Genomic DNA, 230686 nt, shown 5'->3' with positions numbered 1-230686 from the left:
CAAATGCAGTAAACACGAAAGTGCGGACTGCAAATGTCAGTGCAATTAAATCTGCTAACAGATCTATTACACGTATCGGTCAAATCATCACATATACAGTCGCAGTTACAAACGCTGGTACAGTACCTATTACAAATACTCTCCTAATTGACGCAATTGCTGCTGGCACTACATTCGTTCCAAATAGCATCCTTGTAGATGGCATACCAAGACCTAATGAAAATCCAATTACCGGTATCACCCTTGATATTATCCTTCCAAACAATACAATTATCGTTACATTCCAAGTAAATGTAGTCTCTGCACCTTCTCAAAATAACGTTAATAATATCGCCGTCATCCACTATGAGTATCAGCCAGACCCAAGCTTACCACCAATTTCAGAAACGACATCTTCCAATACTACAAATATACAATTTATTGATGCCATTCTTATCGCTACAAAATCCACTAATACAGTATTAGCTAATATTGATGAAACCATTGAATATACAGTATTCATTCAAAATAACGGATCCACTACAACTAACTCCATCTTTTTTACAGATACGATAGAGGATGGAACAGTATTTATTCCAGGAAGTGTAATAGTTAACAACACTGTACTTCCTGCAGCAGATCCGAATATCGGCTTTTCCATTCCTAATATCGCACCAGATCAATCGACAACAATAACATTCCAAGTTTCCGTTACGAATTTACCTGCTGTAAATCCAACACCTAATACTGCAAACATCGTCTACGAATTTATTTTCAATCCTGATTTTGCACCAATTCAAAAATCTACTACTTCCAATACTACTTTCGTTCAAATTAATGACGCTGATATCGTTTCACTGAAAACTGTTGATTTAACTTCTGTAACGATTGGTGACATTTTAACTTATACAACAACTTTAACGAATATAGGAAATACAGATGCTACTTCTGTTGTATTTACAGACAATATCCCTGATGGAACAACCTTTATAGACGGTAGTGTTTTAGTAAATAATATCCCTCAGCTTAACGCGGATCCAAGTACTGGTATACTTGTAGGAACGATTGCTCCTAACGCTTCTATCCCAGTCACGTTTTCCGTTACCGTGGTATCTCTTCCAGCTAGCAGCCGTATCCAAAACCAATCCACTTCTCGTTATACCATTAATGGTGAAGAACAAGTATCGACTAGTAATATTACCTTCACTGAAGTTATTTCTGCTAATGTAATTGCAACAAAAACAACGCCTATCCAATACGCTGACCTACAAACGATCATCCCTTACACAATTTCCATCACAAACAATGGGAATATACAAGTAGAAAACATTATCGTTACAGATATCATCCCAGCAAATACGAGCTTTATAGAGAATAGTGTTATTGTGAATGGCACCGCTCGTCCAAATGACAATCCACTTAACGGGATACAACTTGATAACATTCCGCCTAATACGACAGCAACTATTCTATTCCAAGTACGGGTTACTTCAATTCCGCAAACAAATCCAATCTCTAACACGAGTACAATTGAATACCAATACACGTTACCGAATCGACCACCTATTACCGAAACTATTATTTCATCAGCTGCCGTAACAACAATTAATCATGCGACTTTGAATAGTAATAAAACTGTTGACCTTGCATTTGCAACAGTCGGTGACACGTTAACGTATACGATTACACTCAATCAAACTGGTAATGTTGCAGCAAATGATGTAGTCATTCAAGATATTATTCCTCAAGGTACTACGTTTATAGAAAATAGCGTCATTGTAAACGGAGAAACTCTTCCGGGAGTTAATCCAGTAAGTGGTATACCAATTGGTACCATAACTGTTGGCGGAAATGCTATCGCTTCATTCCAAGTGTCTGTGACTTCTATCCCAACACCAAATGAACTCAATAACAACGCAATTACTACCTTTAATTATATAGTCAACCCAAATAACGTACCTGTTACAAATTCAACTACAACAAATACCGTCACAACAACTGTCCAAAATGATAATGTCTTTGCTATTAAGTCTGTTGATGTAACGAACGCCTTACCTGGTCAAACTTTAACGTATACAATTACGATTACAAATAGCGGTAATGTTACGATTGAAGACCTTCTTGCCATAGACACCGTACCAGTAGATACAGCCTTCGTTACGGGCAGCGTTACGATTAACGGAATCAATCAACCTAATGCAAACCCTGAAAATGGTATTACATTAGGAAACCTTACTCCTAATGAATCTACTATTATTACTTTCCAAGTAACAATATCTTCTTCAACTCTTCAATCTACAATCAATAACGATGCTTCTGTTTCCTATACTGTTACCATTGATCCGAATGAACCGCCTATTACAATTACAAAACAAACAAATACCGTTACAACAACAGTAATCGAGCCAATAATTAACATTGAGAAAACATCAGACAAATCTATTGTCGTTATAGGAGATATCATTACATTCACATTAGCGGTATTTAATCACTCTCCAATTCCTACAATAAATACTTCCGTCTTAGATACGATTCCAGCTGGTACGAATTTTATAGAAAACAGTGTAACCATTAACGGTACTCCGGTTACAAATGTTCGTCCAGACACTGGTATTAATATTGGCGCTTTACCTGCAGATGGAGTAGCAACGATAACATTTAAAGTTCTCGTCACTTCTATCCCTTCAAACAATACAATTGTCAATTCCGCAACAGTTACAGCAGCTTTCCAATTGACACCACAAGACCCTATTATTACTTTCATTGTTAATTCAAATATTGTACGCATACCAGTTCAATTTATAACTGCAACAGTAGTAAAAAACGCTTCCGTCAACTCAGCTTATTTAAACCAATATTTTGATTATACGGTGCGTATTACAAATACTTCTGATATTTCACTTTCAAATGTTTCATTACAAGATACCATTCCACTAGGTTTACAATTCATAAACGGCACTGTCTTTATTAACGGCGAACGCTCTCCACTAGCGAATCCGAATATCGGTTTCCTAGTCGCTACTAATTTGAAACCAAATGAAACAATTATCGTGTTATTCACAGTACAAGTGATAAGTCCACCTGTTAATAATGAATTCAAAAACACGGCGAATATTTCGTTACAACTTCAAGTCTCGCCTACCGACCCACCAATTACAGTAACCGTTACAAGCAACGAAAACATCGTCGCCTTTATTTCAGAAAATCCAAATGAAACACTTCCAAATTTAAATTGCTTCTTTGACGGTGAACGTTTTATACGCGTTACTCCTCGAAATATACGAAATTACTTTTGGGCTTGGATTTGGTGGAAGTAATAAAAAAGAAAAAGCTTATAGTTTGGATAGTATCCAAACTACAAGCTTTTTTCATAAGCAAAATTATCAATTGCTAGCAGCACTATATGCTACATGTCGTTTCTCAATTCTCTCTTCAATTTCTTTCATATTTTCTTTATTATTTAATAGTGATTGTTTATTTTCAATTAATAATTGTTTAAAAGATTTTCTCACTTTTTTTCTCATTTTCATTGTCCTCCTTGGGGGATGGTCTATATAAAAGATAAGGAATTATCTGTGTGCCCTTATAATAATTGATTGTTGTGAATTCCATTTGAACTTCATATGAAAATTTCATTTATTTTCTGACAACTTTGTGAACATACAAAAATGTGATCATCCTAAAACCATTTTGAAATTGCTTCATTTCATTATAAAAGTTGCTATTGTCATCAACTTCTATCAATATATTTTGTCGAAACATTTATATATTTAAAATTGAGTTCGATATAATTTTATTTACTACGATACTGTTCGTAAAAACAAAAAGAGGGGTGTTATATAAGTCAAAGTTTGACTTATATAACACCCCTCTTTCAAAACTATTTATAGCATATTGATTAATATTTCAGGTCTTCCCCAATTCATTTCTTCACAAACGAATCTAAGTTTTTCTTCATCCATTGTGTGTAATCCTTCTTCTAGTAAACATGAAATTGGAACTTCACAATGAATTTGTGCCAATTGTAATGAAATATTTAAGTTCTCTAAATCACTTTCAATCTTTGTGCGCTGCGCTTTCGTTAATGATGCTACATTTTCTAGTACAGTTGCTACTGTTCCGTGCTCTTGAATCAATTTATACGCTGTTTTTTCCCCGATACCTTTTACACCTGGGTAATTATCGCTCGTATCTCCCATGAATGCTTTCGCATGCACGATTTGCCACGGCTCTACGCCTTTTTCTTCCATGATTTTCTCTGGTGTGTAATATTCGTAATTTCCAATTCCTTTGCGCAAGAGCATTACTGTAACGTTCTTATCAACAAGCTGAAGTAAATCCGTATCACCTGTTAAAATATACACTTCCGCTTCATTACAGTATTGTTTTGCAAGCGTGCCTATACAATCATCCGCTTCATACCCTTTCATACCGATAACTGGAATAGACAATTTCGCAGTCATTTCTTGAACTAAATCAAATTGCGGAATTAATTCTTCAGGCGGCGCTACACGATTCGCTTTATAATTCGAGAACGATTCTGTTCTAAATGTCGTACTACCCATATCCCAGCATGTTACGATATGTGTCGGTTCAATTGCTTGCATAGCTGTTAATAAATGTTTCATATAACCATGAATCCCATTTGTAGGGGTACCATCTTGTCGTTTCATAAATTGTCCGTAGACACTTGTTGCGTAAAAAGCACGAAATAATAGTGCCATACCATCAACTAATAATACTTTTTTCATAATCCCTCTCCTACCAAAAAAATAATAACCCCACGTCATCACGTAAGGTTATATAAATAGATTACCATTCTACGTTTTTTCAACTTTGTCTATTATACATTGTTTTTGTATATTTAGCATCATTTACACATTAAGACGTTCTACTACAACAAGTATGAAGAATTCCTGTATACGTATTTTTCCCAGTCGAAACAACTACAGCCTTTGCATTTCCGCCAACAATATGAGTCCCTTTGAAACATACGTTTTCAAGTTCAAGTGGATTATAGTCTTTCATTCGTTTTAAAGGAATAAATCGTTTACGCTCAAGGTGATAGCAACTTTCAAATTTCTCAATACTTGCATCTTTTCCTGTTAGCACGGATTCATTTACTAATAAATCATTCGCATAAATGATACGTACATCTGCTGGTACTGTATCACCTTCTGAAAGAAAAATCATATCCCCAGGAACAAGCTCTTGTACTGGCACATTCATCATTTTTAATTCACCGTTTAAACCTGTTACACTAGAACATTCTACTCGAGACACAGTAATTTTCTCACATTGTAATCCATCACGCACATGTTGTTTTGAAAAACCTGGAATCATTCCACTTAGCTTCATCATTACTTCCGCAATACGCGCTCTTTTTGAAATTAATTCGTTTCGGCCGTATACTTGAATGCGTTTTTGTGCCTCTTTCATAGATAATCCGTCTCTTGTTGTTTTAAAATACGCAAATACAGATTTTACATCTCTCGTTGCGATTTCAATTAATAAATCTTTATTTTTTTGAAGCATTGTTTGTTCTTTCATTGATTTTTTACTTAATTTATATGACGTGTTACCCACAGTTTTGTTTGCATATAACATATTATCGTCTCCTCCTGTACAACATAGGAAGAAACGCTTTGTTTCTCAATTTATCCACTTTACCGTAACAGTGTTTAGCGCTTGAACTTGCATATAAACGCTACATTATGATAAATATAGAGGGAGGAACAAGTCGTTTCCTGCCTACATCATATATTTTTGATTTGAAGTATATGGGTAACGGAACCGAGTCAGAATTTGACATGCTCCTCACCTCCTCGTTTAATTTTATAGTTTATACTATGAAGTTACTCATAGATTTGTAACAAAAAGACCCTTACTCCGAAAAGAGTAAAGGTCATGGCATACACAAATAAACGATTCCTAAACAATTAGAAATCTACGGACCTCTCCCTCGCCGAGTTTTAGCACTGTATAGCATAGGTACATTACCAGCTACGTTAAGAAAAACCTTAATTCGATCATTCCTGTTGACCCATTGGCGTCTCTCGACATTTTTGGGCAGTAGCATTTCTCTATACAGGAGCCTCACCTAACAGAGACTTATTTTTATTACATAGAAAATGTTACTCTTATTTAAAATAGATGTCAACAGTAGCCTACAATTTTTTCGAAAAGTATGGCGAACTAACGTATATAAAATAAAAACCTTTACGTCTAAACGTAAAGGTTTTAATAAGTTATACAACCAGCAATTACAATCCCAATGGAAAGCGATAAAAACATAAGAAAAAGACCGACTGCTTGATTATCTTCTTCAAGACTTTTGTTTATATTAAAGCGTGGTGTAAGCCACTCAGCTAAATAAAAGACGATAATTTGAGCCAAAATCCCAACGGCTCCCCACGAAACCATATCAAGAAGTGAAATGGAATTAGCTGCTGTCGAATATAAAACAATAGCTAACCCAAGTAATCGTCCTCCAAGTACATAGCTTACCGCCTTATTTCCTTGGGCCATTAACTTAAATTCTTTTACTTTCGTTGTCACTTCCATGAGGAACAGACCAATGCATAAAAGGCCCAGTGTTACTGCTAAATATAATAAAAAATTAATCATATACTTTCCTCCTTTTTTATACCTACCGGTAAATAGTACGATTCATTCCCCGTAATTTTTTCCCCAGCGCGAATACCGATACTACTCGCTTTTCCAGCAATTAAAAACGAACCAAACACATACGACAGTTTCTCCATCCCTTTCTCTGTTTCCAAAGATACGACTGGAAGTTCTGTATACTTTTGAAATATCGGCAGTGACTCTTTATACGTTTGGTGTGTATTTTGAATCATAATATTTTCGTCCTTATCGCGAACGGTAATTGTGTCTCCTTCTCTACCAAATGAAGGTTTTTGAACGAAAGAGCCTTTTCCTAAAAATAAATCTGGTTCTAAATATGTAGGTAACATATATTCTTTAATCCACTGTTGTTCCTCATTTGTATAAAAGGCCTTTTCTTCTGCTAACCCCCAAATCAGACACTGAATTGATTTGGGCTGAAGCAAAAATGCTGACAAAGGATTTATTATAAAAAGCTTTCCGGCTTTTACAAGTTGCAACAGTTCCACACCTACGAAGTCTCCTGTTTCAGGATCTTGATCCTCAATTAAATCTTCTATCGGATATGTTTGGCGATATAAAATATCAATCTGTACTCCATCTCTATCCACTAAAGCATCTTTTGTAATTCTAAGTTCTGACATTGGCACTACTTTATTTTCAACCTGGCATAACTGACTCAAATACATAGTCGTATTCCAATCCTCAATATGTTCATGATGTGCTGTAAAAACAACATTTGGGTTATCTATTCCCTTTGTCGCTTCCATTACGGCCTTTGTAACACCAGAAGATAGTAATCGTTCTTGACCCAAGTTTGGATCATCATAGCCTAGTTTTCCACAAACTTTTCCATTCATTTGAAAGCATTCCATAATAAAAGTTGGTGTATCACTATTAAACTCAAGCATTTTAATGTGGTTATCACTTGTTAAAACGAAATCAAATCGTGAAATAACAGATTCAGGATATAATCCTTTCATTCTAATAAACGATAAGCTTGCAGGAGGATACCCAAGTTCAAGAAGCTGTTCGTCACTTAAATTCCGCAAAAGTTTAGCAGTCTTAAAAAATATTTTCCCCATTCGTTCAGTTGCTAATTGCAATTGTTTCATAGTCTGATTTGTTATAGAGAAAACATGAAACAAACTATACTCACATTCATATAAATCCGACCAAAAATTCGGATATTTCGAATAAAACTCTTTTCGATCCCTTATGTATTGCGACATATGTTAGCCCCCAAATCCTCCCTTTGAACCGCTTCCAATTCCACCTTTAAATTCCGCAGACGATTGATAAGATTTAAACGCCGATGAATTTTTAAAAGTGGATTTATTTTGATAGTAACTCCCACCATAAAAATAATGCCCACGATAACCTGACCTACTATCATCACACTGCCATACCCCAAGTTCATCATCCCAATCCCAATCTGAACAACTATTATCATTCGGTTTTGGGGGAAGATCTTGTGCGCAGCCAAATAAGGTGCCAGTCATTAAAGACGTTACGACACCACCTACTAGCCATTTCGTTTTTGTCACCTTCGCACTCCCCTTTTTAAATTCTACTCCTATTATATAAGATAGCATGATAAAGTAGAAGAAAAAGGAAGAAGAGGGATAAAATGCGCTTAGAATATCGACTTAATGATGAAACGAAAAGGTATCCTGCTTTATGGAACTACGCAAATATTTCTAATTCTGAAATCATCGCACGCATGACGTGTGAATATTTTATAAAAGATAACAAGACATATGTTGTTACTGCTACTTCAGTAGATCCAGACGGAACAGCAGTTATATATATTCAAAAAGAAGAGTTTGCAAATGACCCTTCAGATCCTACATACTCTCACATCGGTTTTGAGGTTAGAGAACTAAGTGAAACGAGTTCAAGCATAATAGATCGGAAAGATGTATGGAACTATGAAGAAATTTTGCCATCTCTTCATTCAGACCTTATATATATTCAGCGCGACGGCATGCATATGGAGTTCGCTTTAGATTCAAGAGAGATTGATGAAGATAGAAAGTGCTATATTTATTATGGAAACTTCACAGGTGAATCCAGATAAAATAGATATATTTATGCAACAAAAAAACCTTACGTATAAAACGTAAGGTTTTTATATAGCCCCACATATGCCGTTCTCTCTAGATGTCCATAAACCTGCTCTCACAGGTGGATGCTCTCACAAATGTTTGTAACTTCCTTCTTAAAAAGATGGCATGTTAGCTACATTTAAATATTGAACTTCCATATTAAACTTATTGGTTTAAGACATGCATAAGCTACGTACACCGTAGGAATTTTATATAATGTTAGTTGTGAAATAAGACCCCCGCACGTGCCGCTCCTCGTAAATGTCCAAAAACCCGCTACTCGCAGGTGGATGCCCTCACAGTTACCGTACATCTTCCTCCACAAGGAAGGCTTGATGATGGTCTCTAAATATTGAGCTTCCGTATAACTAACATCGGTTTTAGACATAAATAAGTTACGTACACCGCAGGATGTATTATTTACTTGTCGTTATATTATCACATTGTTTCCAATGTGTAAAATACAAAGTTTTTCGAGCAATTTCTTGCTTGTGACCTTATTTTAATACAAATTATTTTTGCATGCAAGTGATTAATCTTCTTCTTTTGCAATTTGATTTTCTGGATAAGAAATCCAATCACTACAGCTACCTGCATACAATTTAACATTTTGGAATCCAGCTAATTTCAATGCAAGGATATTTGGACAGGCTGTAACACCAGAACCACAATATACAATTGTTTCCTTATCTTTCGAAAGATTTCGGAATCGTTCTTGTTGCCCAGCTTCATTCTTAAATTGTCCTGATTGTACAATTCCATCCTTCCAAAAATAGTTTACTGCTGTCGGAATATGTCCTGCTTTTGGATCAACTAGTTCCTCTACACCAGCATAACGTTTTGGCTCTCTAGAATCAATTAACGTAACATCTGCACCTGTATGAATATTCTCTCTCACCGTTTCCATCGTTACAAGCATATGATCTTGTACATTTGCTTTGAATGTTTTTCGTATAGCAACAGGAATTTCCGTTGTTATCGGTAGTCCATTCTCTTTCCAAGCTGGAAATCCACCATCTAATATATATACTTTCTCATGTCCTACATAGTTTAATAACCACCAGAGACGAGAAGCATTTGCACCCGCTTGACTGTCATATGCAATTACTGTCGTATGTTCATCAATACCAGCTTGTGAAAGCTTGTCTGCAAACTCCTCAATATTCGGCAATGGATGGCGACCACCATGTTCTGTTACAGGACTTGATAAATCTAAATTCAAATCAAAATATAACGCATGAAGAATATGTTCTTCCTCATACTTTTCTCTACCCCAATTAGGATTCGCTAAATCAAAACGACAATCGATTATACGGACATTCTCATCTTCTATATGCTCACGTAACCATTCGACTGTAACTATCATCTTTAACGACCTTCTTTCTCTTGCAAACGACTTACATACTCCATAACCATTTCTTCTGTAACAAATTTACGCTGCAGTGTAACACCATTTTTTGCAAGATCATTAATTTGCTTTGTTACAACATTAATGATATCAACCGAAAATTCTTTCCCCTTTGACGCAAGAGATACGGCTGCTTCAATAGCTGCTTCACGCTGCGCATCTAATTGTAAACATGCTTTTACACTTTCATTTTGTTTACGAGAATGTGCTGTAATTGCTTTATGTACTTCCATCTTCTCTTCCCCCTAAATAAGTTATACGTTCTTATTCAATTCCATTGCAAGCCGAATCATATCACGACATACAATCCCATTTTCAATAATCTCTTCTTCATAATGCTTTGAAAAGTAATCAAAATCAATAGAAAAAACACGAAATCCACATTTTTGATATAAAGCAAGTTGTGAAACACTAGAATTACCCGTACCAACTTCAAGTTTTGACATACCATATCCTTTAGCAGTTTCTACGGCATGACTTAATAGCTGCTTTCCAATCCCTTTTCCTTGCAAATGCTCTACAACCGCAATATTCATAATTTCCATCGTCTTCGGCCTTGTTTCCAAAAGAACATATACACCGACAACTCTCTCCTCTTGCTTAGCTACATATGTTTTCCCTCTTTGTACATATGCATCAATTTGCTCCTCACTCGGATCAGCAAGCAATAATAAAGGCTTCGGTATAACTTCTTTCGAAATATACTCTATTACTACACACATAAAAAACTCCCCTTTCTCTATTGTTCTAAACCCTCCTTGTCTACCATAAATAATAGAAAGGAGGGATTCACCATGGACAACAATGAGAAAAAGTGCAACGTCATCTCTATTGATGGAAAGAAGAAGAAAAGCGACACGTATTCCTATCCAAAATTAGTAGTAGAAAACAAAACATATGAATTTTCTTCATTCGTCTTATGCGGTGAAACACCAGACGGCAGACGCCTCGTTCTTACTCATATGATTTCTACCGATGAATTTGCTGGGTTTGTCAAATCTTTAGATACAGTATTGCAAAAGAAAATTGAACGAATCTTTTTCTCATAACGACTATATCACATAAATTTCTTTTTCAATCTCTACTAACTGCTTTTGCAATTGTTCTTTACTTTGTTCATATAGTGATACATCAATTGTTTCAGCCAATGCAAATAATACACTTTCATAATAATTCATCACATCTTGCTGCATCACTTTTTGGAATAAGTTCCATTTCAAATCCCACTCTTGCTTATAATGATGAACAAATAAATCTTTTTCATCAGCTACATAGTTTGATACGAAAGGCTCTAATACAACTTTAGCCTCTTCTTGCATGAAAGCTTTATCATTTTTTTCAAAAAAGCTTTTTTCATTTTTAAAATGCGCCAGTGCCTTTTTGAAATCTTTTATTTCAACTGAAGGGAACGGTTCTTTATGTGCAATATCTTTATATTCATAATCCACTGTTCCACTCATAGAAATTGATTCATTTTCTACTTTACAGTTCACCACAATTTCATTCTTTGCACGCTTCATCGCTTCATCTATCCATTTTTCAAGGCGTAATGATGTCGCACGCATTTCTTGTAATAAATCATGCTGAATAAATGCCACTAATTCCATAACGCACTGTTGCAACTGCACTTTCACATTCCCATCCGTTCGCAGCGATGCTGGATTAATAAATTCAGTAAACACATCGTTATAGCGTAGGAATAGACGCTGGTGCACGTAATAAAGCAATTCTTTCACTTCATTTTGCATCGCCTGCTCTTCAGCAAGCACACTATATGATGAAATAATATGAAGTAGCTGATCACGCTCTGCTTCATATTTTTTCGTTTGCTTCTCTTTCTCTTCATTCCCCTGCTTTGCACCGTTTATCATATTTACTAAAAGCTGATCTGCTCCTTGCAATGTACCATATAAAGCATGAACAGATACGAGCATTAAATCTCTCATCATAAAGGATGTAAATGATTCCTCGAACTTAGCAAGCCCAGAGTTTTGTAAAATACCGTACTTCTCTTTTTCAATATTCTTTCCTTGCTTCTCTTCAAGTGCACATAAACTTGAAATTGCAAATAAACGCGGATTTCTAATACCGTATTGCAGTAGCTGGTCTGCGATATAACCTTTTACCATTTCAAGTTCTTCTTCAGACTCTGCTAAATCGGCCGCATTAATTAAGAAGAACATTTTATCAAGTGCAAAAGTATCCTTTACACGACCAAGCTGGATTAAGAATTCACGGTCAGCACGAGAGAACACATGATTATAATACGTTACAAATAAAATAGCATCTGCGTTTTTAATATACTGGAACGCAACGTCCGTATGGCGGGCGTTAATAGAATCCGCTCCAGGTGTGTCTACAAGCGCTACTCCTTGCCTTGTTAAAGCACAATCATAATAAAGCTCCATGTACTCAACAAAACATGATTTTTCTTCATTCGCTACATAATCAGAAAACTCTTCTAATGTAACTTGTACTTGCTCCCCTAAATGAGCAGAAACCGTATCATATCCTTTTTGCACCGCTCGTAAAAAGCTAAATGTTGTTTTTTGCTTCCCAGTTGGTGAAGGGTATTTCATAACTTTATCAATTTGTGCTAACGCTTCATCTAACGTAGTAATCTCATAATGAAACAACTTATAAACAGCTTTCATATCTTCTAATAGAGCTTGCTTTGATTTGAATTGAACCATTACTGTTCCGTGTGGTTTTTCCTCTGTAACCGGCAAAATTTGATTAATCGTTGCCGTCGTCGGATTTGGTGATACAGGAAGTACATTCCCACCAAGCAATGCATTGGCAAATGATGATTTTCCAGCACTAAAAGCTCCGAATAACGCTACTGTAAATTGTTTCGTTTCCACACGACGCCTTTTTTCTATTACCTCTTGTTGTACATGTTTCAGCGCTGGCAATGGCTCTAATATCGTTTCAGCTTTCTTCACTTTCTCTAATATACGCTGAATATTTAAAGCTGCCGTTCCTTTTATCTCTTCCTCACGAGCCATTACGTTATCGTTTACGCTTTCCTGCTCTTGTAGTGTGAATTTCTCACTAACAATTTGTGTTTTACTTTGCAATATCTCCTCTATTTGCAATCCTTCTGGTGTAGCAACACGCTCGTGCCAAACATTTTGCAAATAACTTTCATATGTCTTTAAATTGTTACTGTATTGCAATTGCGTTTCTTTTGCCGTTTGCAACATCATATATTTTTCAATCTCTTCTTCAATGCGTGCAACTGCTTCCTTCACCTTTTGCTTTAAAACGACTGCACTTTTATCAAAAATTTGCTGCGCTTTTGTAAAATAACGTTTCTTCAGTTCATTCGCTACATCCGCTGTATAAAGAAGTAAGTAATCACCTGTGAAACCTGCACCTTGTTTAATGACTTCAGCTAACATTTCTGGTCCAAAAGCAATTTCTAAAGCATATATGTCTTTCCCAATTTCCTCTGTGAACAATCCTTCTTCTTTTAAGAAGGCAACAATAAATTCTTTCACATGAAAATCAAGTTGCGTTTCAACGGTCTTTTGCAAAGCAGAATAAAAAGCATCTAAACGTCTCTGTTTTTCTTGCTCCGTCTTTCCTTTCGCAAACAGCAAACCGACCTTAAATTTAGTTAATTTCGTTTCTAAATACATATTTGCCAATTCTCTCATTTCAAATGGCATTAAATACGCGTTATCTAATATAGCTTGTAAGCCTTTTATAAATTCGTTTCTCACATGAGATTCTTTACTAGCCTCGCGTTGTTTAGTTTCTGTTTGCTCTTCTTTCTTTTCAACTATCTCTGAAATAGAAAGCGGCGATGCTAGCTCTTCCTCATATTTCAAAAGAGCTTTTTCATTTTCTGAAAGAATAAACGAGAAATGTTCTTCCATTAAATATTCTGTTTCTCGCTCCATTCCATCTCTTACATACTGCACTTTTTCTTTCATAATAGAAGTAATTAATGTTTCTAAGCTCCCAATTTCATTATGTGTATGGTTCATCATTCGTAATGAAGTATAATACACTCCATCTACTTCAATATCCCAGTTAGAGAACGATTGTTTTACACTATCTTTATAATCCTCAAACGATAATTCATTTTCTTTATGTTTATCTATTTGATTTACAACTAGATAAACCGTTTTATTACGTTGTTTCAATTCTTTAACAAATTGCAAATTCACTTCCGATTGGACGTGATTATAATCCATCATATAAAAAATTACGTCTGCTAGATGCAGCGTTGATTCTGTCGCTAATTGATGGGCATCATCTGTTGAATCAATACCTGGTGTATCAACTAACATAACACCCTCAGGAATTGGCGCATCATTCCGATAAATATGAACACCAATTACCTCATCACCGTCTTTACAAATTTGTTTTAATTCTTCAGCTGAATATGCACCATCATATTCGTACTGTTCTCCAGATTTAACTGTTACAACAACACGATCCATTCCTTTTTCAATTTTGACAACGTTAGCGCTTGTCGGAATTGGACTTGTTGGTAACAAATGCGCTTTATATAGATGATTCATCATCGTTGATTTCCCTGCAGAGAAGTGACCGCAGAACGCTATCATAAGCTGCTCTTGTTTATATTTTTGAATCACCTCAAACAACTTTACACTATTCTCTGCATCGCCGTGTTTTTGCCACTCTTCATAAAAACAAACAAGTTTTTTCATACCGTTTGTCTGTACTATGTTTGTCATCCCCTTGTTCCCCTTTATCCAAGATGTATATACTTTTTCCCGCCATTTGCGAGCTCATAATCATCAGGAGATACATCCCCTCATCGATTACAGTTTCACTTTACTATCATACTAAATTTTCAGCATATTCTCATTAAAAATAAAAAATCCCTTTCATTCTTTTTACAAATGAAAGGGATTTTATGTCATATCACTCATTTTGCTGTTCCTACTCCATTTAAAACATACTTTGCAATAACTGCATATACAGCGACTGTACCTGCTACTAATGCATATACCATACTCATGCACCAACCTTTTTTGATAATGATTATCACTTTTGAATACATTTTATCATTAAAGAGAATCATTATCAATACTTTTCATAAAGAAAGCCCCTTATAGAAAGGAGCTTTACTGCCTGTTTTGAAGAAGGTTAAAACTTGTTGTGCACTCTTATTATATCTCATAATACATATCTTAACAGTTTTAAAAATTGGAAATTACCTATATACCCTCCTCTTTACATTTTGTATAATAAAAGGGAATTACTTAACAAGGAGGAAAATAATGACACAAAATATTTCACAAGGCGAGAGGATACATTCCATCGATATTATTAGAGGAATAGCTGTACTAGGTATTTTTCTTGTTAACTGGCCTGTTATCGCTGGGATTGACTCACGTGATCTTTCAGGAGTTTATGAGGGGCTAGATAGCTATATCCGTCTATTTTACGATATGTTTATTCAAACAAAATTTTATACAATCTTTTCGTTTTTATTCGGCCTAGGCTTTTACATTTTTATGACTCGTGCTGAAGCGAAAACAGATCGCCCAAAAACTTTATTTGTTCGTCGCTTACTTATTTTATTATTATTTGGTTTCTTACATTACGTTCTTTTATGGGACGGAGACATTCTACATACTTATGCAATCGCTGGATTTTTCTTATTTTTATTTTATAAGAGAGAACCTCGTACCATTTTAATATGGGCAATCGTTTTATTAAGTATTTTTCAGTTTTTCATGCTAATCGCTGGTATTATGATTGCATTCGTTCCAAAGGCAGAATTAGGATTTTCCTTACCTATCATGCCACTTGAAGACTGGGTGTCACAAATACAAAATCGTTTCCATGCATTTTATGCTGATGGAATTGAAATAAACGCATTCATGCTCCCAGAAACAGTTGGGCTATTTTTACTCGGTCTATACGCCGGCAAAAAGGATATTTTCCGCCGCACGAAAGAGTTAGATCCAAAGCTAAAAAAATGGCAAATTATTATGTTCATTTTAACATTACCAATGTGGTTCTTCATGATCCGTTATTTCTTATCAAAACCATCTTATGAACCAATTTATATGCAGGTCTTTACAATGTTTAGTGGAAAAACATTATTCATATTCTACATTTTCACGCTCATGCGTTTATTACAAAAAGAAAGATGGCAAACATTATTACGTCCGTTCCAGTATGTTGGTCGAATGGCGTTGACAAACTACCTTTCACATACAATTGTTACATTACTTGTATTCGGACTATTATTCAAAAATGATTATCTTGCTCCATTATGGGTAGGTCCTCTATTTTGCATTAGTTTCTATACGTTACAAATCTTTATTAGCCGCTGGTGGCTGTCACGTTATCAATACGGGCCACTTGAGTACATTTGGCGTCTTGGTACTTACGGGAAAATGATGCCACTTAAAAAGAAAAGCAAGGTCTCATAACGAGACCTTGCTTTTTTATGCTTCTCTTACTGCACTTTGCATAGACACTGGCTCTTCTTTTACTTTCACTTTACGCTGCGGCACCATATTAAATACGATATTTAAAAGTACTGCTGACGCACTTCCAAGTACAATTCCGTTATCTGTTAAAATACGAATGTTTTCAGGAAGTTGTGAGAATAATGTAGGAACGACAGTAACCCCTAGTCCGATCCCGACAGAACATGCAACGATTAATAAGTTTTCTTGTTTACCAAAATCAACGCTACTTAACATTTTAATACCATATGCCATTACCATACCAAACATCGCTAACATTGCACCGCCAAGTACTGATTTCGGGATAATAGTTGTAATAGCTGCGATTTTTGGAATGAACCCAAGAACGATTAACATACCACCACAAGTATAAATAATAACGCGATTTCTTACTCCAGTTAATTGAACAAGTCCTACGTTTTGAGAGTATGTTGTATATGGGAAGGCGTTGAAAATACCACCTAACACCATCGCTAATCCTTCTGCTCGATAACCTTTTGTTAATTCTTTTTCACCGATCTTTTTATTGCAAATATCAGATAATGCGAAATATACACCTGTTGCTTCTACAATCCCTACGCAAGCAACTAAAATCATCGTAATAATTGGCGTTAATTCAAATGTTGGTGTACCGAAGTAAAATGGCTGAATACCGTGGAACCAATCCGCTTCTCCAACCGCTTGCAAACTTACTTTCCCCATAAACGCTGCAACAATTGTACCGAACAATAGACCTAGTAAAATAGAGATTGAACGAATAAACCCGTCAAAGAAACGATACATAATGATGATAAATAATAATACACCAAATGCTAACGCTAAATTCTCAAGACTACCGAAATCCTTACTTCCTACTCCCCCAGCCATATCATTAATCGCTGCTGGAACAAGTGTAACTCCAATTACGGTAACGACAGATCCTGTTACAACAGGTGGAAACAGTTTTACAAGCTTTCCAAATAATTTCGCAAAAATAACAACGAATAACCCGGCAGCAATAATCGCTCCATAAATAGAAGACACACCGTATTGTTTCCCGATTGCAATCATTGGCCCAACCGCTGTAAATGTACAACCAAGTACAACGGGAAGTCCAATGCCGAAAAAGCGATTTGATAATGCTTGTAAAATCGTCGCAACGCCGCACATTAATAAATCAATTGAGACTAAATATGTTAACTCTTTTTGATTTAAACCAAGTCCGCCGCCCACAATAAGCGGAACGATAATTGCGCCAGCATACATCGCAAGCATATGCTGCATACCAAGCGATGCGATTTTAAATGGATGTTGCTTCATCGTTTATTTCACCTCCGCAGTTTCTTGCTGTACAAATGTAACTGTGCCGTTATCAAGTGATGCAATTTCTGCTAGTGACTCAACACGAACTCCTTGTTCACGAAGCTTCTTTCCTCCATCTTGAAATGCTTTTTCAATAACAATACCAATTCCTGCAATACTTGCTCCAGCTTGCTCTACTAAACTCATTAAACCTAAAGCAGCCTGACCGTTTGCTAAAAAGTCATCAATAATTAAAACACGGTCATTTTCATCGATATGATTTCGAGATAATGAAATTTCATTCGTTTCTTGTTTCGTAAATGAATGTACGTTTGCAACGTACATATTATCTTGTAACGTTAACGATTTACGCTTTCTTGCAAAGATTACTTTTACACCAAGCTCTAATGCAGCCATAACTGCTGGTGCAATGCCTGAAGATTCAATCGTCACGATTTTTGTAATGTTCTCTTCTTTAAAACGTTTAGCAAATTCTTTTCCGATCTCTTGCATAAGTACTGGGTCAATTTGATGATTTAAAAATGCATCTACCTTTAATACGTCACCAGATAAAACCTTTCCTTCGTTCAAAATCTTTTCTTGTAATACTTTCATGTTTGTTCCCCCTCTTATGCAATAAAAAACTCCAAAAGCCGCCACCACTCGTTACAAGTGAGAGACGCGCTTTTGGAGTTTCGCAAAAAAGAATGCTAAACAAGCAAATATATTCGTCCTCACTCATAGTCAAAGTATTTACGGTACTTCGGTAGAAACTTGCAGGCCATATCCCCGCGATTATATGAGTGTAGCTAACTATTTATTTTATAGATGGATTATAACGCACTTTTTATACTTTGAAAAGCATTTCTTAATAAAACACGTACAAATTTTATAAAAACATCATTTTTGTTCGAGTTTTGTAAACTCTTACATATTATTTCAAAGTGTCGTTAAAATAATCGGCCCATCTTTTGTAATCGCAATTGTATGCTCATATTGCGCTGATAATTTCCCGTCCATCGTTCTTGCAGCCCATCCATTTAAATCTACTTTCGAATATCGCATACCTACATTGACAATAGGCTCAATTGTAATTACCATTCCTTCTTGTAGTTCAGGCCCTTGTCCTTGTTTCCCAAAATGAAAAATTGCTGGTTCTTCATGAATCTCTTTACCAATCCCGTGCCCCGTAAAGTCTCTTGCAACCGAAAAACCTTCAGTAGCTACATAACTTTCAATTGCATAGCCAATGTCTCCTACATGATTACCGATTACCGCCTGATGAATCCCTTTATATAAAGCATTCTCAGCTACTAACAATAACCTTTCTGCTTCATCAGAAACATTTCCAATTCTATACGTCCAAGCAGAATCTGAAAGACCACCATTTAAGTTTACTACCATGTCAATTGTTACAATGTCCCCCTCAGTTAAAGGAACATCAGCGGGAAACCCATGGCACATTTCAGCATTTACAGATGCACATATCGCATATGGATACCCGTTGTAACCTTTCTGCTGAGATGTTGCACCATGCTTTTCTAAATATGCTTCAACAAACGTATCAATTTCTTTTGTCGTAACACCTGGTTTCATCATTTTGGCAATTTCCCTATGACATGAAGCAAGTAATTTCCCAGATTCATGCATCAAATCTATTTCATTTTTCGTTTTAATTGTAATCATTTTACCTCTCCTTGCTAAACCTGCTATTTGCTACTAAAGTTCAATCATACACATCCTCTGTCAAAATTTCAAAACTCCCAATTACAACAAGTACAAAAATATGTATCCTATACTTCTAAATCAAAATAAAGAAACAGAAGATCCCCTCTATTTCTTAATCATTTTTACATATATAATTCATTTTCAAAAACTCAAAACAACTACCATTTGTTTTCTGTATAAACGTCCCAACAGCTTCAAACCCTGCTCTTTTATACACTTTAATCGCCCTCTCATTACATGTCGCTACTGATAGTGTTATATAATTGCAACCATATTTTTCTTTACTAAAAGCTAGTCCAGCGTTTACGAACTGTAAACCAAATCCATTTCCAGTTATATCAGGTCTCATTCCAAGACCTATATCAACCGTTCCATCATTTATTTTACAAACAGTAAAAAAACCAATGAGAGTGCCGTTTTCCTTCACAGAAAATGTATAATCTCCTCTACTCTCATTATGTAAAAACTCAGCTAAATCTTCTTCATCTGCACCTATATCGTAAAAGGAATACCTCCCTTCATAATGCCAGTTATATGCAATTTCTTCTGCTTCTTCTTGCGTCATTACTGTATATGTATAAGCCATTCTTCTATCCCCCTTGAAAAAAAAGAGCTGCAATTAAGCAGCTCTTTTTTATAACTCGTAAATCTCTCTATACTTCGCTTCTAAATAATCAGCTAAGTAGTTTGCATTTAGTCCTTCGCCTGTCACATCTTCTAAAATTTCAAGTGGCTTTTTCGTTTTACCGTATTGGTGAATATTTTCTGTTAACCATTCACGAATTGGTGTTACGTTTCCTTCTTCTAATAATGCATCAAAGTTCGGAATGTCTTTTAACATTCTTTGCTTAAATTGCGCTGCATACATATAACCAAGCGCATAAGATGGGAAGTATCCAAATGAACCACCAGCCCAGTGAACATCTTGCAATACACCTTGTGCATCGCTTTCCGGACGAATTCCTAAATATGCTTCCATCTTATCATTCCAAGCCGCTGGCAAATCCTTCACTTGTAATGTACCATCAAATAATTCTTTCTCAAGTTCATAACGAACCATGACGTGAAGCGGATATGTAAGCTCATCTGCTTCTATACGAATGAACGATGGCTTCGATTCGTTAATCGCATCATAAAACTCATCTACTGATATATCATTGAATTGACCATCGCTATACTCTTTTAATAAATCATAATTTTTCTTCCAGAATGATTTATTACGACCGATAAAGTTCTCAAAGAATAATGATTGTGACTCATGAATACCCATAGAAGTTCCACTACATAGCGGTGTACCTTCGAATTTCTCTGCAATATTTTGTTCATATACAGCATGACCACATTCATGTATTGTTCCAAACACAGCCATACGGAAATCTTTTTCGTCATAGCGTGTCGTAATACGAACATCTCCTCTATTTAATGTAATCTCGAATGGATGCACCGTTTCATCAAGACGACCTGCTTCAAAATCATAATTCAATTGCTTTAATAACTCTAATGTAAAGTTTTTTTGTTTTTCCTTTGAAAAATGTTCTGATAAAGCATTTGTCTTTAATCTCTTTTGCGACTCCGATATTTCTTTTACGAGCGGAACGATACGCTCACGAAGTTGACCAAATACGTGATCTAACACTTCTACTGTAATACCCGGCTCATACATATCTAATAATGTATTATATTTATATGTTTCGTAACCCCAATATGTAATAAATTTCTTTTTAAATTCAACTATTTGTTCTAAATACGGACGGAACATTTCAAAATCAGATTTTTCGCGAGCTTCTTCCCACACACTTTCCGCTTTCGCTTCTAATTTCACATACGCCTCGTATTCCGCTTGTGGAATTTTCTTATTTCTATCATATTCTTTACGACACTCTTCAACCATTTTCTTCGTCGTTTCAGAAAGTTTATTTTCACTTATTAAAGCTTCAAGCTCTGTTAAATAATTTCCCATCTCATCTGAAGTCGACATGACAAACACTTCTGATGAAAGCATACCAATTACTTCTGAACGCTGGTCTACACCTTTTTTAGGCGCACCTGTTCTTAAGTCCCAAAACATTAAGCTTAATGCTTCACCATAATTTTGTATCTTCTTCACTCTTCACATATGTTAAAAATTGTTTTTCTACTTCATATGTAGCTACTGTCATCGTATAAAACCTCCCTTTTCTACCTCAAACTTAATTCGACATGGAAACCTAAATTCCTTTTATAATAGAAAAAAAGCTTGGCAAGCGCCAAGCTTTCTCCTTATAATTCTTTACCTTCTACTGGTAGTACGTTTTTCACCGCTTCTATCACTTTCTCATCTTCTGTATCAGATAAGAAGATTGATATAGCCCCTTTATCGTCGCTCGTACGAATTAAACGTCCAATCCCTTGACGAAGACGTAAAATCATATACGGTACATCTACATCCCAGAATGGATCATTTACATGTTTACGCTTCGCTTCAAACACAGGATCGTTTGGAGGGAATGGTAATGACCAAATAATAACATGCGATAATGATGAACCAGGAATATCTAAACCTTCCCATAAATGAACAGCACAAAGTACAGTCTCTTCTTCATTTTGGAAACGAGAAACGAGCTGACTAATTTCTTGATCCCCTTCATATAGGAACGGAACGGACATTTGTTCTTTACTTACATATTCTTTAAACGCTGCAAGTTCTTGTGTTGTACGGAATAATACAAGTGTACGTCCATTTGTTTTCTGTATATTTTCAAGTGTATATTGACACTTTCTTTCCCATTCATTTTCTTTCGTATGCGATAGTAAGTTTACTGCCATTTGCTCTGCATAATCAAACGGTGAGGCAACTGAGAATGATAAGTAATCTTTTACCCCTAGGCTATTTGCTGTAAATGCGAATGAATCGTTGTTAGATAATGTAGCAGAAGAGAAAATATACGGAATTTTCTTCGAGAATACTTTCTCTTGTAATACTTCTTCAACTGCACGTGGCATTATCACTAACGTGAAGGCTCCATCACCTTCTTCACCCCATGTAATTACATTTTTCTCATGCATGAACAGACGAAGTGAATGTTCTAATACATCTAAATGTTCATCAACGATATTTAAATCATACGTGTTTACTGTATGCATTTCACTTTCAAATACTAATGCATCACCGACTTCACCAATTTTCGCATAAAGTCTATTCGCTTCAGCTGTTACTTTTTCTGTCACAGTAATTTCTAAACGATCAGAACCGGCGATTTCCTTTTTATTTTCTTGTAACACATCAAAGAATCGCTCTGTTTGCCAAATTGTTTCTTCTACTAAATGTGCAAACTCTTCACGAATATCATTTTGCAACAATCTTGTTAAAAGTTGCTCCATCATCGTTTGCTTTAAACGATATGTTAAAGCTTTTTGAGCTGCATATTCTACAAGATGTCCTTCATCGAATACAACGCAGCTACTTTCAGGTAATAACGGAATTTGCCCTTCACGCTTACGAGCATCGTACGTCCAAATATGATCCATGTAGAAATCTTGAGAACAAATAATTAAATCTGCCGCTTTACGATAATGTTCACGAGAAAGAGTTTGACCACAACGATGACGAGAATCACAAGTGAAGCAATCTTGGAAGTAATCCCAATTTACTTTTGACCATTCCTCATCATTTAAAAGTGGAAATTCTTTTCTGTCGCCGTAGTGAGTAAAGTTTTGCATCGTACCATGATCGAATACAAACTGTGGTAATTCGTAGTATACATCTTCAATTACTTCTGGAGCTCGTCCACTCATAACATCTTCAAGTTTACGTAAACATAAATAATTATCCATTGATTTCGCAAGTCTAACATCAACAGATAGTCCTAATGCTTCAGATAACTTAGCAATGTCTCCTTCTTCTTTCACAAGCTGCTCAATTAACGTTTCATCAGCACAAGCGATAATAGCTGGTTTTCCAGTATAACGCGCATAGCAAATTGCATATAGAAGATATACAATTGTTTTCCCTGTTCCTACACCCGCTTCTGCGAACATTACTTTCTTTTCTTGGAAAGCACGCTCTAATTGAAACGCCATAAAAATTTGTTCATCACGCTCTTCAAAGCCTTTTTCCGGAAGGATATCGTAAAACACATCTCCAATCCATTCATTCAACTTATCATAAAAATTATCTTGTTTTCCTACTTCAAATGGTAATCTCTTCTCAGTAAACATCCTTAGCCTCCAACCAAAAAGTTTTTCTATAAAAAGATATAGCAACTGCTACTCATATGTGTGCAGCCACTTTCCCCTGTTGCCATACATAGAAATACACGAAAAAAAATTTTCCTTTCGAAAAAGGAAAATTTTTTTCTATATTAATGACTTTAAATACCGTTTATCAATCGCCGTTTCGTGTGAAAGAGCTGACAAATATTCTTCTTGTGCTTTTTGTATTTCCTCTACAATCGCACCTTGGCTATCCACTTCTTTCCCGATCTCATCATACGTACGATGAATAGCTTTTTGAATCATAGATAATTGGAAACTATCCATATCACGTCCTCCTTTACGCATTACATAATAGCCAGTATATGCGCGCTGGAGGAGTTTTATACTATGAATTACGCGGTGGACGTTTTCCGAAGTATTGGTAGTAATCTGTACGGATAAATCCATTAAACAGTTTACGTTTCTTCGATGCATCTTTTCCATAACACTTTTCAAATGCTTCGTAGCTTGTTAATACGTATGCTGACCATGTATCTAATGGGCGGAATACTTGTCCCATTTCTTTGTACAATTGTTCAACGAGTGCTTTTTCACTTAAACGTTCTCCGTATGGAGGATTCGTTACAACATAGCCATAATCCTCTTTTGTCGTGAAATCTTTTACTTGCATTTGTTTAAATGTAATTAAATCACTTAAGCCCACTTCTTCTGCATTATCTTGAGCAACTCGGATCATACGATGATCAATATCTGATCCAATGATTTGTAGTGGTTGATTATAATTCGCTAAATCTTCAGCTTCTTGACGAGCTTCACGCCAGTTTTGTTTACCAACCCAGCCCCACTCATCTGATGCGAAGCCACGGTTAAATCCTGGTGCAATATTTTGTCCAATTAATGCTGCTTCAATCGGAATTGTACCTGATCCACAGAAAGGATCTACGAAAGGACGATCCGGCTTCCAGTTTGTTAACTTAATTAAAGACGCAGCCAATGTTTCTTTTAATGGGGCTTCCCCTTGATCCATACGGTATCCACGTTTATGAAGTCCAACACCACTTGCATCAATTGTTAATGTTGCAATATCCTTGAGCATTGCGATCTCGATACGGAATAACGGACCATCTTCTTCAAACCAAGTTGTACGTTTATATGTTGTTTTTAATTTTTCAACGACAGCTTTTTTAACGATACGTTGGCAATCTGAAACACTGAACAACTCAGATTTTAACGATTTACCAATTACAGGGAATTCTCCATTCTCTGGAATATAATCTCCCCAGTTTAATGCTTTCGTTTTTTCAAACAGCTCATCAAATGTTGTCGCTTTGAATTCGCCAACTTTAATTTTCACACGGTCCGCAGTACGTAACCATAAGTTCGTGCGACAAATCGCCTTTTCATCTGCTTCAAATGTTACTTTGCTGTTTTCCACTTGGCATTCATAACCAAGATCACGAACTTCTCGGGCGACTAACGCTTCAATACCCATTGCCGCTGTTGCAATTAAAGTAACTTTTCCCATTTGCATTCACCTCTTATGTATAGTTAAACAATAATTAATAGCAATTTGTCCTATTAATCATTACATTTTACGAAGAATTTTCTCATTAACCATTTTAACTCATAATTTATAACTTCATACAAATAAAAAGCCCTCCTCTAACAAAGGAGAGCTGAGTTATTTCATAGTTGGTTCATAACGTTCTGTAAGCCATGTTCTGTTCCTTTGTACTGCAAACGGCCCACGCCTCGTACTCCGGTGGCAATCATCTATCTACAGGTTATATAACCTGTCCTTTCCCATCGTTCATTTCCTTGGAAAAGATTCCCCTACCATTATTTGGGTTTCTCGCTCGTGGGGTTTACCTCGTTCCACTCCTATCATTTCTTCTAGGACTTCGTCACTGTGGCACTTTAAAGGTAGTCAAACCATATCCGAAAGGACTTAGGTTTTTTCCCTGCCGTTAAACCAGCCTTACAGCCAGAATACCCTAGCTTATGAATTGGCTAGGCACGAACACTACAGCCATCTCAGGCCGTGCGAGCATGGACTTTCCTCTACAACGTTGGCGTTGCAGCGATTACCCAAACGTTATGACATCCATTAGTATAGTGGAAACAAAAAGATTTTGCAATGTTTTTTTCTATGTAAAATGCTTTAACCTTTTTACCACTAGAAATTATTCGTATAACTTACTTCCAAATACAGCTTTTTCTAAATTAGATAGACGTTTTAAAATGTCCGTATTCGTGTTGTTATATACAGGTTGTGCAACTGGTGTTTGTACAACTGGTTGTTGTGGCACTTGCGTTGCTACTAATTTTTGTTCCTCTAATTCACGCTTTAAACGAGCATTTTGTTGCTTTAATTGATCAAACTCCTTGTGGAAAGCTTCATAGTCTTTAATGATCATATCAAGAAACTTGTCTACTTCTTCTTGCTGATAGCCTCTCATACCTGTTTTAAATTCTTTTTCTAAAATATCTTTCGCCGTTAATTTAATTTTATCCGAAATCATTTTCTTCACCTCAAATTTTTGCCAAAACTTTCATTACCTAAATTTTTTCAGAAACAATGCCTTTTGTCAATCATATATACGAGTACTATATTACATATTACTCAGCATTATTCCACTGTTCCTCTTCTATTATATCTTGTAAATCAGAAAAAAGAATAAAATAACTGTGATAATTTTCTATTTCTCCTTTTTTCTTTGCTGCTTCTACAATATATTTGGGACTCCCTGGTTTTTCTTCATCATATACAGCTAAAAGTGCATCACTTTTTTCAATAAAAAATTGATTTTTTAATTTAAATTGTTCCGGGCTTTCGTACTTCCGTTTCGTAATACTATCAATATGGTCTGCTTGAGAGAGAATACATTCGTAATATTCACGGTTATCTTCCTTCCAGCTTTCTTCTTGTTCTAAAAACGGAGTAAATACCGCTAATTTTAGATCTGGATATTCTACTTGAATTTCAAAAACAACTTCAGCAGCCCATAATTCGACTCCTAACTGCCCACTTATTATCACCCATTCCAAACCTTCTTCTACAAAAGTAGTTAATTTTCGATGCAATGCTTTTTTTATACATTCCACCCCTGGATGATCATTTTTAAATATACCAAGTTCAAATGGCTTATATCCCGTTACAGCAATAACTTTCATATCAACACTCCAATTACAAAAAAAGAACTAGCATTTCGCTAGTTCTAACATATCATTTACTTTTTAAATATTCCACCAACGTTTGGTCCAATATTCGGACCTACTGGTGATACATTGTTTGGTAAAAATGGTGATACGTTTGGTCCGAATGGTGATACATTTGGTCCTGGTCCAAATGGTGATACGTGATGCCCATGATGCCCATGATGTCCATGACCACATGGTCCACATCCGCCGCCGAACCCTGGGTCGATCGGGTCTACAACATTTACATTCGAGTTTGTTTGTGGGAAGAAGTTTTGGTTTTTAATTTGTTGATGATGAACATGTGTTGTATGCGTTGGGAAAATGTGTGGCACCACCGTTGTTGAAAAAGAATGTGTTACACACTGTTTCGTCGGATGAATGACAGGAGCAGTTGTACAGATAGGTCCTACAGGCTTATGCCCTCCAAAACAAGGATGACAATGATGCATAGTTTTTTCTCTCCTCTCTCGTTAAAAAAATCTGACTACACTTTACAATATGAGAAAAGAGAGAAAGCCGTTTGTTATATATACCCATTTATTACAAGGAAATTTGTCTAGCCTTCTGCTTTATACGTAATGCTTTTTATAGACAACCCCCAAGATTACTTACCAAAAAAACCTCCAACTTGCTTTACAATACCTGTCACTTGGTTCATCGCATTCATCATTTGTCCAGCTGTATTCATCATTTTATTTACATCATAGTTACCATCTGAGTTTTTAAATTGGGAAACAAAACTAGAAAATTGACTCGGTTGCTGTTGTTGTTTTTGTTTATTCTGCGTCGGGTACGGTTGTTTTGGTGGATAAAACATCGCTTGTTGATTTCCATAGGGAGATGGTGGTGGCATATAGTATTGTGAATTCATATAAGGTTGCTGTTGTTGATTCATATAGGGTTGCTGTTGTTGATCCATATAGGGTTGCTGCTGTTGATCCATATAGGGCTGCTGTTGTTGATTCGTATGGGGTTGCTGCTGTTGATCCATATAGGGCTGCTGTTGTTGATTCGTATGGGGTTGCTGCTGTTGTTGTGGTTGATTCATAAACGACACTTCAAATGGCTGGTAATAATTTTGATTTCCATAATTAGGCTCGAAAGGATACATATTATACCGTAAATATGTATCCGTATTATATTGGTACATATTTTGCTGTGCATATGGATTAGATTGCTGATATACGTTAGATTGTTGAAACATGCATTCTCTCCTCCTTCACATAAGTTTCTACATATATAATATGTACTTGTAAAATAATTTGTGTGGCGGAGTCTCTGTCTATTTTTGTCGGAAGTTTAAATTTTTAAAAAATTAAAAAAGAAAACCCTTCCATGCTATGATAGTGAAGAAGAAGATTCTCATGGGGGAGGAATCAACATGGTATTAGGGGATTTAAAACAAGCGTTTTCTCAAAAAAAGGGGTATTACACAGAGAATGTAAATGAATTGTTAGACTTTGCGAGACATTGGTATCTCGAAGGAAAAATATGCATTTCAGATTACCGAACATTAATAAAAGAATTAGAAATAAACGGTGCAACAAAGCCTACAACAATGACAGAAGCATAAAAAAAACAAGAGGGTTTCCCCTCTTGTTACTTACATTGCTCAATTATATTTTGCAAAGTATACGAAATCGCTTGATGTGTTTCAAAGAATCGCTTACCTTTACCTTTATTTACAAAACATTGCAAAACATTTGTCTGTAAATTATCGTACACTTGATCAATTTGCTGTACATGTATATACTTCGGTTTTTCTTCCTTAATCCATTTATAAGCTAATTCTTTCCACACTTTTAATTCCTCATCTACCATATCTACAAATGGTTTCATATCCTTATAAAAATCGTACTCAATCATTTCTCTTTTTTTCACATTCGCTTCATTATTATACTGCATGAGTTTTTCTGAAGATTGTATTAATGCTTCATACTTCATTTTATTCCCACCTTATTATGCACTCACTACGACGTTTTGAAATGCCTTCACCCAATTCCCTTTTTCTTCGTGATGCACTAATTTATTTTCCATATGCTCAATATGCATTTCTGTTATTTCTATTTTATTGCATATTTTTTCACTCGTATCCTTCAATGCATGATTCATTCTAATCCCTATATTCATTTCCAGCAAATCGAGAGAACTTAACATTTGATCCATTGTTTTCATTACATCTTCCTTCTGAACCATCGCCATATACAAAACGCCCCCTTCTTTGCTTTTCCTTTGTCATGTAATTTCGCCGAATGACTCCTCACTCCTGCTCACATGACAAAACTAGTTGTTATTCGTCAAAGAAATCATTTTGTATGTCATTTATAGAAATGGTAACAATACAAAAAGGAGGTGTATGAAAATGGCAAAGAACAAAAACGAAAAAAAGAAAAAACAAAACAAACAAAATAAACCCGAGACTGGCAACCCTAAGTTAGATGGTCCAAACTTCCCTGCTACATAAAGTGAAACTTTAATCAGCGGGGTTTTTGTTCATCCCCACTGATTATTACCCTTCTCAATCGGGCTTTTACGGGCAGTTGATCCACACCTAAATTCTTTGCTTTCACTGAATTTTGAGACGTGGGTCTTACTGCCCGGCAAGTAGCGGGATAAAGTGAGACTTTAGCGCTTTTACAAAAGCTAATTTCTGAAGCATCCTTAGTCTCTTATATTCATTACGTTTTGAGATTAAATTCTAAGCATACACGGCAGGATTACTTCACATTAAGAAGTCCCGTCTTCATTTATGAAGACGGGACTTCTTTTTTATTATATCACGAACCCATCCATCCTTTTAACAAAACGATTTACGATAGAAGCAACATAGATTTGCTTCCTCTTTCTTTTATACCATTCTGTTATATCAACTTCACCCTTATACTCTTCCAGTAGAAACAACTCATTTATTTCCTTATCTCTACAAAACCAATCTCTCATACTTATTTCCTTATGTGCAACGACAGGATAAACCTCTCTAAGGGCTGGCGTACAAGATTTTCTAGCTTCTCTTACATAATATTCATAATCTGCTCTTGATCCTGTGTGTGTAGTTTGCAATGCAAACCTATGGAATAAACTTTTATAATTCGGATGAAACAGTAACTCCGCTAATTTCTGCCCTAGTTCTATACGCTTTTGTAACGTTTCAAATTGATAAACTGAAAAACCATACATCCTCCCTTCAACAGTCGGAAAAATAACAGCACTAATATGAAGCATTTCTTGCAATTTAAAAAGTGCAGTATGGAATACATGTTTTTTAAAATATGCATTCTCAATAACTGGTTTTTGAATTTTATTTTGCTCATTTATAATAAGCGCTGTCATGAGCCTATTTATATCTTTTTTTTCCCAAAAATAAATCCATTCTTTTTCCATAAAAATTGATACGTTAAAATATTGTAACAAATGGAATAGTGATACCTGCCTCCTCTTACTTTCTTCGTATAACAATAGCTGAGGAAATGCATCTAAAAAAATAATCCAATTCGCTTCTTCATAAGTCAGAAACAAATGTTTTTTTACTGTTTGAGGTAAAACAGTAGCATAATATCTCCCTTTTAAATCAGTCATATTCCATCCCGCATTTCTCGAGACCATACTTGCTAAAAAGGCCCACCTAATTTCACTGTTCCTTACATAATATTCTTGATAAGACTGTGTTCGAGAAATGTTGTCCATATTAGCCATTTCTATTTTCCTCTTAATGTTATAAACGATTGTTTTTTCTCCGTCTGTACAAACCATATTTTTACGATATTGTTTAATTTTCTCATAATCATTCCATGTAAACATAAATAAGTCATCATACCTTTCTTCAAAAAGGTCACATCTTTTTTCATTTTTTGTTATAATCACCTTTGTAAGTAATTCTTAGCAAGTTGGGAGTGGACACACTATGACCATTCGTTACCCAAACGGAAGACGGTACAATCAAGCTTCACAACCTCATAAAACACCAATTAAAAAACATACTTATAGTAATAGAGGTATGTCCCTTGAAGAGGAATTGAATGAAACAAATGAATATTACTTAACCCATAATATTGCATGTGTACATAAAAAACCTACACCTCTTCAAATTGTAAAAGTAGATTACCCCGCTCGGAGTGCTGCAGTGGTAAAAGAAGCGTATTTTAAACAACCTTCTACAACAGATTACAACGGTGTATACAAAGGGAAATACATCGATTTTGAAGCGAAAGAAACAAAAAATAAAACCAGCTTTCCACTTCAAAACTTCCACCTTCATCAAATTGAACATATGAAGCGAGTAATCGCTCATGATGGAATTGCATTTGTTATTATTAAATTTACACTTTTTGATGAACTTTATTTACTAGATGCAAAACATATTATTGCATTTTGGAATCGTCAAAATACTGGTGGACGGAAATCGATTACGAAAGAAGAAATAGAAGAGCATGGATCTTTATTATCATGCGGTTATCACCCTCGGATTGATTATATCCGTGTACTAGACACGGTTTATTTTTCGTGATAGAGTCATCACTAAGGCTCTTTTTTCGACTTTTGGGGGAGAGAATGAAAGGTAGGAGAAAGTATAATGTCAGATAATTATCGTTCTCGTACAGAACGAAATCATGTAAAAAATCAAAAGCAAGAAACAAATAAAGAAGAAAAACCAAAGAAAAAAGGCTCCTTTTTTAAAAAATTCCTTATAGGTTGTCTACTTCTTGGTATCGTTGGTCTTGTAGCTAGCGTTTCCGCTTTCTTTGTTATGGTGAAGGACGCTCCAAAATTAGACAAATCAAAACTTGTCAATCCTTTATCAACAAAATTTCTTGATAAGAATGGGAACTTTTTCTATGAATACGGTGCTGAAAAACGAACCCACGTTACGTATGATCAAATTCCAAAGGTAGTTGAAAGTGCATTCCTTGCAACTGAGGATTCACGTTTCTATGATCATAATGGAATTGATTTTAAACGAACTACAAAAGCAGTTATGGAAAATGTCACTGGAGGGTTCGGATCTCAAGGTGGTAGTACGATTACACAACAAGTAGTCAAAAACTATTTTTTAACGATGGACAAAACTGCGAAGAGAAAAGTACAAGAATGGTACCTTTCTTACAAATTAGAGCAACAATACTCTAAACATGAGATCTTAGAAATGTACTTAAATAAGATTAACTTAGGTAACCGTTCTTACGGTATTGCAACAGCAGCCAAAAAATATTATAACAAAGATTTAAAAGACTTGCAGTTACATGAAGCTGCGATGCTCGCTGGTTTACCCCAAGGTCCTAATATTTATGATCCAACAAAAAAAGAAAACGTTGAACGAGCTACACAACGTCGTAACGTCGTATTATCATTAATGAATCGACATGGTTATATAACAAAAGATGAAATGAATAACGCAATGAAAATCTCTGTAACTGAGGGTCTTCAACCGGCTTCAGAAGTAACTGAGATGAAGTATCAAGCATTTTTAGATGCTGTTGTAAAAGAAGTTGAAAAAGAATATCCCGATATAAATATCGGTTCAGATGGTTTAACGATTCATACAACACTTGACCAAGATGCTCAAGATTATGCTGAAAAAATTATGGATGGCAATCTTATTAAGTATCCGAACGATCAATTCCAAGGATCATTCGTATTTATGGATACACAATCTGGGGAAGTTCGAGCAATTGGGGCTGGGCGTAAAGAAAGTAGATCTACTTTCAAAGGTCATAATATGGCAACTGATTTAAAACGCCAAGTTGGTTCAACAATGAAACCAATTTTCGACTACGGTCCAGCATTCGAGAATTTACAATGGTCTACATACCATCAATTAAACGACTCAGAGTATACGTATTCCAATGGAAAGAAAATAAGAAATGCAACAAAGAGTTACAAAGGTGACGTTTCACTACGTGAATCTTTGAAAAAATCATTAAACATCCCGGCTTTAAAGACAGCTCAAGCGGTTGGCCTTCCTAAGTCACAAGCGTTTGCTGAAGGCTTAGGTATGACATTTAAAGACGGCAAAACATATGAATCAACAGCAATTGGTAGTAACGATAGTTCTCCATTACAATTAGCAGGTGCATATGCAGCCTTTGGTAATGATGGTAACTACAATAAACCGCACTTCGTAAAAGAAGTCATCTTCCCAGACGGGAAAAAGAAAAGTTTTAAACCGAAAGAACAACGTGCGATGCAAGACTACACAGCTTACATGATTACTGACGTTCTTCGCGACGTAGTAAAACCTGGTTCTGGTGGTACAGGTCCAACAGCATACGTTTCTGGTGTTGACGTAGCCGGTAAAACAGGTACGCAGAACTTTGATGAAGACGTTCTTAAAAAATATGGTATTCCAGCTGATGCAAATAGAGATAGCTGGTTCGCTGGATATACACCACAATATACAATGGCTGTTTGGACTGGTTACGAAAAGGATGGTCCAGAAAATTACATTGGTGATCGCTCTACTAGAATTGCACAACAAATGTTCCAAGTAATGATGAGCAAATTCGCTACAGATAAATCCCGTTTCGAGCGTCCTTCTTCTGTACAAGAAATAAACGGAGAGTTATATGTAAAAGGTGCGAAAAAAGATGCAATTAAACAAATTAAAGTAGATGCACCTAGTGGTCTTAATGTCACTTTCGATGGCGCTAGTACTGTTACACTAAACTGGTCTGGACCAACAGAAGTTGATGCGTATGCAGCAAGCTATAAAGCGACTGACGGTTCAAGTGGTAGCCTATCAATAAGTGGTACGACAGCTTCTCTTGGTGGTATTAAACCTGGCGTTACTTACAGCTTCTCTGTAGTAGCGAAAAAAGGTACTGGAACAAGCCCTGCAATTGGTGCATCCTTCACTGCACCTGGCGGAACTCCAGACCCGAAGAAAGCTGAAGAAGAGGCTGCCAAAAAGAAAGCCGAAGAAGAAGCTAAGAAAAAAGCTGATGAGGAAGTACAGAAAAAAGCTAATGAAGATAAACAAAAACAAGAAGAAGCTCAGAAAAAAGCTGCTGAAGAACAGCGTAAACAACAAGAGCAACAACAACAACAACAACGTAAACAACAAGAAGAAGCTCAGAAAAAGGCTGCTGAAGAAGAAGCTGCTAGAAAGAAAGCCGAAGAAGAAGCTGCTAGAAAGAAAGCTGAAGAAGAGGCTGCTAGAAAAAAAGCTGAAGAAGAACAACACAAGCAACAAGAACAACAACAAAATACCGGAGGAGATACCCCTCACGCAGACGGAAATGTTGTCCCAACAGAGTCTTAATACAAAAAAAGAAGTCCTTTCTCTTAACGAGAAAAGGACTTCTTTTTTGTTATCATTTTCTTAACATATAGCTTTTCTATTTCAATATACAACTGCGCTAACTGAATATAGGAATGATAATTATTCGGTTTCTTTATAATGAACGAATATCGCTCCATAAAATTAACTGGTTGTACTTCCAATTTACTCGTATAAGCTTCCATTTCATTCAAACTATGAATAGGTTGCTCATTTAGCCAATATATAATCGATAACAAATGTGCCGCAAAAAGAATCATTGGACCTTCAGCTTCTTGCTTATTTCTGTTTCGGAATAGTGTAGCAATGTCTTCATGCTTACTTTTCCATACATTCAACAGTACAGGAATACTATTTTCAATTTCATTCCACGGCTCATATTGTCTTTCAATATCAAATATAAAGTAAGTATTTTGTATTATTTCTTCAAAAGACTGATCTGTATGATACATAATCGAAGTTACGTTTTCTGTAAAAAATGGTAAGCACCGAAATTCTTTCGGTATTTCTATAACTCGCTCCATCCTTTATTTCCCCTTCATTCGCTTCTTTCCTTCACGACACACTTCTAGTAATCGGCACTCTTCACATTGTGGTCGCTGTGCTTTACAGTGGTAACGCCCAAAGAAAATCATACGATGATGTGTAACGCCCCATTCATCCATCGGAACTTTCTTCATTAATGTCTTTTCTACTTCTAACACCGAATCTTTCCACCTACAAATCGCTAACCGTTTACTCACTCTCTCTACATGCGTATCAACAGCAATCGCTGGAATTCCAAATGCAACCGAAACAACTACATTCGCTGTCTTTCTTCCTACTCCTGGTAATTTCGTCAGCTCGTCACGGTCTTCTGGAACTTTCCCGTTATAATCATCTAGCAACATCTGGCACAATTTTTGAATATTTTTCGCCTTATTTCTAAACAATCCAATGGAACGTATATCTTGTTGTAATTCTTCTAAAGACACGCTTAAATAATCTTCTGGTGTTTTATATTTTTGAAATAAATTTTTCGTCACTTTATTTACAAGTGCATCTGTACATTGTGCAGATAACGCCACCGCGATTACTAATTCAAATGGATTATCATGAATTAATTCACAATGTGCTTCTGGATACATATCCGCCATTGTGTCTAAACAATAGCGAATTTGCGTTTTATTTAACATATACTTCCTCCTACATTACTGCTCCAACCAATTATAAAAAGGCACTTTCCCAGTAAATTTCGTCTCTTGTTTTGTCGTTTGCTGCGTTCGTTGTTGATTTGCTCTAAATTTCCGTCCTTGGTTTTGGGCTTGATCTACTGTTTTAATACCATTCTTTTTCCACTCAAATAAAATACGATCAATATATCGGAAATTAAGCTTACCGCTCATTACAGCTTCCCTGAGGGCCGCTTGAATTAAATTCGGATGATGTTGATCTTGATCTTCCCACATACCCAACGTTTCACATTCAAACGGAGAAAGTGGTCTTCCAAATTCTTTTTCAAATACTGTATATAAATTTACTTGCAGTTGTTTTATTTCTTTTTGTTCTTCCTCTATTGATTCGTTCATTAAGAAATGCAATATTTTTTCCCATAGCGGTTGTAAAGAATAACTTTCACACATCATCGCTTCTGATTTTTGTCCACCTTCTAGTGATAAAAAACCTTTTTGAATCAATGTCTGAATTACTTCCATACATTTCATTTCAGTAATCGTCATCCGTTCTGAAATCTCTGACGGAGTCGGAAACGAATTGCCCGATTCTAAAAATGTGTGTACATGAAGTACAACCATAAATTCCATTTCATTTAACCCTAATTTTTTATAATGCATCATAAGTAATTTTGGAATTGCAATGCTTCCCTGCTCAAACCACTGTAACATCATTTTCTTTTTCATCACCAAACACCTCGCTCTCTAGTATAACACACCTTTCGCTATTTCTTTTTGCCACAATTCGTCAAAAAAAACCTTCCTATTATGTAGGAAGGTTTTTTTGTATTGCGTTAATAAAATATACAATTAAGCTTGCACTTTACTTTTCATAAACGTATGAATGCGTTCTAATGCTTTCTCTACTTGTTCAAGAGATGTCGCATATGATAAACGAACGTTATTTGGAGCACCAAATCCTGTACCTGGTACAAGAGCCACTTTTTCCTCTTCTAATAGAGCTTTTGCCCAATCATCCACAGTTTCGTATCCTGATAAAGCTACAGCTTCTTTTACATTAGGGAATAAGTAAAATGCACCTTGTGGTTTAATGCAAGTAAAGCCAGGGATTTGAATTAATTTATCATAAATAATGTTTAATCTTTCTTCAAATGCTTGACGCATTGTTTCTACAGGTTCTTGTGAGCCTGCATATGCTGCAATTGCGCCGTATTGAGCGATTGAAGTAGGGTTTGACGTACTATGACTCGCTAAGTTCGTCATCGCTTTAATAAGCTGCTTATTTCCTGCTGCATATCCAATACGCCATCCTGTCATAGAATGAGATTTAGATACACCATTAATAATAAGTGTTTGTTCTTTTAATGCATTAGAAAGCTGGGCAATCGAAGTATATTCTGCTCCACCATAAATTAATTTTTCATAAATTTCATCTGAAACGATTAAAATATCGTGTTCTAAACATACTTCTCCAAGCTGTTGTAATTCCTCTTTGCTATAAATCATTCCTGTTGGATTGCTCGGTGAATTAATAATAACTGCTTTCGTCTTCTCTGTAATTGCCTCACGCAGCTGCTTCGCTGTAATTTTGTACTCATTGTCTTCCAGGCCTTCTACGTAAACTGGCTTACCTCCAGCAAGCTTTACTTGCTCAGGATAACTTACCCAATAAGGAGTTGGGATGATAACTTCATCTCCTTCATCAAGTAACACTTGGAATAATGTATATAATGCATGCTTTGCACCGTTACATACAATAATTTCAGATGGATCATACGCAATTCCTTGATCACGTGTAAACTTCTTCACAATTTCTTGTTTTAACGCTTGTAATCCACCTGTTGGTGTATACTTCGTATGTCCTTCTAACATCGCTTTATGTGCAGCATCCATAATATGTTCTGGCGTATTAAAGTCAGGTTCTCCTGCCCCTAATCCAATTACATCATGACCTTCTGCTTTTAATGCTTGTGCCTTTGCTGTAATTTCTAAAGTTGCAGATGGTGTTAAAGCAGCTACTCGCTTTGCTAATTTCATTTGTAGTTCCCCCTACATCTATTTTTCAATGCTGTAGTGACCAGCATAAGCCCCATTTTGAAACTCTAAATAATAATACGTATAACGATCTTCCTGATCAATATATGTAATTTCCCACAACGGAATATCGTTTTGAGCACCTAATTTTACTTTTATAATTTCTTTTGGCTTTGGCTTTGGCTCATCACCTTTTCCTGTAGCTTGTTCAGCCAACTTTTGCAAAGCTTCTTTTTCAGGAATACCTTCACTCTTTTTCTTCACAAGGACATTCCCTTTTTTATTAGGCACCCAAACAATAATTTGTTCTCCTTTTTCGTCTACACCTTGTACGACTGTATATGAAGAATTTCCATTATAATAATCAACAGATTTTACTTTTGTAAGCTTTGCCTTTTCTTTTGCAATTTCTACAGATTTTTCCTCTTTATGGATTTTCTTTTCCATTGCTTTATTGTAAACATACGCCCCATATATTCCGCTAGCAACGATTACGATAACGATTGCAAAGATCCACTTTTTCATTGTATCACTACGTTCTGTAAATCGTAAATACAGCTATTTCTTTATCTTTTTCGTCTAATGCTAATCCGAACATGAGGTCCTGTTCTTTTAACGTACGATTCAAACTATCAACAATTTTATACAAGTCAGACGAATATTTAATACGCGTCGTTGATAGGACTTCGATTTTCTTATCCATGAAAAAACTCCTCCGTTACACAAAAATTTCTAATTATAGAAGAACGCAATACGGTTACAATAAGAGTACATTGTTTACAACCCCTGCTTCATCACCCATCTATTATAGCAGGACATGTACTGCAAAAAAAGGTTTCAAGTCGAAAACCAATACATTTTGTATACAAGAAGTAAGAAAAATAAAATTCCTCCTACCCACATTTTTTACGCCTGAAGCTTAAATGTACTTCAGGCGTATTTTTCTTCCAATTTTATTTATTTGGCCATGCCTTTAATTGTTCTAATAATTCTTCTAGAGGGCCTTCATAAAGCGGAACAGTTGGGATTGATTGTAAAAAACGTTTTCCATAAGAAGCGCTTATCAAACGACGGTCTAATACAAATACTGTTCCGGTATCTGTACTTGTTCTAATCAGACGACCAAATCCTTGTTTGAAACGCAAGATTGCTTGCGGGAGTGCTAACTTAGCGAATACGTCCTCTCCTTGATTTTTTAACCACTCTCCTTTTGCTTCCATCATCGGTTGATGAGGAGGCGTAAAGGGAAGCCGTACAATAACAAGACAACTAAGGGCATCTCCAGGTATATCTATTCCTTCCCAAAAACTACTTGTTCCTAACAAGATCGATTTGTCGAACTCTTGAAATTTACGAATGAGACGACTTCGGCTCTTATTATTTACACTTTGCGTTAATAATAAATACCCCTCTAATTCTTCATCATTTTTCAAATTCGTATACGCTTCTTTCAACATTTCATACGAAGTGAATAAAACAAGCATTCTACCTTTTGTAGCTTTCGCTATTTTTGCAATATGTGCCGACACAGATTCAATATATTCTTCATTACTTGCTTGCTTAATAAAAGGCACATCTGTTGAAACCATTAATTTCATCTGTTCTTCAAAACGGAATGGTGATGGAACCTGTAATGTATTGGGAGCAAAATCATGTAAACCTAGCTCCTCTTTTATATAGTCAAATGAATCGTTTACTGTTAACGTTGCTGATGTGAAAATAACACTCTTTTTCTGTGTTAAAAATTCATCCGCAAGCCTTTCACCAATATGAACAGGCTGTGCATATAAAACGGTTGAATGAATTGTTCCCTTCGTTTCAGTCTCCATCCATGTCACGTATGAATTTTTTTCTAAAATGAGTAATTGTAAAGATTGTTCCATCTTTCTCAACAACTCAATTAAATGCATAAATTCACCTGTAACAACATGCATCTCCCATTCTAATTTACTTTGTAATATATCAACTTGCTTCTCAAGTGTAGTCAATAATTTTCTTACATCGTATACAAAACGATTTGTTAACTCGGTAATGCTATCCCATAACTTACCTTTCTCTACTTCCGTGTTATATCGATAAATGAGTGGCATATTGCTTATCCCTTGTTCCTGCTTTGTTTGTTTAAAGATGAAAGCACGTAACATTTGGAATAGCTCATCCGCATCAAATTTCAATTCCTTCAAACTATGACTCACCATACGGAAAGTCGAACGAGAGGCTTGCTCTGATTTTTTCATCATTTTATATACTTTAGAAAGTACATCATCTGTTTCTAGCGTACCAAGACGAGATAAAACTAATTGAAAATACATACAGGAGAACTGTTCACCTAATGTTCTACTCGCCGCTTCCTCGATATGATGAGCTTCATCAAAAATAATATGTTCACATGAAGCAAATAGTGGTTCTTCACTTGAAAAATCTTGAAATAATAACGCATGATTTGTAATAACGATATCTGCAAATAATGCTTTATTCTTTGCTCGTTGATAAAAACAACGGCTATACCAGTTGCTTTGCATCCCGCCTGGACTATGTACATCACTACAAATGCGGTTCCAAAGTAACTTTCCGCCCTCAGGAATATTTAATTCATCACGATCGCCAGTTTCTGTTTGCAATAACCACACTAAAATTTTTGCCTTTGTGAGCGCCATATCATAATTTTTCTCTTCCTCTTGCAAAGCATATTCAAATTTATGTAGACAAAGATAATGCTTTCTTCCTTTCAAAAGAGCTACTTCAAATGAAAATGGCATTATTTTCTGTAATAATGGAATTTCTTTTTCTAATATTTGTTGTTGCAGTTGTACTGTTTGGGTACTTATGATGACAGGTTCTTCTTTTTTCGTTGCAAAATAAATACTTGGAAGTAAATATGCAAGAGTCTTCCCTGTTCCTGTTCCTGCTTCAATTAGTGAAAACCTAGAATCTCTTAGTGCTGTATATATTTCCTTCATCATAATCTGTTGGCTTTCTCTTTTTTCAAACTTTGGCATATTCAATTCCAGGTTATCGATTGCCTTATGCAAGAAAGCATCAAATTTAGATGAACATGTTTCACTGAGATTTAAAGCATAATTCCGTTTTCGAAGCGCAATATTTCGATACACTTCATACCCCTCTGCCGCTTTTCTACCATGCATCATTTTCTTTAAAATATTTTCAGAAAGTACATCCGCTATATCACTTTGAAAAACATCGCTCAATTCATAGAGCGATTGCAAGGTGACAAGTGGTAACTTTTCAATTTCATTTAAAAATTGTAAAAATAATTCCGCTGTTGCAAGAGCATCACTATCCGCACGATGCGGTTGATCGTGCTCTAATTCATGTTGTTTAGCTAAATCACGTAATTTATAACTATCAGCTGTCGGCAAAAGAATTTGCGCCAACTCCACTGTATCAACTTTCGGACAATGTACTTCTGTATATCCAGCCCACCTTAATTCTTCCGTTAAAAAATTCCAATCAAAGTGAACGTTATGTGCAACGAAAGCTGCACCTTGCAATAGCTCAACAACCATCGGGGCTACATCTTGAAATAACAGGGCTTGCTTAACCATACTCTCATCAATCCCTGTTAATTCTGTAATAAATGGCGGAATCTCTCTCTTCGGATTAATAAAAGATGAAAAAATCTCTAGTATCTCTCCATCTTCCACTACAACAGCTGCGATTTGGGTAATTTTATCCTTCCCGTCCTTCCAGGAGTTCCCTGTCGTCTCTAAATCCACAACGACATAACGTTTACTCATATATGTAACACCTCAATTTCTTACCTATCAAACACAAAATTATATAATGTTACTATACCACGTTTTATCTCATCTTAATGAAAAGATGCACAAAAAAGCTATCTCCGTAATAGAGATAGCCTTCTTACTTATAATATCGTACCCGCTTTTTCAGCGCCTAACATTTGGATAATTTGATTATCATCGTCTAATACTGCAATTTTCGGCTCTTGGTTATGAATATTTTCTTCTGCCACTAAACCGTAGCAAATAATAATAACTTTATCCCCTGGCTGTACAAGCCTTGCAGCTGCACCATTTAAACAAACAACACCGCTACCGCGTTCTCCTTTAATAACATATGTCTCTAAGCGAGCACCATTATTGTTATTTACAATTTGTACTTTTTCATTTTCTACAATATTTACTGCATCCATTAAATCTTCATCAATTGTAATACTACCTACATAATTTAAATTTGCTTCTGTTACCGTAGCGCGATGTAACTTCGCTCTCATCATTGTGCGAAACATAGATGCTCCCCCTTATTTAACCGTTAATGTTATATTGTCAATTAATCGTACATTCTCAAATTTAACTGCAATTGCTAAAATCATTCGTCCTTCAATTTTATCTATTACTTGTAGTGAAGGATAGGCATATAAATCAGCATAATCTACAGTGCCTTTCGTATACGTCTCAATATACTCTTTCACAAGAGTTGTAATGATTTCTGCATTACGTTCGCCTGCTTCAATTCTTTCTTTCGCTTTACATAGACTGCGGTATAAATGAGGAGCCTCTTCACGCTCTTCTTGTGATAAATACACGTTACGAGAACTTTTCGCTAATCCATCTACTTCCCTTACAATATCCACTGGTACGATCGTAACCGGAATATTAAAATCAGCGACAAATCCTTCAATGACAGCAACTTGCTGTGCATCTTTCATACCGAAATAAGCACGCGTTGGCAATGTAATATTAAATAGTTTCATTAGTACAGTCGCAACTCCAGCGAAATGACCAGGTCTTTGTTTGCCACATAATACATCGGTACGCTTCACAACTGCTACTGTTGTCGTTTGTTCTGCTGGATACATTTCTTCTACGCTCGGATAAAATAAATAATCTACACCGTTTTCTTTTGCTACATTTTCATCTCTATCAATATCACGAGGGTATCGATCTAAATCTTCATTCGGCCCAAACTGTAGCGGATTGACAAACACGCTTAAAACCACAATTTCATTTTCTTCTCTTGCCTTACGTAATAAAGTCGCATGACCTTCATGTAAATACCCCATCGTTGGAACAAAACCAATACTTTTTCCACTTATACGAAGTTCGTTTGTAATTTGCTGCATCTCTTGTACTGTAGTTACGATTTTCATTATTGTTTTCCTCCGTATAACGCTAAGCATTCTTCCTCTTTCATTGTGAATGAATGTTTTTCTTCTGGAAATTGCCCTGTCTTTACTTCAGTAACGTATTGTGAAATCCCTCGCACAATCTCCTCTTGAACAGACGTATATTGCTTTACAAATTTCGGAACACGATTTACGCCGTATGAGATAAGATCATGATAAACAAGTACTTGCCCATCTACTTTTTTCCCTGCTCCAATTCCAATCGTCGGAATTGTTAGTTGCTTCGAAATTAATTCCGCTAACTGCATTGGCACACATTCTAACACAAGCGCTATCGCACCAGCTTCCTCACATCTCTTCGCATCTTCTATTAATTTTTTTGCACTTTCAGCATCTTTTCCTTGTACTTTATACCCACCTAGTACTCCTACAGATTGAGGAGTTAAGCCTAAGTGTGCCACGACAGGAATTCCCGCATTCGTCAAGTGATGAATAGTTGATACCACTTCCCCTGCACCTTCTACCTTCAGTGCATGAGCACCACTCTCTTGAACAATGCGGCGTGCATTCACCATCGTATCTTGAGGCGACACATGATACGACATAAATGGCATATCAGTTACAATAAACGTCTCTTTCGCTCCTCGGCGTACAGCTTTCGTATGATGAATCATATCCTCTACTGTTACAGGTACTGTTGAATCGTAGCCGAGCACAACCATCCCAAGGGAATCTCCAACTAGAATCATATCAACTTCAGCTTCTTCTGCTAACTTAGCAGATGGATAATCATACGCCGTTAGCATCGTAATCGGCTCACCTTGCTCTTTCATCTTCAAAAAATCTGTTTTTGTTTTCAAAAACTACTCCTCCTTTATACAGGAGAGAGGAGATGGCCGAAATCATATAAAAAACCCCTCTGGCCATAAAAGGGCAGAAGGGTTGTGTGTTAGTCGGCATTATTCATCCCTCTGTCCCAGTCCGTTATTGGATCAAGGCAGAATCCAAGTTATTATTTTTCGTATTGCTTCGAATCATGGTGCAGTTCGCTCTGATACTGCCCACATTCGAACTAATTATAGCAAACTCCAAAAAGGAATTACTACATTTTTTTGAAAAAATAATTTTCATCCTCATTACGGTATGTGAAATTTTCATAACTAACGCACCCATAGAAAGGATAAATAGCTTTGTTTACATGCATTGTATAACTCGTGAACTAATGATGCAGGTTAATTGAGAAAAGTACTTACAAAAGGAGAATTGCGAATGTTTATGAACAAATGGTTATTTCCATTTACCGGTCTGCTTCTGATGATTGTAGGGATGATAACTTTTAGCTCCTTCCATGCATTTGCCTCAGTTAACGTCGTAACACAACCTATCGATTCAACGAAAGTAATTGAGGTCGAACTGAATGATGATTACTTTCATCCAAACGTCATCACGATTCCAATTGAAGAGTCAACAACATTGTTATTAAAAAACAAAGGTAAGAATGAACACACCTTTACAGTAAAAAAACTTGGCATTGACATCGTAGTCGAGTCAGGAAAAGAAAAAAATATTACTGTAACCCCTAAAAATACTGGTACATATGAGCTAATATGTCGGTACCATCTCCTTAAAGGAATGGAGGGAAAAGTAATCGTCAAATAACAAGTAAGGGCAAACAGACGATAGTTTAAAATGAAAATTAGATACTAAAAAATTTATTACCGTATTGTAAGCTCAAAAGTATGTAAATAAAAAAGAAGTTCCAAATAGGAACTTCTTTTACTTAATTTCGATATCTGCAGAATGAATGTGATGTACTTTCCCTTCATGGTCCTCCAGAATCAATACACCATCCTCTGTAATTCCTTTTGCTACCCCTGTAATTGTCTCTCTCATCGTTCGAGCGGTAATTTCTTTCCCGATGCTCACAGCATAACTTTCCCAAAGAATTTTAATAACAGGGAAACCATTTTGTAAATACTCTTCATATAATTTTTCTAGTTGTAAAAAGATTTGTTGCATAAGCTCTGCACGAACAATTGGCTCACCGGATTCAATCGCTAAAGAAGTAGCAATATGTTGAATTTCCCCATCAAAATGTTCTTGCTTTTGATTCGCATTAATACCAATACCCATAATGACAGCATTGATTTTATCAGGGTCCGCTTGCATTTCTGTTAATATACCTACAGCCTTTTTACCTTGAATTAAAATATCATTTGGCCATTTTATTCCTACGTTTACACCCGTGCATTTTTCAATTGCTTGTGCAACGCTAACAGCTGCTAACAAAGTAAGTTGTGGTGCATGATGAACCGGGATTGATGGACGTAAAATAATACTCATCCAAATTCCTGTTCCTTTTGGTGAATACCATTTCCTGCTTAAACGACCTCTGCCTGATGTTTGTTCTTCTGCAACAACAATCGTTCCTTCTTCTGCACCTTCATAAGCAAGTTTTGCTGCAATATGCTGCGTGGATTCAACAGTTTCTTCAAAATATACCGTTCTACCAATATGTTTCGTTTGTAACCCTAACTGAATTTCATTAGCAGTTACTTTGTCTGGCTTCCCCGCAATGCGATAACCTAATCGACGCACAGCTTCAAGTTCATATCCCTCATTTCGAAGGTCCTCCATATGTTTCCACACAGCGGTTCTTGAACAACCAAGTTTATCACTAATCGTTTGGCCAGATACAAACGCGCCATCCGCTTCCGAAAAAACTTGCAATAACTGCTTTCTTATAGTAGATTGCATTCTTGCAGCCACTCCCTTATACACTCTTTCTCATTAACTACGTTTCCTTGTACGATTGCTTCCTCAATTTTTTGAATCATTTCAGCAACCCACGGACCGGGCTTTTTATTTGCCCAGTTTAATAAATCATTCCCAGTCACATTCATTTCTTGGCGACTCTTGATTGGCAATGCTTCAAACAACGTTTGTACTCGTTTAACAGATGTATGATCATAGCTTTCAATCATCGCTTCATATACTCTTTCGGCCATTTCAGCGATATGAAGTCCCGTTTTATAAAGAAGGACTGTATCCCAATCCTTCTCCTTTCTCGTACGAATTGTTAATAAAACTGCGACGATATCTTTTATTTTTTTATTCGAAAACTTCCATTGACGTAAAAAGACAGATGGATGCTCTTCTCCGATACAATATAAGAAGAATGCCCATGCCTCAATGTCCGTTTCAAAAGAATCCCAGTTATACTGCGTAGCTTTTAATAATCTCTCATCTGACATTTGTAAATATGGCAGATGAGAAAATAGCTTCGTTTCTACTAATTCTTGCAAGCCCTTCACGCAATATGTACCAGTTAACAGCTTCTCAAATTCCACTGTAATTCGCTCAATTGCAATATGTTCCAGTAAATGTCCATATGTTTCAATTGCTTGTTTCGTTTTCATTTCTAAAGAAAAACCTAACGTACTTACGAAACGAATACCACGCATCATTCGCAGGGCGTCTTCTTGAAAACGATCCGCAGCATTGCCAACTGTCACAATTTCTCTCTTTTGAATCGCTTCCTGTCCAGCAAATAAATCAACCATTTTGCCTTCTTCTGTCATCGCAATTGCATTCATTGTGAAATCACGACGTTTTAAATCCTCTTCTAATGAACGAACAAATTGAACACTACTAGGTCTTCGAAAATCTTCATATTCGCTCTCTGTTCGAAAAGTGGTTACCTCATAAGGTTCACCATTTTCTACCACAATTACAGTTCCATGCTCAAGACCAACAGGAACATGTCTTGGAAATATAGCCATCACTTCTTCTGGTAAAGCAGATGTCGCAATATCAATATCTCCAATCGGCCTATCGATAATAAGATCGCGTACGCTTCCGCCGACAAAGTAGGCCTCATGTCCTTTTTGCTTTAAAGTCTCAATAATAGAACTAGCTTTTTTAAATATTTCCATTTTTGTCATCCCTTAGTACATCATAGTAAATCGTTTCATATTGTGAGACGATTTTTTCAGAGCGGAACTGCTCGTAAACACTTGCTCTTGCTCGCTCTCCCATATTACGGTGAAGTTCTTCATCCTTTAATAGCTGAATGGCTTGATTTGCCACTCCTGCTGGATTGCCAACTTCACATAAATATCCTGTTTCACCATGTTGAATGACTTCTGGAATACCTCCAACCCTTGTTCCGATACAAGGCACACCACACGCCATCGCTTCTAATAAAACAAGACCAAAACTCTCCTTCTCTGATAGAAGCAACATTAAATCACTCATTGCAAGTAGCTCTGCAACATTATCTTGCTTCCCTAAGAATAAGACGCGATCTTCAATATGTAAATTTTTCACTAACTGTAAAATCGTGCAAAATTCTGGTCCATCTCCAACAAGAAGCAACTTCGCATCTACTACTGTAACAACTTTAGCAAATGCCTGAACAACATCTTGCACGCGTTTCACTTTACGGAAATTTGAAATGTGAATGAGTATCTTTTCACTCTCACTTATACCGTATTCTTTCTTTAATTGAGACATATCACGCTTGAAATATACACGCTCGTCTATAAAGTTATATACCGTTTGAATGTTTTTATTTGGTTTTACAAGCTCATGCGTTTCGCTAATCAATGAATGCGAGACAGCCGTCACAACATCAGATTGCTCAATACCAAAACGAATTAAATTATTTAGCGAAGGGTCGGAACCTAACACAGTAATATCTGTTCCATGCAAGGTTGTAACAATTTTAATACGCTCCCCAATCATTTGTTTTGCTAAATAAGCACAAATGGCATGTGGTATTGCGTAATGCACATGTAAAATATCTAGGTTCTCTCTTTGTGCAACCTCTGCCATTTTACTCGCTAACGCTAAATCGTATGGTGGATATTGAAATACAGAGTATTGACTTACCGTCACTTCATGAAAATAAATGTTTGGATACACTTTATTTAATCGGAATGGTAAACCCGATGTAATAAAGTGAATTTCATGCCCGCGTTCCGCTAATTGCTTTCCTAATTCTGTTCCAACAACTCCAGAACCACCTACAGAAGGATAACATGTAATACCTATTTTTAATTTCATTTACATCCCCCTACTAAATCAGCATGTAATAAAACCGGTTTCTTACTCTTAAATCCCTCGGCATATAAGACTCCAACTTCTTTTCCAAACATTTTCTCTCGAGCGACCACAGTTTCAACGTAACCTTCTGTTAACGGCGTTTTCACACCATCACTACCTGTTAAAAACTGACTTTCATACGCTTCTAATGCTTCCACTTTTATAGAAAGGTACTCACTTATATCTATACAAAAATTCGGTTTATGAAAACCATTAATCATATAATAATAAAAAGACTCCACGCGATGTGGCGAAACCTCTGGCATATATTTACGAATTCCCGCTGAAAAAATAGCTTCTTCCACAAGTTTTGCACAATTTGCATGATCTGGATGACGATCTTCATAATACGGCGCAAAAACTAGTTTTGGTTTATATGTACGAATCACCTTTACAATTTCACGTATATACTCTTCTTTCATATACAAACCACGGTCTGGCATCGCTAAATTCAGTCTCGTTTTTACTCCCATTATACGAGCTGCCGCCTTTGCTTCTTCTTTTCTCAATTCTATCGTTCCATTAGAAGAAAGGTCAGCTTCTGTTAAATCACAAATACCTACTTCATACCCTTGCTTCGTATATTTAGCAATGGTACCAGCCATGCCGATTTCAACATCATCGGCATGAGCACCAAACGCTAATATATGTAATCCACTCATAATTGTTCCCCTCATTTTCTAAACTTGCGGTAATCTAAATCTCCTCGCTCTAATGCGTGCATTAACATTTCAGCACTTGCCATATTCGTTGCAAGTGGAATCGCATATACATCACATAAACGAAGCAATGCATTTACATCTGGTTCATGCGGCTGAGCAGTTAGTGGATCTCGGAAAAAAATTACCATATCCATATCGTTTTTTGCAATCATGGCACCAATTTCTTGATCGCCACCAAGAGGACCCGACTGAAATCTTGTTACAACTAAACCAGTTGCCTCCATAATACGAAGTCCTGTCGTCCCTGTTGCAAATAATTCATGTTGTTCAAAAATTGGTTTATATGCGTATGCAAACGAAACCATGTCATCTTTCTTTTTGTCATGTGCGATTAAGGCAATTTTCATCCGTTGTCTCCCCTTTAGTCGATAATATTTTCTAAACCGTACACAAGATGATCTAGATTCATTACTGTATTAATTGATAGTTTTACACCCGACATAAATGATGCACGATTGAATGAATCATGACGAACCGTTAACATTTGTCCATCTCCACCAAACATTACTTCTTGGTGTGCAATAAGTCCTGGTAAACGTACACTATGAATGTGAATGCCGTCTACATTTGCACCACGAGCACCTTCTAGTTGTTCTACTTCATTCGGATGACCTTGCTGCTTTGATTCACGGTTTTGACGAATTAATTCTACTGTTTTTACTGCTGTACCAGATGGTGCATCTAACTTTTGATCATGATGCAATTCAATTACTTCAACATCTTGGAAATACTTCGCTGCCATTTGTGAGAATTTCATCATAAGAACTGCACCAATTGCAAAGTTTGGAGCGATAATTGTTCCTACTGCTTTTTCTTTCGCATTCTCTGTTAATTGCTTTAGTTCTTCTTCTGTAAATCCAGTTGTACCAATAACAGAACGAAGTCCACGCTCAACTGCTAGTGTAACGTGTTGTTTCCCAACTTCTGGCGTTGTTAAATCTAACAACACATCAGCTTCTACTTCCTCTAAACAAGTATGTAAATCTGCGTAAATAGGTGCATCTAGCGCAGGCATGCCCGGTAAATCAGAGATTTTCTCTCCCCCATGCTTATAATCCACTGCAGCTACTAAATTAAAATGTTCCGTTCTTTCCATAAGAAGGACTGCTTCATGTCCCATACGTCCTCTTGGTCCAGCGATAATTACTTTAATTTCTTTCATTATTCTTTCTCTCCCTCATCAATACGTGTCCAGCGATCTTTATCGCGAGTATTAAATTTATTCATTACAATGTTATGTGCTGTTTCTAAATCAATATTTAAACTATTTGCCATACAAATCATAACAAATAATACATCTCCAAGCTCTTCTTCCAGACTACGTTCTGTTTCAGTTGTTTTCTTCGGTTTCTCACCATAATAATGATTTACCTCTCTTGCAAGCTCTCCCATTTCTTCCGTTAAACGAGCCATCATTGCAAGTGGACTGAAATAACCTTCTTTAAACTGACCAATATATGCATCTACTTCTTTCTGCATATCCTTCATCGTTTTTGCTTCCATACAATTCACCTCTAATCCTTCCTCTTTCATGTTAGCCAATTCATCGCGATTTGACAAATATTATTCCCCGCCAAACACCTATTTGCGACCCTTTTTTGGATAGACTATAATAAAGTGAAACTTTCTTTTGCGATTTTTGCAAAAGATCAGCCAGAACCAATCGGGTTCCTACGACTGGTTTGCCCTTCTTCAGAGCTTCATCTCCTACCAGCCGTTGGAACGGGGTAAAGTGAAACTTTCTTTTGCGGTTTTTGTAGCCTTCACTATTTTTACTAACAACTAGAAATTACTTATCATTATGTTTTACCGTATCAGCGGAGCAATGCCATTTACATAATTAGGAGGATTTCTATATGACATCAAATTTGAAGATTCGAAATATCATTTTCATTTTAATCGGTTCCGCTATTTTTTCTTTCGGTATTGTGAATATCAATATTGAAAATCACCTTGCAGAAGGTGGATTTACCGGTATTACACTATTATTGTATTTTCTATTTAAGTTTGATCCTTCTTATTCAAACTTAATTTTAAATATCCCTATATTTTTTATTGGTTGGAAGTTACTTGGAAGAACGACATTTATCTATACACTAATCGGCACCTTCAGCGTATCTTTATTTCTATGGATTTTTCAACGTTACGAAGTTCTCAACTTACATTTAAACTTACAAAATGATATGACACTCGCGGCTTTATTCGCCGGGGCATTTATCGGTGTCGGTCTTGGAATCATATTTAAATATGGCGGGACTACTGGCGGTGTAGATATTATCGCAAGACTCGCTCATAAATATGTTGGCTGGAGTATGGGGAAAACGATGTTTATGTTTGATGCTATCGTCATTATCGTCTCTATTCTTACCTATTTATCATACCGCGAGGGCATGTATACGTTAGTTGCTGTTTTTATCGGGGCGAAAGTCATTGATTTTATGCAAGAAGGAGCCTATGCGGCAAAAGGAGCAACTATTATCTCAGATAAAAACGATGAAATTGCTGCCAAAATTTTATCTGATATGGAACGCGGAGCTACTTTTTTAAAAGCTGTTGGATCGTATACAAAAGTGGAACGGAACGTATTATATTGCGTTGTTGCTAAAAATGAAATCGTGAAATTAAAAAATATTATTACTTCTGTAGATCCTCATGCCTTTGTTGCTGTAAGTGATGTACATGATGTAGTTGGTGAAGGTTTTACGTTAGATGAAAATAAAAATCCTTTACATAAATAAACGCAACTAGAAAAGCTCTCTAGCTTTTCTAGTTTTTTATTACATATTTTTTAAGTTTCTCTAAATCCTCATAAATAAACTCCAATAAACTCCTATTATAAAAAATGGAAGCAGGATGAAAAGTCGGGAAAATATGATATTCTTTCTCTGACCATGTAAACGCTGCACTTTGCATATCCTTTAATTTTTGAATGGGCTGTATTAATAATTGTCCGTGCACATCTGTAATTTTTTTATTATTCCCCGTTAAACGTTGAAGGCCGATATTTCCAAGTGTAACGATAAGCTTCGGGTTTATTTTCTCTAATTCATAATCTAACAACGGGGCATGGGCAAGTATTTCTCCTTGATTTGGCGTTCTATTATACTTTTTCTGTATGATTTCACCATTTCGTTCTTTTTTCTCTCGCCACTTATATGGTCTACTTCGAACAGCGCTCGTGATATATACTTCTTCCCTTTTAACTTGAATACGCTCTAAAAAATCCATTAGTTGTTTTCCCGCCCTCCCGCTAAACGGAATCCCATTATGAATTTCTGTTTCACCAGGCGCTTCTCCTAACAACATAAATTTCGGATTTTCAGGACCTTGTCCACTTAAGAAACCTTCTAGCTGATAAGGAGCACTTTGTTCTTTCACTTGTTTTACTAAATGGCTTGGATATTTCATTTTCCCCACCGCCTTTCCGTATTACTTCTATTATTTCTATTTGCAATACATTATATAATTCAATTCACAAAACAAAAAAAAGACTATCAAAATTGATAGTCTTTAGTCGTCGCTACGCTGCATACCAGTATACATTAATACGAGACGTAATAATTCAAATACCGCTACAGCTGCAGCTGCTACATATGTTAATGCTGCCGCATTTAATACTTTACGAGCTTGCCCATATTCATCTGTTGATACGATACCTAACGCTTCAATTTGTTGCATCGCACGCTTTGATGCATCAAACTCAACAGGTAATGTAACGAGTTGGAACACAACACCTGCTGCCATTAAAATAATTCCTAATAACAATAGTTTTGACATTGTCGCAAATATACCAATCATAATAAATACCCATGATATATTCGATCCAAAGTTTGCAACTGGCACTAACGAATGACGAATACGCATAAAGTTATAGTCTTTTGCATCTTGAATTGCGTGTCCTACTTCGTGTGCTGCAACTGCTGTACCAGCAACTGAATGACCGTAATAGTTGTCTGTTGATAATCGAACTGTTTTGGCAGTTGGATCATAATGGTCTGATAAATGACCTGGTGTTTCTTCTACAGCTACGTTGTATAATCCATTCTCATCTAAAATTTTTCGAGCCACTTCCGCTCCTGTCATACCTGATGTTGAATAAACTTGTGAATACTTGCTATAGGCACTACGTACTTTTGACTGTGCATACAACGGTATGATCATTATGATCGCGAAGTAAATTAAATAAAACATCATGAACCTTTGAACCTCCATTGAAGTTTTAATTATAGTACTTCTCATTCTATTTTCTTCTGACATCATTGTCAATGAATAAACCTTACAATCCATATCTTTATTTATTGCATTATCTATTCTTAGATTGTACATTACTTTTTCTTTTTTCTCTCTCTCCTTTATACTTTCTCCATCCAACATAAGTTAATGTGAATAAAATAAGACCTCCAGTAATTGTCATAAACCAAATGAGAGAGGGTGCAATTTCATCTTTTTTTACTGTGTGAAATATTTTTTGCAAGTCCCCTTTAATGATTCCTAATTGCATTTGCCCACCTTTCGTTTTTAACATAACGTTACGAAATTCATCCAAATAAGATAAATGGGCATTTACACGCTGCACTTCGTTTTCTGGCAAAGCAATCATTAAGCTTGGATAAATAATATTAAATTCATGTAAAAATGTGTTTAACGTTTGTTGAAACTGTCCCGTATCTTCTTTTTTCATCGCTTTTTCCATTTGAGAAAAGGCACCCATTACTTTTTTTTCTCTTTCCATCCAAAGTGGTTGATATTTCGACACTTTCGCATCAACAGCGAGCTGTAGGGCTAACACATTATCAATTTTAACTTGTTTACCTAAATCTGTTTCCGCGAGTGATTGTTTCGCCTTGTCGTAAGCTAAAGAAATAACTCTAACTTGATCTGGCGTTACTTCTTGCTTCTTTTCATTCCCCTTTATGACAAACTGCTCCGAGAAATGTTGTAATACTTGTACTGCTTTTTCATCTTCATTACGCTTCACTAATTGTAATGAGTCGTCTAACAACCCTGTTAGTTCACTCCACTCTTCAGCATATATACGTAACGGAAACATTATAATTAGAAATGCTATCAATCCAATTAATGTTCTCTTCATCACGGTCCCCCCTATAACTACTAGTACAAAATATGTTAATTGGGACAAGAATAGAACAGAACTGGACCGAAAAATATATTATCGTTTTACAAACAAAAAAATTCTCTTTAAACAGAGAATTTTTCCTTTGAAATCCTTTTCTTTTTTACGAAATATCTATACAAGCTGTAACAAATTATGCTGCCACATAAAATAAATAATAAAATTGCACACGCAGCATGCATAAAGAATTCTTCTGGTAACATTAATATAATTGGATCCGTTTCAATATCAAACATCCAATAATCATTACTGAATAACAGCTTATGGAATAATACAAAACTCTTTTCAAAATTAATAGCGATCGGTAACATGAGCGCGATCGGTAAGATAATTGTTAAAATTGATCCGTGCAGTAAAAACTTTTCATTTTTCTTTTTTAATAAATAAATCCCGCCTATTATTGCAATCATAATTGTCGCATACATTACATATTGAATCTTTACTAAAATATTTTTAACATCTACAAAATGAATACGGCCATTTGTAGACATATCTAATGTTGGCAACTGCAATGCTCCATCATAAAACGGCGATAAATATGTAATAAGCACATCATAATTTCTTTTAATATCATCCTTCGTCATATCCGCTAAATCTGGAATGTTTAAAAAATCAATTTCAAAATAATATAGCCATTTTCCGTATACAACCGCCGTTGTTGCGAGTGCAAATATAGAAAATGCTATACTATATGAAACAACTATAGTAATCAATCGATCCAATATTTTTGTACCACTCTTATTTTTCTTCATTTTCTCCCCCTACATGTTCTAACTATCATAAAGAAAACTGTTTTCGGTTCTCACGCAAGCAATAATAATACGTAAGACATAGTGTGACGATGCTTAGCCAAAACGTAAAGTAACCAATTTCTTCTACAAACAAATGCATAATTCCATATCTCGGCATTTGCCAAAATAAATAATCAATTGCATCATTATGTAATGTCCATATAGCTGCTACCGCAAAATGCCATTTTTTTATACGGTAAAACGGTGCATATAACAATCCTTGTACTGCCATCGCAAAGTGCGAAAGCATTAACATATACCCCATAAGACCAATAGAACCTTTTACATAGATCATAATTGCATTTACAACAACAGCCCATATACCATATTTCATTAAAGTAACAATCGCTAGCGCCTCTATTAATCCCCAATTTCTCTTTCTTAAAAAAGCAATTAAAACAAAGACAAAAAAGAGACTCGCCATCGGGCTATCGGGTACAAACGGCCAAAATATAGGTGAGGTTTCTTTTAATTGATTTCCATACCATATAAATCCGTATATTGTACCTAATATGTTAACAACTAATAAAAATAATAATATAGAGCGTTGTCTTAACATTGCATACAAATAAACCAAGCTGTATGTCCAACACCTTTCAAACAAAGTCATTCTTTCCTCAAACTCTACTCTATTATATAGTAAACTTTCTTTCATCAAAATAAAAAGCTGACTACAAATTTTGTAGTCAGCTTTTTATTATTTTTTATTATACTTAGCAATGAATTCCGAAAGCTTCTTCAATTCCTCATCCGTACCTTTAAATACGCCTTTAGGCATTGAACCTTTTCCATCTTTCGCAATTTTAGCAATTTCTTCTGGCTTTAAAGTTAAATTTTGCAGTGCCGGTGCTGCTGCCCCGCCTTGTAAATTGTCACCGTGACATGTTAAACAAGTATTTTTTTGCATTAATTTATAGCCGTCATCATTTTTATCAACTGGTGCTGTTTTTACAATTGCTCCTTGTTTTTTTGCAGCTTCCCAGTCGTGGTGTGCTACAGATTCCCAAGTTAAAAAGATAATCGATGCAATTGCTAAAAGCATAAATCCAGTTGCTACAGGACGCTTCAATGGGCGTCTTTCTGGGCCTCGATCAAGAAATGGAGCTAACAGTAATGCGCCAAACGCAATCCCTGGCATAATAAACGCTCCAATTACAGTAAATGAACCAGAAGCATAAGAATACTTTAATAACTGATACAAGAATAAGAAATACCAATCTGGAAGTGGTATATATCCGGCATCAGTTGGATCCGCCATTCTCTCAAGTGGTGACGGATGCGCCACTGTTAAACATAAATAACCGATTAAAAAAACTGCACCAACCATCCATTCTTTTAACAAGAAGTTCGGCCAAAACGCTTCTGTTTTTCCTGGGTATTCAGAATAGTCTTTTGGAATATTTGGTTTCCGAGCTACTGGTACCCGAGAATCTCCTACAAACTTCATCCCTTTGCCTCGATGCATAATCTCCCTCCTTTAGTTCTTTCCCCTTTAATTTAGCAATCTCTTATAGCGGACCGGAAATACCTTGTTTGCGAATCATGATGAAGTGGAAGGCCATTAAACCTAGAAGTGCTGCTGGTAAGAAGAATACGTGAATAGCAAAGAAGCGAGTTAATGTTTGAGCGCCAACAATTTCGGAATGACCAGCGAGTAATGTTTTAATATAAGGACCAATGAGCGGCGTTTGCTCTGCAATTTGAATCCCTACTTTCGTAGCAAATAATGCTTTCATATCCCACGGTAATAAATATCCGGTAAAACCAAGACCTAACATAACAAAGAAAATAAGAACACCAACAATCCAGTTTAACTCACGAGGCTTTTTATACGCACCCTGGAAGAAAACTCTAAGTGTATGTAAAAACATCATTACAATGACGAGACTAGCGCCCCAGTGGTGCATACCACGAACAATTTGCCCATATGCAACTTCATTTTGTAAATAATAAACCGATTCCCAAGCATTTTTAATATCAGGCACATAATACATCGTCAAAAACATTCCTGATAAAATTTGAATTACAGTAACGAAAAAGGTAAGTCCTCCAAAGCAATAAACGAATGCAGAAAAGTGATGTGCCGGGTTTACATGTTCAGGTACTTCATGATCAGCGATATCACGCCATATTGGTGTAATATCTAACCTTTCATCTACCCAATCATAAATTTTATTTAGCATCTACTTTGCACCCCCTTTTGGCTTCGCTTTGCCTAAATACAGCGTTCCATCTTTTACTTTGGACTCGTATACATCAAGCGGAGCAAGGGGCGGCGTACCTTTAATGTTCATCCCGTCTTTTGTGTAACGGCCCCCGTGACATGGACAAAAGAATTGATTCGGATGTGCTTTGTCCGAATTCCAGTTAACTGTACATCCTAAATGTTTACATACTGGAGAGAACGCAACAATGTCTCCGCTTTCATCTTTGTGAACCCAAGCTGATTTTGGCTCTTCGGACTTGTACCAACCATCAACCTGCTTCACCTTAAAATCGAAACGTTTCGGCTCTGTTGTAATATCCTTTACTTGTGCAACAGCAACCATATCCGTTCCCGCTTCTTTTCTTAACACCGGATCAAGCGCAAATCGCGTCATCGGCATTAAAATACCCGCTGCCATAAAGCCTCCTACCCCTGTAAGGGTGTAATTTAAAAACTGTCTTCTTGATACACGATGTTCTTTCTCGCTCACGAAAATTTCCCCCCTCTATCAGAAATTGTCCCCTCGTGATAAATTATATAAAAAATAAAAACTAGGACACTATCATGATATAATACGCTTAGGTACAGGTCAATATCATACTACTCATAATAATAAGAACTTTCTGTTTATTATTACTTTCCCCACTTTTCTTCTAACATCACCATTATATTTTTTATATGTGCATGAATAACTTCTCTTTTCGCTTGATCACTAAATTGTTCTAACGCTAATGAAGGAAACCAAAATAAATCTCCTTGTAACTCTTGCATATCTTCTTTCCATGAAAAATCACTTGTAACATAAGCAATATGCTTAAAACCTTGCTTTTGCAAATGATTTGTCCATTCTTGCAAACGACCTTTTTCATTTTTTTGACTTTCTACTAAATACGTAAATGCAGGTAGTAAAAGTACTCTTCCTTTATATTCTCTTTCCAACTCCATACTCAACAATTCGATAAATTCACCTTGTTCTACTACCATTTTCATTTCTTTTGCTGCCGAAATTGATAAAAGTGGTATAACACCAGTATCTACATACTCTCTTGCTTGCTCAAACTGCTCCACATCTTTTACACTCCATTTCAAATGTCTTCCCTCCCTTCATTTGCAAATGACAGAACTTTCACTTTATATATATTAAACCATACTAAAAGAGGTAAAAAAAGAAAAACTACCTATATTAAGGTAGTTTTTCTCGAAAAGTCTGAAATTTGTAAAATTTTATGAATCCAAATGAATTCTATAACATCTTTAACTCAGCTGTTAACTTATGAAACGCTTCCTTATCTTGCTTATCCAGCGCTTCATCAATTTGTTTCAAAAGACGTTCTCTTCTAAAAGAAAATACACTTTCTTCTAAAAATCTTTCTGCAAGTAAACGATCTTTTTCATTTACTTCAATATGCTTTGGTAAATACGGGTTTTCTTCTAATACAGCTACATAATTGGCATTTTGAAACGATGATTTAAAATTGAGTTGAATATAAATATCTTCATCTCGATTTAAACGAATATCATGAAACGATTTTTCAGCATCTGTTGTCATAACATTTTGTTTAAAAAAGTGAAACGGTGTGTCTTTCACACAATTCGCGGACATCACTAAACCACGCGGACAATATTTTGCATGCTCTACGAAGTGGACTTTATGCATCAATTGGTCATGACTCATTAAATAATTCAAAATCCATACGCATTCACGCTGTTTCAGTTGGTAATTATTCAAAAACCATTTTACAAAATCCTTCTTCTCGTTTACAGAAACAGGGGTATTCATAGCAATTAAGTCCCTCCTCTGTCTTTCTCTTTTCTTTTTAGATTCAAGAAGCGGTATTCAGTTTCCTTCCAACTTATGAAAAATCCTCTAAATTATATAACAATTCTTCAATATGAATTTGTGTCGGGTCTAGTTGTATTAACTGAGTAAATACTTCTTTCGCCTCTTTTCGCATACCTTCTTCCAATAAGAAATAACCGTACTCTTCCAAGAAGTCTGGATGATTCTTAAAAGAAGTATATGCACTTTCATAGTGTTTTAATGCATCCGAATACATTTCTAATTGTTTTTTTGCAAACGCAAGATCCCAAAGTAGTTGTGTATCTGGTTCTCCGCTATCAATCGCACGCTCTACAACTGCAATTAACTCTTCATATTTTTCCTGTTCTTTTAAGATATACGCATATTTTAATATCGCACCTAAATGTCCTGGATCTAACTCAAGCGCTTTTTGAAGCACTTCCTCTGCTTCCGCTATTTTTCCTAATTTCGCCGCAATGTTCGCTAATTCTACGTAAAATGGTACAGAAAGCTCATCTACTTTAATTCCTTCTTGAAGTGTTTCATAGCTTTCTTGAAGCATTCCTTCTTTTTCATAGCTTTTCGCCAAATACATGTAAAGCGATGCATACTCAGGATCTAATTCTTTTAGTTCTTGCCAAGCACCAATTGCTCGTTGGTATTCTTCACCTTGGTATAACGTGAAGGCATATCCAAATAATGAGTGAATATCTTTTTGTTCCTCTAAACCTGCTTCGTAATAAGAAATCGCTTCTTCCCAATTTCCAATCGCACTTAACGTTTCTCCAAGGCGAAGTGCAATGACAACACCACCCATTACTTTATGTTCCGCTAATAGCGACTCATAATGAGCGATTGCCTTTTGTTCTTCTCCTTTACTACTATATAACTCTGCTAATCCAAACGTAATAACAGGCTCGTCAGGCATCATTTCTTTCGCCTTTAATAGTTTTTGTTCTGCTACATCATCGAAACCTTGCATTTGGAATAAATCCGCAACAAGTAATAACGATTGAACATATAAATCATCATTTTCTGGAATATCATGAAGTACTTCAATCGCTTCATCTTCTTTGTCTAGATCAATATATAATTCTGCTAAAAATACAGTGAATTCACTTTCTTCCGGATACAATAAACGCAAATCTTCTGTAATAGCTAACGCTTCATCCGTAAATCCAAGTGTATGATAATAGCGAGCGATATCATACTTCTCTTCATCATTCGCAATTTTTAATTGTTCTTTTAATAATTGTAATCCTTTTTCCGCTTCACCATTTTCAATATATGATACAGCTTGTTCAAACTTTTGCATAAACGTCTCCTTTAATTCTAACAAATATTATTTTCTGTTCATTTACCCCGATTGGTGCGGGCTAATAATCAGTGAGAGGATAAGCAGCCCCTCACTGATTAAAGTTTCACTTTATCATAAGTAACTAGGTGTACGAACGCAACCTTTAGAATAAGCATACTTCTTCTTGTACTTTCACTCATAACGATTCGAATATGACACCGATACCGCATTACTACTTTCTATTGTACCGTTTTCTTTCATTACCGTGCAAATAACTTCCCTTATTAATTATTAACACGCACGGATCAAGCTTTACAGGCCTTCATTTAAATAAAAAAGACTCCTATATTAGGAGCCTTCACAAACTCTTAAGAGTATGTTTCTTCTTTCTTTACTTGCTCGTTTACAAGCTCTTTCAATAATTCTATAATTTCATCATTTTCTTCTTTCAAACCGACAGTAATACGAATACCATCATGTATACCAAATGCAGCACCAGAACGAACAATATATCCTTTCTTCATTAATCGTTCGAAAGCCTCATTACCAGGAATACCGAGTTTTAAGAAAATGAAATTTGTTTGAGATGGATAATAGAATACGTTATATTCCTTACAAAATGCGTAATATTGATTTAATCCTTCTTCATTTTTTTTCACACATTCTTTTAAAAATACTTGATCTTCTAATGCAGCGAGTGCTACAGCCTGCGCTACAGTCGATGTATTAAATGGTAACCTTGCTACTTCTAGCTGCCCGATTAAATTCGCATTACCAACCGCATATCCGATACGGAAAGCAGCTAAACCATATGCTTTTGAAAACGTGCGTAAAACCATAAGATTTTCATACTTTTCAAGAAGTGGTAATGTTTGCGGATAGTCTTCTGCCCCCGCATATTCATAATATGCTTCGTCCATAATAACGAGCGCTGACTTAGGAACTGATTCTAAAAATGAAAGTAAGTTTTGTTTCTCTACATATGTACCTGTCGGATTATTCGGGTTACAAATCCATACAATCTTCGTTTTATCATCTACTTGCTGTAACATCGCATCTAAATCGTGAATGCCATCTTTAAGTGATACTTCACGAACTTCTGCTCCTTCAATAACAGCATGGTGATGGTATTGCGAGAATGTTGGATTCGCCATTACAACATTTGTTCCTTCATGTAGTAATGCACGGCTAATCATTTGAATGACTTCATCTAATCCACTACCAAATAACAGTTGTTCTGCTTTGACACCTAACTGCTCTGCTACTTTTGTCCGAAGTTCAAATGCATATCCATCTGGATAAAGAGCGTATTGACTTGCTAAAGAAGTTAATGCTTCTGTTACGCGTGCTGAGCAACCGAATGGATTTTCGTTCGATGCTAATTTCACAATTTTTGATAATCCATATTCCCTTTTTACTTCTTCAATATTTTTCCCAGGTACATATGCTCTCAAAGTTAACAATTGCTCTTTCACTCTCATTTTTCTTCCCCCAGTCGTTTTATTCAATTCAATTACAATAAGGTTGTAACCTCTCACTGCAATCGTCTATCTTAACCGTCACTATTACGAGGATACCTTTAAACAAGCACTTCTTAGCTCTTAAACCATATCCTTTTGAAATGCCTCTAACGCAATATGAACAGTCTCATCTGGAATAGATACGACATTCACTACCCCATATTCCTGCATTAACACCATATGAATTGCTCCAGCGTTCGCTTTCTTATCTTGTTTCATTAATTGAACGAGACGCTCTACATTTAAATCACTTGGCATTTTTGGATATCCGTACTTTAAGAACCACTGCTTCATCTCTTCATAAGAAAGATTAACCTTGTACACTTGCTCACTTAAAAATAAGGCAAATAACATTCCAACCGCTACTCCGTCACCGTGAGTAATATTTCCATATCCTAGTTCTTTTTCAAGAGCATGGCCTAACGTATGTCCAAAGTTCAAATGAGCACGTACACCTTTTTCTGTTTCATCTTGCGATACAATGTTTGCCTTTACAGGAATTGCCTTCGTTAATATATGGATTAACTTCTCATCACGAAGATCCGCTAATGTTTGCACTTCTTCTTTTAACCAATGATACAGCTTTACATCACCAATAAGAGCATGTTTTATTACTTCTGCATAACCTGAACGCCACTCTTTTTCAGGAAGAGACTGTAAAAAAGGCGTATGATATACAACTGCTTCTGGTTGATGGAATGCCCCTATCATATTTTTACCTAACGGGTGATTAATTGCTACTTTCCCACCTACTGCGCTATCGTGAGCTAATAAAGTCGTTGGAACTTGAACGAAGCGAATTCCACGCATAAACGACGCAGCAACAAAACCAGCTAAATCTCCAATCATCCCGCCTCCAAGTGCAATAATTAAAGAATTTCTATCTAATTTATTTTCAAGAGCTGACGTATGAGCCGCATAGAAATTTTCAAAAGACTTCTCTTTTTCGCCACTCGGTACGACAAATGAAAATACTTTTTGCTTTATTTGCAATGCATCTACAACTGTCTGTAAATGTAAAGTTGCAACAACTTCATCTGAAATGATCATGATGTTTGATACAGATGGCTGCATGTTTTGAATGATTGTTGTCAAATGTGACAACGATTCTTTTCCTACATGTACATCATATTCTTTTGATTTCGTTTGAATATGTATGTTTCCCATTAAAATCCCCTCGCATATTCATTATGTTTCTCAATATTTTCACGAATAAGGTCCATACGATCTAATCCGAATTGTTCTATTAAAGCTGTCGCTAACTCCCAAGCCACAACCGCTTCTGCAACGACACTAGCTGCTGGCACAGCACAACTATCTGAACGTTCAATGCTCGCTGTAAAAGGCTCTTTCGTTTCAATATCTACACTTTGAAGAGGTTTATATAGTGTAGGGATCGGTTTCATCACACCGCGCACAACAATTGGCATTCCAGTCGTCATACCGCCTTCTAATCCACCTGCATTATTTGTTCTTCGTGTATATCCATGTTCCTCATTCCACAGAATTTCATCATGAACTTCACTTCCCGGTCTATGCGCTGCTTCAAAACCAATTCCAATCTCGACGCCTTTAAAAGCATTAATGCTCATAATTGCAGCTGCTAATTTTGCATCCAGTTTTCGATCATAATGTACATAGCTACCGACCCCAATTGGCATTCCTTCCACAATCACTTCAACGATTCCACCTATTGAATCACCATTTGCTTTCGCATCATCAATTGCTTTCATCATTTGGTTACCTGCTTCTTCATCTAAGCAACGTACAGGTGATGCTTCTGTAATACTTTTTAATTCTTCAATTGAACTATACGTAATTTCCTGAGCCTCAACACCGCCAATTTCAATTACATGGCCCGCCACTGTAATACCAAGTTCTGCTAACACTTTTTTAGCAACCGCACCAGCAGCAACACGCACTGTCGTTTCGCGTGCTGAAGAACGCTCCAGTACATTTCTCATATCTCTATGACCATATTTAATCGCACCATTTAAATCAGCATGCCCAGGTCTTGGTTTTGTTACTTTCCTTTTCATTTCTTTTTCTTCTTGTTCCGTTAAAGGCTCTGCGCCCATAATTTTTGTCCAATGTGCAAAATCACGATTTTCAACAACAAGTGCAATTGGAGAACCTAATGTCTCTCCATGTCTAACACCACTTACAATTTGCACTTGATCTGTTTCAATTTGCATGCGTCTACCACGCCCATGCCCCTTTTGCCTTCTAGCTAACTCTTCATTTATATCATCTGCTACTAAAGGCAGTCCTGCCGGAACACCTTCTATAATCGTTGTAAGTTGTGGACCATGAGATTCACCAGCTGTAATATATCGCATACGTTATTCCTCTTTTCGTATATGTATTTATCCCGCTATATTAAGCAATGATATTATCTTTCCTTACTCTAAAAATATGAAAGTAATTATATATTTGATCAGCCATTCGCTTATTATCCAATAGGCCTTTTACTTTACATATCAATATATCATAACAGCTCTAACTTCGTAACTAATTGCAACAAAAAAAGTGCAAGAAGAATACCCCTATTCTCCTTGCACTTTCTACTATTATCACAGTGATTAAAGCGTTTACAAATTATTTCAAAATAATTAGTAAATCCATTCATTCATTAATTTTGAGTAGTCAACTAATTCTTCTTCCTTAAAGAAAATAGCAATCTCGCGCTCTGCACTTTCTAACGAATCAGAACCATGGATAATGTTTTTCGCAACAGTTACACCGAAATCTCCACGAATTGTTCCAGGAGCTGCTTCATGTGGTCTTGTTTTACCCATCATGTTACGAGCTGTATCTACTACACCTTCACCTTGCCATACCATTGCGAATACAGGTCCAGATGTAATAAAGTCTACTAATTCACCAAAGAAAGGTTTCTCTGTGTGCTCAGCATAGTGTTGTCCAGCAATTTCCGGAGTGACTTGCATTAATTTTGCACCAACTAATTGAAAGCCTTTTTTCTCAAAACGAGCTACGATTTCCCCAATGAAGGCACGTTGTACACCGTCTGGTTTTACCATTAGAAATGTTTTTTCCATAAAAAATCTCTCCACTTCTGAATTATGTATGTAATTGTATATCCCCACACACATATTAACACCCTTATCACAATTGCGCAATAGTTTTGAAATAGAGAGATTATTTTATTTTTTAGAAAAAACACTAAAATTTTCGTTTCCCAATATACTTTGCTACATTTTGTAATGCATACTTCGCTTTTCCACGCGGAAGTGGTTTTATGATTTCTAATGCTTTATGTAAATAACGTTCACTAAACGCAAATGCTTGATCAATAGCGTCACTATTTTTTACAGCCTCAATAATTTCTTTCATTTCGTCCGCTGTTGTATTTTCATGTACAGATGTGATTTTCTTACGAAGCACGGGATCTTCCATAGCGTATAGGGCAGGAAGCGTAATATTCCCTTGTAACAAATCACCACCAGCAGGTTTTCCAAGCTTCTCTTCTGTGGAAACGAAGTCTAAAATATCATCAATAATTTGATACGACATTCCTACAAAATACCCATACCAAAATAGTCGATTTACCGTATCACGATTAGCGCCAGCAGCAATTGCTCCTAGTTGACAACTCGCAGCAATTAATAATGCTGTTTTTCGCTTTATTCTTCTTAAATACGTTCGTAAATTTTGGTCATAATTGTACTTATCTTTAATTTGTTCAATTTCACCTTTACACACTTCTAAAATGGTATGCGATAGCGCCTGATGCGCCTCTGGAATTTCGATATTTGTTATACATTCAAGAGACTTAGCGAACAAATAGTCCCCTGTATACATTGCAATACGATCTCCCCATTTCGCATTCACAGTTGCACTACCACGTCGTAAAAATGCAGCATCAATAACATCATCGTGAACAAGAGAAGCCATATGAATAAGTTCTAACGCAACAGCTACATGCTTAATTGCATCTAACTTATAATCTCCAAATTTTCCCGCAAGCAACACAAATACAGGACGAATTCGCTTCCCACCAGCTTCAATAAGTTGTAATGCCGCCTCTTCTACCAATGGCTGTTCAGAAGCAACTGTCTTTTTTAATTCTTTTTCTATCACATTAATATCCGATCGTAAAAAAGAGTACATAAGTTGTAACTTCATATTGTTCACCTTAACCTAAAACTTCTTTTTTCTATTTTCTATTTTGATTCTGGTTTCATACCTAGATGCATCGCTGCTACCCCAAAAGTAAACGGCTTCACTTGTACACGTTCAAGTCCAGCTTCTTCAAACATATGAGCCAATTCTTTCATACCCGGGAATGTACTAGCAGATTCTTGCAGCCATGAATATTCTTTAAAACTTTTCGCAAATAACTTTCCAAATAACGGCATGATATATTTAAAGTATAAAATATATCCTTGTCGAAAACCAATCATTGTTGGTTGAGATGTTTCTAAACAAATTACTTTTCCACCTGGTTTTACTACACGCGTCATTTCTTTTAATACGTGCATATAATCCGGTACGTTACGTAAACCAAATCCAATCGTTACATAATCAAATGTGTTATCTTCAAATGGAAGTTCCATTGCATTCCCGTGTAAAAGTTCTACTTGTTTTAATTGTAACGCCTCCACCTTTTGCTTACCGACAGATAACATATTTTCACTGAAGTCTAAACCAACAACCTTGCCCTGTTCACCTACCGCTCCAGCTAGCGCAATTGTCCAGTCCGCTGTCCCGCAGCATACATCGAGAGCCTTGTTACCTGGTTTTACATCCATAATGCGCATCGTCTCTTTACGCCACGCTTTATGTCTTTGAAAACTAATGACAGAATTCATCACATCGTATTTATCAGAGATTTTCTCAAATACATCATGTACTCTTTCTTCTTTTGATTGTTGCATGCTCGTACCTTCTTCCAATGTAAAATTGCTTATGTCTTCGATCTATCTCTTAACACAGAGTTTATTTCACTTATATCTGTGTGGTTTTCCAAATATTGATTTTCTTTCTTTCTGAGTTCCATCATCCATCCATGAATAACTCTTTCTGCCTCCGCTTGATCCTTCATAATCCCTTGAACTGCTTGAAAAACAGGTGAATGTTGTTTTTCAGCATGCAGTTCACATTCTTTTTGAAGACGGTTTTTTCCTAGTACATACGTTATAAATGGCTTCCAATGCGATAAATGAAAATGATCACATGTTTTTTGCAAGAGTGCAGACTCAATCGTTACTACACTTTCCATTATGTCATCCATCGTTTCATGCGCTTTTTGATATAACATTATTTTGTGTTCATTAATTTCTTTAATTCCTTCAGCAAGCGCACGAATTAAAACAATATCACGATTCATAGACAGTAAGTAATAATATAACCCGCTATAGTAATCACCAGCAAGCACTGTTAACTGGCGACGTTTATGCGATTCATTTGCTTCTTCCCCTGCTTTATTTGATACTCTTTCATGTGTATCAAGCGCAATTTGCACAAGCATAATCGTTACTACATAATGCTCAATTTGTTCTATATGTAAATTTTCACTTTTTAAAGCACCATATAACAATGCTATTTTTTCTTCATCAATAAATGGTTCTTCAATATAGTTTATAAAATAAGGATGGCGTAATTTCTCCATCAATTTCTCTCTTATACCCGCATACCCTCCGTAGATGTCACACACAAAAATCACCCTTGTTTTCTAATTCATAAAACTTATTATAACACATACATTCTATTTTCTATAACCAAAACTTGGCTACTCTTTCCAAACTTCCACCGAACTAAATAACATCTTCCATTCTTTTTAGTAGTCTTTCTATTCTCACTCTGCCTTGCTAAAACTATATCATTTATTTACATAAAAAAAAAAGAAAAGCAGTTTCCTACTTTTCTTTACTTTGTTTTAATAAAAGATAAAATTTCACTACGTGCCGCTGCATCATTTTCTAACACACCACGTACTGCTGTTGTTACAGTTTTCGCGCCCGGCTTTTTCACACCACGCATCGTCATGCACATATGTTCCGCTTCTACTACTACCATTACACCATGCGGTTCTAGTACTTCCATAATAGAGTTCGCTACTGTTGATGTAATACGTTCTTGCAGTTGTGGACGACGTGCAATTGTATCTACAGTTCGAGCTAATTTACTTAACCCTGTCACTTTTCCGCCTTGCGGAATATATGCAACGTGAGCAACTCCATAGAATGGAACTAAATGATGCTCACACATCGAATAAAACGGTATATCTTTTACTAGTACAAGCTCCTCGTGATCTTCTCCGAACACTTTATGCAAATGTTCTTTCGGATCTTCATGCATACCCGCGAACACTTCTGCGTACATTTTTGCCACACGCTTTGGTGTATCAAGTACTCCCTCACGATTTGGGTCATCTCCGATTGCCTCTAAAATAAGGCGTACTGCATGTTCAATTTGTTCTAAATTAACTTTTGCCATCCGCTAGCCCTCCCGAAAACCTAAAAGTGATACGAACACATTCTAGCATATTTATGTTTTTAAAAGCAAAAAGAAGAGTTCCCAAAAAGGAAACTCTTCTTCCCTGTTAATATGTAAGGATTATTTAACCGCATCTTTTAACGCTTTACCAGGTTTGAATGCAGGTACTTTACTTGCAGCGATTTCAATCTCCTCACCTGTTTGTGGGTTACGACCTTTACGAGCCGCACGCTCACGAACTTCGAAGTTACCGAATCCGATCAGTTGTACTTTATCACCTTGTTTTAAAGCTTCTAAGATAGAATCAAAAACAGCGTCTACTGCTTTTGTTGCGTCCTTTTTAGAAAGGGAACTTGCTTCTGCAACAGCATTGATTAAATCTGTCTTGTTCATGCCATTCACCTCCTCCCAAAGATAAGACTGTATAATGATCATAAAATGAGTCTTACTTTCATTTGTAGGCAATTTTTACAAATTCTATACTACAAAGATGTAGATAAATCATTATCAACGCCTATATTATACGATTCTCCTTTATAATTCAATATTTTTAAGGAAATTGTTACTCTTAAAATGTGAAAATCTGATGAAACTTGACAATTTACAACAATATATTAGATAATGACTGTTTATTTTGCTATTCTATACGCGAAAATCAAAAAAAATCCCTCTACGATGAGAGGGATTTTTTCTTATAATATAATCGCAATTAATCCGCCAGATCCTTCATTAATAATTCTTTCTAGCGTTTCTTTTAATTTATATCTTGCATTTTCTGGCATTAAAGATAGTTTCGCTTGAATGCCTTCTCGAACAATAGAGCTAAGTGAACGTCCGAATATATCAGAATTCCAAATTGATAATGGGTCATCTTCAAAATCCTGCATTAAATAACGAACTAATTCTTCACTTTGCTTTTCAGTACCAATAATTGGCTCAAACGTTGACTCCACATCTACTTTAATCATATGAATAGACGGAGCTACAGCTTTTAGTTTCACACCAAACCTTGAACCGTGACGAATAATTTCTGGCTCATCTAAGCTCATGTCAGCTAACGCAGGCGCTGCTACACCATATCCTGTTTGCTTTACCATACGCAGGGCATCCGCCACTTGATCGTATTCTATTTTCGCATGAGATAAATCGAGCATAAGCTTTAATAAATGATCTTTCCCTCGAATTTCTACTCCTACTACTTCTTTTAAAATTTGATCATATAATTCATCTGGTGCATATAAATCAATCTCTGCTACACCTTGCCCCATATCAATGCCAGCTAAGCTCGCTCGATCAATAAATTCATACTGACTAAACTGCCAAACGACACGGTCCACATCACGAAGACGTTTTATATCCTTCACAGTCTCTTGAACAGCTTCTTGATAACTTTGGCGTAACCAATGCCCTTCATTTAACACCATCACCCAGCTCGGAAGGTTAACATTCACTTCTAAAACCGGGAACTCAAATAAAGCCTCTCGAAGCACATTGTACACATCTGTTTCCCTTAAACTTTCTACACTCATCGCAATGACTGGGATATCATATTCTTCAGATAAACTTTGGCGCAATTGCTCTGTATCTGGATGATACGGCTGTACAGTGTTAATGATCATAATGAAAGGTTTTCCGACTTCTTTTAACTCATTTACTACGCGTTCTTCTGCCTCTATATAATCTCTTCTTGGAATTTCACCAATCGTTCCATCTGTTGTAATTACAACACCAATTGTGGAATGTTCTTGAATTACTTTACGTGTTCCGATTTCTGCAGCTTCATGGAATGGAATAGGTTCTTCATACCAAGGAGTATTAATCATGCGCGGGCCATTCTCATCTTCATAGCCTTTTGCTCCTGGAACCGTATATCCAACGCAATCTACCAATCGAATATTCACTTCAAGACCTTCATCTACTTCGATAGAAACCGCTTGGTTTGGAACAAACTTCGGTTCCGTCGTCATGATTGTACGACCAGCAGCACTTTGAGGCAGTTCATCCTGCGCCCTTTGACGGTCAGACTCATTCTCAATATTAGGAATAACTACAAGTTCCATAAATTTTTTAATAAATGTTGATTTCCCTGTTCGAACAGCTCCTACAACTCCAAAATAAATATCACCGCCTGTGCGTTCCGCAATATCTTTAAAAATATCTACCTTTTCCAAGTGATTCCCTCCCTCAATATTTTTGGGAATAATTCCACATTTATAGTCAACTAATACCTTCTCTAACGTTGCCTATAATATCTGATATAATATAATGGTATTCTAGAAGTTCGGACAATATATCATATAATTTTGTCCAATTTCATATGACTATTAAAAAATACCTTTTGTTTGCATCGCAAGTTGTGTAACATAAAAAACCTTTCTTCTAGAACTTATTCACTAAAAGAAAGGTTCATGACTTATGATTTTAAAAAAATTGGTTCTCCATTCTTTACCGTATACGGTAAAGAATACGCAGGTACAAATGGAGAATCTTTCGAAAGTATATTCCGAATATCTTCCCCTTCCTTAAATTGCCCTTCATTTTTTTTCAACGCTTCATATAAATCGATTCGATAATCAACATAAATTTCTCCCTTTTCATTGATTACAAAAGGAAGCCCTTTACCAGAATACGGACTTGTCGCTTGCGGCACATCTTTATATCCTAGTTTTTTGAAATCTAATTCATACACACCATCTGAAATTACCTTTTTAAAAGGCGGATATTGATGTTCATCCCGATACATCCTAAGCTTTAATGATAATTCCTGGATTTGTTCAGCCATCCTAACATCAATTAACTTTACTGTCGGGTTTGTTTCAACGTCTATTAATACGTATTGGTATACTCCTCCGCTTTCATACGCATTTCCTGGCGCTTCTTGTATGTAACGCGGAGCAATCTTTTGAAAATCGATTGGATACTTTTGATAAATAGGCGTACTCATATCCCGCGTCTTAATTGGCAATATCCCCTCATTTTGCTCCTTAAATGTCACTACAGCTTTTTGAACAACCTGTATCTGATCTTCATAAGGAACGGCATTTTGTTTCATATTTTCTTTCGGATACAGACATCCTGTTAAAAGGCTCATACAACAAAATATTAAAATAATATGGACTTTTTTCACTAGCAATCACCTTTTCATACTAATATAACTTGCTCCGTATGTAGCATTTTCGAGACCATTCCCTTTACTGCTGTACAGGTCCACTAAATACAACAAGAAAAATAACAATTCCTGACACAATCATAAGGGTGTACGCTACTAACGCTGTAATCCCTTTCAAAAATTTATTCTTTATTTTGTATCTACTTAGTAAAATAAAACTTACTGCAAAAAACATAAATCCAATTGCTCCTAAAGCAAACCACATTTTTATGAGCCCTTCTGACATATACACACCCCTTTTTATTAATCTATTTTTATACTATTTTAACAAATTAAAATCTTTAAACAAATACTAAAAGAACATTTCACTAAAAATTACGAATATATAACTTTAATCAACAGGTTTTTTCGCATCTTCCACTAATCTAAATAAAAATAAAACCGAAGCGAGTGTATCTCTCGCTTCGGTTGACCAAATATGCCCAAAACAGCTCTATTCCCATACTTTCATGGCTATCATATGCAATCTACAAACTCTTTGTTTCTTATATCTTATTTTTTAAACATTTTGCTTAACGAACCAAAATCAGCGGGCATATTATTGTTAATAATCGCTTTTACAATTTGATCCTCTTGTTCTTTCGGCACTTCACGTCCTGCCATAAGAGCCACTTGATGAATCAATTGACGAAGCACAGTCTCATCACGTAAATTCGCATTCTGTACAGATGATGCTAATTTAAAAATATCTTCTTTATTCACTTTCGCTTCTTTTTCAATGTTATTAAAAATGTTATTATCCATTCTTTTCACCCTCTCCTCAAGTTACTCTTCATCCTATGCAAAATTAAAAAAATGGTGAAAAGACCCATAAAAATAAAAAGCGACAGAAGTACAAATGTACTTCTGTCGCTTTTCTTTAAAGTAAGTCAGGTATAGCTTCCACTTCATGTTTTCGAACACGTCCCATTAATGAGCCTACTGCATCTTTCACATTATTCCCATTGAATAGCACGTCATATAAGGCAGCTGTAATCGGCATTTCAACTTCCATTTTCTCTGCTAATTCGTGAGCAGCTTTCGTTGTTCTTACACCTTCTACAACCATACCCATGCTTTCTAACACCTCTTCTAAAGAGTGTCCTTTTCCAAGCATATTTCCAGCGCGCCAATTTCGGCTATGAACACTTGTACAAGTTACAATTAAGTCTCCCATACCAGTTAGACCAGCAAACGTTAATGGATTGCCGCCCATTTTTCTTCCTAAACGAGCAATCTCCGTTAAACCACGTGTCATTAATGCCGCTTTCGCATTATCACCTAATCCAAGTCCATCAGTTATCCCAGCAGCTAATGCGATAATATTTTTTAACGCACCACCAAGCTCAACTCCAACGATATCTGGATTTGTGTATACACGGAAGTAACTATTCATAAACAAATCTTGTACTTCCTCAGCCGCTTCCATACGCTTTGCTGCAGACGTAACAGTTGTCGCTTGACGTAAACCAACTTCTTCAGCATGACTCGGTCCAGATAGTACAACAACATCTTTAATCAAGTCCTCTGGAATTTCTTCCTCAATCACTTCCGAAATACGTTTTGATGTACCAGGTTCAATCCCTTTACTTGCATGAATCCAAGTAGTCGGACCTGCTACATATTTCTTCATATCTTGTAATACCTCTCTATACGCTTTCGTTGGTACTACAAGAAGTACTACATTTACATCTACTAACGCTTCTTCTAAAGAAGAGTAGGCTGCGATTGTGCTTGGCAATGTAATTCCTGGAAGATATCGACTATTCTCATGTTTTGTATTAATCTCATCCATAAGTTCAAAACGATTTCCCCAAATACGTACATCATGTCCATTGTCAGCTAATACCATCGCTAACGCTGTTCCCCAGCTACCTGCTCCAACTACTGTGATTTTTGTCATAAAATCACATCCTCTCCATTAGTCTCTTGCTCTAGCGATAATGTGAATCGGCGTTCCTACAAAACCGAACGCTTCACGTAAACGATTCTTTAAGAAGCGCTCATATGAAAAGTGCATTAATTCTGTATCGTTTACAAATATAACAAATGTTGGTGGTTTTACCGCAACCTGTGTCGCATAGAAGATTTTCAGACGGCTACCATTATGAGTTGGTGTTGGATTCATCGCTACCGCATCCATAATTACATCATTTAATACGTTCGTTTGAATACGGATACTATGGCTTTCATTTACTTCATTAATAACTGGTAATAATGTTTGTGTACGTTTTTTCGTTTTCGCAGATAAGAATACAATCGGTGCGTACTCTAAAAATTGGAAATGAGCACGGATGTTTTCTTCAAATGCTTTCATTGTTTTTTCATCTTTTTTCACTGCATCCCATTTGTTTACGACGATAATAACAGCACGTCCTGAATCATGAGCATATCCAGCAATTTTTTTATCCTGTTCAATAATTCCTTCTTCTCCGTCTAAAACGACTAAAACAACGTCAGAACGTTCAATCGCTCTAAGCGCACGAAGTACACTATACTTTTCTGTACTTTCGTATACTTTCCCTTTTTTACGCATACCAGCTGTATCGATGATTACATAATCTTGACCATCTTTACTATATGGTGTATCAACAGCATCACGTGTCGTTCCCGCTATATTACTTACAATTACACGTTCTTGACCAAGAAGTGCATTTACAAGTGATGATTTCCCTACATTTGGACGTCCAATTAAAGAGAAACGGATTGTTTCATCATCATACGCTTCTTCTTCAATCTTTGGAAAATGATTTGCAGCTTCATCTAACAAATCACCAAGTCCTAAACCGTGTGTACCTGAAATCGGGAATGGCTCGCCAAATCCTAATGCATAAAAATCATAAATATCACTACGCATTTCTGGATTATCAACCTTATTTACCGCAAGTACAATTGGTTTTTTAGAACGATATAAAATTTTAGCAACTTCTTCATCTGCTGCAGTTACACCATCGCGACCATTCGTCATAAAAATGATAACATCTGCTTCATCAATCGCTACTTCCGCTTGTTGACGAATTTGTGTCAAGAACGGCTCGTCTCCAATATCAATTCCACCTGTATCAATAATGTTAAATTCATGATTTAACCATTCTCCCGCACTATAAATACGGTCTCGCGTTATACCTGGTATATCTTCTACGATTGAAACTCTTTCTCCAACAATTCTATTGAAAATAGTAGATTTTCCTACGTTCGGGCGGCCTACTATTGCTATTACTGGTTTCGGCATATACTTTCATCCTTTCAACTTGCTTCTGTTTATTATGTAAAAAACCCTTCTTTGTGCAAGAAGGGATTTGCATTCCAGAATATTTCTCAGCGTATCAAAACACCTCACATTATACCACACGTTACTAATGTTTCACAATAATATATACATTCTCTTGTAAGCGATGCGCAATACCATCTAAAATTGCCTCTAAATTATTTGCAACAAATTCTAACTCATCTGTCGATTCACAAGTAAACAAAGGGGCACCACCAGCAAATTTTTCCGGCGTTGTTGTAATAACCGCGAGAATTACACTTTCTAACATCATCTTTTATCTCCCCTTCCTTTCGGGGCTTCCGATGACATATGAACAGCACTTTCTAACGTCGGCACATTCCCTATGACACCTATCGCTTTCTCTGCATCTTGATCTTGTGGCAAGACAAAAATCCCAACCCTACCATCTTCTAAATCACGCTTTGCCAACGGCACAAGCGCTGGCGTACCAGAATCTCTATAAATCCCTAAAGCAACAGAAACATCATGTAAAATAGCTTGTCGTTGTCCTAAGTTTGAGATTGTCACCATCGCATCAATTGTTTTCGGCCTTAAAATAAAGCCCATTCCATATTTCATAATTTCCTCTTGCCTTGCTGGTAATCCAATATTCATAATGTAAATATTATCAATATACAGCCCCGCTCCTTCAAAACGAAGTGGAACATGCTCGATATCAACAAGATCATGTAACCTTCTGCCAGACATTAATTGTTTCGCGATAATAAATGCGATTATAGCCATAATTACTCCAGCAATCCATGAATGGAATCCTATATACGCAAACGTCGTTGCAAACGACGTTAACATCGCCAAATAGTTTCGACTTTCAAAAACTAATGCAATCCCTTCAATATATGTATTTCCACGCGGTACGAGCTCATATCCATCTAATTGTTGAAGGGTATTTCTTTCCATATTACGCACATCACGAAACTGTGTTGCTGCTAATGTAAGAAATGTAATAGCAGAAAAATCTTTTTTCAAAATTGACGGAATTGCAATCGCTCCTAAAGCCGCTGCAATTAACCCCATCGCAACGTGAATAATTTTCCCGTGGAGCCTCGTCGGATATTGACGCGTATCTGTCCGGAGCATTAGCACTCTCGTTACTGTCCCCGCTATTACTCCGCATAAAATGGCCGGTGTATATTCAGTCATGTATTACCCTCGCCTTTCTTTTACGTGATTTCCTCTTGAACTGTTCCATGTATACTGATGCTTTTGCAATCCAAAACAAAATTGCCATGAAAAATGTAGCAACGGCGACGATATCAAAAAACGCTAAACTTCCGTAATCATAAGGGAAATGTAGTTTTCGAAAAATAAGTGTCACTAACAATTCCCCCTGTAACATTCCTATATAAAGAGAACATAATCGTAATATGCGATCCTCATGCAATAAAACCGATGCATACACAAGAGCACCACTTACCAAAAACAACCTGTCCACCACAATCCAAATCGGATCATATACTTCTAACAAATGAAAACTTGTATATAACATTGCAATAATAAGTGCCGAAAGTAAGCTATATAATTTTTTCCAAATAGAATATAGTGCGATTCCTATAAAAGCAACAATACAAAGCAAAAGTGCATTTACTGATACCGTGAATGAAGCAATCGTTACATGTAACGGAGAGCAAATAATAAAAATCAATATACAAGCGCTTATCTTCCACCGCATAGAGTCCTTTTTCATAAAAAAAGTTACAACAATCCACCCTATCCAAGCTAAAAAATAAAAAGTACTCCCTTCCATCATTTCACCTCCTATGTTTTCCATTATGGGAACTTTTTATGAAAGTTAATCCACTTTCTTCGCGCATAGTTTTTTCATATAACAGCAACACTTTTAATAAGGAGGTGCTATTCATTATGGGTAAAGATCGTCAAGAACGAAAACTAAGAGAATCACGACGCGTTGAATCTGATCGTGACCAATCACTACAATATCCGGGTGCAACTGGACTGGATACACCAGAGCAAGCCCGAAAACAAAATCAGCACTAATGAACACAAAAAGACGGTTTCGATATTGTACGAAACCGTCTTTTATATAATTATTTTAATGATTTTTATTTATATCAAAATAACATTTAACATCCGAATTTTTCTATGGTTTATTTTTATCTCTACCTATTTTTCCTTTACGAAATTAAACCCTCCCCAATAATTCAGTAGAAAACTATCTACATTTTCCAGCCTCGTTTTCAGTCGCAACTTGCACAAGATAGTGTTTATATAAGAATAATTTTATTTTGATAGAATATTAATTCCATTCCTCACCTTATATTAATAAAACGAACAAAAACAAAAAAATCAACCAAACGGTTGATTTTTTTATCTTCTACTATAATGCGTCGTATCAATACCACGCTGCGTTAACCAATGATACGTTTCGCCCTTTACAACAAGAGGTACAGCCTGTAACTCTTCTATCGTCTTTGCACCAAGAGCTGTCATAATAAATTTCAAATCTGTATGTAAAAGATCAATTTCATCCACTAGCTTCTCGATACCATCTTGCATTAAAATACGTAAAAAGTATCCAGCAAACGCAGTTGTATTCGCCCCTAATGCGATTGCTTTCGCTACGTCAAGCGCTGTTTGTATACCCCCAGATGCAATAAAAGAGAGGTTATTATTTGTAGAGGTTGCTTCAATAATCGAGGTTGCTGTTCGTATGCCCCAGTTATTAAAATAAGAAAGCATTCGCTGTCTTCTTTCATTTTCAACAGCAGCAAAATTTGTACCACCTTGTCCACCAATATCAATTGCCGTTACACCTATGCTCGCTAACTGTTGTACGGTTTCCTTACTCATCCCAAATCCAACTTCTTTCACAATGACAGGAACTTTACTATTTAATACAATTTTCTCAATGCGCTGAAGTACACCAGTAAAGTCACGGTCTCCTTCTGGCATCGTTAACTCTTGTATGACATTTAAATGAATTTGCAATGCATTCGCTTCAATCATATCAACGGCACGCTCTGCTTGTTCGATAGTTGCCTCACTACCTAAATTAGCAAAGAAAACACCATTTGGGTTTACCTTTCTAATAATCGTATAAGAAGCAGCCTCACTTTCATCTTTTAACGCCGCCATTTGCGACCCTACAGCCATAGCAAGATTATGATGTTTCGCTACATATGCTAATTGCTCATTAATATGTAACGTTTTCTCTCCCCCACCACCAGTCATCGCATTGATAAAAATCGGCGAACTTAGTGAAAGTTCGCCGATTTTTGTTTCACATGTTATTGTGTCATAACTTGAATTTGGCAATCCTTGATGCACAAAATCAATATCATGAAAGCCATGCGTACGAGACTGACCAGTAGAAAGAGCGTATTCAATATGATCTAATTTACGTTTTGCCCTTACCACTTGTACCCCTCTTTATTTCTTTAATTTTTTCAGTTGTTCACCAATAATATCACTTAATTGGAAAGTAGCAGAATCAGCATTTGGTTCATACTGACTGTAATCCTCAATTACATTATTTTCTTCAAGCGTTTCTTTTATACTTAAAGAAATACGTTTCTCTGCAACATGGACTTCAAGCACTTTCACTTTTACTTCTTGTCCCATTTCCAATACTTCATTTGGATTTTTCACGTGACGATTTGCAATTTGAGATACATGCACAAGACCTTCAACGCCAGGTAAAATTTCAACGAATGCACCGAATGTAACAAGACGTTTTACTACTCCCTCACGAATATCTCCAGCTTTTATTTCGCCAGCAACATTCTCCCAAGGTCCTGGCTGTGCTGCTTTAATTGATAAAGAAATACGTTGTGTATCAGCATCAACAGATAATACCTTTACCTTTACCTTTTGACCTTGCTCTAATACTTCAGAAGGTTGCTCTACACGTTCGTGTGAAATTTGTGAAATATGAACTAAACCGTCCACACCACCAACGTTAACGAAAGCACCAAAATCCGTTAATCGTTGCACTGTTCCTTCAACAACGTCTCCTTCTTTTAATGAAGAAATCGCTTCTTTTTTCTTAGAATCTAGTTCTAATTCTACTACTGCTTTATGCGAAAGGATTACACGATTTTTTTCGCGGTCTAATTCAACAATTTTCACGGCTAATGTTTTGCCTTTATAGTCAGTAAAATCTTCTACATAATGTACTTCTACAAGTGAAGCTGGGATAAAACCACGAACACCAAGGTCCACAACTAATCCACCGTTCACGATATCTTTTACAGTAACATCAAACACATGACCAGAAGTAAATTTCTCTTGTAATTCTACCCATGCTTTTTCTGCATCAACAGCACGTTTAGATAAGACAAGATCATCTTCTTCTAATTTAATAATTTTTAATTCTAGTATTTGATCTAATTCTACAACATCGCTTGCTTTTTCAATATGAACGTTAGCTAATTCACTAATTGGAATTACGCCATCTGTTTTGTATCCAACATTTACAAGCACTTGTTTCTCTTCAACTTTCGTTACAGAACCTGTAACAACGTCACCAACTTGTAATTCTTTTGAATCCATAACTTCTTCATTCATTTTCTCTACCATGGAAATACCTCCCTACAGAATTGACAAAGCATTTTTTATGTATATACGAAATGAAAACATATGCTTTCATTTGCATGTTTAAGAATTTATCATCACATACTCAGTTTTCATACATTTCACTAGAAAATATATTAAACCTATATAAATAGTATACAGCAAAATCATCTTGAAGAAAGTATGTTTTGAAATATAATAGCGAATATATTCTGAAAGTTTTACCCTTCTTTTACTAACTTCTTACAAATCCGATCATTTGTCAAGGAAAGAGACTCACAATTCACGCATCCTTTACATTTCTATATAAACAAAAAAAAGAAAGAGGTTATCCCCTTTCTTTATTTCGCAAACACTCCTGAAACAATACTCATAATTTTTTGGACAACTTCTTCAATTGATAAAGAAGTTGTATCTAATTCCAATGCATCATCAGCTTTCTTTAGAGGAGAAACCTCGCGTTCTGAATCTAATTTATCACGCTGAGCAATTTCTTTTTTTAACTGCTCTAAATTAGAATCGAAACCTTTATTTATATTTTCTAAATGTCTTCTTTCTGCTCTTTCTTCAACAGAAGCAAGCATAAAGATCTTCACTTCAGCATCTGGTAACACATGTGTACCAATATCACGGCCATCCATTACAACGCCGCCTTTTTCCGCTAACTCTTGTTGACGACGTACCATTTCTTCACGAACAAGGCGATGTTTCGCCACAATAGATACTCGATTCGTCACCTCAGGTGTACGAATTACTTCAGAAACATCTTGTCCATTTAAAAATACAAGTTGTGTATTTTCTCCTTGCTGAAACTCAATATTTACATTCTTTACAACTTCCATTAACTTCTCTTCATTTTCAATGTCCACTTTTTGTTCAAGGGCTGCATATGTAATCGTGCGGTACATTGCGCCTGTATCAATATAAACGTAAGAAAGTTTCTTTGCCACAACTTTTGCAACCGTACTTTTTCCAGCAGCTGCTGGACCATCTATAGCAATTGAAATTCGTTTATCCATTGTAACACCTCATTTTTTCACTTATAAAACAAAACGAAAAGCAGGTATTCTCCTGCTTCTTCTCATTTGCTTCACGTCATTAAATCCTCAATTATTGTAGCATAATCCTCCATAGAAGAAAATGAAAACTACCTATTCACCTGTAAGATTTCTGCTTTGTTTTTTACCATGACACCTTCATAATAAACAATTTTAGATAAATATTTCACTGATGACTTATGTATAAATAACAATTGCACAACAGAAAGACAAATGAATTGTATTACTAATATACGAATAAAAATTTTCTCCATCTTTTTCAATGTAATTGCTCCCTCCTATCCTACATTTACACATTTCGTTTCGTGATTTTATACATCGTATATATAGCAGCTAACTTTATTGTCATTTTCGAGGCATACTTTTATACATTTCCATTGTCGAATTTACTCAAAACATGTTATGTTCTAAATGTATTTTTCAACTTGAAAGGGGTATAAGCATTGAAAAGAATCCTAGTTTTACACACAGGTGGAACAATTGCAATGGAGGAAGATAAAGAAACTGGGGTCGTACAACCAGGTGAAAAAAATCCTCTTTTAAAATTTATTCCTGATTTAGAAGGCGATGTTGATTTAATCGTTGAAGACGTGTTCCATCTACCATCTCCTCATATGACACCGAGCGAAATGTTACAATTACAAGTCATCATTGATGAAAGAGTAAAACAAGACAACATTCATGGCGTAGTCATTACACATGGTACGGATACATTAGAAGAAACAGCCTATTTCTTAGATTTAACAGTGCAAGCAACTATTCCAATCGTTGTAACAGGTGCAATGCGTTCTAGTAATGAATTAGGTGCTGATGGTCTATATAACTTCTTATCGGCTGTAAAAGTAGCTAGCTGTAGTGAAGCTGCTGAAAAAGGTGTTTTAGTCGTATTAAACGACGAAATCCATTGCGCTACAAATGTAACGAAAACACATACAAGTAACGTGGCAACATTCCAGAGTCCACAGTATGGACCAATTGGTATGGTAACAAAGCGCGGCGTTGTATTCCATCACGCTTTAGTACACCATGAAACATATTCAGTAAATAAGGTTTCTAAAAACGTAGTTGTTCTAAAAGCATACGCTGGTATGGACGATACATTGTTAGCAGCAATTGAAAACCTTCCAGTAGATGGGATTGTTATTGAAGCACTTGGACAAGGTAATTTACCTCCAAGAACACTTCCTAGTCTAGAACGATTAATCGACAAAGGAATTCCTGTCGTATTAGTTTCTCGCTGTTTCAATGGCATCGTGCAAGATGTATATTCATATGAAGGTGGCGGCAAACAATTAAAAGATATGGGTATTGTATTCACATATGGTTTAAATGCTCAAAAAGCACGTATTAAATTATTAGTTGCATTAGAGAATACAAATTCTCATGAAACAATCCAAAATATGTTTATGCACAATTAAAAAGAAGCTGTCGAAGTTTATTTCGACAGCTTCTTTTTATATTTCCCTTGACGCAATGGTTTGCGCAATCGCATCCCCATGAAATCGACCGTTCTCAATAAATATTTCATTTGCATTATTTCCAGCAGCAATTACACCTGCAATGAAAATATTTTCAGCGTTCGTTTCCATTGTATCCTCTGCATAAATCGGACGTCCTGTTTCTTCATCAATCCGAACACCCATCTTCGTTAAGAAACTATGATCAGGATGGTAACCAGTCATCGCAAATACAAAATCATTTTGGATTGTATATGCCTCATCATCGACTGTAAACGTTACTGTATGTTCAGTAATTTCTTTCACGTGAGCCCTGAAATACATTTGAATTGTGCCGCTTCGTACTAACGCCTCAAACTCCGGCAAAATCCACGGCTTAATGCTTGGTGAATACTCACTTCCGCGATATAAAACCGTTACACGCGCACCGGTTTTAACAAGTTCTAACGCGGCATCTATACTCGAGTTTTTCCCACCTATAACTACTACATCTCGATCAAAATAAGGATGTCCCTCTTTAAAATAGTGAGCTACTTTCTTCAGTTCCTCGCCGGGAACATTCATATAATTTGGATTGTCATAATATCCAGTTGCTACAACAACATATTTTGCTATATATATTTCTTTACTTCCGTCACGCTTTGTTGTCTCAACATGAAAAACTTCTCCATCTTTTTGTACTTTCTCCACTCGCTCAAAAGCATTTACACGTACAGATTTACGCTTTACTACTTCACGATAATACGCAAGCGCTTGATTTCGAACTGGCTTACGATTTTCTGTAATAAAAGCTACATCACCAATTTCTAATTTTTCACTAGAAGAGAAAAATGTTTGATGAGTTGGATAATTATAAATCGCATTTACAATGTTTCCTTTTTCAATTACTAACGGATTTATCCCTACCTTTTGCAACGAAATTGCTGCTGCTAATCCGCACGGACCGCCTCCAATTATGATAGCTGTTTCTTTCTGCATACTCAGCTCACTCCTAGTCTTCTACCAATACGCTATTTATAAAAACAAGAAAAAACCTACTTACAGCAGTAGGCACCTATCTTTATTGTATTCATTTTTCATATATTTGTCATCTAAACGAAACGTACATCCGATAGACATCTGCTAAAAACTGCTGAAATTTAATACCTTGTTTCCCTAATACATTTTCAGGATCAATCTTTCTAGCTGGGTCAAGTGTTTTATGTGATACGATATCTTTCTTCGGATTCAAGCCGAAGTTTTGACATAAATACGCATGATACCACGTAAAACGGGTATATGCTTCCCAAAAGTTAACATCACCGCCATAACAAAGTTCCACTCCAATGGCAGCCTTATTAGCATCATAACCATATAAGTCATTATCTGTCGGCACACCATATCGAACATGATAGGCAACTTCATTTATAGGAACAATTTCCAATATTGTTTTATCATCTATAAATGTATGTGCCGAAGCTTTCGGTTGTATTTCATTAAAATAATCCCGATTCCCTATCGCATTACTACCAGGGTTCCCCGTATCATGACTTACAATAAACCTTACTTTAGAAAGAGGAATTCCCGGTCGTGAACTTCCATACCCAATATAGTTACGCTCTATAGGAAACATCGCCATTACTACCAACTCCCGCTTCAGAAGATTACTTTACTTCCTTATATATGTATTCGGCAGTAATGTCCTTATCGCATATTTCTTACGCGAAGAGAAAATCGAAAATATTTGATGTGAATACCATAAATAATAAAATACTTACAGCAACTCCATAAAAACCGTAAAACCAAACACAATCTTCTTTCGTATCTAAACCGAAAAATTTATTTACTGATTGTAATAATGTGCCACGCTTACTTTGTTTGTTTCTTAATACTTCCACTCGTTCTACAACATCTGCTGGCATCATAAATCTTTGGTCTACTGTCATTTTCATCATTTATCTCTCCTTAAAATCATTTCCGTTTTGTTTATCTAAGGAAAGTATAGCACGTTTGTTCGTATGGAACAAGCGTTCTTTTTTGTTTTTATTTTATTTTTCAACAATCCAAGTAAGAATTGTGATTACAAAAGCGATAATCGGCCCTACTACAACTGCACCAAATATTAAAAACAGTAGTCCTTCTCCGAACATCCGAACGTTACTTGTTTTTCGGTCTTTCATCGTTCTTGTGAGTTCTCCCTCTAACCTCTTAACCTTTTCTTCTAATTGTTCTACTCGTTCCATCATTTCATTTTCCATATACAACACCTCACACTAATACTTCAACAAAAAAACGTGATTCCCTCGAAAGGAATCACGTTTTCTCACGATATAATATTATACCCAACCTCTGAAGCGACTTGCTTCAGCCATTTTACGAACACCGACCATATACGCAGCTAAGCGCATATTTACTTTACGAACTTGTGCCGTTTCATAAATAGAATCAAATGATCTTACCATTACTTTTTCTAAACGTTGTTCTACTTCTTCTTCAGTCCAGTAATAACCTTGGTTATTTTGTACCCACTCAAAGTAAGATACTGTTACACCGCCAGCACTTGCTAATACGTCTGGAACAAGTAAAATTCCGCGATCTGTTAAAATTTTAGTTGCTTCTAATGTTGTTGGACCATTTGCAGCTTCAACAACGATTTTCGCTTTAATATTATTAGCATTTTCTTCTGTAATTTGGTTCTCAATTGCAGCTGGAACTAAAATGTCGCAATCAAGTTCTAACAATTCTTTGTTTGAAATTGTATTATTAAATAGTTTAGTTACTGTACCGAAGCTATCACGACGGTCTAATAAATAATCAATATCTAATCCGTTTGGATCATGCAACGCACCGTAAGCATCCGAGATTGCAATAACTTTCGCGCCTGCATCATGCATAAATTTAGCTAAGAAGCTACCCGCATTACCGAATCCTTGAACAACAACGCGTGCACCTTTAATATCAATGTCGCGTTTTTTTGCAGCTTCACGAATACAAATTGTTACACCTTTCGCCGTTGCTGTTTCACGCCCATGTGATCCACCTAATACAAGTGGCTTACCTGTAATAAATCCTGGTGAATTAAATTCATCAATACGGCTATATTCATCCATCATCCATGCCATGATTTGAGAGTTTGTGAATACATCTGGAGCTGGAATATCTTTCGTCGGTCCTACGATTTGGCTAATTGCTCGTACATAACCGCGGCTTAATCTTTCTAACTCACGGAATGACATTTCACGTGGGTCACAGATAATTCCACCTTTACCTCCACCGTATGGTAAATCAACAATACCACATTTTAAACTCATCCAGATTGAAAGTGCTTTCACTTCATTTTCTGTTACATTCGGATGGAAGCGAATTCCACCTTTCGTTGGACCAACAGCATCATTATGTTGTGCACGATATCCTGTAAATATTTTAACAGTCCCGCCATCCATACGAACTGGTATTTTCACTGTCATCATACGAATTGGTTCTTTTAATAATTCATATACTTCGTTTGGATAACCCAATTTTTCTAATGCTTCACTAATAACAATTTGTGTCGAATTCAATAGTTCAAAATGTTGTTCCCTTTGTTGTTGTGTTTTTGTTTGAGTTCCCTTTTCGGCTACCATAGTAAGTAAACCCCCTGTAATTTCACTTGTTTAGTAAACCTTCATTGCCTAGTATACACCGTTAAATTTGGAATGCAATAGAAAACGCTAACAAATATATACAAACTATTTCCTGTTGCAAGCGTTTTCACTATCATTATAGTCCTTTTATTGCTTTTAGAAAAGTAAAATACTTAAATATTTAAATATTTTTTATTTTACTTATATATAACAACTTAAGAAGATATTTTTAAATATAGTAAAGAGCGCCCAAATATTTATGATTCCCGCTATACCATTAATCGTTTTGAAATTTTCAGACCAATATTTTATGTTTCTCCAAATAAAAAACAAAACCTTAGCTTTGTTATATTAGCTAAGGTTTTGTTTTTTCACAAAGTAATTGTGTATTTGTTCAATTGCTTGAGAAGCCATTAATTCTTTACCATACTCCATTAGACGATAAATAGTTGCTGTAGACGGATTACCATATTCTGCTAAAATAGCTATAAAATCTGCCTTCAGTAATTGAACTTGCTCCTCTTCTTCCATCCAAAGATAGAAACGCCCATCCCACGTATATAGTTTTCCGCCAGTTACATCAAGGTTATATAAACGATTCGACAGGTTAATTACGTCATCTAGTGTAGCAAACTCATAAAGTATATGCTCGCTTTCATCTAGAGTCACTTGCATTTCAATAAACTCGTCACGGAACTCATCATCTGTATCCACATCTTGATGTTCTTTCGTTACAATTACGACCATTCCTTGCGCTTGTAGAGAAAATACTTCAACTGCAATCGGACCATCCGCTTCAAACCCTAGTTCCTTATTTGCTTCTTGCATCATATCACGAAATAATTGCTGTACTTTCGGTGCATTTCTCCACAAATCTTCTTTCGTTAATCCTCGTTCAGATAAATCATCAAATGTTAAGAAAATTTTTATCTTATTGTAATTTAATCGTTCCAGCCTCATCTCATACCCTCCCTACGTAACCAATGAATATAATTTTTATTATATGAAATAGAAAATAGATGGTTCTTTTCGAACAACTATTCTAACATTTTTAACCAATCATCCCATTCTTCTTTCGTATCACCAATTAGGCATGTTTGAATGTTCAACTGATCTCGAGCACCTATTTCTCCTATAAACCCAACAGAAAGTTTCTCACTTTTTTCTTGCAACAAATTCATGTCTTTCATCGCGTTCTTAAGTTCTCGTTCCTCATCAAAAGAGACTACTACATATGTAGGTTGTATTTGCTCAACAGCTAAAAAAATACCATCTTCCGCTAAGCTTGACCTAATATATATCACCTCATATCCCTTTAAGCGTAAATACGTTGAGAAAACAAACCCTTTCAACATAGTATTTTCTAACACGACAACTTTGTGTATAGAAGAAAATGATGATGCATTATGATACACCATTCCTAGACGAGTTTGTAAAAATGATACGACATATTGGAATTGCACCATTGTAACTTCATTATTATTTTTTAACGTTAACAATTTATTTGACATTTGAAGAACAATACTTGCTATTACTTTTTCTGTTGCATAAATACTGAAAGCCTCGTTTAACAATGCAGAAGTTGTAATTTCATCAAATTTTAACAAAGCTTGCAGTAAATCGTCCACTAAAACAACTTCTCTATCGTAATGTATTTCTTTTTGAACATTACTCTGCAAACGATTCCCTTCTAATAATTGAACTGCTTGTCCAATCATCATGCCAGAAGAAACCTTGTCCATTAACCATTTCAAAATTTGAATATGCTCTTCTGTATATAATCGATGCCCCGCATGATTCCGCTTTGGGGCAATAATTTGATATCGTCTTTCCCATGCACGAAGCGTACTCGGCTGAATTCCAATTATATTCGAAACAGCTTTTATGTTATATTTCCCGTTTAGAGTTGGCATCATTTCCCTCCGCATAACGTAATAATATGTGTTTGAGCAGGTGCTCGGAAGCGAAGTGGAATCAACGTTGTTCCATACCCATTACTAACAAAAAGAGTCATATTTGAATGCTTATATACGCCACCTTTTAAATATTTTTTAGATGGGAATAATCGAATCTGTCCTCCATGTGTATGTCCACTTAACACAAGTGAAATTTGTTCTTTTCCAGACATTTTATTTATTATATCAGGGTTATGGCTAATCAATATGCGAAAACCATCTTCTTTGCAATCAGCCAAAGCTAAATCTAAACGATCACGCTTCAAACCAACATCATCTACACCGAGTAAACAAATTTTTTCTCCTAGTTCAGATTCAAATACAACTCTTGTATTATCTAAAACTTTCACATTATTTTCTAATAACAAAGCATCTAATTCATGATATTCAATCTCATAATCATTATTTCCCCACACAAAATATACAGGAGCTAACGCTCTTAACTTTTGTATATTCGCAGAAATTTTCGATAAAGGGACGCCTCTTTCCGCTAAATCACCGCCAATAATTACAAGGTCTACTTTTCCTTTTACTTGTTCAATTAATGAACTTGAAATGACCCTTCTATGAATATCAGAAATAAAAAACACCTTTACTTTTTGAAAACTTTTCGGAAATTCTTCAAAAAGTAAAGTATGTTCTAACACAGTATTACGCATCGCTTCTGTATACATTACAAGAAGAAATATAATACCAATACATATGAGAGCACTTAATAAGATAATCCATATCATATATTTTTCACTCCCTTCCGCAGAAAGATAATCCTCAGTTTTTATAGTAGGTATGTTACTAGCTATCCTGTTTTGCGGACTTATCTTTTATCGGAATTTTTATTTCTTGACCTACATTCACTTCATCTTCTTGTAAATCATTATACTTTTTAATCACTTCAATCCCAGTTTCATCTGAAAAATATTGCTTCGCTATACTTTCTAAAGTTTCTCCTTCTTTTACCGTATGCGTTACTACTTTCTCAGTTGTTGCCTCAGACCCAGATTTAGCTGAATCAAAGAAAATGACCTCAAACGCACTTTTCCCAGCGTTATTACCATCACTTTTCACCTGAATATATTTATCTGTATACCATAAGATACTAATTGGTAGTAATATGAATAGAAATGTTAAAACTCGGACGAAAATATGATTCATTTTAAACTTTTCTTTTTTCTCTTTATTTCTATGAATTTCACTACGCGGCGGTAAACTTTCTTTTTCTTCCACTCGCTCAACTTCTAATTCCTCTTCGAAATCAGGAATTCGTTTTCTCATGTTGTTCACCACCACCTTCCATTTATTTTCTTAATTGGAGTCCCATTATAAAATCAACAAGAAAGTGTGCAAAGATTGTTATAAATAAATTTCCTGTCCATTCAAATACATAACCAAAGACAAAACTAATGAAACAGACGAAACAAAACAAAAATGGCTTTGTTATATACCGAATATGTAACACTGCAAATACTAAACTAGCTATTACAATTCCAAAGTGCGTCTGCACTACACCTCTAAATAAAAATTCTTCTGCAAAGCCGATAATGAACGTAATAACGAGTAGGTGCATAACTGACATTCCTTGAAACATCTTATCGTTAATACCACCATCATCAAACCAAGACTCTGGAAATACTCGCATTGCAACATAATCTAATAACACAATACCAATCGCCAACAAGCCACCTATTATAAGTATAGACACCGGTTCCCACTTCCACAGACTATACACCGATTTTATATCTCGGAATAATACATATGCTAGTAAACAACCGATACCGATAATAATGAACTGTGTGATATACAGATTCAGCCTTATTTCTTTCGGACTCATATCTTCAATATTATGCCTTTGAATGTTCATCATTCCCCCATCTTTTCTAGACCGAAAAGCTTTTGTAACTCTGTTTCCCAATTATAGTCGAAATCCGATTGTTGCGCTTGTCTTTTTTTATAATCTGTTTTTGTAATACCACAATAGTCACAGCAATTTTTCAACTCGTTCTCTTTTCTATAACCGAACTGTTGTAACAAATATTCACGCCTACATTCTTTCACTTGTATCCACGATTTCATGTTTTCTAGCTCACTATATTTATTACGTAGCCTTATTTCTACTTCAGCTATTAATCTGTTCATAATTTCATCTGACAAGCCCTCTAATTTTAATTTTCGCTGTTGTATGATTCCAAGCTGTTCAAGATGATAGCGGATGAAGCGCCAATATTGTTCATTAAATCTTGCTGCATTATAACAAATTTCTTCTACCTCTTCTATTGGTAATTCTTTCGTTTGAAACATTCTTTCTTGTAGTAAAGAGAATAAAAATTGTATTTGCGACTGACTTGGCAATTCATCTTCAATTATTGAAATTGGTAAATCGTGATCTAACGGACTACATAGTAAGATAGCTATACTCGGTTCACCATCTCTTCCAGCTCTTCCGATTTCTTGTAAATAGGAAGCTATATTAGTCGGATAATGAAAATGAATAATATAGCTCGTATTCGACTTATTTACTCCCATACCAAAAGCACTTGTACATATTACAATCTGCAACTGGTCATTCATAAACTGCTGTTGAATTAACATACGCTCTTCATGTTCCATACCACCATGATAAAAAGCAACACCAGTCACGCCTTTTCCTCTTAAATACTCCGTTAAACGTTCTGTCCACGCTCTGCTTGAACAATATACAATCCCTGGCCCTTGTAAATACATCACCTGGTTCAAAAGCGCTTCTTTCTTCTCTTCTATCGTCTCCACAAATTGTACTTCCATCGCAATATTCGGACGATCAATAGAGTATACATGCTGCGTCACTTTCTTCAAATCTAAACTCTCTGCTATATCTCGGAGTACATCTTTTGTCGCTGTTGCCGTTAATGCTAGCACCGTAGGAGACCCGATATTTTCAATGACTACATTTAGTTTTTTATAGTCTGGCCTAAAATCATAACCCCATTGTGAAATACAATGAGCCTCATCCACAACAAATAATGAAATATGAACTTTCTTCAATTCTCTTATTAACACTTCCGACTGCAACATCTCTGGTGAAACAAAAATAAATTTATATGAAGCTAATTTTTTCATCGCTTCTCTTTTTTCATGTAATGTCCGAAAACTATTAAATGCTATTACTCGGTTTTTCACAACATACTTTAATTGTGTAACTTGATCTTCCATCAAAGATAATAATGGTGATACAACAAGCACGGTTCCTTCTTGCATTAGCCCTGGAAGTTGATAGCACATAGACTTCCCCCTTCCAGTCGGGAGCATTGCTATAACATCTTTTCCTTCTAATAAATCTGTAATTACCCCTTTTTGCCCTGTACGAAATTCAGAATATCCAAACCATCTATATAAATATTCCTCAAGCTTCATTTATACCCTCCATCCGCGCCAATACAAGACGAACTTCAAAATAAGAGATACCCTCTCCAACCGCTTGTTTCAACTCACGCAACTTACGTGTTTGTAATGTCTCAATTACTTTTGTTACTTTATCTATTTTGTCTTTTTCCATAAACATCTCGATTGAAAACTCTTTTTCCCGCAAAGCAATTTCAACAAAATGATCTTCTATCGTTGCAACCTTTAAATTTCTAATTGTCGCTATTTCATCTAAAGAGCGTCCTTGTCTCCAAAAATTATATGTTTTTTTCGTTGATAAACTAAATAATTCAGCTCTCTCATTTGGATAAGAGATAATCTCAGCCAATAGCGGAAATTCATTTTCTTTATCGTGAACTTCTTGTATAAAGAAGTGAATTGTACCCCAAAATAAAAAATACACCCGGAATATATCTTGTTTCGTAATTTCCGCTAATTGCTGCAATGTACAACCGATACGTTCATATCCTGTTAATCTATATGTTACAATCGTCGCTTCTACCACATCACCTTTTCCTAAAAGATTATGTATTTCTTTCCATAATCTTTTAGCCAATTCACTTCGCCTATATGGTATACCTGTTAAAAAACGTTTTACCCACATCATTATTTCTGTATCTTGTTGAATGGGAATAAACTTCGTATTATTCTGTTGTAAATTAGATATAGTTTGAATAATTAATGATAATCGTTTCCAAAATGTTTCACCTAATTCACCATAGTGTAAACCATGTAAATACGTGGGAAAAGCATACACTTCCTCCCATGTATGTAACTGCATTTTACCTTTAGATGTTAACAAATATGTATTTTCATGTATTTCTCGAATCAAATCTACTTGCAACAACTTTGCAACTTCCCGATTATAGTCTGTTCTATTTAACGATTTATATATTCCAAACAAAAATGAAATTCGGAACATATTTCCATCTTGTAACGTTTGCGAAGATCGTTTTCCTTTTAATAAATAATAAATAGAAGAAACGGTCCTTTCACCATTCAATTGATTTAAACAATACAATAAAGTATATTGTAGTTGCATTACCGCTTCCACCTTTCAATCTAGCTTAATTACTTTTTAGTATGATTGCACTCTCATTAAACTTATCATATCGGCACTATGTACTTGTATATAGTATATTGTACCAAACGAAATAACATTTACGTATTTTGAAAATCTTATGACATAATGCAAAAATTAGTTGACACTCTAATTGATAAGGATTATCATTATAATTTTATGTTGAAAAGTTTTAAAAACCGTTTTACAATAAGGTTATAATTTTTATGGCGAGCTTTTCACATACATATTATCAGGAGGGAAAAAAGATGGCAAAATATACAATCGTTGATAAAGATACTTGTATCGCATGTGGTGCTTGCGGCGCTGCTGCACCAGACATTTATGATTATGATGATGAAGGTATTGCATTTGTAACGTTAGACGATAACCAAGGTATCGTTGAAATTCCAGATGTATTAATTGAAGATATGATGGATGCATTCGAAGGTTGTCCAACTGACTCAATTAAAGTTGCTGATGAATCATTTGATGGCGACTCTTTAAAATTCGAATAGTCTTTTATTAACTTCAAAAAATATCCCTCATTCATATGAGGGATATTTTTTGTTTTCTATTTTCATTCTACTTAATAAAAAACCACTAGTAGTTCCATACTACTAATGGTTTTATTTTATATTTTATGCATTTTTCATTTTTGCAAACACCCATACTTTCAGGCGTGAGAATAATGCTACAAATACAATTGTCACAACAATTCCTTTAATCAAATTAAATGGTAAGATTGCCGTTACAACCGTTGTTCTTATAGCCTCGCTAGACATAGCTGGTGAATTTAAAAACCAAGTGTAAGCTGGGAATATAATGATGTAATTTAATACACTCATAATGAGCGCCATTGTAATTGTCCCTAGCATTAATCCTGTCGTTAAACTCTTAACAGTACGATACTTTCTAAATAAGAAAGCTGCCGGTCCAATAAATAAACATCCTGCAATAAAGTTAGCAATTTCTCCAACTGGCACTCCCGTTAAACTCCCTTGAATCCCGTAATGTAAAATATTCTTTATCGCCTCTACAATTATCCCTGCAACTGGCCCGAAAATAATTGCTGCAATTAGGGCTGGTACATCACTAAAATCAATTTTTAAAAATGGCGGAAGCCCTGGAAACGGGAAATCCAACATCATCAGTAAATATGCAATACTACTTAGCATCGCTACACTCACCATCTGCACTACACTGTTTTTTTGTTTCATCTTTCTCTCTCCTTTTCCATCGATCATCTCATGGAAAGTGGAAAGGTTCTGCTATGCCTACTTTTTCATAGAACGAAAAAACCCTTTGTGTTTTACACAAAGGGAGAATTTAAGGCACATCAAACAGACGTTCAAATCCATATCTTTTTTGAACGCTTGAACCTCCATCTTCTCCCATCCAGACTATACTGTCGGCTTTGGAATCACACCAAATCCTGCCTTAACGGCTCGCGGGCTTAGAACAAAATCACATATAGTTCATCACCGCCGGTCGGGATTTTCACCCTGCCCCGAAGATAGACCGATATTCTATTTTCCACTTTATTATACAACAACATAATCGTATTGTGAACAAAAAAAGCGTAACTTATTAAAAATAAGTTATTAATTTTATATAATCAAAACCAATCACTATATTTTACAATACACCCCAGATTTTTTAGTATTCGGCATTTCCCCTATGAATCCCCTAGTCATATATAATGAAAAGTGATAAGATGTTGAATTGTTAAGATAAGAACATTTTCTGGATTATGGAGGAAATGTCATGAAAAAAGAAAAGAGACACTCTATTCGAGAAGCAATGAAAAAAAACTTAAGAAAAGAATACTTTTACTTAAAAAAAGAATTACTTTTCTACTGTCCAATTGATTTAGGCACATTCTCAAGCGAGACATACTATGCTGCTTTCGATGAAGATGGCATCAGTATTTATCAGTATGATAAAAAAACAGAGAGTAAATTAAAACTGTGTGAGCGTCACCCATGGAAGAGTTGGAATAAAGTGAAGGTGGATCATTATTTGACAACTTCTCAATTTATTTTTCAAGGTGAGCGAAACTGGATATTATCCCTTTTCCAAAAAGGGAAAGAAGCTCAAAAAATAATTGAAGAGCACACATCTTTACAAACTGAAGTTGTTTCCCGCTCTTTCTTAAAAAAACTTCCAGGGTTCCGTTCTAATGCACCGTTGAATAAATACATCGGCAGCATTTGCTACACTGCACTTATTGCATTTTTATTAAAATGGATGATTCCATTTCAAGCACCACAAATCGCCCTGTACTCCATTTCAATCGGTTGTATGCTTCTTGGTTTACTTTGTTTGACAATCGGTTTAATTGAACCGACTATTGTACTATTTCGAACGAACGAAAAAACAAGAACGAAAGTATTTTACTTATATAGCTACTTAGCTATTTCTGGATTTATATGTGTCTTTATTTTTTGGTAAAAAAAAGAGCTAGTTTAACTAGCTCTTTTTTTACTTTACGTATAATTGTTGATTTGGATAAATCCGATCTTGCTGCAGTCCATTTTTTTCTTTAACTTCCTTAACTGACATACTAAATTTCCGGGCAATACTAACTAAAGTGTCCCCTTTTTGGACGACATATAAGGATGAGGAAACAACTTCATTTCTCTGTTCATTTAGAACAAGCAATGGATTCATCGCATTCTTTTTCGCCATCGTCCATCTTCCTTGATGAACTTCTAAATGTAAGTGTGCACCTCTCGATTCTCCTGTATTTCCTACTTCTCCAATTATTTCTCCTTTTGAAATATAATCCCCTTGAACTACATATCTCTTATTTAAATGTGCATACACGGCCTCATATTCTCCATGTTTAATAAATACAACGTTTCCATAACTACTTGAATAATAAGACTTTGTTACCTTACCTTCTTGAATAGCTGCCACAGGCGTGCCAATCGGTGCTGCTATATCTATACCGTAGTGTTTTCCATGCCTTGTCCCAAAATAATCACTTATCTGCCCTTCAACAGGCCATGTCCATTGATTTCCCTCTGCGTACACATGTAATTGAGATAAAAACAATACCGCCAATAACATGACGCCACATTTTAACACTTTCATATACATCCTCCGTTTTCTAATTAACACCATACCTTCTCTTATTTTGGTATATTACAGAAAAAAGTATACAAAAAAAGAAAGTGAATCACTCCACTTCCTTCTCGTTTTTATCACGAAAAACGATTGCACTGCGATTATACTCCACATCTTTTACTTGTAATCGAGCGTTTATTACTCTAGCTACCGCAAACAAATAATCAGATAATCTATTTACATACTTTAGAACAACTTTATTTATTTCCCCTTCTTTTTGCAAGGACACTACACATCGTTCTGCTCGCCTTACAACTGTACGTGCAATATGAATAGCAGCTGCCGCTTCGCTTCCACCCGGTAAAATAAAACGCTCTAACGGCGGTGCTTCTTCTATATACGAATCAATCCTTCTTTCTAAGCTTTCAACCATTTCAACCGTTACTTTATAAGGAATTTTCCCCTCTACTATCGCTAAGTCTCCCCCGCAATCAAATAGTTCATGTTGAATATTTTCAAGTTCATTGTAAATATCTCCAAAAGATACGCCTTGTAGCTTAGTCATTGCATATCCAATATGAGAATTCGCCTCATCTATCGTGCCATATGCTTCAACTCGGATATTATCTTTATCCACTCTGCCGCCTATTACACTTGTTGTCCCTTTATCTCCTGTTTTCGTGTATAATTTCATCGCTTCACGACACCCCTCTTGCTATTCTTCATTCGACTAAGATAGAAAAAAAGTTCTACTGTTATTTATTTAATTGATTTTACAAAAAAATAAAAAACAGTAGAACTTTATTCATTATCAACTTTAAAAACACATATCTAAATTATACGATTTGGTAAATATACAGAGAATGTAGTTCCCTCTCCAACAACACTTGAAACAGCAATTTTACCATCATGGCCTTGCACAATGTTTTTTGCAATCGCAAGCCCGAGCCCTGTTCCACCTTTTTTCCCACGTGTTCTTGCTTTATCAGCTTTGTAGAAACGATCAAATAAAAATGGAATATCTTCTTCTGGAATGCCAGCGCCCGAATCTTGTACTTCAAAAGTAAGACCATTATTTATCGTATTAATTACAAGCGTTACATGTCCGCCTGCATTCGTATGACGAATTGCGTTATCAATTAAATTCGTCAATACTTGTTCCATACGATCTGCATCAAATGGGTATTGCTCAATTGGATTTTGGAAATCAACCGTTAATGTGACTTCTTTATCCTTTGCAATTCCTTGGAATTTACGACCTATTTTTTCAACGAAAGGATGAATATCAACTTCACCTATATGTAACTCTACATTACCACTTTCCATACGCGCTAAATCTAATAGTTCATTTACAAGTTTACCTAAACGAACAGATTCATCATAAATGATTTGAACAAACTCATTAATTTCTTCTTTCGTTTGCACAATATCATCTAAAATCGCTTCACTATACCCTTGAAGCATTACCATCGGTGTACGAAGTTCATGTGATACGTTTGCAATAAAGTCTTGACGCATCTTCTCAAGACGGCGTTCTTCCGTCATATCACGTAATACAGCTACAGCACCACGAATTTTCGTTTGGTTGTAAAGCGGCGTCATAAGAACTACATAGTTCCCTTTTTGTAAATTAATTTCAACCACTTGTTGTTGTTCACTTTCTACAACGAGATGGAATAGTTCAACAAGTTCAGAAGGTAGTTTTTTACTGAGCTCTACTTCCTTTTCCTCTTGCCAAACTTGTAAGAAATGTTCAGCCGGCGGATTAATTACAACGACTTCACCTTCTTGATTTAACGTAATAACCCCATCTGCCATACTACTTAAAATACTTGCTAACTGTTCTTTTTCTTGCTGCAAGGCATTCATATTAAACTTCAACTGTTTCCCCATTTGATTTAAGGCCGTTGCAAGCTCACCAATCTCATCCTGAGATACCATAGGTGCTTTCGCATCAAACTTCCCACGCGCGACCTCAAAAGCAACCTCACGCATTTTACGGAGTGGTGCTGTAATTCGAGTAGATAAGAAGAATGCAAAGAACGTTGTTAATATAATCGCAATCCCTGCTGATAAGAATATAAAATCAGTCGTTCTCTCCATACCTTGTATCGGTACTTGTAAAGATTCGTATACGAACACTGCACTTTGATTTTTTGAATGCACTGGTTTTCCGACAATCATAATATCATTTTCAGTGTTTTTATTCTTTCTACTATTAGAGGCTTTTCTAATGTTATTCTTAATTTCTTTTTTGTCTGTAAAAACAGCCGCTAATTCTTTATCTTCTTTCAAATCATCCATTGTAAGAGTGACTAACCCTTCTTGTTTCGGCGAAGAAGATATTTCTTTACCATCTTCTACAATAATAATCCTTGAAAGGGGATCAGAGAATTTGTACGCGATATTCTCAATCGTTTTTACATCGGCACCTTCTTCAATTAACTCTGAAACACTTGTTGCAACTTTTTGAAGCCTAGCTTCACTCATATCAACATAATATGTTCTAAAAAACTGTGAAAGTAAAATCGCAACAAATCCAAGAACAAACGAAACGAGAAGTAAGATAGTCATCCATAACTTCCCTACTACACTTCTCCAAAGCATCAGTCGCTCACAACCTCAAATTTGTAACCTACGCCCCAAACGGTAACAATCATCTTCGCAGCATCTGGTGATTTTTTGCTTAACTTCTCACGTAAACGCTTTACATGCGTATCAACTGTACGTAAATCTCCGAAGAATTCATATTGCCATACTTCTTTTAACAATTGCTCACGATCAAATACCTTATCAGGCGCTTTCGCTAAGAATAATAGTAATTCGTACTCTTTCGGTGTTAAGTTTACTTCATTACCATCTGCTGTAACACGGTGTGCATCATTATCAATTGTTAAATGAGGGAACACAGTAACATCTTTTGTCGTTGTATCTTGTGTAAAGAACGTTGTTGGTACAGAACGGCGTAAGACCGCTTTCACACGAAGCACTACTTCACGTGGGCTAAATGGTTTCACAATATAATCATCAGTTCCTACCTCAAACCCTTGTACTCGGTTTACTTCTTCACCCTTCGCTGTCAACATAATAATTGGCGTCGCTTTTTTCTCACGAACCCCTTTACACACTTCAATACCATCTTTACCTGGCATCATAAGATCTAATAGGATTAAATCGTAATCATTTTGCAGTGCCATTTCTAAAGCTGTATCACCATTGTCCGCTTCTTCAATTGTGTATTGTTCTCTTTCTAAATACATTTTCAACAAACGACGAATACGATCCTCATCGTCTACAATTAAAATTCTTGATTCATTTTCCATTTCTACCCGTTGCGTACTTTTACCACAACGGTTTACACCTACCCTTCTACACTAGTATGTTGCGCTATTCTCGTTTATTTAAGCAATCTTCTAAATGTTTCACTTCCCATATTATGCTTCACAAGAATAATAAAGTTTGTTCAATTTTTTTCCAAAACTATGTATTTTTTTTGAACAGGATATAATGTCCTCGACATCATTTTACAAAATCAACCGCTACTTTGTCATGTTTTTCTCAAAAAAGAAGAAAAATTGACAAAAATAAAATAGGAAAGTGACATTCACTCTCCTATTTTATTTCTCTATGCGTATGAATGTAAACCCGCGATAATTAAGTTTACTACAATAAAGTTAAACATAATGATTGCAAAACCAATTACCGCTAACCACGCTGACTTCTCTCCGTGCCACCCTTTTGATAAGCGTAAATGTAATACCGCCGCATAAAAGAGCCAAGTAATAAGCGCCCAAACCTCTTTTGGATCCCAACCCCAAAAACGTGTCCACGCTATTTGAGCCCAAATCATGGCAAAAATTAATGCACCTAATGTGAAAACCGGGAATCCAATTGCAATAGAACGATATCCGATTTCATCCAGTAAATCACTATTTGTATTCTTTACTAACGGCTGAAGTGCTGCCGATACTCGTTTGCGTAAAACAAGTCTTAATACAATATAAAGTAATGTCCCAACTAACACAGACCAAATTACTGTATTTAATTTTTTCGCATTTACAATCGCCGGAACTTCAACTGTCGGCTCTAATTTATTTTCTGTCAATAACTTTCCTTCGTGCGGTCCCACTAAAGCCGGAAGATTGTACTTCATTTCCACTTGTTGTTCATTTTTATCAACCCATTGAAACTTCGCTTCATATTTCATACTAGAAAATACCGTTGTCACTCCAATAAAACCAACTGTACAAACAAGTGTGAACACTACCGTTTCTAACCAAAATGTACGTTTGCTTCTCGTTGATTGATCTACATTCTTCAATAAATACATAACGCCCGTAATAAAACTAATTGCTAAAATTGCTTGCCCTGCTGCTGCAGTCGTCACGTGAATATGCAACCAATTACTTTTTAAAGAAGGAATAAGCGGAGATATTTCCCTCGGAAACATACTTGCATAGGCAATTAATAAAAGTGCAACTGGTAATGCAAAAAGTCCGATTATACTTACGCGATACATAAAATACATGACAATAAATGCTCCGACAAGCATCATGCCGAAAAATGTACCGAATTCAAAAAAGTTACTAACTGGTGCATGTCCTGATGCAATCCATCTTGTAACAAAATATACTGTTTGTGCAATAAACCCTAAAATTGTAATCGTTATTCCTATATTTGCCCATTTATGACCTTTTTCTTTAATTGCTCCCCCGAAAAATAGAGTTGCAATTAAATATAAAATAAATGCGGTAAAGAGAAAGTTACTACTTATTTGCACCATATCGTTTCCCCACCTTAACTAATTTTTTTATCCACTACTTTATCGATTGGCTGCGGAATTGCTGTACCTTCTAGTACTCTTTCAATATCTTTCTTTAAACCGAACCAATTTTTATTCGTATGTCCTGCAATCCACCATTCATCATTAACGCGTTGTATCCAAATACGGCGATGATTCCAATACATCCCTTGAATGACACCAACCATAAATATAAATCCTCCAATACCGAGAATCCAAAGCGTTAAATCTTTCCTTACAGTAAGTGCTGTTGCATTTTGCATTTCCACACCTGCAAATGACATTTTATATTTGTTATTCCCATCAGGTTCTATATTTTGCTGAATACCAACAAAACTCACTTCACCATCTGGTGTTTCAGGCGTAAACATTTTAAACACGAATGCAGGGTTGTTTGGTAATTTTGTTTTTGTGTTTGGTCTTCCATTCTCATCAAAATAAAAATCAGGGAAGTAGCTTAATAGTTCTAAAGAATAACCATTTCCTAAATCATATTTTTCTGCAGGGTTTGTTAAATCAACTTTAATCGGTCCCCACTTTTGATTATTTTCTTTATTTTGCAAACGGAAGGACATACTTTTAAATTCATTTTCTCTATAACTCAATTGATAAACAGCAAATTGATCAAATTTCAGCGGTTCATTTACTCGAATTTCAACTTCTTTTACTTTTTCCAATTTTGGTTTTTGTCCAGCTATCTTTTCACCTACCGCTTTATATAATACGGCATTCGTTTGGAAGTTTTTCGCAATCATTTTATCGCCTACACGATCAATCGCTTCATCAAAAACTTCCTTGTCCTTACTTTTATCATAAACTTCCTTTATAAACTTCTCATTTTTTAAGTAGTATTGCCCATCCGTTCCTGGTATTTCTTTCGTTTCACCATCACGTAACCAAAGAGCTTCGTCTACGTACATACTCGGTAAAAAACGGAGCATTGCACCGAATAAAAAGATAATGAGACCGATATGATTCACATATGGACCCCAGCGTGAAAACCGTCCCTTTTCAGCTAAAATGTTACCGTCTTCCACTTTCACATTATAGTTCGTTTTCTTTAAATTTATTTGGACTCTTTCCAAATCACCATCTTGCGGTGTACCAGTGCCGTATAATCTTTGTCTCTTTAAAAAGCTAGGGTGTCTTTTCACCCCTTGCTTCTTTAAAGCTTTATAAAGTGGAATGACACGGTCTAAGCTACATATCACAAGTGAAATACCAATTGAAGCAATTAAAATCATATACCACCATGAACCGTATAAATTATTAAATCCTAATTGATAGTATAATTGCCCTAAAAATCCGTATTCTTGCTTATAATATTCAGCTGGTGCAATTCCTGGAGTTATGTACATTTCTTGTGGAAAAATAGTTCCTATCGCTGATGCAGCTAAAGTGATTACAATGAGCCATACACCCACTTTTACAGAAGAGAAAAAGCTCCAAATTTTATCGACTATCGTTTTTGTTTGCGTGAGAGATCTCCGAGCACTCCCCTCATAGCGCATATCCAATAGTTTTATATTTTCATTGCTTTCAAATGGTTTCCCACATGCTTCACAAAAAACAGTTCCTATCGGATTAACGTGTCCACATTCACACTTAATTTCTTTCAACACTCTCACCGCCCCTATATCTATATGTACTATTGTATATTCTATCCTCAAGTTACCGCAATACTCAGAATTTTTAAATCGAAGACGCTATAGGTAAGCGCCTCGTATGTAAAGGCTTTCTTTATTACGGAGTAATTTTCTTTAAATACTCTTCCAATTGTTCTATCGTTTGTTCACCTTTAATCTCTTGAATCACCTTACCATCCTTATCAATCAAGAAGCTTGTTGGTAACGGTATTACTCCATACGTTTTTATAATTTCTCCACCTTTATCAATTGCGACTGGGAACTTAAGATCGTATTGTTTCACAAAATTCTTAACAGCAATATCCGTTTCATCTGCATCTAACGCAATAATTTCAACGCCTTTTTCTTTATACTTTGGATATAATTCGTTCATATAAGGCATTTCTTTTTCACACGGTTTACACCAAGTGCCCCAAAAGTTTAAAAATACACCTTTTCCCTTTAAATCTTTTAATTCAATTTTCTTTCCTTCTAAATCTGTTACAACAAAATTAGGTGCTTCTTTTCCGATTTGCATTTTCTCTTCTTTAGTGAAATATCCTTGATAAAGTGTAAATCCTACAGCACCGCATAAAATGAGTAGAATCATAACGCGAAATAATAAGCGATTTTTTTTCATATTGTCTCCCCTCTCTTCGACGAGTGATAAATATATGTATTTTTTAATAAATCACCAGCGGAGCATTCCACTGGTGAAAGTTTCACACTATCGATTAGCGCGGCTTTGTAGAAGCCAATGCACGTAATTGTTTCACCTCATGTGGTGACAATTCTCTCGCATCACCAGGGCGCAAGCTACCCACTTCTAAAAAGGCGTAGCGTTCACGCTTTAGTTTCACTACTTTACAATCTAACGCTTCAAACATGCGGCGTACTTGACGATTACGTCCTTCATGAATCGTTAATTGTACAATCGCAGTCTCTTTACGCTTGTCCCAAGAAATAATTTTCACTTGTGCTGGTGCTGTTTTCCCATCTTCTAATGCAACACCTCGTTCTAACATGCGAATTTTCTCACCTGTTAATGGCCCTTTAATTTTTGCAACATACGTTTTTTCAACTTTATATCTTGGATGCATTAATACATTTGCAAATTCCCCATCATTTGTCATCAATAATACGCCAGACGTATCATAATCTAAGCGTCCGATTGGGAATAAACGTTGTCTAATTTCAGGGAAAAAGTCTGTTACAACACTTCTTCCTTTATCATCTGATACACTTGAAATTACGCCAGTTGGTTTATATAGTAAAAAATAAACAGGTTCTTCTTTTTCAAGAGGGATGTTATTTACTTCTACTTTATCTTGAGGAGTTACTTTCGTTCCTAACTCCTTCACTATTTTTCCATTCACCTTTACTTTTCCTTGCTGAATTAATTCCTCAGCCTTTCTTCTCGATGCAATACCTGCTTGCGCAATCACTTTTTGTAATCGTTCCATTTCTTTTTTTCACCTCGAATTTATCTTACCTTACATTAGAAAGACTTGGCAACCGCATACGCTTGACGGCTATTCGCTTCATCTTACTTAAACAACATAGCGATGATAATAAACATATAAAGGGCAAATCATGTTTTTACCTTTTATTATTGTCCATATTCTTCATATTGCTCACAATAAAAGTTCATCATTTTGTCAAAAATACCGCAAAAAAAAACCACTATTAAGCAACACCTTAATAGTGGTCGTATACGTATTATAAGCGAAATAGCATAAAAAATGAATAGCCGCCTTACTTAAACATTAAAGAAACAAACACAATTGAACAAATAATCCCGATTAAATCGGCAAAAAGTCCTACTTTTAATGCATCTCCCATTTTTCTAATTCCAACAGCTCCGAAGTATACTGTTAAAATATAAAAAGTCGTATCTGTACTCCCTTGCATCGTAGAAGCCAATCTTCCAATAAACGAGTCTGGCCCATATGTAGCAATTAAATCGGTCGTAATACTTAAACCAGCAGAGCCTGAAATAGGGCGTATAAGTGCTAGTGGAACAATTTCTGCTGGGACATGAATTAAATCTAACATCGGCTTCATTACTGATATCATTGCATCTAACGCTCCAGACGCCCGAAAAATCGAAATAGATACAAGCATTCCAACCATAAACGGTAAAATAGAGATCGCAATTTGAATCCCTTCTTTTCCCCCCTCAACGAACGATTCATACGTCGGCACTTTCTTTATCGTGCCATATAAAAGGATAAAACCGATTACACAAGGGATTACCCATAATGATATCGTATTGACAATACTCATTTTTTCCGCCCCTTCCTACTCCTTCTTCGGTAAAAATAGCGGTCAATCCAAATCGCTCCGATCATAGAGAGTACTTGTGCAATGAATGTTACCCCAACAATTTCAGTAGGATTCGCTGATTCATACGTCATTCGAATCGAAATGACAGTAGTAGGAATTAAAGTAATCGCTGATGTATTTAATGCGAGAAACGTCACCATAGAACGGCTCGCCGAATCCTTCCCTCCATTTAACTCTTTCAATTGTTCCATCGCTTTAATACCAAGAGGGGTTGCTGCATTCCCTAATCCAAAAAAGTTCGCCATCATATTCGATAAAATAAATCCCATTGACGGATGATCTTTCGGTATTTCTGGAAACAACCTTTTTACTATCGGCATAAAAAGTGACACTAACTTTTTTAACAACCCTGCTTCCTCTGCAATTTTCATTAAACCGAGCCAAAATACTAATACACTAATAAGTCCTATACAAATTGTTACTGCATCTTTTGCTCCGTCAAATACGGCTTTATTTATTGCTTCCATCGTTCCATTTATCATGGCATATACAATCCCTATGACTGCCATCGCTACCCATACGAGATTAACCATCGCTCCCAACACCTATCATATGAGAAAAAATTTCTTTCACATTATTCCAATACATTCCCGTTGTAGCTACTAACTTTCGTTTACTATAAAATAAATTCCGTTCTCCAACTTTCTCATTGCCAACATAAATTTCCGTCTTCCCAACCTTTACTCCATCTTTAAGTTTTGCACTTTTATCGAGTTCAACTTTTAATACGACATTCTTTCTTTCCTGCTCAGTTAATGGCACCGCAAAACTATTTTTCGTATACACATGATTGGCATATTTCTTTTCAGTTATTTCAGCAAGAGCTCCTTGTCCTACAACGTTCGTTTGCTTGAAACGTTCAAAACCTTTATCAAATAAATTCATATGATCATCCCAATCGCTAGAAGCGCTCAAAGTTACGACAATTAGATCTAGTCCATCTTTTGATGCTGTTGTAACAAGTGTCCGTCCTGCTTTCTTCGTAAAACCCGTTTTTCCTCCTGTCGCAAATTCATAATAAGATGTCACGAGTTTATGTTTGTTTTTCCACGGATAATCCCACGAATCTGATTTATACGTTTTTGTCCCAAAAATCTTCTTAAAGGTTTCGTTCCCCATTGCATACTTTGTTAAAAGTGCCATATCATAGGCTGATGAATAATGGGATCCATCTCCATCCAAACCATGTGGGTTTGAAAAGTGAGTATCTTTCATTCCAATTTGTTTCGCCTTTTCATTCATTAAATATACGAACCCTTCTATACTTCCTCCTACATTTTCAGCAATTACTTGTGCTGCATCATTACCAGATCTAAGCATGAGTCCGTATACTAAATCCTCTAACTTCACTTTCTGTCCAGGCTTTAAATAAATTGCTGATCCTTCTACTCTCACCGCTTCATTACTAACCGATACCATTTCTTTCATTTTTCCTGATTCAGCAGCTAACAAGGCTGTCATAATTTTTGTTATACTAGCAATTTTTTGTGGCTCATGTTCTGCTTTTCCGTATAATACACGACCGGACTGTTGCTCCATTAATACAGCATTTCGAGCACTGACATTACTGTTCATCTTTGCATATGTAGGAATTGGTATAACGCTTGCGTACGTAATAAGAAGCGTGATTATTACACAAATTCGTCTCATATTTCCCCCCACGTCCTTTTGGCACTTTTTGTACAAGTGTATGCTTGGCCTTTTAAAATATGAACGAAATCTCTTTCTCCTTCTAATAAAAAAGACGCAGAGAACCTGCGTCTAATACGGTGTCCATTCAATTTGTTTCGCACTTTCAAATCTTTTTTCTACATCAGGCCAATTTACAACATTCCACCAGTTTTTAATATATTCATCTTTTCGATTTTGGTATTGTAAATAATACGCATGTTCCCACACGTCTAGCACGAGGAGCGGTATCGTATCCCATTGTGTAAATAATTGATGAAGTGTACTCTGCAAAATTTCTAATCTTCCAGATCGTGGTACCCAAACGAGAAGCGCCCAGCCTGATCCTTCCACTTTAGAAGCTGCTTCTGTGAAATGTTTTTGAAAACGTAAAAAACTCCCAAAATCTTGTTCAATCTGTTGTGAAAGAGCCCCTCTTGGACTTCCGCCACCATCTTTTTTCATGTTATTCCAAAATATCGTGTGTAAGTAATGACCTGATCCATGAAAAGCCGCTTCTCTTTCCCAATGCTTAATTAAATCAAATTGATTTGTTTTTCTCGCTTCTTCCATCATTTTCTCTGCCTTATTTAATCCTTCCACGTAACTGCGATGATGTTTATCATGGTGTAACATCATAATTTCTCTAGAAATATACGGTTCTAACGCATTATACGGATAAGGTAATGGTGGAAGTGTATGCCCTCCAATTGGAACAGCTCGTTCACTATCCCCTCTTTCATATAGTTCATATTCCTCTTCTCCTTGCACGAATACTTCCTGCAAATGATGCTGAATATGTTCTACATCATCACTTATTTCATACATAAACTCTGCATCTGTATCATACTCATGCTCTTTCATACGATCTAATAACGTTTGAATTTTATAGGCAAGCATATGGACATCATACACTTCCATTGCACGGCTATCTAATACGTGAAGAACACTTTCACACCAGCTTTCTACTTCATGAAAGTAATCTGTAAATACACCTTGCTGACTCATGTTACACCTCCTTAATGCTATCCCCATAAATATATTCAAAGGAAATCCCTTATATAACTTTACAAAAGAAAAGAAGCTAAGTCCCTTAGCTTCTTTTTCACAATTAATATTTGTGTAACATCTTTGTTTGGTAATCCGTCTCATAATATTCTAGTTCTTCACGCATCAATTGAAATTTTCCTTCTAAACTCTTCATCACTTGCTCTATAGATGCTGGTGGCGTTTGTTGAAAAACGATGGAGTTTTTCCCTGTATAGGCAGACCGACTATTTTCATACCAATGATCACTCTTTGGTGAGAAAAACTCTGCAATTACTTGATGATAAATTTTATATAAAATTTTCTCAGCTGCTGTTTTTCGAAATGGCTGGCTATTTAACAAAACAAAACATGCATCATGTCCTTCTTCACAAAAAACGAGAAGACGTCTTATTGATGCTAATAACCCTTTATAATATTGCTCGTTCCCTGCTGGTTTTTCTTCTAATAAAGAAGGCAACGTATGATAATTTACATAATTGGTTATCAAAGTAACAACATCTTCTAAAAACATAGAAACTTGTTCTGTTTGATTTTCAACCATTAGATTAGACATTTTTTCCCTCTCCTTTGCCATTTCACGCTATTTCTACTCTTTTATTTTTATGTAATTCAGCTAATATTTCTTGTACTTTCACCACTGTTTCCTCATCAAAATATTGTTGGAATGCTTCTATATTATTTAAATATAAACGTTTTTGCATGCGATGCTCATTCTCTTTCAGTAAACAACATATCGCTACAATATCCCGTAAATATATGTCTTGTTCTTCTACTTTACATACTGGATTTCCTTCAAAAGGAGTAATTTCTTGTAAAACTTCTTCAAAATATCGAACGTATAAAACGGAAAAAGTTCTCTCTTTATTATTTAATATATATGTCACTTCAGATCTATTAAAGAAATCTTCTGATGTATTAGGTTTCGCTTTCTCTAACTCATATCCCGCATAACCTATTATAATCATCTACTTCCCCTCTCTTCCTTCTTTCAATTCATTTTAACTTAACTTTCTGATAAACGAAATACTCTTTTAAATATAACCCATATAAAAAATAGCTTCCCTATACAGGAATTTACCTTTTTATTTTTCTTGAAGTTTGTCATAATAATATTATTGTCTCAGTTTTCTTATACAAGGAGAGTTGTATTTATGTCGTTTTCATGGAAACGTTTCTTACAAATCGGGAAAATTATCTTCCCATTTGTTGTATTAACAATTGTATTCTTTCAAGCAAAAAAAGAATTAGCAGGCATTTCTTTTTTAGAAGCAATCAATACAATTAAAAACATTCCAACCGGAGGAGTATTTTTAGCAATTACACTTGGTGCATTTGCCGTATCAACAATGTTCTTTTATGACTATGTTATGCTTCGTTATTTAAAAGCTGATATACCAGTCCAAAAGATTTTTCGTATCTCATGGATTGCTAATACTTTAAATGGATTTATTGGGTTTGGTGGTCTCGTTGGAGCTGGTGTACGCACAATGCTTTATCGTCCATACATAAAAGAAAATGGCAAACTTATTAAAAGTATCGCCTGGATGACAACTGCTTTTATTAACGGACTCGCAATTCTTTCTTTCCTCGGTCTTATTGGAATATTAGACACAAGTTTTATTTTGCATGAAAAACCGTGGCTATGGCCTGTTCTTATTTTCTTCGCCCTTTTCGTCCCTATATACATTGGCTTTTCTAAACTAAAAAATAGAAAACCAAAGCAAACCGAAGGGCAAGAAGAAGGGGAAGGAGAAGAAGAAAAAAATCCAACTGTTTTATACTCATTAGTTTCATTAGTTGAGTGGGTATCTGCCGGTATTGTTATGTACGTCATACTAATATTATTTGGTATCGATATCGAATTTCAAAAGTTTTTAGGTGTGTATGTAATTGCTGCTTTAGCTGGTGTTGTTAGTCTTGTTCCTGGTGGACTTGGTTCATTTGATCTTGTCTTTTTAACTGGGCTCGGACAATACGGCATTGATACAGGCGTATTACTACCTGCTATGTTATTATATCGCCTCGTCTATTACATTTTACCTTTCTGCCTTGGTCTTATTTTTGCAGCTTTTGAAATGACAGGCGTGGCCATTAAAAAGTTTGAAGATAAACCTTTTATTGCGCCTGCATTAGAAACAACTGGTGTTATATGGACTTTGCAGCGTGATTTTCTAGGAAAACTAGGTTCATGGGCCTCTGCTGCTTTAACAGTATTTGCTGGATTAATGGTTATTTTATCAACCATTCTACCGACAAGTATAAACAGAGCACACGCCTTACATATTCTAGCTCCAAAACATCTTATTCAATTTTCTTTTAGCTTATCACTAACATTTGGTATTCTCCTCCTGATCCTTTCGCGAGGGATATATTATGGAACAAAGCGTTCTTACTATATGACGATTATTTCTTTAATCGGAGCAGCCATCTTTAATACGCTAAAAGGGATTGATATTGAAGAGACGTTTATTTTATTAATCGTACTCGCTGTATTATATATGCTTCGTAAAAGATTTGTACGCGAGAAAATGGAAGTCTCACTTTCTGATATCGTAAAAGTTTTTATATTCTTACTCATAACTTTATATTTATATAAAAACTTAGGTATTTTATTTGCAGGTGCAAAAGAAGCTTTTAAACCTGATTTTGTCGTTCGTAATATTACGCAAGTGAAACGAAGTGCATTAGCAGCTGCCTTTTTCGTTCCTACATTTTTACTGATTGGCTCACTCATTGCCAATCGTTATCGAAATGAATTTCCTGGGCAACCAGCTAATGATAAAAGGCTGCAAAACTTTTTAGATGAACATGATGGTAATGTACTTAGTCATTTAGGATTTTTAGGAGATAAGCAATTTTTCTTCAGTAGTGATGGGAAAGCGCTCCTTCTCTTCTCTATAACTGGAAAACGTCTCGTTGTGCTAGGTGATCCAATTGGGGATCCTTCCTCCTACCGTACTGTGTTACAAGAGTTTTTAGCTGAGGCTGATCGATTTGGATACATTTGTGTATTCTACCAAATAGAAAGTAAATGGATGAGTTTATATCATGATTTTGGTTACAACTTCTTTAAACTTGGTGAAGAAGCTGTCGTTGATTTGAACACATTTACAATAACAGGAAAAAAACGAGCCGGTATGCGAGCGACTTTCAACCGTTTCGAACGAGAAGGCTATACATTCTCTATTCATCAGCCACCATTCTCAAACGAATTATTTGAAGAGTTAAGAAAAGTTTCAGATGCGTGGCTCGGCGGAAAAAAAGAGAAAGGTTTTTCACTCGGATACTTTGATCGTGAATATATTAGCCGAGCACCTATCGCTACATTATGTGATGCTGATGGAAAAATCATTGCATTTACAACCTTTATGCCCGTATATCAAGACGGATCATTGTCTGTTGATTTAATGCGCTATTATCCAGATGCACCTAGCGGCATTATGGATGCAATTTTCATCCACCTATTCCAGTGGGCAAAAGAAAATGAATACCACTCCTTTAATATTGGTATGGCACCACTTTCAAATGTAGGTTTATCGACACAATCTTTTTGGTCCGAACGAGTTGCTGCTGCCATCTTTAATAATGTTCGTTATACGTATAGCTTCAGCGGGCTACGTCATTTTAAAGAAAAATATAAACCAGCATGGAGCGGTAAATATTTAGCATTTAGAAAGAATCATTCTTTACCAATTACAATGCTCTCTGTAACAAAATTAATAGGAAAAAGAAAAAACAGCTAAACATTTAGCTGTTTTTTCTTTTTTGAACTTGTACAATAAATTCTTTTTCATATTTCTTACCATTTATATAGAAATCTCCCCATATTTTATACGTTCCTTCTATAGGAAATGTAATACGGTATTGTAATTGCTCATCTGTATCAACAGGTATTGCGTATAAAAAGTTTTCTCTCGTTTCGTCCACGATATAGAGCGCTTCCACTTCTCCTCTCTCTGAATGTAATTTCAATTTCTCACCCTTTTTCGCTTGGAATTGAAATGTTAACGTCGCTGGTTCATTCGGATGCAATGCACCAAATAATAGAGAAACTTCATACTCCCCTATTTTTTTTGTAAGCACACTATCAATTGGGAATTTTACTTTCCCCTTATTTTTCTCCTCTATTTCTCTCCCAAAATCATTCTTCGCAAATGATTTCACAGACTTGTTTTTGTCTTCATATAAAAATATTGTATATCTTTCATCTTTCGCTATTTTGGAAGATACCTTATATGATCCATTCCCTGCAAATGTAGGTTTCATTTGTTGTACATGTTTTAATTGTCCGTCTACAATAACTGCCCGAATTTGATCATTCACACCACGAACTTCGTTATTTTTATTATTTAGCAATTGAAACAAAATATCTACTTTCTCATTTCCTTTTCCATTTGACACATCCCATTTTACTTCCTGAACATCACCTACAGTCTCTGTAGTTTCCTGATACTTTTTTATGTAAAATCCGCCTACTACAATAAATAGCAAAGCAACAAGTCCAATGACAAGATTTTTCAAAACATCACCTACCATTTTTATTGTCTCTGTTCATACAAAACTTCTTACATATATATTCTAGATTATGATTTATGAAATCCTCCTACTTTGCACATATTACAAATAATTAAAAGATTTTAATTGAAAGGATTGATAGTGTATAATGCAAATGATATTGATTTCTATCAATACATTATAAGGAGGACTTTTCATGAGTGTACATATTGAAGCAAAACAAGGCGAAATTGCTGAATCTATTCTATTACCTGGTGATCCATTACGTGCAAAATATATTGCTGAAACATTTCTAGAGGACGTTACTTGCTATAATAACGTGCGTGGTATGTTAGGTTTCACTGGAACTTATAAAGGAAAACGCGTATCTGTTCAAGGTACAGGTATGGGTGTACCTTCTATTTCTATTTATGTAAACGAATTAATCCAAAGCTACGGAGTTAAAAATTTAATTCGCGTTGGAACTTGTGGTGCGATTCAAAAAGACGTAAAAGTACGTGACGTTATTATTGCAATGACAGCTTGTACAGATTCTAATATGAACCGTTTAACATTCCCAGGTTTTGATTTTGCACCAGCTGCAAACTTTGACCTTTTAAAGAAAGCTTACGATGCTGGAACTGAAAAAGGCTTACACGTTCGTGTTGGTAATGTTTTAACAGCAGATGTATTTTACCGTGAAAGCATGGACATGGTTAAAAAACTTGGAGATTATGGTGTACTAGCAGTAGAAATGGAAACAACTGCTCTTTACACATTAGCAGCGAAATACGGTGTAAACGCGTTATCTGTATTAACAGTAAGCGATCACATTTTCACTGGTGAAGAAACAACATCTGAAGAGCGTCAAACTACATTTAACGAAATGATTGAAATCGCTTTAGATGCAGCAATTCAACAATAATACATTAAAGAACTCGTCATACGTCTGTCGAGTTCTTTTTATGTGACTTTTTACTAAAAACTACTTTCGGAAGAGACAGATTTTCTCCTCTACTTTTTTGTAACGTTTGTTATAATAAAGAAATCATTTACAGTATTTCTCACAAGAGGTGACGCAGTGAAAAACAGAAGTATCGTCTTTAAACTATTTTTATTAACATCAACATTATTTACAATCATATTCCTCCTTTTTTTCTTAGGACAATCGCTATTTTTAGAGAAATTTTACATTAATAAAAAAGTAAAAACAGTTCAAACTGCTTTTGAGAAGTTCGTAAATACTTACGAAGAAAGTGGTAAAACTTATGAGGAAATTCGAAAACTAAAACAAGAATTTCATGATAAAACAAATGCTGAAATGCAGTTTTTAAATACGAACGGCATTATTAAAAGTGACAATAATTTCTACATTGATGTAATTAATCCTAAAAATAATAAAGCATATTCCATTCCACTCAATAATGTTTTAACGCCAGAAGAATATAATAAATTCGAAAACTTAGGATTGAAAAAAGATGGGATGATAAACGTCGTCGGTTTTGTACAAGATTCCACCATAACACCACTAGAATTGACAACAAACTATAATCGATGGCAAAACGAAAATGTCAACTCAGATTTTCAATCCATTAATGGAAACCCTGCTAAAAATAGACTTACAAGCCGATCCAAAACTGTGACTCAAATTGAGTTTACTGGTATCGTATCTAAGTTACAGCTTCCATCCAAAGCAGATGTTCGTCTTGCAAATGATTTTGAAACATTACAAGCCGTTCAATATTTTGCAGAGATTATTAGAAATGGCACTGCTAATTCACACCAATTAAACACTTATATAATAGATGGTGGAGAGAATATAAAAAATAGTATCTTTGTAAAACCTATTGTGGAAAATGGAAAAATTACAGAATACGCTTTTGCGATAGCATCTTTACAACCTGTTAATGAAGCGATGCTCGTTTTAAAGGATTATTATGTCTATGCCTTAATCATCGTATTTCTCGTAATTATTTTATTATCCTTCTACTACTCAAAAATCATTGTGAAACCATTAATTAAAATGAATCGCGTTACAAAAAAAATGGCCAATTTTGATTTTAGTGAAAAATTACCTGTGACAGCAGACGATGAAATTGGCGGGCTTTCCGGTAGTATTAATACGTTATCTGTAAACTTAAAAGACCGAATCGATCGATTAAATGTTGCCAATACAAAATTACAACAAGATATTGAACGTGAACGTCAATTAGAGAAAACGCGAAAAGAATTCATTTCTGGTGTATCACACGAATTAAAAACACCACTTAGTGTAATTAGAAGTTTCGCAGAAGGAATTAAAGATGGCGTTAGTAAAGATACGACGTATTACACAGATGTTATTTTAGAAGAAACAGAAAACATGAACAGACTTATTGTTGAAATGTTAGAATTAGCAAAACTAGAATCTGGTACGTACAAACTAGATATGACGACATTCTCAATCGGTGAATTAATTCAACAAGTCTATACAAAGTTATTATTTAGCATGGAGGAAAAGCATTTACAAGTGAACGTAGATGTAGACTCTTCTATATTCGTTAACGCGAATCGTAGTCGTATTGAGCAAGTCGTTGTGAACTTACTTAGCAATGCAATTCGCTATACGCCAGATGGAGAAAAAATACACGTCTCCGTTATAGAACTGGAAGATATAGTAAAAGTCGAAATCAAAAACACAGGAAACCCTATCCCTGAAGAAAGTCTTGAAAAAATTTGGGATCGTTTCTACCGTTTAGATGCATCTCGTAGCCGTCATACTGGAGGTACCGGTCTCGGGTTATCAATTGTAAAAAACATTTTAGACCTCCACCATGCCGAGTACGGTGTATACAACACGACTAATAGTGTTGTATTCTACTTTAATTTACAAAAAGTAAAAGAAGTCAAATAATTTGTCTTAATTTCACTAGGAGTTCACATGAAATTCACACTCTCCCTTTATAGTAGGAAACAAGTTAATCCTTTCCTTTACACACATAAATGAGGAGAGTGCGTGAAATGAAACAAGCAGGACAACCTATTCAAAATGAAAAACAATTAGAAACTATCAAAAATATACTTTTACAATCTTCGAAACGTGATGGCTTATTATTCGTATTAGCTGTAAATTCTGGCTTAAAAGTAAGTGAAATCTTACAATTAAAAGTTAGTGATGTAATCGATGAAAATGAAAATGTTCGCCATTCCATTTTATTTTACAATGAAAAAGTAAAGAAACATAAATGGTTTGCTGTAAATGAAGACTTGCAGCACGCGATCGAAGACTACATGAAAGAACGTAAAACTTGGAAACGTAATGAACCATTATTAAAGTCTCAAAAAGGAACGAAATCTATTACGAGACAACATGCATGGTACATTTTAAACAAAGCTGCAAAAGAAGTTGGATTAGAAGGGATTAGCTCACATACACTTCGAAAAACTTGGGGATATTGTGCATACAAATCAGGTGTTGATATCGCATTTTTACAACACTTCTTTGATCATAGTACTCCATCAAAAACTTTAAAGTATATCGGTATTGCTTAATAACTCTTATACATAAAAAAAGTTACCATTTATAAATGGTAACCTTTTTTATGTTTCACATTCTCTTTTCTTGTCTCTCCTATATTGTAGTGGTACTCTAATAGTAAGGGGGAGAAATTATGAACACATTAACAATTGAATTACCGAAAGATACGGCTGAAAAACTTGATTTATTAAAACAAGCTTATGAAAAGAAAACAGGTGCTTCTATTTCTGAAAGTACTCTTGTTCAAACACTTATCTCAAAAGAGTTTATCCAAGCGATAACTCCTTTTGATTTACAACAATTCGTCACTGGAAAAGAACAGCATTAATTGCTGTTCTTTTTTTTGATACTTTATTAGGAGTTTACTAGCATTCTCCCCCGAAAAACTTCTTTGCTTCAGCTAAACCTTTTATCAGGAATCTTCCTACCCGTTAATGTCTCATAAAAAGTTTTTTATTTATTTTTCGGAAAACTATTGACAATGATAATGATAACCATTATCATTTATTACGAAGCCAACAATTGATGAATCAACCAAACGCTCAGTAACATTGTTACCCCTCTTTTTCATATAGAAAGGCACTGTACATTCCCCCTGTTTGTACAGTGCCTTTCTTGTTTATTATCATTCAAACAAATTTAATTGCTCAGGCTTCGGCTCACCATATGTAATGTTCATCATTTTCATAAGCTGTTTCGCATTATCCGCTGCATCTCCGCCCGAATTATTGTTAAATAGTACATATATGTCCTTTGTCTTCTTTTTTAATTGCTCTAGTCTTTCTACCCATTCTTCTAATTCTTTATTGTTGTAGCGATATAAGCAACGAACCGCTCTCCAATTTTCCCCTTTATCAAGCCACCCATGAACATTCCTACCATGAAAACGTATTAACACCATCTCTGCATTCGTTACTTCTAATACGAGCGGTACCGAACCTATCCCGGCCTGCGGCTCATCACAAATGGTATGAATCCATTTCTCATGTTCTAGAAACTGTATCGTCTTATCTTTCATTTCGGGATAAAACCATGTTTGATTTCGAAATTCTATGGCACACGGTAAACCTTCCATTTTTTCTTTCGTATATCGAAGAAAATTCACATTTTTCTTTTTACAATCAAACCATGGTGGATATTGAAATAAAATCATTTTTAATTTATCAGCTTCTATTAAAGGCAGAATAGATTGTTTGTACACATCAAACATCTCATCAAACGTAGAAAAAGGGATTTCACCTTTCATATGTCCTGTCATTCCTTGATATGCTTTTACTATAAAAGCAAAATCTTTCGGTGTTTCCATTGCCCATTTTGTATAGTTTCGTGCAGGTTGCATCGCATAAAATGAACTATCCACTTCCACTATAGGAAAATACTCACTATATGTTCGTAATTTATTTCTATTTTCATAGGGATCTATATATAAAGAATCATGATCTCCCCACCCTGTCACTCCAATGAAAAGCAAATATATCCCTCCCTTTTTAACTTCACCTTCTATTCATTCTACTCACTTCCCGAACACTTCAGCTAATCAATTTTATTAAGTAGCCCCTTCTTTAAGAGTATCCGTATAAAAATATGATATACTAGATGGAAGAATTTTTAAATTGAGGGGTTATTTATTTATGCTTCCAAACGATGATATTGTATCTCATGAAAAACGAATAGAAGAATTAGAAAATAAAGTACGTTTTTATGAAGAACTTGTGAATCAATTACCACATCATTTCACATACAAAAATCCACATATTGGTTTACAAATAAAGAAAACGAGAACGACTCATTCCATTCAAAACATAAAAAAAGAGAATAAAGAGGCTGATTTTCAACTTACTTGCGATTCATTATTTTTATTTGAGCAACTTGAAACATACTTCATTCATATTTTTGATGCTTTTTCACATCATGTAACCTTTGTTGATGCTAAAGGAAATATCACTTTATGTAACCAAGCTGCAGCAGATGATTTTGGTGTAGTACGAAATGATATAATCGGAAAGCCAATTCAACAATTACTACAATTGCCAGAAGAAAAAATTAAAGCTCTTGAAACATTAAGAACGGGAACAGAAATATATAATGAAGAAGTTTTAGACAAAAACTATGGCATTTTAAATAACCGAATTATTCGTGATTATAACGGAGAGATTTTTAGAGTTATTAGTGTCTTTCATTATTTAAACACAGAACGTGATGCAGAGAAATTTTCTTTAGCAGGGCGAATTGCAGCTGGGATTGCACATGAAGTACGTAATCCTCTTACAACCGTACGAGGTTATTTACAATTTTTACAAGAAACTGTTTCTCCATCTAATAAAGAATTATTTGAAAACTTACTTATTCCTGAATTAGACCGCGCAAATAGTATTATTACAAAATTTTTAGCTATTTCAAAAACACGCGAATTTACAAGAGAACCGTTTCCTATTAATACATTTTTACGTGAGTATATTCAACAGTTACTAGCTAGTGAAGTCTTTTTACATAATATTTCAATTGATTATAATTTTTCTACCGAATTAGATGATGTACAAGTCCATATTGATCGTCATGAACTTGTACAAGTTTTTTTAAACCTATTTCAGAATGCTGTCGATGCTCAAGGTGAAAAAAAACTTTCTATCCAAATTACTAGTTATCGCCTAGATAATTTTGTTCGTATTACTTTCACTGATAATGGAATTGGTATTCCAACAGCCATTCAAGAGTATATCTTTGATCCATTCTTCTCAACAAAAGATTCGGGCACAGGACTGGGCTTGTCAGTAACGAAGAAAATTATTCAAAATCATAACGGTACATTAAAAATGACCAGTAATCAAGATGGTACAACTTTCACTATTTCAATTCCAATTTTACCTAAAACAACCCTTGAAAGATTAAATGACTACAAATGAGGTACTCCTCCACAAACTGCATGCCAATTGTTAAATACCTACAACAATTAGCATGCAGTTTTTTATGTTGAATTTTTCGTCTTTATATTATATAAACTTTCTCTTTATCTTACTTATTTTTGCTAAGAGGGCCAATTTCTTATTTTTTTAGAAATGGTAGTTTGTCCATCACGAATTTAGTATAAATTTCATTTTAATATATAGTAACGACTATTGATTCTATGAAAGAAAGGAATGAAAAGATGAACAATAAAAATAAAGGAAAAGTATTTTATGGTAATGATTGTTGCGAAGTCAGAGCTTGTAGTTATATTAACATCTCTAAGTCCGAACTTACAGAATTCGTTAGACTTCTTCAATCTCTTGGCCAAGCTATTCAAGCTGTCTTTCAAAACCCTTCTCAAAATAATATCGATAACTTGATTGCTGCCCTAAATAACCTACAAAAATTCCTCAATTGCTTAGATTTGTCTCCAGCACAAAAACAAATTGGAAATTCTATTATTGCTAATCTATTAACTATTTTAAGAACAACACCTTTCTCATGCGGAGCATTGTACGTTGAGCTACAAAGCCTGCTTAATTATTTATTGTATATCGCTAAGTTATTCAAAGTAGATTGTTGTACGATCGACAAACTAGTTAGACTTATAACAGAGATCCAAACTATTCTAGTTCAATACGGATCAGGTTGCCTTGGAGGCGGAGGAGCAACAGGGGCTACTGGCGCTACTGGTGCTACAGGGGCTACCGGACCGGCGGGTGCTCAAGGTGCTACTGGGCCTCAAGGACCAGCGGGTGCTCAAGGTGCTACTGGACCTCAAGGGCCTCAAGGCGCACAAGGACCAGCAGGTGTTCAAGGTGCTACTGGACCTCAAGGGCCTCAAGGTATTCAAGGACCGGCCGGCGCTACTGGTACTACTGGTGCTCAAGGTACTACTGGTGCTCAAGGTGCTACTGGCGCTCAAGGTGCTACTGGTGCTCAAGGTGCTACTGGTGCTCAAGGTCCAGCTGGCGCTCAAGGTGCTACTGGTGCTCAAGGTGCTACTGGTGCTCAAGGTCCAGCTGGCGCTCAAGGTGCTACTGGTGCTCAAGGTGCTACTGGTGCTCAAGGTCCAGCTGGCGCTACTGGCGCTACTGGTGCTCAAGGTGCTACTGGCGCTCAAGGTCCGGCTGGTGCTACTGGTGCTCAAGGTGCTCAAGGTCCAGCTGGCGCTCAAGGTGCTACTGGTGCTCAAGGTGCTACTGGTGCTCAAGGTCCAGCTGGCGCTCAAGGTGCTACTGGTGCTCAAGGTCCAGCTGGCGCTACTGGCGCTCAAGGTGCTACTGGTGCTCAAGGTCCAGCTGGCGCTCAAGGTGCTACTGGTGCTCAAGGTCCGGCTGGTGCTACTGGTGCTACTGGCGCAACAGGTGCAGCGGGTACTCCAATTCCTGTAACTATCGCAGCTATCGGAAACTCAAATCCACAAACTATATCCCCGGGAACAAACATCCAATTCAATCAAGTTTTTGAATTAACTAATATCTCTTTCAACGATACTTCAGATACTTTAACAATTTTAGAAACAGGCGTATATGATATTAGTTTCTCAGCGTCTACAACTTTCCCAGGATCTTCACCATTCGGATTCGGTATTTCATTCAATGGCCAACCACCTAATCGTAACTTCTCAACTAACGTTATCGGTAGTGCTGTTTCTTTCTCTACAATCGTTACTTTACAAGCTGGTACAACGATTGCTGTACAGCCTACAGCAAACACTATTTCTATTCCTAACACAGGCGATACAACTGCAACACTATCCGTATTCCGAATTTACTAATTTTCAATCAATAAGTATATTTATAATAATATGTATCGTTTAACCGTGCATTAAATCTCTCTTTATATAGAAAGGAGCACTTATTTGGGAGGATAAGTGCTCCTTCTTTACGTTTCTTTACCTCAAATTTACTCTATCTTAATCCTCATTTTGTATGATAAATAGTGAAGTCAAAGATATGAAAGAGGGATGAAAATGAGAGTTATGTCACTAATACGCATTTGGTTTTCTCTTATGGTATGCATTATTCTATGTATAGGATTTTTTTTAACTCTAAAATATTCCACTATATCAAAAGCAGAGAGAAAAACTGTTCCATACAAACTTTTGTATACAAAACAAAGCAACATCCCTTATTCCAATACCACAAAGAATGAAAAAAAGGTTATAAAAGGAATGCTTATTACGAAAGCTTCTAGTTCCGAAGCGTTACTTCAAATTGCTGAAACGATTAAAGATCAGTATACAAATAAAAAAATCGATGAAATCACACTTTCTATCCACAATGAAAACAATGGTAATTACGAAGAAGAATTACTTTACGAGCCTATTAGTAAAGGAAAAATAATCGTCACATACGATTCTCAATCCTTTGGCAGTACAAATATTACACTTAACGAGTAATACTATTTATCCCAATTGATATGGGCTAACAACTCGTAGAGATAGATACAGCTCCTCCCACCGATTAAAAGTTCACTTAATTTCTCATACGAAAAAGAGGCGAATTTCGTTATTCGCCTCTTTCTTTTACCAAAATGAAGGAATCCATTCTTTCACTTTATCAATCCACTCTTGTTGCTCTTCTTTTCTTTGCTGTTCCTCTTCTTTTCTTCTCTTCTCTTCTTCTTTTCTTCGTTTTTCCTCTTCTATTGTATTCAATTGTTTTTTATAATCAGCCTCAGATATGAGCGATAACTGGAATGCTTTTTGAGCTGGATTGGCATTCGCTTTTTTCATAATATCCCGGAACATTGTCGTCGTAATTTGACTCCCCCCTGGAACATAATGATCGCTATCTGTTTTATCAAACCCTACCCAAATCGCACCTACTAAATCTGGTGTGTATCCAACAAACCATGAATCCTTTGCACCGGTGCTTGGTCCATTTACAATTTGAGTAGTTCCTGTCTTACCAGCCGTATCAACATTATTAACTTTCGCCTTTTCGCCCGTTCCCTTTTCGACAACACCTTTTAATAAATATGTCATCTTTTGAGCAATTTTCTCGCTCGTCACTCGTGTCTCTTTCTTATACCACTTTCCAATTGTTTCACCTTCAGCATTTTGTATCTCTCTAATCGCATGAGCTTCCACTTGGACACCATCATTTGCAAATGTACTGTATGCTTGAGCCATTACAAATGGAGAGGTCCCAACATGCATCCCGCCTAAAGCAATTGGATACGTACGATCTTCTGGCACTAATGGAATACTAAATCGCTCTAAAGATTTCAATCCTTTATCCAATCCAATTTGTTCCAATAGCCAAACAGCCGAAACATTGTACGACTTTGCCACGGCTTCATACATTGTCACATCACCGTGAAAAGTGTGATCACTATTTTGCGGTTTATATTCTTTAATATTAAATGGTTCATCTTTTAATATATCGTATACTTCATACCCTTGCTCTAAAGCTGGTACATATACAGCCAGAGGCTTTAACGTTGAGCCAGGTTGTCTTTTTAATTGGGTTGCATGGTTAAACTGTAAAAACTGATACGGTCCTCTACCTCCAACTAAAGCTGGTACACCACCTGTTTTTGGATTCATAAGAACTACACCCGTTTGCATAAGCTGGTCTGAGCCATTATCTTTGAAATAACTCTCATTATTCACAACGTCTTCTACAGCCTGTTGTTTTTTCGGATCAAGCTCTGTGTAAATACGATAACCACCTGCTAAAATTTCATTTTGTGTTAATTCGTACTTGTCCATAGCTTCCCTAACAATATAATCTACATATTGAGAGTATTTCCCCTTGTATTTATCATCCACACCACGTTTTAACACAAGACCGCTCTCTTTTTCTTTATTATACTGTTCGTCAGAAATATATCCTTGCTCTTTCATTAAACTTAATACAACATTACGTCGTTCGATTGACTTATTAAAGTTTTTATATGGTGAATACGCAGACGGTGCTTTAATCAAGCCAGCAATCGTTGCAGCCTCTGAAACCGTTAAATCTTTTACATCTTTATCAAAATAAGATTTAGCTGCCCTTTTTATACCCCAAGCACCTTCACCAAAATAAATTTGGTTCATATACATTTCAATAATTTCATCTTTCGTATACGTACGCTCTATTTTTTTTGTTAAAAAATATTCCTTTATTTTTCGAGAGTATGTGCGGTCTTGTGTCAGAAATACATTTTTCGCAAGTTGTTGTGTAATTGTACTTCCTCCTGCTACAACTTCTCCTGCTGTAATATTTTTAAAAACTGCACTTATAATTCCACTATAGTAAATACCGTGATGGTTAAAAAACTCCTTATCTTCTACTGCAACAATTGCCTGAACCATAATGTCAGGAATATCTTTCCTTTTAACACCTTCTGTTTTAGAAGAAGCTAATTTAGTCGCAACTTCATTATTTGCATCATAAATTAAGGTCGGTTGCGGAACAGCTTGTTTTAATTCAGATATGTCTTGAATGGAAATTATTATATTTATAGCAACAAATAGAGTAGCGAGTAGACTCCCTAATACAATTAATGAATTACGAAATTTCTTCCTCTTGTTGAACCACTCCTGCATTTTTTTTAAGTGAGTGTTCTTCAATTTCATTCGTTCACTTCCTTCGTTTGTTTACACTCTTCTTTTCAAAAGGAAGAATATACCTCCTTTTAAATTTATTATAATAACGTAGTCGTTCCTATAGTGTAAAGCTTTTCTTTCACATTCATACTTTTTGCAAGAAAAGGACATTCTACAAGTAAGATATTCATTATTGATTATTAATATTATTAATACAACAATGAGAGTTATGTTAAGTTTTTGTAAACTTTTCGATAAAATGTTTTAAAAAACGACAGTTTTTTGTTAGAATTGATTAGCCAATATATTTTACATATATTACTTTTGTGGGGGTAACTAATAATGGTATTTAAATCAAAAAAAGATAAATTTTCTGAAATGTTAATGAATGTTTCAGAAAATTTAAAAGAAGGCGCGCAGTTTTTCGTGGAGTATAAAATTAAAAATGCTAGCGATTTAAAAGAGTTTTCTATGCGCATGAAAGAGTATGAGTCAAAAGGTGACTCATTTATTCACGAAATCATTATGGAGCTAAACAAAGCGTTTATTACTCCAATTGAACGTGAGGACATCCTACAACTTGCAATGAGTATGGATGATGTATTAGACGGATTAGATCATAGTGCTGGTCTATTCGAAATGTATTCTATTACAGAAGCTGATGAATACATGATTAAATTCGTTGAAGCAATTAATCAATGTGCGATTGAGATTGCAAATTCTGTTGAACTACTGTCTAAAAAGAAGTTAGTCGACATTCGTACGAACGCGATTAAGATTAAGGATTACGAATCACAATGTGATGATATTCGCCGTCATGCAATTAAGCACTTATTCTCTCGTGAGAAAGATCCGATTAAGATCATTCAATACAAAGAGATTTACGAAGAGCTTGAAGAAGTAGCGGATAGCTGCCAAAGCGTTGCAAACGTATTAGAAACAATTATTATGAAGAACGCGTAAGGAGTTTGATCATGGATACACTCTTGATACTGACCGTTTTAGTAGTCATTTGCGCTTTAGCTTTTGACTTTATCAATGGATTTCACGATACAGCAAACGCTATTGCAACGGCTGTTTCAACGAAAGCTCTAAAGCCTAGACATGCAATTATTATGGCAGCTATTATGAACTTTTTAGGTGCGATGACATTTACAGGTGTAGCAAAAACGATTACAAAAGATATCGTTGATCCATTTGCCTTGCAAAATGGTTCTCTTGTAATTTTAGCTGCTTTGCTTGCGGCAATAGCTTGGAATTTAATTACTTGGTACTACGGTATTCCAAGTAGTTCTTCGCATGCAATTATCGGCTCTATCGCAGGTGCAGCTATCGCTGCTGCCGGTATTAGCTCGTTAAATCTTAAAGGGTTCATAAAAATTCTTGAAGCTTTAATCATTTCACCGATTATCGCTTTTGTTATTGGTTATATCGTATACAGTATTTTTAAAGTGGTCTTTAAAAACTTTAATTTAACGAAAACGAACAAAAACTTCCGTTTATTCCAAATTTTCACTGCAGCATTACAAGCTTATACACATGGTACGAATGATGCACAAAAAGCAATGGGAATCATTACGATGGCTCTTATGGCCAATAACTATCATACTTCTGACGACATCCCGTCCTGGGTACAATTATGTTGTGCAATCGCAATGGGTCTTGGTACTTCTGTTGGCGGATGGAAAATTATTAAAACTGTCGGTGGACAAATTATGAAAATTCGTCCTGTAAATGGTGTAGCTGCTGATTTATCATCATCACTTGTTATTTTCGGCGCAACATTCATTCACTTACCGGTTAGTACAACGCACGTTATCTCTTCTTCTATTTTAGGGGTTGGTGCTTCACATCGTGTGAAAGGTGTAAAATGGGGAACTGCAAAACGCATGTTAATTACATGGGTTATTACACTTCCTATTTCAGCTTCGTTAGCTGCATTATTTTTCGCTTTATTACACTTAATCTTTTAATTAAAAGTCGTCTTCCTTATTTTTCTAGGAAGACGACTTTTTTGTGAACAAACCTTTTTCTTATTAAAAAGCGTGTATAATAATTGGTGGATAAGTTATATAGAGGAGTTGGCAATTATGGAATACATCATGTTACTTTTCATCGGGTTAATCGCCGGGACAGTCGGGAGTCTAGTCGGGCTTGGTGGCGGAATTATTATTGTTCCGTTATTAATCGGATTACACAGTCTATCACCACAACTTGCAGTAGGAACTTCAATGGTAACAGTCGTTTTTACAGGACTATCTTCCACCCTTACTTATATGAAGCATAAACGAGTAGATTACAAAAGTGGACTTATTTTATTTATCGGGAGTGGCCCTGGTGGTATCATCGGCTCGTGGGCAAACAAATTTTTAAACCAAGATACATTTTCTTTATATTTTGGGATTTTCCTTATTTTTGTCTCCATTCTTCTTATGTTACGAGACAAATTAAACCCCCTTTCTTTATCAAATATGACGGTAATTAAGCGTTCTTTTACAGATAACGAAGGAAACACTGTACACTATCAATTTCCACCGCTTCTCGCAATCTTTATCGCCTTTATAGTTGGTTTTATATCTGGATTATTTGGAATTGGCGGCGGTGCCTTACTTGTTCCAGCAATGATGCTACTTTTTGCATTCCCAGCACATATTGCTGTAGCAACTTCGATGTTTATCGTATTTTTATCAGCAATTGTAAGTTCTGCAACTCACATCTCCCTTGGAAATGTCAGCTGGGTTTACGCATTAATTCTTATTCCTGGTGCATGGATTGGCGGGAAAATCGGGGCTTATATTAATACAAAATTAAGTGGTAATGCCGTAATTAATTTATTACGTATCACATTAATTATTCTCGGAACTAGATTAATCATTACTTCTTTTTTATAACGCGTTCTTTTTAGAATGCGTTTTTCTTATACACATGAATATAAAAATCCTCCTAAGAGAACAAATAAAATTAAACAAACACATAATAACATATAATTGGAAATATGTACTTTCTTCAAGTTGACCACTCCTATAACTGCGACTGTTATCTTTATGATAGCGAAAAAATAATTCACTTGCAGTTACAAAGTGCTAACAATGCAAAATCATTTATTACAAATTTTATCCTTATATTTCATTTCTTTGTATATTCTATCGTTTTAATAAAAAAAGATGTCATATTGACATCTTTTTTAGTGAAGAAGTGACCATCCCATAAAATCCTCATGTACTTGGCACGCCCTCTTATCGTTTCGATCATATAATTCAGCATAACTATCTGTTTCTTCATCATAAGCCATCGTATAAATAATTTGGCCGTCTACTTCAACGGATAACACGACTCCACCTTTCATCTCTTCTACATGAATGATAGCATTCGCCGGAATTCTCATATCCGTCATTTTTATCGCATCTAACAATATACTAAACCCCCTACAGCGTATTCATTGCTAGTACTATTACACACTAAATAGTATACTACTGTAATAGCATATATTTCGTCAATGAAATTGCTATTTAAAAGCATATTGTCTTTATACATATACGCTAAAATAGAAGAAATAGAAATGTTTAAATGGGGGGCTAACATTGATTCTACACAAAGGAGATGTACTATTCCGTCAAGGCGAGGACGGTCCTTTATATTTTATAAAAACAGGTTTATTAAAAGTAGTACGGATAGAAGAAGATGGAACACCATTTCTATTCAACATTATCGTTCCAGGTGAAACGATACCTCACCATTCTTTAATTTCACCGAAGGAATATCACGGTACAGCAATCGCTTTAATGAAAACAGAAGTTGAACCTATAATTAGTAATGAATGGTACGATCAACTTCAGGCAAATCCTGCATCATATGCAAATATTGCTATGCAACTACAATCAAAATTAAGAATGATGCAACAGCGTATCGATCAATTGACAACCGTCTCTCCGAAAGAACGTCTACATCGTTTACAAGAATGGTTCACACTATATTTAGGTGACATTCCTATATATGAAATATTAACACAAACTGAAATCGGTCAACTCATAGGTATACGCCGTGAAACGGTAAATCGGCTGTTACGAGAACAAATAAAAAACGAGGTAAAATAATACCTCGTTTTTTACTTATTTCAAACTTCATCTATTGTAAGCTTGCTGCTGGACCGAAAAATTCATAATGAATATGCTCTTGTTCCACACCTAAATTAGTTAGTGCAGCATTTATATGCTTCATAAATGGTACGGGACCACAGAAATAAAATTCTGCTTCAGTTGTCGGAATAATAGTTTGTAACCATTCAGCTTCAATGAAACCTTCTTTATCAAAGTTCTTCATTTCCAAATCTTTTTCAGTTGGTGCAGAATAGCAAGTGTATGCTTTAACTTGTTCGTATTCATTATCTACTGCCTCAACGTGTTCTTTCATTGCATGTGTATTACTATTTATCGCTGCATGAACAAAACATACATTACGTTTTGAGTTTTGTTCAATTAACGTATTTAGCATACTCATCATTGGTGTAATACCTACTCCACCACTAATTAGCACAACTGGTAATGTTGAATCCATATTTAATACGAAATCTCCTGCTGGTGCACTTACTGGTAACATATCCCCTTCTTCTACATGATCGTGTAAGTAGTTAGATACTTTACCGTCCGGTGTATCTACACCTTTTTCTTTCTTTACACTAATACGATAATATTCTTTTCCAGGAGCATCTGATAAACTATATTGACGATTATGTGTATACGTTTCACCTTCTATATTTATTTGAATCGTTACATATTGTCCTGGGATGAATGAAGAAACTTGCCCACCATCTTCAGGTTTTAAATAAAATGATGTAATTACGTCGCTTTCCTTCACTTTTTTAACAACCACAAAGTTACGGAAATCTTTCCATCCACCTTCTTTATGTGCCGCTTCTTCATACATCTCTGCTTCAATGCTAATGAATGCATCAGCAATGACACCATAAGCTTCTCCCCATGCATTTAAAACTTCATCAGGTGCACCTGCAACCTCTTTAATTGCACGTAGTAAACATGTACCTACAATCGGGTAATGCTCTGCTTTAATACCTAAACTTCTATGCTTATGACCAATTTGTTTTACAACCGGAATAATAGCTTCTAAATTATCAATATACGTTGCAGCTGCATAAACAGCATTCGCTAGCGCTTGTTGTTGTCTTCCCTTTTTCTGATTTGTATGGTTGAAAATATTCAATAACTCCGGATGTTCCGAAAATAAAATTTGATAAAATCTCGTTGTAATTTCAACGCCTTTTTCTTGTAATAATGGTACTGTTGACTTTACGATTTCAATTGTTTTTGCACTTAACATTGTATCCCACTCCTCTATTTCCTTAACTGTTTTTAGTTTAACTGAATTGTATAGTACATATTGTGATTTTAATCACTATTAACACGGTGTTTTTGTGAATAATATATGAACATTGCACTTACAAAAGAAAATAAGCCAACTAGAATTCTAGCTAGCTTATTATTTGGACTGTATAGCTTGTTCAATTACCCTTATATCTTTTCCATCTCCAAACTCTGTATACCCCCAGATGTTCGTTTCACCTCTATATTTATTTACAATAATATCTAAGTCATGGTATACACGATGTGCATAAACTACATACTCAATATTTTGAAGTTCCACACCTTTTTTTACAATTTCATAGCTTCTATTTACATCACGTTTTATTTTTTCATTCTTTATTTCTGTATGTATATTTTTTAAAGACGATTCTTGTTGTTGAAACCATTGTTTAAATTGGTTCCAGTCCCCTTCTGTATAATTCTCTGCTTTACCGTAATTTAAGAAATTATTATAACTTTCATGCGTCATACGAATAAAATCTAGCACTTTTGTCTCTTCTTGCGCATCTTCTATTTGAGCTATTGTACTTACCTCAGCAGGCTTATTCGCATAATGTAATAGCAATTTCATAAGACTATAGCTCGCAATGATCATTACGATAATAATCCCGAATACAATTAACAATTTCTTCATATACAGAACTCCTTCTCTACTAAAGATATTACAATGTATGACTATACTTGTAACATTCTCTCTTAGAAATATAATTCCTGTATAAATGCTTCCTATCATTTCGACAATATTTTTCTATACATTTCTCGTTGGTAAATGTTCTTGTAAAACAATGTACCCTTCATAAGCTGTGTAACCGAGTATAGCCATTAATCCGATATAACAAGCAAAGACTGTCCATTTTGTTTTCATATCAACTTTATAATAGTTTTCCTGTTGTCTCTTTTCTGTCTCCCATTCCTGTAATTTTCTTTCTGACATTTCAAATGCTTCTCTTATATGAATTGTATGCGTTTCTTTTTCATCTTCATATGGAACGTAATCAAGCGGCTCAAACTTTGGTAAAAGATGCTCTAACACTTCAATCTTTTGAAGTTCTCCTACTTTTAATTCCTTCTCTCTTTCTTTTTGCCTTAATATATTTATTTCATGTTGCATCATATATATATTTCGATGCACCGCACCTGTTTCTTTTAACTCCTCTTCAAGTCTTGCAACGTATTCTTTCATTCCATCAATTCTATATCCTAATTCCTTAATTGGCTCATCTCTCTTTATTACTCTATATAATTCCATACAGCCGATAATAAAAATAAATCCTCCCAAAATACTTTTAAAGTAAATGGCATAACCGAGCAATACAATAAGACCCGCTCCCCAAATCTTTGTACTTACAACTGAGATAATTCGTCCACCATCTAATGGAGAAACCGGAATCAAGTTAAAGAAGTTAATCATACTTCCAAGTAAAATAATTAATGCCCAAAATGGCTCTTTCGTTATTATATAAAGTGGAATCGCAGGTAAAAATGACAACAATCCGAAAAGAGGTCCCATGAAGGCGATGTAAGCTTCATCTTTTGCATTTTTCGGCATCTCTTTCATCCCAATAAGAGCGCCCATAAATGGAATAAATATTGCTGGCGATGTTGGTATACCTTTTCTTTTCGCAGCCCATAAATGGCCCATTTCATGAATAAACAACAAATAAATGAGCGCTACCCCAAATTTCCAACCATATATAACCGCGTATGCACCAAGTGATAGAAACATACTAAATACCGTTGAAAACTTTGCTAGTTTAAAAATTGCAAATACCCACTTTAACTTAGAAAGTAAAAATAGCCCTATTGCAACAATAATTCCCCATAATCCTTTTTTATTATTTTTCATATTCCTCTCCTTTATCTCTCATTAATGAATCATATTTATTCATCAAAACTATTCTTTTCTCTATTATGACATATTTTTTTCTATCGTTAGAAATAATGTTTATTTAATCCATTTTTAGCCAAAAATATAAATATAAATATAAGGAGGTGTTTGCAAATGAATTTACAATCTCTCATAATAGGCGCTCTATCGTTTTTAGCTTCAACTCTTATTTTTTATACCGTTAGTTACGTATTATTATTAGATTTGTTGCCCAATCACGTATTTATTGCCCTTGTCATCCTTTCCGCTCTTATGATTTCTTTTCTTATTACACGAAAATCAATGAATGAGCCATCTGCAAAAGCAAAGTAATAGAGAGGGGGTTTTTCCCCCTCTCTATTATCATTTCCTAGGAAAGGCCATATAAACTTTACTAATTACCTTCATCCCGATCCGTAAGGGCTAATTAAAGTTTTATTTTATCTTTGTAAATCCATTTTTTCACCATACTCTTTAACAATTTGAATGATATTTTGAAAAAAACCTATTTTTTCTTTTTTGCTATTTAATATTTTCAAATCATAATTTTCATAATATGTTTCTAATGACTTTAATTGTGATTCTGAAGCATCTTTTACCGGAACAGTAGCATGCAATTCATATTGTTTATACCCTTCCTTTACCTTTTCACCTGGAATTTTTTCACTCTCTTTAGCTCCAATTAATTTTTGAACTTTTTCTGGGAAAACGACTTGTAAATAATACTCTTGTTCCTTCTCTAACTTGTTGTATAGTGATTGTGAAATCGTATACCGCACCGTATAATTCACTTTTTGATCGCCTGCTTTAATATGAAACGCAGTAATCTGCAAATCTTTTTTTGTTACTTCCGTTAAAGGACCTACCTGCATCTCATCTTCTTTTTGTTCTGAAGCATTTGGAAATATAGCCAAAAGCTTTTCTGTATCTTTTTTATTCAGCATATACATAGCTTTTTTATATTGTATCCATCCTCTTCTGTCTTCTCCTCTTAGCCATGCATAATATGTTTCTTTTTTTCCACCCCTATTAATTTGTATTTCATATTCCGGTTCACCAAAACTACCTGTTACTTCTTGTTTTTCCGCTTTATCTATAATGTCTATTACTAACTTAGCTTCTGATTCCTGTAACTTTTTCTCTTTATGTTTTTTTTGTATAACGGTTACCCCTATCGTTTCTTTCACTTCATTCACCGTCTCTTCCACTTTTTTTGTTTCTTTTTTTTGCTCTACTTGACCACAAGATGCTAGTAACATAGCAAATAACAACAATACATATTTCCTTTTCAACTTAATCCTCCTTTTACAATAAGAAATTCTTATACTTTTCATATAAAAAACAAAAACGTGACACACTATAAAATACGCTATACTAAGTATTGAAAGGAGGTCTTTTTCATGTCCATTAATTTTCACGATGCAAATAATAAATACACATACGCACAGCGAAACGCCCATATTTCTTGGGGAGAAATGATAAAAAGTATTACAAATGTACAAAACAAGCAAATAATTGATATCGGCTGTGGTGGCGGGATTTATACGAAAGAACTTGCTCTTATGGGGGCAAAAAATGTCATTGGACTTGATTTTTCAAAAGAAATATTACAAGCTGCAAAAGAAAATTGTAGTGGCTTTCCAAATATTTCATTCATTCACGGTGATGCACATAGCGTCCCACATCCTAATGATACATTCGACATTGTTATTTCGCGCGCATTGATTCATCATTTACAAGACATTCCTACATTTCTATGTGAAGCTTCTCGTATATTAAAGAAAAACGGTGTACTTATTGTACAAGACCGAACCATTGAAGATTGTACAATTCCTGGAAGCCCCGAACACATTCGTGGATATTTTTTCTCTACCTTTCCAAAACTCATTGAAATAGAATCAAAAAGGCGGCCAAAAACCATCACGATACAGCAAGAATTACAAAAACATTTTCTTCACGTGTTCCCCTCTCAAACACAATGGGAAGTACGAAAAATACATGATTCTGTAGAAGCATTGCTACAAGATTTATCACCTCGAACAGGTCGATCTATTCTATATGAATTAACAGATCATGAACTTTCTCAACTTCTACAACAGATCCAGACCGCATTACAAAGTATCTCTCCTATTATCGAAAGAGATCGGTGGACAATTTGGAGCGCCATGAAATTGTAAGGAAGGAAGCCTCACAACATAATGTGAGGCTTCCTTCTTTCATAATCTAATTTTGCAACACTCTTGATATCCTCCACTTCTGGCCTGTGCACTTCCACACTTCGGACATACTAAATATCTAGACTGATTTGTCAACAAACTACCTTTTTGAAAGAGTAAAACTTCTGCTTGTTTAAACGAACGCGAATAATATAACCACATAAAACCAATTATAGCAATAATGCCAAATAATACTCCCATCGCAAGCATTCCAGTCACCTCTTTTGGTTTGTTCTTTCCAGCAAGTGGATTGTTGTATTATTCTCTGTAAATTCAAACAATACCTTCTTTACTCCTATAAATATCAACTTTCTCTATAAGTTTTACAATTCTCTACAAATTTTTACTCCCGTTTTACAATTCACCATTCCCTTTACAATAACGAATATCACATTCGATATTCCCATATATAAATATATCTTTCAAAAAAATGTTGACTTTCAAAAAAAAACATGTGACAATACTGTCAGAATACTTGAATAAAAATTCATTGACGAGAACGAGTACGTTATAGGACTGTCCCCCAGAGAGTTGGCGATTTGCTGAAAGCCAACGTTCAGTGCGTAACCGAAAATCATCTCCGAGAAGTAGAACCGAATGTTACAGTAAGTTCTTACCGGCTGTCCCCCGTTACAAGGAACACGTATCATGTTGTACGTTGTAAAGCCGTATACATATAGACTCATTTCTACATGTATAAATTAGGGTGGTATCGCGGGTAAATATAACTCGTCCCTTTCTTTAGGGACGAGTTTTTTGTGTTCTTACAAATGAATTTAAAAAAGGAGGAAAAACAATGAACACTGTATCAAAAAAACATATTTTTTTCACGGGTCTTATGCTATTTTCTTTATTTTTTGGGGCAGGTAATTTAATTTTCCCTCCCATGCTTGGACAAAATGCAGGTGAAAACTTTTGGCCGGCAATGATTGGATTTTTACTAACAGGAGTCGGTTTACCATTATTAACTGTTATTGCAATTTCTTTATCAGGAAACGGCATGCAACAACTCGCAAGTCATGTTCACCCATTATTCGGAATTTTCTTTACTGTAATTGTATACATCGCAATCGGTCCTTCTATGGGAATTCCACGCGTTGCAAATGTCGCTTATGAAATGGGTGTTAGTTCTTTCTTACCAGAAACAATTCGTTCTAGTAACCTAGCACTATTTTTATACACAGTCGTCTTCTTCGCTATCGTATTTTGGCTTAGTTTAAATCCATCTAAACTTGTCGATCGCATCGGAAATATTTTAACACCTATTTTATTACTCTCTATTCTCTTACTATTTGTTAAAAGTGTATTTACACCACTCGGGCAATCAGGACCAGCAATGCAAGAGTATCAAACTTCTCCAATCTTCAAAGGCTTTATGGAAGGATACTTAACGATGGATACCATTTCTGCGCTTGCATTTGGAATTATCGTTGTAAATGCCATTCGCTCTAAAGGTGTGAAGGATCGTAAATCCATTGCCATCGCAACAGCGAAAGCAGGACTTATTGCCGCTACTGGTCTCGTACTTGTATATGGTGCACTTGGCTGGCTCGGTGCAACTAGCGTCTCGCTCGGATATGCACAAAATGGCGGACAATTACTTACTGTTATCGTACAGCAATTATTCGGTCCATACGGTTTACTTCTATTATCTCTAATCGTTACACTCGCTTGTCTAACAACTTGTGTTGGACTTGTATCTGCGTGTAGTCAATATTTCTCAACATTATTGACTACATTTTCATACAAAATGTTCGCGAGTATCATTTGTGCATTAGGATTATTAGTTGCCAACTTAGGTTTAACGAAAATTATTGCCATCTCTGTTCCAATTCTACTTGTTGTATATCCAGTTGCAATTGTACTCGTTCTACTATCGTTACTTCATAAATATTTCGGTGGATATCGCTCTGTTTATGTAGGTGCTTTAATTGGAGCAGCAATCGTAAGCGTATTTGACGGATTAAAACAAGGTGGCATTTCAGTTTCATTTATCACACCATATTTTGAATTTATCCCTTTATATAATGAAGGAATTGGCTGGCTAATACCAGCATTAGCCGGGGCTATTATCGGCCTTACAATCGCTAGGTTAAGCGGTGCGAAAAAAGTTCCCTTAATAACCGATTCCCGCGAAGTAAAAGCATCCTAAAAAACTCCCGAAAGGGAGTTTTTTACTTTTGATAAGCAGTATGATTAAAACTGCTTATTTTATATGCTTTCGTATAATATTCGATATTTGTATCCACTGTTTCTACTTTGACAACATCGTAGCAATCTTCTTGCTTTACTAAAAATAAATAGTACTCTTCTGTCGCCTCAACAATTGCAATTTTATCTGTTTCAACATTATATTGTTCACAAAGCGCTTGTAATGCGTTCACATAATCCCCTAATTTTTTAGACTTATCCATGCCAAATATCGTTTGAACTAACATACACTCTCTCCCCTTTGTATGTATTGTTAACAACTCAATGATAACGCTTACATTCATTAACGTCAATAAAAAGATTTGGCGTAAACTAATAATCAGTGGAATAGCCCCTCCACTGATTAAAGTTTCACTTTATCATTTCGTCAATTGATGTCTAAACGCATAAATAACTGCCTGTGTCCGGTCACTTACATTTAGCTTATTTAAAATATTACTCACATGTGTCTTTACTGTTTTGAGGGCAATAAACAATTCATCTGCAATCTCTTGATTACTTTTCCCCTCTGCAATTAATAACAAAATTTCAGACTCTCTTTCTGTTAACTCCTCATGCAAAGGTTGTTCTTTCTTCTGACGCATACGAGACATCATTTTACCAGTAACTTTTGGCTCTAATACCGTTTCTCCATCATAAGTAGCTCGTACAGCGTCTGCTATATCACTTGCTCTTGATGTTTTTAATAAATAACTTGTCGCTCCAGCCTCAATAACAGGGTACAATTTCTCATCATCTAAAAAACTCGTTACAACTACAATTTTCGCTTCTGGCCATTCCTGAATAATAGCACGTGTTGCTTCAACCCCATCCATCTCATCCATGACAAGGTCCATCAAAATAATATCTGGTCTTAATTGCAGTGCTAACTCTGAACCTTTTCTTCCATTTTCAGCTTCTCCAACTACTTCGATATCTGGCTGCGTTGATAAATAAGCTGATACACCCATTCGAACCATTTCATGATCATCGACAAGTAACACTTTTATCATGATTCTCCCCCTCTCTCAATCATAATCGGTACTTTTACTTCTATTTGCGTCCCTTTAGCGGGGAAACTAAGTACTTTTAATGTCCCACCAATTTCATGAACACGCTCTTGCATTGATCTTAAACCATATGAACCAGCCTTATTCACTCCGACTTCAAATCCAACGCCATCATCAATAATTTTTAGAATTGCATATTGATCAATTTTCCGAAGACGTACTTCCGTTTTCTTCGCTTTCGCATGTCGTAAAGTATTGGATAAAGCTTCTTGCACAATACGAAATAAATGATCTTCTACACCTTTTTTCAATTCTATTGGCTCGATTAGCCATTCAATTTTCATATGTTGCTTTCGCGATAATTCCGTCAATAATTCCTCTATACCTTGTGTCAGTTTCTTACCTTCTAATTGTACAGGCCGTAAATGAAGAAGCAATGCTCTCATTTCTGATTGCGCATTTACAACCATATTTTCAACGAGCTGCAACTGCTTGTTTGTCGTTTCTGGAATTTCAGCTACTTGTTCATTAATAGCCGACATCATCATCGACATTGCAAAAAGCTGCTGACTTACAGAATCATGCAGCTCCCTCGCCAATCGATGCCTTTCTTGGGATATCGCTTCTTGTCTCATCTCTTCATTCCAATGAGCTCGTTCATTCGTTACTTTTTGAAAGAGTCCAGCTTGCTCCTCTAATCGACGAGCAAGACCGATTACTTTTCGTTCTACTTCATGAAATTCATCATCTGCAGTAAACGAAACATCGCTCGGAAAATTCCCTCGCTCCACTTCAAATAGAAAAGTATTTAATCCTTGTATACGCTGCTCTATATAGTAACCGATTGCATATCCTACAATTCCCCCGATAAGTAAACTTGTAGTCATAATAAACAAGCCAATTGGAACAGAAGCGATGGATTCCTTCCATAATAAATCATACACTTGTTGCTCGCTTTTCCATACATATACAATTGTACAAATGAGTGCAATACTAACGGAAGACAACATAGAATAACGAATATACATCCACGAAATATTTTTTTGTTTCTTCATTATACTTTCCTCACTTCCGTATCGCCTACGACAAGCGAAGAAATAATTTTAATACGACGAGGAGCTTCTTTATACTGCTCTGTTCTAAATGTAACATTACAATTAAATCCTGTCTCTTCATGTCCTGGCAGGAGCACACGTCCGACAATAACAGAATGATTTAAAGACAACTCAATATCATATGGCACGTATAAACGAATATTACCAACGATACCTCGGATAACAATTACCGTTTCTCCTTCTGGAATCATAGCAGTTGTTAAATCTATTTCCACATCACAAGCGCCATATTGAACATTAATATCCTCAAGTTCATAAATATGATCCATCATTCGTATATTCCCTACAAACATATTTTTTAAATATGGTTCTGTACGATATATTTGCTTCTCTTCGTCTATAATCCCTTTTTCTTTAATTTCAACCTTCATTGCTTTTTGCTGATGTCCTTGTTGAATCAGTTGATAACCAATTAAAGCTAAACAAGCAAATACGACAAGAACAAATGCTGCTGATGAAAATAAGAAGAATAGAAATACGATACCACCAACAAATAAAAATACATTTCCCCGTACGTAACGATTCTTCTTACGATAATGCCTTCCAAACATAAGCATAATAAATGCAAAAATGAGACCACCTGGTTCAAAATGTCCAAGTATCATATCAAGAAAAAGACCGAATCCAAATATGATGAGGAGCATCCCCATTAATTGTGTTTTTGAAAATTGTTTCTTCATTTCAGCTCCCCCCTTCTTGTTACATATACATAGAAGAAAAGGCATTGCTTTCCAACACCTTTTCTCCTATCACTATATCATAAGCCTGTTTTATAATATACTACTATTATTTTGTTAACTCTTTCGTTAACGATACATCATTCTTCTCTTTCATTTCACGCTCAAGCTTTGCAATCTTCATATCAAATGTGTCACGTTCATGCTCCTCATTTATACGAGATTCTAAGTCGCGAATATGATCTTCAATTTCTTCAAAGCGTAAGAACGGATTATTTTCATCCATTTTATGCATCGCTGTATTCATACGACGATTTGCATGTGCCATATTTTCACGTGCCATTAATTCCATACGTTTTGCGTGCATTTCTTTTAATTTATTTTTCATCTCAGCAAGACGACGCTCTAACTCATCAATTTGCTCTACAACACCTGCATACATTTCTTCTAATCGAGTTACTTGCCCTTCATAATACGCTACTTCTTGTAACGCACGCTCATGTAGTTGTAATTCGCCTGCTTCTTGAGCGACGATCGCTTGCTTTGATCTTTTATTAACGAAATAACGTGCTTGCTCAAGCTCACGAGCGAAATTAGATTTTAATGTTTTGTGGCGCTCAATTAACTTCTCAATTTTTGTTATTTCACGCTCACTATCGCGTAAATATTGATTTAACATCGCGATTGGATTTTTCCTTTCTTTCTCATCTAACACATTATGAAAATCTGCTAAAATTGCATCGCGTACACGTCCGAATAAAGATTGTTTCATTATAATCTTCCTCTCTTCTACTTTATCAATTTAATTTGGTTTTTATTAATTTTTTATTAGTTTTTCATTAACTTGTTCCACTCATCTTCAAAGTTGCTATATGGTTTAGAACTTTCTGGTGCAGAATCAACAACTACATTTTTTTCTTTTTTCCACTCACGGTATCCGTAGTATAAAACTACTAATGCTGCGATACCGATTAATGCTGGGGAATGAGAAAGGGCGATGGACAAGCCGATCAAACCAACAATACCCCAAGCTAACTTTCCAAAAAATGATTGTGCTCGCACAAATGATTTATAGCTCCAGTACACAACTCCTGCTCCAATTGCGAATCCTATAATACCAGCAAGACTGCCAAGAGCAATTAAAGCTAAAATACCAGCCGCGATAAACGCTAGAAATTGTTTCATCTTGTGCTTGCCTCCCTTCGATTTGATACTCTTATCTTAACTATTTTTTCACTTTTCCATAACGAGCTTAAGAACCGTTTTCGACTCAGACTTAAGACTGAGTTGCATTCAGCCTTTTGTAAAAATATGCGGTAGGATAGGATAATTCACTCTTTTATCGCAAAAAAAAGCCGTACAGAGAACATTCTCTGTACGGCTTTCGTTATTATTCATAAACTTCATTTTAAATTATGCTGTTTTGTGATACTCTTTCTTTCCCGCTACTTTAGAAAACTTCGGGAAACCAATTAATATAGAAATAATTCCACATACTCCAACTAAAATCGGATAAAACGCATATGGTAACAATTCAATCGGAGATAACGCCGCAAATCCTGCTGCCGTTAACATTTGCGCACCATACGGAATTAATCCTTGCACACAGCATGAGAAAAGATCTAATACACTCGCTGATTTACGAGGATCAATTTCATATTGATCTGCAATGTTTTTCGCAAGCGGACCTGTAAAGATAATAGAAATCGTATTATTTGCTGTACACATATTCGTCATACTCACTAAGCCAGCGATACCGAACTCTGCTCCTTTTTTTGAACGAATGTTACGCGTTAAAATATTCATTAAATATTGAATGCCACCATTATATTGAATCAGTTCGACCATACCGCCAATTAAAATAGCAAGTAATACTAACTCCATCATACCGCCCATTCCAGTCGTTACACTTTTAAAGAAACTCTCTAACGTGTAACTTCCATCTAAAAGACCTATAACGCCGGATAGTACAGTTCCACCAGTTAACACAATAAGTACATTCCAACCAAGCAATGCTGTAATAAGTACTCCTGCATACGGTAAAATCTTTATCCAGTCAAAGCTATGCGCTTTAATCTGCGTATCGCTTCCTAAAGTAACGATTACTAATAGTACAATTGTAATAATAGCTGCTGGTAATACAATTAAAAAGTTCGTTTTAAACTTATCTTTCATTTCCGTTCCTTGTGAACGTACAGCTGCGATTGTTGTATCTGAAATAAATGATAAATTATCACCAAACATCGCCCCACCAACAACAGTAGCCATCGTAAGTGCAATTGAGATATCAGTTTGTCCACTAATACCTACAGCAATTGGTGCTAATGCAGCAATTGTTCCCATTGAAGTTCCCATCGCTAATGAAATAAATGCCCCTATAACAAAAATTCCAGCTACAATAAATCCTTGCGGTAAAATGGATAACGCTAAATTAACTGTAGAATCAACGCCACCCATCCCTTTTGCTGTTTCAGAAAACGCTCCTGCCAGTACAAAAATCAGAACCATAATCATAATATCCGGGTTCCCTGCACCTTTAGCGAATCGTTCTACTTTTACATTAAAACTTTCTTTACGATTCATTGCTAAAGCGACTCCTACAGCAATTGAAATTGCTACAAGTATCGGCAATTTATAGAAATCACCTGTAATAATTCCAGAACCAATAAATAGCGCCAAAAATATCCCAAGTGGTAATAAAGCCAAACCATTTCCTCTCGTTTCTTTCAAAGTACCATCTCTCCCTAGTTTCAACCTTTTTCTAATGAATAACAAAAGACCTCTTCCAATGAGAAGAGGTCTTATACATCTATAAGAAACACTCTTCTCATCTTTCAAGCACATGCTTGCTGGATTTGGCACAGCACTCTGAAATCGAGTCCGCTGCCGAGGCATCGTAGGGCCAGTCCCTCCGCCTCTCTTTATAAGAAGGTTTCATATTTATTTTTTAATAATAATTTCTTCCCTAACTTTACTCGCTTACAAAACAAAAGTCAATTATTTTTTGTATAGATTTTTTTGGTAATTATACAAAAATTTGAATACAACAATCATTTTAACTTTTTGATTTCTTTTTCCAATATTGCAATCCAATAAAATTCACTCTTTTTTATTGCAGCTATTATCCATTTCGTAGTGTACCAAGCTAGCTCATACTCTTCTTTTGTAACATCGCCACTTTTATAAGCATCCTCTAGCTCATCTTCATCCAATACATACATCTTACCATTCGGTAATAACACTACATCTAAATATAAATCATCAAAATACGGTAAACCACGGTCGTCTATTTCATATTCTTTCGCCACATCGATATAATATTGCACTAATTTTTTCTGACCATCTAACATAGCTGTAATCGCAAAGTTTTTCCCGTTTATGAAATATTGAATCCACGTATACTGATCCGCTGCAATACAAAGTTCTTCACCATCATATTCTTTACAACTAGGTTCTCTCACCTTTTTTATTTCCAGTATTCCTAGCATTCCCTCTTCTACTTGCTTAACCCTATAATTTTTCTCTATTAGTCGCTTCCACGAAGAACCGTCACCATACTTACGTTTCATTACGTCCGCTTCCCTTCTATATAGAAAAGCTCCCACATATTATGTGAGAGCTTGTTCAAATTATAATTAAGCTGCTTGCTTATTAGAAATTTCTTTCAAATAAGCTTGTCCTTTTTCAGCGTCATACTGACCTTCCCACTTAGACATAACTACAGCTGCTAAAGAGTTACCTACAACGTTAACTGCTGTACGAGCCATATCTAAAATACGGTCAATACCAGCGATGAAGGCTAAACCTTCAGGTGGAATACCTACTGTACCAAGTGTCGCTAATAATACAACGAATGATACGCCTGGTACACCTGCGATACCTTTTGATGTAACCATTAATACGAGTAATAATGTAATTTGTTGTGTAATAGATAAATCAATACCGTACATTTGTGCTAAGAAAATAGCCGCAATTGCTTGATATAAAGTTGATCCATCTAAGTTAAATGAATAACCTGTCGGAATAACGAAAGATGTAATTGCTTTCGGACAACCGAACTTCTCCATTTTCTCCATGATTTTCGGTAAAACTGTTTCTGAACTTGCTGTAGAGTACGCTAAGATCAGTTCGTCTTTCAAAATCTTAAAGAATTGGAAAATGTTAATTCCAAATATTTTCGCTGTAAGTCCTAAGACAACTACAACGAAGAAGATCATTGCCCCATATACGACAATTAGTAATTTCCCTAATGGAATTAATGACGCAAGACCAAATGTAGAAACTGTAACACCGATTAGCGCAAATACACCAAATGGTGCAAATTTCATAACCTGGTTCGTTACGTAAAACATTGCATCAGCTACACCTTGGAAAAATTGAAGAACCGGTCTTCCTCTTTCACCAATTGCTGCGACACCTAAACCAAATAATACAGAGAAGAAGATAATAGCAAGCATATCTCCGTCAGCTAATGACTTCATAATGTTCGTTGGAACAATATTTACAAATGTATCTGCAAATGAATGACTTTGCACTTGCTCTGTCGTATGTGTATATTTCGAAATATCTGTCTTCGTTAACTGATCCATATTTACGCCTTTTCCTGGTTGGAAAATATTCGCAATTAATAGACCGACAATAATTGCAATTGTTGTAATAATTTCAAAATAAAGAATTGTTTTTCCGCCTAGTCGGCCCAGTTTTTTTACATCACCAACACCAGCAACCCCAACAACAATACTTGCTACAACAATTGGTACAACGATCATTTTAATTAATCGGATGAAAATATCACCAATTGGTTGTAAATATTTCACAACCGCTGGATTATCAAAGAAAATCGCCCCAACTGCAATACCAAGCGCAAGTCCTATTAATATTTGCCATGCAAGTCCTATTCTTTTCATATTTGTTGTAACCCCCTCTTCGATGTGTCACTCTATCTCTCATTCTATCTCTATAAAAACATGAAATTAAGAGTATTACATATTATTCGACAATTCACTACATTTTGTCCCTGTTAAAAATCATAAATCAAAATTTTAAATCTGACAACAAAATAAGTTTGCCCGAACGCAAATAATTTTCTTGACAAAAACAAAACCCATGTCAGAAAACCTCACATGAGAACGATTCCTTATCAGTGTTTTATTGGATTCCTATCTACTATTTTACTATATAAAACAAATATATTTTCCCTTTATTTTACAATAAAATCCAAAAAATACATCCTTGTTGAACGAATAAAAAAGTGCATCCAACATGACAATTATCATTAAAAAATGATAAATTCCGACAAAACTTAGCAATTTTATAAAATTTTCTTTACATTATGGTTACAACGATAGACACTCTTCTTCTTATGATATATAACATTCATAGGGAAAGGAGCCAGACAACCATGAAAAAGAAATTTGCAGCGTTCAGTGTTTTAGCAGCAGGAACGATTTTTGTTTCTCCGTTTCTTTCACCCGCATACGCTGAAACGAATCAAGATAAATTATCTAATATTCAATCTGAATTAGAAGGAAAACAAAATGACTTACAAAATAAATCAGCCGAGAAAGAACAAATAGAAAAGGAAATTCAAGAATTACAAAAGAAAATCGACGACCTAACTACTTCTATTAATAAAAACGAAGCTGAATTAAACGATACAAAAAAAGAAATTAGTAAAACACAACAAGTAATCGCTGAAAAAAAGAAACATATAGAGCAATTACAAACAAACATAGATACGCGTCAGGAAGTTATTAAGCAACGTTTACAATCTATGCAAGAAAAACCTCGTACAAATATCATTACAGAGGTATTAACAAATTCTACAAATATTGCTGATCTTGTTGATAATATGTACTCTGTAAGTTTAATTTTAAACAACGATACAGATATTGTGAAAAAGCAAACAACTGACCAAAATGCTGTAGCAACTGAAAAAGAGGCTGTTGAGAAAAAAGAGCAACAATTAAAAGAATCCGAGCAAAAATTAGAACAAAAACAGCAAGAATTACAAAATAACCAACAACAGCAGCAAAGCTTTATTAGCGATCTACATACGAAAGTAGCAAAAGTAGATTCAGAGATTGAAGGATTAGAAGAATCCAAAGGTATTTTAGAAAACCAGCGTCAAGCTGTTCAAAAAGCAATTGAAGAAGAAAAGCGTGCCGAAGAGGCTCGTAAAGCTGAGGAAGCTCGCAAGGCAGAAGAAGCTCGTAAACAAGCTACTACATCTGCTCAAACAGCTCAAGCAGCTCCAACACCACACGATACAAATATTGGCGGGTTTATTAAGCCGGCAGCTGGATCAAAAACTTCTGGGTTTGGCGTGCGCTCTATAGATAACCATAAGGGAATCGATATCGCAGCTTCAGGAACCGTTCCAATTATTGCCGCTGCTGATGGCGTTGTTATCCGCTCGGAATTATCATCTAGTTACGGAAACGTTGTGTACTTATCTCACCGTATAAACGGAAAAACATATACGACAGTATATGCTCATATGAGTAGCCGTTCTGTATCAAATGGACAAACCGTAAAACAAGGCACTCAACTTGGATTTATGGGGAACACTGGCCAATCATATGGACAACATTTACACTTCGAACTTCACCTTGGAGAATGGAATGTCGGCAAGACAAATGCAGTTGATCCATCTCCTTATATCGGATTATAAAAAAACTCGGTGCATACCGAGTTTTTTTATTTCCACTTCACACACTATAGGCATTCCACATAGACTACAACTACATGCCTATATTTTATGAGGTGAATCATATGAATACACAATTACAACAAAAAATAGAAGAAGCTAGAGAAACTTACATTGGCCGAATATTTACATTTGGCGGCTCAGCATTATTTTTAATCGGATCATTTATCGCAGTCGTCACAGCCTATAAAGCGTATAATCGTTTATTAAATACACCTACTACATAATAAAACGACGGAGATTTCTCCGTCGTTTTATTATGCAAACATTTTAAATACGCCTATCGCATTTAAAAATACAATAATTACAGTTACTGGAATAACATAACGAAGCAAGAAGAACCAAATATTAAATAATGTTTTCCCTTTCGTTTCCGTAACTTCTAATTCTTTCATTAACATCTCTTTACTCATTTTATTTGGTACGAATAGCGAAATGGCTAGTACTCCGAGCGGCAGTAATACATTACTTACCGAAAAATCGACGAAATCAAAGAATGTCTTACCAAATATTTTCACATCACTCATAATTCCAAACGATAATGCTGACGGGATTCCAACTGCAAAAATAAGAATACCAATTAATAATGATGCTGACGGACGCTTCTTCTCATTACCTTTCGCAACAGATGCTACTACAATTTCAAGCATTGAAATTGCTGATGTTAAAGTCGCAAAGAAGAATAAAATTAAAAACATAACAAAGAAAAATTGTCCAAATGGTATTTTTGCAAATACTGCCGGAAGGACGATAAACAGTAATCCTGGCCCTTCAGTCGGCTTAACGCCTAATGCGAAAATCGCTGGGAAAATTGCTAATCCTGCAAGTACTGTAACAAAAACAGTTAAACTTACAATAGATGTTGCTGATTTCGCTAAATGTTCTTCTTTCTTCAAGTACGAACTATACGTGACCATTACTGAGGCACCTACTGTTAGTGAGAAGAACGATTGTCCCATCGCGTATAAAATCGTATCTGCTGTCAGCTTTGAGAAATCTGGTTTTAAGAAGAACTCTACCCCAGCCATAGCACCATCAAGTGTTAACGCACGAATAATGATAGCAATAAATAAAATGAATAATAGCGGCATCATATACTTACTTGCTTTTTCTATTCCTTTCTCGACACCTTTACTTACAACAAAAATAGTGCAAAGCATGAAGATAAATTGCGCTCCAATCGCGCTTACTGGATTTGAAATCGTTTCACCAAACAATTTCCCGTAATCAACAACACCATTCCAGAAGCTTCCTGTAATACTATAGTATAAATACAGTAAAATCCATCCACCTACAACACTATAAAAAGAGAGTACACTAAAACAAGTTACAACTCCCATACGACCAATCCAAGGATATACTTTACTATTTGGTACTAGTACTTTATAAGCTGTAACCGCCTCTTTTTGAGTGCTACGTCCAATAACAAACTCCGCTAATAGTAAAGGCATACCTATAAATAAAGTTAATAGTAAAAATACAAGGAAGAATGCGCCTCCCCCACCATTACCTGCAACATATGGAAATTTCCATATGGCACCAAGACCTACTGCGGCTCCGGCTGCTGCGAGTACAAAGCCTATTTTCGACGTCCATTGCTGTGTTTCTTTCATCATAAATTCTCCTTTTCTGAATATTTAAACTTTTGTTAATTATACACTTTCATTTCATACTCGCACACCTCCTTTAGAAAATAAAAAAGTCCCCTACACGCAAATATGCATGTAGAGGACGATATATGTAATGTAAATACCGTGGTACCACCTCAATTGGATTGATAAATCCCACTTGTTCAAGTACAGGAAAACTCCGATACTCTATCCTTTTAACGGCGGAACCCGGGTTGCCTACTACAATGTTCAACATACCTCTCGCAAGCCCATTCTGTATATTTTATCGTACCGGGCTCCCACCTTATCCCAGCTCTCTGAACGTATCAAATATACATACTCTTCTTGCTCATCGATTTCATTTATTGAAGTTACTTGTGATTATAAATTATATTTTTATAGTTGTAAAGTACAATTTATTCATTATCCTATATGAACTCTTCTCTCTAATTCTTGTAAAAACAATTCTCTTTTTTGTTCATTTTGAACATATATCGACTTTAATACTTCTTGCAACAATATATTTCTCTCTCTTTTCTCTATTTGTAATTCTTTCACTTTTATTCTAACTTCGTATAAAAAATCAAGATACGATCCATACGCCTCATCATATTTATTTGCGATATCATCACGAATTTTTTTTGCCAGTTTCGGACTTGCTCCTCCAGTAGAAACAGCCACATTCAGTAATCCACGATGAATTGCCGCCGGAAAATGAACATTGCCACTTTCCGGGTTCGTAATAACATTTACTAACTGATTCTCTGTGCTATCTTCAGCAATTTGTTCATTTAATACGGCATCACTACTCGCTGCAACAACTAAAAAAGCACCTTGAATATCACTTTTTTCATACTCCCTTTGATACCAACGAATTTGCTTTTCTTCCACTAGTTTCACTAAATTCGCATCCAATTCAGGACTTATCACAACTATATCCGCACCTTGTTTTAGTAAAGGAATAATTTTGAATCCCGCGACTTTTCCTCCACCAATGACAACAACACGTTTCTTCTCAACTCGCACTGTAAGTGGATACATATTGATCTCCCTTCAATAATTTCTTCGTTTTCTGAATTAACATATATTGAAACGCTTCATTCTTTCCTAAATACGGACTTATTTTTATCTCATCCGACTCATATTGGCGCACTTCTTTTTCAATATGTTTCATAAGTAAACCTGTAAATAATAAGTAAGGCAGTACAACGATATTCTTTTCTTTTCGTTCAACAACTTCCTTTAACTTCTCCTCAAATTTCGGCTCGGCAGCCGCTAAATAACAAACCTCTACTTTTTTAATGTTCTCTTCATGTTGAAATAAAGAAGCAATCCAGTTTATATCTCTTAATACTTCAGGATCACTACTCCCTCTTGCAACGAGAAGTAGCGTCACTTCATTCTTATCTTCCTGTTCAATGCCACTTCCGCTATACACCGATTTCACAAGTGTTTCTGATACTCCAAACGGGTTACCGTAGGTCAATTTAACATTCGAAAATTGATTATTTAACTTTTCCAATTCAAACGGTATATCTTTTTTCACATGACCTGCCGCTAATAAAAAAACTGGAATAACAATAATCTCTGTAGCACCACGCTTCACACATGTACGGAACCCTTCATCAATCGTTGGACTCGCTAACTCTAAAAAACAAACTTCTTGAATACTTGCCTCTACACGGTTCATGCATGACGTTATAAATGCAACCGCTTCTTCTTTAGCTGCTTTCAAACGACTTCCATGACATATATATAAGATGGCTTTCATTTTATAACACTCCACTTACTTGATAGGTACTTTCTGTCTGTTTCTCAAACCAATGGATTTTTTCTCTAAAACGGACCACTTCTCCAATTACAATCATGCTCGGATTTTGAATTTGTTCTTTTTTTGCAACATCCACAATTGTTCCTAACGTCCCAACAACTGTGCGCTGCATTGATGTCGTTCCCCGTTCAATAATAGCAGCAGGTGTACTTTTGTCTTTTCCATGCTTCATCAGTTGTTCACATATGTAGGGTAAATTGCTAACCCCCATATATACAGCTAAAGTCTCTACACCTTTCGCTAAATTTTCCCACTTCACTTCTTCTTCAGCACCTTCTTTCCTATGCCCTGTCACAATAGCAAAACTTGCACTTGCATCACGATGTGTCACTGGAATGCCAGCATAAGCAGGAGCAGCTATTCCAGCTGAAATACCAGGAACGATTTCAAATGGTACACCTTGCTTTGCTAACGCTTCAGCTTCTTCTCCTCCTCTACCAAATACAAATGGATCGCCGCCCTTAAGTCTCGTTACAACTTTTCCCTTTTTCGCATATTTAATAAGAAACGTGTTAATCGTCTCTTGCTTCATCGTGTGATAATTTGGTAGTTTTCCGCAATAAATTAAATCTGCTTCAGGCTTTGCGTATGAAAGTAACTCTTTATTCACGAGACGGTCGTATAAAATAACGTCTGCCTTCTCAATACATTTCAACCCTTTCACAGTAATTAACTCTGGATCACCAGGACCTGCACCAACGATATAAACCTTCCCCATCATCTCTCCTCATTTCTACTATTAAAGTGAAACTTCCATCCTTATATACGAATGGAAGTTTTCATTATTTCGTATTACCTTTTCCCTACTCATGAATAACAAATGCTGCACCTTTTCGAATCTTCTTTTTTTCAAATAGGGAAATCTCCTTTACTTCTGGTAACGGTAAAAAATGCTTTTCAAGCTCTATCTCCGCGAGATTAAATGCCTGTTCTTCACTTTGAGCAACAACAACAATCGGAACAATACTATTTACTAACACAGCTTCAAATCGATATAAATCCATATTGTCCCTCCTAAGACGCTATTACTTCTTCTAACACAGTATTTAACGCTATTTGTAATGTCTCTATACCAACACGGCCGACAAAATCATAAAACGTTTCAGCTGGTAATTTATTCTCTTTGAAATAGCTTATAAATGATGCAAGTACATCAGGTAGATCCTCGCCATCTATTTTCCCTTTTAACTTTTGATTGTAAGCACCGCCATCTAACAATGTTCCACCTACGTATATTTCAAATGCTTCAACAATTCCTTTTTCCTTCGTTTTCATTTTCACCCCTTGTAATCCAATGTCAGCAATTTGACGTTGACCACATGAATTCGGGCACCCTACCATATGAATACGAACCGGAACATCGAGTGCAATTTGTGTATCTAAGTATTCGGCAATTTTTCGCAATCTTTCTTTCGTTTCTACTAAAGCAAGATTGCAATATTCAATACCGGTGCAGGAAACTGCATGACCAATAAACGATTTTGGACTTGCTGATATGGCTTCAAACAACGGCTCATTTAGTAAACCCGTCACATTTTCTGGCGGAACATTCGGAATAATGAAGTTTTGCGAATTACATGTACGAATCTGTCCATTTCCATACTGCTTAGCAATTCTTGCAATCTCAAACATTTCTTCTGCATGTAGACGTCCTACCGGCACATTAAAACCTACATATTTTAGTCCATCTTGTTTTTGATCTTGAACACCATAAAAGTATCCCGCATTCCATCCTTTGAGAGCACTTTCTCCTTTACTTTGCAATGGTCCTATATACTCTATTAGTTTTTCTTTAAATTTCTCTGCTCCCCAGTCTGCAACTAGAAATTTCAAACGGGCTAAATGACGTTTTTCGCGGTATCCAAAATCACGGAATATCGTAGCAATCGCAATTGCTACCCCCTTCACTTCTTCTGGTAAAACGAATACATCTAATTCATCAGCTAAATATGGACGAGCTGATAATCCACCGCCTACTTTTATATGAAAACCAACTTTTTTCTCACCATCTATTTCTTTCGTAGCAGGTGTAAATGCAACACAGTTAATCTCTGCGTTTGCTGAATTATAAATGTTAGAACTAATAGACATTTTAAATTTACGCGGTAAGTTAGAAAACTCTTCATTATGTTGGAAATAATCATATACCTCTTTCACAATACCCGTTGTATCAAACAGTTCATTTGCATCAATACCAGCAAGTGGATTCCCTGTAATATTACGCGTTATATCACCACACGCCCCCGCTGAAGATAACCCAACTCTTGCTAATCTTTTAAAAATATCTGGAATTTGATGAATTTCTAACCAATGAAACTGAATCGCCTGTCTTGTCGTAATATCTATTACGTCACGCCCATAATCCTCAGCGATAGAAGCAAGCACTTCTGCCTGTGCATTCGTAATAATCCCTGAAGGAATATTTACACGCATCATAAAATATCCAGCTTCTTTCGGTCTTTGTAAATATAACCCTGCCCATTTGAATGCGTCCCACTCTTCTTTCGGAATAGATTCGAAGCCATTCTCTGCATAGTAAGGAATATCATTAAAGATTTCCAATCCATCTTTTTTCAATTTATTTTTCTCAGTCTGATTTAATTTTTCATTGTTAGCCCATACTTTTTCATAACTCATTTTTTATCCCCCTATATAAAACTACGCTCTTGTAAGTACTTCACGATTTGTTCTGCACATTCTTCAATAGAATACTTGTGCGTTTCTACAATTAACTCTGCTTTCTCTGGCTCCTCATACGGTGAATCAACACCAGTAAACTCTTTAATATCACCCTGTCTTGCCTTTTTGTATAACCCTTTTGGATCACGTTTTTCACACTCTTCAATTGGACATTTTACAAACACTTCTATAAACTCATCTGCCGCTAATAGATCTCTAACTTGTTTTCGGTCTACTCGAAACGGTGAAATAAACGCTGTAAGAACAACAGTACCTTGATCTACAAATAGCTTCGCCACCTCACCAATCCGTCTTATATTTTCCATACGATCACTTTCAGAAAAACCTAAGTCTTTATTTAAACCGTGGCGTACATTATCTCCATCTAGTACATAGTTTCCAATATTCTTTTCAAATAGTTTACGAGCAACCGCGTTCGCCACCGTAGATTTACCTGAAGCTGATAGACCAGTAAACCAAACTACAAAACTATGATGCCCATTTCTTACTCTTCTCTCATCTTTTGAAACAGATGCTGTATGCCAAGTAATATTCGTATCCATGTCATTCTCTCCCTATTCTGTTACTACTTCTTTTTTCAAACCTTTAATTAGCACTTCCACTACTTCTTTACGACTAAATGTACTCGGCGGAACCTCACCGTTTCTTAATAGTTCTCTTACTTTCGTACCTGATAAAATGACATGCTCCTCTTTTCCGTGTGGGCATGTTTTCGTCGAAGCCATCGCTTCACATTTCGTGCAGTAAAAGCTATGTTCAAAAAATAACGGTGTAATCCCTAACTCTTCCACTGTAAAGTTTGTAAAAATTTCTTGTGCTTCATAAGTCCCGTAATAATCTCCTACTCCTGCATGATCGCGCCCTACGATAAAGTGGGTGCATCCAAAATTCTTTCTGACTAATGCATGGAATATCGCTTCCCTCGGTCCTGCGTAACGCATTGCTGCAGGAAATACACCTAAAAAGACACGATCTTTCGGATAATAGTTTTGAAGTAATACTTCATAGCTTTCCATCCTTACATCAGCAGGAATATCGTCCGACTTCGTTTCCCCAACGAGTGGATTTAAAAAGAGACCATCTACAATTTCAAGGGCAGATTTTTGAATGTATTCATGGGCACGATGTACCGGATTTCTCGTTTGAAATCCAACCACTGTTTTCCAACCACGTTTTTTAAATTCTTCTCTCGTTTCAATTGGATCTAAATGATAAGAAGGAAACGGATTATTTTCAAAGCGTTTTGTAAGAATAATGGCTCCCCCGACATAAACGTTCGGTCGTTCATATAATTTTTTCACTCCTGGATGAGCCTCATCCGTCGTTTTATACACAAGTAACGCTTCTTTTTCCTTGTCAGGTACAAAAATATCTTCTATTTGAATGACACCATATACATTTTCAGCATTAACAAGTTTTACTTCCTCTCCAGCTTTCAGACTCTCTGCTACTTCTTCTGTTACTGGTAATGTAATCGGTATACTCCATACGCTCCCGTTTGCTAAGCGAAGTGTTTCTACGACCGAATCATAATCTTTCTTTCCTAAAAAACCAGTAAGTGGGCTATATGCCCCTGTCGCTAATAGCTCTAAATCACTTAAAGCAATGTTGTCTAGTTCAATTTCTTTTTCGATTTGTGATAAGTCGTACGTCTCGTCTATACGATTTATTAATTCGTTTCTTGTACTCATTTTCTATTTCCTCTCTTAGCTTTATTTTCAAATTCATCTTATTGGTAATGAAGACCACATTCTGTTTTCGCTTTCCCAGACCACCTACCATCTCTCGAATCGCCACCCTCACCTACAGGTAACGTACATTTCTCACACCCAATACTTGGATATCCAACATCATGCAGCGGGTTATACGGCAAGCTATGTTTGTATACATATCGCCAAACTTCTTTCCACGTCCAATGAATAAGTGGACAAACTTTAATAGATTGAAAGCGATGATCTTGATTTATAAACTTTGTATGCTTACGCGTTTCTGATTGTTCCCTCCTTAAGCCCGATATCCACGCTTTTTCCGCTGCTAATGATTTTTCTAACGGTAAAATTTTTCTAATTTTACAACAAAGGTTCGGATTACTTTCCCATAATTTCTCACCATGCAACTTCGCTTGTTCATCAAGCGTAAGTTCCGGCTGTTTTTCTATAATATTCAATGAAGGAAATCGTTTCCGCACTTTTTGAATTAATTCATACGTTTCTTGAAAATGAACATTCGTATCTAAAAATACAACTTTAGCAGATGGATTTACTTGGTTTATAAGATGCAGCAATACCATCCCTTCCACTCCGAAGCTACATGCGTATACAATTTCACTTTTATATTCTTTATAAGCCCAACTTAATACTGATAGCGCGCCTTTCGTTTCATCTTCTTCTGAAAATGAAACATTATTTTCTTCCCACGTTTCATACGTCAACATGTTCTTTCCCCCTGTAAAAGCAAAAAGACGGTTTTAACCTAATATAATAGGTTAAAACCGCCTCTAGTTTTTCTAGTCAGCGCTTTTTACTTTAAACGTACCTTTTCACTTTTCTCTAATTGAATGACTTTCCCATCTTGCACAACAATTGTAATTGAACCATATTTCATATCAGCAAGCATCGCTTGAATTTTCTCAGATACTTCCTCAAAATGTTCCCGTACACTCACGCGAACAGCCCCCCTTTTTATTCATAAAAAAAATCTTTCCCATTTCGAAAAGACTGTTCGGTAATATATTTTACCTTATCTTTCAAAATGGATTCCATTTTGCTGGATTTAGCACCTTGCTTTCTATAAGCAGGTTGCCGAGCTTCGTCGGGCCAGTTCCCTCCGCTTCTCTTGATAAGCTTTGTATTTGTATTTTATCACAATTCTGATTTTTTTCAATCCTAGTTTTCCGATATATTTTAATTATTTTATTTTATAAAAAAGGAATTGCCCATCCGAACAACTCCTTTTTCCTCATTTAAACAAGTTCTTTAATACGTATGCGATCGTTCCCAATAATATTTTCATATGTTTCACGCTCTACAACAATTTGTGATGTGCCGCCCTTCGCGAAGACGACAGCTGGTCTACGAATCCGATTATAATTATTCGCCATCGAGTACCCGTATGCCCCTGTACAAGAAATTGCTAGTAAATCGGCTGAAGCAACTTTCGGTAGAGTAATATCCCAAATTAACATATCTCCACTCTCACAGCACTTCCCAGCAATCGAAACAAGTTCCTCATTCTCATCATTCCCTCGATTCGCTAACATCGCTTCATAACGAGCGTTATATAAAGCAGGTCTTAAATTATCAGTCATCCCACCATCCACTGATACATATTTCCGAATACCAGGAATGTCTTTCACAGATCCGACTGTATAAATTGTCGTTCCAGCATCCCCTACAATACTACGGCCTGGTTCAACCCATATTTCTGGCAATGGATAATTACATACCGTAAATTGTTCCCTCACCGCACTTGTTACAGCTCGCACATATGTCTCAAGAGTTAATGGTGTATCTGACTCTGTGTAGCGTATTCCGAATCCTCCGCCTACATTTAGCACTTTTACTACATAGTTTGTTCGCTCTCTCACTTGTTCTAAAAATTGACGAAGAACTTCAATCGCTCGCACAAAGCCGGCCGTTTCAAATATTTGTGATCCGATATGTGAATGAATCCCTAACACGTTATAATTTGATTTTTGTAAAGCAATCTCAATCACTTGCATCGCTTGACCATTTGACACGCCAAATCCAAATTTCGAATCATCTTGGCCTGTTGTAATATATTCATGTGTGTGCGCTTCTACTCCGGGCGTTACACGAATTAATATGTTCACAAATTTCCCATGTTGCACTGCTAAATCATGCAAAATTTCTAATTCCAAGAAATTATCTACGACAAAACAACCAATATTCGCCTGAAGAGCCATCACAATTTCTTCTTCTGTTTTATTATTTCCGTGAAAATGAATGCGTGATGCCGGAAATCCTGCTTGCAGCGCAGTATATAATTCTCCTCCAGAAACAACATCTAATGACATATTCTCTTCACGAGCCATTCGGCACATCTCCATGCACAAGAACGCCTTGCTTGCATATGCTACTTGATAAGAGAAACCACTTTCTTTAAACGCACGATGAAACGCGCGGCACTTTCCTCGAATTGACTCTTCATCGTATACATAAAGTGGTGTTCCGTATTGTTTTGCTAGCTGCGTCGTATCGCACCCTCCAATTTCTAAGTGTCCTTGCCCATTGATTCGGCTTGTGCCGTGTAAATACATTTGAATTCCTCCCTTATTTCCTCTAAAACTCATAACCCCAATCTTCTATTCATTGCAGCACGCTTTTAGATAGACAAAAAACGCGCGGAACAATGTTCACACGCGTTTCTTATTAGGAAAAATATATATTGAAAAAATAAACGAGTTGTTATCTCCTCAAAATAAGAAACCGCATCAACATCTCCAAATAGCTCTCCATAAAAGAAATATTATGACAGTACTACATTTATTCAATGTAGTCCCAATATATGAATAAGATGGTTATTCTTATATTTCGGCAATAGTCCCTTTCAACCTATGATCACAGATTCCATTAAATCTCCCATAGCTTACTCTTTCCTATCGCGGCCTCTACCTTTGAGAGTAGATGAGGTAAGTCTATTTAATTTTCAAACATCTAATTGTTGCTATTAACAATACCAAAGGACCATTTTATTTGTCAAACAATTTTTTATATTGTTTTTTTACAGTTTAATTTCGTATCATTTGGTAAGCGCTTTACTGAAATCTTTGACACTTCCCATTCGCCTTCTTCATTATTAAATGTAATCGTTACCTTCTCAAATGGTGGAGCAATTTTCCCAGCAACTCGTTCATACTTCGTTACTTCAATACTTGCTTGAAATAAATATGTACCGCTATACACTTTTTTTAAACTAATAATTTTAGGACATTGATAAGGCTTCAAGCTCCCATATTGTTTTTCAATTGCTTTATTTATTTTCGGAAATAAAACAGAATAAAGGGCATCTTCCATAAGAGGTGCATCATATTGGGCTACCGACACACTCGGTGAAGCAAAAAGTATAACACTACTGCATACTATAAAATATAATAATTTTCGCATTATAACCTCCGTATTATTACACGATTCTTTCTGCGCACGATAATTATCATACATAGAAACTCCGTTTTATTGTCTCCCACTGCCCTTTTTCTACTCAATTATTATAAAAAAGCCCACAACTCTCTTTTATTTTCGTATAATGATACTCATAGTATAATAAACATAATAACAAAGGACTGTTCGTATATATAAAATGAGGCGCTAACCAAACCGGCTCACAAGAACTGTCATGCTTTTTAGGAGAGGAGTATATTATGCTACAACGTCTGTTTCCAAAACTGCGATTTGCACTCGTTGCAGTCGTTTTATTATGGATAAAAACATATATTGTGTACAAGCTAGCATTTGATATTAAAATTGATAATTTCTTTGAAGAGTTTATGCTTTTTATTAATCCACTAGCTGCGTTACTTTTATTTTTCGGTTTTGCTTTACTTGCATCTAAACACCGAAACCGCATTATAATTGGAATCAGTTTTATACTGTCCTTTATTTTATTTGGAAATGCAATGTTTTATGGGTTTTATAACGATTTCGTTACGTTCCCAGTTTTATTTCAAACAAATAATATGGCTGATTTAGGGACAAGTATAAAAGAACTCTTTACGTACAAAACATTACTTTTATTTGCAGATGCAATTATTTTAATGTTTCTTTCACGTAAATTCCCAGCATTTTGCGACAAGACGCCACTTTCTCGCTCTGAGAAGCGAACTTTCTTTAGCGGTGTAACAGCTCTATTAGCATTACAAATTGTCGTTTCAGTTATTTATAAGCCACAAATGTTCTCACGCTCATTTGATCGTCAAACTGTCGTGAAAAATTTAGGTTTATACACATATCATCTATTTGATATTACACTTCAATCTAAATCTTCGGCTGAACGTGTATTTGCAAGTGGTGACGGGTTCTCTGAAATTAAAAACTATACAGACTCAAAAGATAAGCAAGTTGATAAAAACTTATTTGGAGCTGCAAAAGGTAAAAATGTAATTTTGATTTCAATGGAATCTACACAAAGTTTTGTTATTAATAAAAAAATAAATGGAAAAGAAATCACTCCATTTTTAAATGAATTTATTAAAGATAGTTTTTATTTCGATAACTTCTATCATCAAACGGGACAAGGTAAAACTTCTGATGCTGAATTTATCGTTGAAAATTCACTTTATCCGCTAGACCGCGGTTCTGTATTCTTTACTCACGCAACAAATGAATATACAGCTACACCAGAACAATTAAAAAAATACGGATATTCTTCTGCTGTCTTCCATTCAAACGATAAAACGTTTTGGAATCGTGATGTAATGTATCCTGCACTTGGATATGATCGTTACTTTAATTTAAATGATTACGTAGGCACAGAACAAATGTCTGTCGGTTGGGGATTAAAAGATAAAGGATTCTTTGAACAATCAATTCCAAAGCTAAAATCTTTACCACAACCGTTCTATACAAAATTTATTACTTTAACAAATCATTTTCCATTTCTTCTAAATCCAGAAGATCAATATGTTGATGAGTTTAATTCGGAAAGTGGTGTTGTAAACCGCTACTTCCCAACCGTTCGTTACACGGATGAAGCTCTTAAACTATTTATTAAACAATTAAAAGAAGAAGGACTGTATGATAATTCCGTTATTGTCATTTATGGAGATCATTACGGTATTTCTGAAAACCATAATGCAGCTATGGCTCAGTTCCTTGGGAAAGACGCTATTACACCGTTTGATTCTATGCAATTACAACGCGTCCCTCTCATTATTCATGTACCTGGTCAAGAAGGAAAAGTCATTTCTAAAGTATCTGGTCAAATTGATATTAAACCGACGCTACTTCATTTACTTGGTATTAAAACAAATCAATCAGTTGAATTTGGAACTGACCTATTTATTAAAGAAGAAGATCCACTTATGGTAATGCGTGATGGTAGCTTCGTTTCGGAAAACTATGTTTATACAAAAAACATGTGCTATAAACGAAATACAGGTGAAGAAGCGGACATTTCATTATGTCAACCAAATATTGAAAAAGCAAAAACTGAATTGAAACTCTCCGACAAACTCATTTATGGAGACTTATTACGTTTCGACCCTAACAATCGTTATAAAACCGGAACAATGACAACGAAATTTGAATAGCGCCAGAAGCAACTTTTATAAAAGTTGCTTCTTTTTTTACTTATTTTTTAAATCATTCCGCTATGAAATCTTTCACAAATTGGGAATTTTTTTCGTATGAGGAAGAAATTTATGGTATGATAAAATAAGTAAAATTTCATAAACTAATTAAGAATTTATTACAGAAAGCAAGGGATCAGATTTTGTATAGAGCAGCTATTCCAAACTTATTTACGCTCGGAAATTTATATAGTGGATTCTTGTCAATCGGCTATGCATCTTTAGGATATTATAAATCAGCTGCTATTTTAGTACTTATCGGGATGATGTTAGATAGTCTTGATGGGCGTGTTGCTCGTTTATTACGTGTTGATTCACAAATGGGAAAAGAGCTTGACTCGCTGGCGGATGTCGTAACATTTGGTGCAGCACCTGCTGTTCTCATGTATTACACATCTTTCTCCAATTACGGAATCATCGGACTATACATAGCGGGACTATTCCCTCTTTTCGGAGCATACCGTTTAGCACGATTTAATGTAACACCATCTTCTACTTCAATGAAATATTTCACTGGGGTACCGATTACAGCAGCGGGAGGGCTTGTTGCTTTCTTAACATTATTTTCACATACCATTCCAAAAATCGTTCTTATTACAGTATTTGTAACGTTCGCATTTTTAATGGTGAGCCGCATTCGTATCCCAAGTTTAAAAGATGTACCAATTCCACGATATAGCATCATTATTACACTATTTCTAGTCGGAATCATTATCACAATGTACCAAACAGGGTTCGGTAATTTTTCTGTTTTCTTATTCATTGCTATTCCACTATATATTTTGTATATGCTATCTCAATTTCTTAGACAAAGACCATCTAAAAGAGCAAATAAAGAAAAATAAGAAACCTTCCGATTCCGGAAGGTTTCTTTTTATTTTGTAACTACTACTTTTTGATTTACAGGTGTTACAGGCTCTTCACCGTTTAATACGGCTAAAATATTTCTTACTGCCATTTCAGCCATCGCATCACGAGTTTCGAATGTTGCATTTCCTACGTGAGGAGCAAGTACTACATTCTTTAATCCTTTTATCTCTTCTGTAATTTTCGGTTCAAATTCAAACACGTCAAGAGCTGCTCCTTCAATTTCATTCGTTTTTAATGCATGAGCAAGTGCCGCTTCATTCATAATTGGTCCACGTGAAGCATTTACAATATACGCTGTTTTCTTCATCATTTTAAACTGTTCATCATCAATCATATGATGCAATTTCGGATTATAAGCACAGTTAATTGTAATAAAGTCTGCTGTTTGTAATAATTCTTCCAATGTTACATATGTTGCTTCCAGTTCACTTTCAGCTTCAGGCTTTCGATTTGGACCTGTATATAAAACATTCATTCCAAACGCTTTCGCACGCTTTGCAACTGCCTTTCCGATTTCTCCAAGGCCAATAATTCCAATTGTTTTACCATGTACTTCACGGCCTAAGAAAAATAATGGCGCCCATCCATTAAATCCAGTTGTACGACATAATGTATCGCCTTCAGGAATTCTACGTGCAGCTGCTAAAAGAAGTGCAAATGTTAATTCTGCTGTCGCTTCAGTTGATACTTTCGGTGTATTCGTTACCGCAATCCCTTTTTCTCCAGCATACGAGTAATCAATATTATCGTAACCAGCACCGTAGTTTGCAACAATCTTCAAATTAGGTGCCGCATCAATAACTTCTTTTGTCACCTTTGTAGAAAGTAGACTTAACAATGCATCTTTATCTTTTACACGATCTGTTAATTCATCTAAAGAAATTAACGCATCTTTATCGTACATTTCTACATCATGATCCTTTAATAGTTCTAATCCGATTGCTGGAATTTTCCCTGCTACTAATATTTTTGCCACTACTAACACCTCTTCTATAAAAAATAAGATATCTCTTATCTTTCATTGTAAGAAATCCACCTATAAAAACCAAGGAATTTGATCATAGTTTTGAAAATCGACATTTTTTACCCATAAGAAAAGAGGAGATTCATCTCTCCCCTTTTCTTACGCTTTCTCTTGCGATTCTTGTCCAAGCTTTACATCAATCGTTCCTTCTGCAACTGTATCGCTAATTTGTTCCTCAATAACTGATTGAGATGTAGCATTCGTTTCAGAAGTATAAGCTTGTTGCTGTGCATCTTGTACATTTTGTTTATTTTGTTGTTTCGCCATTTCTTACCCTCCTTTTTATTCTTTCTTATTTTGAACAAAAAGGGTGGTTTTCATCAAAAAATCGTGATCATTTTGAAATTGTTACTTCTTCTTCCAGTAATCTCATCGTTCTTACTCGTTTCGTAAATGTAGCTACGTGAGAAATATCATGATTACGTAACGTCTTTATATTCTCTGCCACATATTTTCCTAAATCATTCGGATAATGAGCATCTGAGGAGAGAGTAACCGGAACGCCATGCTTAGCTAGTACTTGTAAATATAGCGGACTCGGACACATTTCGCGCACAGGATAGCGATAGTACAATCCCGCATTTATTTCCGTTGCCGTATTTGTTTCTACTAACGCACGCGCAATTTCCTTATAATAAGAAAGTTGTTCATTTTCATCTAACCGATAATTAAATACTTTTATGTTATCAAGATGAGCTATAATATCAAATAAATTAGAGCGAACTGCACACTTAACCGTTTTGAAAAACGTATCATATAAAGCATATAAGTCATGTTCCTTAAAATATTCTTTCGTATCTGGATTATCAAATCCCCATCCATTTAAAAAATGAACAGAACCAATTACATAATCAAAATCTCCTAATGCGAGTAAAGATTGTAATTCTTGTTCACCACCAATAAAATAATCCGCTTCAATTCCAAGTTTTAGCGTCACGCCTCGTTTACTCCATCGTTCTTTCGCCTCTTCAATTGCCTTTGTAAAATCATGCAGTGACGTTACCCTTACTTGGTCTAACCATCCCTTCTGTAAACGACCAAGCCCTGAATCACTTATATCGACATATCTTTCATAGTATTCTTTCGCTTCATAAAAACGGTATAAATGATCGACAATACCAACTTCTTTTATACCTTTTCGCAAAGCTTCTTCTAAATATAAATCAATCCATTTCGTTGTAAATGGCCCTTCTTTCACACGTCTTTGCAGGCGTTCTTGTGTTTTCACAAGCCATTCCATAGAATGTTTTTCTTCTTTAAGTGGTTCATAATGTTGTAACACTTCATTTATTTTAGCTAGCCATCCTATTGAATATGGCCCTTCTTCTAAATGAATGTGATAATCCACCTTCATCTACATTTCCCCCTTATAACGTATCTATTTCACTTCTGTCCCCTACTCGCGAAAGCTTCCCATTTCTTTCTGTCACTTCCTCCATAACATCTTCTAATGATATATTTTTTTCAGCTAATAAAACAAAGCAGTGATACAATACATCAACCATTTCTTTCACTAATTCTTCTTTGTCATTATTTTTAGATGCGATAATTACTTCCGTGCATTCTTCACCAATTTTCTTTAAAATCTTATCTTCTCCTTTTGAAAATAAATAATTTGTATACGATTCAGGAAGTGGATTTCCCTTTCGTTCTTCAATTGTTTCAAATAGTAATTTAAAGGCATTTTCCATATGTATCCCCCTTATATAATTTGGTAGTGAAAACATGTTTTCTCTCCTGTATGACAAGCAGGTCCCACTTGCTTTACGACAATAACAATTGCATCTTGATCACAATCTAAATAAAGAGATTGCACATATTGGACATTTCCTGATGTTTCTCCTTTATTCCATAACGATTGTCTTGAACGAGAATAAAACCATGTTCTTTTCGTTTCTAGCGTTTTTTCATATGCTCCTTCATTCATATAAGCTAGCATTAAAACTTCTTTTGTCCCTTCTTCAATTACAACTGCTGGTAATAATCCTTTTGAAAAGTTAGGTTTCATAACCGCACCTCAACATTTGCATTTCTTAATTTTTTCTTTACGTCCTGCACTGTCGCCTCACCATAATGAAAGATGGATGCCGCAAGTGCTGCATCAACTGTTGTCTTTTGAAAAACTTCTATAATGTGATCAGCATGACCACATCCGCCTGACGCGATGACTGGTACGGAAACGCTTTTTGAAATTTCTTCTGTTAAACGAAGATCATACCCGTTTTTCGTTCCATCTGCATCCATACTCGTTAACAAAATTTCGCCTGCCCCTAGCTCGGCAACGCGTTTTGCCCACCCGATTGCATCCATACCCGTATCAACTCTTCCGCCGTTCACATATACATTCCACTTATCTTCTGCTACTTTTCTAGCATCAATTGCTACGACAATACATTGTGAGCCAAAGTATTCTGCCCCTTCTTCGATTAGCTTTGGATTTCGCACTGCCGCTGAGTTGATTGAAACTTTATCCGCTCCCGCTCTTAGTAAATTGTACATATCTTTAACACTTGAAATCCCCCCGCCAACTGTAAGAGGAATAAATACTTTCGAAGCTGTTTTTTCTACAACATCGATAATTGTTTTTCGTCCTTCATGCGTTGCAGTAATATCTAAAAATACAATTTCATCTGCTCCCGCATCATTATATAAAGCAGCTATTTCAACAGGATCACCGACGTCTTGTAACCCTATAAAATTTACACCCTTTACGACTCGCCCTTCTTTCACATCTAGACATGGAATAATGCGTTTCGCTAACATAACTTTGTTACCTCTAACACTTCTTCTAAATCAATCGTTTTCTCATAAAGAGCCTTACCAATTATGACGCCGTATATATTCATATCATTTAATTTTTTCACATCTTGAATAGATGCCACTCCTCCAGAAGCAATAAGACGAATGCTCACGCTTTTTTGTAGTAACTCCAATTGCTCTAAATTCGGTCCTGCAAGTGTCCCATCTTTCGAAATGTCTGTAAACACAATCGTTTGAACACCTACATTCTCCATTTGCTTTGCTAAATCAATGTAAGAAATTTCAGACACATCAAGCCAGCCTCTCGTTGCTACGAAACCATTTTTCGCATCAATTCCAACAATGATTTTCTCTTTATATAGAAGAACGGCTTCTTCTAAAAATGCCTTATCATAAAGAGCAGCTGTTCCTAAAATCACTTTATCTACACCTACTGACAATAACTTCTCTACCGCTACAAGTGATCGAATTCCTCCTCCAACTTGCACAGGAATACGTACTGCCTTGCAAATTCTTTCAATGACGGGTAAATTTACTGACTCCCCAGCAATTGCACCATCTAAATCAACAATGTGTAGTATTTTCGCTCCAAATTTTTCGAATATAATCGCTTGCGCAACCGGATCTTCATTCATTACTGTTTCTTTACTAAACTCTCCTTGATAAAGTCTAACGCATCGACCCTCTTTTACATCGATAGCTGGGAAGATTTCCATGCTTCTACCACCCCTTTGAAATTTTTTAACATTTGCATCCCAATGTCACCACTTTTTTCAGGATGAAACTGTGCGCCGTATATATTTCCTTTTGCTACAAAACCAGGTACTTTCACCCCATATTCACTTATTCCATATACAATTTCATTTGGACAATCTGCGTAATAAGAGTGGACATAATATACGAAAGAACCGTCCTCTACTCCATTCCAAAGCGCTATTTCCCCCTCTTTCTTTAACTCATTCCATCCCATATGTGGAATTTTATAAGAAACTTTTAACTTTCGAATAACACCTGGCAATAAACTTAATCCGTTACAGTCTTGTAGTTCCTCACTTTTTTTAAATAAAAGCTGCATTCCTAAGCAAATGCCCAGCAGCGGTTTTCCTGAACTCCCAACTTCTTTTAACACACGCACTAAATCTTTTTCTTCCAATACATCCATCGCTTTCGGAAATGTACCTACTCCTGGTAAAATTACTCCATCACTTCTAAAAACCTCTTCTTTATCACTCGTTACGATGTACTCTGCTCCAATATATTTTAATGCTTGTTCTACACTACGAATATTTCCCATTCCATAATCTATAATAGCAATCAATTACAACATCCCTTTCGTTGAATTTACACCAGTAATGTTGGCATTTCTTCCGACTGCTTCTCTAAGAGCTCTACCAAACGCTTTAAATAAAGCTTCAACTTTGTGATGTGTATTGCTTCCGTATAAAATGCGAGCATGTAATGTAATATTGGCAGCATGAGCAACTGCTCTAAAAAACTCTTCTGTTAGTTCTGTATCAAAATCCCCTAGCTTCGGATTCGTTAATTCTCCTTGAAATACAATATATGAGCGCCCGCTAATATCAATTGCGACAAAACCTAAAGATTCATCCATCGGTACATATGCGGAGCCATAACGGTTAATCCCCTCTTTATTTTGCAATGCTTCTTTCAAACAATTTCCGAGTACAATTCCAACATCTTCAACTGTATGATGCGCATCAACGAATACATCGCCTTCCGCCTCCACTTGTAAACCGAATCTTCCATGCCTTGCAAATAAAGTTAGCATATGATCAAAAAATCCAACTCCCGTTTGTACAGAAACGTTCTTGCCTTCATCAAGCTGCAAACTTAATTTTATTTTTGTTTCTGTCGTCTCACGTATTTGACTAAACTCACGCATTATTCTTCCTCCTCAAATCTTATTTGAATTGCTCTCGCATGCGCATGTAACCCTTCTTTATTGGCAAGTTCTACAATATGATGTTGTACATCTCTTAACGCTTCCTCCGTATAAGACAGAAAGCTTGATTTTTTCACGAAATCATCGACTGATAACGGTGAGAAAAACCTTGCCGTTCCACTTGTCGGTAACACATGATTCGGTCCTGCTAAATAATCACCGAGCGGTTCCGGTGCATATGGTCCAAGAAAAATAGATCCTGCATGTTTCACATATGCTAGAGCATTCATCGGTTCTTTTATATGTAACTCTAAATGTTCTGGAGCGATTTCATTCGATAATTGTAGCGCCTCATCTAAAGAAGGAACGATAAAGATAGCTCCATTTCTATTTATCGATTCACGTGCAATTTCGCTTCTTGGTAATGTTTCTAACTGTCTTTCTATCTGTCTTTCTACTTCTTTTGCTAACTCTATATTCGTTGTAATACAAATTGCTGTTGCTCTCTCGTCATGTTCTGCTTGTGATAATAAATCAGCACCGATATATTTTGCATTACCGGTTTCATCAGCAATAACTACAATTTCTGATGGTCCAGCAATCATATCGATATTTACTATTCCGTATACTTCTCGTTTCGCCAGAGCGACGTACAAATTTCCTGGTCCAACTATTTTATCCACTTTTGGAATCGATTCCGTCCCATATGCTAAAGCAGCAATTGCTTGCGCACCACCTATCGTATAAATTTCATCTACTCCTGCAAGGCTTGCAGCAACTAAAATATGTGGATCAATTCCCCCTTGCCTTGGTGGTGTTACCATTACAATCTTTTTTACACCAGCGAGTTTTGCTGGCAATACATTCATTAATACTGATGAAGGATACGAAGCAGTTCCGCCTGGCACATATACCCCTACATTTTCTAACGGCCGAATGATTTGCCCTCTAATGATGCCTTTACTCGCGCAATCGAATATGGATTGCCTTTTTTGCTTTTCGTGATAAGAAATAATGTTTTTCTTCGCCTCTTGTAACGCTTCTAAAAATGAATTTTCTACAAATATACCCGCTTGTTTTATTTCTTCTTCACTTACACGAAACTCTTTCATCTCCACACCATCAAACTTGTTTGTATAAAAAGATAGGGCCTCATCCCTACTCTCTCTTACATTTCGAACGATTTCACTTACACTTTTTTGAACAGTTTCTTCTATTATATTAGCGTTTTCTCGTAGCAATTTTATTTTCGATAACGCCTTTTGAAAATCTTCACAAACTATCTCCATTACAAGTCCCCCTATTTTCCTGACAAAATTTCTTGCTCCATCATATTTACAATACTGAATATTTCGTCTTTTTTAGTTTTTAATGCAGCCTTATTTACAATCATTCGAGCAGATATAGAACACATTTCCTCAAATACAATGAGCCCATTTTCTTGTAATGTTTTTCCTGTTTCCACAATATCAACAATTGCATCTGCCAATCCAAGAATAGGAGCGATTTCTACAGAACCTTCTATTTTAATAATTTCTACATCCTCTCCTTTATCATGAAAATAGTTAGAAGTAATATGTGGATATTTCGTCGCAATACGTTTCTTCCGGTAGCTCTTCGGATTATAAGTAGGAATAGAAGCAACACAAAACTTACACACACCTACTCCTAAATCTAACATTTCATAAATATCTTTCTCGTTTTCCATTAAAATATCTTTTCCAACGACCCCAATATCAGCTACTCCATGTTCTACATAAGTAGCAACATCTACTGCTTTCACTAAAATAAATGAGATATCTGTATTTTTACTTTGAAAGACAAGCTTTCGTCCTTTATTTTTGAGCTCCGAACAATCAATTCCAATCTGCTCAAAGAGCGGAATCACATGTTTTTCTAATCTTCCTTTCGTTAACGCAATTTGAATGTTACGCATGAAGTTTCTCCTTCTTTCTGGACTACCCATTTCTCTTTCCATACATATTCCACTAATGATTCGTTCTTTGCCTCAACGACCGTTACTATTTGATTTTTTCTTGCAAATTGAAAGGTGTCGTTTACATTAGAGAATAAGGATAGCTCTACTTTTTTCCCGTCCTTTTGAAGTAAATTTCGTAATCTTTCCGCTTCTGCTAATCTATTTAACTCATAATGAATAATAATATCTATTCCCTTTCGTTCATATGGTTCTTGTTGCTCTTGCAGCGCCTTCACAATTTGATTGACTTGCACCGCGAGTCCAACAGCCGGCAGCATCTCTCCAAAATTTCCAATTAACTCATCATATCTTCCGCCACTAACAATTTCTTCTCCTATTTCATATATATACCCTTTGAAAATAACTCCCGTATAGTAATCTAAATGTTGGATCATACCTAAATCAATTGATATGTAAGATCCATAGCCTAGTTTTTCAATTGCTTCATATATTTCTTTCACTCTTGCAATCGCCATTTTCATTTCATTACTTGAGGCGAGTTTTTCTGCTTCCTCAATCACTTCTAAGTTCCCAAATAGCCTTGGTAACTTCTCAAGTAATCTTACTGTTTCATCACATCGATCTAATTTCTTTTCTCTAATAAAATTTGATAGAGCCGCATAATTTTTACTTTCAATGTATGTCCTAAGTACTCTCTCTTCTTCCTCATGAATGGAGAGTTTTTTTACAATACATTTATATAATTGCACTTGCCCAATCTCTATTGTAAAAGATTGTACCTTCACCTTTTGAAGTGATTGAATGACGCTTATGACGCATTCAATTTCAGCTCTTACATTATCAATACCTATAATTTCAATACCACTTTGTACAATTTCATTATATTTTCCAGTAAGGGACTCATTCGCCCGAAATACATTCCCGCCATACGTCAGTTTAAGCGGCGTATCCCACCTCTGCGTTCCCATCACTCTCGCTAAAGGAATTGTCATATCTGGACGTAACACGATAATCCGTCCCTTTTCATCAAAAAATTTATACATCTTTTCTTCATCTATCGGTCTATTTTGAAAGGCAAAAACATCATAAAATTCAATTGTAGGTGTCCTTATTTCCTCATAACCTCGCCCTAAAAAAGTACGTCTTAATTTTTGCTCCACTTCTTCAATTAACGTACATTCTTCGAATAAATAGTCTCTCGTTCCATTTGGGTTTGCCCGTTTCCATTTTGTCATCTAAATTCTCACACCTTTCCCTTTCTAATGTATGCCCATTTCATTCACCTAAACCGAAAATAAAAAGAGCCTTGTAGACAAAATACCTACAAGGCTCTTTAGTAGAGTGTAGGTACAACGGGAATAACCCTTGTGCCTACACGTTTTCACGTTAGGTTCAAGGGCTTTATGTATGATGATGTAGTTGTGTAAGCATTTTAATAGATTGCATGATATTCATAATACTTACTCCCTTTCCCCTCTGATTTTTACATAGTATATAATACTTCATTCTGAATGTAAATACTTTTTGAACATTCCGTTATTTCTTAATATAAAGCTACTTTCCTTTCATATTCTACAATTTCTTGTTCATATTTCATCGTAATACTAATTTCGTCTAGACCATTTAATAATTTCTCTTTCCACATTTTCTCGATTGTAAAATAAAATCTGTGCGTACTCGTTTTAATTACCTCATTCTCTAAATCTACTTCTATTTGTTCTCTCGCATCCGTTTTGGCAAGTTGTTCTCGCATTTCTTTATCCATTACAATTGGTAACATACCATTTTTCATACAATTCATATAAAAAATATCTGCAAACCCGCCGGCGATAATAACGCGAAAACCATAATCAGCAAGCGCCCACGGAGCATGTTCTCTTGAAGAACCACAACCAAAATTATCACCTGTAATTAATATACTTGCTCCTTTTCTATTTTGTGCATTAAGCGGAAAATTAGGGTTTTCATGGCGGTTATTATCATAACGCCATTCATCGAATAAATATTTTCCAAATCCCGTCCTTTCAATTCTCTTTAAGTATTGCTTCGGAATAATTTGATCTGTATCAATGTTATTATTCATCAGTACTGCAGCAGTACCTTTATGAATACGAAATGGCTCCATCATAACTCTCCTTTCTAGTATCAACAAAATGACCGTATAACGCAGCTGCTGCCGCCATTGCTGGGCTAACTAAATGTGTTCGTGCCCCTTTTCCTTGTCTTCCTTCAAAATTACGATTTGAAGTCGAAGCACAATGTTCTCCTTCAGGTACTTGATCTGGATTCATTCCAAGACACATTGAACATCCAGGTTCTCTCCATTCAAATCCAGATTCTTCAAATATGTGATGTAGCCCTTTTTGCATCGCAGCTTCTCTTACTCTTTTCGATCCAGGCACAACGAGCGCTCGCACACCTTCTTTTACCTTTCTCCCTTTCACAACAGATGCAGCAATTTCTAAATCAGAAAGCCTGGAATTTGTACAAGATCCAATGAAAACATGCTGAACAGGAATGTCATACGTGCTTTGCCCAGGGCTTAATCCCATATAAGAAAATGCTCTTTCGTCATTTTCATCCTGCTTTTCTGGCAATTTTTCATCAATACGAACACCCATACTCGGGTTTGTTCCCCATGTAACGTACGGTGCTAAATCCGTCACATCTATCGAAATATGCAAATCATAAATTGCATCTGAATCTGTATAAAGTTCAGACCATTTCTTCTCGAATGTTTCAAAGTCTTTCGGTGCATATTTACGTCCTTTTACATAAGCGAATGTTTTTTCATCTGGTGCTATAATACCAGCCTTTGCTCCTCCTTCAATTGCCATATTACAAAGCGTCATTCTCTCTTCTATCTCCATAGCCTCAATCGTATCTCCGTAAAATTCCATTACATATCCAGTTCCAACTGCTACACCGTACTTTGAAAGGAAATGCAAAATAATATCTTTTGCGTAAACACCTTTCTGTAATTTTCCTTTTAACTCAATACCCATCGCTTTCGGCTTTCGTTGCCATAACGTTTGCGTTGCCAATACATGCTCCACTTCACTCGTACCAATGCCAAATGCTAGTGCGCCAAACGCACCATGCGTTGCTGTATGACTATCACCACAAACAATTGTTTTTCCTGGTTGTGTAAGTCCAAGTTCTGGTCCAATAACATGAACAATCCCTTGCTCTTCATCCCCGATATCCGCTAACGGCACCTGAAATTGTTTACAATTTTCCCGGAGTGTATCCAGTTGCTGCTTCGCAATGCGATCGGTAATATCCCAAACATCTTTCGTTGGAATATTATGATCCATCGTTGCGAATGTTAAATCAGATCTGCGAACCGTTCGATTTGTAAGCCGCAAGCCTTCAAAGGCTTGCGGTGACGTTACTTCATGAACAAGATGAAGATCGATATATAATAAATCTAATCCATTTTCGTTTGTCGTAACTACGTGTCTTTCCCAAAGTTTATCTAGCAGCCTTTTTCCCATTATCTCCCTCTCCCTACTAACGCTTGCTCTTCCATCTCTTGTATAACTGCCTTCGTAAATGAAGTTGTCGTCTCATCTCCTCCGATATCTGCTGTACATTTTCCTAATTTAAGAACTGCTGAAATTGCTTCTTCAATTGCACACCCTTCTCTCGTTAATCCGAACGATTGCCCAAGCATCATTGCAACAGAGCGCATCATTGCAATTGGATTCGCCTTATTTTTCCCGGCAATGTCCGGTGCTGACCCGTGAATAGGCTCGTATAATGAAGGCCCCTTTTCCGCGTGACTTGCTGATGGAAGCATTCCTAATGATCCCGCTAATACGGAAGCCTCGTCACTCAAAATATCCCCAAATAAATTTTCCGTTACAATTACATCAAACCGTCCTGGATTCCGAATTAACTCCATCGCAGCTGCATCTACTAAAATATGTTCTAGTTCAACGTCTGGATAACGAAGTGCTACTTCGTCCGTAACAGTTCTCCATAGTTTACTAGATTCTAAAACATTCGCCTTATCAATAGATGTTACTTTCTTCTTCCGCTTACTCGCTAATTGAAAGGCATAAGAAACGATCCGTTCAATTTCATGGCGATGATACGTAAGTGTATCTGTTGCTACTTCGTCCGTTCGTTCTTTCGGATAAGAAAAATAAATTCCGCCTGTTAATTCACGAACGACAACGAAATCAATTTCATCAGCGTTTTTTAATGGCGATAAATGTGCCGTTGCGCTTTCTACCGTTACAGGGCGAACATTTGCAAATACTCCAAGTCCTTTTCTTAGAGCTAATAATCCTTTCTCCGGTCTTTCTTTCGCGCTATCCCACCTTGGTCCACCAACCGCTCCAAGTAAAACCGCATCACTTGCTAAACAAGCGGCAAGCGTTCGTTGCGGTAATGGTTGCCCATTTAAATCGATAGCACTCCCGCCAAAATACTCATCTTGCAAATGAAAATGATGCCCATATAACCTCTCTACCATATGCAATACTTCCTTCGCACTTTCCATAACTTCCGGGCCAACACCATCACCAGCTAAACAAACGATACGTTTTTCCAATTTCAACACTCCTTTTAACTGAATTTTCAGAACTTTATTTTGATAGGTGAGGAAAGCTTCTCCCACCTATCAAACACTTATTTCACAAGCTGGATAAAAGATTTCAATTTCCCTGCTGCATGGACATATGCTCTCGCCGAAGCTTCCAATACGTCTTGTGCAACACCAAAACCTGATACTTGATGCGTTCCTTCTTTTAATTCAACATGAACATGAGCCAGTGCATCTTGACCTTGTGTAATAGATTGTATGCGATAATCCGCCAATTCACATTCTAATCCTAAAATTCTTTGGATTGCATTATAAATTGCTTCAATACTACCAGAACCAGTGGCTGCATCTTCGTATACATTTCCTTCTTCGTCTTTTAGCACAACTGTCGCGCATTGTGTACTATTTGATACGAAATGAACTTGTAGTTGCGTAATGTTATATTGCTGAGCCGCAAATGCTGATTCCCCAAGCATAAGTGCACGTAAATCTTCCTCAGTAATTTCCTTTTTACGATCAGCTAATTTTTTAAATGCTTCAAATACTGCATCCCGCTCTTCGTTTGTAAATTCATAGCCAAGCTCTTTCATTTTTTCTGTAAACGCGTGACGTCCAGAATGTTTTCCAAGTACGAATAGATTTTGAGATTCGCCTATTAGCGCTGGTTCAATAATTTCATATGTTGTCACTTCTTTTAAAACACCATCTTGATGAATTCCGGATTCATGAGCAAATGCATTCGCTCCAACGATCGCTTTATTTTTCGGTACAACCATACCTGTTAATCTGCTTACTAATGTACTCGTCGCTTTAATTTCTTTTAGCGTCATAGAAGACTCCGCTTTATAGAGATCTTTTCTAATATGAAGAGCAACTGCGACCTCTTCTAGCGCCGCATTCCCTGCTCTTTCTCCAATTCCATTAATTGTTCCTTCTACTTGCAACGCTCCGCCTTCAACCGCAGCTAATGAATTTGCTACTGCCATCCCAAGATCATCGTGACAATGACAAGAGAAAATTGCTTTTTCATATGAAGGAACGGATTCTTGTAAGTATTTAAAAAGAGAATAATATTCTTCTGGATTTGTATATCCAACTGTATCTGGAATATTAATTACATTCGCTCCTGCACGAATCGCAACTTCAACTGCTTCAGCTAAAAAATCTCTTGCTGTTCTTGTCGCATCTTCTGCAGAAAATTGTACTGTCGGAAATAATGATTTCCCGAGTGTAACCGAGCGGTGAATACTATCTAATACATCTTCTTTTGACATACAAAGTTTATATTTCATATGAATATCACTTGTAGCTAAAAATACGTGTAGACGAGGAGATACAGCACCTTTCACCGCTTCATATGCTCTTCGAATATCACTTTCTTTCGCTCTAGCTAAACTCATAACTGTAGCATTTTGAATGGTATTTGCGATGCGTTTTACCGATTGAAAATCCCCTTCGGAAGCTGCTGCAAAACCAGCTTCCATGACATTAATACCTAGTCTCTCTAATTGCCTTGCAATTTGCAATTTCTCTTGTTCATTTAAATTCACTCCTGGTGATTGTTCGCCATCACGTAGCGTCGTATCCATGAACAAAATCTGCTTCATATTATTTGACCCCTGCCTTTACTCGCGGCTGTACAAACGGCATCATTTCACGTAATTTACGTCCAACTACTTCAATTTCGTGTTCATTCTCTTTCTCATTTGTCGCATGGAAATTTGGTTTTCCTGCTTTATGCTCTGCAATCCAGCCTCTTGCAAATGTACCATCTTGAATTTCTGCTAGCACTGTACCCATCGCTTTCTTCGTATCTTCCGTTACAACGCGTGGTCCTGATACGAAGTCGCCCCACTGCGCTGTATCTGAAACTGAATACCTCATATTTTCAAGTCCGCCTTCATACATAAGGTCAACGATTAGTTTTAGTTCATGTAAACATTCAAAATATGCAAGTTCCGGTTGATAACCAGCTTCAACTAACGTTTCAAATCCAGCTTTTACTAGCGCAGTTACTCCGCCGCAAAGTACAGCTTGCTCTCCAAATAAATCTGTTTCTGTTTCTTCTTTAAATGTCGTTTCTAATACACCAGCTCTCGTCGCTCCAATTCCATCGGCATAAGAAAGTGCCTTTTCAGTCGCAACTCCTGTTGCATCTTGGTATACTGCAAATAATGCAGGAACAGCTCCACCTTCAGCAAATGTACGGCGCACAAGATGCCCTGGACCTTTTGGCGCTACTAGAAATACATCTACATTAGCTGGTGGTTTCACTTGATCAAAGTGAACATTAAATCCGTGTGCAAAAACGAGAGAATTTCCTGCCTTTAAATTTGGCGCAATTTCCGCTTCATATACTTCTGGCTGGAGTTCATCTGGTAGTAGAATCATTACTACATCAGCTTTTTCCGCTGCTTCTGCTACTGTATATACAGAAAACCCATCTTCTTTCGCTTTATCCCAAGACTTCCCTTTTCTTAAACCTACTACTACATCAAATCCGTTATCACGTAAGTTTTGCGCATGCGCATGACCTTGCGAACCATATCCAATGATTGCTACTTTCTTTTCTTTTAATACATTTACCGTTACATCTTTCTCATAATAAACTTTTGTCATTTTCATTTCCCCCTATATTTAAATGATTATTGAATTAACATAACTTGCTTATCTTGTTTTTTCATACTACGCGTAAATGCTGTTACACCTGTTCTAGCAATCTCTTTCAAACCATACGGACGAAGTAATTCAATTAATGCTTCTACTTTCTCCTGCGTACCAGTTACTTGCACAACTATGGAATCCTTCCCAACATCTATTACAGCGGCTCGAAACGGTTCAATTAAACTATATAATTCTGCTCTTGCTACCGATGTTGCTACTTTAATAAGTGCAAGTTCTCTTGCGATCATCGCTTCTTCTGTAATATCTGATACTTTCAGAACATCAATTTGCTTATGAAGTTGTTTAATTAACTGCTCCACTTGCTGTTCATTTTCAACGTGTACAACAATCGTCATCCGCGATATGTCCGATGATTCCGTATGACCTACTGAAATACTTTCAATATTAAAATGTCTTCGTGTCATAACACCCGTAATTCGGTTTAACACACCACTTTGATTTCGAACTGTCGCTGTAACAATTCTCTTCACCTTTTTTCCACTCCCTCCATTTGGTGAACACCTTTCCCTGGCGCAACCATCGGCATTACCTTTTCTGATTGAAGTACACGGCAATCAATTACGACTGGTTCTTGTAATTCAATCGCCTGCTGTATTTGCTTCTTTGCAAGAAGTGGATCATCTATACGAACTCCTTTTATGCCATACGCATTAGCAAGAGCGACGAAATCTGGTTGACACGACAGTAAAGAGTGCGAGTATCTTTGATTATAAAATTCATCTTGCCATTGTCTTACCATTCCTAAAGCTTCATTATTTAAAATAAATACTTTAACAGGCAATGAGTGTTCTTTTAACACACTTAATTCTTGCAAGGTCATTTGAAATCCAGCGTCACCTACAATTGCAATAACTAGTTCCTCAGGCTTTGCAATTTGCGCACCAATTGCTGCTGGAAATCCGAAGCCCATCGTTCCTAATCCTCCTGAAGTTACCCATTTATCAGGAGTTTTGAGCGGATAATATTGGGCTGCCCACATTTGATGTTGCCCAACATCTGTTGTTACAATCGCTTCTCCTTTCGTAATTTTATATAACATGTCAATTGCGTATTGAGGCTTAATACTTTCCGAATTCCTTTTATAAGATAGTGGATACTGTTCTTTTCTACTCTTTAATAAAGAGAGCCAATTATGATGATTTTCTTTCCTTCCTTCTGGTTGAAGTAATACTTCCAGCGCTCGCTTAGCACTTGCAACAATTGGAATTTCAGTCGGCACATTTTTTCCGATTTCTGCTGGATCAATATCAATATGCGCAACAGTCGCCTCTTTAGCAAAATAAGCCAAATTTCCAGTAAGGCGATCATCAAATCTTGCACCTATATTAATAAGTAAGTCGCATTCATATAAAGCCATATTGGCTGTGTAAGAACCGTGCATTCCTCCCATCCCTAGAAAAAGTTCATCATCTGGCGGAAACCCACCGAGACCAAGTAATGTATGCACAACAGGAATTTTATATTTACGAGCAAAACTTGTTAATTCTTTCGAAGCCTTCGCATGCAATACACCTGCTCCAGCTAAAATTAACGGCTTGTTTGCAGCCTTAATTGCTTGTAATAATTTGTTTATTTGGAGTAAATTCGGTTCATAATTAGGGTTGTATCCTGGTAAATCCATTTGTACGTCATTACATCGTTCTCCTTGCTCTACTACCATATCTTTCGGAAGGTCAATAACGACTGGGCCTGGTCTTCCTGTTCTAGCAATATGAAATGCTTCTTTAATAATTCGAGGTAAATCTGAAGCCTTTCGCACTTGATAGTTATGTTTTGTTACCGGCATCGTAAGCCCCATAATATCTGCTTCTTGAAAAGCATCACTTCCAATTAACGTCGTTGCTACTTGCCCTGTAAATACAACAAGTGGTAATGAATCAATCATCGCATCTGCTAGACCCGTAATAACATTTGTAGCACCTGGTCCACTCGTTGCAATGACAACCCCTGGATTACCAGTAATTCTGGCATACCCTTCAGCGGCGTGAATAGCTCCTTGCTCATGCCTTGTTAAAATATGCGGAATTTCACAATCATAGAGTGCATCATAAAGAGGTAAAACAGCACCACCAGGATAACCGAAAATTACTTCTACTCCTTCCTTTTCTAGCGCTTCTAACAATAGCTGTGCACCAGTTGCCAGTTTCTCTTCCGTTTTTGAAGACATTGTTCTTATAAGCCCCCTTTTTGAAAACTTTTATCAATAAAAAAAATCCTACGTCCACACTCCAGCTATGTGCTGAAGGGACGAAAGATTTCGCGGTACCACCCTTCTTCGCAAGAATACTCTTGCCTCAGTGACCCATAAATGAGTCTAGCTAATAACGGAGCTACCGTCTAAGCCTAGACAAATGCTTCAGCTTAGCACTCAAGGGCGATGTTCGTCGACGTGAACCATCGGTTTTCAGCAGCCACCGACTCTCTGTAAGGCTTCACAATCAACTACTCCTCCCTCTCAACGCTTTCGTATATTATAAAGAGTTGTTATCCAACTTTATTTTCTTCGTAAATCTTCTCTCCATCTTCTATAACTAACTTTCGGAATTCTTCTAATAAACGATTCGTATGTGGACCCGTTTGCCCTAAACCAATCGTTCTACCATCTACTGTCGTAACAGCAATTACTTCAGCAGCCGTTCCTGTTAAAAATACTTCATCAGCTACATATACATCATGTCTTGTAAATAACTCTTCTCTAACGTCATATCCAAGTTTTTCACCGATTTCTAAAATAGCGTTTCGTGTAATGCCTTCTAACGCTCCAGCAGAACTTGGTGGTGTAATTAATTTATTTCCTTTTACAATAAACACGTTATCTCCTGAGCCTTCAGCTACGTATCCTTGATCATTTAACATAAGTGCTTCTTGTACTCCAGCTAATTTCGCTTCAATACGAACTAAAATATTGTTTAAGTAATTTAAAGATTTTACTTGAGGCGACAAAACATCTGGACGGTTTCGGCGCGTTGCAACTGTTACAACCGGAATCCCCTTTTCATAATATTCTTGCGGGAATAAAGATAGTTGTTCTGCAATTACTACTACATTCGGTTTCTTACAAGAATCAGGATCTAATCCAAGATTTCCTGCTCCTCTCGATACAACAAGGCGAATGTATCCATTAGATAATTTATTTTGTCGAATCGTCTCAACAACAATATTCGTTACTTCATCTAAAGAATATGGAATTTCTAACATGATGGATTTTGCTGATTCATATAACCGGACAAGATGCTCTCTCAAACGGAAAACATTACCGCTATATACTCTAATTCCTTCAAATACTCCATCGCCATATAAATAACCATGATCATATACTGAAACTTTTGCCTCGTCTTTTGGAACAAATTCTCCATTTAAGAAAATCCATTGCTCGTTCACTGGAAAGCGCCTCCTATGTTCTATGAATTTTTTATTGTTTCCTAGTTTACTCTCCTTTCTAAATAAATCAAGTTAATTTTTAGAAAATTTATAATTTTTAATCGTACGTACATCTTTGATTATATTGATTTAACAGCATTGTTAACGTTTACAAAAAGTCAAAAATTTTTTTTCGCCAATTTTCACTAAAAAAATATTTGTTTAAAAGAAGGATTTTCATCAATTGATACGAATCTATTGTATTCAATAAACGGACGTCCGTTTTTATAAATTCAGGAATATACAACGACTTTTGCTGAAAAAGGGGGAAAATAATAAAAATAAAGCTGTCTAAAAATAACATTCATATTTTTCGTTTCGTAATCATAATCCTATTTTTAAAAAACAATTTGTCAAAATGAAGGAGGAAAGCAATATGGCATGTGTACAAATTAAAGGAACGAGACAAGAGGTAGTAGAAATGCTTCAACTATTTGATCTAATGGATACGAAAGGTTTTTGTAAATTCGATAATTATGTAGAGGTAGAACCAAATAATAAAGAACATAATAATTTTATTGCTTCAATTGACATTCATTCAAATACTTCTTCTGCCCAAGATACTTTAAACGATCAATTCGTAAGTCAAATGCTTACTGGTGTATATAACGACTAAACAAAGATTTACTTCCTACCATCTTTTCATAAATATATGCAGTGGACTTGGGCATACTAGCAACTAGATGGTAGGAGGTGAGAATTATGGCTAGAATTGGCGTTGAAAACTCATTAACAGATGTTCAACAAGCTCTTCAGCAACAGGGACATGAAGTTGTTACCCTGGGCTCCGAACATGATGCACAAGGGTGCGATTGTTGTGTTGTAACTGGGCAAGATTCTAATATGATGGGTATTGCAGATGCATCAATTAAGGGATCGGTAATTGCAGCTCATGGTTTAACAACAGATGAAATTTGTCAGCAAGTTGAGAGCCGCACTTAAATGTATTATACAAAAAGAAAGAGGACTCCTTTTGAAAAGGAGTCCTCTTTTTTATATTCACCTAACGGGAAAGTAACATATACTGGATGAAAGCCCTACCTCTCTCTCATCATTACGGTTCCACTGACCGCTCCTTGATTCACTAGTATACATATAAAGCCTACAATAATAATTTATAGGGTTTGTTCACAAAAGTTGTTGGTAAGACTACCCGATCTTTTGCAAACTTTTCGTATTATATTTATAAGATTTATTTACTTTACACTAGCTGTAACCGAGACACGAATTAAAATTTTAACACCAATACAATAACTTGTCAACATTTTTCACAAATTAAAAACAGACAGTAACGGTTTGTCTGTTTTAGAATGGAGCTTTTTCTTTTATTACATATACAACAAAACCGCTTACTAACATACATAAGCCAACTACTAAGTTTTTGATATTAATCATAAATTCCTCTCCCTTATTCCACACATCATATATATTTACAGTTCAATTATTCCGATCATCTTAAAGCGCACTTTTTCTAATATATCATAATTCCTAAAAAATGCAAGTTCACTTTTGGCGACCATTTACAAATTTATCTACAGTGCTTGGTACCGTATTTAAAGCCTTTTCAATTAAATGTGTACTACTATTGAGGTGTAATACTTGCACACCGTTAGAACCGACTACTAAAAAAGCAACTGGGCTAATAGAAACCCCAGCCCCGCTTCCGCCTCCAAATGGATGGCTTTGCTTGTTCTCTTTATGCTTCCCTTGTCCGTTATTATGCTTTTCGGAAATAAAATCACCTTTAAAGTCACTTCCGCCGGCACCAAAACCAAAAGCCACTTGAGATACTGTTAATACTACATTTCCATCAGCTGTTGAAACTGGACTTCCGACAATCGTATTTACATCTACCATCTCTTTTAAATTTGTCATTGCTGTTTTCATTAAATCTTCAATTGGATGTTCCATTATGTATTGCACCCTTTCCTCATTATTCTTTTTTATACTTTCCAAAATAGAGGAAGTCATACTAACTTTTCCTATTTCAAAAAAACAATTCTACTCTTCTAAGTGGAATTACGCCTTGTACTCGCTCGGATAAAGTGAAACTTTAATCAGCAGGGCTTTGTTCATCACCCACTGATTATTAGCCATCAGCAATCAGATGTTTACGGCCTATAATAGCAGGATAAAAAAGAAAAAGAGATGCATACTACTATTGAACCTTGTTATGAAAGGAGTCATGACTTTGACTGAGAAATTTGATGAGTATAAAAAAAGAGATAGAATAGATAGTGATTATAGTGACTATAAAGAAGAATATGCAGCTGAGGTTGCACCACAGCGCATTGATTATGATTACGATGAGAAAGATAATAAAGATGATGTAAGATCGTCCGCCGCTGGATCAACTGCTGGCTTTATCGCTCTTGCTCTATCTATCTTATCACTCTTCACTTTCCCAACATTATTTGGTCTTGTTTCTGTATTACTAGGGATTTACGCTTATAATCGCGGAGCTACTGTAACTGGTGGGATCGCTGCAATTGTCGGCGGAATTGCTGCACTCATTGCAATTTTATTCCGAGTAGCGCTTGTCGGATTATTGTTCTCCCTTTTTTAAAAAGAAAAAGGTATCTCGCTTTATGCGGGATACCTTATCCTGTAAATACATCTTCCGATGGATATTTAATTTTTTGTTTTGCTGGTCGTGCTAAAGAAAAGACAAGTGTTAACGGTCCAATTAATCCGCAAAACATAACAAACATAATAATACATTTTCCAAACGCTGATAACTTCGCAGTAATCCCCATCGTTAACCCTACTGTACCAAATGCTGAAATTGTTTCAAATAGTAACTGAATAAAACTAAAGTCTTCTGTAAGCATTAATACAAATACTGCTGCAAAAATGAGGATTTGACTGGCAACAGCAATCGCTAACGCTCTCGTTACTGTCGACATTTTAATTGTACGCTGAAATAAAACGATTTCCTCTTTCTTTCTAAAGAAAGAAAGGACAGATGTAACTAAAATAACAAACGTTGTTAATTTAATTCCTCCACCCGTTGATACACTTCCTGCACCAATAAACATTAAAACCATCGTAAATAATATAGATGATTCTTCCATACCTCCGTAGTCAACTGTATTAAATCCAGCAGTACGAGGAGTAATACCTTGGAAGAAAGAAGCCCATAACTTTTCATTTAAAGGTAAATTCCCTAACGTCTTCACATTATTATATTCCAATACAAAAATCACAATCATTGCTATAACATTTAACGCTACTGTTCCAACAATCATGATTTTAGAATGAAGTGATAATTTTCGAAAGCTACGACTATACCATATATCAATTAATACGGTAAAACCGAGACCACCAATTACGATTAATGAGCAAATCCCAATATTAACAATAGGATCTCCTACATACCTTGTTAAATTATCCGGCCATAGAGCAAATCCAGCATTATTATAAGATGCAATAACGTGAAAAATACTATAGTATACACCTTTTCCAAAGCCAAACTCTGGAACAAAGCGAAACGATAAAAAGATGACTCCAATAAGCTCAATACAAATTGAAAATATAAAGGCACGTTTTACTAATTTTACGAGACCACCTATATTTGTCTGATTAAATGCCTCTCCGATTAATAATCGATGGCGTAACCCGATTTTTTTACCTAATACCCAAACAATTAAAATGGCAATTGTCATAAGACCTAAACCACCTGTTTGAATTAAAAACATAATAACAATCTCGCCAAACATTGTAAACGTACTTGCAGTATCTACTACTCCTAATCCCGTTACAGTTGCTGCTGACGTTGCCGTAAAGAAAGCATCTACCCAACTAATATGTACTTTCGTTGCGAATGGTAACTTTAATAACAAACCGCCAACCACAATTAAGCAGAAAAAACCTAGTGCTAATATTTGTGGTGGATTTAATCGTATAAAACGATTATACAGCCCTTGTCTTTTTGTTACTTCCATATTCACTAACTCCCTTTTCCCCTCATAACTAAAGGCTTATAAGAAACCTTACATAGCGGGATAAACCTTATATTCTTATAATATAGTTGAGCATAATCCTTTTTTTTTAAGATTTCAACTTTTATTTATACTCGAACTCCACTTCATTTTATGACAAGAAACTTTCTATTATATTTATTCGTACTCTACAACTCTCGCAACAATCATTTTATATGTATCATTTCTCAAATTCTCATACCTTTCACTCTATGTTCACACCAAGGTCACATCCACCTTTTATAGTATATGTATCGGAGCTGTTCCTCCCTAATTTATAAAACATTCCCCAGTGTCTTGAACAGCTTTCCATCCCTAATTAAATTGACATAAATTGTCCCCTTCCTTGACCATCTCTTATGCGATGGTCTTATTTTTTGTTTACTCTATCTTCTATTTAAAACTCCCTCTCTCTTTCACTCTATGTTCACACCAAGGTCACATCCACCTTTTATAGTATGAGGGTGTTGCAAAACTCATAAATATTCAAAAATAAATGCATAAAAAAATCCGTTTTCCTGGAAGAATGATAGTACCCTAAACTATCTCCAGAAAGGACGGATTTACTAGTATGATAACCAATTTTGATCACAATCAATCCATTTTACACATTTTATTTGCCTACGTAGACAGTTTAACCATTGGAGGCGTTCCGCCTATTACAGGCCGCCCACCTATCTGTAGAAAAGCTTTACTCAAATGTTTTTTTGTGAAAACGGTATTCCAAATCAATTCATTACGTAAGTTAACTCGCTTTTTGCATCAATATCCTTCATTTCGTGTATCTTGTGGTCTTTCCTTTGTTCCTCATATATCCACTTTCTCACGTGTAGGAACTTGGTTTCGCAATGAAGGTATTCCGTTGATTCATAAACAAACTCTTGAAGAAATGAATTTAGGATTAATTCCGTGTGTTTTAATTGATAGCACTGCCTTACGGAGTAGTTTATATGATTCCCAAGCAAAATGGGGGAAATCTACTCGTTATGGTTGGTATAAGGGATATAAAGCTCATGTCTGTTCTACACCAGAAGGTGTTGTATTGTCGTATGCATTTACAACAGCGAACGTACATGATAGCAAAATGGCTCCTGTATTGCTTCAAGATATACAAAATCAAAATGTGTTATTTTCCATTGCAGATGCTGCTTATGATAGTCAGCGCATTTATGAAATTGCAAAAACATGTGATATTTTTGCGGTGAATCCAATTAACCCACGTAATGGCGAACAAAGCAAAAGTACACATCGCCGTGTATTATCTCATTTTGCACAAACCATCTTTGGCAAACAGTTGATGAAAGAGCGTGGGAAAATTGAACAACAGTTTGGTCATCTCAAAGATAAAGGGCTGGAACAGCCACGTTGGTATGGTCAAAATCGCTATTTATTACATGTTCAGCTAGTTTTTCTGATTCATAACATTGCATATTTATTTTAGTTTTGCAACACCCTCAGTATATGTATCGAAGTTGTTCCTCCCTAATTTATAAGACATTCCCCAGTGTCTTGAACAACTTCCATCCCTAATTAAATTGACATAAATTGTCCCCTTCCTTTGACCATCTCTTATGCGATGGTCTTATTTTTTGTTTACTCTATCTTCTACTTAAAATTCCCTCTCTCTTTCACTCTATGTTCACACCAAGGTCACATCCACCTTTTATAGTATATGTATCGAAGTTGTTCCTCCCTAATTTATAAGACATTCCCCAGTGTCTTGAACAACTTCCATCCCTAATTAAATTGACATAAATTGTCCCCTTCCTTGACCATCTCTTATGCGATGGTCTTATTTTTTGTTTACTCTATCCTTTATGTAAAACTCCCTCTCTCTTTCACCCTCTGTTCACACCCTGGTCACATCTATCTTTTATAGTATATGTATCGAAGTTGTTCCTCCCTAATTTATAAGACATTCCCCAGTGTCTTGAACAACTTCCATCCCTAATTAAATTGACATAAATTGTCCCCTTCCCTAGACCATCCTATGTGATGGTCTATTTTGTTTTCTAACTAGATTTTCCAACTTTTTTGCTTACTCTAGCAAAAGCAATATATATTTAAATTGATAATTTTATACAAAATATTCAGAAAATATTGTCAAAATAGGTATTTTTTCGGTACAATTAATGTAGAAAGCTATTTTACAAAAAATAAGGGGGGATTTTATTGAAACAAACAAAAGCAATCTTAATCGCATTATTTCTCGGTTTAGTTGTCGGACTCACTTTAAATTTAGCTGCACCATCCATTTTTGAACCATTAAATCAATATGTGTTCAATCCACTTGGTCAATTGTTTATTCGCCTCATTAAAATGCTAGTTGTTCCTGTTGTATTCATTTCTATCGTGCTTGGGGCTGCTGGGCTTGGAGACCCGAAGCAACTTGGACGAATCGGCTTAAAATCAATTTCATTCTTCCTCGTAACAACAGCTGTTGCCATCTCTATTGCAGTTACATTTGCACTTATTATACAACCAGGATCTGGCGGTAACTTTAAAACCGAAGGACTTAAATATGAAGGTGAAAAAACCGAAACATCTTTCGTCGATACATTGCTAAATATCGTGCCAGATAACCCAGCAAAAGCGATGGCTGATGGAAACATGTTACAAATTATTGCCTTTGCCGTATTAATCGGACTCGGTATAGCTATTTTAGGAAAACGGGTTCAAGGTATCCATTCATTACTTGAACAGGGCAACGAATTAATGATGTATCTTGTTAATCTCGTTATGAAATTAGCACCAATCGGAACATTTGGATTGCTCGCTTCATCCGTTGGTAAAATGGGTCTTGCAGGCGTCGCTGCGATGTTCAAGTATATGATTGTCGTTATGCTAGTACTTATTATTCACGGCGTCTTCGTGTATGGCGGATTATTAAAGGTATTAGCAAAAGAAAGTATTGTCCGTTTCTTTAAACATTTCGGACCGGTAATGGCAATTGGGTTTAGTACATCTAGCTCTAATGCATCTCTTCCATTTGCAATGAAAACAGCACAAGAAAAACTTGGTGTTCCAAAAGCGATAAGTTCTTTTGTACAACCACTAGGTGCAACGATTAATATGGATGGCACTGCCATTATGCAAGGTGTAGCAACTGTATTTATCGCTCAAGTATACGGCGTTGAACTTACAGTGACCCAATTAGCTGTCGTCGTATTAACTGCTGTACTAGCTAGTATCGGTACCGCTGGTGTACCAGGTGTTGGACTTGTAATGCTTACGATGGTTTTAAATCAAGTAAATCTACCGGTAGAAGGTATTGCCTTAATTATCGGTATTGATCGCATTTTAGATATGTCAAGAACAGCTGTAAATATTTCCGGAGATGCAATTTGCGCAATGATCGTCGCAAAATCAGAAGAAAAATATAATAAGGATCAATCCGCAGCATCGTAAATCAAAAAAGGAGTGAATTATTTCACTCCTTTTTTGATTTACTTCCTTTTTTCGAACGATATTCTTTTCCTTTGTTATCATTACCAGTCTCAAATTCAGTACTAAACTCTTGCTGAAATTTCCCTGATTTTGGTGAGCCTTGATTTCCGCTCCCTTTACTACCATTTCGATTTGTCATATGTCTGCCCCCTTCCTTTACTAGTAGTATGTTACATATTTTCTTTTTTATAATCTTTTACATACGAAAGAAGACCTTCCTCACATAGGGAAGGTCTTCTCCTTTATTACGTAAGCGTTTTCTTACTTGTAATGAATTAAATAAGTTTTTTAGAAATTGATATCATTATATTCATTTCTTCTTCTGAAAGCGCGGAGAATCTTTCTTGTAAATATTTCTTTTTCTCCCCTTCCATTTTCGCAACTAAATCTTTTCCTTGTTCTGTAATCTCCAAATATACAACTCTGCGATCAGACGTAGAACGTGAACGAGTTACAAAACCTTTATTAATTAATTTTTCTGTAACAGCTGTAATATGACTATTCGACACATTTAACTCATTGGCTACACGTGATACCATTTCTTTATTCGTACGATTCAATATTCTAAGGACGATGAACTCATTCCACGGTATGTAACCACCAAATATCTTTCCAATATCATTACGCAACGTGCGGAACATAGCAAAAACATTTGTCGATAGTTCTTCCATTAATTGCTCTCGATTTTGAGACAACTTTGACAGCCCCTTTTATTTCATTTAGTTAAATAAAAACCTTATTAATAATTTTACATGAAATCTTACTTTTTGTCACCTTATTTTCCCATAATTCGTAGTTTTTTAATAGATATTTCATGATACAATAAAGTTGATTTTCCAGAAAAAGGGGATGAAATAGTGAGTGAAGAAGACAAATTTTCTAATCTCAATCTAAAAGATAAGACTTTGATTATTGGTTTTGTTATTCTGTTTCTCATTATAACTTTTGCATTTATATTCTTTGTATATGTAGCAATCTTTCATATTACAGGTATAGAGTATAGATCACGCACTGCTTTACTTCTATTTTTTCTATTAATCACTTTCTTAGACGGTATTACATTCTTTATCTTCGGTTTCCTCAAGGCGTTGCTATATCCAATGACAAAAAACATGCCAAATTGGCTGGCTATTACTCTTTTTGCAATCATTGAAATTACGCTAGATTGGTTCGTCATTCATACTGCCGATGATTGGATAGAGAGCGTACAACTGTCCAATCTTACTGAATTATGTGTCGTACTATTCTTTTTCCTATTAAATCAATTATTAAGTGACAAGAAAGAGTAAGAATACAAGCTTTTCTATATAAAAATTGGTACAATGAAAATAAATCATACTAAAGAGGTGTTACTTATGAACTTACAACAATGGGCTGATAAAGGTATGTCCTTTGATACATATGTGAATGAAATGAAAGTAAATCAATACGAGCTACTGCACATTTACAATAACTTTTTAATTCCAAATGAATTACTTCCTGTATTAGAAGAACGCAAAAATGATAGCTGGCGTGTTATCGTATTAACAGCTGATTGGTGTGGTGACGCTCTTTTATGCGTACCTGTTATGAAACGAATTTCTGAAGTTGCAAATATTGATATGAGATTATTAATTCGCGATGAAAACTTAGAATTAATAATCTCATATCAATATTTAACAAATGGAACAGCACGTGCCATTCCAATTTTTATTTTCATTGATAAAGATGGAAATGAACAAGCCGTTTGGGGACCACGCGCTCCAAAAGTACAAGAGTTAGTAACTTCAATGCGCGCTACATTGCCTGAAAAAGAAGATCCAACATTCGAAGAGAAACAAAAAGAAATGTACGCTAATTTCCGTGCTACATTAGCTGATGATACTTCTCTTTGGGAACATGTAATGGAAAGCATGATGGAAAAAGTAGTAAAATAAAAAACTGCCGAACTCGGCAGTTTTTTATTACATAATGAAGAAATAGAATACCGCAGCTAAAATGAAACGGTAGTAAGCGAACGGTGTTAGTTTTACACGACCTAATAATTTTAAGAATGAAACAATTGCAAGCATCGCAACAACGAATGCTGTAATAAATCCTGTTGCAAATAACGGAATATCAGCCGCACTTAATATATCCCAGCTTTTAATTAAATCTAAACCACTTGCAGCTACCATCATTGGTACTGCTAAAATAAATGTATATTCAGCCGCCGCTGTATGTGACACGCGAGCTAATAAACCACCACTTATTGTAGAACCAGAACGAGAAAATCCTGGCCAAAGCGCTAAACATTGGAACATCCCAATTGTAAATGCTTGCTTATATGTGATTTCATCTAATGTTCTTGCTGTACTTGGTTTTGAAAACTTCTCAGCAACAATCATTAAAATACCACCAGCCACTAAACTGATGACAACTGGGCCTGGCCCAAATAAAACTTCTTTAATCGCACTATGGAACAATACGCCAAGTATGCCGGCAGGAATCATCCCGATAATAATATGTAATAAATTTAACGATGGTCCATCTGTTACTTTTCCTATACCTACTAAAGACCATAGACGCTTCCAAAATATAACAACAACTGCTAAAATCGATCCCAATTGAATAACAACTTCGAAAACTTTCGCTCTCTCGTCGTCAAATCCAAGTAAATGACCTGTTAAAATCATATGTCCTGTTGATGAAACTGGTAAAAACTCTGTTAAACCTTCAACAGCACCCATGATTATTCCAATTAACCAATCAGCCACGAGTAGTGCCTCCTTAATAACGAATATGTAATTTTTCACACCTTATCATAATACCTTATCCCCTTTTAAAGTGCATCTTTTTTTTATTGATTGTACATGTTGTATGCGCGTATTTCTTTTCTATTTTTTGATTAAATTGTATGATAGTAAGAGTTTGTTTTTTTAGCGGAAAGGGGATTTTATGAAGGAAACTAATTCATTCTCACAAAAATTAAAGCAATTTGTATTACTATTTTTCCCGATTTTCGTAACGCAAATGTCATTATTTGCAATGAGTTTTTTCGATACGACAATGTCAGGGCACGCAAGTCCTATTGATTTAGCTGGTGTTGCTATCGGAACAAGTATATGGCTTCCCGTTAGTACCGGATTAACAGGAATTTTAATGGCTACTATTCCAATTGTTGCGCAGCTCGTTGGATCAAAGAAAAAAGAGGATGTTCCCCAAGTTGTCATACAAGCAGTATATTTAGCAATTTGTGCTAGTTTCGTGGTCATCCTTATCGGTTTCTTCGCTGTTTCACCTATTTTAAACGGCATGCGCCTGGAAGAACCAGTGGAACGTATTGCGGCACAATTTTTAAGTATTATTGCAATTGGAATTATCCCTTTATTTACTTACACTGTTTTACGCGGCTTTATTGATGCATTAGGAAAAACTCGCACAACGATGATCATTACATTACTATCATTACCAATTAACGTAGTATTAAATTATGTATTAATTTTCGGTCATTTCGGTTTTCCAAAACTCGGTGGTGTTGGAGCGGCAATTGCTTCTGCAGCAACCTATTGGTGCATTTTAATCATTACCGTTATTATTATTCGTACGAAAGAGCCTTTCGCATCTTTCAATATATTTAAACAATTATATCGTCCTTCTCTTTCAAGTTGGACTGAATTCTTAAAACTCGGCGTCCCTATTGGATTTGCTATCTTTTTTGAAACGAGTATTTTTGCTGCGGTGACACTTATGATGAGTAATTTTAGTACGACAACAATCGCAGCTCATCAAGCGGCTATGAACTTCGCTTCCTTGTTATATATGACTCCTTTAAGTTTAGCAATGGCAATGACCATCGCTGTTGGATTTGAAGTTGGAGCAAAGCGATACAATAACGCAAAACAATATGGATTCATCGGGATTGGCTTAGCACTTGCATTTGCCCTATTATATTCAATTCTTCTCTACTTCTTTGACGATGAAATTGCTTCTATTTATACGACAGATATACAAGTTCATCATTTAGCAAAAGAATTTCTTATATTTGCGATTTTATTTCAAATTTCAGATGCAATTGCAACTCCCGTACAAGGGGCACTGCGTGGTTATAAAGATGTCAATGTCGCCTTAATTATGACGCTAATTGCTTATTGGGTAATCGGTCTTCCTCTTGGCTACATATTAGCAACTTATACGGAATGGGCAGCGAAAGGTTATTGGATCGGTCTTATTATCGGTCTAGCATTTGGAGCTAGCTTCCTACTTATCCGTCTCTTTCAAGTCCAGAGAAAATATACAACGCAAAACAGCCGCTAATGATATAGCGGCTGTTTTCTTCATGCATATTTTTTCTTTGAACGTATAACATAATGAAAAAGAAAGGTGGATACATATGGACGAAAAAGAAAAAAAGCAAGCATTCAATGAAGAATTCGCCCCTGAAATTTCACCTGGATATCGGCAAGATGTACATAAGCCACCTAAATATAAAAACACCTCGTTTTTAATGGGCATTACCATTTTTGCTGCTGTGTTACTCGTACTCATCATTTTCGTTTATTTTTGATGGAGGGTGGTCTATTATATGAAGAAACAAAATTCCAATCGTTCAAAAAGAACTGTGCAAACAGAAAAAGGGTATGCAGGTGATTCTGTTCTTACTCAAAAACAAGTCGAGCAAGGAAATTTATATATTGCTCAAAAAGAACTTGGTCAACAAAATGAAAACCTTTAGAATCCCTCAAAGAACTGGGGGATTTTTTTATCCGCTATTTGTAGCACTGATTCATGTTTCACTTTATTGTACATACTGTTTTTGTTCTAACACCTTAAATATATTATTAACCTTTACAATTTTCATTTCATAATTCAATTTCATTTCGCTTCTCTTACCATTTTCAGTACCCGCAACGTACGCTGCAGTTTGATAACGAAAACTTTCATCCGTCACTTCACGTATGTCCTCGTTTATAAATTTATACTCTAAATCCCGAAACCGATTTGGATAATAATTTCCTATTAATTGTTCATATCCTCTATTTACAAATAGTTCTTCACCTTTTCGTTTCACATCTTCTTTATTATTAAGCTCAAACACTGATAATTGCTCTGTCACAAAATGTTCTCCTACCTTTTTCATTTCATTATGAGTTAAAGTTTCTATACTTTTGTTCTTTAATTCATTATTTAATCCGTACTGATCAATCGGTTTAAAGCTAGCAAAAACCTCTTCTTTATATGACCAAAACAATCCAAAAGCGATACATAGAGAAATGATGAATAGTCTTTTCTTCGTGATACTCCCGCCCTTCTTCATAATGATAGTTATATTTTAACATATAGAAAGAAAATTCTGATATCATAAAGTGGAATAACTTAACTTAGAAATGAGGAACAATTATGGACTCTTACAAACAGTATATAAAAGAAGCTTTGCCTAATCTTTCTATACATTCATATAAACAAAATGAAGAAGGATGGGATAATATAGCAGTTATAGTAAATGAGGAGCTACTGTTTCGTTTCCCGCGAAAACAAGAATATGCAATGCGAATTCCTTTAGAAAAAGAACTGTGCATAATTCTCTCTCATTTGCTACAAGAAATCGAGGTTCCAAAGTATCACCTATTATATAAAAATGATGCTGATACTTTTCCACTTTGTAGTTACTATACTCTCATTCATGGTGAACCGTTAAAAACAGAAATAGTTGCGAAGTTAGATGAAAAAGAACGGAAAATAATTATTACACAATTAGCTACTTTCCTTGCGGCTCTACATAGTATTCCTTTACAACGTGTGGAAATATTAGGATTCCCTATAGAAAAAACACTTACCTACTGGAAAGAGCTACAAACTAAGTTAAATCAGTATGTTACTAACAGTCTTACTTCGTTCCAGAAATCATCTTTAAATCGTTTATTCAAAAATTTCTTTACATGTATCGATACATCCATTTTTCAAAATACAATTATTCACGCTGATTTTACACATCATCATATTTTATTTAATAAACAGAACAAAAACATTTCAGGTGTTATCGATTTTGGTGATGCTCAAATTGGCGATCCTGCTTTTGATTTTGCTGGGCTATATTATGATTTCGGACGTGAATTTACTACATCTGTATATGAACAATACAGTACGCTTATTTCACACCATGACCCATTACTCATTCACCGCATCACTATCTTTTATCAATACAGTCCTTTACTACATAATATAATTTATAACTTTGAAACAAAGAATGAACTTAAATTCCTAGAGGGTACTGAACAACTGAAAATAATACTACAGGAATGACATTACATTCTCTTCCGATATTCTTTCTCTTCATACATCATTAACTTTTTATCCATTTCAACAATGATTTGATATAGTTGAAACGCTTGTAAAATTTGCAGTTGAATTCCAAAAGGAGCATTCTGTTCTTTTAACCATTGAAATACTTTCGTTTCATCTTTCATTGATTATTCCTCCCTTTATTAAAATCTGCTACAAATATACGGTAAATGATGAAAAGCTTTTCATGTCAATAATAAAAAAGGATGCAAATTTGCATCCTTTAATGTACGATATTTTTCTTCTGCTTCGCTTCTTGCTTTACTTCTTCCCCTTGGCATTCCCTACGAAACGCACAACTCATACACTCAGAACGAAAATGACGCTCTGTATAATGCTCAGGTTGTTGCAACATTTCTTTCATTCTAGATAAATCAGCCATTCCAGTTATAATATCTTCCTGTTTCGGAATGTACTCATACTTAGTTCCTTCTATTAAATTAATAACTTCAATTTTTCCGGGAAGAATTCCGAAAGCTTTATAACTGAATACTGTCATTAACTTTTGACAAAGAGCAAGCATTTCCTCATCCGCATCGACAACATACTTTTTAATTACAAACGACTCAGTACTCCACTCACCAACTTCTAATGTCAATGACATGTGGACACCTAACTCTTCTACTATCTATAAAACTTAAATTGCCTAAAAGCGCAACAAACAGCTGTATTAAGCAGTTTTGCGTTTTGCCTGAATTTATAAATGGCAACACTTTTCTGGTTATTTGTGACCACATTCGTTACCGGAAAAATTCGAAATGAAACCAATAAAAAATAAAAGAGCACAGCGTGTTAATAGAGTGGTTGCACACTCTATTAACCGTCCACCTGCCAAAACCAGGTAAACACTTGCTATCCTCTCATGAGTTATTTTACCTCATATAGGGTTTATTACGCAACGTTTACCAATCAATTGGTGACGTTGCTTTTTTGTTTCTAAAAAGGAGACAAACCGTTATGAAAAAGAAACAAGCTATTACCATTCTTGCTAGTATAGAAACATATGCAAACTTAGTATCTTTTGAAACTCTCAAGGAGCTAAATGACACAGTACGCGAATATAAAGAACAATTTGCTGATCAACTAAATAAAAACCAATTAGCTGTATTAAATAAATTGCACAACTATTCTTCTAAATTCCTTGGTGTATCTTTCAGAACGAAAAAACACATTGCTGAAGACCTCGATATTAGCCGTAGAACGGTAATTCGTGTATGCCAACATTTAGAGTCACTTGGTATTATTAAACAACTAGAGATGAAACGCCCGAGTGATATGAGACAAACAAGCAACATTATTGTCATTCAGCCTATCATTGTGGGAGAACAAATTGTCACAGAAGACCCTACTAAAAATGCTGAAATTTGTCACACCAAGAAAACAACTACTAAAACCTTAAAACAAAAGATTAAAGATATAAATAAACGTAATGCAGATTCAGATGACACGACACCTGAAAAGAATGTACAACAAGCAAATTTTATTGCACACTGGGTTCCAGAACGTTTTGCTTCTCTAGCCTCTGCTTATTATTCAACAGCGAAAACCATTCAAGAATTTTGGAAAGTAGTGAAACAATGTAATCGTGTGGTGAATCATACAACAGGGCAAACTGCCTTTGATAAAGAACAAGAATTACATATTGGTGTACAGGCCATGAAAGAATTTGCGATGAAAATAAAGGATGGGGTCCGTATGAAAAAAGGAAGGTTCGCCTATTTCAATGGTATCGTGAACAACTTGATGAACAAATATTATTTTGACCCCGAATTTGGTATGTGATACTTTCTTTTACACTTCGGGTACCACATATACCTTTGCATATACACCTTGCTGCACAGCAAATTGTTCCAATGTTTTTTGCCTATATGCTGTGAGTGTAAAAAAGTGAATAATAGGGACTTTCCCGTTATATTTGTTTTTATAATACACGGTGAATTCACCGTACCGATTCATTTTTTCAGTGTTTATATTCATCGTCTGTTTACGATCAATTTCTACAGCATTTAATATCCCGTCGTCATCTCGGAATTTTACATCAGAAATAATCGTTTTCTTTTGATCATTTACTTTATAACGGATTGGTGCTTCTATTTGCCAGTCATCAGGACAAAACAAATAGAGCCATGCTTCATTTCTCATAAGACTATGAGCTAACCGACCATTGGGTATAACTTTCTCATTATCATCGAAGAACTCTCTACCATTTTTATTTAGGTAATATACATGTTCTTTTTTATACACTGTACTATTCACAAATGAGCTTAAATCCTTTAATATACGGTTTGCATTTCTTATGCCACCTAAATCATGTATAGCCATTAAATGCCTACGTGTAGCAAATTTCAGCTTTCTAATCGAAGTCAGAATCATCATTTGTCTGTTGATTTTGATATGTGTCTGGATGTTCATCTTTCTTCACCTCATATTGTTTTAGTACATCCCACATCTTTTCATTCGAAATATAAGGGACTTGAACTTCAGTCAATCGATCAGTCTTGAAAATCGCACGCCCTGGAATGCTGTGTATGGTTTCAAGTCCTGGTTCATCTATAACAACTTGTGAAGCTGTTGCTGTTGGTAACCTGAAGCCTAGCTTTGCATCTGAATTCTGTTTCACTTGGCGTGGTAACGTATCCCCAGTTGGATACTGTGTACAGAAAATTAATCTAAACCCTAACGCTCCACCTATACGCGCTATATGAGACAGCAGTTGTTGGCAAGCTCCTAATAACTTTTGTTGTTCTCTATTCATACTTTTATCAGGACAAAGCTCTGCGCCTTCATCCACAATAATAAAATAGCGTTCTTTTATATTTGTTTCTACCACATTGGTATAATGGTGTCCTTTCATAAAAAGCATTTTTTCTTCCATCCTTTTTAAAATCATACTCAATACTTGAAAGGCCTCAATTGGCTTTTCTGCAATAGATTCTACCTGTTTTACGTTCTTGTAAGGTCCAAACTCCAATCCACCCTTTAAATCAATAATGTAAAAGTGAACATGCTCTGGATTAGCTACAGTAAGTGAAGTGAATACATTCTTTAAAAACACCGTTTTCCCCATCCTCGTTAGTCCACCTAAAGTCATGTGCGGTGTTTTATCAAAGTCATGACAGATTAACTCTTCTAAACTTTGCCCGATTGGTACACGCCATTTGCGCTCTTGAATTAAGTCTGTCGACCATTCCCACTTCTTAGGTATTTCTTTATGGAATACTCGAATGTTCAATTTATAGTTGTCATACTGGATTCGAATGGGTTTATTTAGTCCTTCAGAAACAACATCCTCTACCTTCTGAATGATTTTGCTCGGCATTCCAACAGGTAAAGTGTAAATATACGTTGTACTGCGATCATCATCTTTTTGCTTTTGAAATTTTGGATAATGTAAGCTATCTTCTCTTTTGATTGCAATTCCAGACACTTCAAAGAATACTTGTATCTTGCGTTTATCATCATCTTTACGTTTGAGCTTATCACTTACCAAGGCATATCCAAATGAAGCAACGGGTATTAACAATAATTCAAGCATTGATGAACACTCCTTATATATCCTATAAGGATATAGTTGCATTTTTTTGGAAGATAACCGGACGAGCATTTTTGCTTGTGAGGTCTATTGTCCCTCTCTTCCACATCGTATTCCTTCATAGAAACATAACGAGAATATAACGTAGAAGATATAAGAACGAGCCCGTAAGCGTCGTATACAAGGTTATACGTGGAAGCCAATGTGGAACACTCTTCCCCATTTTTTCAGCTACACTCATCGCGATTACAGACAAACCTGTTGCTGTCCAAATAATTACCGCTTCCCCTGCAAGTGTCATAACCATTCCTCCTCGGTCAGTTCTTCTTTTTCACGAAATTTAATCCCCGATTTAGTAGCTACAATCTGATACCGCTCCATTAAATCTTGCCAATTCAATATATCCTCCTCTTCTCCATATAAATCTTCTTCAATGACTTGTGATAAGCTGAAATACCCTTTGTACTCTTTGTTATCAAATACTTCATGGTTCCTCATGTGAGTAAGAATTGATTCCGTCTCTTTTCTGGATCTTGACTCGTTATACATGTGACGTAGTTCTTTTGATGAATATAAATACGGTGTTGCATTGAGGTAACTATACTGAGAACGCATATAATCCTCTCCTCTATTGATATCTACAGTGCCATTTGGAATTCCAAGTAGATTTCTTCGTGGGCTTCCGAATGGAAGTAATATAGGTATATGATATAGAAGAATGATTATTGCCTGTCCTTCACAATTTTATTTGCAAAGGAATTTGCATAAAATTATCGAACTCTATACATAAACGGAGGAGATATTGATGAAATGTAAGTTGCGAAAGATATTAGACCAAAATGGTATAAAATATAGTTTTTTTGCAGAAAAAGTTAAAATTCAACGTTCGACTATGAGTCTAATTTTAAAAGAAAAAAGTATCCCTACATTACCTGTAGCAATAAGAATTGCTAAAGCCTTAAATATGCATGTTGAAGACATTTGGATTGAAGAAGAGGAATAGATATACCCGGCTGAGAGAGAAAGATAAGGAGTGAATACAATGCATAAACCACCATTCAAAACACTAAACCAAATTGTTGAGGGGTATTATCATCCTGGAAAGGGATTATCTGAGGTTGCAAAGTTTATTGTGGAACATGAGGAAGAATCTTTATTTATACTGGATTACAAAGGAATTATGTATCAAAAAACATCCGCTCAAAAATATGATCAAGGTTACGAAATACTACTGCTTCCTTATACAGAAATTCATTCAAATTCAAAGCAAGATTTATTACAATTGTTAAAGCGAAAAATAATTGTTTATTTTACATATAACGAACGAGATCAACAGAAAGAAGAGTTTATACCTCATATGGGGAAGCACCTGTTTTCGTTTATGAGCCATCTACTGAAAAATATCCAGCAGAATAAAAAAACAAACTCAATTAAATTTATTCTCATGGATATTGAAGCTATAGGTTACATTCCTAAGCTTCCTAAAATTATAGCTGGTTGCCGAGGGTTTAACATGGGGACCTGTTTATTTGTAGATGATAAAGAAACACTACTATACGGATATAGCAAAGAACAAGTAGACAAGATGTATAAAAACAGTATTGTTATTTCTAAAGTACACAAATAAAAAATCCGCCTCCAAAAGGAGACGGATTTCTTCGATATGTTGAGTATTGGGGTAAATAGAATATTCAATTGAGAATATATTATATTTAGATACAACAGTCAAGAACCTGCTCTATCTTTAATTCTTATTGCATATACTGTTTATGCATCTAGAGAATCACCACACGAGAGACACCTTCAACTGAGGAAGGTGTCTTTTGTTTTCAAAGCATATTAAGCACTTTAGAAGCATATATTAAATTGCTCCTGGCATGATGCCTTTCTATATACAGAAAAAAGCATTCCGGTCTCACCACCCTGGAGTGCTTTTTTCATATTACCAAATGTTACTGCATACAATGCAATTAACACGTTTCTTTTTATGTAGTAAGCATCCTATGTAACCAGAGTACTCTGGTTTTTATTGTTTATATTTATTCCTGTCGTTACATATAATACTACTGACAAACCAAATAAGAGATGTATATCTTTATAATGTTAAAAAAGCATTCCTCCCTCGCCAGGGGAATGCTTTTTGTCTGCCCTATTTTACGCATATATAAAAACCTTTGGTAATTACATAGTATACACACCCTTTAAAATCGTGCCAGCCTACCTCTCAAACCTCACATACTCCCCCGATACCCATTGATCTCCGCCAACGTTGTACCACCCATTTTGAATGCCCCAAGATTGATAGCGTTCACCTCGGTACACCTTTTTCACAATTTCATAATTTGTTCCTGGTCCCGTACGAACGCGTAATACATCTACTGTTATGGTAACGACACCTACACCATTGTTAGATGGTTGTGTGGATAGCGCTGTATTACCACCGTTATATGCGTTTTGCACCCTTTCTATAAAGGAATTCCATCGTCCTTCATCTAACATACGATGTGGGCAGTATTTTCCGCTCCAAGATTGGTGTGTGCGGACTTTACTGATTGGAATGTTATATTGCCTCATTAATTGCGCTACAACGATAGCTGCATTATCTTCCGCTTTATAATATCTATCTCCACCGCTTAAAGAATAACAGATTTCCACACTAATTGATTTTCGGTTACCTGCGCCATTCCCATCCCCACAAGCCCATGCATTGCGTTCTAACGGAAGACCTTGTACAGCTTCTTTATCGTCTACCGCAATATGGAATGACACTTCATTATTATTTCGTATCATATAAGCAATTTCATTCTCAGCTGGCGCATCATTATACGTATTGTGAACTGTGATAAATTCTGGATCCATTGTATACGGACACTTTGTACCATATTTACTTGAGTCAACTAATTTTTTTCTGATTTGCATTATTGAACATCTCCCTTTTTATCTTCTTGTTTTTGCTTACTACCTAAAATTTCAACTGCATTTGTCAAAGCTTGCGGAAGTGGAATCCCCATACGCCCAGCATTTTCTAAAATGGAAAGTAATTCATTACCCATGAAGAAAAAGAGTGTCGCTTCACGAATCGCACTATTACTACCAATCGCCGCATCTGCCTGCGTAGCTGCTCCAACCAATAAAAAAAGCACTACCTTTTTGGCAATGCCTTTGAAACCTATCTTGCTTTTGAGTTGACCAAGTATTGAAGCGGCAATCATACCTGTTACATAATCAATCACTGCCATTATGACTAAGATTTTCAAGGTTGTATCCCATCCTCCCAAGAAATATCCACAGAAGCCACCAAATGTAGCTATAAATGCTTTCAGTAATACATCTATACGATCCATATTCTTTCCTCCTCAAGATAAAAAAGAGAGACACTTGTCCCTCTTTCACACATACTTTTATATAAACAACCTAAATCCCACCTGTAAGTACCAGGCCCATAACTGCCATAACGATTGCACTAATCACAATTCGTAAAATCCATGTGGTATTTAGACTGATTTTTTCTAATTGCTTATTGATGGTGGAAATATCTTTTTCGTTTATCGTTGTACGAGTTTCTAGATTACGAATATCTCGCATGATTTCTTTTTGTTCTGCTTTGATTCTGTCAATCTTTGCATATACATCTTCCAATGCATTCACATCCTTTTGTAATCGTAATAAGGCAATCTCTATATACTATGAGACAACCCTTTTCTTAGTGAATGATTAGAAAATTTTTTATACAAAAGCCGTATTTTATTCAAAATAAAAAAGACCAGCTATTGCTGCTCTGTCAGCACGTCCTCATTACCTACGATTTCCTTGTATTGTTCTTCGGTAATCTTTTTAAATGGTGTCCAAAACTTTTTTACATCCTCTTTTTTATAAATTTCCATTTCGTAATAACGCTTAATATTTTTGTACCAAAAGTCTTCCGTTAACATATTACAATACCCCCTTCTCCGCTAAAGCAAATAACATCACGGCTTGTTGTTCATCCCTGTGCTGATTCATTAAATCTCTCTCGGCTACCATTAGTAATAATGCGGCATTTTCCTGTTCCGTCACTTGTTGTTTGTTTTTCATCTCAGTAATAAGGGCGTTGAGTTTTTCAATTTCACTTGGTTTATGCGGTTGCGGCTTATTCATTTCTTCTAATTCTTCTTCCGTGATCGTTTCAATCCACTTTTCTCCATCCCATACAGGTTTCCAATTCGGCTGCGGTAATGGTATTTCTGTTGAGTTTTCTGGAATGTTTTTATAAACAGGAATCCATTCAATCACATTCCCGTCATTATCTGTCTTAGTGTCATATGAAGGGAATATAATCACATTTTCTAAATATCTTCCTGTTTGTTTGTCGTATACATAAAATGTTCGCATGTTTTTAATCACCGCCTTTAAACATTGTAAGTAAGGGAAAATCTATATAATGACACTGTGGCTTCAATACCTTCAAGGTAGATGTCTCCATTGGGTTTTACAATTACATAACCAGTTTTTAGTGCTAAACCTTGAAAATAGTTAGGTGTAAATAGCATTTCTCTGTCTGGTCTGAATATTGCTGGTACATTGGCAATCACCTGTTTATCTTTGAAATCAGTAATCGCACAAACTATATTAACAACATTACCTGAACGTTTAACGGCTGATGCTGGTTGTGAACTTTGTTGTTTAACTCCGTTTAGTAAGGTTAGTGGTATCCAATCGGTGTCGTTCTCCTTTGTAGCTACTTCTCTAGTGATATTGCTACCATCTCTAAGTAGAAGCTTACCATTAGGGGTCTGAATATTTAGACCTGAGTCGCTAGCCTCATTGGCATTGTAAAAGATACGAGCATTCCGAGATCCGCCTACCGTTGAGAAGTTTAGCGATGCTCCATCTTTCTTGATAGTGAGATCTCCTGTCATAGTGTCGCCTGTTTTCTTTAGGAGGTTAGTCCCTCCATTGACGACAAAGTTGTCAGGACGAAACTCAACTTGCTTTGCCCAGTCCCAACCATCCAACGTATTCTTTTGAGGGACTAGTACTAGAGACTTATTAGTTGAGTCCCTAATTAACTTCCAATCTCTCCCGTTTACCCCTCCTTTGAGTATTAGGAAGTCGGAGTTGTCGATAGTTAGACTACCCGTCATAGTGCCGCCAGACCTTTTTACAACGTCTGCCTTATCGACCGCTATTTGCAAAGCATCTATCTGTTTCTTGAGTTTATCAAACTCTGCAATATAGTTTTCTAACTGAACACTTCCACTTTTCACATCACTCCCTAACGAAATCCGTATATCCTGTGTTGTAAATCGTTCAGTCCCTTTTTCAAAAGCGAAATAGCCAACCCACGTTCCAGCACTTGATACAGCTTCTTTTGAAACGGTATACTCAAATACCCCGTCTCTAAAATTTGTAATTACTGCAATATCACGTACGAACATGCCTAGTGGACTGATTGCTTCGTAAAATACTGCAAATCCTGTGAGATCTACTGACTTCCCGCGTTCTCTCAGATTAACAATAACCTTAAATCCGTTTCGGTCATTCTCCCTCGCCGTGATTGTTCTCGGCATACTCTGGTTGGACAGGTCCAGCACTAACGTTTCCGTTCTCATTGGCAACTCCTTTCTGCAGTAAAATTAATTGTGCTTTTAATACTGCGTTCTCTGTTTCTGTAGCTACTAATTTTTCTGCTAACATACCGTTTGCCACCCTTAAAACATCTACTTCATTCATGTTCACACCTCCTATTTTCTTTCTAACGCTTCGATACGAGAAAATGCATTATCTATACGCGCGATTTGCCACCCTAAGGCTGATGCATCTGCCTTACCACTTACAGCATTCGCTGCATTAACAGCTATTTTATTTACTTCTTCCACACGACCAGAAGCCCAATCAGCAACCCGTCTTGCTTCTCCAGCTTTAAAATCCGCATCCGATATCGCTTTGAACTTCAAACCAATGTCTTGACCGTTAATCCAACCAATCCAAGCTTCCTGCCATCTGTGTGTCGCTGTCCCTAATGAACCATTCCCGCTTGTCCAAGGACGAATTGCCGCACCACCTCTATCACCTTCACCTGGTACAATCGTCCATTCTTCACCTTTCATTGCTCCTTCGATTTTAGAAAGTGGTGAGGCATCGAACCTGACAGGGTGGTGGAATTCTGCACGAGCCTCTACTCGCATTTTTTCAGACGGTATGATATACAATGTCGGTGGGCGCATATATACATCACCATATCGACTTTCAATATAAATTGAGTTGCCAAAAGAACCATCTGCTGCACGTTTACCGAAAGCCAAACCAGTTGCTACACCTTCCGCCTCAGATACGCCAAAATAAGTGATTTCGGCTGAACTACCATCGGCTTGACGTGTTTTTGCTTGAACAATTTGAGAAACTAGTTTTCCTGTCTCGGAGTAAAAATCAACGCCAGAGCGATCTAAATCGATTCTGAAACGGTTGTTGCGGCTTCGAAGAATACCAGAAACAATGTCATCCGCTACTAAATTCTTGATTTTAGCTAGTGAAGCATCTAATGTACCTGTTGCTATAAAATCAGCTACAATTCGACCGTCCATCGTCATAGCTGTTTCATATGGACCATTTATCCCTTTAGAAGAGAATCCCAATCCATTTATGTTCCATTGCCAAACTTTTTTAGCTGTCTTTTCCGAATCTGTATCCATAATTAAAATACGTTCTGGATACGTACGCACATGACCACCAAAACCAGAATTAATTAAATTCGTTGCATTGTTTTTCGCTTGTTGTAGCACGGATTCTTCCATATCTTCAAGACCATCAGTAATTTTACTAACGTCATTCATTTTATCTAAAAAGGATTTTTTATAACTTCCTAGATTCAAATCTTTGTATTTTTCTGTTAGTACATTAAACACATAACTAATCGCCTTCGCCTGTATATCTACACCGAGTTTGCTATGTTTCACCCGAACAGTATCGGCTAGATATACCCGTTCTAACACCGCATAATCCTTGTATTCCTCTGTCTTAGACAGTTCCACAAAATTAACTTTATAGTTAGCTTGTGGAATATCAATTTTTTCATCCGTAAACTTAGATTTCGCCGCTGCTCGTAATGCTTTATATGCTTCTTCAAGTGGGAGAGCTTCTTCATCATTTCTTCCCTCTTCTTTTTGAGCCTTAATGTGATTAAATTCAATTACTTTAATTCTAGGGCGGCTGTAATTATTTATTAATGGGCTATCCACATACTTTTCAGGTAACAATAATCCATCTGCGCCCTTAGGCATGATACGAGTAACAACCACATCCAAATCTACATCACTTTCAAAACCTATAAGGTTTTTTTGATCTTGTATTGTAACCCCTCTATCTGTTCCACGTTGTTGATACATTTTGATATCAAAAAAGTCTCTTACTAGTTCGCCGCCCCAACGGTTCACAAAACTATTGTCTTCCTGCGGATCAAGAATTGCTTCAACAGGGTTTCTCCTTACTATTCGGCTGTTATTCATTTTAGAGATATCACAAACAACTTTAAATGGATGCGGATATTGTGTTTTACGGAGTAATTGATCTAACGCTCCCGCTCCCGGTTGCTCTACAATGTTGGTATCTTCAATCAGATTTTCCAAAAGGTCATAAAAAATATGCCTAGCGTAAATTTTTACAGTAGACATATTTTTCTTTACACACCTATGAATAGTAAATGGTTGCGGGCCTTCTGGTGTCTCGGCTTTGATAATACGTTCTTCTTGTATCTCATTGCATTTAAGTCCAAGCACAGGATATTCCATGTAAAGCTCAAAAGAACCGTTTAATGTTTCTGATACTTCAGCTATAATTGTATCTTTTAGAAAACATATTCCATTATTCGTGAAATCCCTCGTGTTCTTTTCATATAAAACTGGAATCATAGATATCTCCATCTTCCTTCAATTTCTACTTTAGAAACATTTCCAGTCCACGATATGTTATTCGCTCCCCTTTGGAAGAATGGAAAATCACCAATCATCTTATGATTTTGTGGACTTGTATCTTTATAACATTCCATCATTTGTGAATCTACAATAACATATTGGTTCACGTCTTTTAAAAGAAAGGTTTTATCATTAATTGTCATTTTAATTTCACCTGAACCGTATATCTTCAGAAATGGATTTGACTTATACGTTCCTGGATTATAAACAATTTCTGGTCCTGTAATTTCTAATGAACTATAGGTAAAATATGCATGTGGGCCTAATGTGAAACCCACTTCAAATTTACCGTATTCTTCTATCTCATTTTCAATATCATCTATTTCCACATATTTCACTTTATAAAAAACATCTTCATCATTGAAAGATAAGGTTTTTGCTTCTAATAACCATACCTTTATAAATCTAAGCTTCGTTTTTAATGACTCTTCATCCAGCAATATGTTAAGTTCCACTGACAAGTTAATATCTTCATATTCCCCTAGTTCAGTAAGCGCTCCGTCATCTCTTCCCTCTACCTCATGTTTTATTATTTTTCTTTTTGGGGTAGGGATTGGGGGGCGCTCAACTAAACATAATTCATAATCACTTGCGGGTATATTATCTATTATCAGTTCTAACATCGTTACGCCCTCCTTCCTATACCTGCGGCACTTTCGTTTTGTGTGTATGTTAATTCATTTCTTACTTCTACAGCTAGCTTTCTGATATCTGCTTCTTCACGTACTGTTCCGTACAAATTCAATGTAATGGATGGTTGATTGGTTACGCTATTCACTAATGATTGTGGGATAGCCGATGCATAAGACACCGAACCATCAATGTCCGGCTTCGACCATTCAGCCATTTTAGATGCTGCATTTTGGACAGAGGTTTTCATCTTATCCATACCAATAACTAATCCTTTACCTAAATTCACACCAACCATATCTCGCATCCAACGTGAAGGTGAATGAATTCCTAAAGCACTTGTAATTCTATCCTTAATCCCACTTGCCGTTTCCGTGATTTTATCCCAAATTCGATTGACCATTGATGAAATACCGTTTAATAAACCTTCCATAATATTTCGACCAATATCCATTAAGTTAATCCCAGATAAGAATGAAGTTATATTATCCCAAACATTAGATACCGTATTAAATACTGCATCTAATACGCTTGATGTTACGGAACTAACTGCGTTCCATCCGGCTGATATAATATTACCTACAGCTGACATAACAGATGAAATCACATTACTAATACCACTAAAAATTGATTTTACTACTCCCCATACAGCATTTAAAACACTAGAGAATATTGAACTCACTAGATTTAATCCACCACTTACAACCGTGCCAATCAAGGACATAGCACCTTGGATAATACTCCCGATAAGAGACATTACACTAGATGTGATTCCTTTTACAGCTTCCCAAGCGCCACTCCAATCACCTTTCAATATCGAAGTAAACAGTTTGATAACATTTGTGATGATGCCAAGTACAGATGATATTACGCTCATTATCGTTGGGAATACTGCCTGCACAATGGATAAAATGAATTGTATCGCTGGAATCAATACGCCCTTTATGACTTCTGCCATACCTTGTAATATTGCTGAAATTATAGGTATTATAGCTTGAATAATTGCCATGATTACAGGGAAAACAGCTTGTACAACCTGTAAAATAAGCGGAATTACTGTAGTTGCTATAATTCTAATGACTTCACCAAACAGCTTTACAATTTCAATTACAATCGGAATTGTTGTTTGAACGATTGAAACAATAATCGGAAATACCTGTTGGAAAATTGTAAGAAAAATCGGTAGTGCTTCTTGTACGATAATTACAATAATATCCGCAAAAGTTTTTATAAGTACAATCCAAATTCCTACTGACGCTTGAATTACATTTAAGATCACTGGGAAGACTTCTTGTACTACTTGAGCAAGCATAGGCATAACTTCAGCTGCTAATCCTGAAAACATTTGTACTAATTCTTGAACAACCCCTGTTATTAAAGGCATTAATTCAATTGTTGTATCAGTAAACAACTTGATTAAGTCTGTAACAAGTGGCATAACTTGTTGAACTGTTTCTCCAAATAATTTAAATAAATCCGCTGCTAACGGCATAATTCCCATTACAACTTCACCAAACAGACTAATAATTGTTGAACCTAACTCTCCAAATGCTGTTCCTAACTCAGCAAATACTGGCTGTAATGATGCGAAACTTTCCATGATTACTTGTCCAGTCTTTTGAAACTCTGGTGCTAATGGCGCAAATGCATCTATAAATCCTTGTGCTAGTGAGGTTATAACCGGCATAATAACAGATGCAATAGAAGTAAATACACCTTGAATGATTTGCCATGCTGACATCAAGGCTTCTTTCGCTTGATCGTTCGTATTTATTAATTTAAATATCGTTGCACCTAACGAAGCTATAATTGCAATTACCCATCCAACAGGACCCGTTACACCTAAAAATGTTAATCCTAAACGGACAATTAATGGCGTGAGCGTTGCAATCGTATTTCCTATTGATGAAAACGATGATTTAATGAATTCAATAATTGGAGAAATTGCGGAACCTAATCCACTAAATATATTTGATAAAGAAGAAATCTTGCTTTGGAGTGAATTTTCAATAGCATCTCCTATTTCACTGAATTTCGATTTTATAGAGTCAACTAAACTCCCTATTGCACTTCCCATAGCTGAAAACTTACTCGGAATAGTTCCAAGAAAATCTCCGAAACTACTTAATGCATTTTTCATAGCCTCTATTGCTGTTGTTGTTGCATTCTTTATTGTTTCCCACGCGTTTATACAAGCATTTCGAAATGACTCATTTGTTTGCCATAAATGCCTTATCCCGACGACTAAGGCGGCTATTATGGCTATTACACCTATAATAATTCCAATGACAGAAAAGAATGATGTTGCAACCGCCCCTATACTTAATTGGGCATATGTTGCATAACTGGCTAAACTAATAAATACGGGCCCTAAAGCCATAGCGGCTCCAACAAGGATTCCAAGGGCAACAACGATCGTTGTTATTGCTGCTGCTAATGCTGGATGTGATGAAACCCAAGTTGCAAATGCGGCAATAACACTAGCGACTGTAGCCAACACTGGTTCAAGTGCCATTTTCAAATCCGCAAGTGCCTTTTGAAGTTTTACAGCTGGACTGGCATCCATTTTCTTTATCATTTCATTTAGTTGTTCTTGATTCTTGTTTAAATCTACAACTTTGTCTTGGGCACCAATAAGTGTATTTGTAATGTTTTGCCCTTGATCTTCATACATCGTCCCGAAAAGTTTAACACCAATTTCGTTTCGTTTTGTTTCATCTTCAATATCAGCCAAAGCTTTAGCAATCTCTGTCATAGCTGCGGAACCTTCTTTACCGCCCTTTGCTACAGATTGCCCCCATTTTTCTAACTGATCAGCTGAAATTTTAGTACCTTCAAGCGCTTCTCGCATAGACTTATCGACACCTTGACCGAATTCAGCGGCTTTTATACGCCCTTCTTTCAATCCGTCTAACAGGTTATCAATATTCCAAGTTCCTGTTTCAACCCCAGCTTCCATAATTGCCTGCACTTCTTCAGCATTGTAACCCGCTCGTGTTAGCTGCCCGCCATATTCAGCGATAATGTCCAATTGTTCCGGAGGAAATCCGATATTTAACAGTCGATTCGTTAGTCCTAATGCCGTATCATTGGTTATCCCTAATTCATTACCAATTTCATTTGTTTCTTGAATTAACTCAGTAAAATCTATACCTGCATAAGCACTTGAAATGGCTCCTGCTCCTTTTACAATTGAAGCATTCGCTTTATCACTAACGGTTTTATTTAATGCCCATTGTCTTCGTGTACCCTCAAGAGCTTCTTCCACATCAACACCATAAGCTTCAACTCCACGAACCGCTTCTTCAACTGATTTTTTAGAAGATGCTGGGACCTCAAAGGTTACATCAATTTTCGTTTTTAATTTAGAAGTATCAAGCGCTTGCTCGATGACCCCTGCAATACCGCCACCAGCCATTAGTCCGCCTAATAGATTTTCTAAGCCAATATCTAAACCTTTGAGACTATGCTCCGCCCTTTCTGCTTCTCGTGAAAGGTCCCTCAATTCGTTTCTAACATTTTCTATAGAGTTTCCATCGTCCACAGATCGAAGAGCACGTTGCAACTTTTCAATATCAGTTTCTGCCCCTAATGCTTCACGACCAATTAAATCAAGTGCTTGTTCTAACTGCCTAGCGGTCGCCGTACCGTTTCTAATTGCATTCGTTAGATTATTTCCTAATGCATTAGCAAAGTGGTCTACACTCGTTCCAGTAGCGTCAAAAAACGTCTTTAATTGTTTCGTTGCATTTTGTTGCTCTTGCAAACTTCTATTTGTTGTACTAATTTGATTTTGTAATTGTTGTTCTGCAATTTGCTGGCTTCTTAACCTTGTTTCTAGCTTGGCAACTTCGGTTGAATTTTCGCCATATAGTGCTTTAGCTCTTTGTAAATGTTCCGCGGTTGCTTGCGTAGCTCTTTGTGCAACTGCATATTGTTGCGATAGATTTTGAAGTTTTGCCTGTAATTTTTCTGAATCAGTAGCATTTAACTTCATCTGTTCTTCTTGTAATTTCATTTCTTGACGAAGTTTTTTTGATTCTTGATTCATGCCCTTCATAGCATCATTAAAATCTTTATTTTGCGCTTTAAATATAACTTCTACTTCCGAATTGTTTCTTGCCACATTCTCACCTACCTTTCTTTTGGATTGTTACTCCATGCATTGAATGCTGTAATTCCTGCATAAATCCGTTCCACAGACGCAATAGGTGCATGCCAAAAAGTCTCTGGATCAATCCCAGAGACCAAGCAATACAAAACATATAAGTCCTCTACACACTCGACTTTCGCGTCAGGAACTTTTACTTTTTTTTATCTTTTCCACTGTTATCCGTGCTTTTTTGGAATGCTGTTGCAAATTGATTCGGGTCTTGATTAATTACATCTGTAATTAATGTTGCGTATAATTGCATAGATTCAACTAGTGGTTCATGAAATCTTTTTAAAAAATCCTCATATGATAGGTTTTCTTTAGGATTTGCTCCGCTAAACGCTAAATAAATAATTTTATGCATATTCGTCTGATCGATTTCTCCTAAAGCTTCTAAATCGGCATTCCCCTCTTTATTCACTCCATCTAAAGCTTGAAACTTTAATAAATCTTTAAAAATAGAACTTTCAACAAGACCTAAATCTTTACCCTTCTGTAAAGCGTAATTCGTTAAAAAAGCTGGGTATTTTTGTTCGTTAATAAATCTTGTTTCAAATTCACCATCAACACTCACAACTTCAAATTCTTTTAGTGTTACCGTTTGTACTTTCATGTATTATTCCTCGCTTTCATTTTTTCGTTTAATCCAATAGAAAAAGACCCGTTGTAAACTGGGGCTTTTAAGGTGCTGGCGTTCCTTTAACAAGAGTTGAATTAAATTGCGTGTGCCACTTTTGAGCGACTGTAGCATCTGCTAATTCTTCCACAAATGCTTCATAATAAAATTTCTTCAATTCATCTGGTAAAGCTGTGAATTCTAACTCCATCATTGCTAGTTCCTCTTCGCCATTTGCGATTGAAAACTTAAACCCTGTAGAATTTGAGCAATTTGGAAAAGCAATTAATTTTACAATATCCTGAAATTCATCCACTACATCAGCTGTAAATACGAAATCATTTCCTTTTGATTCACTACCATATGCCCAGATGCCGGGCTTTAATCCTGTTGTATCAAAACCAAAATAATCCCTTGCTACTTTAACAGGGATATGTGCTGCAACAGTTATTTTAATTTCAGTTGTCTTTGTTTTCTTTTTAATAGTTGCCCCACCGCATATTTTTTTAATTTCTTTTATTTCCGGTTCCCCTTCAATCGTTCCTACACATCCGAAGGGTGTGCCGGGTTCCTGTACACCTTTCTTTTTAAACTGGATACTTGCGTTAACAATCGACACGGAATCAAATTCTTCAATCACTTTAACCATACTAAAATTCCTCCTCTATCACTTTATCTACACCTTCATGTAGTTTTTCTATAATCTTTGGTTTTGCGTTCATAAGTCCTCGTTCTGCAAATCGCTGTTCTAACGGATTACTTGAACCTCGTCCCTCGTTAGGGAAAACTAAATAACCAAACGAGCCTTTTTTATTAGCCGCTCCACCACGAGCCTTTACTTTGAAACCTAAATTCATCTTTTCACTTTTTGACCAATTGCTATTTTTGGCATGAGCCTTATCACGAACGCTCCATTTAGACCGAGATACCCGAATAAGCTTTGTAATTTCCTCTGTAGCAATTTGTATACCATCCGTATGAAGAATGGTGTTTACTGCGGGTTCCATTTTATTTGGTAACATCCGCATCTTTTCCTCAAGCTTTTCTATAGCTGAATAATCAAGTTCGAACGCATTCATATGGAATCACCCTCTTAAATGTAAAAACAACACGATCAATATAACGATCTATATCTTTTACCTGAAGACGATCACTTTTAGCAACGACAAAAGATACCATTTTCACCTTACTAATAGATGAAATGATATCGATTACCTGTTCATCTAAATCAGCCTGATTTTCAGATAAATAGCTGATATATACATTTTGAGAAATTGTACGTTCATTGGAAGATGGCTGAAACTCGCCATATTCCAAAATGAAACAATTATATCCCTCTTCGGTTAATTGCGATTCCTCATCTTCTGCTAATTCATCCTCCACAACTAAAAGCTTAAATTCATCGTCAAGAGATTTTTTAATGCCACTTCGTTGCTCCTTCATTAGCTTTTTAGATTTTTCATTCACGAGATTTCACCGCCTGTTGTAAATAAAAGAAAAGATATTGTTTATTAGAATCATGATCCGTTTTAATCACGTCATATTCGATTCCATCAATCAATACCTTGAGTTTATTCTTATTTATTTTTCTAAATGAAGGTGGGTACAACGTTTTTAACTTTAAATCTAGGCCCGTTGTTAAAACACCAACAATTTGATAATCACTATCACGGAAAGACATTTCTTTATAAGCAAGTTTACCTTCTTCATGAAATTTCTCACCAATTCGTTTTCCATTTTCAGATCGTTCAGTCTTTTTGTAACCATATTCTAAAAAGCCATCGTTAAAGGTTTCTCTATACGCTTTCAGAACCATTAACAACACCCACCCTTCCTATTGCTACATCTAAAATGAGCCTAGATAATTCATTCTTATAATTCTTTTCAAATTCATCACCAGCATTGTTATAAACGTATCGACAACGTTCTAACAATAAATCTTTAGGGGTTAATTCTTTTGAGAAATCAAAAGACGCATTTGTTAATCCAAACAAATACGTCTTTCCTTTGTCTAAAATGCTATTTAAATGTGCATCCTCTTCGTTCCATGTGATTTTAAGTACATCTTTTAATTCTTCAAGAAGATTATCTTCCAATGGAATCACCTACTTATCTTCTTGATCTGACTGTTTTTCCGAAGACTTACTTGTCGTTTTTGCTTTTTCAAGTTTAGGACCCAAGAAAGCAATTTGATATGGATTTTCGGTTGATTGCAAGTATTTCACCCGTTTAGAATTCGATTTAAAATCAGCCTTTGGATATTGCTCACCTTTTTTATAAGTAATACCATCATGCTCTGTTTCAATAAAGTCGTTTAATACTGGATACATACTATTCACTCCTTTTAAGGCGTTGGTGTTCCTTCTTTTGGCTCAAGTGCTGTAATATCAAATACTGTGAATGAATCATGGTCCAGCGGACGACCATTCGCAAGTTGACGAATAAGATATAAACGTTGATCTTCAATAAGACGTACTGTGTCATTTGATTCTAAAGTTTGCTTAGATGCTACACCCATAAAGTAATCTTTTGGCTTACCACCAATCATTGTATTTAACGGAACGGCTGGCGATTGTACAATTGTTAAGCCTGGTACACCGAAATTATCATATGTCCAAGTGCCATCGTCCTTACGTTTCGCTCCAATTGGGAAGAATTTTGTTGCGTAATCTAAAGGATTCACAATTAACGTTACACCTGTATATCGTTTAGTGCCGTCTTTTGTTGTAGGAGCTAAGATTTTTTTACCGATAGTGGCTGGAGTAAAATCAGCTAAGACTACTTTCTTTTTATCTGGGAAAATACCATCCGTTACAGCGCCTTTTAAATCTTTAATCATACCAATTGGTTGTTTTTTTCCCGTCCCCATAACGATGACTCTTTCTAATTCTTCTGCTACAACTTCTTTCATAAATGTACGAACATATTTATCTAGCCACTCAGGACCTAATTCGAACATAGCTTTACATACAACTAAGAATCCACTAAGTTTGAACATGCCTTGATCGATTGTCGTGAAACCTTCATCAATCATTTCTTTAATTGCATCACAAACATCACCCCAATAAGCTGAAGCTGCTCCTTCTTTTCTAACAATCCATTGAGTAGTTGCCCCAACTGTTTGGAAATTAACGAGTGATAATAGCGGATGTTCTTTCTCTAATTCTTCAAAAACACGTTCGAAAATAGTTGGTGGCATCAATTTATGTGTTTCATTAAATGAATTCACATCTATTGCTGCATTGTAAAACTTTTTCTCTTCATTTGTTAAAGTGCGTACACCACGAGAAGCTAAAACTTGAGCATCCCAGTTTTCATTTTTTGCTTGTTGCGCTTCATCAATAATACCATTCATCATATTTTGGAAATGCTGCATGTTATTTTCCATGTTTGCGACAATACGCTCTGCTACTACCTGTGCATCTCCTGTTTCAAGCGCTTCTTGAACATTAACGATCTGTTGATCTTTATTTTCGATTACCGGACGATCTAAATTTCTGATAGTCATCTTATTACCTCCTTGATTTTTGACAATAAAAAAAGCACTGCTTTACGCGCGCTTAAATTTATTAAGTATATTTTGATTTGTATTTGCTACTGCTGGTTCATTCTGTTTATTTTTATTTCGGAATTTTTGTAGAACATTATTTTTAAATTCCTCTGGATCTGCTACTGCAATTTCTTCCACATGTTCATTTACCTTGTGAGCTAATCCGAATTCTACTGCTTCGTTTGCAGTAAACCATGTTTCATTCGCAATCATCGTCTCAATTTCTGAACGTTCCCCTTGGTAACGAGTCATATAGATATCAGCAATTGACTTGTCTATTCCTTCAAGAGCATTCAGTGTTTTACGAATGTCTAACTTTGTTCCCCAAGTCCATGTAGAAGCCTCATGAATCATTAGCATAGAACCTGTATTCATAATTAATTCATCTGCTGCCATTGCAATAATTGATGCGGCACTTGCGGCCAATCCATCTACATTAATGATAATTTTTGCTGGATGATTTTTTAATTGGTTGTAAATTGCAATTCCATCAAACACATCCCCACCAGGACTATTTAAATTGATATTAATAACATTCGCTGAAGTAGCTTTTAATGTCTTTTCAATATCAACCGCTGATGTTGAATCACTCCACCACGATTCACCAATATCACCATAAATCGTTATGTCTAACGAATCCGTTTTTGTTTCTGCCTTAAATGTATGTTGAACATTAGCTAAATGGTTATATTTGTCATTCTTGTAACGTCTCATCCTTTTCACCCCCTTCCAGTGAATCTGCTTCTTGATAGTTTTTCGTTACATGTCTTCTGTTTGCCCATTCTTCATCAATCGGCTCTTTTCCAAGCATCATTAAGACATCATTAATTGTTAAACCACCAATCGCAAATAATTTATCCATTGCGGTTGATAATTTCGTGATATCAACAATTTTTATTTTCGTTGTATCAATTTTTAAGTATGTTCTTTTCAAATACTCTTCTTTCTTGTACATCTTTCGGTTAAATTCATCTTGTATCAATTCAGCAATCGGATTAATACAGAAAGCTAAAAATGAATCCATTTGCTTTTCAATATCAGCCACGTCCCCTTTTAAAATTCCAATAGGAACATGAAAAGCCGTTGCTACATAACCAAATATATCACTGACTAAATCACTAATATCACGACTTGTGCTATTGTTTGCGACACCATTTTTACTATCGCTCATATCTTCGAAAACATAGCCATCTTGCAATTGAAAAGCAGATCCTACTTTATCAGCGTTGAACCAGTTCTTTAATTGACTTTCAAACATCTCATCAATCGCTGCTTGTGTTTCTTTATCTTGCGGCCTTAAAAAATCACCTTTAATTAACAAGCGCTTATTATTTTTTCTTTTATAATAATCAATAGAGGATGCAAGTAATTTCCCAAAACTGTTATACATTCCATCGATGACTTCCATGATGTTGCGATCATTTAATTTAAAATGAAATACTTCAGATTCATTAAATGATTTTTGAAAGGTAAAATCATCAATCGTTATGTCATTATATATATTTTCTTTTAATGCAAATTTAGTAACATTAAAAGAATCCGCTATATACAATTGTTCATCTTGCATAATAACTACGCACTCATTGTCCATGATTAAATGATTAACTAAGCTATGCATAAATTCTGATGCATTTTGATTTTGATTAGGTTGTACATTGAGCAAATAATGATTTTCACCACGTTTTTCTTTACCTTTTTCAAACGTTTGAAATTCACATCTAGTTAGAGCATTAGCGATTAAATCAATACAGCTTTCCACAGCTAATTTTTTATAGTAGTAATCAACACTTAATTCATAAAGACATTCCTTTAAAGTAAAAGTGTTATTACTTCCAAGAAAACCGCTTATCCATTCTCTTAACCCCAAATTCTCACCACCCTTTATACACTAAATGATTTGAATATCTTTCTAACATTTTCTTTCGTTAAAGCATTTGCTTCTTTTAGTTCGCTATCAAAATTAAGCGCATGTAAAAAAGCGAAAAAACCATCTGTTTTTCGCTTCTCTTTATCAATCTTCTTATATTCAATATTTCCATTCATTTTTTCTTCTTTATATACATTCCCAACATACCAACGCATAAGCGGATCATCACCAAAAACAATTGTATGTTTGATAAATATCTCTTCCACAAGTGGAGCAAGTTTACTATGAGTTGCTGGACCGCGACGAACAATTTCAATTTCAAAACCCGCTGCTTCAAGCGCCTCTTTTAAAATTGCTGAACGATATAAGTCCATGCTGACTTTTTTTATACGGTATTTCTTATTCATCATGATGAACCAATTCAGTACATGTTCCGCATTAATTGATTTGTCGTAAACTACAGTAAGCAATCCTTTTTCAATAGCGATTCGAATAATGTCTGGGTTAATATCTTGTAATTTAGGCGCTGTATGATGCATGAATGTATGTTGCATCCAATAACGTTTTCCATCTTTTTTGAAATATATCCCCACTGAACAAAAGTCTCGAATTTGAGCAAAGTCCACAGCCCCTATGCATTCTATTCCTTGAACATTTTCAGGGAATGGCTGCTCTGTAGCTAATCGTTCTTCGTATGTAGCAACCTCTTTTCTTGTATCCTCGACAGGTAAATTCATTCTTTTCGTCATGAACTCAATCCGCAAAGCACTATTACGTTTCATATCATGATATTCTTTACGCATTTCATGTTGTAAATTTTCATTGTATCTATATGAAGGGTTCGCCTTTTCCCACATAGACTCATCATGAACTTCTTTTTCATCATCAAGCTTACATATGAAAGGAAACAGTGTGGAGTGTGGCAATTCTTTATTTAACACCATTTGAGCTTCGTCTTTCATGTCATCCAATACTCCACCACGGACATTTCCATCTGTTGTAATATAAAAAATCCTTGGGTCCTTCTTTTTACCCAAACCAGATGTGAAAACTTTTATATTAGAATAATCCTCATATTCATGTAACTCATCAAATATAACAGTTCCACTTCGCTTACCATCTTTTGTACGAGCATTTGACGTGTTAAATTCAAATTTAGATTTAGTTTTATAATGTTTAATTAGTTTTTTTGATTTATAAAAAACTTTTTTTAATTTCTTTGCAAATTTGGGTGTTTCTAAAATATTTAAAACATCTTCGAATGAGGTTTTCGCCTGATCTTCTGAAGTTGCCACAATATCTATATCATAATTCTTAATCCCGTGATGACCACTTAGCATATAAAAACAGTCATAACTGATATATCCGTTTTTACCTGCCCCGCGACCAAGTAGTAACAGATATCTGTCAAACATAAGACGACCGTCATCATAACGTACACCATAAAAAATGGCATTACAGAACCTTTGCCAAGCAAATAGTGAAAAAGAAAAATAAGGGGCTGGCTTTTCTACTGATTTTTCAATAGCATCTGCATCAATTACTACACCCGGTTGATCTAACTTCCAACGAAGAAACTCCATGAGTTGTTTTTGTTCTTTACAACTTTGTATTTCCTCATTGTCAACCATACGCATATACTCATCGATGTAAGGATGATATTGATATGTGGTTGGATATCTAGATGTCGTCATCATCATCATTACCTTCATATATTGGCTCTTTCAAACCAAGCACTTTTAATAATTCTGTCATTCGCTTATTTGTCTCACGAAATTCTTTTGTAGCTGGATTCGCTTTGACTCCTTTTTGACTATCACTATTTTGCCATTCAATCATTGGTCCGTTCTTTTTCATTTCTCTTGCTAGCTTATTTTTCACATCAAACATTGTCATGTAGTCATCAACAAGGTCAACGTAGTGCATACCCTGCAAACCGCCAATTTCCAATTGTTGTAATAAATCTTGTTTCATTTGTGCTTTTTTTGATAGTTTTCGCACAAGTACCCCCCCTCTTACTTTTTAATTCGCAAAAATATTTTAACCGCTCTCCTCCCCCCGTTGAATGGTCCTCCAAGGAAAAGCCAAACTTTTTGACCGGGGGGTGTTTAAGAAACTAATTCAAAGTATTCTTCAATAAAATCCAAAATAAAAAAGACTTCTTCACTAGAAATCTTTAAAATATCTTTTGTAAATATTAAATTCTCTTCTTCTTTTAATCTTTCTCTTACATCAGTAAGCTTAAGTCGCTTGCACTTCCTTGGGTTCACACAGTCCCTTATCTGACAGTAACGCCAGTAAGAATACTTTCGGAACTGATTAAGCATGTCACGCTCATATGACGTACGCTCGTCCTTCTCAGCGTATTGAATCATTAAGTCAGTATCAAATGTCCAACTACTATCCACAATTATCATAGCTACCACCGTTCCTCATTAACGAACTTAGGCGTCTTCTTCTCAATCTTATCTAACCGATCATGTACTTCGTTGTGGCACCGAATACATAGGCATTGCAGGTTATCCAAATCCATTGCTAAGTGTGGATGTGTCTTCACCTCTTTAAGATGATGCACATTCTCAGCAGGCTTATATTTACCTTTCGACTTACACATTTGACATTCGTGATTATCACGCTGTAAAGCCTTGAGCCTTAGCGCTCTCCATTCTTTAGACTTATAGAACTTCATAAGCTTACCTTCCCTTATGAGCTTAATATAGTCCATCGTTAACACACCGTCCTTGCTCTAATACATTTAGGTTTACGATCTATAACCTGTGACTTCATTGTTTTATGTTTAACATAACCATATACTTTAGGTTGTGGTTGTTCTAGCTTATACTCCATATACTTTGCTGTAAGTTCTTTAATCTGTTCCCAGTAATCTGAAACAAACTGAACGATTCTTTTATACACTTCAGTTGCTAACTTGATAAAGGCTTCTCGAAGTAATTCAATATCAATCTTCATCCACTCACCCCTTATCTTTCTCTAACAAATCATCCATCAACTTATTGATTAAACTTGTTATAGCTTCTTCTTTATCCACAAGTGTTGTGTTCTCTTGTAATTCATCTAACACTTTAATTACATCTGGCAATCGTTCTAATCCAACATACTGTTTTATTTTCTTTCTACTATGAAGAGCGCTAAGGATTATGCCAACAACCATCGCTTTCTCAAGTTTAGTTAGTAATTGCATCTTTCCTCACTCCTTCTTTCTCCCCATCCTTTATCGCTTTCAATTGCGCCATTTCCTTTTCAACCATCTTATCTATCGGATCATAGAATTGCATTGAAGTTATAGTTACTTTTTCTTTTTCGCGATTCCATCCTTTGAACACTTTAATTACATCGTGACCAAGAACATTAACATCATGCAAAAACATTTTAAATAACTTAAACACATGAACCACCGCCTCTTAACTCAAAATAAAAAGCACCCGAATGGATGCTTTTCTCTCAATTATTAATTTGTATTTCAATTGCGGTACGTGAAGTTTTATTCTTTTTCCAATTACCTAATGTTGTTACATTCATGCACCCCAACATTATTAAGTAACTGGAAGAAGAGCAAAAGCTCCTCTCCGTTTACACAACAGATTTGACTTCGGAATTGAAAACAAGAAACAACATCTCATTCAATCCTCAACCATCACCCATAGCCTAACGATCCATTTGAGTTATAAAGGAATGCGAGAAATGTTTTCCGCCATTTCTCACAATACAAATATATCATGTTAAAAACCAAAACGTGTCCGTAAATAGTTCGCAAATAGTTCGCGGATAGTTCGCGGATTTTCTTCTAATAAAATTAAAAATATGACTTTTTAAATTCACTTACTTTAGCCGGTTTAGTAATAAGTTCTTCTACAATGAAATTTAACATCCAAAATAGTGTACTAGCTATTTTAGGGTTATCATCTATATCTATGTCTCCTGAATGTACAGCACTATTCCCAGCTAACCTCACTACGTTTAGTGCATCAAGAACAACATCATTTATATTGTCCCTTTCTACTAGTAGTTTAATATTATTATAAATGCTATTTCCTTTTGGACATTTTAACTCTATGAGCAATTTTTCTAATGCCAATCTAAGTAACGCACATGCAGACTTAGGCGAAAGCTGTACAACACTCCTTGCCTCTTTATATAAATCACTTACCGCTTTTGGCATATCAGGATTTGGATCATCAACACCATGCGTATTAGGATAGATTATATTTTCATCCTTCCAGAATATAGGCTGATTACAAATAGAACAAATACTCATATGTAATTCCCATTCTTTTCCTATAATATCTTGTTCAACCTTTTTACTACTCTCTGCATTTGTATATCCGTCTGGATCAATTTGATTTGAAACTATTCTAGGACGTTTTTTATACAGCTGCGAACCAATAAATGTTACATTCCCACTTCTACAAGATAAAAAATGCCATTCAACTCTAGTTGTACCTTTGCAATGTGGACAATCGAAAACTTCTGCATGTAGCTTGGGCAATTTACTCTGTTTACTCATTGTTACTCCTCCTTTTTATTCATATATCAAATTATGAATATTAAACCTTAATAAAGCAACAATTAAAACCAGTCAAAAATCCCAATAGTTTTTAGCCCATTTTCATGTGATTTTGATTAAATATGTTCTTTAATCCTTAAAAATGAATTAGCTATAAACTAGATTGTGTTAAATTCACCTATTCGGTTTAACCTTAGATATAGCAATATCTTTCGCATTTTATAAAAATGAATTTGACACTTTCAGTTTAAAGCTAATTCAATAAGTGATAAAAAAATAAAGGAATTAGATTCTAAACTTCCTTTGGTAATCATTTAATGTATCTTGCTCCATTCCGATATATCTCAATGTTTCTTTCTGATCAGTATGATTTAACATCTTTTGCAAAGCGACTACATCTTTAAATTGTTTGTAATGATGATACCCATATGTTTTTCTAAGTGAATGAGTACCTATGCGTTCTAATCCAAACTCTTCTGCAGCTTGATTTAATATTACATAAGCCATTGCACGAGTAATTGGTTTATTCTTTCCATTCCTACTCTTAATCAGATATTCAGTCTTCGATTTTCCTTCTGTATAATTCCTGATAGCTCTCTTCAGCTCTGAAGGCATCTTTACATCTTTGATCTTCCTTGTCTTCTTTTCACGTATTACAATATTCCATCCCTCAACATCCCTAACGCGTAAACGCAATATATCTGATATTCTGAATCCTGTATTAATACCAAGAAGAAACAGAATGTAGTTCCTCTCATTCTGCTTCTTATAGAATTCTTTTATTTCTTGTATGATTTCTTTATCTCGAATCGGCTGTACAATGTTCATACACTTTGCCCCTCTTTTTGTCTACGTGTTTTTTGAAATACCTCTTTCTTTAGATTGAAAGCTAAACGCAATATCGCACGACCTTTTAACTTGTAATACTTTGTTTTACCTATGCCTAAGTCCATCCAGATATCTGGGTCATATCCAATGTCATCTTCCATATAAAACTTCACGATTACCTCACGTTCATCATCTCTTAGGCGATTCACAGCATCATACAACCAACTCATAAATTTATTTCTTTCTTGTTCATACTCAATTCTTTCAATTGCAATATTTTCAGTTGAGCTATTAAATGCGTTTGTAGTTGATGGAGGAACAATAGAATATGATGGTGTCACTTTTGGCAGCATATCACATGGCATTGTTGCTAAATATGTACGATACTCATTGAATACTTTTTCAATTTCTTGTTTTGTTCTTTTCCCATCCACGATTGGCATTTTAAATGATAGTTGTTTATTCATATTAAATTCCTCCATTATTATTATTTTTGTCTTAATGCTCCACGTCTTCGTTCGTAACGTGGTCCATGAACTCCCATTAACTCTTCAATTTCACGAGTACTAAATTTCTCTTTTCGCTTTTCCTTGCCTTTCTTCTTTGCTTGTTTTGATTGCTTTTTCCACTCACGTAGCTGATCCTTTAACACCTTCATTTCCCCATCTCCCTTTTCAAAATAAAAAGGACACCTATTCCTAAAACAGCTTTAATGACTGCTTTAATGAATTGGTGTCCTCTAGTTTTCTAGCCGGACTATCTTCTGTTTGCTTTCACTTTAAAATACCAGCTTGTACAAAGATGTTTCTCCAAGCTTTTTCAACCCTATATTTATTAACCGCCTTCGTACGACGAGCAATAGCTTTTCTTGTTTTCCGTTTCTTTAAAGTAGCCATTCTCTTAACCTCGCTTTCTATTCAAAGGATTATTTTATTAAGAATTAATTATTTCTTTGATTCTATTGATCTTGTCTAAGCTGTTATCTTGTAATATTTCTCGATCAATACCAATACTTGCTCGTCTACGTGTATTCATTGTTTCGATATAACAAGAATGTTTATTTTCTTTATCCTTAGCAACCATCTGAATCCCTTCAAAAGAAGCGTCACACACATACTTGGTGTCTTCAAATAGCTCTTTCCAATTTCCCTTTAAATACAATCCCATGTAATACTCTATATCCTCACCACACGAAACGTTTAACTCCACTTCGAACTGATCATCCATTGTTGCTACAAGAAAAACCATATAAGCGCTTATTTCAGTTAATTTACCAATTCCTTCTTTCATTTCCCTCTACCCCCTGAATAAAACTCGTTATTCCGTCAATACTAATGCTGGACTACCTTCCCTAGGTAGCTTCCAACAAGTTTTTGAGCAGTTAGCTTTTTCTAGCTGCTCTTTTGTAGTACAGGCACCTATTTATTAGCAGGTACATAAACTATTTCGAACCTTACTTTTCGACTCATTTAATTGTTCATGACTCACAAACATAACAAAATGAATGATGTCATCTTATAAAACGAGCACTCTGGCACAAGTGCTTGTTTTATTTAGTTGATTTTCTACAAAATGAAATTTTTATTAAACTGCTTTTTATCGTGTATAACATTTCATTTTTGTCCTCATATACGGACTTTTTTGCTCTACACATATATACAGGTTTCGTTTACCATGTAGAAGAAGAGTAAGGTAAGAGTTACTCTTTGCCATAATAAGAGAGGAGTTGCTATTTATAGCAGGTCCTCTTTTATTATGATAAACTCTCACTAAAATAGCGTTTTGGTTTAAAATTTCTTCACATTTTATCCGGACAAGCATATGTTATTGTATGGAGACTCTCCACTCATAGAAATCTACCTTTCATGTCAAAGAGCATACTTATATGTGTGCTCTTTTTCGCTTGTTATGAAATAATTATTTTTTCTAAATCCATGCACGAATTTCTTACTTTCACATACTACCATTATTTACCTTTCTGTATAATGTGAACTCGTCACTTCCATTATGGTTAGGTATAAAGAGCGCTCACAATCTGTGCTCTTTTTATTTGTTATAAAATAACGGTTTTGTATAAATCCAATTTCCTCCTCACTTCACAGCGAGGCTCTTCACTTACTCCTATACAAAAATGTTTAATCATCCTATAATTAAACATGTTCGACCATGTGTGTATACCTTTTTGAAAACCCTTTTGGCTAGGAGAAATCCTAGCTTTTTATTAGCTTCTTTGAATAAAACCCAATATCCCGTTCATACTATAATTACATCTAGAGTAACATCCCTGATTAGAGCAGTTAGCTTTTTTGCTAACTGTTTTTGCTATATAAATAAGACATAAAATCGTCTTTTTCACTTCTATAACAGTAATACCTTTGCACTAATTACTATCAATTTTCATATATTATATTACGCTTGTCCTAAACGTGAAATTATCACTCAAGCTATCTAAAAAGAAAGGAGTGAAAATATGCTCTCATCTAGTCATACATTTAGTAACCTTAACTGTGGAGCACAAGCATCCAGTACACTACCTGCCCTTGGTTTTGCTTTCAATGCTACTTCACCTCAGTTTGCAATTTTATTTACGCCACTATTATTACCTAGTACGGGGCCAAATCCTAACATTACTGTGCCTGTAATAAGTGATACAATTAGTACCGGCACTGGTATTAGAATTCTTGTAGCTGGTATATATCAAATTAGTTATACATTAACAATCAGCCTTGACAACGTTCCAATAGCACCAGAAGCAGCACGATTTTTCTTAACACTTAATTCATCAACTAACATTATTGCAGGATCTGGAACTGCAGTTCGTTCTAGTATTATCGGAACTGGTCAAGTCGATGTATCTAGTGGTGTCATTCTAATTAACCTAAACCCTGGTGACTTAATTCAAATTGTCCCTGTTGAAGTAATTGGCACAGTAGACATTCGCTCTGCAGCACTAACAGTTGCACAAATTCGTTAATAAAAACACAACGCTATCCAATTAATATTTAATTTTTTATATACACCCTAATATATTTTTATGGATTTGACACACATCTATACCAAACAAGCATATGTTATTGTATGGTGACTATTTAGTCATACAAATTTAAAGCTTTCATAAGAGCACACTTATATGTGTGCTTTAATTTATTTTCTATACAATTATTATTTTTCCAATATTTCTTTGTCACCCTACACGAGAAAATACATACACTATATTCCGCTAACAAATTGGGCATTGTGAGCTATCATCTTATTGAAAGAGCATGCACTTTGTTTGTATGCTCTTTATTCATTCTAAAATAAAGTTTTTGTTATAAAACTGTACCTCGCTAAAAGACATACATACACTATCATGTGGTATTCTTTTTCAACTTTTTCTTAAAGAGCGCCTAGTAAAGCGCTCTTTTTATGTTTAAATAAGCATTTTGTTTCATTTCCATTAACCGTTTTATCCAACTTACATATAGTAATATCATCCAAGTGAATACCTAGGTCGCTCTGGACCAGCCTCCTGGTGTTCCTTGTGTTCCTGTTACAAAAAAATCCGTTTAGCATCAGCGGGTTTTTTTATTTTTCTGCATAAAATATCTATTTTATTAGCATTTTTCTTAAGCTTGCTCATATACTGTAATATACGATGTGCGATATCTTTTCCAGAGCCCCCTTTCGGGCTCATTTTTTATTAGTGTTTAATTGTTATAAAACTTACGCCCAAACAATCCAACCAAGTCCAACACCGACTAAAAAAGTAACAAACCCAAATACGATAATTTTTAACATCATTTCTAAGACTATTGCACCTAAACCATTCAGCATATTTAACACACCTACTTTTCTACAAAATTCAAATTTTATTTGATTCCGATTGACTATCATTTGTAAAACCGGAAATATTTACTCGATGTTTTTTCTGAATACTCATGCTAATATGTAGTTGCTGATTTTCACCATCCCGTGCACTCAGTAGCTGCATCCACTGTCTCTACTCTCAACCTTTTGAGAGTAGAGCTTTTAATTACAGCATTCCCTTCGAATCGCATGATTTTATTTAAACTTCTTTGTAATCGTTGTTTGTGTATGAGACAACTTTCCATTTACCCAATGTAAAACTTGTTGTCCATAGCCGCTTTCTGGTGGTTCTACAAAGATGATTTTTCCATCCTCTACAATGTAGATTCCCTTCGTCTTTATATCTATTTCTCTTTTCATTTACACACGGTCTCCTTTGCATATAAGAGCTCTCTTGATGAAAAACACCTTTAGTCCAGCTCCATAATTTCTTTCAATGTTCGATTGGACACATATACTTTAATGATTTGAATTCTCCCGTATGTTTCTACTGCCTTTTCTTTTGCTTCAGTCTCTGTATTCACTTCAAACCAGCGTAACTTCTGCTTTTCATCTCGGTCAAAAAATTCTACTGCGTAAGTTGGTGTAACCAAATGATTGGAAAGGAATTGTTCAGAAGTACTACGTGCGGCATAATCCACGGTTCCTACAACGTCTTCAAAGGTTAATTGTTTCATGCCCCTAACCCCAACGCTCTTTTTCCAATCGCACCTTTTCTTGCTAAATCCATAATAAGTAGAGTAATTTCGTCCGGATCTCTTTGTAATTTCTCACCTATTGCAAACACACTCTCGTTGTTTTTCCAAGCATTCTTCACTCGTAATACATCGTCTTCATCCCAAAACATGTCCAGTTCTTCTAAAGCGATGTACAAGTTACGTCGTTCATTCTTCATGTACTTTCGTTGCTGAGCTGAAATTGTATAGTTTTCTAACTGTAAATCGGTCATAAGCCTACACTCCTCTTCTATTGGCATGTATTAAGAACTCTCTCCGAAACGCTGTAATCTTTGTTTAGCAATCTCTCTTCGATAGCTTGTTGCTTTATTTTCAATTGTCAAACTCGTTTCCACCATACGATCATAAGATCGCTTCCCCACTTGTTGTAACATTTCTTTCGGCTTTAAATTACTTGTATACAAAGTAGGCATCTCTTTTCGATAACGTCCATCAATGATATTAAAAATCTTTTCTTCCACCCACTCGGTCGCTTTTTCAGCTCCGATATCATCAAGAATCAGTAAATCGCATTCTAATAGGGCTCTCATAATTTGCGCTTCATTTTCCTTGTTTTCACTGTTAAACGTACTACGGATACGTTGGAGCAATTCTGGGACACTTTGAAATACGACGATATAACCTTGCTCTGTTAATGTTTTTGTAATGGCAGCTGCCAAATGTGTTTTCCCGTTTCCAGGCTCTCCCCATACCCAAAGTGATTCTCCCTGCCATTCGGTAAAAGCTTGTACGTATTGTTTTGCTAACTGACACGCCGTCTCTGAACCATTCCGCTCTAGAAATGCTGAAAATGTACTTTTATCAAAACGATTTCCCACATTGTGAATGCTAAATAGTTTTTCAATTCCTCTTTTCTTAGCGAAGTTTTGATACTCTCTTACTTTCGCTTCTTCACGCTCTACCACACATTCACATGTAGGAAATACTTTATTTTTTATCCGTAATGCTGGGACTTCTACTACGATTGCCTTAATAAAAGAGTTACAGTGTTCACAGGTATAACCTTCGTCTTCCTCTTTACAAGCCGATGTATTCAAAATCCTCGTCATCACTCTTTCCACCGCTTCCATGATTCTTCGCTCCTTTTCTAGCATTCATTTGGATTGTTAGTTGATCAAACTTTTCACGTAGCTTTTTAGGAGATAAGATGTTTCCTTGCCAAAATGGATCTGCTTGGCACCAATCAATCACATCTTTTATCTCTTGTAATTCACGTTGATCTTTTTCACGCATTAATCTAAAATCCTTAGACCAAGAAATAAAATTAGGCTCTTTTTGTTTCGGATTATTACTCTTAATTTTTTCAAACAAATATTTTGCCGCATTGACGTCGCAAGTTTCAAACTTGTGACAATCCTTCTTTTTATTTGTAGTAATCTCTGTAGTAGTCTTTGTAGTAATCTCTGTTAAAAAATTTACCCTTTCGGTAAGTTGAATTTCACCCAAAGGTGCATTTGGAACTTCCCCAAAGGTCAAAATGCATTTTACCCTTTCGGTAACTTCGGAAATGTTTAACTTTATATGATGAGTCGGAGCACCATTAAATTTAAATTTTTGAACTTCTACAAACTCTTTCTCAATTAAAATTTTAATTGCCCGATCGTATTGCTTAGGAGTAATTCTAATCTCCTCTCTCCAATCTTCACGACCTTTAGCAAGCCAAAATTCTCCGTCCTTCTTCACTTTCAGCTTGCTCTTCCCTTGTTCGTTAGGTATGTACCAGTAAACAATTTGTCCTAACAAGATTCCTGCGATTAAATCCTCTGTAATATCCACATAAGCAAGTCTTACCGTATAACCATTTCTCGCAAAGGTTTCTAATTGAAATATATTGCTACTCATCTAATTCACCTGAGCCCTTTCACAAATTGCCATACCATTTTCTATTTTCAAAATCTGATAACCTTGGTAACGATTTGGCACACTTGTTATATATATATGAGTGTTGCTAGCTATCTCTTTTTCTGTTTTTGTGCCTCCATATACCCAAGATGGGAGGACGATGCTAGTCACGATATTCGATGCGAGCATAGGCCTTTTCTCCTTTACAAGAAAATCTCAACATGATACAATTTCAGTATCTTAATTTCGCGATTTTTTCCATAACACCCTATATCCCAATAGGGTGTTATTTATTTCTCAACAATATAAATTGAATATTCTTCCTTTCCATCTATCATTTTTCATATTTTCCTGTTAAAGTATGATTAAATCGTATTCTTTCACGAAATACCCTAACTTTTGACCTGCTGAAACAGGTCTTTTTTTGTATGCATGACGCAACATATGTTATGATGGATGTAACGTGTGTGTTTATTAAATCACCAGCCCCAACTGGTGGTTTCTCTTTACCATCCTTTTCCCTAGGAAAAAGGATTTTTGTTTCATTGGCTTATAATTTGGATTCATCTTTAAAAATGCCCGTGTCTTTTTTGTATGAACAGTAGATTTTTTCATCTCTAATTTCACAGCAATTTCCTGTTCTGTAAAACCATACCCAACATGCATAATAATTATTTTTTCCTCTTCTTCCAGTACACTTGTGACTTCTTGAAGTCCTACTGACACGATTACTTCTTCTTCCACATCAATTGGTGATACTGCATAATACTCGTTTACTGTTTCCTGACCTCGATGCAAATCAATCGAATGAATATTCATTTTATTCCTTTCCTCATGACTAACTCGTCTGCTGATTTTAAAAGGCGTTCCTTTCATGTGAATCTCATCACTTATTGCCCATTTCATACCTTTCATCACGTATGCATTGAATGTATCTACTCTCTCTGGATCATATTTCACACAATGCTCCCATAAATACATATGACCAACTTGAATTAAATCATCCAACTCCATATTGTTCATTTCTGCAATTTGTCCGGCTCTTGCGATACTTCCAAACTGTTGCTTTATTGCTGCAATTACTAAATGTTGTTTTTCTTCAAATAATTCTTGTGCTGTCATTTCCTTTTACCATCCTTTCTTATTTTTAGTTATAATAGTTTGCTATACAATGCACCCTCTCCACGGTTGAAGCATTAATCCCTATACTTCTTAAACGTTCTACAATCCCTAAGATGCTTTTGCGATCCTGTTCAAGTTGGTTATCATAGTTTTCTTTCTCACGGTATAGCGCTATAAGCTCTCTTCGAGCCAATCGTGCTTCTTTAATCCAAGTGCAAAGTAAAAATGGATCATTCTTTTGAATCGCCTCTATTTGTTTCTTTTCACAATGCTGCAAGAATTCATCTAGTATTTGTTTTTTCTGTACATCTTTCTTTAAAACTGATAACGTCATAGCGCTTTCTCCCCTCAAATTCATTCCACATCTTTTGTAAATTCTTTACTTGGTTTATCTAGTGCATAAACAGCAAGTAGAAGCCCACAGGTGCCAAATCCAACGATACATAGCGATACAATACTTTCTTCCATCGTGGTTATCTTCCCCTTTCGGCTTGTTCTACATCTCAGAGAACATAATTTGAGAGTTTATTACATTGATTGTTTCACTCAACACGATTGGCAACGTGTACTCCCCAACAATCTTTGTTGCTAATGCTAAATGACCACGTTTAATTGCTTTATGACTTGTGACTCCAAATTCACGATACAACTGGTTATAGATATCACGGTAGACCTTACCTCTTATTCCTGCATGTTGGTACGCATTAGACTGTTTACCACCTAACAGCGTAACGCCATGACGTTTAACTGCATTGGATATTTCATCACATTCTATTGCGAATAATGGGGCATTTTCTCGTATGTCTTTGACATCTGACTTAATGTGCTGAAGCTCTCGCTTTTGCCCTTCTAGTGCTTCAAAAGTAAGCTTTAGAATACTCATTGGATCTGTAGTAACTTGTTGCTGATTTTTGATGTATTCCTTCATACGTTTAAATTCTTGTATAAATCGAATTTTTGTTTGCACTGCTTCTCTTGTGTTGTATCCGAAAACAACTAGTGTGAAAGCTTCTTCCGTTAAATCAAACTTGGAATACTTTTTCCCACGACTTTCATAATTTGACTCCTTAAAATTTAGGAGTGAAAATTCTTGTCCTGCATATTCCATTTGATTTCTAATATCCGCCATAACGTTATCATGTCGCTTACCAAACATGTTCGCGACTGTTAAACTATCAGTCACTACCTCGCCATTGCTTTCAAATACAAGTTCATTATGTAACGGTTGTTCGTTTGCAACTGTTAATTCATTCATATGAAGACCTCCTCGAATTTAATAATACTTGTCCACTCTATTCACTTGGAATGACTCGTATTGAGTTCGTATGACGATGCACTAAATGTAATTCGCCATCTACTTTCTTAAAAATCAGCCATTCATCTGCATTTAAGTTGTAAGAATTGATATGTATTTTCTCTCTCTTGGTTGGTCTTTTACCGTTTTTCATTCAACTTCCCTCCCTTTCGTTTATTGGGCAAACAGCTCGTCCACTGTTGTTTTGAAGTATTTTGCTAGTTTCTGCGCTTCTTTTAGGGTAAAGTCACTTTTACCGTGTTCCTTAGCAAAATATGTTCTTGGTGCAATATGAATCAAATTTGCCGCTTTCTCTTGTGTCATGCGTTGCTCTTTTCTGGCTATGTATAGGTTTTTGTGCATGGTATCGCTCCTTTTTTAATAATTTCTAGATTTTGCACATATAGTTACCTGTGTTAACTTAATGGTCAAAAAAAATCTATAAACAACTCATCTATAGAAACTTTAAAGATACTTGAAATACCTAATAACTTGGCAGTTGTTGGTTGAAGCTTACCATTTTCCATCAAGTTAACTAAAGAGTGACTACAATTTAACAACTCTCCTAATTCCCTCTGCGAAAATCCTCTATTTTTCCTTAATAAATACAGTTTCTTACCATCAAATCTTTTCATCTTTATCCCCCTTAGTTACTTGTGTTAACATCATACAATGAAATAAAGTCTTCTGCAAACCTTTTTTATGCACTTTAATGGTTTTGTTAAAAAAGCATTGCTTCATTTACTTATTTTAGTTATTATAATCATAGAAATGTTTAATCCAGTTAACCGGAGGGTGTTAGTAATGGTAACATTAGGAGACCGTATAAAATTTATTCGTACAAAAAAAAATATCTCACAACAAGAATTAGCGGACATTTTAAATGTTAATCGCTCTGCAATATCCTTATACGAAACCAATAGAAAAAGCCCTTCGAGAGAAAATACCTATAAAATAGCTACCGTATTAGGTGTATCGATAGATTATTTATTAGGTTTACAAACTGAGACTTCTTTTCAAACTGAAAACATCCATTCTGAAACTGCCCAACTTATGAAACGTCTTGATAATATGCCATCAGAAACAAAACAAACGATTATTAATTTAATTGATGACTTACTTAAAATACACGAAAAAAGCCATGATTAATTATTATTAATCATGGCTTTAATTTTACTAACTGCAAGTATGTATTCTTCATCCTCGCTAAAAATTTGTTCTAACATTAACATTTTTTTAATTTTATCTTCAGTGTTTTCCTGTTTAATTTTTTTTGCATTTATTTTGTTCATTTGTCTAATCTCTCCTATAAGTAATAGTCTCATCACCCATTGTAAATTAGCACCTTTTTTATAATTTTATTACTAATTTTTATAGATGTCTCAAGATTAGCCAAAAAACAAAATGCTTTTTTTTAGCAAAATATATTGACAAATAAAAAAGGCCCACTTAATTAACTTCATTAAGTGGGCCAGCATATTCATCCCCCAGGTTTAATATCCATATAATTAATCTGTTTATCCACAGCCTTTTCTTCTAATCCTTTATTAGCAACGAATGGTATTATCATTAAAGTTAACATCATTGAAAATATCAACATTGTCTTCTTCAAATTCATTCACTCCCACCTCTTGTTTATAGTCCATCATCCATTCAAGTATAACAGAATCTTCCCCACGCTTATATAATTCTCTTGCACTCAGACTGGAAAAAAAATAATTGCCTTGAGTAAAGAATTGTTGAAGACATTTATGTAAACTCTTATTAGAAGTATCTTGCATTGCCTTAAATAACACAATAAAGTCTTCATTTTCTTTCTGATAAAATACTGATGAGAATTTATCAATTTCTCTTAGTACGATAACGGGTTCATTCTTTTCTGATTCGTAATACAATTCGACCAATTTTAAATTATACAATGCTTCAGTTTCTAAAATTTCCTCCCCAATCGCTTTAGATAACTCATAACTCTCTTTTAGTAGTAATAAGCATTTTTGCTTATCTTCAAGTAAATAAGACATACCCATTAAATACGTTGCATCCGAAACCGTCTTTGCGCTAATATTCGCATTTTTTAAGATAGTAGCATATCTTCTTGTTAATTCTTTATTATTTAATCTTAAATGAACAGGTGCTAGAACCTCATATACCTTGTGGAAATAGCAATGTAGAATAAAATCTTTACGCCCACCACTTAACTGCTTAAGCCTCTGTTCTACTTCTTTACCCAATCCAATCATCATTGGAAAATCTTTAGAAAAATAATAATTATAACATTTCATGATATCGATTAATATTCGTAAACAACAATCCGTTGGTTGCCTTAATTCACACAATTTATCAATTAGTGATCTACCATCAATCTCATTCACTATATATTGATACAATATTTCATACACATCCACAAACTCCTGAATACTTCCTTTATCTTTTCGATATTTTCCTATCAAACGTTTTAACAATTCAATATCCCTAGTAATTGAAGCGTACTCAAAGCTTTGTTTGATTAGTTCTGTTGTATCAACTTTCAAGCAAAAGTCACGCATTATAGTTTTGTAGTTTTCATCAGGCAACGTTAATACTTGCGACAATTTCAAGAGACTACAAAAACTAACTGTCCCACTTTTTTTGAACTTAGACATATATTGGGGGCTTACTCCAATAGCCTCAGCAACACTCCCATATGTTAGCTCTGGGCTATTGTCAATTAATTCACAAATTTCAACATGTAGCGGCTTCAAAGTATTCTTCCCTCCATCCGATAACATAAAAAGCCCCACCCTTAATTTTCTCAACTCAGGACACATTTTAAAATTACTAGGTGTGTGTTACACTGACGAGGAACTCGTATGATGCAAGTGTTTGTCCTAAGGTAGCTAGGATGAACGGTGTGAGGGGCTTTGTTTGGGGCACCTCTTACACACGCTCTGCGAGTTTTTATGTTTTTATTCATTTTTTTGTGATTATTCTGTCTATTTACTCTACAGAAACCCATATACTGTATACAGAGCCAATCTTAGCACGGACTCACATTCTATTCCACCCTAAAACTTATTTCTCAATATAACTTCTGAGAAAAATGTTGAAAATATTTGAATGCAGTTTCACATATTTTATATTCGTAATGAACATTGGTTCATTTTTCATTATATTCCACTCAAATCAATGTAGAATCCAGCCATTTTTTAATAATTACACCCAACCAATTTGAAAAAAACATTAAAATATTACAATAAACAAATGTTTAACTTTCTCAATATGTGTCACAACATTATTATGGTAATATGATTTTATCCTTACTTTATGTATCATCCTGATTGGTTTCCCTACCAATCTTTCTCCACTACTATGAGTGGAGAGCTTTATACTATATGTTATTAAAATTAAAATGGTTAAATTCAAAGAGAGGCTCTCAATTTATTTTGAGAGTCTTTTCTTTTGGTAACAAACAAGTTATAATCTACTCAATAAATTGAATTATCAATCTCTACATATACAGGAGGGATTCTTATGGTCATCTACAAAGATAAAGAACGAGGAACATATTTCTTCGTTGTCAGAGTTCGTCAGTTTGATGGCACTCAAAAACAAGTAAAACGCCGTGGGTTTAAAACTAAAAAGGAAGCACGTGAAGCCGAAGCGAAAATGTTAGTTGAAAAAGAAACGAATTCCAGTTTAACGTTTGCTCAAGTTGCGGATAGTTATTTTGATTGGTATTGTCAGAGACGAAAGCAAACCTCAATAAAGGTTATAAGAAATGTAATATACAATCATTTACTACAGGAATTTAGCAAAATCAAAATTGAACAGATCACAGCCAAACACATTATGAATTATCAAAATAAAATCATAAATAGCTATTCCGCTGACCATTTAAAAAAAATTCATACTGTACTCTCTGCCATATTCAACTTCGCAATTAAATTCCATGGAATAACTATTAATCCAGCACGTATTGCTGGTAATTTTGAAAAAGAATCAAATAAACGAATAAATTTCTGGGAATTTGAAGAGTTTCAACAGTTTATTGAAGTTGTTGACAAACCATTATACAAAACGTTCTTTTCAACACTATATTATAGTGGGGCTAGAAAAGGCGAATTATTAGCTTTAACTTGGGCAGATGTTAATTTTGAGGAAAAAACAATTAACATTAATAAAACAGATTATAATAGGCAGATTACTCAGCCAAAAACCAAGGCTTCTAATAGAATTATTATGTTGCCTTCTCTTGTTATAGACTTATTGAAAAAATTAAAAGAACATGCTACATTAACAGCACCAGTAAAAGATGATTATGTCATTTTTGGAGAGTTTCGTAGCAGTATTTCTACAAGCACACTACAATTAAATTATAAAAAATATATAAAGATAGCCCAAGTTAAAAATATTGTGCTCCATGAATTCCGACATTCTCATGCATCCTATCTAATTAATAAAGGCGTAAGCCCTCTTATGGTAGCCCAGCGCCTTGGTCATTCAGATGTAGCAACGACTCTGAACACTTACAGTCATTTGTACCCATCAAAGCAAGCGGAAGTAGTTGCATTTATGGAAAAAGATTTGTCACAAAAGTTACCAAATTGTTGCCGAGATGCTTAAAACCCTTGCTACGATTGTTTTTACAGACACCTAACTCTTCCATATATGTTTGAAATTTTTCATATAAAAATAACGGCGGTGTCTGACTATCATCTCTTTCAACAAATTGTAATAAGTGATCCGTTAACTTCGCTAACACAATATAGTACTCCGTCTTTGAAGCAAACATATTAATCCTTACTTTTTTCCAATACTTTTCTATTAATATTAAAAGTACGATTTTCGTTTGTTGGCCCGCAGGTAGTGTGTAATATTCATTAATAATTCGATTCACAATCATTTGTGCGATTTGTTGCCATTCAAATGAAGAAGGTTCTCTTCTTTTTATATGACGGAAATAAAATTTATGCGGACAACGCATAAAATCATACAAATGATAATCTGTCATCGTTTTGATTGCGATTTTCTCATGCACTTGCTCTTCATCTCCCTTCTGCCATTAAGAAAGGTGTTTTACAAATTCAGCTCCAAACTGTAAACATTTTTCTACATCTTCATCTTCTGGCGTTAATTCTACTTTTAGTCCTTCTAACACAACTGCAGCTCCGCGCTCTTGTAGCTTTTCTATTAAAATGTCAACCGCCACGCCGTATTTCGGATAAGCCGAATCACATGATCCGAATACTGCTGCTTTTTTCCCGGTTAAATCAATAGAATCCATTGCATCATAAAAATCTAAGAAATCATCAGGAAGGTCACCATCTCCCCAAGTGTAAGCACCTAAAATAATTCCATCATACTGTTCTAGTATAGAAGCTTCTGGTGAATCCATAATATCGATAACTTCAATTTCATTTTCTGTTTCACGAATTGCACCCGCAATATGATCGGCCATTTCCTCTGTATTTCCACTCATACTTGCAAAAATCATTACTAACTTACTCAACTGAATCTCTCCTTTTACCTTGTATCTCTTTTTCTGTTGGAAG

General features: G+C 35.6%; 261 protein-coding genes, 3 other RNA genes, 5 pseudogenes, 6 riboswitches and 3 other annotated features (2 of these 278 running past the window's edge). Of the genes and pseudogenes, 50 read left to right on the top strand and 219 right to left on the bottom strand.

From position 1 onward, the window contains the following. A pseudogene (locus tag QCI41_RS26585) lies at positions 1-3296 on the top strand (cell surface protein); its annotated part reaches 5962 nt to the left of the window's first position; the annotation flags it as partial. A 66-nt stretch (positions 3297-3362) separates the two neighbouring features. Here the strand turns inward: QCI41_RS26585 and QCI41_RS26580 are convergent. From QCI41_RS26580 to QCI41_RS26555, 6 genes are all read right to left on the bottom strand, one after another. Then, positions 3363-3503: an FbpB family small basic protein gene (locus tag QCI41_RS26580; protein ID WP_016088576.1), complete on the bottom strand. Its 141-nt coding sequence runs from the start codon at positions 3501-3503 to the stop codon at positions 3363-3365. Between the two features lie 360 nt (positions 3504-3863). Next, positions 3864-4730, bottom strand: a complete 867-nt coding sequence (locus QCI41_RS26575) for a 5'-3' exonuclease (RefSeq protein ID WP_000757060.1) — start codon at positions 4728-4730, stop codon at positions 3864-3866. Positions 4731-4860: 130 nt separating this feature from the next. Further along, entirely contained in the window at positions 4861-5586 is a 726-nt protein-coding gene (locus tag QCI41_RS26570; protein ID WP_000964966.1) for a P-type ATPase actuator domain-containing protein, read from the bottom strand. A gap of 342 nt (positions 5587-5928) precedes the next feature. After that, positions 5929-6094: riboswitch (M-box (ykoK) riboswitch) on the bottom strand. Between the two features lie 125 nt (positions 6095-6219). Continuing rightward, on the bottom strand, positions 6220-6606 hold the full coding sequence (locus tag QCI41_RS26565) for a DUF350 domain-containing protein (protein WP_000606860.1): 387 nt from the start codon (positions 6604-6606) through the stop codon (positions 6220-6222). Then, positions 6603-7838, bottom strand: coding sequence for a glutathionylspermidine synthase family protein (locus tag QCI41_RS26560; protein WP_353836271.1), 1236 nt, complete (start codon positions 7836-7838; stop codon positions 6603-6605). Before QCI41_RS26560 ends, QCI41_RS26565 begins: the two co-directional genes overlap by 4 nt. Positions 7839-7841: 3 nt before the next feature. After that, positions 7842-8153 (bottom strand): hypothetical protein, encoded by a 312-nt coding sequence (locus tag QCI41_RS26555; protein WP_000169026.1) that lies wholly within the window; start codon positions 8151-8153, stop codon positions 7842-7844. A gap of 83 nt (positions 8154-8236) precedes the next feature. On the opposite strand from QCI41_RS26555, the gene QCI41_RS26550 reads away from it, so the two are divergent. After that, on the top strand, positions 8237-8686 hold the full coding sequence (locus QCI41_RS26550; RefSeq protein ID WP_001235541.1) for a hypothetical protein: 450 nt from the start codon (positions 8237-8239) through the stop codon (positions 8684-8686). 54 nt (positions 8687-8740) lie between these two features. On the opposite strand, the gene ssrS (QCI41_RS26545) is transcribed toward QCI41_RS26550, so the two are convergent. The 5 genes from ssrS (QCI41_RS26545) to QCI41_RS26525 form a co-directional block, all read right to left on the bottom strand. Then, a non-coding RNA gene (gene ssrS / locus QCI41_RS26545) (6S RNA) lies at positions 8741-8924 on the bottom strand. A 23-nt stretch (positions 8925-8947) separates the two neighbouring features. Next, a non-coding RNA gene (gene ssrS / locus QCI41_RS26540) (6S RNA) lies at positions 8948-9130 on the bottom strand. Between the two features lie 116 nt (positions 9131-9246). Next, a complete protein-coding gene (locus tag QCI41_RS26535; protein ID WP_353836272.1) occupies positions 9247-10080 on the bottom strand; it encodes a sulfurtransferase in 834 nt (277 codons plus the stop codon). Between the two features lie 2 nt (positions 10081-10082). Then, the gene (locus QCI41_RS26530; protein WP_000451806.1) at positions 10083-10355 is read right to left on the bottom strand and encodes a YpbS family protein; all 273 of its coding nucleotides are present in this window, start codon (positions 10353-10355) and stop codon (positions 10083-10085) included. A 21-nt stretch (positions 10356-10376) separates the two neighbouring features. Then, a complete protein-coding gene (locus QCI41_RS26525; RefSeq protein WP_097914903.1) occupies positions 10377-10844 on the bottom strand; it encodes a GNAT family N-acetyltransferase in 468 nt (155 codons plus the stop codon). 72 nt (positions 10845-10916) lie between these two features. Between QCI41_RS26525 and QCI41_RS26520 the strand changes: the two genes are divergently transcribed. Then, positions 10917-11171: a DUF3931 domain-containing protein gene (locus QCI41_RS26520; protein WP_000369740.1), complete on the top strand. Its 255-nt coding sequence runs from the start codon at positions 10917-10919 to the stop codon at positions 11169-11171. A gap of 3 nt (positions 11172-11174) precedes the next feature. Here QCI41_RS26520 and QCI41_RS26515 read toward each other — a convergent pair whose 3' ends face one another. Further along, complete coding sequence (locus QCI41_RS26515) at positions 11175-14834, bottom strand: dynamin family protein (RefSeq protein WP_353836273.1); 3660 nt, start codon at positions 14832-14834, stop codon at positions 11175-11177. 549 nt (positions 14835-15383) lie between these two features. Here QCI41_RS26515 and QCI41_RS26510 point away from each other — a divergent pair. Next, positions 15384-16547: a DUF418 domain-containing protein gene (locus tag QCI41_RS26510; protein ID WP_353836274.1), complete on the top strand. Its 1164-nt coding sequence runs from the start codon at positions 15384-15386 to the stop codon at positions 16545-16547. 15 nt (positions 16548-16562) lie between these two features. Here QCI41_RS26510 and pbuX read toward each other — a convergent pair whose 3' ends face one another. From pbuX to QCI41_RS26445, 13 genes and pseudogenes are all read right to left on the bottom strand, one after another. Beyond that, positions 16563-17885: a xanthine permease PbuX gene (gene pbuX / locus QCI41_RS26505; protein WP_000809222.1), complete on the bottom strand. Its 1323-nt coding sequence runs from the start codon at positions 17883-17885 to the stop codon at positions 16563-16565. Positions 17886-17888: 3 nt separating this feature from the next. Beyond that, on the bottom strand, positions 17889-18482 hold the full coding sequence (locus tag QCI41_RS26500; RefSeq protein WP_064476595.1) for a xanthine phosphoribosyltransferase: 594 nt from the start codon (positions 18480-18482) through the stop codon (positions 17889-17891). A 106-nt stretch (positions 18483-18588) separates the two neighbouring features. Then, positions 18589-18690: riboswitch (purine riboswitch) on the bottom strand. Between the two features lie 116 nt (positions 18691-18806). Continuing rightward, positions 18807-19553: a type I methionyl aminopeptidase gene (locus QCI41_RS26495; RefSeq protein WP_353836275.1), complete on the bottom strand. Its 747-nt coding sequence runs from the start codon at positions 19551-19553 to the stop codon at positions 18807-18809. Positions 19554-19707: 154 nt separating this feature from the next. Next, on the bottom strand, positions 19708-20181 hold the full coding sequence (locus QCI41_RS26490) for a GNAT family N-acetyltransferase (protein WP_353836276.1): 474 nt from the start codon (positions 20179-20181) through the stop codon (positions 19708-19710). A gap of 48 nt (positions 20182-20229) precedes the next feature. Next, positions 20230-21754: pseudogene (gene ypwA / locus QCI41_RS26485) on the bottom strand (carboxypeptidase). 100 nt (positions 21755-21854) lie between these two features. Further along, positions 21855-23792: an ATP-dependent DNA helicase gene (locus QCI41_RS26480; RefSeq protein WP_046958936.1), complete on the bottom strand. Its 1938-nt coding sequence runs from the start codon at positions 23790-23792 to the stop codon at positions 21855-21857. A 138-nt stretch (positions 23793-23930) separates the two neighbouring features. Then, complete coding sequence (locus tag QCI41_RS26475; protein ID WP_000376888.1) at positions 23931-24113, bottom strand: DUF3921 family protein; 183 nt, start codon at positions 24111-24113, stop codon at positions 23931-23933. 61 nt (positions 24114-24174) lie between these two features. After that, a complete protein-coding gene (locus QCI41_RS26470) occupies positions 24175-25314 on the bottom strand; it encodes a THUMP domain-containing class I SAM-dependent RNA methyltransferase (protein WP_000521230.1) in 1140 nt (379 codons plus the stop codon). A gap of 180 nt (positions 25315-25494) precedes the next feature. Further along, positions 25495-25885: RNase P RNA component class B (gene rnpB, locus QCI41_RS26465), an RNA gene on the bottom strand. 87 nt (positions 25886-25972) lie between these two features. Continuing rightward, positions 25973-26311, bottom strand: coding sequence for a cell division regulator GpsB (gpsB, locus tag QCI41_RS26460; RefSeq protein ID WP_000622425.1), 339 nt, complete (start codon positions 26309-26311; stop codon positions 25973-25975). Positions 26312-26408: 97 nt separating this feature from the next. Next, positions 26409-26963 (bottom strand): SLOG family protein, encoded by a 555-nt coding sequence (locus QCI41_RS26455; RefSeq protein WP_000862919.1) that lies wholly within the window; start codon positions 26961-26963, stop codon positions 26409-26411. Positions 26964-27019: 56 nt separating this feature from the next. Next, the gene (locus QCI41_RS26450) at positions 27020-27439 is read right to left on the bottom strand and encodes a CotD family spore coat protein (protein ID WP_000546281.1); all 420 of its coding nucleotides are present in this window, start codon (positions 27437-27439) and stop codon (positions 27020-27022) included. Between the two features lie 155 nt (positions 27440-27594). Then, positions 27595-28194, bottom strand: a complete 600-nt coding sequence (locus tag QCI41_RS26445) for a YppG family protein (protein ID WP_353836277.1) — start codon at positions 28192-28194, stop codon at positions 27595-27597. A 177-nt stretch (positions 28195-28371) separates the two neighbouring features. Here QCI41_RS26445 and QCI41_RS26440 point away from each other — a divergent pair, with 177 nt between their 5' ends. Beyond that, positions 28372-28563, top strand: coding sequence for a YppF family protein (locus QCI41_RS26440; RefSeq protein ID WP_000242661.1), 192 nt, complete (start codon positions 28372-28374; stop codon positions 28561-28563). Positions 28564-28589: 26 nt separating this feature from the next. On the opposite strand, the gene QCI41_RS26435 is transcribed toward QCI41_RS26440, so the two are convergent. Further along, entirely contained in the window at positions 28590-28934 is a 345-nt protein-coding gene (locus tag QCI41_RS26435) for a YppE family protein (protein ID WP_000872967.1), read from the bottom strand. 15 nt (positions 28935-28949) lie between these two features. Further along, positions 28950-29192, bottom strand: coding sequence for a hypothetical protein (locus QCI41_RS26430; RefSeq protein ID WP_001252042.1), 243 nt, complete (start codon positions 29190-29192; stop codon positions 28950-28952). Between the two features lie 85 nt (positions 29193-29277). Here QCI41_RS26430 and QCI41_RS26425 point away from each other — a divergent pair, with 85 nt between their 5' ends. Beyond that, positions 29278-29454 carry a hypothetical protein gene (locus QCI41_RS26425; protein WP_001982922.1) on the top strand — a complete coding sequence of 59 codons (177 nt, stop codon included), beginning with the start codon at positions 29278-29280 and terminating at the stop codon, positions 29452-29454. A gap of 308 nt (positions 29455-29762) precedes the next feature. Here the strand turns inward: QCI41_RS26425 and QCI41_RS26420 are convergent, their stop codons facing one another. Continuing rightward, positions 29763-30788, bottom strand: a complete 1026-nt coding sequence (locus tag QCI41_RS26420) for a DUF2515 domain-containing protein (RefSeq protein ID WP_353836278.1) — start codon at positions 30786-30788, stop codon at positions 29763-29765. Between the two features lie 103 nt (positions 30789-30891). Between QCI41_RS26420 and recU the strand changes: the two genes are divergently transcribed. Together recU and QCI41_RS26410 are read left to right on the top strand one after the other, a co-directional pair. Further along, positions 30892-31494 carry a Holliday junction resolvase RecU gene (gene recU / locus QCI41_RS26415; protein ID WP_353836279.1) on the top strand — a complete coding sequence of 201 codons (603 nt, stop codon included), beginning with the start codon at positions 30892-30894 and terminating at the stop codon, positions 31492-31494. Positions 31495-31560: 66 nt separating this feature from the next. Beyond that, positions 31561-34245 carry a PBP1A family penicillin-binding protein gene (locus QCI41_RS26410; RefSeq protein ID WP_353836280.1) on the top strand — a complete coding sequence of 895 codons (2685 nt, stop codon included), beginning with the start codon at positions 31561-31563 and terminating at the stop codon, positions 34243-34245. A gap of 23 nt (positions 34246-34268) precedes the next feature. Here QCI41_RS26410 and QCI41_RS26405 read toward each other — a convergent pair whose 3' ends face one another. The 10 genes from QCI41_RS26405 to panB form a co-directional block, all read right to left on the bottom strand. Next, positions 34269-34787: a YpoC family protein gene (locus tag QCI41_RS26405; RefSeq protein WP_353836281.1), complete on the bottom strand. Its 519-nt coding sequence runs from the start codon at positions 34785-34787 to the stop codon at positions 34269-34271. A 3-nt stretch (positions 34788-34790) separates the two neighbouring features. After that, entirely contained in the window at positions 34791-35438 is a 648-nt protein-coding gene (gene nth / locus QCI41_RS26400; RefSeq protein WP_046958931.1) for an endonuclease III, read from the bottom strand. 15 nt (positions 35439-35453) lie between these two features. Next, positions 35454-36161 carry a DNA replication protein DnaD gene (gene dnaD, locus QCI41_RS26395; protein ID WP_000728534.1) on the bottom strand — a complete coding sequence of 236 codons (708 nt, stop codon included), beginning with the start codon at positions 36159-36161 and terminating at the stop codon, positions 35454-35456. A 123-nt stretch (positions 36162-36284) separates the two neighbouring features. Next, positions 36285-37472 carry an aspartate transaminase AspB gene (gene aspB / locus QCI41_RS26390; RefSeq protein WP_000761545.1) on the bottom strand — a complete coding sequence of 396 codons (1188 nt, stop codon included), beginning with the start codon at positions 37470-37472 and terminating at the stop codon, positions 36285-36287. A gap of 18 nt (positions 37473-37490) precedes the next feature. After that, on the bottom strand, positions 37491-37994 hold the full coding sequence (locus tag QCI41_RS26385) for a cell wall elongation regulator TseB-like domain-containing protein (RefSeq protein ID WP_000758745.1): 504 nt from the start codon (positions 37992-37994) through the stop codon (positions 37491-37493). Between the two features lie 7 nt (positions 37995-38001). Further along, positions 38002-38172, bottom strand: coding sequence for a YpmA family protein (locus QCI41_RS26380; RefSeq protein ID WP_000358351.1), 171 nt, complete (start codon positions 38170-38172; stop codon positions 38002-38004). A gap of 250 nt (positions 38173-38422) precedes the next feature. Then, complete coding sequence (gene dinG / locus QCI41_RS26375; protein WP_353836282.1) at positions 38423-41227, bottom strand: ATP-dependent DNA helicase DinG; 2805 nt, start codon at positions 41225-41227, stop codon at positions 38423-38425. 128 nt (positions 41228-41355) lie between these two features. Then, the gene (gene panD / locus QCI41_RS26370; protein WP_000490178.1) at positions 41356-41739 is read right to left on the bottom strand and encodes an aspartate 1-decarboxylase; all 384 of its coding nucleotides are present in this window, start codon (positions 41737-41739) and stop codon (positions 41356-41358) included. Positions 41740-41751: 12 nt separating this feature from the next. Continuing rightward, positions 41752-42600, bottom strand: coding sequence for a pantoate--beta-alanine ligase (gene panC, locus QCI41_RS26365; protein WP_000707017.1), 849 nt, complete (start codon positions 42598-42600; stop codon positions 41752-41754). Continuing rightward, the gene (panB, locus tag QCI41_RS26360) at positions 42600-43436 is read right to left on the bottom strand and encodes a 3-methyl-2-oxobutanoate hydroxymethyltransferase (protein ID WP_353836283.1); all 837 of its coding nucleotides are present in this window, start codon (positions 43434-43436) and stop codon (positions 42600-42602) included. The genes panC and panB overlap by 1 nt, the downstream gene beginning before the upstream one ends. Positions 43437-43845: 409 nt before the next feature. Here panB and QCI41_RS26355 point away from each other — a divergent pair, with 409 nt between their 5' ends. Continuing rightward, complete coding sequence (locus QCI41_RS26355; RefSeq protein WP_353838796.1) at positions 43846-44235, top strand: cupredoxin domain-containing protein; 390 nt, start codon at positions 43846-43848, stop codon at positions 44233-44235. 117 nt (positions 44236-44352) lie between these two features. Here QCI41_RS26355 and QCI41_RS26350 read toward each other — a convergent pair whose 3' ends face one another. The 7 genes from QCI41_RS26350 to QCI41_RS26320 are packed head-to-tail and all read right to left on the bottom strand — an operon-like array spanning position 44353 to position 49907. Further along, the gene (locus QCI41_RS26350) at positions 44353-45333 is read right to left on the bottom strand and encodes a biotin--[acetyl-CoA-carboxylase] ligase (protein ID WP_353836284.1); all 981 of its coding nucleotides are present in this window, start codon (positions 45331-45333) and stop codon (positions 44353-44355) included. Further along, complete coding sequence (locus QCI41_RS26345; RefSeq protein WP_353836285.1) at positions 45318-46511, bottom strand: CCA tRNA nucleotidyltransferase; 1194 nt, start codon at positions 46509-46511, stop codon at positions 45318-45320. The genes QCI41_RS26350 and QCI41_RS26345 overlap by 16 nt, the downstream gene beginning before the upstream one ends. Further along, positions 46498-47643 (bottom strand): N-acetyl-alpha-D-glucosaminyl L-malate synthase BshA, encoded by a 1146-nt coding sequence (bshA, locus tag QCI41_RS26340; protein WP_353836286.1) that lies wholly within the window; start codon positions 47641-47643, stop codon positions 46498-46500. Before bshA ends, QCI41_RS26345 begins: the two co-directional genes overlap by 14 nt. Beyond that, positions 47640-48344 carry a bacillithiol biosynthesis deacetylase BshB1 gene (gene bshB1, locus QCI41_RS26335; protein ID WP_000015668.1) on the bottom strand — a complete coding sequence of 235 codons (705 nt, stop codon included), beginning with the start codon at positions 48342-48344 and terminating at the stop codon, positions 47640-47642. Before bshB1 ends, bshA begins: the two co-directional genes overlap by 4 nt. An 11-nt stretch (positions 48345-48355) precedes the next feature. Next, positions 48356-48751 (bottom strand): methylglyoxal synthase, encoded by a 396-nt coding sequence (gene mgsA, locus QCI41_RS26330; protein ID WP_046955216.1) that lies wholly within the window; start codon positions 48749-48751, stop codon positions 48356-48358. Between the two features lie 14 nt (positions 48752-48765). Then, positions 48766-49566 (bottom strand): dihydrodipicolinate reductase, encoded by an 801-nt coding sequence (dapB, locus tag QCI41_RS26325; RefSeq protein WP_353836287.1) that lies wholly within the window; start codon positions 49564-49566, stop codon positions 48766-48768. After that, entirely contained in the window at positions 49566-49907 is a 342-nt protein-coding gene (locus tag QCI41_RS26320) for a nucleotide pyrophosphohydrolase (protein ID WP_353838797.1), read from the bottom strand. The genes dapB and QCI41_RS26320 overlap by 1 nt, the downstream gene beginning before the upstream one ends. Before the next feature lie 353 nt (positions 49908-50260). On the opposite strand from QCI41_RS26320, the gene QCI41_RS26315 reads away from it, so the two are divergent. Beyond that, a complete protein-coding gene (locus QCI41_RS26315; RefSeq protein ID WP_000203306.1) occupies positions 50261-51142 on the top strand; it encodes a YitT family protein in 882 nt (293 codons plus the stop codon). Positions 51143-51170: 28 nt separating this feature from the next. Here the strand turns inward: QCI41_RS26315 and QCI41_RS26310 are convergent, their stop codons facing one another. From QCI41_RS26310 to QCI41_RS26170, 29 genes are all read right to left on the bottom strand, one after another. Further along, positions 51171-51812 (bottom strand): uracil-DNA glycosylase, encoded by a 642-nt coding sequence (locus QCI41_RS26310; protein ID WP_353836288.1) that lies wholly within the window; start codon positions 51810-51812, stop codon positions 51171-51173. A 102-nt stretch (positions 51813-51914) separates the two neighbouring features. Further along, on the bottom strand, positions 51915-52598 hold the full coding sequence (locus QCI41_RS26305) for a zinc metallopeptidase (protein WP_075308939.1): 684 nt from the start codon (positions 52596-52598) through the stop codon (positions 51915-51917). A 109-nt stretch (positions 52599-52707) separates the two neighbouring features. Next, positions 52708-53496, bottom strand: coding sequence for a sporulation protein YpjB (gene ypjB, locus QCI41_RS26300; protein WP_353836289.1), 789 nt, complete (start codon positions 53494-53496; stop codon positions 52708-52710). A gap of 107 nt (positions 53497-53603) precedes the next feature. After that, positions 53604-54290 (bottom strand): lipoprotein intramolecular transacylase Lit, encoded by a 687-nt coding sequence (gene lit / locus QCI41_RS26295; protein WP_353836290.1) that lies wholly within the window; start codon positions 54288-54290, stop codon positions 53604-53606. A 25-nt stretch (positions 54291-54315) separates the two neighbouring features. After that, entirely contained in the window at positions 54316-54906 is a 591-nt protein-coding gene (lhaT, locus tag QCI41_RS26290; RefSeq protein WP_353836291.1) for a lipoprotein heptaprenylglyceryl N-acetyltransferase LhaT, read from the bottom strand. A 120-nt stretch (positions 54907-55026) separates the two neighbouring features. Then, complete coding sequence (gene qcrC / locus QCI41_RS26285) at positions 55027-55794, bottom strand: menaquinol-cytochrome c reductase cytochrome b/c subunit (RefSeq protein WP_000554600.1); 768 nt, start codon at positions 55792-55794, stop codon at positions 55027-55029. Positions 55795-55837: 43 nt separating this feature from the next. Then, positions 55838-56512, bottom strand: coding sequence for a menaquinol-cytochrome c reductase cytochrome b subunit (gene qcrB / locus QCI41_RS26280; protein ID WP_000932700.1), 675 nt, complete (start codon positions 56510-56512; stop codon positions 55838-55840). Continuing rightward, positions 56513-57025: a menaquinol-cytochrome c reductase iron-sulfur subunit gene (gene qcrA, locus QCI41_RS26275; RefSeq protein ID WP_001290419.1), complete on the bottom strand. Its 513-nt coding sequence runs from the start codon at positions 57023-57025 to the stop codon at positions 56513-56515. 143 nt (positions 57026-57168) lie between these two features. After that, positions 57169-57624, bottom strand: a complete 456-nt coding sequence (locus QCI41_RS26270; RefSeq protein ID WP_000872168.1) for a YpiF family protein — start codon at positions 57622-57624, stop codon at positions 57169-57171. A 154-nt stretch (positions 57625-57778) separates the two neighbouring features. Beyond that, a complete protein-coding gene (locus QCI41_RS26265; RefSeq protein ID WP_001095922.1) occupies positions 57779-58315 on the bottom strand; it encodes a ReoY family proteolytic degradation factor in 537 nt (178 codons plus the stop codon). A 73-nt stretch (positions 58316-58388) separates the two neighbouring features. After that, positions 58389-59651, bottom strand: a complete 1263-nt coding sequence (locus QCI41_RS26260) for a tetratricopeptide repeat protein (RefSeq protein ID WP_353836292.1) — start codon at positions 59649-59651, stop codon at positions 58389-58391. A 350-nt stretch (positions 59652-60001) separates the two neighbouring features. Next, positions 60002-61114 carry a histidinol-phosphate transaminase gene (hisC, locus tag QCI41_RS26255; RefSeq protein ID WP_353836293.1) on the bottom strand — a complete coding sequence of 371 codons (1113 nt, stop codon included), beginning with the start codon at positions 61112-61114 and terminating at the stop codon, positions 60002-60004. Between the two features lie 120 nt (positions 61115-61234). After that, positions 61235-62320, bottom strand: a complete 1086-nt coding sequence (gene aroB, locus QCI41_RS26250) for a 3-dehydroquinate synthase (protein WP_064473268.1) — start codon at positions 62318-62320, stop codon at positions 61235-61237. Next, positions 62320-63492, bottom strand: coding sequence for a chorismate synthase (gene aroC, locus QCI41_RS26245; RefSeq protein ID WP_001269357.1), 1173 nt, complete (start codon positions 63490-63492; stop codon positions 62320-62322). Before aroC ends, aroB begins: the two co-directional genes overlap by 1 nt. Before the next feature lie 273 nt (positions 63493-63765). Further along, a complete protein-coding gene (gene ndk / locus QCI41_RS26240) occupies positions 63766-64212 on the bottom strand; it encodes a nucleoside-diphosphate kinase (protein ID WP_000415885.1) in 447 nt (148 codons plus the stop codon). 124 nt (positions 64213-64336) lie between these two features. Further along, a complete protein-coding gene (gene hepT / locus QCI41_RS26235) occupies positions 64337-65299 on the bottom strand; it encodes a heptaprenyl diphosphate synthase component II (RefSeq protein WP_353836294.1) in 963 nt (320 codons plus the stop codon). A 38-nt stretch (positions 65300-65337) separates the two neighbouring features. Then, the gene (gene menG / locus QCI41_RS26230) at positions 65338-66051 is read right to left on the bottom strand and encodes a 2-heptaprenyl-1,4-naphthoquinone methyltransferase (protein ID WP_001187660.1); all 714 of its coding nucleotides are present in this window, start codon (positions 66049-66051) and stop codon (positions 65338-65340) included. Positions 66052-66080: 29 nt separating this feature from the next. Continuing rightward, positions 66081-66830: a heptaprenyl diphosphate synthase component 1 gene (locus QCI41_RS26225; protein WP_353836295.1), complete on the bottom strand. Its 750-nt coding sequence runs from the start codon at positions 66828-66830 to the stop codon at positions 66081-66083. A 212-nt stretch (positions 66831-67042) separates the two neighbouring features. Further along, positions 67043-67612: a GTP cyclohydrolase I FolE gene (folE, locus tag QCI41_RS26220; protein ID WP_001151478.1), complete on the bottom strand. Its 570-nt coding sequence runs from the start codon at positions 67610-67612 to the stop codon at positions 67043-67045. Positions 67613-67732: 120 nt separating this feature from the next. Further along, complete coding sequence (locus QCI41_RS26215; RefSeq protein WP_001043860.1) at positions 67733-68005, bottom strand: HU family DNA-binding protein; 273 nt, start codon at positions 68003-68005, stop codon at positions 67733-67735. Between the two features lie 299 nt (positions 68006-68304). After that, the gene (gene spoIVA, locus QCI41_RS26210) at positions 68305-69783 is read right to left on the bottom strand and encodes a stage IV sporulation protein A (protein ID WP_000416519.1); all 1479 of its coding nucleotides are present in this window, start codon (positions 69781-69783) and stop codon (positions 68305-68307) included. A 242-nt stretch (positions 69784-70025) separates the two neighbouring features. Continuing rightward, the gene (locus QCI41_RS26205; RefSeq protein WP_353836296.1) at positions 70026-70739 is read right to left on the bottom strand and encodes a hypothetical protein; all 714 of its coding nucleotides are present in this window, start codon (positions 70737-70739) and stop codon (positions 70026-70028) included. A 64-nt stretch (positions 70740-70803) separates the two neighbouring features. After that, complete coding sequence (locus QCI41_RS26200) at positions 70804-71007, bottom strand: DUF2768 domain-containing protein (protein WP_001288995.1); 204 nt, start codon at positions 71005-71007, stop codon at positions 70804-70806. Positions 71008-71273: 266 nt separating this feature from the next. Next, entirely contained in the window at positions 71274-71525 is a 252-nt protein-coding gene (locus tag QCI41_RS26195) for a stage VI sporulation protein F (RefSeq protein ID WP_000369753.1), read from the bottom strand. 115 nt (positions 71526-71640) lie between these two features. Next, positions 71641-72663: an NAD(P)H-dependent glycerol-3-phosphate dehydrogenase gene (locus QCI41_RS26190; RefSeq protein WP_353836297.1), complete on the bottom strand. Its 1023-nt coding sequence runs from the start codon at positions 72661-72663 to the stop codon at positions 71641-71643. An 18-nt stretch (positions 72664-72681) separates the two neighbouring features. Then, positions 72682-73992 (bottom strand): ribosome biogenesis GTPase Der, encoded by a 1311-nt coding sequence (gene der / locus QCI41_RS26185; RefSeq protein WP_001125888.1) that lies wholly within the window; start codon positions 73990-73992, stop codon positions 72682-72684. 124 nt (positions 73993-74116) lie between these two features. Then, on the bottom strand, positions 74117-74302 hold the full coding sequence (locus QCI41_RS26180) for a capping complex subunit for YIEGIA (RefSeq protein WP_000979052.1): 186 nt from the start codon (positions 74300-74302) through the stop codon (positions 74117-74119). After that, positions 74299-75192, bottom strand: a complete 894-nt coding sequence (locus QCI41_RS26175; RefSeq protein WP_353836298.1) for a YIEGIA family protein — start codon at positions 75190-75192, stop codon at positions 74299-74301. The genes QCI41_RS26180 and QCI41_RS26175 overlap by 4 nt, the downstream gene beginning before the upstream one ends. Further along, positions 75185-75796, bottom strand: a complete 612-nt coding sequence (locus QCI41_RS26170; RefSeq protein WP_046955225.1) for a YphA family membrane protein — start codon at positions 75794-75796, stop codon at positions 75185-75187. Before QCI41_RS26170 ends, QCI41_RS26175 begins: the two co-directional genes overlap by 8 nt. 116 nt (positions 75797-75912) lie before the next feature. Between QCI41_RS26170 and QCI41_RS26165 the strand changes: the two genes are divergently transcribed. Beyond that, positions 75913-76047, top strand: a complete 135-nt coding sequence (locus tag QCI41_RS26165; protein WP_000513900.1) for a YpzI family protein — start codon at positions 75913-75915, stop codon at positions 76045-76047. A gap of 330 nt (positions 76048-76377) precedes the next feature. Here the strand turns inward: QCI41_RS26165 and QCI41_RS26160 are convergent, their stop codons facing one another. The 4 genes from QCI41_RS26160 to QCI41_RS26145 all read right to left on the bottom strand — a co-directional run bounded on the left by QCI41_RS26160 (position 76378) and on the right by QCI41_RS26145 (position 79903). Continuing rightward, complete coding sequence (locus QCI41_RS26160) at positions 76378-77427, bottom strand: type 2 isopentenyl-diphosphate Delta-isomerase (RefSeq protein ID WP_000251026.1); 1050 nt, start codon at positions 77425-77427, stop codon at positions 76378-76380. 12 nt (positions 77428-77439) lie between these two features. Beyond that, on the bottom strand, positions 77440-78588 hold the full coding sequence (rpsA, locus tag QCI41_RS26155; RefSeq protein WP_000229549.1) for a 30S ribosomal protein S1: 1149 nt from the start codon (positions 78586-78588) through the stop codon (positions 77440-77442). 335 nt (positions 78589-78923) lie between these two features. Further along, positions 78924-79601 carry a (d)CMP kinase gene (gene cmk / locus QCI41_RS26150; protein ID WP_000361262.1) on the bottom strand — a complete coding sequence of 226 codons (678 nt, stop codon included), beginning with the start codon at positions 79599-79601 and terminating at the stop codon, positions 78924-78926. A 128-nt stretch (positions 79602-79729) separates the two neighbouring features. Next, positions 79730-79903, bottom strand: a complete 174-nt coding sequence (locus tag QCI41_RS26145; protein WP_000738047.1) for a YpfB family protein — start codon at positions 79901-79903, stop codon at positions 79730-79732. A 180-nt stretch (positions 79904-80083) separates the two neighbouring features. Here QCI41_RS26145 and ansA point away from each other — a divergent pair, with 180 nt between their 5' ends. Continuing rightward, positions 80084-81058 (top strand): asparaginase, encoded by a 975-nt coding sequence (ansA, locus tag QCI41_RS26140; protein WP_000822014.1) that lies wholly within the window; start codon positions 80084-80086, stop codon positions 81056-81058. Between the two features lie 36 nt (positions 81059-81094). On the opposite strand, the gene QCI41_RS26135 is transcribed toward ansA, so the two are convergent. The 12 genes from QCI41_RS26135 to QCI41_RS26080 all read right to left on the bottom strand — a co-directional run bounded on the left by QCI41_RS26135 (position 81095) and on the right by QCI41_RS26080 (position 91092). Continuing rightward, complete coding sequence (locus QCI41_RS26135; protein WP_353836299.1) at positions 81095-82075, bottom strand: YpdA family putative bacillithiol disulfide reductase; 981 nt, start codon at positions 82073-82075, stop codon at positions 81095-81097. A 109-nt stretch (positions 82076-82184) separates the two neighbouring features. Next, entirely contained in the window at positions 82185-82715 is a 531-nt protein-coding gene (locus QCI41_RS26130; protein WP_001240648.1) for a peptidoglycan recognition protein family protein, read from the bottom strand. Positions 82716-82794: 79 nt separating this feature from the next. Beyond that, positions 82795-83031: a DUF3961 domain-containing protein gene (locus QCI41_RS26125; protein ID WP_001983018.1), complete on the bottom strand. Its 237-nt coding sequence runs from the start codon at positions 83029-83031 to the stop codon at positions 82795-82797. 93 nt (positions 83032-83124) lie between these two features. Continuing rightward, positions 83125-83334 carry a hypothetical protein gene (locus QCI41_RS26120; RefSeq protein ID WP_353836300.1) on the bottom strand — a complete coding sequence of 70 codons (210 nt, stop codon included), beginning with the start codon at positions 83332-83334 and terminating at the stop codon, positions 83125-83127. Between the two features lie 78 nt (positions 83335-83412). Beyond that, complete coding sequence (gudB, locus tag QCI41_RS26115; protein ID WP_353836301.1) at positions 83413-84699, bottom strand: NAD-specific glutamate dehydrogenase; 1287 nt, start codon at positions 84697-84699, stop codon at positions 83413-83415. Positions 84700-85050: 351 nt separating this feature from the next. Continuing rightward, on the bottom strand, positions 85051-85659 hold the full coding sequence (locus QCI41_RS26110; protein WP_001235391.1) for a genetic competence negative regulator: 609 nt from the start codon (positions 85657-85659) through the stop codon (positions 85051-85053). Between the two features lie 77 nt (positions 85660-85736). Continuing rightward, on the bottom strand, positions 85737-86612 hold the full coding sequence (locus tag QCI41_RS26105) for a MerR family transcriptional regulator (RefSeq protein ID WP_353836302.1): 876 nt from the start codon (positions 86610-86612) through the stop codon (positions 85737-85739). Beyond that, positions 86612-87388 (bottom strand): metallophosphoesterase, encoded by a 777-nt coding sequence (locus tag QCI41_RS26100; protein WP_060489594.1) that lies wholly within the window; start codon positions 87386-87388, stop codon positions 86612-86614. The genes QCI41_RS26105 and QCI41_RS26100 overlap by 1 nt, the downstream gene beginning before the upstream one ends. A 58-nt stretch (positions 87389-87446) precedes the next feature. Beyond that, positions 87447-87926: a LysM peptidoglycan-binding domain-containing protein gene (locus QCI41_RS26095; protein WP_353836303.1), complete on the bottom strand. Its 480-nt coding sequence runs from the start codon at positions 87924-87926 to the stop codon at positions 87447-87449. A gap of 22 nt (positions 87927-87948) precedes the next feature. After that, positions 87949-88512: a CPBP family intramembrane glutamic endopeptidase gene (locus QCI41_RS26090; RefSeq protein WP_001025770.1), complete on the bottom strand. Its 564-nt coding sequence runs from the start codon at positions 88510-88512 to the stop codon at positions 87949-87951. Beyond that, a complete protein-coding gene (locus QCI41_RS26085; protein ID WP_353836304.1) occupies positions 88512-90041 on the bottom strand; it encodes a RecQ family ATP-dependent DNA helicase in 1530 nt (509 codons plus the stop codon). Before QCI41_RS26085 ends, QCI41_RS26090 begins: the two co-directional genes overlap by 1 nt. Further along, the gene (locus QCI41_RS26080; protein WP_353836305.1) at positions 90031-91092 is read right to left on the bottom strand and encodes a YpbB family protein; all 1062 of its coding nucleotides are present in this window, start codon (positions 91090-91092) and stop codon (positions 90031-90033) included. The genes QCI41_RS26085 and QCI41_RS26080 overlap by 11 nt, the downstream gene beginning before the upstream one ends. A gap of 287 nt (positions 91093-91379) precedes the next feature. Here QCI41_RS26080 and QCI41_RS26075 point away from each other — a divergent pair, with 287 nt between their 5' ends. Then, positions 91380-91628, top strand: coding sequence for a ferredoxin (locus tag QCI41_RS26075; RefSeq protein ID WP_001151994.1), 249 nt, complete (start codon positions 91380-91382; stop codon positions 91626-91628). Between the two features lie 123 nt (positions 91629-91751). Here the strand turns inward: QCI41_RS26075 and QCI41_RS26070 are convergent, their stop codons facing one another. Next, the gene (locus QCI41_RS26070; RefSeq protein ID WP_000810851.1) at positions 91752-92330 is read right to left on the bottom strand and encodes an ECF transporter S component; all 579 of its coding nucleotides are present in this window, start codon (positions 92328-92330) and stop codon (positions 91752-91754) included. A 162-nt stretch (positions 92331-92492) separates the two neighbouring features. Further along, a riboswitch (FMN riboswitch) is annotated at positions 92493-92632 on the bottom strand. A 245-nt stretch (positions 92633-92877) separates the two neighbouring features. On the opposite strand from QCI41_RS26070, the gene QCI41_RS26065 reads away from it, so the two are divergent. Next, complete coding sequence (locus QCI41_RS26065) at positions 92878-93564, top strand: hypothetical protein (protein WP_000711800.1); 687 nt, start codon at positions 92878-92880, stop codon at positions 93562-93564. A 30-nt stretch (positions 93565-93594) separates the two neighbouring features. On the opposite strand, the gene QCI41_RS26060 is transcribed toward QCI41_RS26065, so the two are convergent. From QCI41_RS26060 to QCI41_RS25995, 14 genes are all read right to left on the bottom strand, one after another. Beyond that, complete coding sequence (locus QCI41_RS26060) at positions 93595-94209, bottom strand: peptidoglycan DD-metalloendopeptidase family protein (RefSeq protein WP_353836306.1); 615 nt, start codon at positions 94207-94209, stop codon at positions 93595-93597. A gap of 85 nt (positions 94210-94294) precedes the next feature. After that, on the bottom strand, positions 94295-94876 hold the full coding sequence (locus QCI41_RS26055) for a cob(I)yrinic acid a,c-diamide adenosyltransferase (protein WP_353836307.1): 582 nt from the start codon (positions 94874-94876) through the stop codon (positions 94295-94297). A gap of 137 nt (positions 94877-95013) precedes the next feature. Further along, on the bottom strand, positions 95014-96789 hold the full coding sequence (gene resE, locus QCI41_RS26050) for a sensor histidine kinase ResE (RefSeq protein ID WP_088083022.1): 1776 nt from the start codon (positions 96787-96789) through the stop codon (positions 95014-95016). After that, on the bottom strand, positions 96789-97505 hold the full coding sequence (gene resD / locus QCI41_RS26045) for a DNA-binding response regulator ResD (RefSeq protein WP_098343591.1): 717 nt from the start codon (positions 97503-97505) through the stop codon (positions 96789-96791). The genes resE and resD overlap by 1 nt, the downstream gene beginning before the upstream one ends. A gap of 302 nt (positions 97506-97807) precedes the next feature. Next, a complete protein-coding gene (gene resC / locus QCI41_RS26040) occupies positions 97808-98965 on the bottom strand; it encodes a cytochrome c biogenesis protein ResC (protein WP_000250073.1) in 1158 nt (385 codons plus the stop codon). 14 nt (positions 98966-98979) lie between these two features. Further along, positions 98980-100605, bottom strand: coding sequence for a cytochrome c biogenesis protein ResB (gene resB, locus QCI41_RS26035; protein ID WP_353836308.1), 1626 nt, complete (start codon positions 100603-100605; stop codon positions 98980-98982). A gap of 121 nt (positions 100606-100726) precedes the next feature. Further along, the gene (gene resA, locus QCI41_RS26030) at positions 100727-101248 is read right to left on the bottom strand and encodes a thiol-disulfide oxidoreductase ResA (protein ID WP_000742211.1); all 522 of its coding nucleotides are present in this window, start codon (positions 101246-101248) and stop codon (positions 100727-100729) included. Between the two features lie 94 nt (positions 101249-101342). After that, positions 101343-102071 carry a 23S rRNA pseudouridine(2605) synthase RluB gene (gene rluB, locus QCI41_RS26025; RefSeq protein ID WP_000440552.1) on the bottom strand — a complete coding sequence of 243 codons (729 nt, stop codon included), beginning with the start codon at positions 102069-102071 and terminating at the stop codon, positions 101343-101345. A gap of 292 nt (positions 102072-102363) precedes the next feature. After that, positions 102364-102894: a spore maturation protein SpmB gene (spmB, locus tag QCI41_RS26020; protein WP_000029511.1), complete on the bottom strand. Its 531-nt coding sequence runs from the start codon at positions 102892-102894 to the stop codon at positions 102364-102366. Then, positions 102891-103487, bottom strand: a complete 597-nt coding sequence (gene spmA / locus QCI41_RS26015) for a spore maturation protein SpmA (protein ID WP_000247806.1) — start codon at positions 103485-103487, stop codon at positions 102891-102893. Before spmA ends, spmB begins: the two co-directional genes overlap by 4 nt. Continuing rightward, the gene (gene dacB, locus QCI41_RS26010) at positions 103480-104604 is read right to left on the bottom strand and encodes a D-alanyl-D-alanine carboxypeptidase DacB (protein WP_353836309.1); all 1125 of its coding nucleotides are present in this window, start codon (positions 104602-104604) and stop codon (positions 103480-103482) included. Before dacB ends, spmA begins: the two co-directional genes overlap by 8 nt. A gap of 111 nt (positions 104605-104715) precedes the next feature. Next, positions 104716-105630 carry a superoxide dismutase gene (locus tag QCI41_RS26005; protein WP_000082674.1) on the bottom strand — a complete coding sequence of 305 codons (915 nt, stop codon included), beginning with the start codon at positions 105628-105630 and terminating at the stop codon, positions 104716-104718. A gap of 103 nt (positions 105631-105733) precedes the next feature. After that, positions 105734-106225 carry a YpuI family protein gene (locus tag QCI41_RS26000; RefSeq protein ID WP_060489579.1) on the bottom strand — a complete coding sequence of 164 codons (492 nt, stop codon included), beginning with the start codon at positions 106223-106225 and terminating at the stop codon, positions 105734-105736. 22 nt (positions 106226-106247) lie between these two features. Beyond that, the gene (locus QCI41_RS25995; RefSeq protein ID WP_000583791.1) at positions 106248-106637 is read right to left on the bottom strand and encodes a hypothetical protein; all 390 of its coding nucleotides are present in this window, start codon (positions 106635-106637) and stop codon (positions 106248-106250) included. Positions 106638-106823: 186 nt separating this feature from the next. On the opposite strand from QCI41_RS25995, the gene mprF reads away from it, so the two are divergent. Continuing rightward, positions 106824-109415 (top strand): bifunctional lysylphosphatidylglycerol flippase/synthetase MprF, encoded by a 2592-nt coding sequence (mprF, locus tag QCI41_RS25990; protein ID WP_060489577.1) that lies wholly within the window; start codon positions 106824-106826, stop codon positions 109413-109415. A gap of 4 nt (positions 109416-109419) precedes the next feature. Here the strand turns inward: mprF and QCI41_RS25985 are convergent, their stop codons facing one another. Beyond that, positions 109420-110208: a hypothetical protein gene (locus QCI41_RS25985; protein ID WP_353836310.1), complete on the bottom strand. Its 789-nt coding sequence runs from the start codon at positions 110206-110208 to the stop codon at positions 109420-109422. Between the two features lie 175 nt (positions 110209-110383). Here QCI41_RS25985 and deoD point away from each other — a divergent pair, with 175 nt between their 5' ends. The 4 genes from deoD to QCI41_RS25965 all read left to right on the top strand — a co-directional run bounded on the left by deoD (position 110384) and on the right by QCI41_RS25965 (position 114011). Continuing rightward, entirely contained in the window at positions 110384-111091 is a 708-nt protein-coding gene (gene deoD / locus QCI41_RS25980; RefSeq protein WP_000110707.1) for a purine-nucleoside phosphorylase, read from the top strand. A gap of 156 nt (positions 111092-111247) precedes the next feature. Continuing rightward, positions 111248-113059, top strand: a complete 1812-nt coding sequence (locus QCI41_RS25975) for a sensor histidine kinase (protein ID WP_353836311.1) — start codon at positions 111248-111250, stop codon at positions 113057-113059. A 107-nt stretch (positions 113060-113166) separates the two neighbouring features. Beyond that, entirely contained in the window at positions 113167-113697 is a 531-nt protein-coding gene (locus tag QCI41_RS25970) for a tyrosine-type recombinase/integrase (protein ID WP_000806236.1), read from the top strand. A 119-nt stretch (positions 113698-113816) separates the two neighbouring features. Continuing rightward, complete coding sequence (locus tag QCI41_RS25965) at positions 113817-114011, top strand: DUF3924 domain-containing protein (protein ID WP_001094854.1); 195 nt, start codon at positions 113817-113819, stop codon at positions 114009-114011. A 297-nt stretch (positions 114012-114308) separates the two neighbouring features. Here QCI41_RS25965 and QCI41_RS25960 read toward each other — a convergent pair whose 3' ends face one another. Continuing rightward, complete coding sequence (locus QCI41_RS25960; protein ID WP_098078695.1) at positions 114309-115154, bottom strand: DUF72 domain-containing protein; 846 nt, start codon at positions 115152-115154, stop codon at positions 114309-114311. Positions 115155-115314: 160 nt separating this feature from the next. Here QCI41_RS25960 and QCI41_RS25955 point away from each other — a divergent pair, with 160 nt between their 5' ends. The 3 genes from QCI41_RS25955 to QCI41_RS25945 all read left to right on the top strand — a co-directional run bounded on the left by QCI41_RS25955 (position 115315) and on the right by QCI41_RS25945 (position 119033). After that, positions 115315-116586: an ATP-binding protein gene (locus QCI41_RS25955; RefSeq protein WP_088083028.1), complete on the top strand. Its 1272-nt coding sequence runs from the start codon at positions 115315-115317 to the stop codon at positions 116584-116586. A gap of 242 nt (positions 116587-116828) precedes the next feature. After that, a complete protein-coding gene (locus QCI41_RS25950) occupies positions 116829-118409 on the top strand; it encodes a Gly-Xaa-Xaa repeat protein (RefSeq protein WP_353836312.1) in 1581 nt (526 codons plus the stop codon). Positions 118410-118604: 195 nt separating this feature from the next. Then, a complete protein-coding gene (locus tag QCI41_RS25945) occupies positions 118605-119033 on the top strand; it encodes a hypothetical protein (RefSeq protein ID WP_353836313.1) in 429 nt (142 codons plus the stop codon). A gap of 126 nt (positions 119034-119159) precedes the next feature. Here QCI41_RS25945 and QCI41_RS25940 read toward each other — a convergent pair whose 3' ends face one another. Further along, positions 119160-121202, bottom strand: coding sequence for a transglycosylase domain-containing protein (locus tag QCI41_RS25940; protein ID WP_000769264.1), 2043 nt, complete (start codon positions 121200-121202; stop codon positions 119160-119162). A 312-nt stretch (positions 121203-121514) separates the two neighbouring features. Here QCI41_RS25940 and QCI41_RS25935 point away from each other — a divergent pair, with 312 nt between their 5' ends. From QCI41_RS25935 to QCI41_RS25925, 3 genes are all read left to right on the top strand, one after another. After that, positions 121515-122135, top strand: coding sequence for a DUF47 domain-containing protein (locus QCI41_RS25935; RefSeq protein ID WP_000231446.1), 621 nt, complete (start codon positions 121515-121517; stop codon positions 122133-122135). A gap of 11 nt (positions 122136-122146) precedes the next feature. Then, complete coding sequence (locus QCI41_RS25930) at positions 122147-123145, top strand: inorganic phosphate transporter (RefSeq protein ID WP_353836314.1); 999 nt, start codon at positions 122147-122149, stop codon at positions 123143-123145. 117 nt (positions 123146-123262) lie between these two features. Then, on the top strand, positions 123263-124063 hold the full coding sequence (locus tag QCI41_RS25925) for a sulfite exporter TauE/SafE family protein (RefSeq protein WP_000455764.1): 801 nt from the start codon (positions 123263-123265) through the stop codon (positions 124061-124063). Positions 124064-124356: 293 nt separating this feature from the next. On the opposite strand, the gene QCI41_RS25920 is transcribed toward QCI41_RS25925, so the two are convergent. Further along, complete coding sequence (locus QCI41_RS25920) at positions 124357-124584, bottom strand: hypothetical protein (protein ID WP_000882907.1); 228 nt, start codon at positions 124582-124584, stop codon at positions 124357-124359. Positions 124585-124753: 169 nt separating this feature from the next. Between QCI41_RS25920 and QCI41_RS25915 the strand changes: the two genes are divergently transcribed. Next, positions 124754-125266 (top strand): Crp/Fnr family transcriptional regulator, encoded by a 513-nt coding sequence (locus QCI41_RS25915; RefSeq protein ID WP_000600574.1) that lies wholly within the window; start codon positions 124754-124756, stop codon positions 125264-125266. A gap of 31 nt (positions 125267-125297) precedes the next feature. Here QCI41_RS25915 and hmpA read toward each other — a convergent pair whose 3' ends face one another. From hmpA to QCI41_RS25900, 3 genes are all read right to left on the bottom strand, one after another. Then, entirely contained in the window at positions 125298-126506 is a 1209-nt protein-coding gene (gene hmpA, locus QCI41_RS25910) for an NO-inducible flavohemoprotein (RefSeq protein WP_046955239.1), read from the bottom strand. A 159-nt stretch (positions 126507-126665) separates the two neighbouring features. Further along, a complete protein-coding gene (locus QCI41_RS25905; RefSeq protein ID WP_000734812.1) occupies positions 126666-127184 on the bottom strand; it encodes a hypothetical protein in 519 nt (172 codons plus the stop codon). A 114-nt stretch (positions 127185-127298) separates the two neighbouring features. Beyond that, complete coding sequence (locus QCI41_RS25900; protein WP_075308733.1) at positions 127299-128396, bottom strand: site-2 protease family protein; 1098 nt, start codon at positions 128394-128396, stop codon at positions 127299-127301. A 156-nt stretch (positions 128397-128552) separates the two neighbouring features. On the opposite strand from QCI41_RS25900, the gene QCI41_RS25895 reads away from it, so the two are divergent. After that, the gene (locus QCI41_RS25895; RefSeq protein ID WP_001053356.1) at positions 128553-128750 is read left to right on the top strand and encodes a hypothetical protein; all 198 of its coding nucleotides are present in this window, start codon (positions 128553-128555) and stop codon (positions 128748-128750) included. Between the two features lie 107 nt (positions 128751-128857). Here QCI41_RS25895 and QCI41_RS25890 read toward each other — a convergent pair whose 3' ends face one another. After that, positions 128858-129709, bottom strand: a complete 852-nt coding sequence (locus QCI41_RS25890) for a YhfM domain-containing protein (protein ID WP_353836315.1) — start codon at positions 129707-129709, stop codon at positions 128858-128860. 108 nt (positions 129710-129817) lie between these two features. On the opposite strand from QCI41_RS25890, the gene QCI41_RS25885 reads away from it, so the two are divergent. Beyond that, a complete protein-coding gene (locus QCI41_RS25885) occupies positions 129818-130594 on the top strand; it encodes a class I SAM-dependent methyltransferase (protein ID WP_353836316.1) in 777 nt (258 codons plus the stop codon). Between the two features lie 39 nt (positions 130595-130633). On the opposite strand, the gene QCI41_RS25880 is transcribed toward QCI41_RS25885, so the two are convergent. Next, a complete protein-coding gene (locus QCI41_RS25880) occupies positions 130634-130843 on the bottom strand; it encodes a hypothetical protein (protein ID WP_000880630.1) in 210 nt (69 codons plus the stop codon). Positions 130844-131114: 271 nt separating this feature from the next. After that, positions 131115-131373: a binding site (T-box leader), on the top strand. A 56-nt stretch (positions 131374-131429) separates the two neighbouring features. Here QCI41_RS25880 and brnQ3 point away from each other — a divergent pair. Further along, a complete protein-coding gene (gene brnQ3, locus QCI41_RS25875; protein WP_353836317.1) occupies positions 131430-132785 on the top strand; it encodes a branched-chain amino acid transport system II carrier protein BrnQ3 in 1356 nt (451 codons plus the stop codon). A 22-nt stretch (positions 132786-132807) separates the two neighbouring features. Here the strand turns inward: brnQ3 and QCI41_RS25870 are convergent, their stop codons facing one another. From QCI41_RS25870 to gltP, 9 genes are all read right to left on the bottom strand, one after another. Beyond that, entirely contained in the window at positions 132808-133128 is a 321-nt protein-coding gene (locus QCI41_RS25870) for a DUF3922 domain-containing protein (RefSeq protein WP_113732318.1), read from the bottom strand. 75 nt (positions 133129-133203) lie between these two features. Continuing rightward, positions 133204-133836 (bottom strand): response regulator, encoded by a 633-nt coding sequence (locus QCI41_RS25865; protein WP_000598709.1) that lies wholly within the window; start codon positions 133834-133836, stop codon positions 133204-133206. Further along, on the bottom strand, positions 133833-134888 hold the full coding sequence (locus tag QCI41_RS25860; RefSeq protein ID WP_000744323.1) for a sensor histidine kinase: 1056 nt from the start codon (positions 134886-134888) through the stop codon (positions 133833-133835). The genes QCI41_RS25865 and QCI41_RS25860 overlap by 4 nt, the downstream gene beginning before the upstream one ends. Next, positions 134888-135628, bottom strand: a complete 741-nt coding sequence (gene liaF, locus QCI41_RS25855; RefSeq protein WP_353836318.1) for a cell wall-active antibiotics response protein LiaF — start codon at positions 135626-135628, stop codon at positions 134888-134890. Before liaF ends, QCI41_RS25860 begins: the two co-directional genes overlap by 1 nt. Positions 135629-135734: 106 nt before the next feature. Next, positions 135735-136397 carry a PspA/IM30 family protein gene (locus QCI41_RS25850; RefSeq protein ID WP_353836319.1) on the bottom strand — a complete coding sequence of 221 codons (663 nt, stop codon included), beginning with the start codon at positions 136395-136397 and terminating at the stop codon, positions 135735-135737. A gap of 56 nt (positions 136398-136453) precedes the next feature. Next, a complete protein-coding gene (locus QCI41_RS25845; protein WP_000808634.1) occupies positions 136454-136810 on the bottom strand; it encodes a lmo0954 family membrane protein in 357 nt (118 codons plus the stop codon). A 228-nt stretch (positions 136811-137038) separates the two neighbouring features. Further along, entirely contained in the window at positions 137039-138355 is a 1317-nt protein-coding gene (locus tag QCI41_RS25840; protein ID WP_353836320.1) for a Na+/H+ antiporter NhaC family protein, read from the bottom strand. Positions 138356-138449: 94 nt separating this feature from the next. Next, a riboswitch (SAM riboswitch) is annotated at positions 138450-138555 on the bottom strand. A 120-nt stretch (positions 138556-138675) separates the two neighbouring features. Further along, entirely contained in the window at positions 138676-139194 is a 519-nt protein-coding gene (locus QCI41_RS25835; RefSeq protein WP_353836321.1) for a ribonuclease FAU-1 family protein, read from the bottom strand. A gap of 66 nt (positions 139195-139260) precedes the next feature. Further along, complete coding sequence (gltP, locus tag QCI41_RS25830) at positions 139261-140532, bottom strand: glutamate/aspartate:proton symporter GltP (protein ID WP_000821129.1); 1272 nt, start codon at positions 140530-140532, stop codon at positions 139261-139263. 494 nt (positions 140533-141026) lie between these two features. On the opposite strand from gltP, the gene QCI41_RS25825 reads away from it, so the two are divergent. Both QCI41_RS25825 and QCI41_RS25820 read left to right on the top strand, forming a co-directional pair. Next, positions 141027-142298, top strand: a complete 1272-nt coding sequence (locus tag QCI41_RS25825) for a murein hydrolase activator EnvC family protein (RefSeq protein WP_048561375.1) — start codon at positions 141027-141029, stop codon at positions 142296-142298. 101 nt (positions 142299-142399) lie between these two features. Then, the gene (locus QCI41_RS25820) at positions 142400-142561 is read left to right on the top strand and encodes a hypothetical protein (protein ID WP_165502242.1); all 162 of its coding nucleotides are present in this window, start codon (positions 142400-142402) and stop codon (positions 142559-142561) included. A 30-nt stretch (positions 142562-142591) separates the two neighbouring features. Here QCI41_RS25820 and QCI41_RS25815 read toward each other — a convergent pair whose 3' ends face one another. From QCI41_RS25815 to QCI41_RS25760, 12 genes are all read right to left on the bottom strand, one after another. Beyond that, entirely contained in the window at positions 142592-143947 is a 1356-nt protein-coding gene (locus QCI41_RS25815) for a sodium-dependent transporter (protein ID WP_048561376.1), read from the bottom strand. A 111-nt stretch (positions 143948-144058) separates the two neighbouring features. Beyond that, positions 144059-144306 (bottom strand) — a binding site (T-box leader). 61 nt (positions 144307-144367) lie between these two features. Then, positions 144368-144985 carry an NAD(P)-binding protein gene (locus tag QCI41_RS25810; protein ID WP_000283336.1) on the bottom strand — a complete coding sequence of 206 codons (618 nt, stop codon included), beginning with the start codon at positions 144983-144985 and terminating at the stop codon, positions 144368-144370. Next, positions 144960-145715 (bottom strand): sirohydrochlorin chelatase, encoded by a 756-nt coding sequence (locus QCI41_RS25805; RefSeq protein ID WP_353836322.1) that lies wholly within the window; start codon positions 145713-145715, stop codon positions 144960-144962. The genes QCI41_RS25810 and QCI41_RS25805 overlap by 26 nt, the downstream gene beginning before the upstream one ends. A 1-nt stretch (position 145716) precedes the next feature. Next, complete coding sequence (cobA, locus tag QCI41_RS25800; protein ID WP_046955250.1) at positions 145717-146493, bottom strand: uroporphyrinogen-III C-methyltransferase; 777 nt, start codon at positions 146491-146493, stop codon at positions 145717-145719. 85 nt (positions 146494-146578) lie between these two features. After that, entirely contained in the window at positions 146579-146779 is a 201-nt protein-coding gene (locus QCI41_RS25795) for a DUF3906 family protein (protein WP_353836323.1), read from the bottom strand. A gap of 10 nt (positions 146780-146789) precedes the next feature. Next, complete coding sequence (locus QCI41_RS25790; RefSeq protein ID WP_353836324.1) at positions 146790-148412, bottom strand: nitrite/sulfite reductase; 1623 nt, start codon at positions 148410-148412, stop codon at positions 146790-146792. An 11-nt stretch (positions 148413-148423) separates the two neighbouring features. Next, positions 148424-149017 (bottom strand): adenylyl-sulfate kinase, encoded by a 594-nt coding sequence (gene cysC, locus QCI41_RS25785; protein WP_048561381.1) that lies wholly within the window; start codon positions 149015-149017, stop codon positions 148424-148426. 12 nt (positions 149018-149029) lie between these two features. Continuing rightward, on the bottom strand, positions 149030-150166 hold the full coding sequence (gene sat / locus QCI41_RS25780) for a sulfate adenylyltransferase (RefSeq protein ID WP_353836325.1): 1137 nt from the start codon (positions 150164-150166) through the stop codon (positions 149030-149032). A 38-nt stretch (positions 150167-150204) separates the two neighbouring features. After that, on the bottom strand, positions 150205-150909 hold the full coding sequence (locus tag QCI41_RS25775) for a phosphoadenylyl-sulfate reductase (protein ID WP_353836326.1): 705 nt from the start codon (positions 150907-150909) through the stop codon (positions 150205-150207). Between the two features lie 86 nt (positions 150910-150995). Continuing rightward, on the bottom strand, positions 150996-151139 hold the full coding sequence (locus tag QCI41_RS25770) for a YezD family protein (RefSeq protein ID WP_000116163.1): 144 nt from the start codon (positions 151137-151139) through the stop codon (positions 150996-150998). A gap of 72 nt (positions 151140-151211) precedes the next feature. Continuing rightward, positions 151212-151320: riboswitch (SAM riboswitch) on the bottom strand. 117 nt (positions 151321-151437) lie between these two features. After that, positions 151438-152754 (bottom strand): diaminopimelate decarboxylase, encoded by a 1317-nt coding sequence (lysA, locus tag QCI41_RS25765; RefSeq protein ID WP_353836327.1) that lies wholly within the window; start codon positions 152752-152754, stop codon positions 151438-151440. Between the two features lie 180 nt (positions 152755-152934). After that, positions 152935-153116, bottom strand: a riboswitch (Lysine riboswitch). An 89-nt stretch (positions 153117-153205) separates the two neighbouring features. Continuing rightward, positions 153206-153601 carry a DUF3888 domain-containing protein gene (locus tag QCI41_RS25760; RefSeq protein ID WP_001228833.1) on the bottom strand — a complete coding sequence of 132 codons (396 nt, stop codon included), beginning with the start codon at positions 153599-153601 and terminating at the stop codon, positions 153206-153208. Positions 153602-153855: 254 nt separating this feature from the next. On the opposite strand from QCI41_RS25760, the gene QCI41_RS25755 reads away from it, so the two are divergent. Further along, on the top strand, positions 153856-155742 hold the full coding sequence (locus QCI41_RS25755) for an LTA synthase family protein (protein WP_137012661.1): 1887 nt from the start codon (positions 153856-153858) through the stop codon (positions 155740-155742). Positions 155743-155924: 182 nt separating this feature from the next. Further along, positions 155925-156626, top strand: a complete 702-nt coding sequence (gene pssA, locus QCI41_RS25750) for a CDP-diacylglycerol--serine O-phosphatidyltransferase (RefSeq protein WP_000285422.1) — start codon at positions 155925-155927, stop codon at positions 156624-156626. A gap of 29 nt (positions 156627-156655) precedes the next feature. Here pssA and QCI41_RS25745 read toward each other — a convergent pair whose 3' ends face one another. The 21 genes and pseudogenes from QCI41_RS25745 to QCI41_RS25645 form a co-directional block, all read right to left on the bottom strand. Further along, positions 156656-157627, bottom strand: a complete 972-nt coding sequence (locus tag QCI41_RS25745; RefSeq protein ID WP_353836328.1) for an NAD(P)-dependent oxidoreductase — start codon at positions 157625-157627, stop codon at positions 156656-156658. Positions 157628-157774: 147 nt separating this feature from the next. After that, positions 157775-157942 carry a DUF4025 domain-containing protein gene (locus tag QCI41_RS25740; protein WP_060489524.1) on the bottom strand — a complete coding sequence of 56 codons (168 nt, stop codon included), beginning with the start codon at positions 157940-157942 and terminating at the stop codon, positions 157775-157777. Positions 157943-158009: 67 nt separating this feature from the next. Then, positions 158010-159029 carry a histidinol phosphate phosphatase domain-containing protein gene (locus QCI41_RS25735; protein WP_353836329.1) on the bottom strand — a complete coding sequence of 340 codons (1020 nt, stop codon included), beginning with the start codon at positions 159027-159029 and terminating at the stop codon, positions 158010-158012. Positions 159030-159042: 13 nt separating this feature from the next. Then, positions 159043-159366 carry a phosphoribosyl-ATP pyrophosphatase gene (gene hisI, locus QCI41_RS25730; RefSeq protein WP_000426349.1) on the bottom strand — a complete coding sequence of 108 codons (324 nt, stop codon included), beginning with the start codon at positions 159364-159366 and terminating at the stop codon, positions 159043-159045. An 11-nt stretch (positions 159367-159377) separates the two neighbouring features. Then, positions 159378-159683 (bottom strand): phosphoribosyl-AMP cyclohydrolase, encoded by a 306-nt coding sequence (gene hisI / locus QCI41_RS25725; RefSeq protein WP_000803981.1) that lies wholly within the window; start codon positions 159681-159683, stop codon positions 159378-159380. Then, positions 159680-160438 carry an imidazoleglycerol phosphate synthase cyclase subunit gene (hisF, locus tag QCI41_RS25720; RefSeq protein ID WP_060489522.1) on the bottom strand — a complete coding sequence of 253 codons (759 nt, stop codon included), beginning with the start codon at positions 160436-160438 and terminating at the stop codon, positions 159680-159682. The genes hisI (QCI41_RS25725) and hisF overlap by 4 nt, the downstream gene beginning before the upstream one ends. After that, positions 160432-161151 (bottom strand): 1-(5-phosphoribosyl)-5-[(5-phosphoribosylamino)methylideneamino]imidazole-4-carboxamide isomerase, encoded by a 720-nt coding sequence (hisA, locus tag QCI41_RS25715; RefSeq protein WP_060489521.1) that lies wholly within the window; start codon positions 161149-161151, stop codon positions 160432-160434. Before hisA ends, hisF begins: the two co-directional genes overlap by 7 nt. Continuing rightward, the gene (gene hisH / locus QCI41_RS25710) at positions 161124-161753 is read right to left on the bottom strand and encodes an imidazole glycerol phosphate synthase subunit HisH (protein WP_137035294.1); all 630 of its coding nucleotides are present in this window, start codon (positions 161751-161753) and stop codon (positions 161124-161126) included. The genes hisA and hisH overlap by 28 nt, the downstream gene beginning before the upstream one ends. After that, entirely contained in the window at positions 161754-162338 is a 585-nt protein-coding gene (hisB, locus tag QCI41_RS25705; RefSeq protein WP_353836330.1) for an imidazoleglycerol-phosphate dehydratase HisB, read from the bottom strand. Beyond that, positions 162338-163627 (bottom strand): histidinol dehydrogenase, encoded by a 1290-nt coding sequence (gene hisD / locus QCI41_RS25700; RefSeq protein ID WP_353836331.1) that lies wholly within the window; start codon positions 163625-163627, stop codon positions 162338-162340. Before hisD ends, hisB begins: the two co-directional genes overlap by 1 nt. 11 nt (positions 163628-163638) lie before the next feature. Continuing rightward, a complete protein-coding gene (hisG, locus tag QCI41_RS25695; protein ID WP_001244476.1) occupies positions 163639-164274 on the bottom strand; it encodes an ATP phosphoribosyltransferase in 636 nt (211 codons plus the stop codon). After that, positions 164250-165512, bottom strand: coding sequence for an ATP phosphoribosyltransferase regulatory subunit (gene hisZ / locus QCI41_RS25690; RefSeq protein WP_088062633.1), 1263 nt, complete (start codon positions 165510-165512; stop codon positions 164250-164252). Before hisZ ends, hisG begins: the two co-directional genes overlap by 25 nt. A 308-nt stretch (positions 165513-165820) precedes the next feature. Next, entirely contained in the window at positions 165821-166402 is a 582-nt protein-coding gene (gene leuD, locus QCI41_RS25685; RefSeq protein ID WP_088083046.1) for a 3-isopropylmalate dehydratase small subunit, read from the bottom strand. Next, positions 166380-167774: a 3-isopropylmalate dehydratase large subunit gene (gene leuC / locus QCI41_RS25680; RefSeq protein WP_353836332.1), complete on the bottom strand. Its 1395-nt coding sequence runs from the start codon at positions 167772-167774 to the stop codon at positions 166380-166382. Before leuC ends, leuD begins: the two co-directional genes overlap by 23 nt. After that, the gene (leuB, locus tag QCI41_RS25675) at positions 167774-168838 is read right to left on the bottom strand and encodes a 3-isopropylmalate dehydrogenase (RefSeq protein WP_000415372.1); all 1065 of its coding nucleotides are present in this window, start codon (positions 168836-168838) and stop codon (positions 167774-167776) included. Before leuB ends, leuC begins: the two co-directional genes overlap by 1 nt. A 77-nt stretch (positions 168839-168915) precedes the next feature. Next, positions 168916-170436 (bottom strand): 2-isopropylmalate synthase, encoded by a 1521-nt coding sequence (gene leuA / locus QCI41_RS25670; RefSeq protein ID WP_353836333.1) that lies wholly within the window; start codon positions 170434-170436, stop codon positions 168916-168918. 1 nt (position 170437) lies between these two features. Then, positions 170438-171454 (bottom strand): ketol-acid reductoisomerase, encoded by a 1017-nt coding sequence (gene ilvC / locus QCI41_RS25665; protein ID WP_097857419.1) that lies wholly within the window; start codon positions 171452-171454, stop codon positions 170438-170440. Positions 171455-171474: 20 nt separating this feature from the next. After that, complete coding sequence (gene ilvN, locus QCI41_RS25660; protein ID WP_000822948.1) at positions 171475-171984, bottom strand: acetolactate synthase small subunit; 510 nt, start codon at positions 171982-171984, stop codon at positions 171475-171477. Further along, positions 171981-173681: an acetolactate synthase large subunit gene (ilvB, locus tag QCI41_RS25655; RefSeq protein ID WP_353836334.1), complete on the bottom strand. Its 1701-nt coding sequence runs from the start codon at positions 173679-173681 to the stop codon at positions 171981-171983. The genes ilvN and ilvB overlap by 4 nt, the downstream gene beginning before the upstream one ends. Positions 173682-173754: 73 nt before the next feature. Continuing rightward, positions 173755-173982, bottom strand: a binding site (T-box leader). A gap of 16 nt (positions 173983-173998) precedes the next feature. Beyond that, entirely contained in the window at positions 173999-174895 is an 897-nt protein-coding gene (gene ilvE / locus QCI41_RS25650) for a branched-chain-amino-acid transaminase (protein ID WP_001005497.1), read from the bottom strand. A 141-nt stretch (positions 174896-175036) separates the two neighbouring features. Beyond that, positions 175037-175242 (bottom strand): annotated as a pseudogene (locus tag QCI41_RS25645) (hypothetical protein). A 68-nt stretch (positions 175243-175310) separates the two neighbouring features. On the opposite strand from QCI41_RS25645, the gene QCI41_RS25640 reads away from it, so the two are divergent. Then, the gene (locus QCI41_RS25640) at positions 175311-175550 is read left to right on the top strand and encodes a DUF3911 family protein (protein ID WP_000752504.1); all 240 of its coding nucleotides are present in this window, start codon (positions 175311-175313) and stop codon (positions 175548-175550) included. A gap of 86 nt (positions 175551-175636) precedes the next feature. Next, on the top strand, positions 175637-175876 hold the full coding sequence (locus QCI41_RS25635) for a YkuS family protein (RefSeq protein ID WP_000101010.1): 240 nt from the start codon (positions 175637-175639) through the stop codon (positions 175874-175876). Positions 175877-176239: 363 nt separating this feature from the next. Here the strand turns inward: QCI41_RS25635 and QCI41_RS25630 are convergent, their stop codons facing one another. Further along, complete coding sequence (locus QCI41_RS25630) at positions 176240-176329, bottom strand: hypothetical protein (RefSeq protein WP_000608225.1); 90 nt, start codon at positions 176327-176329, stop codon at positions 176240-176242. A gap of 108 nt (positions 176330-176437) precedes the next feature. Beyond that, positions 176438-176905, bottom strand: coding sequence for a GerW family sporulation protein (gene ytfJ / locus QCI41_RS25625; RefSeq protein WP_052767434.1), 468 nt, complete (start codon positions 176903-176905; stop codon positions 176438-176440). A gap of 202 nt (positions 176906-177107) precedes the next feature. On the opposite strand from ytfJ, the gene QCI41_RS25620 reads away from it, so the two are divergent. Next, positions 177108-177500 carry a hypothetical protein gene (locus tag QCI41_RS25620; RefSeq protein WP_002007169.1) on the top strand — a complete coding sequence of 131 codons (393 nt, stop codon included), beginning with the start codon at positions 177108-177110 and terminating at the stop codon, positions 177498-177500. A 34-nt stretch (positions 177501-177534) separates the two neighbouring features. On the opposite strand, the gene QCI41_RS25615 is transcribed toward QCI41_RS25620, so the two are convergent. Next, positions 177535-178878: a TrkH family potassium uptake protein gene (locus tag QCI41_RS25615; protein WP_353836335.1), complete on the bottom strand. Its 1344-nt coding sequence runs from the start codon at positions 178876-178878 to the stop codon at positions 177535-177537. 607 nt (positions 178879-179485) lie between these two features. On the opposite strand from QCI41_RS25615, the gene QCI41_RS25610 reads away from it, so the two are divergent. Continuing rightward, positions 179486-180355: a transposase gene (locus QCI41_RS25610; protein ID WP_353836336.1), complete on the top strand. Its 870-nt coding sequence runs from the start codon at positions 179486-179488 to the stop codon at positions 180353-180355. Positions 180356-181086: 731 nt separating this feature from the next. Beyond that, a complete protein-coding gene (locus QCI41_RS25605) occupies positions 181087-182322 on the top strand; it encodes a dicarboxylate/amino acid:cation symporter (RefSeq protein WP_353836337.1) in 1236 nt (411 codons plus the stop codon). Positions 182323-182344: 22 nt separating this feature from the next. Here the strand turns inward: QCI41_RS25605 and QCI41_RS25600 are convergent, their stop codons facing one another. Next, entirely contained in the window at positions 182345-182500 is a 156-nt protein-coding gene (locus QCI41_RS25600) for an imidazoleglycerol-phosphate dehydratase (RefSeq protein ID WP_353836338.1), read from the bottom strand. Positions 182501-182636: 136 nt separating this feature from the next. Beyond that, on the bottom strand, positions 182637-183056 hold the full coding sequence (locus QCI41_RS25595; RefSeq protein WP_000081442.1) for a MarR family winged helix-turn-helix transcriptional regulator: 420 nt from the start codon (positions 183054-183056) through the stop codon (positions 182637-182639). 162 nt (positions 183057-183218) lie between these two features. Here QCI41_RS25595 and QCI41_RS25590 point away from each other — a divergent pair, with 162 nt between their 5' ends. After that, entirely contained in the window at positions 183219-183650 is a 432-nt protein-coding gene (locus tag QCI41_RS25590) for a regulatory YrvL family protein (protein WP_353836339.1), read from the top strand. Positions 183651-183683: 33 nt separating this feature from the next. Continuing rightward, positions 183684-184277 carry a thioredoxin family protein gene (locus tag QCI41_RS25585; protein ID WP_353836340.1) on the top strand — a complete coding sequence of 198 codons (594 nt, stop codon included), beginning with the start codon at positions 183684-183686 and terminating at the stop codon, positions 184275-184277. A gap of 27 nt (positions 184278-184304) precedes the next feature. Here QCI41_RS25585 and uppP read toward each other — a convergent pair whose 3' ends face one another. Next, positions 184305-185096 carry a bacitracin resistance undecaprenyl-diphosphatase gene (gene uppP, locus QCI41_RS25580; RefSeq protein ID WP_000796242.1) on the bottom strand — a complete coding sequence of 264 codons (792 nt, stop codon included), beginning with the start codon at positions 185094-185096 and terminating at the stop codon, positions 184305-184307. Between the two features lie 181 nt (positions 185097-185277). Between uppP and QCI41_RS25575 the strand changes: the two genes are divergently transcribed. From QCI41_RS25575 to QCI41_RS25565, 3 genes are all read left to right on the top strand, one after another. Beyond that, the gene (locus tag QCI41_RS25575) at positions 185278-186636 is read left to right on the top strand and encodes an MATE family efflux transporter (protein ID WP_353836341.1); all 1359 of its coding nucleotides are present in this window, start codon (positions 185278-185280) and stop codon (positions 186634-186636) included. 76 nt (positions 186637-186712) lie between these two features. Continuing rightward, positions 186713-186886: a 2-isopropylmalate synthase gene (locus QCI41_RS25570; protein ID WP_046958206.1), complete on the top strand. Its 174-nt coding sequence runs from the start codon at positions 186713-186715 to the stop codon at positions 186884-186886. A gap of 18 nt (positions 186887-186904) precedes the next feature. Further along, entirely contained in the window at positions 186905-187054 is a 150-nt protein-coding gene (locus QCI41_RS25565; protein ID WP_000744624.1) for a hypothetical protein, read from the top strand. A 63-nt stretch (positions 187055-187117) separates the two neighbouring features. Here the strand turns inward: QCI41_RS25565 and QCI41_RS25560 are convergent, their stop codons facing one another. Continuing rightward, on the bottom strand, positions 187118-187636 hold the full coding sequence (locus QCI41_RS25560; protein ID WP_000715248.1) for a hypothetical protein: 519 nt from the start codon (positions 187634-187636) through the stop codon (positions 187118-187120). Between the two features lie 83 nt (positions 187637-187719). On the opposite strand from QCI41_RS25560, the gene QCI41_RS25555 reads away from it, so the two are divergent. Then, positions 187720-188622, top strand: coding sequence for an aminoglycoside phosphotransferase family protein (locus QCI41_RS25555; protein ID WP_353836342.1), 903 nt, complete (start codon positions 187720-187722; stop codon positions 188620-188622). Positions 188623-188624: 2 nt separating this feature from the next. Here QCI41_RS25555 and QCI41_RS25550 read toward each other — a convergent pair whose 3' ends face one another. Further along, on the bottom strand, positions 188625-188786 hold the full coding sequence (locus tag QCI41_RS25550; protein WP_353836343.1) for a hypothetical protein: 162 nt from the start codon (positions 188784-188786) through the stop codon (positions 188625-188627). Positions 188787-188884: 98 nt separating this feature from the next. Then, positions 188885-189286: pseudogene (locus tag QCI41_RS25545) on the bottom strand (hypothetical protein); the annotation flags it as partial. 332 nt (positions 189287-189618) lie between these two features. On the opposite strand from QCI41_RS25545, the gene QCI41_RS25540 reads away from it, so the two are divergent. Beyond that, positions 189619-190443 (top strand): Fic family protein, encoded by an 825-nt coding sequence (locus QCI41_RS25540; protein ID WP_353836344.1) that lies wholly within the window; start codon positions 189619-189621, stop codon positions 190441-190443. 9 nt (positions 190444-190452) lie between these two features. On the opposite strand, the gene QCI41_RS25535 is transcribed toward QCI41_RS25540, so the two are convergent. The 4 genes from QCI41_RS25535 to QCI41_RS25520 all read right to left on the bottom strand — a co-directional run bounded on the left by QCI41_RS25535 (position 190453) and on the right by QCI41_RS25520 (position 192808). Beyond that, positions 190453-191073 carry a replication-relaxation family protein gene (locus QCI41_RS25535; protein ID WP_353836345.1) on the bottom strand — a complete coding sequence of 207 codons (621 nt, stop codon included), beginning with the start codon at positions 191071-191073 and terminating at the stop codon, positions 190453-190455. Further along, positions 191015-192196: an FtsK/SpoIIIE domain-containing protein gene (locus tag QCI41_RS25530; protein WP_353836346.1), complete on the bottom strand. Its 1182-nt coding sequence runs from the start codon at positions 192194-192196 to the stop codon at positions 191015-191017. Before QCI41_RS25530 ends, QCI41_RS25535 begins: the two co-directional genes overlap by 59 nt. A gap of 115 nt (positions 192197-192311) precedes the next feature. Continuing rightward, positions 192312-192494 carry a hypothetical protein gene (locus QCI41_RS25525; RefSeq protein WP_000170776.1) on the bottom strand — a complete coding sequence of 61 codons (183 nt, stop codon included), beginning with the start codon at positions 192492-192494 and terminating at the stop codon, positions 192312-192314. Beyond that, positions 192491-192808 carry a hypothetical protein gene (locus QCI41_RS25520; RefSeq protein WP_086389600.1) on the bottom strand — a complete coding sequence of 106 codons (318 nt, stop codon included), beginning with the start codon at positions 192806-192808 and terminating at the stop codon, positions 192491-192493. The genes QCI41_RS25525 and QCI41_RS25520 overlap by 4 nt, the downstream gene beginning before the upstream one ends. A gap of 190 nt (positions 192809-192998) precedes the next feature. Here QCI41_RS25520 and QCI41_RS25515 point away from each other — a divergent pair, with 190 nt between their 5' ends. Both QCI41_RS25515 and QCI41_RS25510 read left to right on the top strand, forming a co-directional pair. Further along, on the top strand, positions 192999-193196 hold the full coding sequence (locus QCI41_RS25515; RefSeq protein WP_030024438.1) for a helix-turn-helix transcriptional regulator: 198 nt from the start codon (positions 192999-193001) through the stop codon (positions 193194-193196). Between the two features lie 39 nt (positions 193197-193235). Continuing rightward, a complete protein-coding gene (locus QCI41_RS25510) occupies positions 193236-193820 on the top strand; it encodes a type IV secretory system conjugative DNA transfer family protein (protein WP_353836347.1) in 585 nt (194 codons plus the stop codon). Positions 193821-194410: 590 nt separating this feature from the next. Here the strand turns inward: QCI41_RS25510 and QCI41_RS25505 are convergent. The 33 genes from QCI41_RS25505 to QCI41_RS25345 all read right to left on the bottom strand — a co-directional run bounded on the left by QCI41_RS25505 (position 194411) and on the right by QCI41_RS25345 (position 217601). After that, positions 194411-195112, bottom strand: a complete 702-nt coding sequence (locus QCI41_RS25505; protein ID WP_353836348.1) for an N-acetylmuramoyl-L-alanine amidase — start codon at positions 195110-195112, stop codon at positions 194411-194413. Further along, complete coding sequence (locus tag QCI41_RS25500; RefSeq protein WP_353836349.1) at positions 195112-195537, bottom strand: phage holin family protein; 426 nt, start codon at positions 195535-195537, stop codon at positions 195112-195114. The genes QCI41_RS25505 and QCI41_RS25500 overlap by 1 nt, the downstream gene beginning before the upstream one ends. A gap of 70 nt (positions 195538-195607) precedes the next feature. Next, positions 195608-195832 carry a hemolysin XhlA family protein gene (locus tag QCI41_RS25495; RefSeq protein WP_353836350.1) on the bottom strand — a complete coding sequence of 75 codons (225 nt, stop codon included), beginning with the start codon at positions 195830-195832 and terminating at the stop codon, positions 195608-195610. Positions 195833-195960: 128 nt separating this feature from the next. Next, positions 195961-196125, bottom strand: coding sequence for an XkdX family protein (locus tag QCI41_RS25490; protein WP_353836351.1), 165 nt, complete (start codon positions 196123-196125; stop codon positions 195961-195963). 1 nt (position 196126) lies between these two features. After that, positions 196127-196564 (bottom strand): hypothetical protein, encoded by a 438-nt coding sequence (locus QCI41_RS25485; RefSeq protein ID WP_353836352.1) that lies wholly within the window; start codon positions 196562-196564, stop codon positions 196127-196129. Between the two features lie 17 nt (positions 196565-196581). After that, positions 196582-197784 (bottom strand): BppU family phage baseplate upper protein, encoded by a 1203-nt coding sequence (locus tag QCI41_RS25480; RefSeq protein ID WP_353836353.1) that lies wholly within the window; start codon positions 197782-197784, stop codon positions 196582-196584. Continuing rightward, entirely contained in the window at positions 197711-197905 is a 195-nt protein-coding gene (locus tag QCI41_RS25475) for a hypothetical protein (RefSeq protein WP_001006486.1), read from the bottom strand. The genes QCI41_RS25480 and QCI41_RS25475 overlap by 74 nt, the downstream gene beginning before the upstream one ends. 11 nt (positions 197906-197916) lie before the next feature. Next, a complete protein-coding gene (locus QCI41_RS25470; RefSeq protein ID WP_353836354.1) occupies positions 197917-200079 on the bottom strand; it encodes a phage tail spike protein in 2163 nt (720 codons plus the stop codon). After that, on the bottom strand, positions 200076-200765 hold the full coding sequence (locus QCI41_RS25465; protein WP_060487450.1) for a phage tail domain-containing protein: 690 nt from the start codon (positions 200763-200765) through the stop codon (positions 200076-200078). The genes QCI41_RS25470 and QCI41_RS25465 overlap by 4 nt, the downstream gene beginning before the upstream one ends. A gap of 2 nt (positions 200766-200767) precedes the next feature. Further along, the gene (locus QCI41_RS25460; protein ID WP_353836355.1) at positions 200768-204898 is read right to left on the bottom strand and encodes a hypothetical protein; all 4131 of its coding nucleotides are present in this window, start codon (positions 204896-204898) and stop codon (positions 200768-200770) included. 178 nt (positions 204899-205076) lie between these two features. Then, entirely contained in the window at positions 205077-205538 is a 462-nt protein-coding gene (locus tag QCI41_RS25455; protein WP_353836356.1) for a hypothetical protein, read from the bottom strand. A gap of 67 nt (positions 205539-205605) precedes the next feature. Next, the gene (locus QCI41_RS25450) at positions 205606-206190 is read right to left on the bottom strand and encodes a phage tail protein (protein WP_327962840.1); all 585 of its coding nucleotides are present in this window, start codon (positions 206188-206190) and stop codon (positions 205606-205608) included. Between the two features lies 1 nt (position 206191). After that, a complete protein-coding gene (locus QCI41_RS25445; RefSeq protein WP_107134824.1) occupies positions 206192-206620 on the bottom strand; it encodes a hypothetical protein in 429 nt (142 codons plus the stop codon). Beyond that, positions 206601-207008, bottom strand: coding sequence for a hypothetical protein (locus QCI41_RS25440; RefSeq protein WP_242226073.1), 408 nt, complete (start codon positions 207006-207008; stop codon positions 206601-206603). Before QCI41_RS25440 ends, QCI41_RS25445 begins: the two co-directional genes overlap by 20 nt. Beyond that, entirely contained in the window at positions 207001-207357 is a 357-nt protein-coding gene (locus QCI41_RS25435; RefSeq protein ID WP_353836357.1) for a phage head closure protein, read from the bottom strand. The genes QCI41_RS25440 and QCI41_RS25435 overlap by 8 nt, the downstream gene beginning before the upstream one ends. Beyond that, positions 207338-207637: a phage head-tail connector protein gene (locus QCI41_RS25430; RefSeq protein WP_353838799.1), complete on the bottom strand. Its 300-nt coding sequence runs from the start codon at positions 207635-207637 to the stop codon at positions 207338-207340. The genes QCI41_RS25435 and QCI41_RS25430 overlap by 20 nt, the downstream gene beginning before the upstream one ends. 9 nt (positions 207638-207646) lie before the next feature. Further along, on the bottom strand, positions 207647-207871 hold the full coding sequence (locus tag QCI41_RS25425; protein WP_107134823.1) for a hypothetical protein: 225 nt from the start codon (positions 207869-207871) through the stop codon (positions 207647-207649). A 14-nt stretch (positions 207872-207885) separates the two neighbouring features. Beyond that, positions 207886-209049 carry a phage major capsid protein gene (locus QCI41_RS25420; protein ID WP_107134822.1) on the bottom strand — a complete coding sequence of 388 codons (1164 nt, stop codon included), beginning with the start codon at positions 209047-209049 and terminating at the stop codon, positions 207886-207888. 42 nt (positions 209050-209091) lie between these two features. Then, positions 209092-209805, bottom strand: coding sequence for a head maturation protease, ClpP-related (locus tag QCI41_RS25415; RefSeq protein WP_107134821.1), 714 nt, complete (start codon positions 209803-209805; stop codon positions 209092-209094). Next, positions 209786-210958 carry a phage portal protein gene (locus QCI41_RS25410; RefSeq protein WP_353836358.1) on the bottom strand — a complete coding sequence of 391 codons (1173 nt, stop codon included), beginning with the start codon at positions 210956-210958 and terminating at the stop codon, positions 209786-209788. The genes QCI41_RS25415 and QCI41_RS25410 overlap by 20 nt, the downstream gene beginning before the upstream one ends. Positions 210959-210972: 14 nt before the next feature. Then, positions 210973-212655, bottom strand: a complete 1683-nt coding sequence (locus QCI41_RS25405) for a terminase TerL endonuclease subunit (RefSeq protein WP_353838800.1) — start codon at positions 212653-212655, stop codon at positions 210973-210975. Further along, positions 212639-212959, bottom strand: a complete 321-nt coding sequence (locus tag QCI41_RS25400; protein WP_060487461.1) for a P27 family phage terminase small subunit — start codon at positions 212957-212959, stop codon at positions 212639-212641. Before QCI41_RS25400 ends, QCI41_RS25405 begins: the two co-directional genes overlap by 17 nt. A 107-nt stretch (positions 212960-213066) precedes the next feature. Continuing rightward, the gene (locus QCI41_RS25395) at positions 213067-213375 is read right to left on the bottom strand and encodes a hypothetical protein (protein ID WP_353836359.1); all 309 of its coding nucleotides are present in this window, start codon (positions 213373-213375) and stop codon (positions 213067-213069) included. Positions 213376-213377: 2 nt separating this feature from the next. Next, positions 213378-213647, bottom strand: coding sequence for an HNH endonuclease (locus QCI41_RS25390; protein ID WP_353836360.1), 270 nt, complete (start codon positions 213645-213647; stop codon positions 213378-213380). A 38-nt stretch (positions 213648-213685) separates the two neighbouring features. Then, positions 213686-213928, bottom strand: coding sequence for a hypothetical protein (locus QCI41_RS25385; protein ID WP_284566134.1), 243 nt, complete (start codon positions 213926-213928; stop codon positions 213686-213688). A 4-nt stretch (positions 213929-213932) separates the two neighbouring features. Then, positions 213933-214160 carry a hypothetical protein gene (locus QCI41_RS25380; RefSeq protein ID WP_353836361.1) on the bottom strand — a complete coding sequence of 76 codons (228 nt, stop codon included), beginning with the start codon at positions 214158-214160 and terminating at the stop codon, positions 213933-213935. Continuing rightward, entirely contained in the window at positions 214144-214365 is a 222-nt protein-coding gene (locus QCI41_RS25375; protein WP_353836362.1) for a hypothetical protein, read from the bottom strand. The genes QCI41_RS25380 and QCI41_RS25375 overlap by 17 nt, the downstream gene beginning before the upstream one ends. A gap of 407 nt (positions 214366-214772) precedes the next feature. Next, the gene (locus tag QCI41_RS25370) at positions 214773-215483 is read right to left on the bottom strand and encodes a DUF4145 domain-containing protein (RefSeq protein WP_353836363.1); all 711 of its coding nucleotides are present in this window, start codon (positions 215481-215483) and stop codon (positions 214773-214775) included. A 285-nt stretch (positions 215484-215768) separates the two neighbouring features. Then, complete coding sequence (locus QCI41_RS25365) at positions 215769-216311, bottom strand: tyrosine-type recombinase/integrase (RefSeq protein WP_098831933.1); 543 nt, start codon at positions 216309-216311, stop codon at positions 215769-215771. Beyond that, positions 216308-216778 (bottom strand): ArpU family phage packaging/lysis transcriptional regulator, encoded by a 471-nt coding sequence (locus tag QCI41_RS25360; protein ID WP_098831932.1) that lies wholly within the window; start codon positions 216776-216778, stop codon positions 216308-216310. Before QCI41_RS25360 ends, QCI41_RS25365 begins: the two co-directional genes overlap by 4 nt. 20 nt (positions 216779-216798) lie before the next feature. Next, positions 216799-216969 (bottom strand): hypothetical protein, encoded by a 171-nt coding sequence (locus tag QCI41_RS25355; RefSeq protein WP_167514904.1) that lies wholly within the window; start codon positions 216967-216969, stop codon positions 216799-216801. Between the two features lie 115 nt (positions 216970-217084). Next, a complete protein-coding gene (locus tag QCI41_RS25350) occupies positions 217085-217207 on the bottom strand; it encodes a DUF3983 domain-containing protein (RefSeq protein ID WP_000212570.1) in 123 nt (40 codons plus the stop codon). Between the two features lie 37 nt (positions 217208-217244). Then, positions 217245-217601, bottom strand: coding sequence for a hypothetical protein (locus QCI41_RS25345; RefSeq protein ID WP_353836364.1), 357 nt, complete (start codon positions 217599-217601; stop codon positions 217245-217247). A gap of 1180 nt (positions 217602-218781) precedes the next feature. Between QCI41_RS25345 and exsF the strand changes: the two genes are divergently transcribed. Beyond that, positions 218782-219285: an exosporium protein ExsF gene (gene exsF / locus QCI41_RS25340; RefSeq protein WP_353836365.1), complete on the top strand. Its 504-nt coding sequence runs from the start codon at positions 218782-218784 to the stop codon at positions 219283-219285. A gap of 1070 nt (positions 219286-220355) precedes the next feature. On the opposite strand, the gene QCI41_RS25335 is transcribed toward exsF, so the two are convergent. The 12 genes from QCI41_RS25335 to QCI41_RS25280 form a co-directional block, all read right to left on the bottom strand. Further along, positions 220356-220520 (bottom strand): DUF3954 domain-containing protein, encoded by a 165-nt coding sequence (locus QCI41_RS25335; protein ID WP_098398615.1) that lies wholly within the window; start codon positions 220518-220520, stop codon positions 220356-220358. 50 nt (positions 220521-220570) lie between these two features. Continuing rightward, on the bottom strand, positions 220571-220837 hold the full coding sequence (locus QCI41_RS25330; RefSeq protein WP_353836366.1) for a hypothetical protein: 267 nt from the start codon (positions 220835-220837) through the stop codon (positions 220571-220573). Further along, entirely contained in the window at positions 220834-221109 is a 276-nt protein-coding gene (locus QCI41_RS25325) for a helix-turn-helix domain-containing protein (protein WP_353836367.1), read from the bottom strand. Before QCI41_RS25325 ends, QCI41_RS25330 begins: the two co-directional genes overlap by 4 nt. A gap of 30 nt (positions 221110-221139) precedes the next feature. Then, complete coding sequence (locus tag QCI41_RS25320; RefSeq protein ID WP_085312621.1) at positions 221140-221967, bottom strand: ATP-binding protein; 828 nt, start codon at positions 221965-221967, stop codon at positions 221140-221142. Continuing rightward, positions 221915-222739 (bottom strand): replication protein, encoded by an 825-nt coding sequence (locus QCI41_RS25315; RefSeq protein WP_353836368.1) that lies wholly within the window; start codon positions 222737-222739, stop codon positions 221915-221917. Before QCI41_RS25315 ends, QCI41_RS25320 begins: the two co-directional genes overlap by 53 nt. After that, positions 222740-222928 (bottom strand): hypothetical protein, encoded by a 189-nt coding sequence (locus QCI41_RS25310; RefSeq protein ID WP_353836369.1) that lies wholly within the window; start codon positions 222926-222928, stop codon positions 222740-222742. It lies immediately after the preceding gene. Between the two features lie 285 nt (positions 222929-223213). Continuing rightward, positions 223214-223861 carry a sigma-70 family RNA polymerase sigma factor gene (locus tag QCI41_RS25305; RefSeq protein ID WP_353836370.1) on the bottom strand — a complete coding sequence of 216 codons (648 nt, stop codon included), beginning with the start codon at positions 223859-223861 and terminating at the stop codon, positions 223214-223216. 25 nt (positions 223862-223886) lie between these two features. Continuing rightward, complete coding sequence (locus QCI41_RS25300) at positions 223887-224195, bottom strand: hypothetical protein (protein WP_353836371.1); 309 nt, start codon at positions 224193-224195, stop codon at positions 223887-223889. Between the two features lie 162 nt (positions 224196-224357). Continuing rightward, positions 224358-225116 (bottom strand): ORF6C domain-containing protein, encoded by a 759-nt coding sequence (locus QCI41_RS25295; RefSeq protein ID WP_353836372.1) that lies wholly within the window; start codon positions 225114-225116, stop codon positions 224358-224360. A 37-nt stretch (positions 225117-225153) separates the two neighbouring features. Next, a complete protein-coding gene (locus QCI41_RS25290) occupies positions 225154-225309 on the bottom strand; it encodes a DUF6906 family protein (protein ID WP_262787139.1) in 156 nt (51 codons plus the stop codon). A gap of 20 nt (positions 225310-225329) precedes the next feature. Continuing rightward, positions 225330-225518, bottom strand: coding sequence for a helix-turn-helix transcriptional regulator (locus QCI41_RS25285; protein WP_000549469.1), 189 nt, complete (start codon positions 225516-225518; stop codon positions 225330-225332). Between the two features lie 65 nt (positions 225519-225583). Beyond that, the gene (locus tag QCI41_RS25280; RefSeq protein ID WP_000819158.1) at positions 225584-225790 is read right to left on the bottom strand and encodes a helix-turn-helix domain-containing protein; all 207 of its coding nucleotides are present in this window, start codon (positions 225788-225790) and stop codon (positions 225584-225586) included. Positions 225791-225959: 169 nt separating this feature from the next. Here QCI41_RS25280 and QCI41_RS25275 point away from each other — a divergent pair, with 169 nt between their 5' ends. Continuing rightward, positions 225960-226304: a helix-turn-helix domain-containing protein gene (locus tag QCI41_RS25275; RefSeq protein WP_327927285.1), complete on the top strand. Its 345-nt coding sequence runs from the start codon at positions 225960-225962 to the stop codon at positions 226302-226304. Here the strand turns inward: QCI41_RS25275 and QCI41_RS25270 are convergent. Next, positions 226301-226447: a hypothetical protein gene (locus tag QCI41_RS25270; protein ID WP_179880316.1), complete on the bottom strand. Its 147-nt coding sequence runs from the start codon at positions 226445-226447 to the stop codon at positions 226301-226303. The two genes, QCI41_RS25275 and QCI41_RS25270, sit on opposite strands and share 4 nt — an antisense overlap. A 255-nt stretch (positions 226448-226702) precedes the next feature. After that, on the bottom strand, positions 226703-227923 hold the full coding sequence (locus QCI41_RS25265) for an AimR family lysis-lysogeny pheromone receptor (protein WP_353836373.1): 1221 nt from the start codon (positions 227921-227923) through the stop codon (positions 226703-226705). Between the two features lie 742 nt (positions 227924-228665). Between QCI41_RS25265 and QCI41_RS25260 the strand changes: the two genes are divergently transcribed. Next, the gene (locus tag QCI41_RS25260; RefSeq protein ID WP_353836374.1) at positions 228666-229757 is read left to right on the top strand and encodes a tyrosine-type recombinase/integrase; all 1092 of its coding nucleotides are present in this window, start codon (positions 228666-228668) and stop codon (positions 229755-229757) included. Between the two features lie 25 nt (positions 229758-229782). On the opposite strand, the pseudogene QCI41_RS25255 reads toward QCI41_RS25260, so the two are convergent. From QCI41_RS25255 to QCI41_RS25245, 3 genes and pseudogenes are all read right to left on the bottom strand, one after another. Continuing rightward, positions 229783-230172 (bottom strand): annotated as a pseudogene (locus QCI41_RS25255) (hypothetical protein); the annotation flags it as partial. 24 nt (positions 230173-230196) lie between these two features. Continuing rightward, positions 230197-230643: a flavodoxin gene (locus QCI41_RS25250; protein WP_000041146.1), complete on the bottom strand. Its 447-nt coding sequence runs from the start codon at positions 230641-230643 to the stop codon at positions 230197-230199. Continuing rightward, a protein-coding gene (locus QCI41_RS25245; RefSeq protein WP_353836375.1) for a hypothetical protein crosses the window boundary here: on the bottom strand, positions 230636-230686 show its final stretch. The gene runs 126 nt beyond the window's last position; 51 of the gene's 177 nt are visible here — the last part of the coding sequence; the start codon falls outside the window, past its right edge — the gene reads right to left on this strand; its stop codon occupies positions 230636-230638. The genes QCI41_RS25250 and QCI41_RS25245 overlap by 8 nt, the downstream gene beginning before the upstream one ends.

This window comes from Bacillus cereus group sp. MG4 (genome assembly GCF_040460055.1).
In the GTDB taxonomy this organism is placed as follows: Bacteria; Bacillota; Bacilli; order Bacillales; family Bacillaceae_G; genus Bacillus_A; species Bacillus_A wiedmannii.
Note: the sequence above shows the minus strand (reverse complement) of the source record. Positions and strands in the feature narration are given on the sequence as shown.

Excerpts from the sequence above, each read along its gene's own strand:
- QCI41_RS26105 (WP_353836302.1), bottom strand. The coding sequence starts at position 86,612 with ATGCCAACTCTAAACGGGAAATATAACATAAAAGCTGTTTCGAATATA.
- QCI41_RS26000 (WP_060489579.1), bottom strand. The coding sequence starts at position 106,225 with ATGTCTAATCTAATGGTTGAAAATCAAACAGAACAAGTTTCTATGTTT.
- QCI41_RS26215 (WP_001043860.1), bottom strand. The coding sequence starts at position 68,005 with ATGAACAAGACAGATTTAATCAATGCTGTTGCAGAAGCAAGTTCCCTT.
- cobA (WP_046955250.1), bottom strand. The coding sequence starts at position 146,493 with ATGGGGAAGGTTTATATCGTTGGTGCAGGTCCTGGTGATCCAGAGTTA.
- QCI41_RS25565 (WP_000744624.1), top strand. The coding sequence starts at position 186,905 with ATGAAGAAACAAAATTCCAATCGTTCAAAAAGAACTGTGCAAACAGAA.
- QCI41_RS25740 (WP_060489524.1), bottom strand. The coding sequence starts at position 157,942 with ATGGCGAAACAACAAAATAAACAAAATGTACAAGATGCACAGCAACAA.
- QCI41_RS25950 (WP_353836312.1), top strand. The coding sequence starts at position 116,829 with ATGAACAATAAAAATAAAGGAAAAGTATTTTATGGTAATGATTGTTGC.
- QCI41_RS25315 (WP_353836368.1), bottom strand. The coding sequence starts at position 222,739 with ATGAGTAGCAATATATTTCAATTAGAAACCTTTGCGAGAAATGGTTAT.
- gpsB (WP_000622425.1), bottom strand. The coding sequence starts at position 26,311 with ATGATTTCGGATAAAATTAAATTAACGGCGAAAGATATTTTAGAAAAA.
- QCI41_RS25435 (WP_353836357.1), bottom strand. The coding sequence starts at position 207,357 with ATGGTTCTGAAAGCGTATAGAGAAACCTTTAACGATGGCTTTTTAGAA.
- aroB (WP_064473268.1), bottom strand. The coding sequence starts at position 62,320 with ATGGGAAACATACATATTCAAACGAAATCAAAAGAATATGATGTACAT.
- QCI41_RS25815 (WP_048561376.1), bottom strand. The coding sequence starts at position 143,947 with ATGAAAGAAACACAGCAATGGACGTCGAAAATAGGCTTTGTACTCGCA.
- nth (WP_046958931.1), bottom strand. The coding sequence starts at position 35,438 with ATGTTAAATAAAACGCAAATTCGCTATTGTTTAGACACAATGGCGGAT.
- bshA (WP_353836286.1), bottom strand. The coding sequence starts at position 47,643 with ATGAAATTAAAAATAGGTATTACATGTTATCCTTCTGTAGGTGGTTCT.
- dnaD (WP_000728534.1), bottom strand. The coding sequence starts at position 36,161 with ATGAAAAAGAAAATGATGTTACAGTGGTTTGAGCAGGGAAGCATTGCA.
- QCI41_RS25940 (WP_000769264.1), bottom strand. The coding sequence starts at position 121,202 with ATGAAATTGAAGAACACTCACTTAAAAAAAATGCAGGAGTGGTTCAAC.
- QCI41_RS25610 (WP_353836336.1), top strand. The coding sequence starts at position 179,486 with ATGATAACCAATTTTGATCACAATCAATCCATTTTACACATTTTATTT.
- QCI41_RS25420 (WP_107134822.1), bottom strand. The coding sequence starts at position 209,049 with ATGACTATCAGAAATTTAGATCGTCCGGTAATCGAAAATAAAGATCAA.
- hisI (WP_000803981.1), bottom strand. The coding sequence starts at position 159,683 with ATGAAACCTAACTTTTCAAAAGGATTATTACCAGCAGTTGTAATTGAA.
- mprF (WP_060489577.1), top strand. The coding sequence starts at position 106,824 with ATGTCGTTTTCATGGAAACGTTTCTTACAAATCGGGAAAATTATCTTC.
- QCI41_RS26130 (WP_001240648.1), bottom strand. The coding sequence starts at position 82,715 with ATGGCGATGTTTCCTATAGAGCGTAACTATATTGGGTATGGAAGTTCA.
- QCI41_RS26200 (WP_001288995.1), bottom strand. The coding sequence starts at position 71,007 with ATGTCAGAAGGGCTCATAAAAATGTGGTTTGCTTTAGGAGCAATTGGA.
- QCI41_RS25500 (WP_353836349.1), bottom strand. The coding sequence starts at position 195,537 with ATGGATCGTATAGATGTATTACTGAAAGCATTTATAGCTACATTTGGT.
- hisF (WP_060489522.1), bottom strand. The coding sequence starts at position 160,438 with ATGTTAGCGAAACGCATTATTCCATGTCTAGATGTGAAAGAAGGGCGA.
- panC (WP_000707017.1), bottom strand. The coding sequence starts at position 42,600 with ATGAAAATCGTAACTACAGTACAAGAGATGCAGCAAATTACAAACGAA.
- QCI41_RS26110 (WP_001235391.1), bottom strand. The coding sequence starts at position 85,659 with ATGAGGCTGGAACGATTAAATTACAATAAGATAAAAATTTTCTTAACA.
- QCI41_RS25945 (WP_353836313.1), top strand. The coding sequence starts at position 118,605 with ATGAGAGTTATGTCACTAATACGCATTTGGTTTTCTCTTATGGTATGC.
- QCI41_RS26170 (WP_046955225.1), bottom strand. The coding sequence starts at position 75,796 with ATGGAAGGGAGTACTTTTTATTTTTTAGCTTGGATAGGGTGGATTGTT.
- brnQ3 (WP_353836317.1), top strand. The coding sequence starts at position 131,430 with ATGAACACTGTATCAAAAAAACATATTTTTTTCACGGGTCTTATGCTA.
- QCI41_RS25345 (WP_353836364.1), bottom strand. The coding sequence starts at position 217,601 with ATGAAAGAAGGAATTGGTAAATTAACTGAAATAAGCGCTTATATGGTT.
- resA (WP_000742211.1), bottom strand. The coding sequence starts at position 101,248 with ATGAAAAAAAATCGCTTATTATTTCGCGTTATGATTCTACTCATTTTA.
- QCI41_RS25385 (WP_284566134.1), bottom strand. The coding sequence starts at position 213,928 with ATGAAGATTGATATTGAATTACTTCGAGAAGCCTTTATCAAGTTAGCA.
- QCI41_RS25895 (WP_001053356.1), top strand. The coding sequence starts at position 128,553 with ATGAATTTACAATCTCTCATAATAGGCGCTCTATCGTTTTTAGCTTCA.
- QCI41_RS25790 (WP_353836324.1), bottom strand. The coding sequence starts at position 148,412 with ATGAGTTATGAAAAAGTATGGGCTAACAATGAAAAATTAAATCAGACT.
- QCI41_RS25305 (WP_353836370.1), bottom strand. The coding sequence starts at position 223,861 with ATGACAGCACAAGAATTATTTGAAGAAAAACAACATTTAGTAATTGCA.
- QCI41_RS26080 (WP_353836305.1), bottom strand. The coding sequence starts at position 91,092 with ATGCAACTACAATATACTTTATTGTATTGTTTAAATCAATTGAATGGT.
- QCI41_RS26355 (WP_353838796.1), top strand. The coding sequence starts at position 43,846 with ATGTTTATGAACAAATGGTTATTTCCATTTACCGGTCTGCTTCTGATG.
- ilvB (WP_353836334.1), bottom strand. The coding sequence starts at position 173,681 with ATGTCTTCAAAAACGGAAGAGAAACTGGCAACTGGTGCACAGCTATTG.
- QCI41_RS25470 (WP_353836354.1), bottom strand. The coding sequence starts at position 200,079 with ATGATTCCAGTTTTATATGAAAAGAACACGAGGGATTTCACGAATAAT.
- QCI41_RS26180 (WP_000979052.1), bottom strand. The coding sequence starts at position 74,302 with ATGATGTTAGAAAGTGTAATTCTCGCGGTTATTACAACAACGCCGGAA.
- ilvC (WP_097857419.1), bottom strand. The coding sequence starts at position 171,454 with ATGAAAATGACAAAAGTTTATTATGAGAAAGATGTAACGGTAAATGTA.
- QCI41_RS25335 (WP_098398615.1), bottom strand. The coding sequence starts at position 220,520 with ATGAAAAGAGAAATAGATATAAAGACGAAGGGAATCTACATTGTAGAG.
- QCI41_RS25630 (WP_000608225.1), bottom strand. The coding sequence starts at position 176,329 with ATGATTAATATCAAAAACTTAGTAGTTGGCTTATGTATGTTAGTAAGC.
- QCI41_RS25585 (WP_353836340.1), top strand. The coding sequence starts at position 183,684 with ATGAAAATAAATCATACTAAAGAGGTGTTACTTATGAACTTACAACAA.
- rpsA (WP_000229549.1), bottom strand. The coding sequence starts at position 78,588 with ATGGTAGAGAAAATGAATGAAGAAGTTATGGATTCAAAAGAATTACAA.
- QCI41_RS25935 (WP_000231446.1), top strand. The coding sequence starts at position 121,515 with ATGGTATTTAAATCAAAAAAAGATAAATTTTCTGAAATGTTAATGAAT.
- QCI41_RS25635 (WP_000101010.1), top strand. The coding sequence starts at position 175,637 with ATGGCTAGAATTGGCGTTGAAAACTCATTAACAGATGTTCAACAAGCT.
- QCI41_RS26135 (WP_353836299.1), bottom strand. The coding sequence starts at position 82,075 with ATGCAGAAAGAAACAGCTATCATAATTGGAGGCGGTCCGTGCGGATTA.
- resC (WP_000250073.1), bottom strand. The coding sequence starts at position 98,965 with ATGGTGCAAATAAGTAGTAACTTTCTCTTTACCGCATTTATTTTATAT.
- QCI41_RS25280 (WP_000819158.1), bottom strand. The coding sequence starts at position 225,790 with ATGAAAAGATTTGATGGTAAGAAACTGTATTTATTAAGGAAAAATAGA.
- QCI41_RS26005 (WP_000082674.1), bottom strand. The coding sequence starts at position 105,630 with ATGAGTCAGCAAGGTGTATTTACAGATTACTTTCATGAAGTAGAAAGC.
- QCI41_RS26380 (WP_000358351.1), bottom strand. The coding sequence starts at position 38,172 with ATGGATAAGAAAATCGAAGTCCTATCAACGACGCGTATTAAATATTCG.
- leuA (WP_353836333.1), bottom strand. The coding sequence starts at position 170,436 with ATGAAGCAGATTTTGTTCATGGATACGACGCTACGTGATGGCGAACAA.
- QCI41_RS25360 (WP_098831932.1), bottom strand. The coding sequence starts at position 216,778 with ATGAATAAACAACTATCATTTAAAATGCCAATCGTGGATGGGAAAAGA.
- QCI41_RS26090 (WP_001025770.1), bottom strand. The coding sequence starts at position 88,512 with ATGAACATTCAAAGGCATAATATTGAAGATATGAGTCCGAAAGAAATA.
- QCI41_RS25930 (WP_353836314.1), top strand. The coding sequence starts at position 122,147 with ATGGATACACTCTTGATACTGACCGTTTTAGTAGTCATTTGCGCTTTA.
- QCI41_RS25570 (WP_046958206.1), top strand. The coding sequence starts at position 186,713 with ATGGACGAAAAAGAAAAAAAGCAAGCATTCAATGAAGAATTCGCCCCT.
- QCI41_RS26120 (WP_353836300.1), bottom strand. The coding sequence starts at position 83,334 with ATGGAAAATGAAATGATGGAACGAGTAGAACAATTAGAAGAAAAGGTT.
- QCI41_RS26065 (WP_000711800.1), top strand. The coding sequence starts at position 92,878 with ATGAAAAAAGAAAAGAGACACTCTATTCGAGAAGCAATGAAAAAAAAC.
- QCI41_RS25415 (WP_107134821.1), bottom strand. The coding sequence starts at position 209,805 with ATGAGACGTTACAAGAATGACAAATATAACCATTTAGCTAATGTTCAA.
- QCI41_RS25955 (WP_088083028.1), top strand. The coding sequence starts at position 115,315 with ATGCTTCCAAACGATGATATTGTATCTCATGAAAAACGAATAGAAGAA.
- QCI41_RS26165 (WP_000513900.1), top strand. The coding sequence starts at position 75,913 with ATGGGTAAAGATCGTCAAGAACGAAAACTAAGAGAATCACGACGCGTT.
- QCI41_RS25490 (WP_353836351.1), bottom strand. The coding sequence starts at position 196,125 with ATGTTAACGGAAGACTTTTGGTACAAAAATATTAAGCGTTATTACGAA.
- pbuX (WP_000809222.1), bottom strand. The coding sequence starts at position 17,885 with ATGAAGCAACATCCATTTAAAATCGCATCGCTTGGTATGCAGCATATG.
- QCI41_RS26095 (WP_353836303.1), bottom strand. The coding sequence starts at position 87,926 with ATGAGAAAACGAATTCCTGATTTCGAAGAGGAATTAGAAGTTGAGCGA.
- QCI41_RS26385 (WP_000758745.1), bottom strand. The coding sequence starts at position 37,994 with ATGAAAAAGTGGATCTTTGCAATCGTTATCGTAATCGTTGCTAGCGGA.
- QCI41_RS26445 (WP_353836277.1), bottom strand. The coding sequence starts at position 28,194 with ATGTTTCAACAATCTAACGTATATCAGCAATCTAATCCATATGCACAG.
- QCI41_RS25870 (WP_113732318.1), bottom strand. The coding sequence starts at position 133,128 with ATGAATGTAAGCGTTATCATTGAGTTGTTAACAATACATACAAAGGGG.
- QCI41_RS26125 (WP_001983018.1), bottom strand. The coding sequence starts at position 83,031 with ATGATGAAAATGACAGTAGACCAAAGATTTATGATGCCAGCAGATGTT.
- hisG (WP_001244476.1), bottom strand. The coding sequence starts at position 164,274 with ATGCGTAACATTCAAATTGCGTTAACGAAAGGAAGATTAGAAAAACAT.
- QCI41_RS26070 (WP_000810851.1), bottom strand. The coding sequence starts at position 92,330 with ATGAAACAAAAAAACAGTGTAGTGCAGATGGTGAGTGTAGCGATGCTA.
- QCI41_RS25275 (WP_327927285.1), top strand. The coding sequence starts at position 225,960 with ATGGTAACATTAGGAGACCGTATAAAATTTATTCGTACAAAAAAAAAT.
- QCI41_RS25325 (WP_353836367.1), bottom strand. The coding sequence starts at position 221,109 with ATGACCGATTTACAGTTAGAAAACTATACAATTTCAGCTCAGCAACGA.
- qcrC (WP_000554600.1), bottom strand. The coding sequence starts at position 55,794 with ATGCATCGAGGCAAAGGGATGAAGTTTGTAGGAGATTCTCGGGTACCA.
- QCI41_RS25805 (WP_353836322.1), bottom strand. The coding sequence starts at position 145,715 with ATGAAAGCCATCTTATATATATGTCATGGAAGTCGTTTGAAAGCAGCT.
- QCI41_RS26570 (WP_000964966.1), bottom strand. The coding sequence starts at position 5,586 with ATGTTATATGCAAACAAAACTGTGGGTAACACGTCATATAAATTAAGT.
- QCI41_RS25380 (WP_353836361.1), bottom strand. The coding sequence starts at position 214,160 with ATGCAATTACTAACTAAACTTGAGAAAGCGATGGTTGTTGGCATAATC.
- hisA (WP_060489521.1), bottom strand. The coding sequence starts at position 161,151 with ATGGAAATCTTCCCAGCTATCGATGTAAAAGAGGGTCGATGCGTTAGA.
- cmk (WP_000361262.1), bottom strand. The coding sequence starts at position 79,601 with ATGGATAAACGAATTTCAATTGCTATAGATGGTCCAGCAGCTGCTGGA.
- hisC (WP_353836293.1), bottom strand. The coding sequence starts at position 61,114 with ATGAGAGTGAAAGAGCAATTGTTAACTTTGAGAGCATATGTACCTGGG.
- QCI41_RS25330 (WP_353836366.1), bottom strand. The coding sequence starts at position 220,837 with ATGAAACAATTAACCTTTGAAGACGTTGTAGGAACCGTGGATTATGCC.
- QCI41_RS25320 (WP_085312621.1), bottom strand. The coding sequence starts at position 221,967 with ATGGAAGCGGTGGAAAGAGTGATGACGAGGATTTTGAATACATCGGCT.
- QCI41_RS25600 (WP_353836338.1), bottom strand. The coding sequence starts at position 182,500 with ATGACAAATCGAAATGGTAGTAAAGGGAGCGGAAATCAAGGCTCACCA.
- dacB (WP_353836309.1), bottom strand. The coding sequence starts at position 104,604 with ATGAGACGAATTTGTGTAATAATCACGCTTCTTATTACGTACGCAAGC.
- QCI41_RS25505 (WP_353836348.1), bottom strand. The coding sequence starts at position 195,112 with ATGCAAATCAGAAAAAAATTAGTTGACTCAAGTAAATATGGTACAAAG.
- QCI41_RS25825 (WP_048561375.1), top strand. The coding sequence starts at position 141,027 with ATGAAAAAGAAATTTGCAGCGTTCAGTGTTTTAGCAGCAGGAACGATT.
- QCI41_RS26350 (WP_353836284.1), bottom strand. The coding sequence starts at position 45,333 with ATGCAATCTACTATAAGAAAGCAGTTATTGCAAGTTTTTTCGGAAGCG.
- QCI41_RS25350 (WP_000212570.1), bottom strand. The coding sequence starts at position 217,207 with ATGGCTACTTTAAAGAAACGGAAAACAAGAAAAGCTATTGCTCGTCGT.
- leuD (WP_088083046.1), bottom strand. The coding sequence starts at position 166,402 with ATGGAGCCATTTCGTATTCATAAAGGTACTGCTGCAGTACTGATGAAT.
- QCI41_RS25775 (WP_353836326.1), bottom strand. The coding sequence starts at position 150,909 with ATGTTGACGTATGAAACGTGGGAAGAAAATAATGTTTCATTTTCAGAA.
- deoD (WP_000110707.1), top strand. The coding sequence starts at position 110,384 with ATGAGTGTACATATTGAAGCAAAACAAGGCGAAATTGCTGAATCTATT.
- QCI41_RS25480 (WP_353836353.1), bottom strand. The coding sequence starts at position 197,784 with ATGAGAACGGAAACGTTAGTGCTGGACCTGTCCAACCAGAGTATGCCG.
- menG (WP_001187660.1), bottom strand. The coding sequence starts at position 66,051 with ATGCAACAATCAAAAGAAGAAAGAGTACATGATGTATTTGAGAAAATC.
- QCI41_RS26565 (WP_000606860.1), bottom strand. The coding sequence starts at position 6,606 with ATGATTAATTTTTTATTATATTTAGCAGTAACACTGGGCCTTTTATGC.
- QCI41_RS25300 (WP_353836371.1), bottom strand. The coding sequence starts at position 224,195 with ATGACGTTATCAGTTTTAAAGAAAGATGTACAGAAAAAACAAATACTA.
- QCI41_RS25290 (WP_262787139.1), bottom strand. The coding sequence starts at position 225,309 with ATGAAAAACGGTAAAAGACCAACCAAGAGAGAGAAAATACATATCAAT.
- QCI41_RS25985 (WP_353836310.1), bottom strand. The coding sequence starts at position 110,208 with ATGGTAGGTGATGTTTTGAAAAATCTTGTCATTGGACTTGTTGCTTTG.
- QCI41_RS26435 (WP_000872967.1), bottom strand. The coding sequence starts at position 28,934 with ATGAAGTATGAAGCATTAATACAATCTTCAGAAAAACTCATGCAGTAT.
- QCI41_RS25285 (WP_000549469.1), bottom strand. The coding sequence starts at position 225,518 with ATGCACAAAAACCTATACATAGCCAGAAAAGAGCAACGCATGACACAA.
- QCI41_RS26175 (WP_353836298.1), bottom strand. The coding sequence starts at position 75,192 with ATGACTGAATATACACCGGCCATTTTATGCGGAGTAATAGCGGGGACA.
- rluB (WP_000440552.1), bottom strand. The coding sequence starts at position 102,071 with ATGGAACGATTACAAAAAGTGATTGCGCAAGCAGGTATTGCATCGAGA.
- QCI41_RS26520 (WP_000369740.1), top strand. The coding sequence starts at position 10,917 with ATGGACAACAATGAGAAAAAGTGCAACGTCATCTCTATTGATGGAAAG.
- QCI41_RS26430 (WP_001252042.1), bottom strand. The coding sequence starts at position 29,192 with ATGGCGATGGTTCAGAAGGAAGATGTAATGAAAACAATGGATCAAATG.
- lysA (WP_353836327.1), bottom strand. The coding sequence starts at position 152,754 with ATGTATTTACACGGCACAAGCCGAATCAATGGGCAAGGACACTTAGAA.
- QCI41_RS26060 (WP_353836306.1), bottom strand. The coding sequence starts at position 94,209 with ATGAAAGTGTTAAAATGTGGCGTCATGTTATTGGCGGTATTGTTTTTA.
- liaF (WP_353836318.1), bottom strand. The coding sequence starts at position 135,628 with ATGAAGAAACAATTTTCAAAAACACAATTAATGGGGATGCTCCTCATC.
- QCI41_RS25455 (WP_353836356.1), bottom strand. The coding sequence starts at position 205,538 with ATGAAAGTACAAACGGTAACACTAAAAGAATTTGAAGTTGTGAGTGTT.
- QCI41_RS26195 (WP_000369753.1), bottom strand. The coding sequence starts at position 71,525 with ATGGATAATAACATTTTTAATAACATTGAAAAAGAAGCGAAAGTGAAT.
- QCI41_RS25265 (WP_353836373.1), bottom strand. The coding sequence starts at position 227,923 with ATGTTATCGGATGGAGGGAAGAATACTTTGAAGCCGCTACATGTTGAA.
- hisZ (WP_088062633.1), bottom strand. The coding sequence starts at position 165,512 with ATGACAAAATGGAAACGGGCAAACCCAAATGGAACGAGAGACTATTTA.
- hmpA (WP_046955239.1), bottom strand. The coding sequence starts at position 126,506 with ATGTTAAGTGCAAAAACAATTGAAATCGTAAAGTCAACAGTACCATTA.
- QCI41_RS25820 (WP_165502242.1), top strand. The coding sequence starts at position 142,400 with ATGAATACACAATTACAACAAAAAATAGAAGAAGCTAGAGAAACTTAC.
- QCI41_RS26345 (WP_353836285.1), bottom strand. The coding sequence starts at position 46,511 with ATGGAAATATTTAAAAAAGCTAGTTCTATTATTGAGACTTTAAAGCAA.
- hisB (WP_353836330.1), bottom strand. The coding sequence starts at position 162,338 with ATGCGTGAGTTTAGTCAAATACGTGAGACGACAGAAACAAAAATAAAA.
- QCI41_RS25620 (WP_002007169.1), top strand. The coding sequence starts at position 177,108 with ATGAAAGGAGTCATGACTTTGACTGAGAAATTTGATGAGTATAAAAAA.
- QCI41_RS25310 (WP_353836369.1), bottom strand. The coding sequence starts at position 222,928 with ATGCTCGCATCGAATATCGTGACTAGCATCGTCCTCCCATCTTGGGTA.
- QCI41_RS26580 (WP_016088576.1), bottom strand. The coding sequence starts at position 3,503 with ATGAGAAAAAAAGTGAGAAAATCTTTTAAACAATTATTAATTGAAAAT.
- bshB1 (WP_000015668.1), bottom strand. The coding sequence starts at position 48,344 with ATGAGTGGATTACATATATTAGCGTTTGGTGCTCATGCCGATGATGTT.
- QCI41_RS26515 (WP_353836273.1), bottom strand. The coding sequence starts at position 14,834 with ATGACAAACATAGTACAGACAAACGGTATGAAAAAACTTGTTTGTTTT.
- QCI41_RS26100 (WP_060489594.1), bottom strand. The coding sequence starts at position 87,388 with ATGATATGGATTATCTTATTAAGTGCTCTCATATGTATTGGTATTATA.
- QCI41_RS25865 (WP_000598709.1), bottom strand. The coding sequence starts at position 133,836 with ATGATAAAAGTGTTACTTGTCGATGATCATGAAATGGTTCGAATGGGT.
- QCI41_RS25370 (WP_353836363.1), bottom strand. The coding sequence starts at position 215,483 with ATGAGTAAACAGAGTAAATTGCCCAAGCTACATGCAGAAGTTTTCGAT.
- QCI41_RS25995 (WP_000583791.1), bottom strand. The coding sequence starts at position 106,637 with ATGATTATAATAGGTTATGCGGGATATGAGTTAGAGAAAGCGAAACCT.
- gudB (WP_353836301.1), bottom strand. The coding sequence starts at position 84,699 with ATGGTAGCCGAAAAGGGAACTCAAACAAAAACACAACAACAAAGGGAA.
- hepT (WP_353836294.1), bottom strand. The coding sequence starts at position 65,299 with ATGAAGTTACAACTTATGTACTCTTTTTTACGATCGGATATTAATGTG.
- leuC (WP_353836332.1), bottom strand. The coding sequence starts at position 167,774 with ATGGGAAAAAGGCTGCTAGATAAACTTTGGGAAAGACACGTAGTTACG.
- QCI41_RS26500 (WP_064476595.1), bottom strand. The coding sequence starts at position 18,482 with ATGAAAGTATTACAAGAAAAGATTTTGAACGAAGGAAAGGTTTTATCT.
- QCI41_RS25885 (WP_353836316.1), top strand. The coding sequence starts at position 129,818 with ATGTCCATTAATTTTCACGATGCAAATAATAAATACACATACGCACAG.
- QCI41_RS25575 (WP_353836341.1), top strand. The coding sequence starts at position 185,278 with ATGAAGGAAACTAATTCATTCTCACAAAAATTAAAGCAATTTGTATTA.
- QCI41_RS25555 (WP_353836342.1), top strand. The coding sequence starts at position 187,720 with ATGGACTCTTACAAACAGTATATAAAAGAAGCTTTGCCTAATCTTTCT.
- QCI41_RS25365 (WP_098831933.1), bottom strand. The coding sequence starts at position 216,311 with ATGAACATTGTACAGCCGATTCGAGATAAAGAAATCATACAAGAAATA.
- QCI41_RS26410 (WP_353836280.1), top strand. The coding sequence starts at position 31,561 with ATGTCAGATAATTATCGTTCTCGTACAGAACGAAATCATGTAAAAAAT.
- QCI41_RS26550 (WP_001235541.1), top strand. The coding sequence starts at position 8,237 with ATGCGCTTAGAATATCGACTTAATGATGAAACGAAAAGGTATCCTGCT.
- gltP (WP_000821129.1), bottom strand. The coding sequence starts at position 140,532 with ATGAAAAGAATAGGACTTGCATGGCAAATATTAATAGGACTTGCGCTT.
- QCI41_RS26315 (WP_000203306.1), top strand. The coding sequence starts at position 50,261 with ATGACATCAAATTTGAAGATTCGAAATATCATTTTCATTTTAATCGGT.
- ypjB (WP_353836289.1), bottom strand. The coding sequence starts at position 53,496 with ATGAAGAGAACATTAATTGGATTGATAGCATTTCTAATTATAATGTTT.
- QCI41_RS26480 (WP_046958936.1), bottom strand. The coding sequence starts at position 23,792 with ATGTTTACTGAGAAGAGATTACCATTTGAAGTAGGAAAACAAGATAAT.
- QCI41_RS26085 (WP_353836304.1), bottom strand. The coding sequence starts at position 90,041 with ATGAAGCTTGAGGAATATTTATATAGATGGTTTGGATATTCTGAATTT.
- QCI41_RS26450 (WP_000546281.1), bottom strand. The coding sequence starts at position 27,439 with ATGCATCATTGTCATCCTTGTTTTGGAGGGCATAAGCCTGTAGGACCT.
- QCI41_RS26475 (WP_000376888.1), bottom strand. The coding sequence starts at position 24,113 with ATGGATAGTTTCCAATTATCTATGATTCAAAAAGCTATTCATCGTACG.
- QCI41_RS25465 (WP_060487450.1), bottom strand. The coding sequence starts at position 200,765 with ATGTTAGAACTGATAATAGATAATATACCCGCAAGTGATTATGAATTA.
- QCI41_RS26495 (WP_353836275.1), bottom strand. The coding sequence starts at position 19,553 with ATGATTACAATTAAAACGAAAAATGAAATAGATTTGATGCATGAATCT.
- exsF (WP_353836365.1), top strand. The coding sequence starts at position 218,782 with ATGCTCTCATCTAGTCATACATTTAGTAACCTTAACTGTGGAGCACAA.
- QCI41_RS25425 (WP_107134823.1), bottom strand. The coding sequence starts at position 207,871 with ATGTATCCAGTATTAAACGACTTTATTGAAACAGAGCATGATGGTATT.
- QCI41_RS26530 (WP_000451806.1), bottom strand. The coding sequence starts at position 10,355 with ATGGAAGTACATAAAGCAATTACAGCACATTCTCGTAAACAAAATGAA.
- QCI41_RS25860 (WP_000744323.1), bottom strand. The coding sequence starts at position 134,888 with ATGAAGAAACAAAAAAATATTTCGTGGATGTATATTCGTTATTCTATG.
- hisI (WP_000426349.1), bottom strand. The coding sequence starts at position 159,366 with ATGGAAAATGCCTTTAAATTACTATTTGAAACAATTGAAGAACGAAAG.
- QCI41_RS25795 (WP_353836323.1), bottom strand. The coding sequence starts at position 146,779 with ATGGATTTATATCGATTTGAAGCTGTGTTAGTAAATAGTATTGTTCCG.
- QCI41_RS26510 (WP_353836274.1), top strand. The coding sequence starts at position 15,384 with ATGACACAAAATATTTCACAAGGCGAGAGGATACATTCCATCGATATT.
- QCI41_RS25835 (WP_353836321.1), bottom strand. The coding sequence starts at position 139,194 with ATGAAACGTAAGTATGGTGACGGTTCTTCGTGGAAGCGACTAATAGAG.
- QCI41_RS26560 (WP_353836271.1), bottom strand. The coding sequence starts at position 7,838 with ATGTCGCAATACATAAGGGATCGAAAAGAGTTTTATTCGAAATATCCG.
- aspB (WP_000761545.1), bottom strand. The coding sequence starts at position 37,472 with ATGAAATTAGCAAAGCGAGTAGCTGCTTTAACACCATCTGCAACTTTA.
- ytfJ (WP_052767434.1), bottom strand. The coding sequence starts at position 176,905 with ATGACTTCCTCTATTTTGGAAAGTATAAAAAAGAATAATGAGGAAAGG.
- resD (WP_098343591.1), bottom strand. The coding sequence starts at position 97,505 with ATGGAAAATGAATCAAGAATTTTAATTGTAGACGATGAGGATCGTATT.
- QCI41_RS25260 (WP_353836374.1), top strand. The coding sequence starts at position 228,666 with ATGGTCATCTACAAAGATAAAGAACGAGGAACATATTTCTTCGTTGTC.
- QCI41_RS25560 (WP_000715248.1), bottom strand. The coding sequence starts at position 187,636 with ATGAAGAAGGGCGGGAGTATCACGAAGAAAAGACTATTCATCATTTCT.
- QCI41_RS25755 (WP_137012661.1), top strand. The coding sequence starts at position 153,856 with ATGCTACAACGTCTGTTTCCAAAACTGCGATTTGCACTCGTTGCAGTC.
- QCI41_RS25510 (WP_353836347.1), top strand. The coding sequence starts at position 193,236 with ATGCATAAACCACCATTCAAAACACTAAACCAAATTGTTGAGGGGTAT.
- QCI41_RS25965 (WP_001094854.1), top strand. The coding sequence starts at position 113,817 with ATGAACACATTAACAATTGAATTACCGAAAGATACGGCTGAAAAACTT.
- sat (WP_353836325.1), bottom strand. The coding sequence starts at position 150,166 with ATGAGTACAAGAAACGAATTAATAAATCGTATAGACGAGACGTACGAC.
- QCI41_RS25295 (WP_353836372.1), bottom strand. The coding sequence starts at position 225,116 with ATGAATGAATTAACAGTTGCAAACGAACAACCGTTACATAATGAACTT.
- QCI41_RS26575 (WP_000757060.1), bottom strand. The coding sequence starts at position 4,730 with ATGAAAAAAGTATTATTAGTTGATGGTATGGCACTATTATTTCGTGCT.
- QCI41_RS26440 (WP_000242661.1), top strand. The coding sequence starts at position 28,372 with ATGGTATTAGGGGATTTAAAACAAGCGTTTTCTCAAAAAAAGGGGTAT.
- resE (WP_088083022.1), bottom strand. The coding sequence starts at position 96,789 with ATGCTTTGGAGAAGTGTAGTAGGGAAGTTATGGATGACTATCTTACTT.
- QCI41_RS25535 (WP_353836345.1), bottom strand. The coding sequence starts at position 191,073 with ATGAACATCCAGACACATATCAAAATCAACAGACAAATGATGATTCTG.
- QCI41_RS25880 (WP_000880630.1), bottom strand. The coding sequence starts at position 130,843 with ATGCTTGCGATGGGAGTATTATTTGGCATTATTGCTATAATTGGTTTT.
- QCI41_RS25530 (WP_353836346.1), bottom strand. The coding sequence starts at position 192,196 with ATGCTTGAATTATTGTTAATACCCGTTGCTTCATTTGGATATGCCTTG.
- QCI41_RS25355 (WP_167514904.1), bottom strand. The coding sequence starts at position 216,969 with ATGAAGGTGTTAAAGGATCAGCTACGTGAGTGGAAAAAGCAATCAAAA.
- QCI41_RS25390 (WP_353836360.1), bottom strand. The coding sequence starts at position 213,647 with ATGAAGTTCTATAAGTCTAAAGAATGGAGAGCGCTAAGGCTCAAGGCT.
- QCI41_RS25540 (WP_353836344.1), top strand. The coding sequence starts at position 189,619 with ATGAAAAAGAAACAAGCTATTACCATTCTTGCTAGTATAGAAACATAT.
- QCI41_RS25450 (WP_327962840.1), bottom strand. The coding sequence starts at position 206,190 with ATGGTTAAAGTGATTGAAGAATTTGATTCCGTGTCGATTGTTAACGCA.
- QCI41_RS26075 (WP_001151994.1), top strand. The coding sequence starts at position 91,380 with ATGGCAAAATATACAATCGTTGATAAAGATACTTGTATCGCATGTGGT.
- der (WP_001125888.1), bottom strand. The coding sequence starts at position 73,992 with ATGCCGAAACCAGTAATAGCAATAGTAGGCCGCCCGAACGTAGGAAAA.
- QCI41_RS26305 (WP_075308939.1), bottom strand. The coding sequence starts at position 52,598 with ATGATGTTTTATTTAATTTACTTCGCGATCATAATGATCATACCGTTG.
- spmA (WP_000247806.1), bottom strand. The coding sequence starts at position 103,487 with ATGGTTAATCTCGTATGGGTAGCGATGGCAGTCATAGGGATTGTATAT.
- QCI41_RS26420 (WP_353836278.1), bottom strand. The coding sequence starts at position 30,788 with ATGTTTACATGGAATGATTATGAGAAAATTAAACAATATCGTAAAAAT.
- aroC (WP_001269357.1), bottom strand. The coding sequence starts at position 63,492 with ATGCGATATATTACAGCTGGTGAATCTCATGGTCCACAACTTACAACG.
- recU (WP_353836279.1), top strand. The coding sequence starts at position 30,892 with ATGACCATTCGTTACCCAAACGGAAGACGGTACAATCAAGCTTCACAA.
- folE (WP_001151478.1), bottom strand. The coding sequence starts at position 67,612 with ATGGCAAAAGTTAATTTAGAACAAATTGAACATGCAGTACGCCTTATT.
- QCI41_RS26265 (WP_001095922.1), bottom strand. The coding sequence starts at position 58,315 with ATGAATACCCCTGTTTCTGTAAACGAGAAGAAGGATTTTGTAAAATGG.
- QCI41_RS26320 (WP_353838797.1), bottom strand. The coding sequence starts at position 49,907 with ATGGAAGCAAAAACGATGAAGGATATGCAGAAAGAAGTAGATGCATAT.
- QCI41_RS26470 (WP_000521230.1), bottom strand. The coding sequence starts at position 25,314 with ATGGGAAAAGTTACTTTAATTGCAACAGCGGCAATGGGTATTGAAGCG.
- QCI41_RS25615 (WP_353836335.1), bottom strand. The coding sequence starts at position 178,878 with ATGGAAGTAACAAAAAGACAAGGGCTGTATAATCGTTTTATACGATTA.
- ndk (WP_000415885.1), bottom strand. The coding sequence starts at position 64,212 with ATGGAAAAAACATTTCTAATGGTAAAACCAGACGGTGTACAACGTGCC.
- QCI41_RS25550 (WP_353836343.1), bottom strand. The coding sequence starts at position 188,786 with ATGAAAGATGAAACGAAAGTATTTCAATGGTTAAAAGAACAGAATGCT.
- QCI41_RS25760 (WP_001228833.1), bottom strand. The coding sequence starts at position 153,601 with ATGCGAAAATTATTATATTTTATAGTATGCAGTAGTGTTATACTTTTT.
- dinG (WP_353836282.1), bottom strand. The coding sequence starts at position 41,227 with ATGAGTAAACGTTATGTCGTTGTGGATTTAGAGACGACAGGGAACTCC.
- QCI41_RS25900 (WP_075308733.1), bottom strand. The coding sequence starts at position 128,396 with ATGAAAAATAATAAAAAAGGATTATGGGGAATTATTGTTGCAATAGGG.
- QCI41_RS26490 (WP_353836276.1), bottom strand. The coding sequence starts at position 20,181 with ATGGCTTATACATATACAGTAATGACGCAAGAAGAAGCAGAAGAAATT.
- QCI41_RS25520 (WP_086389600.1), bottom strand. The coding sequence starts at position 192,808 with ATGCGTTCTCAGTATAGTTACCTCAATGCAACACCGTATTTATATTCA.
- QCI41_RS25735 (WP_353836329.1), bottom strand. The coding sequence starts at position 159,029 with ATGAAGGTGGATTATCACATTCATTTAGAAGAAGGGCCATATTCAATA.
- QCI41_RS25525 (WP_000170776.1), bottom strand. The coding sequence starts at position 192,494 with ATGACACTTGCAGGGGAAGCGGTAATTATTTGGACAGCAACAGGTTTG.
- QCI41_RS26455 (WP_000862919.1), bottom strand. The coding sequence starts at position 26,963 with ATGAAAGTTATTGCTGTAACGGGATATAAGCCATTTGAACTTGGTATA.
- hisD (WP_353836331.1), bottom strand. The coding sequence starts at position 163,627 with ATGGAGATAGTTTGTGAAGATTTTCAAAAGGCGTTATCGAAAATAAAA.
- QCI41_RS26535 (WP_353836272.1), bottom strand. The coding sequence starts at position 10,080 with ATGATAGTTACAGTCGAATGGTTACGTGAGCATATAGAAGATGAGAAT.
- QCI41_RS26405 (WP_353836281.1), bottom strand. The coding sequence starts at position 34,787 with ATGGAGCGAGTTATAGAAATACCGAAAGAATTTCGGTGCTTACCATTT.
- mgsA (WP_046955216.1), bottom strand. The coding sequence starts at position 48,751 with ATGAAAATTGCCTTAATCGCACATGACAAAAAGAAAGATGACATGGTT.
- QCI41_RS25640 (WP_000752504.1), top strand. The coding sequence starts at position 175,311 with ATGGCATGTGTACAAATTAAAGGAACGAGACAAGAGGTAGTAGAAATG.
- QCI41_RS25925 (WP_000455764.1), top strand. The coding sequence starts at position 123,263 with ATGGAATACATCATGTTACTTTTCATCGGGTTAATCGCCGGGACAGTC.
- lit (WP_353836290.1), bottom strand. The coding sequence starts at position 54,290 with ATGAAGAAAAATAAGAGTGGTACAAAAATATTGGATCGATTGATTACT.
- QCI41_RS25810 (WP_000283336.1), bottom strand. The coding sequence starts at position 144,985 with ATGTATCCACTTACAGTGCGAGTTGAGAAGAAACGTGTTGTTGTCATT.
- QCI41_RS26310 (WP_353836288.1), bottom strand. The coding sequence starts at position 51,812 with ATGAAATATCCAAGCCATTTAGTAAAACAAGTGAAAGAACAAAGTGCT.
- spmB (WP_000029511.1), bottom strand. The coding sequence starts at position 102,894 with ATGAGTATTGTCAATACGATATCATTATGGGTAATCCCTTGTGTAATC.
- QCI41_RS25475 (WP_001006486.1), bottom strand. The coding sequence starts at position 197,905 with ATGAATGAAGTAGATGTTTTAAGGGTGGCAAACGGTATGTTAGCAGAA.
- QCI41_RS25395 (WP_353836359.1), bottom strand. The coding sequence starts at position 213,375 with ATGATAATTGTGGATAGTAGTTGGACATTTGATACTGACTTAATGATT.
- QCI41_RS25405 (WP_353838800.1), bottom strand. The coding sequence starts at position 212,655 with ATGATGACGACATCTAGATATCCAACCACATATCAATATCATCCTTAC.
- QCI41_RS25850 (WP_353836319.1), bottom strand. The coding sequence starts at position 136,397 with ATGAAACAATCTTTATTCGGACGTGTACGCGATGCAATTTTAGCAGAT.
- QCI41_RS25445 (WP_107134824.1), bottom strand. The coding sequence starts at position 206,620 with ATGAATGCGTTCGAACTTGATTATTCAGCTATAGAAAAGCTTGAGGAA.
- QCI41_RS26525 (WP_097914903.1), bottom strand. The coding sequence starts at position 10,844 with ATGTGTGTAGTAATAGAGTATATTTCGAAAGAAGTTATACCGAAGCCT.
- QCI41_RS25485 (WP_353836352.1), bottom strand. The coding sequence starts at position 196,564 with ATGCGAACATTTTATGTATACGACAAACAAACAGGAAGATATTTAGAA.
- QCI41_RS25845 (WP_000808634.1), bottom strand. The coding sequence starts at position 136,810 with ATGAAACAATTTCTAGCGTTTATCGCGGCTGGTATTTTAGCTTTAATT.
- QCI41_RS25270 (WP_179880316.1), bottom strand. The coding sequence starts at position 226,447 with ATGAACAAAATAAATGCAAAAAAAATTAAACAGGAAAACACTGAAGAT.
- QCI41_RS26260 (WP_353836292.1), bottom strand. The coding sequence starts at position 59,651 with ATGCAAAAGTTTGAACAAGCTGTATCATATATTGAAAATGGTGAAGCG.
- QCI41_RS25905 (WP_000734812.1), bottom strand. The coding sequence starts at position 127,184 with ATGAAGAAATTGTTAATTGTATTCGGGATTATTATCGTAATGATCATT.
- QCI41_RS26190 (WP_353836297.1), bottom strand. The coding sequence starts at position 72,663 with ATGACAAAAATCACAGTAGTTGGAGCAGGTAGCTGGGGAACAGCGTTA.
- cysC (WP_048561381.1), bottom strand. The coding sequence starts at position 149,017 with ATGGATACGAATATTACTTGGCATACAGCATCTGTTTCAAAAGATGAG.
- QCI41_RS26055 (WP_353836307.1), bottom strand. The coding sequence starts at position 94,876 with ATGAAATTATACACGAAAACAGGAGATAAAGGGACAACAAGTGTAATA.
- QCI41_RS25970 (WP_000806236.1), top strand. The coding sequence starts at position 113,167 with ATGAAACAAGCAGGACAACCTATTCAAAATGAAAAACAATTAGAAACT.
- QCI41_RS25515 (WP_030024438.1), top strand. The coding sequence starts at position 192,999 with ATGAAATGTAAGTTGCGAAAGATATTAGACCAAAATGGTATAAAATAT.
- panD (WP_000490178.1), bottom strand. The coding sequence starts at position 41,739 with ATGTTTCGCACAATGATGAGAGCGAAGTTACATCGCGCTACGGTAACA.
- qcrB (WP_000932700.1), bottom strand. The coding sequence starts at position 56,512 with ATGCTAAATAAAATTTATGATTGGGTAGATGAAAGGTTAGATATTACA.
- dapB (WP_353836287.1), bottom strand. The coding sequence starts at position 49,566 with ATGAAAGAAATTAAAGTAATTATCGCTGGACCAAGAGGACGTATGGGA.